Origin of the sequence: Pseudomonas sp. p50(2008) (genome assembly GCF_015351605.1) — a bacterium.
Classification (GTDB): Bacteria; Pseudomonadota; Gammaproteobacteria; order Pseudomonadales; family Pseudomonadaceae; genus Aquipseudomonas.
In genome coordinates this window covers 1-227,686 of sequence record NZ_JACMYF010000003.1, presented here as the reverse complement: position 1 = coordinate 227,686, position 227,686 = coordinate 1, and the positions used below count along the sequence as shown (strand labels likewise).

Genomic DNA, 227,686 nt, shown 5'->3' with positions numbered 1-227,686 from the left:
GGCCAGTTGGCCGAGTTCCTCGGCGCCACACTGCGTGGCGACCCTGAGAAAGAAATTACTGGGCTAGCCACTTTGCAAGAGGCTGGCCCAGCTCAGTTGAGCTTTCTCGCAAACCCCCAGTACCGTAAATTCCTGGCGGACAGTCAGGCCGCAGCACTGTTGCTGAAGGCCGCTGATGCTGAGGGTTTCGCGGGTAATGTACTGGTGGTGCCTGATCCTTATCTGGCCTACGCACGGGTTTCCCACCTGTTCGATCCTAAACCAAAGGCGGCTGCGGGTATTCATCCGACAGCCGTTGTGGCAGCGGATGCAGTGGTTGATCCGGCAGCCAGCATCGGTGCATTTGCGGTGATCGAAAGTGCTGCGCGTATTGCGGCCGGTGTAACCGTTGGCGCTCATTGCTTTATTGGCGCGCGCTGCGAAATTGGCGAGGGCGGCTGGCTGGCTCCGCGAGTGACGCTTTACCACGACGTTCGCATCGGCAAGCGGGTAGTGATTCAGTCAGGCGCTGTACTGGGAGGCGAGGGTTTCGGTTTCGCCAACGAGAAAGGCGTGTGGCAGAAAATCGCCCAGATTGGAGGTGTTCTGGTAGGTGACGACGTGGAGATTGGCGTAAACACCGCCATTGACCGTGGTGCATTGGCCGATACTGTCCTTGGTAATGGCGTGAAACTCGACAATCAGATTCAGATTGCCCATAACGTCCAGATAGGTGATCACACCGCCATGGCAGCGTGCGTTGGGATTTCCGGCAGCACCAAGATCGGCAAGCACTGCATGCTTGCCGGTGGCGTAGGTCTGGTCGGGCATATCGAGATTTGCGACAACGTTTTCATTACCGGAATGACCATGGTGACCCACTCGATTACCGAAAAGGGCTCCTATTCTTCCGGTACGGCTATGCAACCCGCTGCCGAGTGGCGCAAAAGCGCGGCACGCATCCGTCAGCTCGATGACATCGCGCGGCGTCTGCGACAGCTGGAAAAGCGTGTAGGGGAAGTGACCCCTGACGGTAATGCTTCATCAGATGGCTGATACCATTTCCATATCAAGTGTGCACAGCCGTTAGACTGCCTCCTTGATTTGCTAGAGGGGTGTGCGTCAGTCGCGCGCCCCCAATCTTTACATAGGCTTCCCCCCGAAATGATGGACATCAACGAGATTCGCGAATACCTGCCTCACCGTTACCCGTTCCTGCTGGTGGACCGGGTCGTGGATCTGGATGTGGAAGGCAAGCGCATTCGCGCCTACAAGAATGTCAGCATCAACGAACCGTTCTTCAATGGTCACTTTCCTGCGCATCCAATCATGCCGGGCGTGCTGATCATCGAAGCGATGGCTCAGGCTGCCGGGATCCTTGGTTTCAAAATGCTCGACGTAAAGCCTGCCGATGGCACCCTTTACTATTTCGTCGGCTCCGACAAGCTGCGCTTCCGCCAGCCAGTACTGCCTGGCGATCAGTTGATCCTTGAAGCCAAATTCCTGAGCTGCAAGCGCCAGATCTGGAAGTTCGAGTGCCAGGCTTCGGTCGACGGCAAACCAGTTTGCTCCGCTGAAATCATCTGCGCGGAACGCAAGCTATGAGTTTGATTGACCCTCGCGCAATCATCGATCCGACGGCCATTCTGGCCGCCGACGTCGAGGTCGGCCCTTGGTCGATCATCGGCGCAGGTGTGGAAATAGGCGAGGGGACAGTGATCGGGCCACACGTGATTCTCAAGGGCCCGACCCGAATTGGTAAGCACAACCGCATCTATCAGTTTTCTTCGGTAGGCGAAGACACCCCTGATTTGAAATACAAGGGTGAAGAAACACGTCTGGTCATTGGTGACCATAACGTCATACGCGAAGGCGTGACGATTCACCGTGGCACCATCCAGGACCGTTCGGAGACGACCCTGGGCGACCATAACCTGATCATGGCCTACGCCCACATCGGCCACGACAGCGTTATCGGAAACAACTGCATTCTGGTCAACAACACCGCATTGGCGGGCCATGTGCACGTTGAAGACTGGGCGATTCTTTCCGGCTTTACCCTGGTTCACCAGTATTGCCATATCGGCGCCCACAGCTTTTCCGGCATGGGTACAGCCATCGGCAAGGACGTTCCAGCGTACGTCACAGTGTTCGGCAACCCTGCCGAAGCACGCAGCATGAACTTCGAAGGTATGCGTCGTCGTGGTTTCAGCGAAGATGCGATCCATGCCCTGCGCCGTGCCTACAAGGTGGTTTACCGCCAGGGCCTGACGGTTGATCAGGCACTCGCCGAGCTGGCCGAGCCTTCGGCACAGTTCCCGGAAGTTGCGGTGTTCCGTGACTCCATCCAGTCTTCGACTCGCGGCATAACTCGTTAATCATGGCTAATCTGCGTATTGCGCTGGTGGCGGGAGAGGCTTCCGGTGACATTCTGGGTGCCGGTCTCATGCGTGCACTCAAAACTCAGCATCCTGCGGTCGAGTTCATCGGTGTCGGCGGCCCGTTGATGCAGGCCGAAGGCCTGACCTCGTATTTTCCAATGGAACGTCTGTCTGTCATGGGCCTGGTGGAAGTGCTGGGCCGGCTGCGCGAGTTGCTCAAACGCCGCAAAAAGCTGATCAACGACCTCATCGCCGAAAAGCCAGACGTGTTCATCGGCATTGACGCCCCTGACTTCAATCTCAACATCGAGCTCAAGCTGCGTCAGGCCGGGATCAAAACCGTGCATTACGTCAGCCCGTCGGTTTGGGCGTGGCGACAGAAGCGCGTGCTGAAGATTCGCGAAGGTTGCGACTTGATGCTGACGCTGTTCCCCTTCGAAGCGAAATTCTATGAAGAGAAGGGCGTCCCGGTGCGATTTGTTGGCCACTCGCTGGCCGATGCGATCCCGCTCGAAGCTGATCGTGCTGCGGCGCGGGCCGAACTCGGATTGCCGGATGGGCCTCTGGTCGCGTTGATGCCTGGCAGCCGCGGGGGGGAAGTCGGTCGTTTGGGGGCGTTGTTCCTCGATACGGCTCAGCGCCTGAGAGCCATGCGTCCGGGCGTTCGGTTCGTCATGCCGTGCGCCAACCCCGAGCGCCGCGCACAGCTTGAGGCGTTGCTGGCCGGTCGCGATCTACCGCTGACCTTGCTCAATGGCCAGTCTCACCTGGCGTTGGCAGCGTGCGACGCGGTGTTAATTGCCTCCGGAACCGCTACGCTTGAAGCGTTGCTGTACAAGCGGCCGATGGTTGTGGCTTATCGATTGGCGCCGCTGACGTTCTGGATTCTCAAGCGAATGGTGAAGAGTCCTTACGTATCCTTGCCGAACCTGTTGGCCCAACGCTTGTTGGTGCCCGAGTTGCTGCAGGATGATGCGACGGTCGAAGCGTTGGCCCAGACTTTGTCCCCATTGATTGAAGGCGGCGAAGAGCAGACTCGCGGCTTTGACGAAATCCACCGTACCTTGCGCCTGGACGCCTCCAATCAGGCGGCGGACGCGGTTCTGAAACTGATCGGCAAATCATAATGAGTAAAGCAAGCATGCAGATGGGCCTGGACTTCACGCTGGTCGCTGAGGTGGAAGACCTGGTGGCTGGCGTTGACGAGGTTGGTCGCGGTCCGCTCTGCGGTGCAGTGGTCACGGCCGCGGTAATCCTCGATCCGAATCGACCTATTTTGGGGTTGAACGACTCGAAAAAGCTCACCGAGGCTCGTCGTGAAAAGCTTTATGACGAAATCTGCGAAAAAGCCTTGAGCTGGTGTATCGCTCGGGCTGAAGTCGAGGAAATCGACGAGCTGAACATCCTTCACGCCACCATGCTCGCCATGCAGCGCGCAATCGAAGGTCTGCACATTCAGCCGAAACTCGCGATGATCGATGGCAACCGTTGCCCCAAGTTGTCCATGCGCGCCGAAGCCGTCGTACAAGGCGACGGTAAAGTGCCGGCCATTGCGGCTGCGTCGATTCTGGCCAAGGTCAGTCGCGACCGTGAGATGGCGGCATTCGAATTGATTTACCCGGGATATGGCATCGGCGGCCACAAAGGCTACCCAACCCCCGTTCATCTGGAAGCGTTGGCCCGCCTGGGTCCTACGCCGATTCACCGGCGCTCCTTTGCCCCGGTACGTCTGGCGTACGAGGCGCGGGAAAGTCTCATCGTGAGTTAGTTGCAAGGCTGATGTTTTTGCCAAGGCCCGGTACAATCCGGGCCTTGTTGTTTTCACGTTTCTAGACAGGATCACTATGCCGGCTTCATTCGTTCACCTACGCCTGCACACTGAGTATTCCCTGGTCGACGGTCTGGTGCGGATCAAACCGCTGGTCAAGACGCTGGTCGGCATGAACATGCCTGCTGTAGCGGTTACCGACCAGAACAACATGTGTTCGCTCGTCAAATTTTACAAAGCCTCCATGGGCGCAGGGATCAAGCCGATCTGCGGTGCCGACCTGTGGCTGTCGAACAAGGATCCGGACAACGCCTTGAGCCGGATCAGCCTGCTGGCAATGAACGCCGTTGGTTACCGTAACCTCACCGAACTCATTTCCCGAGGCTTCATTGACGGTCAGCGCAATGGCTCGATCATCATCGAACGTGAGTGGGTTGCCGAGGCCAGCGAAGGCTTGATCATGCTGTCGGCCGCCAAAGAAGGCGAGATCGGCCTGGCGATGTTGAGCGGCAATCCGGCAGAGGCGGAAGCCCTGGCGCGTGAATGGATGACGGTGTTTCCGGATCGCTTCTATCTCGAAATCCAGCGTACCAATCGTCCGAACGATGAAGAGCAACTGCATGGCGCCGTGGCCCTGGCGGAGAAAATCGGTGCGCCACTGGTGGCGACCAACGATGTGCGCTTCATCAAGCAGGAAGATTTCGCCGCTCACGAGACCCGCGTTTGCATCGGTGAAGGCCGTGCCCTCGACGATCCGCGACGCTCGAAAAATTACAGCGATCAGCAGTACCTCAAAAGCGCCGAGGAAATGCATGAGCTGTTCAGTGACATTCCCGAAGCACTGGAAAACACTGTAGAGATCGCCAAGCGCTGCAACATCGAAGTGAAGCTGGGCAAGCACTTCCTGCCAAACTTCCCGATTCCCGATGGCATGACCATCGACGAGTACTTCCGCAAGGTCTCATTCGATGGCCTCGAAGATCGCCTTAGCGTTCTTTTGCCCAAGGACACCACCGAAGACTACGACGCCAAGCGTCAGGTGTATGTCGATCGGCTGAATTTCGAGCTGGATATCATTATCCAGATGGGCTTCCCCGGTTACTTCCTGATCGTTATGGACTTTATCCAGTGGGCCAAGAGCAACGGCGTGCCGGTAGGCCCAGGTCGTGGATCGGGTGCCGGATCGCTGGTGGCCTATGTGCAGAAGATCACTGACCTCGATCCGCTGGAATACGACCTGCTGTTCGAACGTTTCCTTAACCCGGAACGGGTATCGATGCCCGACTTCGACGTCGACTTCTGCATGGACGGTCGTGACCGTGTTATCGAGTACGTTGCCGAAAAATACGGCCGTAACGCGGTAAGCCAGATCATCACGTTCGGTTCCATGGCGGCGAAAGCGGTGGTTCGTGACGTGGCGCGGGTGCAGGGCAAGTCCTACGGATTGGCGGATCGTTTGTCGAAGATGATCCCCTTCGAAGTCGGCATGACCCTTGAAAAAGCCTACGAGCAGGAAGAAATCCTGCGTGACTTCATCAAGGTCGATGAAGAGGCCGCCGAAATCTGGGAGATGGCCCGCAAGCTGGAAGGCGTTGTGCGTAACGTCGGCAAGCACGCGGGAGGTGTGGTTATCGCACCGACCAAGCTGACTGACTTCTCGCCGATCTATTGCGACGAGGCCGGTGATGGCCTGGTAACCCAGTTCGACAAGGATGACGTTGAGGCTGCTGGCCTTGTGAAGTTCGACTTCCTCGGTCTGCGCACGTTGACGGTCATCGATTGGGCGTTGAAAACCATCAATCGTGACCGCGCCAAGGTCGATGAAGCGCCGCTGGACATCGCATTCATCCCGCTGGACGACAAGCCGACCTACCAACTGCTGCAAAAAGCCGAAACAACCGCGGTGTTCCAGCTTGAGTCGCGAGGCATGAAAGAGCTGATCAAAAAGCTCAAGCCCGACTGCCTGGAAGATTTGATCGCACTGGTGGCCCTGTTCCGTCCGGGGCCACTGCAATCGGGCATGGTGGACGACTTCATCAACCGAAAGCACGGTCGCGCCGAACTTGCGTACCCGCACTCGGACTACCAGTACGAAGGACTGAAACCGGTCCTGGCCCCGACATACGGCATCATCCTGTATCAGGAACAGGTGATGCAGATTGCGCAGGTCATGGCCGGTTACACCCTCGGTGGTGCGGATATGTTGCGTCGGGCCATGGGTAAGAAAAAGCCTGAGGAAATGGCCAAGCAGCGCGGTGGTTTTATTGAGGGTTGCGCGACCAACAACATTGACGCGGACCTGGCCGGTAACATTTTCGACCTGGTAGAGAAATTCGCCGGTTACGGCTTCAACAAGTCTCACTCCGCTGCTTATGGCCTGGTGTCGTATCAGACGGCGTGGCTGAAAACGCATTACCCGGCGCCATTCATGGCGGCGGTGCTGTCGGCGGATATGCACAACACTGACAAGGTCGTGACCTTGATCGAAGAAATTCGCACCATGAAGCTGCGTCTCGACGCGCCGGATGTGAATACCTCCGAGTTCAAGTTCACGGTGAATGAAGAAGGCCGGATTATCTATGGCCTCGGCGCGATCAAAGGGGTGGGTGAAGGCCCGGTTGAAGCAATTACCGAAGCGCGTCAGGACGGCCCCTTCACGGATCTGTTCGATTTCTGCGCCCGGGTCGATCTCAAGCGTATCAACAAGCGCACCCTGGACGGTTTGATCCGCAGTGGTGCGCTGGATCGTCTGGGCCCTTATTTCCACGACGAACCGAAAGCCTATCAAGCGAGCATCGACCAGAATCGTGCGGTCTTGCTGAACGCGATGGAAGGGGCGATCAAGGCTGCTGAACAAACCGCTCGCACCCACGACAGCGGGCATGCCGACCTGTTTGGCGGGCTGTTTGTCGAGGAAGATGCCGACGTCTACGCCAATCATCGCAAGGCGAAGGAGTTGACCCTCAAGGAACGCTTGAAGGGCGAAAAAGATACCTTGGGCCTGTACCTGACGGGTCACCCGATTGACGAATATGAAGGCGAGATCCGTCGTTTCGCCCGCCAGCGCATCATTGACCTGAAGCCGGCCCGGGATACTCAGACCGTCGCCGGGATGATTATCGCCTTGCGTGTGATGAAGAACAAAAAAGGCGACAAGATGGGTTTCATCACCCTCGACGATCGTTCTGGCCGGATCGAAGCCTCGCTGTTCGCCGAAGCATTCCACTCGGCGCAGTCGCTGTTGCAGACCGACGCGATGGTGGTGGTGGAAGGTGAAGTCAGCAACGATGACTTTTCCGGTGGCTTGCGGTTGCGGGTCAAGCGGGTAATGAGCATGGAGGATGCACGCACCAACCTGGCGGAAAGCTTGCGGTTGAAGCTGCAGACCAAAGACTTGAAAGGCGATCAGCTACGCTGGTTGGGCGAGTTGTTCAAGCGTCATCGCGGCGCCTGCCCGATCACCATGGAGTACACAAGCCCCGATGCGAAGGCCTTGCTGCAGTTCGGCGAGACCTGGCGAATCGACCCGGCGGATGCGTTGATTCAAGCCTTGCGTGACCAGTTCGGAAGAGACAACGTCTTCCTCCAATACCGTTAACGGTCAGGTGCCATTCTTCACCATTGGAACGCGCCCTGATCCAGACCCCAATTTTTAATCTCGACCTGAACGCGCCTGTCCCTTAAGGTAGGGCGCGAATAGACAACCGGCCGACCCAAGCTCACTTGGACGTCGACCCAAGACGGACGCCTATGAACCCGAATTTTCTAGATTTCGAACAGCCGATCGCCGACCTGCAAGCCAAGATCGAAGAGTTGCGCTTGGTCGGTAATGACAATTCGCTGAATATCGGCGATGAGATTTCCCGCCTTCAGGACAAAAGCAGCACGTTGACCGAAGACATCTTCGGCAAGCTGACGAGCTGGCAGATCGCGCGTCTGGCACGTCACCCGAAACGTCCTTATACCCTGGACTACATCGAGCACATCTTCACCGAGTTCGATGAACTGCATGGCGACCGTCATTTCTCCGACGACGCTGCCATCGTCGGTGGCATTGCCCGCCTGGATGATGAGCCGGTGATGATCATCGGTCACCAGAAGGGCCGGGAAGTGCGCGAGAAAGTGCGCCGCAACTTCGGCATGCCACGTCCTGAGGGCTATCGCAAAGCGTGCCGCCTGATGGAAATGGCCGAACGTTTCAAGATGCCGATCCTGACCTTCATCGACACCCCGGGCGCTTACCCTGGTATCGACGCTGAAGAGCGCAACCAGAGTGAAGCGATCGCCTGGAACCTGCGTGTGATGGCCCGTCTGAAAACCCCAATCATCGCTACCGTAATCGGTGAGGGTGGTTCTGGTGGTGCGCTGGCAATCGGCGTCTGCGATCAGTTGAACATGCTGCAGTATTCGACCTATGCGGTGATTTCGCCGGAAGGTTGCGCGTCGATTCTGTGGAAAACCGCCGAAAAGGCACCGGATGCTGCCGAAGCAATGGGCATCACTGCCGAGCGCCTGAAAGGCCTGGGTATCGTGGACAAGGTGATCGGCGAACCATTGGGCGGCGCACATCGCGACCCGGCGGCTGCCGCTGCCTCGATCCGTGCCGAGTTGAGCTCGCAACTGGCGATGTTGAAGAAGTTCGACAACGAAGCACTGTTGACTCGTCGTTACGAGCGGTTGATGAGCTACGGTCTCTAAGCCGGGCGCGCAGTACCCATGTGGGAGCGAGCCTGCTCGCGATGAGGGTTTAACATTCAACGAATCAGTTGGTCGTTAAACAGCAATCGCGAGCAGGCCTGCTCCCACATTTGATTTGTGCAAAGGGAAAGATATGGATCAGCCCACGATTGATTTGCCTTCCCGGCTTCTGCTGAATCTAACCCCTTGGCGCAACGCCACAACCTGGCGCATCGCCTTCTCCGGTGGCCTCGACTCCACCGTCCTGCTGCACCTTCTCGCGAACCTCGCGAAAACCGAATCCCTTCCGGCTTTAAGAGCGATCCACGTCCACCACGGCCTTCAGGCTGCTGCTGACGGGTGGCCGGAGCATTGTCGATCGATCTGCGATGCGCTGGGCGTACCGCTACAGGTGGTCCGGGTTCAGGTTCAGTCCGGTGCCAGTCTCGAGCGTGCAGCCCGTGAGGCGCGCTATGGCGCCTTCCTTCAAGCCACTCAAGCGAATGAACTGCTACTGACCGCGCAACACCGCGATGATCAGGCGGAAACCCTGTTGTTTCGGCTACTGCGCGGGGCAGGGGTGAGGGGCTTGTCCGGCATGCCTGGCAAGCGGGTTCTGGGGCGCGGGCACCTTTTGCGTCCGTTGCTGGATATCCCGCGTGCCGAGCTTGAGGCTTACGCAACTGAGCATCAGTTGAGCTGGATCGAAGACCCTTCGAACCAGGATCGACAGTTCTCGCGCAATTACCTGCGACATCAAGTGTTCCCGGTCTTGACCGAGCGCTGGCCGCAAGCCGTGGCGACCATGGCTCGCAGCGCCGCGCATCTGAGCGAGGCGCAAGGCCTGCTCGATGACCTGGCGCAAATCGACCTGGCCCGCGCCCGCGCCGAGAGTGATTTCGACTGGCTGGGCGTGCCGTCATTGGCGTTGGCGCCGCTGGCAGTACTTTCTGCTGCTCGCCAGCGCAACGCACTCAGTCATTGGCTCGTCACGCTGACCCGGCTACCGGACAGCGACCATTGGTCGGGTTGGGACGATCTGCGAGATGCCGCGGCCGATGCCCGCCCGATCTGGCGCCTGGCAGAGGGTGAGCTGCACCGGACTGGCGCACGGATCTGGTGGTTGTCCGGCGGCTGGCTACGCCCTGCGCCTGACGCAGGTGAGTGGCGCGATCCCTCGCAACCGCTGGTGCTGCCGGAAAACGGTGTGCTCAGTTTCAGCGGTCAAAAGCCCGGTGGCCCGCTGCAAATCCGCTATCGTGAGGGAGGAGAATTCATGGCTCTGCAGGATCGGGGGCATCGTGATCTGAAGCGCTTGCTCAACGAGAGGGGTGTTCCTGGCTTCGTCCGTGGCAGATTGCCGCTGCTCTACCGAGGCGGGCAATTGCTGGCGGTGGCGAACCTGCGGGGTTTAAGTGGCTGCGAGCGCGAAGGCTGGCATTTGCATTGGGCCCCATTGAGCGAAGATCAAGGTTTGAGCTGAAAGGGGCTTTCCGGTAGACTACGCTCCCTTCTTGATACAACTTCTGTGGATTCGCCTGAATTGCAGGAGTTGCCGATTACCAAGCAGTCTTTGCTGGGCGATTCCAAAAAATGTGTAGCGAGCAACGTACCGGTGTTTCATCTTCCGGTCTGTCCCAACGCGGCGGTTTTTTTGAAAGGTGCACTGTGATTAATGCAGGTGATCGGGGGCTTCGGCCTTCCTTCGCTTTCCCCGGCGGCTCGGACCGCTTTAACGCAGACTTCTAGGGTTTTTCATGACGCGCTACATATTCGTCACGGGCGGTGTTGTTTCTTCATTGGGGAAAGGCATTGCATCGGCTTCATTGGCGGCGATCCTGGAGGCGCGGGGACTTAAGGTCACCATGCTGAAGCTGGACCCGTACATCAACGTCGACCCGGGCACCATGAGCCCGTTCCAGCACGGTGAAGTGTTCGTCACCCACGACGGCGCCGAGACCGACCTGGACCTGGGCCACTACGAGCGGTTCATCCGCACGACCATGACCCAGAACAACAACTTCACCACTGGCCGTGTCTACGAACACGTCCTGCGCAAAGAGCGCCGTGGTGATTACCTGGGTGCAACCATCCAGGTGATTCCGCACATCACCGACGAAATCAAGCGCCGGATCATCAAGGGCGCCGGCGATGCCGACGTGGCCATGGTCGAGATCGGCGGCACCGTGGGCGATATCGAGTCGCAACCGTTCCTTGAAGCCATCCGTCAATTGCGTTTCGAAGTCGGCGCCAAGCGCGCGATGCTGATGCACCTGACGTTGGTACCGTACATCGCCACCGCTGGCGAAACCAAAACCAAGCCTACCCAGCACTCGGTCAAGGAACTGCGTTCCATCGGCCTGCAACCAGACGTGCTGGTCTGCCGCTCTGATCACCCGATCGATATCTCCTCGCGTCGCAAGATCGCGCAATTCACCAACGTTGAAGAACGTGCGGTAATCGCGCTGGAAGACGCCGACACCATCTACAAGATCCCGGGCATCCTGCATTCCCAGGGCCTGGATGATTTTGTCGTCGAGCGTTTCGGCCTGCAATGTGGCGGTGCTGATCTTTCCGAGTGGGAAGCCGTGGTCGACGCCAAGCTCAACCCTGAGCATGAAGTCACCATCGCCATGGTCGGCAAATACATGGAGCTGCTGGACGCCTACAAGTCGCTGATCGAAGCGATGAGTCACGCCGGCATCAGCAACCGTACCAAGGTCAACCTGCGCTACATCGACTCCGAAGACATCGAAAACCAGGGCACCGCGCTGCTGGAAGGCGTAGACGCAATCCTCGTACCGGGCGGTTTCGGCCTGCGTGGCGTGGAAGGCAAGATCACCGCCGTTCAATATGCTCGTGAAAACAAGGTGCCGTACCTGGGTATCTGCCTGGGTATGCAAGTGGCTGTTATCGAGTTCGCTCGTAACGTGCTGGGCTGGAAAGACGCCAACTCCACCGAGTTCGATCGTGCCAGCGGCCATCCGGTCGTGGGCCTGATCACCGAGTGGGAAGATGCCACCGGCGCAGTTGAAATCCGTACCGAAGCATCCGACCTGGGCGGCACCATGCGCCTCGGCGCTCAGGACTGCCTGCTGGAAGCCGGCTCCCTGGTGCACGATTGCTATGCCAAGGACGTGATCGTCGAACGTCATCGTCATCGCTATGAAGTGAACAACAACCTGTTGCCGCAACTGATCGAGGCCGGCCTGAAAATCTCCGGTCGCTCCGGTGACGGTGCGCTGGTCGAAGTGGTTGAAGCACCGGATCATCCTTGGTTCGTCGCTTGCCAGTTCCACCCTGAGTTCACTTCGACGCCGCGCGATGGTCACCCGTTGTTCAGCGGTTTCGTCAAAGCTGCTTTGGCTCAACACCAGAAGAAGGCGTAAACCTGATGGCACAGAAGATCATCCGCGTAGGCGACATCGAAATTGCCAACGACAAGCCAATGGTGCTGTTCGGTGGCATGAACGTGCTGGAAAGCCGCGACATGGCGATGCAGGTCTGCGAAGAGTACGTGAAGGTTACCGAGAAACTCGGTATCCCTTACGTGTTCAAGGCCAGCTTCGACAAAGCCAACCGTTCTTCTGTGACTTCTTACCGTGGTCCCGGCCTGGAAGAAGGCATGCGGATCTTCCAGGACATCAAGCAAGCGTTCGGCGTGCCGATCATCACCGACGTCCACGAGCCTGACCAGGCTGCGGTCGTTGCCGAGGTCTGCGACATCATTCAGTTGCCGGCCTTCCTGTCGCGCCAGACCGACCTTGTGGTCGCGATGGCCAAGACCGGTGCCGTGATCAACATCAAGAAAGCCCAGTTCCTCGCCCCTCAGGAGATGAAACACATCCTGAACAAGTGTGTTGAAGCCGGTAATGATCAGTTGATTCTCTGCGAACGTGGTTCGAGCTTCGGCTACAACAACCTGGTCGTCGACATGCTCGGCTTCGGCATCATGAAGCAGTTCGAATACCCGGTATTCTTCGACGTGACCCATGCGCTGCAAATGCCTGGCGGTCGTTCCGACTCCGCTGGCGGCCGTCGCGCCCAGGTGACCGACCTGGCCAAGGCCGGCATCAGCCAGTCGCTGGCCGGTTTGTTCCTCGAAGCTCACCCGGACCCGGACAACGCCAAATGCGACGGCCCTTGCGCCTTGCGTCTGGACAAACTGGAGCCATTCCTGGCCCAGCTCAAAGCGTTGGACGAACTGGTGAAGAGTTTTCCGACGGTAGAAACCGCGTAAGCCTCAATTCTCCGGTAAAGTACCGCACGATTTAATGCTCAGGCCCTCGGGTCTGAGCGTTATCGTCCGCAAGTCTGCCCGCTGTACACCACTTGCCGACGGTAAAAGTTTTCCTCTAGCTGCGTCGTTTTCGTCAACTTTGGAGTGTTTACAACAATGGCAAAAATCGTCGACATCAAAGGTCGTGAAGTTCTCGACTCCCGTGGCAACCCCACCGTGGAAGCGGACGTGCTTCTCGATAACGGCATCATCGGCAGTGCTTGCGCGCCGTCCGGTGCTTCCACTGGCTCGCGTGAAGCGCTCGAGCTGCGTGATGGCGACAAGAGCCGTTACCTGGGTAAAGGCGTGCTCAAAGCCGTCGCCAACATCAACGGTCCGATTCGCGACCTGTTGAAAGGTATGGACCCAAGCGACCAGAAGGCGCTGGATCACGCGATGATCAAGCTCGACGGTACTGAAAACAAAGGCTCCCTGGGTGCTAACGCAATCCTCGCCGTTTCCCTGGCCGCGGCCAAGGCAGCAGCTCAGGACCAGGACCTGCCGCTGTACGCTCACATTGCCAACCTGAACGGCACCCCGGGTGTTTACTCGATGCCGGTTCCGATGATGAACATCATCAACGGTGGCGAGCACGCCGATAACAACGTCGACATCCAGGAATTCATGGTTCAGCCAGTTGGCGCCAAGTCTTTCTCGGAAGGTCTGCGCATGGGCACCGAGATTTTCCATCACCTCAAAGCCGTTCTGAAGGCCCGTGGCCTGAGCACTGCCGTAGGTGACGAAGGTGGTTTCGCACCTAACCTGGCTTCCAACGAAGACGCTTTGAAAGTGATCTCCGAAGCCGTGGCCAACGCCGGTTACACCCTGGGCACCGACGTGACCCTGGCACTGGACTGCGCGGCAAGCGAGTTCTACGAAGACGGTAAATACAACCTGTCCGGCGAAGGCCAGGTGTTCACCGCCGAAGGTTTCGCCGACTACCTGAAAGGTCTGACCGAGCGTTACCCGATCATCTCGATCGAAGACGGTCTGGACGAGTCCGACTGGGCTGGCTGGAAAATCCTCACCGACAAGATCGGCGAGAAAGTCCAACTGGTAGGTGACGACCTGTTCGTAACCAACACCAAGATCCTGAAAGAAGGCATCGATAAGAAGATCGCCAACTCGATCCTGATCAAGTTCAACCAGATCGGCACCCTGACCGAAACCCTGGAAGCCATCCAGATGGCCAAGGCCGCTGGTTACACCGCCGTAATCTCGCACCGCTCCGGCGAAACCGAAGATTCGACCATTGCCGACCTGGCTGTGGGCACCTCGGCTGGCCAGATCAAGACTGGCTCTCTGTGCCGTTCCGATCGCGTCTCCAAGTACAACCAACTGCTGCGTATCGAAGAGCAGTTGAACGGCAAAGCCAAGTACAACGGTCGCAGCGAGTTCCGCGGCTGATTGGCAAATAGAAAAAAAGACACCGGATTGTGTCGGAAAAATCGCTACAGCGATGGATTTGCCACTAATCTGATGCCTTACTAGCACAAGCCTGGGTCTTCCAGGCTTCGTGCTATCAGAAGCTTCACGTTTTGGCATGGCTGTCTTTTTCACTGGAAACCCGATATTCGATGCGCAGTCCCAATTGGTTGTTCCTCGTCTTGCTCCTGCTGCTGGCTGGCCTGCAATACCGCCTTTGGGTGGGTAATGGCAGTCTGGCGCAAGTGGCCGAGCTGACTCAGCAGATTGCGGATCAGCATGCTGAGAACGAAGGATTGCTGGAGCGCAATCGGGTCATGGACGCCGAGGTCAGTGAGTTGAAAAAAGGCATGGAGACCGTCGAAGAGCGGGCTCGCCATGAGTTGGGCATGGTCAAGGACGGTGAAACCCTTTACCAATTGGCTCAATGAACACGTTGTTGCCGGCCTTCTGGGCCGTCGTTCCTGCTGCGGGCATTGGTGCCCGTATGGCTGCAGACCGTCCCAAGCAGTATTTGCAATTGGGCGGGCGCACTATTCTCGAACACAGCCTCGGCTGTTTCCTTGATCATCCTTCCCTGAAAGGGTTGGTGGTCAGTCTTGCTGTTGATGATCCTTACTGGCTAAACCTGGCGTGTGCTGGCGACGCTCGTATTCAACGAGTGGAGGGCGGTGCCGAACGATCCGGGTCTGTACTCAATGCGCTTTTGCATCTGCATGCGCTAGGTGCTGAAGATGAGGATTGGGTGCTGGTTCACGATGCTGCCCGACCGAACCTGAGCCGTGATGATCTGGACAAGTTGCTGAGTGAACTGGCTGACGATCCGGTTGGTGGGCTGCTGGCGATTCCGGCACGCGATACCTTGAAACGGGTCGACAAGCATGGTCGAGTTGTCGAAACCGTAGATCGCAGCGTGATCTGGCAAGCCTACACGCCGCAGATGTTTCGCCTGGGCGCATTGCATCGGGCGCTGGCTGATAGCCTGGTGGCCGACGCGGTTATAACCGATGAAGCTTCGGCGATGGAGTGGGCGGGGCTGGCACCGCGCCTTATCGAAGGTCGATCCGACAACCTCAAGGTCACGCGTCCGGAAGACCTCGAATGGTTGCGTCAGCGTTGGGCCAATCGCCGCTGAATGACTCGTTGGCTGTGTACTGCTCGCGATAGCGGTGGATCAGACAACAAATCCGGCAATGACGTGCATCAGCTTCGATACTCCGGCCGGTCGGCCAACCCTTCCTTTAAGTAATCCACCAACTTGCGCACTTTCGGCGACAAATGCCGTTGCTGTGGATAAAGCGCCCACACGGCCGTATTTGGCGGCTGATGGGTTTCCAGCAGTGAAACCAGCTCACCATTTTTCAGGTGCTCCAGCACGTAATAATCCGGCAACTGACACAAGCCCACTCCCTGTAGCGCAGCATCCAATACCGCCTGCCCACTGTTGCAACGCCAGTTTCCCTGTACCCGTTGGGAAAATTCCCGCCCATTCTGCTCCAGTTGCCACAGGTCAGTACTGCCGACAAGGCAGTTATGCCGGCTTAACTCCGACAGGCTGTGTGGGCGACCGTAGCGTTCCAGGTAGGACGGCGACGCGCACAAGTACATGCGCCTTGGCGCCAGGCGAGTAGCGACCAATCGGGAATCCTGCAGTCGACCCAGCCGGATCGCCAGGTCCAGGCCTTCATGCACCAGGTCGAGCTGTCGATTACTCAATTCGATGTCGATACGCAACTGCGGATAAAGCCCCATGAACCGGGTTACCAGCGGTACGATGAATCGTTCGCCATACGCTACCGCGCAGGTCATGCGCAGCATGCCCTTGGGCTCGCTGGTCAGGTCGCCGACCGCTCTCAATGCTTCTTCGCGTCCATCCTGCAGGCGTTGGCAGTGTTGCAGGAAGGTTTGCCCAGCCTCGGTCAGCGTTACCCGACGGGTACTGCGGTAAAGCAGGCGAGTTTGAAGGCGTTCTTCAAGGCGTGCTATTTGTCGACTGATATGGGAAGACGAGACCCCCAGACGTTCCGCAGCTGCGGTGAACTGGCTGTTCTCGGCGACTGCGACGAATTCGTCGATACCTTCCCAGCGATTTTCCGACATTCGCGATTATCCCTGTGTGGCAATAATGTTTTGCTTTTGTCCGGATTATTCATCGTTAAGCGGTGTATTACACTCCCCCTCTCGTTTTTATTCACTGGAGAAGCACATGATCAAGTCGCGCGCCGCCGTAGCTTTCGAAGCCAAGAAGCCCCTCGAGATCGTCGAAGTTGATGTCGCCATGCCGAAGGCCGGTGAAGTTCTCTTGCGTGTAGTTGCGTCCGGTGTCTGCCATACCGATGCTTACACCTTGTCCGGTGCTGATCCTGAAGGCATCTTCCCGTCGATTCTGGGTCACGAAGGCGGCGCAGTGGTGGAAGCCATTGGTGAGGGCGTGACGTCGGTCGCTGTGGGCGATCATGTGATTCCGCTGTACACCCCGGAATGCCGCCAGTGCAAATTCTGCCTGTCAGGTAAAACCAACCTGTGCCAGGCCATTCGTGCGACCCAGGGCAAAGGCTTGATGCCAGATGGCACGTCGCGTTTTTCCTACAAGGGCCAACCGATTTTCCATTACATGGGCACCTCGACTTTCTCCGAATACACCGTGTTGCCGGAAATCTCCGTCGCCAAGATTCCTAAAGAAGCACCACTGGAAAAAGTCTGCCTGCTCGGTTGCGGTGTCACCACCGGCATCGGCGCGGTGCTCAATACCGCCAAAGTAAAACCAGGTGATACCGTCGCGATCTTCGGCCTTGGTGGCATCGGTCTCTCTGCGGTCATCGGTGCGGCCAAAGCCAAAGCGGCACGGATCATTGCCATCGACATCAACCCGGCCAAGTTCGAAATCGCCAAACAGCTCGGTGCAACCGAATGCGTCAATCCGAAAGATTTCGACCGTCCGATTCAGGAAGTCATCGTTGACATGACCGATGGCGGCGTCGACTTTTCCTTCGAATGCATCGGCAATGTCCAGCTGATGCGCGCTGCACTCGAGTGCTGCCATAAAGGCTGGGGCGAGTCCGTCATTATCGGCGTGGCCGGTGCAGGCCAGGAAATTTCTACCCGTCCATTCCAGCTGGTCACCGGTCGCGTCTGGCGCGGTTCGGCGTTCGGTGGCGTGCGCGGTCGTACCGAATTGCCAAGTTATGTGGAAATGGCTGAGACCGGTGAGATCCCGCTGGATACCTTCATTACCCACACCATGGGCCTGGAAGATATCAACAAGGCATTCGACCTGATGCACGAAGGCAAGAGCATCCGCTCGGTCATCCATTTCTGAGGTCGCTCATGAGCCTGGAAAATATCTCCTGCCAGAAGAGCTTCGGTGGCTGGCACAAACGTTACAAGCATCGTTCCGACGTGCTCGGCTGCGACATGGTGTTTGCTGTATACCTGCCGCCACAAGCGGAGCTGGGCGGAAAACTACCGGTCCTGTATTGGCTGTCCGGCCTGACCTGCACCGATGAGAACTTCATGCAAAAGGCCGGCGCCATGCGCATGGCGGCCGAGCTGGGCCTGATCATCGTCGCCCCGGACACCAGTCCTCGGGGTGCGGATGTGCCGGGAGATCCGGATGGGGCGTGGGACTTCGGTCTTGGTGCGGGTTTTTATCTGAATGCCACACAGGAACCCTGGTCCCGGCACTATCGGATGCATGACTACGTCGTGCAGGAATTGCCGGCATTGGTCGAAGCCCATTTCCCTGCGTCGGACAAGCGCGGTATCAGCGGCCACTCGATGGGCGGCCACGGTGCGCTGGTTTGCGCATTGCGTAATCCTGGACGTTATTTGTCGGTGTCGGCGTTTTCGCCAATCAACAACCCGATGGATTGCCCGTGGGGGCAGAAGGCCTTTTCCCGCTACCTGGGAGAAGACCGCTCGAAATGGCGCGAATGGGATGCCTGTGCATTGATTGCCGAGGCCGACGAGAAGCTGCCGCTGCTGGTTGATCAAGGCGATCGCGACGACTTCCTGGCTACCCAGCTCAAGCCTGAAGCCTTGCAACAGGCGACTAAACTGGCCGGACATCCGCTGACGTTGCGCCTGCAACCCGGCTACGACCACAGCTATTTCTTCATCGCCAGTTTCATCGATGACCACTTGCAGCATCACGGCCGCGCCCTGGGAAGGGCTCCCGGTTAGTTTTCCCACCGCTGCGGGCCTGCAGTTGTGCAGGGGGCACTAATTGAGAGCACCCCCTCGTCTAATGCAGGTAGAATCACGCCCTGACAAAAATCGGGGCGTTTTTTTATGCGTATTGGCCACGGCTATGATGTGCATCGTTTCGCTGAAGGCGATTTCATTACTCTGGGCGGCGTGCGCATTGCACACGGCTTCGGGCTGCTCGCTCACTCCGACGGTGACGTCCTGCTGCACGCCTTGAGCGATGCGTTGCTCGGCGCTGCCGCGCTCGGTGATATCGGCAAGCATTTCCCGGACACCGACCCTACTTTCAAGGGCGCCGACAGTCGAGTGCTGTTGCGTCACGTCGTTGCATTGATCCATGCCAAGGGCTGGAAAATCGGCAACGTCGATAACACCATCGTCGCCCAGGCGCCAAAAATGGCCCCGCATATCGAATCGATGCGCGCGCTGATTGCTGCGGATCTTCAAGTTGAGTTGGATCAAGTGAACGTGAAAGCTACCACCACCGAAAAGCTTGGCTTTGTCGGTCGCGAAGAAGGCATTGCCGTGCACGCCGTTGCCTTGTTGCTGCGCGCATGAACGAACTGCAATTGCTCGGCCCGCGGGCCTATGGTGAAGCGCTCGGCACCGCTGTATTGAAAGCCACCGCGGAAGATTTCCAGGTTGATGAAGTGCTTAACATCCCCCTCAGTGGCGATGGTGAACATTTGTGGATCTGGGTAGAGAAGCGCGGTTTGAACACCGAGGAAGCGGCCCGGCGGATCGCCAAGGCTGCAGGTGTTCCATTGCGCACTGTCAGTTACGCGGGACTCAAGGATCGTCAGGCGTTGACTCGCCAATGGTTCAGCGTGCAACTGCCAGGCAAGGCTGATCCTGATTTGTCGGCAGCCGAAAACGACACACTCAAAATCCTCAAGACCGGTAGGCATAAGCGCAAGTTGCAACGCGGGGCTCATTCAGCCAACGGTTTTACGTTGCGCCTGACCCAGTTCGCTGGCGACAAAGAAGCGATTGAAGAGCGTTTGCAGCTGATCGTTAAACAAGGTGTCCCCAATTATTTCGGCGCCCAGCGATTCGGGTTCGACGGCGGTAACGTGGTGGACGCCCGGTCCTGGGCCGCGCGCAAGGCGTTGCCGGAACAACGCAACGTTCGCTCTCGTTTGCTCTCTACCGCGCGCAGTTTCCTGTTTAACCAAGTGCTGGCGGCACGCGTCGCTGAGGGTAGCTGGGACCGTGCGCAGGTCGGCGATCTGTTGGCATTCACCGACAGTCGCAGTTTTTTTCCGGCAGGTGAAGCAGAGTGCAGTGATCCGCGTCTGCCGATTCTGGATTTGCACCCGACGGGTCCACAGTGGGGCGAAGGTGACTCACCGGCCACTGGTGTTGTCCATGAACTGGAGCAGGCAATCGCCACTCGCGAAGCAGACTTGCGCGATTGGTTGGTTAACGCCGGAATGAGCCACGAACGTCGTATCCTTCGGCTGCCCATTGGTGGGTTGACGTGGCATTATCCCGAGCCTGACATTCTGCAACTGGAATTCGTCCTGCCGGCCGGATGCTTCGCCACCGTATTGGTGCGCGAGCTTGTCGATCTGGTGCCGGTGGGGCAGACGGACAGCCCATGCGTATTCTGATTTCTAACGACGATGGGGTAACCGCACCCGGTCTTGCCGCGCTTTATGCTGCGCTGGCGGATTACACCGAATGCGTAGTTATCGCCCCGGACCAGGACAAAAGCGGCGCCAGCAGCTCGCTGACGCTCGACCGTCCGCTGCATCCTCAAACGCTCGCCAATGGCTTTATCAGCATCAATGGCACCCCCACTGATTGCGTGCATCTGGGCTTGAATGGCTTGCTGGAGCGTCAACCGGACATGGTGGTTTCCGGCATCAACCTGGGCGCTAACCTGGGCGATGATGTGCTGTATTCCGGCACGGTGGCGGCTGCTCTGGAAGGACGCTTTTTGGAACGTCCTTCGTTCGCATTTTCGCTGGTCTCACGGCAGGTGGAGAATCTTCCCACAGCGGCTTACTTTGTTCGCAAGCTGGTAGAAGCCCATGCTGATCTTGAGTTACCCCCGCGAACGGTGCTGAACGTGAACATTCCCAACTTGCCGCTGGATCATATCCGCGGAATTCAGCTGACCCGCCTCGGGCATCGCGCTCGTGCCGCTGCTCCGATGAAGGTGGTAGACCCCCGTGGCAAATCCGGTTACTGGATCGCTGCAGCCGGCGACGCGGAAGACGGCGGCCCGGGAACCGATTTCCATGCGGTGATGCAGGGCTATGTTTCGATAACGCCGCTGCAACTGGATCGAACCTTCAATGATGCCTTCAGAAGTCTCGATGGCTGGCTGGAGGGTTTGCGCTGATGGCCCGTGAACACGACGACATTCTGCGTCGCGGCATCGGGATGACCTCCCAGCGTACCCGCGAGCGCCTGATTCAGCGCCTCTATGACGAGGGCCTTTCCAACGCCAAAGTGCTGGAGGTTATTCGCCGTACACCGAGACACCTGTTCGTCGACGAGGCTCTGGCCCATCGCGCTTACGAAGATACGGCGCTGCCGATCGGACATAACCAGACCATTTCCCAGCCCTACATGGTGGCTCGCATGAGCGAGTTGCTACTGGAAGCGGGGCCTTTGGACAAGGTAATGGAGATCGGCACCGGTTCGGGCTATCAGACCGCGGTACTTTCGCAACTGGTCGAGCGGGTATTCTCGGTAGAACGCATCAAGGTCTTGCAAGACCGGGCCAAGGAGCGGCTGGTCGAACTGAACCTGCGCAACGTCGTGTTTCGCTGGGGTGATGGCTGGGAGGGCTGGCCAGCACTGGCGCCGTACAACGGCATCATCGTGACGGCGGTGGCGACTGATGTGCCACAGGCGCTGCTCGATCAACTCGCGCCGGGTGGCCGGCTGGTGATACCGGTGGGTTCTGGCGAGGTTCAACAACTGATGCTGATCATCCGTGAAGAGCAGGGTTTTTCCAGGCATGTCCTGGGGGCCGTTCGTTTCGTTCCTTTGCTGAATGGGCCACTGGCCTGAGCATTTGTTTCAACGCGATGAATTCTATTCGTTTGCCCCTGTCTTACAGCGGCAACACCAGTTTTAAACGGGATTCAACGTCGGTTAGCAAACGTGTGCCTCGCGTCATTAAAGGTAAACCCGGCGCGGCCCGTTATACTTGCGACACTTGAGCCGGATACGGCAATTCAAATTTTCAGCCACCACAAAGGGAGCGGCGGGTGAGTCTCACAGTCATTGCGCAGCGAATGGGTATAACGAGCTTTCAGCGCCTGGTGACTGGCCTTGTCTTGAGCACCTTGCTGGTCGGTTGTTCCAGCAATAAATCCAGTGACGTACGCGTCGTCGATCGGAACAAAGCAGCCGCTCAGCGTCCGGCAGTGACCACAGGTCAGTACGTCGTACGCCCCAAAGATACGATGTTCTCGATCGCCTTTCGCTATGGCTGGGACTACAAAGCCCTGGCCGCACGAAACAATATTCCTGCGCCCTATACGATCCATCCGGGTCAGACAATTCGCTTTGACGGGCGCACCGGTTCAACACCGACAGCGGTTGCCAGTTCGTCCAGTTCAACACCGTCATCATCGAGTAAAACCACAGTCTTTCGTCGGCCTGTAAACGGTGCGGCAGCGGGAACAGCGGTGGTCGTACCGTCCGTCGCCAATAAGCCTGCACCTGCTCCGCTACCGCCTGCGGGCCCAGCCCCGACCGGCTGGGGATGGCCATCTAATGGCATTCTGATTGGAAAATTCTCTTCAAACGGCAGTTTGAATAAAGGAATTGATATCGCCGGGGATTTGGGACAGCCTGTTTTAGCTGCGTCTGATGGGACGGTGGTATACGCCGGGAGTGGCTTAAGGGGCTACGGCGAATTAGTCATCATCAAACACAGCGATACCTACGTCAGTGCCTACGGACATAACCGCAGGCTGTTGGTTCGGGAGGGGCAGCAGGTCAAGGTCGGACAGACAATTGCCGAAATGGGGTCAACGGGTACAGACCGGGTGAAACTGCATTTTGAGATTCGCCGGCAAGGTAAACCAGTAGATCCGCTGCAATTCCTGCCACGTCGTTGATTTGTTACCAGCCTGTTCCGTCACGTAGAGGGAACAGGCTCCAGCGTTGCCAAGGATAAGGGCGCCGCTTGAGCTTGAGGTCGAACTCACCAAAGGACTATAACAATGGCTCTCAGTAAAGAAGTGCCGGAGTTTGACATCGACGATGAGGTTCTCCTGATGGAGACCGGCGTCGGCACGGATTCGATGTCGAATGATGAAGGGGCTGCTCCACCTTCCGTTCGTGCCAAATCCAAACACTCCGCCTCGCTAAAGCAACACAAGTATATTGACTACACGCGTGCACTTGATGCCACGCAGTTGTATCTCAACGAAATCGGCTTTTCCCCTCTGTTATCCCCCGAAGAAGAAGTTCATTTTGCGCGTTTGTCGCAAAGTGGGGATCCGGCCGGGCGCAAACGCATGATTGAAAGTAACCTGCGGCTGGTGGTGAAAATCGCCCGGCGTTACGTTAATCGTGGGCTGTCGCTGTTGGACCTGATCGAAGAGGGCAACCTCGGGCTTATCCGGGCGGTGGAAAAGTTCGACCCTGAGCGAGGCTTTCGCTTTTCGACCTACGCTACCTGGTGGATCCGTCAGACCATCGAGCGCGCAATCATGAATCAGACCCGGACCATCCGGTTGCCGATTCATGTGGTCAAAGAGCTGAACGTGTACCTTCGGGCTGCACGCGAGCTTACGCAAAAGCTCGACCATGAACCTTCCCCCGAAGAAATTGCCAACCTGCTGGAAAAACCGGTGGGCGAGGTCAAGCGCATGCTGGGCTTGAACGAGCGGGTTTCTTCGGTCGATGTCTCGCTTGGGCCGGATTCGGACAAGACCCTGCTGGACACGCTTACTGATGACCGTCCTACTGATCCCTGCGAACTCCTGCAGGACGACGACCTTTCACAAAGCATCGATCAATGGCTCTCAGAGCTGACCGACAAGCAGCGCGAAGTGGTTATTCGGCGCTTCGGTCTACGCGGACATGAGAGCAGCACCCTTGAAGATGTGGGCCTGGAAATCGGCCTGACTCGTGAGCGGGTCAGACAGATACAGGTTGAAGGTCTGAAGCGTCTTCGGGAGATCCTGGAGAAAAATGGCTTATCGAGCGAGTCGCTGTTTCAGTAAGCGTATCGCCAGGTAAGCAGCAAAAAGCCCCGACTGGTTCGGGGCTTTTTGTTGGCTGCAGTCCGGTGAGGAATAACCCCGGATTTGAGTCTGCTGTTGTAAGTCTTCGCTTACTCTTTTCGTAAGTGTTCGTTATTTTTACACCCTGCCAATCGGCCGTGCACTTCCATTGCTGAAACTATCTAGTTGAATTTAAAGGATAATTATTTTTATCGTCTCCATTTTAATGTCCCCGAGCTACATTGGGGAGCGATTGCCGTCGACCGGGAACTCGCTAATATCCAACGTGTGTCAACGGATAGACACACCCTTCCAGGATGAAGGGAAAGGAAATCGCAGGAGCGATTCATCAGGATGATGAAAAAGGAATACAGGGACTAGGGAAAAAATGTGGGCGGGTCAAACCGCCCCTTTTTTTGCCTGCAGAAAAGCAAAAAGGCCCACAAGGGGCCTTTTCGAGAACGCGGGGGAATCAGCGTTCGAGATCTTTGATCTTGCCTTTGACGCCATCCCACTCTTCGGCATCGGGCATCGATTCTTTCTTCTCGGTGATGTTGGGCCAGATTTCCGCCAGCTCAACGTTCAGCTGAATAAATTGCTGCATGTCTTCCGGGACTTCATCTTCGGAGAAGATGGCCACAGCAGGGCATTCTGGTTCGCACAATGCGCAGTCGATGCACTCATCCGGGTGAATCACCAGGAAGTTCGGGCCTTCGTAAAAGCAGTCCACCGGACAGACTTCTACGCAGTCGGTGTACTTGCACTTGATGCAGTTGTCGGTGACGACGAAGGTCATTTCTAATTTTCTCCTCAGGCGGCGGCAGCGGAGCCCCTTCACGTTGGGGTCGCCGGGTTTGGGAGCGATAGTCTGCAGGCCAGGCTGTAGCCTGCAGCATCCCAAACCGCGCGAGATTCTAACAGCTTGCAAGCAACTGCGTTAGATCCGTGTCTTTAGTGCATAGAGCATTTCGAGAGCTTTACGGGGTGTCAGGTCATCCAGATCAATTTTGGCCAGCTCATCCAGCACCGGGTGCGGAAGACTGGCGAACATATCGCTCTGTAGCGGCGCGGCCGGTTTGCCTTTGGCTGGCTTTGGAACTTCATGAGGCAGCGCGGTCGCTTCCAGGCGGCCAAGGTGTTCGCGGGCACGCACGATCACTTCGCTCGGCACGCCAGCCAGTTGCGCAACCGCCAGGCCATAGCTCTGACTCGCAGGGCCAGGCAGAACGTGGTGCAGGAACACGATACGTTCGTTGTGCTCAGTGGCATTGAGGTGCACGTTGGCCACCAATGGCTGGGCCTCGGGTAGCACCGTCAGCTCAAAGTAGTGGGTGGCAAACAATGTATAAGCCCGCAGATACGCCAGGCGCTCAGCTGCTGCCCACGCCAGGGACAAACCGTCAAACGTGCTGGTGCCGCGACCGACTTCGTCCATCAGTACCAGGCTACGCTCGGTCGCATTGTGCAGAATGTTCGCGGTTTCGCTCATTTCGACCATGAAGGTCGAGCGCCCACCGGCGAGATCATCGCTGGAGCCGATACGCGTGAAAATGCGGTCCACCAGCGACAACTCACAACTGGCTGCCGGGACAAAACTGCCAATGTGGGCCAGCAACACGATTAACGCGGTCTGGCGCATGTAAGTGGATTTACCACCCATGTTCGGACCCGTGATTACGAGCATGCGAGTGTTGTCATCGAGGCTCAGGTCATTGGCCACGAACGGCGTGGTCAGTACCTGCTCGACAACCGGGTGACGTCCCTGGCTGATGCGCATGCACGGCTCTTCGACAAAGCGCGGGCAGTTCAGGTCCAGATTCAGCGCTCGCTCGGCGAGGTTGCTGAGCACATCCAGCTCGGCAAGTGCGGCGGCAGTGTCTTGCAGGGGCGGGAGTTGTGCGATCAGGTCTTCAAGTAGTGCTTCGTAAAGCATTTTCTCGCGAGCCAGTGCGCGACTCTTGGCTGACAGCGCCTTGTCTTCGAACGCCTTCAGTTCCGGGGTGATGAAGCGTTCAGCGCCCTTGAGTGTCTGGCGCCGAATGTAATCTGCCGGCGCTGATTCGGCTTGCTTGCTCGGCAGTTCGATGAAGTAACCATGAATGCGGTTGTAGCCCACCTTCAGGTGCGACAATCCCGTGCGTGCTTTCTCGCGTGCTTCGAGATCAATCAGGAATTGTCCGGCATTCTCGCTGAGCGATTGCAGGTCATCGAGTTCACTGTCATAGCCAGTTTTCAACACACCGCCATCACGGATGACCGCAGGTGGGTTGTCGATGATGGCTTTTTCCAGCAGTGCCGCCAGTTCCGGATAGGTGCTGGTGGTGTTGGCCAATTGAATGATGTGTGGCGCCTCGAGCTCGGTCATCGCTACTTGCAGTTCAGGCAAGGCACCGAGTGCGTCCCGCAGGCGGGCAAGGTCTCGAGGGCGGGCATTGCGCAGTCCGATACGCGCCAGAATCCGCTCGATGTCGCCGATTTCCTTGAGCTGCGGTTGCAGCTTTTCAAAACGGTAGCCGTCGAGCAGGCAGGTGATCGAAGTCTGGCGCGCCAGCAATACGGTCAGATCGCGAAGCGGGCGGTTCAGCCAGCGAGTCAGCAGGCGGCTGCCCATGGCGGTCTGGCAGCGGTCCACCACCGACTGCAAAGTGTTGTCGCGCCCGCCCGCCAGGTTAGTGTCCAGTTCCAGGTTGCGACGGCTCGCGCCATCCAGCACGACGGTGTCGTCCAGTCGTTCGTGACGCAGGCTGCGCAAATGAGGCAAGGCCGTGCGCTGGGTTTCCTTGGCGTAGCTCAACAGGCAGCCGGCAGCACCGATTGCCAGGGTCAGGTTCTCGCAGCCGAAGCCTTTCAGGTCCTGGGTGGAGAACTGCTGGCACAAGCTTTTCAGCGCCGAGTCACGTTCGAAATCCCACGGTGCACGGCGACGAACCCCGCGACGCTTCTCCGCCGGCAAATCCTTTGGCCAGTCATCCGGGATCATCAGCTCTACCGGATTCACTCGTTCCAGTTCAGCCAGCAGGTTCTCCCAGCCTTTGATTTCCAGCACAGTGAAATTGCCACTGGTGATGTCCAGTACCGCCAGGCCGAACAAACGTTCGTCACCCAGTACCGCGGCAATCAGGTTGTCGCGGCGCTCATCCAGCAGTGCCTCGTCGCTGACCGTACCCGGTGTGATGATGCGCACCACTTGTCGATCGACGGGGCCTTTGCTGGTAGCCGGGTCGCCGACTTGTTCGCAAATCACCACCGACTCGCCGAGTTTCACCAGTTTCGCCAGATAGCCTTCTGCCGCGTGGTAAGGAATTCCACACATCGGAATGGCCTGCCCCGCAGACTGCCCACGGGCTGTCAGAGTGATGTCCAGCAGCTTGGCGGCCTTCTTCGCATCTTCATAAAAGATCTCGTAGAAGTCGCCCATGCGGTAGAACATCAGCTGGTCGGGGTGCTGGTTCTTCAGGCGCCAGTATTGCTGCATCATCGGCGTGTGGGAGGACAGATCGGAGAGCGCTTTATTCATCGGATAATCAGGCAAATTCGTTGAAAGGTGTAGGGCAAAGGAGGGGCGGGGGCCCGGCTTTTCCGCGATGGGCGCAAGGTTACCATGTGCGGTCCGCTCGACGCAGGCATGAAAGCCGGGCGAGGCATTCAGGCTCTCTCTTCTTCTTCACATTTTGATTGATGCTGTGCCTTGCAAGCGCAATCTGCTCGTGTACGGTGGTTCTCATTCCGCCCGATCAGGAGATGACCGTGAAAGAAATCACCCAACTCGCCGCTGAACTCGGCAGACGCTTGCAGGTTCTCAATGCCCACGTCACTACCGCCGAATCCTGCACCGGCGGCGGGATTGCGGAGGCAATCACCCGGATCCCGGGGAGCTCGGCGTGGTTTGAGGCCGGCTATGTCACTTATTCCAACCGTCAGAAAACCGAGCAACTGGGTGTTCCTGACGAGCTGTTTTCGACTGTCGGGGCGGTCAGTCGCGAGGTGGTCGAGGCCATGGTAAAAGGCGCACAGGCTAAAAGCCGGGCGCGTTTTGCGGTGGCGGTCAGTGGTGTGGCGGGTCCCGATGGAGGTTCCCCGAACAAGCCGGTCGGCACGGTTTGGCTGGCCTGGGGTGTCGGAGAGCAGTCATTCAGCGAGGTTCAGTACTTTCCTGGAAACCGTGACGAGGTCCGCCGACAAACGGTGAAGGCCGCGCTAGAGGGGCTGCTGCGCCACGCTGCTTTAGAAATCTCAAATCAGGGGTAGGCGATCCTGAATCGCTGTGGAATAATACTGTCTACTTATACAGGTGTTGGCCGTCAGGCCTTATTGATTACGTGAGGACTTTAATGGACGACAACAAGAAGAAAGCCTTGGCTGCGGCCCTGGGTCAGATCGAACGTCAATTCGGCAAGGGTGCCGTAATGCGTATGGGCGATCAAGACCGTCAGGCGATCCCGGCTATCTCCACTGGCTCTCTGGGTCTGGACATCGCGCTCGGCATTGGCGGTCTGCCAAAAGGTCGTATCGTTGAAATCTACGGTCCTGAATCCTCCGGTAAAACTACGCTGACACTGTCGGTGATCGCCCAGGCTCAAAAAGCCGGCGCGACCTGCGCATTCGTTGACGCCGAACACGCCCTCGACCCTGAGTACGCCGGCAAACTGGGCGTCAACGTCGATGACCTGCTGGTTTCCCAGCCGGACACCGGTGAGCAAGCTCTGGAAATCACCGACATGCTGGTGCGTTCCAACGCGGTTGACGTGATTATCGTCGACTCCGTGGCTGCTCTGGTTCCAAAGGCTGAAATCGAAGGCGAAATGGGTGATATGCACGTGGGCCTGCAAGCCCGCTTGATGTCCCAGGCGCTGCGTAAAATCACCGGTAACATCAAAAACGCCAACTGCCTGGTTATCTTCATCAACCAGATCCGTATGAAAATCGGTGTGATGTTCGGCAGCCCGGAAACCACCACCGGTGGTAACGCGCTGAAGTTCTACGCTTCGGTTCGACTGGACATCCGTCGTACTGGCGCGGTGAAGGAAGGTGACGAAGTCGTTGGTAGCGAAACCCGCGTCAAAGTTGTGAAGAACAAAGTGGCTTCGCCGTTCCGTCAGGCTGAGTTCCAGATTCTTTACGGCAAAGGCATCTATCTCAATGGCGAGATGATCGACCTGGGCGTTCTGCACGGTTTTGTTGAAAAATCCGGTGCCTGGTATGCCTACAACGGCACCAAAATCGGTCAGGGTAAAGCCAACTCGGCGAAATACCTGGCAGATAATCCGGACATCGCCGCGACGCTTGAGAAGCAACTGCGTGACAAACTGCTGACTCCAGCGCCGGACGTTAAAGCATCGCCAGTCAAAGAGACTGCTGATGACCTGGCAGACGCTGATATCTGAATGATCTGATGACCGCCGTACTCGATACACTCGTCGCGGTGCGGCGAACTGCAATGGACCTGCTCGCGCGACGCGAGCACGGTCGAGTCGAGCTGACGCGTAAACTGCGTCAGCGCGGCGCTCTCCCTGAAATGATCGACATTGCACTCGACCGTTTGACGGAGGAGGGCTTGTTATCCGAAGCCCGTTACCTCGAAAGTTTCGTTTCCTACCGAGCCCGATCCGGATACGGACCTTTGCGTATTCGAGAAGAGTTGAGTCAGCGCGGCTTGCAACGTACTGATATTGAACTTGCTATACGCGAGAGCGGTATCAGTTGGCAGGCACAGCTGGAAGACACCTGGCGACGCAAGTTCTCCGGGCATTTGCCGATTGATGCGCGAGAACGTGCCAAACAGGGCAGGTTCCTGAGTTATCGCGGATATTCCATGGAAATGATCGGCCGGTTGTTCAGTGGTCGAGCAAATGGATGATTAAACTAAATGGCCCGTTATTTCGATAACGGGCCATTTTTTTGTCTCAAATCACCTTGGAAGGCTCACGCGCGCGCTGTTGCGCCTGCGGTTTTGTCTGGGCCCAGTTTTCCGGCAGGTTGATGTAGTCCACCAGTTCCCGCAGACGTCCGTGATCACGTGCGTTAAAGGTAAAGGCCAGTCTCGCCAAATGGCTGAACTGTTCTTCGTCGTGTTCTTCGCCACTGTAAACATGCTGATGGAAATGGTCGCTCAGGCACAGGTCGGCAAATGCCTCCTGCATGTGCTCAAGGGCCTGATCGCTGAGTTTATGATTCATGCGAATAACGAACTGGTGCTTGAGCCAGCGGCTGGAGTGGAAGTTGCTGTAGAACTGGTTGATCTGCTCCACCGCCTCTTCAGCGCTGTAAACCAGGCTCACCAGCTTCATGTCCGTGGGCAGAATGTAGCGATTTTCCTCCAGCTGGTGGTGAATGAAATCCAGCGCACCTTGCCAGAATTTACCTCCTGGCGTGTCCAGCAGTATTACTGGCACCAGCGGGCTTTTACCGGTCTGAATCAGCGTCAGCACTTCCAGCGCCTCGTCCAGCGTGCCAAATCCTCCAGGACAAAGAACCAGTGCATTGGCTTCCTTGACGAAGAACAACTTGCGGGTAAAGAAGAAATGGAAGGACAGCAGGTTGGCCGTGCCTTGTACCGTCGGGTTGGCGTGCTGCTCGAAAGGCAGCGTGATATTGAATCCCAGGCTATGTTCCAGGCCGGCACCTTCGTGGGCTGCCGCCATGATGCCGCCGCCAGCACCTGTGATCACCATCATGTCCGAGCGCGCCAATGCTGCACCGAGCTCTCGAGCCAGGCCATAAAGAGGGTGTTCGATTGGCGTTCGGGCAGAGCCGTACACAGTCACTTTGCGTCGACCCTTGAACGGTTCAAGCACTCGGAAGGCATGCTCCAGTTCGCGCAGGGCTTGCAGGGTTATTTTGGCATTCCAGCGATTGTGATCTTCCTGAGCCATACGCAGCACGGTGAGGATCATGTCACGGTAAATCGGTATGTTCGGGCTGTTGGGTGAAACCAGGTTGAGTTGTTCTTCGACCTTGCTGGTGAGGTCGTGGCCGCCTTCTGCAAAATGACGGCTAAGGAGGTCATTCGGTTGGTAAGGCATTCAGCTTCTCCTTGCATACAGGCTGTGTTTTTTTCGATGAATGAAAAAAACCTTCGCAACAAAACGCACAACGGGCTGCTCCTTTTCGGCCCTCAAATATAAAGGTGGATACGTTAAATCTAGTCCCTCGCGATCAGTTGCGCTGAATTGATCATTGCGCCGCAATGTCTTTCCTGGCAACCGCTTATTGAGGATTTGCAAAGTGATTTCACCGCTCGTCTGAACGCGAGCTGAGCGTCCGTTACTCTGATTTACTAAATGACAGAGGTGTCACCAGACTTTTGCGTCCAGGGCAAGACGCTCGGTACAGGCAGTTCAAAGGATTTATCGCGCAATCAACGGCGAAGGGCAGGGAGGCGTCACACGATGGCCAGAGTCATTCTGGAGATCGATACGCAACTGTATCGATTGCTGAAATTATCAGCCGAGACCAATCATCTGAGTCTTGAGGAGGAGTGTTGCCGGCGCCTCGCGGGAGCCGAGCGACAGTCACGGTATCTGCAGGCACTGGTGGCAGAGCTGCGCGCCGAGGATGAGCAGCGGCGCGAGAACTCGCGTTGATTACTTTTTCTTTTGAGTCGCTTTCGGGCAATCCGATTCCTGGAAGCTGGCGGAGCCGACAGCGCGATTGGTTTTCACCTCGGTAAAGTCGTAGCGCATGACCGCTCCTTTGGCCATCAGCTTGCGGAATCCCGGATTCCGGCAGACAGAGGCGCCCAGCTGGAAGTACACCGCTTTCGGGTCAGATCGCATCTTCTCGGCGTGGCTGCTTTGCACGCTCAAGTGGTTGATCAATACATTGCCTTCAGCGGTATAACCCTGGTCGAGAATATCTTCGTTGATCGCCCGTGGCGTGCCGACGCTGCTTTGAGCGGCAACGTTGCGCAGCTCTCGGTTGAGATTCTGCTCACTCAAAGACGCAGCCTGAGCACTGAAGGACGACGCTAGCAGAATGGCAGCGGTGGGAACGATAAGGCGCAGCATGAAACTCTCCTGGTTCAGTGACTGGTGCTTCGACCCGTCACATGACTGTGCGTTCAGTGGTCGCGAATTATAGGGGAGGTGGTCTGGACGGTACAGGCTTGTGCTGGCAGCTCTGATAAACTGCCGGCATTTATTGCCCCGAGTGCCCTTCGTGTCGAGTTTTCCTGTCTGCCGGTGTTACCCAAGATGAATCATGCCCCCAACGCCGTAGCCCGCTTGCGCGACCAACGTGAGGAGGAGGGTATCAAGCCGATTCAGGCGCGCGGCTGGAGGGCGCCGCGCTGCCGTGCCTGTCGTGTCATAGAGAGTCACTGCCTGTGCGCGTGGCGTCCGCAAGTCGACGCCCGCTCCGGCGTGTGCCTGATCATGACCAACAAGGAGGTGTTCAAGCCAAGCAACACCGGTTGGCTGATCGCCGATGTGATACGCGATAACCACGCCTTCATCTGGTCTCGGACCGAAGTCGATCAGCAGCTCCTGTCATTGTTGTCTGACCCCCAATGGCAGCCGTATCTGGTGTTTCCCGGCGAGTATGTCGAACCTGAGCGCGTGACTAACAGTGTTGACGTCGATAGCACCAAACGGCCGCTGTTCATCTTGCTGGATGCCACCTGGACCGAAGCCAGGAAGATTTTCCGCAAGAGCCCGTATTTCGATCGGCTGCCAATCCTGAGTCTGCTGCCGGAAAAGCTTTCTCGCTACCGGCTACGGCGCTCCACTCGCAGCGAACATTTATGCACCGCCGAAGTGGCGGCCCTGTGTCTGGATCTTGCGGGCGATACCGACGCTGCGTCAGCGCTGGACGCTTATTTTGACGTGTTCAGCCAGCATTACCTCGATGCAAAACATCAGCTGGACATGAACGTATCAACACCGGCTCACGCCGAGCTCATGCCTTATGTGCAGAGCACTGCGCCGGTGATGTGCTGAGCTTCGCCCATACTGCAACGAACGGGACGGCCATGTAACTTGACCACCCCGTCTTCGCTGGGCATGCTTGGCGCCGATTAGGGCGCGGCCAAAGTTTGATACACCGTTTTTTACGTGAAGAACCACGTTATTGGTGTTGAACGTGCCCTGTTGGTGCCGCTCCGTGGCGGCACCTCGAGTTGTTTGAAAACAGGATCATTTGAAAAATGGCCACATACGAAATCCTGATTGCCGATGACCACCCTCTTTTCCGCAGCGCGCTGCATCAAGCGTTGACCCTGGGCCTTGGCCCGGATGTCCGCCTGGTGGAAGTGGCGAGTATCGCCGAGCTGGAAACCCGCCTGGACGAAAAATCCGACTGGGATCTGGTGTTGCTGGACCTGAACATGCCCGGTGCCTATGGTTTTTCCGGGTTAGTGCTGTTGCGAGGTCAGTACCCGCAGATTCCCGTGGTCATGGTGTCGGCCCAGGAAGAAGCCTCGATCATGGTCAAGTCCCGTGAATTCGGCGCCAGCGGTTTTATTCCCAAGTCCAGTGACTTGAGCGTCATTCAAAAAGCCGTGAAGGCTGTGTTGGATGGCGACGTATTCTGGCCCCCTCAAGCCTTCGAAGCCGTCAGTGTTTCTGATGAAGCCAAGGCCGCGAGTGAAGGGCTGGCAAGTCTGACACCCCAGCAGTTCCGGGTGTTGACGATGGTCTGTGAAGGGTTGCTCAATAAGCAGATTGCGTACGAGTTAAGTGTGTCGGAAGCGACCATCAAGGCTCACGTCACCGCCATCTTCCGTAAGCTCAATGTGCGGACCAGGACCCAGGCCGCGCTGCTCTTGCAACAACTTGAGTCAATTTCGAGTCACTAAAGCGCGCATGTTCACGCTTTTTTGACTTCGCTTGATCTAGCTTTCCCACTCTTTTTGGTTCAGTTGACTACTTTATGTCTCCTTTCAAAGGCCAGACCGGCCTAAAACGCATCCTTAATGCTTCAGGCTATTCACTGGACGGCTTGCGCGCTGCCTTCACTGGCGAGGCGGCTTTTCGTCAGCTCGTGTTGCTCAACGTCGTGCTCATCCCCTTGTCGTTCTTCTTGAACGTGAGCCGCGTCGAACAGGCGCTGCTGATTGCCGTGTGCCTGCTGGCATTGATTGTCGAGCTGCTCAATTCCGCGGTGGAAGCGGCCATTGACCGTATCTCCCTCGAATTGCACCCGCTGTCCAAGAACGCCAAGGACATGGGCAGCGCCGCTCAGTTTGTTGCGTTGACCATGATCGCTTTGGTGTGGGCAGTCATTCTGCTTTAAGCGATGTTGGGCAGTACGATCTCGTCGCTGCGCTGAACCCCGGCGGTGAAGGCGCGGCACAGATCAAGAAACTCGCGCATCGCTGACGTCTGGTATTTCTGCTTGTGCCAGATGAAATAGAACTGCCGCGCCAGGTCCAGGTCCGGCGTTTCGACCGGTACCAGGCTGCCACGCCTGAAAGCATCGCGCAGCGCCAGCCGCGAAATACAGCCAATCCCCAAACCGGATTCCACAGCGCGTTTGATCGCCTCCGTGTGCTCAAGCTCCAGGCGAATGTTCAGCGCGCTGCGATGATGGCGCATGGCTTGGTCAAAGGTCAGGCGCGTGCCAGAGCCTTGCTCGCGCAAAATCCACGCCTCGTGGGACAGTTCTTCCATGGTCGCCGTGCCTTTTACGGCCAAGGGATGCTGCGGTGCGCAAAACACTACCAACTCATCCTCGACCCAGCTTTGCACTTCGATGTCCGGATGGCTGCAGTCGCCTTCGATTAGACCCAGATCAATTTCATAGTGAGCGACTTGTTGCACGATATTGGCAGTGTTCTGCACGTGCAGCTTCACCTGGCTTTCCGGATGGCGCTGCATGAAGCTGCCGATCAGCAAAGTTGCCAGGTAATTACCGATGGTGAGTGTCGCGCCAACTGCCAGTGAGCCAAAACCGGACTTGCCATTAAGCAGGTCTTCGATCTCTTTGGCCTGATCGAGCAGCGCCACCGCTTGGGGCAATAGCTGTTTACCCAGGGCATTGAGGCTCAGCCGTTTGCCGGCTCGGTCGAACAGCTGGCAGCTACACTGACGCTCTAGCTCGGTGATTGAGGTGCTCGCTGCCGATTGCGAAAGGTTAAGCAGGCCCGCAGCACGGGACACGCTCTCCTGCTGGGCGACAGCGACGAATACTTGAAGTTGACGGAGAGTAAATCGCATATCGATATAACCGATAACCCTTATCTTAATAATCCATTTAACAGATATTGTCGCTGCGATTAGAATGCGATGCAATTGCGCACCTCGTCGGCGCAGGCAAAATCTCCAGGAGTCCCCCGTACATGAGCAACATGAACCACGAGCGTGTCCTCAGTGTTCATCACTGGAACGACACTCTGTTCAGCTTCAAGTGCACCCGCGATCCGGGCCTGCGCTTCGAGAACGGTCAGTTCGTGATGATCGGCCTGCAACAGCCCAATGGCCGCCCGCTTATGCGCGCTTACTCGATTGCCAGCCCGAACTGGGAAGAGCATCTCGAGTTTTTTAGCATCAAGGTGCCTGATGGTCCGCTGACTTCCCAGTTGCAGCATCTGAAGGAAGGCGACGAGATCATCATCAGCAAAAAGCCTACGGGCACGCTGGTGCTGGATGACTTGAAGCCTGGCAAGCACTTGTACCTGCTCAGCACCGGTACCGGTCTGGCGCCTTTCATGAGCGTCATCCAGGACCCGGAAACCTACGAGCGTTTCGAAAAAGTGATCCTGTGCCACGGCGTGCGTTACGTCAACGAAGTCGCTTACCGCGAATTCATCACCGAGCACTTGCCGCAGAACGAGTTCTTCGGCGATGCACTGCGTGACAAGTTGATCTACTACCCAACCGTGACCCGTGAGCCGTTCGAGAACGAAGGTCGTCTGACTGACCTGATGCGCAGCGGCAAGCTGTTCAGCGACATCGGTCTGCCACCGATCAACCCGCAGGACGACCGTGCCATGCTGTGCGGCAGCCCGAGCATGCTCGATGAGACCAGCGAAGTGTTGAACAGCTTCGGCCTGAAAGTCTCGCCGCGGATGCGCGAGCCGGGTGATTACCTGATCGAGCGTGCGTTCGTCGAGAAGTAAGTAACACCGCTTCACTGAAAAGCCCCCATTGCCTGTGCAGTGGGGGCTTTTTTATGCCCGACGCAACCTCTGTACGAGCTGCCCCAGGCTGCGATCTTTTGACCTTGATCTTCCGTCGACAAGAGCAAGATCAAAAGATCGTCCGAACGCGGCCCGAGCCTTCGGCCGCTCCTACGGGTTGGGAACCGGGATCACTTCAAGCACGCGAATAACGCCTGATTCGGGGTAATGCCAGCGCACATCCACATCCCAGAACTGCGCGCCATACTCCCGCTCAGGAACAGGCGTCTGATACGCCGGCCGTGGATCCTGCGCCAAACATTGCTCAACCAGCTGGACCAATGGCTCTTCCAGCCGCTGAGCATGCCCGTGAGCCTGTTTCAGTGCCGAGTCCGTCCACTGCACGGGAATCAATTGGGGGGCGGCACTGGCAATGCTGTTAGAGGCTGTGTCGATGATGTCGGCGTAGGGGACGTACGGTTTGATGTCGAGAATCGGTGTGCCGTCCAGCAGGTCGATGCCGGAGATGAACAGTCGATTGGCTTCGACCTTGTCGAGTTTCACCACGGATTGACCGATGCCATTGGGCCGATGCGTCGCGCGGGTGGCGAACACGCCCATGGACTTGTTGCCGCCAAGACGGGGCGGGCGGACTTTCAGCCTGGGTTTTTCTTCCAGCGCCTGATGGAACAGGAACAGCAGCCAGACGTGGCTGACCTGCTCCAGTCCCTGCACGGCGTCCCCCTGATCGAACGGTGCCACCAGTTCCAGCACGCCGCGAGCGGCCGGGGCCAGTTGTGGCTGGCGCGGGATGGCGAACTTTTCCTTGAAGCAGGAGCGCACGAAGCCGATGGGGGAAACGCTGTAGGTCATGATGAGGGTCGAAGCGGGATCAGGGGGGGGCATGATAACCCGATCGACCTCAGGATCGGTGCTGACTGTCAGCCCGCCATCGCTTATCTCAGAGACTGAACCCACCATCCAACGGAATAATATTCCCGGTCATGTACGCCCCAGCTGTACTCGCCAGGCTGATAGCCAACGCCGCCATCTCTTCCTCGCGTCCCCAGCGCTTCATCGGAATCAACGCCGTGTCTTGCGCCAGAGCCTGCTCGTCATCGCCAATGTGCTGCGTCATCTTGCTCGGGAAGCGTCCTGGTGCGATGACGTTGACGTTGATGTGCTGACTCACCAGTTCCCGCGCCAAAATTCGCGACAGTTGATGCAAAGCCGCTTTACTGGGGCCGTAGGCATAGGCCTGCTCGCCAAAGGATGAGATCCCCGCGACTGAACCGATATTGATGATTCGCGCCGGGTTCGCGGCTGAGCCGGCCCTTTTCAAGAGCGGCAGGAACTGCTGAATGCAATTGAACACGGAGGTCACGTTGAGCTGCATGACCTTTTCCCAGCCCTTCACGGGGTAACTCTCAAGCGGTGCGCCCCAAGTAGTGCCTGCGTTGTTCACCAGAATATCGAGATGAGTGATGTGCTCACCCAGGCGCGTCGCCAGCTGCAGAACACCTTCTTCGGTGGCGAGATTGGCTGCCATCCCGTGGCATTGGCCGAAGGCACTTAATTCCTCGGCGGTCTGCAGGCACGCCTCGGCATCCCGTGCGCAGACGTACACCGTCGCACCCGCTTCGACATAAGCCTTGGCGATCATTTTGCCGATACCGCGGGTGCCACCGGTCACCAGAGCGGTGCGGCCTTGCAGGGAAAAGTAGGGATGCATGGCGAGTCCTGAGAGCTGAGGGTCAATACACCCTAGTCGTCAGCCGCTGAAAGCGGAGCCACTATTTTTGCGAGGAATGGGGAAGCATTTCGGTTAAGCCCTGGAACGCCACCGCCTCTGTAGGAGCCGGCGTGCGCTCCTACAGTTGGCAGACTATTACTGCGGGCGAACGCGCAGGGTCAGGCCCTTGAGGAAATTGCGCAGCAACTGGTCACCGCAGGTACGGTAGTTGGTGTGGCCGAACTTGCGGAACAGCGCGCTCAACTCAGGCTTGGACACCGGGAACTCGGCGGCCTTGAGGATGGCGTGCATGTCGTCTTCCTTCAGTTCGAAGGCTACGCGCAGTTTCTTCAGGATGACGTTGTTGGTGACCGGCACTTCGATCGGCTGCGGTGGACGGCTGTCGTCCTTGCCGCGCTTGAAGATCACCAGGCCGTCGAGGAAGTGCGCCATGACTTCGTCCGGGCAGCGTACGAAGCCTTCTTCGTCTTCCTCTTTCTTATCGAGATAGGTCAACAGGTCTTCCAGGGACACGTCCATGCCGCCGAGCTTGATGATCTCGATGACTTTCTTGTCGCTGATGTCGAGCATGTAGCGCACGCTGCGCAGTACGTCGTTGTGAATCATGGTGTGCAATCCTGATATTCAGCAGTGGGCGCCGCATAAGCAGCGGCGCCGAAAATGTGTGGCGGCGAGAAAAGTCTTAGAACTTCTCTTTGCCGGACAGGTAGCGCCATTGCCCCACGGGCACTTTGCCGATGGACACGCCGCCAATACGGATTCGACGAATGGCGACGACCTTCAGGCCGACGGCCTGGCAGAACAGGGCGATCACGCCCGGTTGTGGATTCTTCATGGCGAAACGCAGGCGGTTCTCGTTCTGCCAGCTGGCTTTCACCGCCGGCAGTTCCTTGCCCTTGTAGGTCAGGCCGTGGTTCAGGCGATTGAGGCCGTGAGCGACCATCTCGCCTTCCACCTCGACCACATACTCCTGCTCGATCTTGGCGGCGTCCGCTGTGAGCTTGCGCAGGATCTTCCAGTCCTGGGTGAACACCAGAAGACCGCTGGCATTGGCCTGCAGATCGGTACTGGCGGTCAGGCGCAGGAAGTGACCCTTGAGCGGCCGCTTGCTGAAGCGGTGTTCTTCGCTCAGGGTTTCAGCGCTGATGGTCGCCATGGCCGTTTCCGCATCCATGCCTGCCGCAACGTTGAACAAGATCGTCACCGGCTCTGGCGCGGTGGCCTTGGCTTCTGGATCGAGTTCGACTTTCTGGGTGTCGACCTTGAACTGTGGCTCGTCAATGACCTCGCCATCCACGGTGACCCAGCCGCCCTCGATGAACAGCTCAGCCTCCCGACGGGAACAGCCGACGAGTTCGATGAGGCGTTTGGAGAGACGAATCGGGTCAGTCATGACAGGGCCGTAACAAAAAAGGGGTGGGCATTGTACCTGCTGGGCGCCGGTTAATCCCGGCTCCATTTGCTGCAGGTGCTTTTAATGTGGGAGCTGGCTTGCCGGCGATGCAAGCGACACGGTTGTCTGTTGGACCGAGTTGATGCTATCGCCGGCGAGCCAGCTCCCACAGTGTTCACGGTTAATTAGCCATTTCGCGTTATTTGTTGCGTCTGGCGCAGCCGCATGTGCAACAACGGATAAGGCTGGCCCATACCGTCATGCTCTGAGCGACCAATCACCTCAAAGCCCTGTTTGAAGTAGAACCCCAACGCCTGCGGATTCTGTTCATTGACGTCCAGTTCATCGGCATTCAGATGTTCCATGGCATAGCGCAGCAGCTGTTTCCCCAGACCCTGGCCACGATGCGCCGGGTCGATGAAGAGCATCTCGATCTTGCCCGCCGCAACCCCCGCGAACCCGGTGATGCGTTGGCGTGAGTCTGTGGTGCAAATCAGCATGACCGCATCCAGATAGCGGGTCAGCACCAGGTTCTTCAGCAGTTCGATGTAGCTGTCCGGGAGAAAGTCATGGGTCGCTCGCACCGAGGCTTCCCAGACTTGCACGAGTTCATCGTAATCACTGTGTTTCGGTGTGTGGATAACCGAATGGTGGCGCATGGCCCAATGCCCCTTGCGAAGTGAATGAAAAGAATCCTTTCGTTACAAAACGATAGACGTAAAAAAGCCCCGCATCTCGTCAAGAAAGCAGGGCTTTTTATATTTTTTGCGTTTAGATCTGTTCAGCCCACAAGTCGTACTCGTCGGCGTCGGTCACTTTGCACCAGACCTTGTCGCCCGGCTTGAGGTTACTGCCGTTGTCGATGAACACGTTACCGTCGATTTCCGGGGCGTCGAAGAAGCAGCGACCCACGGCGCCTTGCTCATCGACTTCATCGACCAGCACTTCGATTTCACGGCCAACGCGCATTTGCAGGCGAGCCGAGCTGATGGCCTGCTGGTGGGCCATGAAGCGGTCCCAACGGTCTTGCTTGACGTCGTCCGGCACGATCGCCGCGTCCAGCAAGTTGGCCGGTGCACCTTCGACCGGCGAGTACTGGAAGCAGCCAACGCGATCGAGCTGGGCTTCGGTCAGCCAGTTCAGCAGGTATTGGAAGTCTTCCTCGGTTTCGCCCGGGAAGCCGACGATGAAGGTCGAACGGATGATCAGGTCCGGGCAGATCTCGCGCCAGTTCTTGATACGCGCCAGGGTCTTGTCTTCAAACGCCGGGCGTTTCATGGCTTTCAGGACTTTCGGGCTGGCGTGCTGGAACGGGATGTCCAGGTACGGCAGGATTTTGCCGGCGGCCATCAACGGGATCAGCTCGTCCACATGCGGGTACGGATAAACGTAGTGCAGACGCACCCAGACACCGAGGGTGCTGAGGGCCTCGCACAGTTCGGTCATGCGGGTCTTGACCGGCGCGCCGTTCCAGAAACCGGTTCGGTACTTCACGTCGACGCCGTAGGCACTGGTGTCCTGGGAGATCACCAGCAGCTCTTTGACGCCGGCCTTGACCAGACGCTGGGCCTCGTCGAGCACATCACCCACCGGACGGCTGACCAGTTTGCCGCGCATTGACGGGATAATGCAGAAGCTGCAGCTGTGGTTGCAGCCTTCGGAAATCTTCAGGTAGGCGTAGTGGCGCGGGGTCAGCTTGATGCCTTGAGGTGGCACCAGGTCGATCAGCGGGTTGTGATCCTGGCGCGGTGGCACGGCGTCGTGCACGGCATTGACCACCTGCTCGTACTGCTGCGGACCGGTAACGGCCAGCACGCTTGGGTGCACGTTGCGGATGGCGCCTTCTTCGACACCCATGCAGCCGGTCACGATGACCTTGCCGTTTTCCTTGATCGCTTCACCGATCACTTCCAGGGATTCAGCCTTGGCCGAGTCGATGAAACCGCAGGTGTTGACCACCACGACGTCGGCGTCCTGATAAGTGGACACAACGTCATAACCTTCCATGCGCAGCTGGGTAAGGATGCGCTCGGAATCGACCAGTGCTTTGGGGCAACCCAGGGATACGAAGCCAACCTTTGGATTGGCCGGCGCAGGAGTGGTGGACATGTCTAACCTCGGTATTTGTGACGCCTCCAGCCGGGAACGGCAAGGCGACTGACGGGCGCTTTATCGCGCCTCTGATCAAAAAGTGCGCAATTCTAGCGATGGCAAGCTCACTTGACCAGCTTTATGGAGGGAAATACGACGAGTGCTGCGCTATGCTTCGCGCCGTTACGCTTTACCGAATTTTTATAGTCAATAAAACGTCTGTAACCGTAAGTAAAACAGCGCATGCTGCGTGGCAAAGCATAGTGCTTCTTCCAAAGAAGCCCGGTCTGGGTAGTAGGAGTGGTAGATGGGGCAGGCAAGTAGTCAGGCGGCAGGTGCCGAGCATTCGGTAGCAAAGCCGATAGGCATGCTGGTCGCGGCAGTCGGGGTGGTTTATGGCGATATCGGTACGAGCCCGCTGTATACCCTCAAGGAAGTGTTTTCCGGTGGCTATGGCGTACCGGTCAACCATGACGGTGTGTTGGGCATCCTGGCGTTGATCTTCTGGTCCCTGATCTGGGTCGTCTCGATCAAGTACATGATGTTTGTCTTGCGTGCCGACAACCAGGGCGAAGGCGGGATCATGGCCTTGACGGCGCTGGCCCGGCGGGCAGCGGCGGGGCACCCGAAGTTGCGCAGCTTGCTGGTGGTGTGCGGGCTGATCGGTGCAGCGCTGTTCTACGGTGACAGCATGATCACACCGGCCATTTCGGTCCTTTCGGCGATTGAAGGCCTGGGGTTGGCATTCGATGGCATCGACCATTGGGTGGTGCCACTGTCGCTGGTCGTGCTGGTGGCACTGTTCCTGATTCAGAGTCATGGCACTGCGCGGATCGGCATTCTTTTCGGGCCGATCATGGTGACCTGGTTCGTGGTGCTCGGGGCGCTCGGCGTCTACGGCATCATTCAACACCCGGAAGTCTTGAAGGCGATGAACCCTGTATGGGGCGTGCGCTTCTTCATCGTTCACCCGGGCATGGGTGTGGCGATCCTCGGTGCGGTGGTGCTGGCGTTGACCGGTGCTGAAGCGCTGTACGCCGACATGGGCCACTTTGGTCGCAAGCCGATTGCCCGTGCCTGGTTCATCCTGGTGCTGCCGGCGCTGGTGCTGAACTACTTCGGCCAGGGTGCGTTGCTGCTCGGTGATCCAGAAGCTGCACGCAACCCGTTCTACCTGTTGGCTCCGAGCTGGGCGTTGATTCCGTTGGTGGGGTTGTCGACCATGGCCACGGTAATCGCCTCTCAGGCGGTGATTTCCGGTGCGTTCTCCTTGACTCGTCAGGCGATCCAGCTCGGCTACATTCCGCGCATGCACATCCGCCACACGTCCAGCGCCGAACAGGGCCAGATCTACATCGGCGCGGTTAACTGGGCGCTGATGGTCGGCGTGATTCTGTTGGTGCTCGGTTTCGAATCCTCGGGTGCACTGGCCTCGGCCTACGGTGTGGCGGTGACGGGCACGATGCTGATGACCACCATTCTGGTATCGGCCGTGATGCTGCTGCTGTGGAAATGGCCACCGATCCTCGCCGTGCCGGTGTTGCTCGGTTTCCTCTTGGTGGACGGTCTGTACTTCGCTGCCAACGTGCCGAAAATCGTTCAGGGCGGTGCATTCCCGGTCATTGCCGGTATCGCGCTGTTTGTGCTGATGACCACCTGGAAGCGCGGCAAGCAACTGCTGGTCGAAAGGCTGGATGAGGGCGGATTGCCGCTGCCGATCTTCATCAGCAGTATTCGCGTCCAACCGCCGCATCGCGTGCAGGGCACCGCCGTGTTCCTGACCGCACGGCCGGACGCCGTGCCACACGCGCTGTTGCATAACCTGTTGCATAACCAGGTGCTGCACGAGCAAGTGGTGTTGCTGACCGTGGTGTACGAAGACATCCCGCGGGTGCCGCCGGCCCGGCGCTTCGAGGTCGATTCCTACGGCGAAGGGTTCTTCCGGGTGATCCTGCATTTTGGCTTCGTCGACGAGCCGGACGTGCCGCAGGCGCTGAAGTTGTGTCACCTCGATGATCTGGACTTCAGCCCGATGCGCACCACCTATTTCCTCAGCCGCGAGACCGTCATCGCCTCCAAACTTGAAGGCATGGCGCGCTGGCGTGAGGCGCTGTTCGCCTTCATGTTGCAGAACGCTAACGGCAACTTGCGCTTCTTCAATCTGCCGCTGAACCGGGTGATTGAATTGGGGACGCAGGTCGAGATGTAAGTCCGCCACATCAAAAAGCCCCCGTTGCCATGAAGGTAGCGGGGGCTTTTTTGTGCCTGGGCGTCTAGTCTGGACCCAGCAAAGGACCCTGTGGGAGCGGGCTTGCCCGCGATGATGGCAGCAGCTCCAGCACTAATGTCAGAGACCTGCCGCTCTCGCGTGCAAGCCTGCTTCCACAAGCGATCTGCAGTGTTCCGCTGAAATCTGTTAAGTCTTGAAAAATCTTGACGGCTCAATATTTTCAATGAGACAAGTGTCCACGTTTTATGGAATGTGGACACTTGGAGTTTTTAGCTTCATGAAGAGTCAAGACATATTGCTTTTGTTTAAGATGGCCAGCCTGCATGCCCAAGAAGAAAATCTTTCCGGGAAGATGGAATCTGAAGCGAGTTCCAACACAGTTGAGGAGATGCTTAAGCCCTCGAAGATTCATCTGACGCCGGGGGGGCGAGCGGGGCAGTCGCTCGCCACATATCTCGCTGAAGGTGAAGAAGCGGTATTCCAACGCCGGGCTTTCGACTCATCCTTGGGCGAAGAGGATGGGTGGGAAGGGTGGTCGGAGCCTGTACTTTCTCTTCCGCTGACGAGCTGGAGTGACGCTTACTCGTTGCGTGCGTTGTCTGTGTCTCTGGGGATAAGCAAAAGTGAAATTTCAAACTCCTTGGCCAGATGTCGTGAGTCTGGGTTGCTAATCAGTGACTACGACACCGGACTTGCGACAGTTAATCGGCGAGAGCTGCTGAAAATCACTGAGCATGCGTTGAAATACTTCTTCCCTGTGAGGCCGGGCGCAATGGTTCGCGGTATTCCAACAGGCTTCGCAGCACCAGCGCTGTCCAAAAGCATCAAGAGTGCTGGCGCGCTGATTCCAGTCTGGCCAGATCCGCTCGGAACCGAGCGTGGTCAGTCGATAGAACCGCTCTACAAAACCGTGCCTGAGGCGGTTAAGAAGGACAGGACTCTTTATCATTATCTCGCGCTGGCTGATGCGATCCGTCTTGGTGGCCCGCGAGAATGTGACGTAGCAATAAAGATTCTAAAGGCAGGGATGGGCCTCAAATAATATGTCTTCAAATGCTGATCACAACTATGAACTCATAGAATTTGTCGCCGACGGTTTAGGGGAGGAATTTCTCGCTGAAGTTGCCTTCGTCGGCGGTTGCACCACGGCCATGCTGGTTACTGACATTACGGTACTGGACGACATTCGTTTCACCGATGATGTTGACTTGGTAATTGAACTGGCCGGTATTAGCGCTTGGCAGCACCTTACAAAACGGCTGGCAGCCAAGAATTTCAAGATCACTGGTCAGGATGAGGTCAACTGTCGTTTCCGCTTCAACGACGTTGTCGTTGACGTGATGCCTTCGGACCCCGCTGTTCTCGGATATGCCAACCGTTGGTTCGTGGAGGGGCTGGCCAGGGCTGATAAATTTGCATTGCCCAGCGGTACGGTCATTCAGATATTCAAACCGACCTACTTTCTTGCAACGAAGCTAGAGGCCTTCACTGGTCGTGGTGGTGGCGACCCATACCACAAAGACGTTGAGGACATAATCATTTTGATTGATGGGCGTACGGAACTCATGGAGGAGGTTAGACAAGCTGAGTCTGAGCTCAAGGAATTTATTACAACTGGAATTCGCGAACTCATGGCGCTCAGTGGAATCGACTACGTGATTGAAAGCTCTGGTTCGGTGCTGGCAAATCCTGGTAGGGGCCGAATCATCCACATGCGCATGAGGGATCTTGGTAACGCATGAGATACGAGTCCAGATCTGTAAAGGGGCAGGCTAGGAAAGCTAATCATGATTGTGCGGGGGCTCTCTGTTACGGAAACAGCGGGCTATTCGTCATCACGGATGGTACGTCGAAGCCTGGGAGTTGTCAGTTGGCTGAATGCTTCGTAAAAGGGATTTTAGCGGCCTATGAGACACGCATAAATCAGGGGGCTGATATCACCGAACACGGAGCGGTCGAGCAGCTTCTTTGTTCAATGCTGGCCGAGCTTCACCCCATCTTGTTTGCTGACGAGACAGGGACGGTGTGTTATTTGGTTGGTGTCGCAGCTCATGGAAAGCTCACGCTTGCGTATGAGGGTGATTGTTCATGCGGTGTGGTGGCGCCGGCAATCACGATCGAGTGGATCACGCCGCCCCACTGCAAGGCCAATTGGAGGCGCGACCGTTCGCATCGTGAGTTGGCGCAAGATCCGGCTCGGAACCGGATAACCCGATGCCTGAAGGTTAATTGCCTCCCGGACCCTGACTTTGTTTTTCACCCGTTGGCCATTGGTGAGCGACTGGTGTTCGTAACCGATGGATTTTGGGCAGAGTTAACGGAGGCACAGCAAAGGAGCTTGCTAGCAGCACCTGATAGCGACTTTGTTGCTGTTGAAGATGACGTAACGTGGATAGATGTTCAGCTCTAGCTTTGGAAGTACAGAACATCGACATAGCGTCCGGCTGGCTGGTAGCGCTTCATGTTTGTAAATGTAAAAAGCCCTCGCAACCTTATGGATGCGAGGGCTTTTTGTTGGTGAGGCTCAGATCATTCCTGAGCTTCCGTTTCCTTGGCTTGTCGCTTCTCGATCACGTCCACCAACCGCTGCGCCAGTTTCGGGTAGTTCTCGTCGAAGTGGTGGCCGCCCGGCAGCTTCATCGCTTCGCCCACTGCGGTTTTGTCGGTGCAGCCGCTTTCGTCGGCTTCCTCTTCACCGTAGATGCACACCACTTTTTCCGGTGGCAACTTGGCCATTTCCGGGCCGGTGGCGGCTTCTTTGCCGGCGTTGCCCAGCCAGCCTTCGACTTCGATTTCAAAGCTGCCGGTGCGGGCGAACGCCAAGAGGATGATTGCGTCGACGCGCTGTTGTTCTGATGGCTCCAGGCGATTGTAGATCGCCGGCAGTACGTCGGCGCCGAAGGAGTAACCGGTCAGGATGAAGCGCTTGGTGCCCCATTTCTGCCGGTAGTGTTGCATCAGCTCGGCCAGATCCAGCGCACTTTGCTCAGGGCTCTTGTGCTGCCAGTAGTAGCGCAGGGTATCGATGCCGACGACCGGATAGCCGATCTTTGCCATCTCGCCTGCTACATCGCGGTCGAGGTCGCGCCAGCCACCATCGCCGGAAAGGAACAGGGTGACGGTGTCCTTGGCTTGCCCCGCCGGTACTTCCACCACCGGGATCTGCAAGCCACCGGCGGCCTTGTCGCCACCGACCAGGATTTTGCGAAGTTCGTTGTTCAGCACTTGCGGAAGATTGATGTCGTAGTCGCTGATGCTGGTTTCGGCGTTGGGTTGATCGCGCACGAAACCTGCGCTGGCGTCGTCCGGGTTATCGTTCCAGGCCACCAGCCAGTGGCCGTGGGCGGCGCTTTTAGGCAGCAGGTGGGTGCAGCCGGGCTTTTCCAGCGCCAGGTCGACTGACACTGCCTGGGCTTTGTCATCCTTCTGCTCGGACAACCAGCGCCACGCCAGTGCGGCGCCGGGGCCAATGCCGCTGACCAGGGTCGCCGGGCCTTTCAATTCCCGCAGGCCCGTTTGGAGTGCGCGACTTTGCAGCAGACACTCCTTGGGCAGAATCACTTGAACAATCTGCGCCGAGGCCGAACGGCTCAGGGTCATCAGTTGTTGGTCGCTGAGTTTCTGATCGTCGTTCACCGCCACCAGCACCTGAGCCGTCGGCGTGGTGCCAGGGATGACACGGGTCATGACGGTGCCATCGGCCGGTGTCAGCCGTTCGAGGGTCGGTGCCGGTGCCGGGCGTTTGAGGTACCAGTAACCGCCACCGAGAATCAGGGCCAGCACTACCAGTGTGGCCAGTACATACCGCAGGGAGCGTTGAATCATCAGCGTTTCACCAATCCAGTCAAGCCGCCCGCAATCAGGGCAGCAGTGTCGGCCAGCGCCACCAGCGGATCGAGTCCGGCGGGCACGGCCATATAGCGGGGTTCCCAGTCAGGCTGGAATTTGTCTTTGAAGCGGCGCAAACCTTGGAAGTTGTAAAGCTGCTCACCACGGCGGAAAACCATCGAGCCCAGACGCTGAGTCAGTGGTGCGCCACGACGGGGTTGCAACCCCGACAACGGCACCATGCCCAGGCTGAAGCGCGCGTATCCATGATTTTTATAATGTTGAATCAGACCGACCATCATGAATTCCATGGTCAGCTTCGGGGCTTCCGGGTGCGCCCGCATCAGGTCGAGGCTCGCCAGGTCGTGACCGAAAGTCTCGAGCAAGTTGGCAAACGCCACCGGGCGTCCTTCGAAACGAATGACAGCTACGCGGAAATGTTTGAGGTAGTCATCGCTGAAACGGCCAAGGGAGAAGCCTTTCTCGCGCACGTTCTTGCCGGTCAGCCAGGCATCGGAAATCACCTTGAGCTCGTCCATAGGCGCCTGTTCCGGCTCGAAGATCTCCAACGACAGGCCGTCGCGCGTGCCGCGGTTCCAGGTGTAGCGCAGGTCCTTCATCTCTTTGCCCTTGGCTTCAAGGTCAAAGCGATGCAGATCGACCCGGGCTTCTTCGCCCAGTTTGATCGCGGTCAGCCCGATGTCCATGTAGTAGGGCAGATTCTCGGCGCGCACTTGATAGAAGACGGGCCGGGCGTGATGGATGTCGCACAGGTCACGGAACTGCCAGATCATCTCGGCCCGTTGCTGGGTCGGTCCGATCGGGTCGTACAACGCCACCAGGCTGCGTCCACGACGGGCGTACATCAAAAAGGCCTGGTCGTCGGGATGGAACAGCAACGCTTTGTCACCGGTCAGCGCCAGGCCGCCGTCGGGCTGGGAGGAGGCCATGAGGATCTTTATGGCCCTGTCCAGTTCGTCCTGTGTTGGCAGGTGGATCACCGGGCGCGCGGTGCGCAGCAGCCAGGTCAGGGAGACCACCACCAGCAACACAGCGGCGCCGAGCAGCGAGCGCAGGCCCCGAGGTGCGTCGGCGTCGAGGGTGAACTGCCACCACAGTTGATGGCTGTAGGGAACATCCTGATAGGCAAACAGCAACAGCCAGATCGATGCTGCGAGCACGCAAACGCTGGCGACCAGGTACAGCGGCGAGAACGGTAATTCCGTCAGTCGACTCGCGCGATAGAACGAGCGACGGAAAACCCCCAGCAGGCTGGCGGTCAGCGTCAGCAGGCAGGCTTCTTCCCAGTCGAACCCTTTGAGCAGGGAGAGTAGGGCGCCCACCAGCAACAAGATGGTCGTGAGCATCCACGCCGCAGAGAGACGGCGGCGCAAGCCTTGGGCCAGCAACAGGCAGAGCACGCCAATCAGGCTGGCGCCGAAGTGCGAGGCGTCGACCAGGCGATGAGGAATCAGAAAACCGATGTGCTCCAGGCGGGTGTCGATCTCAGGCGTCACGCCGGAAAACAACAGCACCACGCCCGACAGGAACACCAGTACCGCCAGAATCGGGGCGGCCAAACCGGAGGCGACGCGCAGGGATTGGCGCGATTGGAACAGGCGCTGTCCTTCATTGATCAACAGGAATAGGCAGGCCACCAGCAAGGGAAGGATGACGTAAATCAACCGATAGAGCAGAAGTGCGGCCGCCAGCGGCGCGGCGCCGAGCTTATCGGCGAAGGCTGCCAGCAGTATCGCTTCGAATACGCCGACGCCGCCGGGTACATGGCTGAGCACACCGGCCGCCAGCGCCAACAAGTAGACCAGCAGGAACGCCCCGAAAGGTGGAGCTTCGGGCAGTAGCAAATAGAGAACAGTTGCGGCAGCTGCGACGTCCAGGGCCGTGATGATCAGTTGCAGGAAGGTCAGGCGACGGCCTGGCAGGCGCAAGGTGCGGCGTCCAACCCTGACCAGCAAGTTGTTCTTGTAAGGTTGATCCGGAAGGCGGCGGCGGTAGATGCCTATGGCCAATACGCTGAAGAGCAGCAGCACAGCGGCTGCCACCGCTCCGAGTAACGTCTCGGACAGCCCAAGGGCCGCAGAGGCTGCTGGCAGGTCGCTGAGCGTCGCCAGCGCTGCCAGTGGCGGCAGCGCGCAGCCTAGCGAGAGGCTGGCGAACAGCGTCATATGCGCGACTTCGGAGGCCCCCAGGCCATGCCGTGCATATAGACGGTAACGAACCGAGCCACCCGAGAGCATCGACAAGCCGATCGCATTGCCGATCGCGAACGCAGTGAATCCGCCCAGTGCCAGGATTCGAGGCGCCAGTGTCACACCGGCATAGCGACTGGCCGACCACTCATAGCCCAGCAATATGATGAAGCCGACCACGGTGGCTGCGAGTGCACCGAGTAGCGCGGGCTTCGGAACTTCGAGAATCGAGTCATGCAGGGCGTAGAGGTCGAGTTCGCTCAACAGATGGCGACAGGCAATCAGCGCGATAGCAAACAGCAGCACCGTCACCGCCAGGCCGATAGGCTGGCGATATTTGCTGACCAGATCCAGCAGGCGCAGGCGCTCTGCTTTGATCGGTTGTGTGGCTGTAACGGTGTCTTGTGGATCAGACGAGTTGGCGCGCATCAATCACCTCTTGGATTGTGCGCGACAGGATGGGGGTATCCAGCCAAGTTACCAATCCCTGTAGAAAAAAATAATTACAAATATTAACGCCTCTCACCGTCATTGGGTGAAGGCGCATCATCAGGCGAAGAGGGGGGGCTGCCTGGGATCAGCATAGTCTGAACTCGGCACGTTAGTGACCACTAACGGCTCACCTTCACGATGACAGATCATTGTTGCGAAAGGACTTTTTCAACAGACACAAAAAAGGCCACTCTTTCGAGTAGCCTTTTTTGATGTTTGGTTGCGGGAGCCGGATTTGAACCGACGACCTTCGGGTTATGAGCCCGACGAGCTACCAGACTGCTCCATCCCGCGTCTGTGTGGCGGCATTCTATAGAGATACGCCGGGGTGTCAACCGTTAATCCAGAAAGAAGCCAAATAAGCGTAAATGAGCGGCGGAGTGGTTGTCTTGGAGGCATAAGTTTCGGAAGCGGAACGATTTCTCTTCAGTGCCTGTTATTTGCCTAGCTGCTTAATGTCGCGCTTAGGCGTACAAAACAAGCGCCCACAAAAAAGGCCACTCTTTCGAGTAGCCTTTTTTGATGTTTGGTTGCGGGAGCCGGATTTGAACCGACGACCTTCGGGTTATGAGCCCGACGAGCTACCAGACTGCTCCATCCCGCGTCTGTGTGTCGGCATTCTACAGAGGATCGCAGGTGTGTCAACCATGAAATCCGAGAAAACCTGTGGTGGTTCAATCGCTTAGCTCAAAAAGAGTGCTGTAAAAAGGCCTGCAGGCCAAGCATGGCAAGGCTTTCAGCTCTATTAGTGCATGGTTTTCGATTGAAAAAACAAATTCATCTTTTTTCCTACGCGTAGAAAAGAAGATTCTGACCACTGGTGCTATATACAGGTGTGAGTGAGATACTGCCGGTCCGACTCGCCGATACTCCTCACCACCTTTATATGAACCAGCGAAAAATCATCCACGTCGATTGTGATTGCTTCTATGCCGCCATCGAGATGCGTGACGAACCGAAGCTGGCCGGAAAACCCTTGGCCGTGGGTGGTTCGGCGGATCGGCGCGGGGTGATCGCCACCTGCAACTACGAAGCGCGGGCGTATGGCGTGCGTTCGGCCATGTCTTCCGGGCACGCGATGAAACTGTGCCCAGACCTGACGATCGTCAAGCCGCGTATGGACGCCTATAGAGAAGCGTCCAGGGAAATCCATACGATCTTTCGCGATTACACGGACCTGATCGAGCCGCTGTCCCTTGATGAGGCTTACCTTGATGTGTCGGACAGTGCGCATTTCGGCGGCAGTGCGACGCGTATCGCCCAGGAAATCCGTCGGCGTGTCTCCAATCAGCTGCACATCACGGTCTCGGCTGGCGTGGCGCCGAACAAGTTCCTGGCCAAGATCGCCAGCGACTGGAAGAAACCCAACGGTTTGTTCGTCATCACGCCGGATCAGGTGGAGGACTTCGTCAGTGGTTTGCCGGTCAGCAAGCTGCACGGGGTCGGCAAGGTGACCGCGGACAAGCTGGGCAGGCTGGGCATCGTCGACTGCTCGCATTTGCGCGACTGGGACAAGTTGGCGCTGGTGCGCGAGTTCGGCAGCTTCGGGGAACGACTGTGGAGTCTGGCGCGTGGGATTGATGATCGACTGGTGCACAACGACAGTCGTCGCCAGTCAATCAGTGTCGAGAACACCTATGACGTGGATCTGCCGGATCTGGTGAGTTGCCTGGACAAGTTGCCCGAGTTGCTCGAAACGTTGAGTAATCGCATGTCACGGATCGACAGCAGTTACCGGCCGGGCAAGCCTTTCGTCAAAGTGAAGTTTCATGATTTCACCCAGACCACGCTGGAGCAGGCCGGGGCAGGGCGGGATCTTGGGAGTTATCAGTTGTTGCTGACCCAGGCATTCAACCGCGGCGCGAAGCCGGTGCGATTGCTGGGGATAGGGGTCAGGCTGGAGGATTTGCGAGGCGGGTTCGAGCAGATGGAGTTGTTTGAGCGTTGAGGTCTTAAGATCAAAAGATCGTCCGAACGCGGCCCGAGCCTGCGGCAGCTCCTACACGAGAATGCGTTCTTCTGTAGGAGCTGCCGAAGGCTCGGGCCGCGTTCGGACGATCTTTAAGCGGTTTAATTCGGTCCCGGATCCGCCACCAGGCGCCCGGCATCCTTGGTCAGTGACTTGAGGAATTCGGTCTGCAGTTCAGGGTCGTTGCGCGTCAATTCGATCAGGCTCTGTTCCAGTTCACTGGCTTCCTCTTCCAGGCCCAGCTCCGACAGGCGCTTGACCCGGTGGACCCACTGGCTCACTTCGTCGTCTTCGAGATCGTCGTAAATCAGCCCGTGAGCTTCCAGCAACTTTCCACGCAAAGAGCTGCTGACCATGAGGGGCAGATCAGTGTGCACATCGCCCTGGCCATCTTCGACGCTGATCAGAAGCCGACTCAGATGATTGATGTCATGTTCAGCGAACGGGCTGTCCAGCAGGTTCAGGCGTAAAACACCGTTCTTGTCGGTGGTCAGCTCAAACGTTTCCTTGCCAGCCTTGACCTGCACCGGACGCTCGCTCCAAGGCAGGCTTGAGTACTCGGTACGCTTGTCCTGCTGGACTTCGTCGATGCCCGCCAGGTTTTGCTGCGCACGACCATGGGATTGCACGTTCATGAACGGATTAAGCCCTGCGAAACCGTAACTCAGCCAATCTTTGGTCACGCTGTCCGGCAGGTTGCCAAGAGCAAACACATTGACGACATTCGCACCCACGCCTGCCACGACCGCAACCGCACCCAGCGGAATTTCGTAAGCCTCCCGCCAGGGTTGGTATGGGGTGTAGCGATCGTAGTGACGCGTCACTTCAAATTCGGTGACTTCGAACGTTTTCTGCTCGTGGATCTTCACCCGACGTTGTGGCAGCTCAAGCACCTTGGGCTCGCCGACATCGATCTGCAGGCTGTGATCGAGCAATTTGCGCTCGACACGTTCCTCGTGCTCGCTGCGTTGCGACATGTGATTGGCACAGCCGCTGACCAGCAGGGTGCCGCACAGGGCAGCACCACCGAGGCCTAAGGTGTTTCGCTTGAACATGACTTCTCTATCTGGTGTCAGCGGCGGATACGGGCCTGGAGGAAGGACAGCACGTCAGCAACCGGCAGCGCTTGCGCTTCAGGCTCGGTACGGCTCTTGTATTCCAGGTTGCCTTCGGCGAGGCCGCGGTCACTGACCACGATCCGGTGAGGAATACCGATCAGTTCCATGTCCGCGAACTTGATGCCCGGGCTGGTTTTCTTGTCACGGTCGTCCAACAGCACTTCGAAGCCGGCAGCCGTCAGTTCTGCGTACAGCTTGTCAGTGGCTTCGCGAACCTGTTCGGTTTCGTAGCGCAGAGGGACCAGTGCAACCTGGAACGGCGCCAGCGTGTCGCTCCAGATGATCCCGTTGGCGTCATTGTTCTGCTCGATGGCGGCAGCCACCACGCGGGAAACGCCGATGCCGTAGCAGCCCATTTCCAGGGTGACCGGCTTGCCGTTCTCGCCCAGCACTTCGCATTTCATCGCTTTGCTGTACTTGTTGCCCAGCTGGAAGATGTGCCCGACTTCGATGCCGCGCTTGATTTCCAGTGTGCCTTTTCCGTCCGGGCTAGGGTCACCCGCCACGACGTTGCGCAGGTCGGCAACGGTCGGAACTGGCAGATCGCGTTCCCAGTTCACGCCGAAGTAATGCTTGTCGTCGATGTTGGCACCGATGCCGAAGTCGCTCATCAGCTCGACGGAGCGGTCGATGATGATTGGCAGTGGCAGGTTCAACGGGCCGAGCGAACCGGCGCCGGCGCCAATGGCGTCGCGCAGTTCGGATTCGGAAGCCATGACCAGCGGGCTGGCAACGCCTGGCTGGTTCGCCGCCTTGATTTCATTCAGCTCGTGGTCGCCGCGGATGATCAGGGCAATCAGCTTGCCTTCTTCTTCAGCGTGAACCACCAGGGTCTTGATGGTTTTTTCGATCGGCAGGTTGAAGCCTTCGACCAGTTGCGCGATGGTCTTGGCGTTCGGCGTGTCGACCAGGCGCAGCTCTTCGGCCGGTGCTGCGCGGGATGTTTCGCGGGGCACTGCTTCGGCTTTCTCGATGTTCGCGGCGTAGTCGGACCCGTTGCTGAAGACGATGTCGTCTTCGCCGGATTCGGCCAGTACGTGGAATTCGTGGGAGCCGGCGCCACCGATGGAGCCGTTGTCAGCTTCAACCGGGCGGAATTTCAAGCCCAGGCGAGTGAACACGTTGCAGTAAGCCTGGTGCATGCGATCGTAGGTGACCTGCAGCGAAGGCTGGTCAGCGTGGAACGAATAGGCGTCCTTCATGATGAACTCGCGGCCGCGCATCAAACCGAAGCGTGGGCGGATTTCATCACGGAATTTGGTCTGGATCTGATACAGGTTGATTGGCAGCTGCTTGTAGCTGCTCAACTCGTTGCGCATCAGGTCGGTGATCACTTCTTCGTGAGTCGGGCCGGCGCAAAAATCGCGACCGTGACGATCCTTGAAGCGCAGCAGCTCGGGGCCGTACTCTTCCCAGCGACCGGATTCCTGCCACAGCTCAGCCGGTTGGGTGCTCGGCATCAACACTTCGAGAGAGCCCGCGGCGTTCATTTCTTCACGAACGACGGCTTCAACCTTGCGCATCACTCGCAGGCCCATGGGCAGCCAGGTGTACAGGCCCGAAGCGAGTTTGCGGATCATGCCGGCGCGCAGCATCAGCTGGTGGCTGATGACGACCGCGTCGGAAGGCGTTTCTTTCTGTGTGGCGAGCAAAAATTGACTGGTGCGCATGGTTGGCCGTTGTCGGTTGCTGATGACGAGAAATGACGGAGCATTGTACGGGCGAGATCCGCTGGCGTACAGGCGTGCGGTCGGTGGTGTCGCAGGGGCGAGCGAATCACTGCGCCCCTGCGAGACTTTGCGGGTAGCGTCCTAGGACTCTTCCGCTACCTGCGTAGGAATCGGATCCGGCGTCGGCGTCGGACCCGCACGACGGCTTTCCTGGTACCAGTGCAAGATGATCAGCAGAAGCGTGGGAACGCCTAGCAGGGCGGTGATCAGGAAGAAATTGTGATAACCGAACTTTTCCACCATGACCCCTGAGTAGCCACCAATCAGGCGCGGTAACAACAGCATGATCGAGCTCAGCAAGGCGTACTGGGTGGCCGAGAACTTGAGGTTGGTGAGGCTCGACAGGTAGGCGACAAACGCTGAAGTCGCCAGCCCCGAGCTGAAGTTGTCCAGGGAGATGGTGGCGATCAGCATGTTCAGGTTGGCGCCCATGTCGGCGAGCATCAGGAACAACAAGTTCGTGCCGGCCGACGTAATGCCGCCGATGAGCAGTATCGGCAAAATACCGAAACGAACGATCAGCAGGCCACCCATGCCGGCACCGACGAGGGTCATGATCAGGCCGAAAATCTTGCTGACGCTGGCGATCTGATCCTTGGTGAAGCCCTGGTCGATGTAGAACACGTTGGCCATGACGCCCATTACCGTATCGGACATTCGATAGGTGGCGATCAGACCAAGCAGCAGGAACGCCTGCCAGCGGTAACGCAGAATGAAGTCGTTCACCGGCGTGAGTACCGGCGCGAGGCCGCGACGGCCTACGGCGGACAGGCACATCAAGGTAAGTGTGGTGTAAAGGATCGCACGCAAGAAGGCGCGGTCCTGTAGCAGCAGGTCCAGCAGGCTCACGCCCTCGAACAGTACGCTGGCGAAGTCGGTGTTATAGAGCTGCGTGAACATGGCCGGTACGGAGACCAGCAGCACGATCAGCACAAACACGGACATCAATTGATGCGCAAAGCTGTAACGCCCGGCTTGAAGTTGAGTGCGCAAGGGCACCGGAGGCTCGCGCATGAACAGGGTGGTCAACAGCGCTGGAATCATCAGGGCGCCGAACAACACATACGTGCCCGCCCAGGCCGAATGTTGATAATTGAAGCCGGTGGAGCCGAAGCCTTCTGCAAAGAACAGCGCGCCAGCGGTGGCCAGCAGTGCGGCGATTCGATAGCCGGACATGTAGGCAGCGGCCAGTGCTGCCTGGCGACTGTCTTCGGCGATTTCCAGCCGATAGGCATCGACCGCGATGTCTTGCGTGGCCGAGGCGAAGGCTACGATGACCGCGATTGCGATCAACCAGGACAAGTGTTTTTGCGGGTCGCAGAAACCCATCCCGACCAAACCGAGGATCACCAGGGCTTGTGAAAGCACCAGCCAGGAGCGTCGACGACCGAGTTTGCCGAGAAATGGCAGGCGCCATTGATCCAGCAACGGTGACCAGACCCATTTAAAGGCGTAGGCCAGACCGATCAGGCTTGCATAGCCGATGGTTTCGCGAGCCACACCGGCTTCACGCAACCAGACGGAAAGTGTTGAAAACACCAGCATGTACGGCAGGCCGGCGGCGAAACCCAGCAGCAACAGCACGAGTGTTGAAGGGCTGGCATAGGCGGCGAGCGCGGCGCGCCAGGTTTTACGGGGCATGGGCTGGAGTCTGCCTCAAGATTACGGAAACAAAGCGCGCACTCTAACCGCTGTGCTCTACCGGACGCCAGCCATGGCGCTGAATATCAACACGATTATTCAGGATACTGATGCCTTCCTCGCGCAATCGAGCACGCTGTTCATCCCCGGAAGCGCTGCCCACAGGCAGGCTGATCCGCCCACCAGAACCGAGGACCCGGTGCCATGGCAGTTTGGTGTCACCGGGCAGTTGGCTCAGTGTGCGTCCGACATAGCGGGCAGCACGACCGAGTCCAGCCAGTTCCGCCAGTTGACCATAGCTGACGACTTTGCCTTCGGGCACTTGAGCCAACGTCAAGTAGAGGGCCGTACGTCTGATTTGTGCGGCGCTTTCAATTTCAGTGGTCGGGTCTGTCACGTGCGCAGTTCCTGAAGGAGGGTCGCATTCCTGCCTTTAGAGTAAGTCCTGAATTGCCAGTTGAGAAATGAACTCAATAGAAATAGTCGGGTCAGTCCTTGCTAGGGTCTTATTCGTAAGGATAATGCCGACTTTTTTTCGCAAACTTGAGCCTGTATTTGCTTATGGTGTCCAGAACCCTGCTGTGCCTCGCTGTCTTCAGTGCATCCACACCCTTGCTCGCCGACACCGTATGGTTAAAGAACGGTGACAAGCTGAGCGGCAAAATCACCCTGTTCGATGGCGGCAAGCTGTTGATTCAGACGGAGTACGCTGGTGCTATTCCGATTGACTGGAAACAGGTCAAAACGTTGGAAAGCGACCAGGAGTTGCTGGTCAAACAGGACGCTTACACCGGCGAAAGGGCCAAGTCCCTGCACGCGGCGGACGAAGGCAAGGTGATACTGGCCAATGGCGAGGCTCCCAAAACCGTCGAGCTGGCCAGCATCCAGCAGATCCTCAAGCCCAAACCGGTGGTCGAAGACCTGGTGTGGAAGGGGAATGTCGACTTGGCGCTGGACTATCAGCGAGCAGAGAAAGACACTGATGACTACGACGTAGACTTCAAGACCACTGCTCGCCATGGACGGTGGCGTCACACGGCAGAAAGCGAGTACAACCGGGAATTTCAGGATGATGTCGTCACGACTGACAACTGGCGTGGTGAGTACTCCCTCGACCGCTTCCTGACTGAAAAATGGTTCTGGCAGGGTCGCCTGGTCTACAAGCGTGACAAGGTTGAAGACCTTGCCCGCCAGCGTACAGTCGGTACAGGCCCTGGTTACCAGTTCTGGGATGACGAGTTGGGCGCATTCTCCCTGGGGTCGCTGGTCAACCGCACGGATTATGAATACTCGGACGGTGGCAAAGAGAACTTCTATTCTCTGGCGATGAAGTGGGACTACAACCGTTACCTGATCGGCAAGAAAGTGGAGTTCTTCACCAACGGCGAGGTGGGCAAGCCGCTGAGCGGCGTAGCGGATTACGCGCTGGATGCCGAAGTCGGGTTGCGCTACAAAGTGACCGACTGGGCGTCGCTTAACCTGAAGGCAGAGCGAGACATTATTTCAGGTAGCGATGAGGCTGACCTGAGCAAGACCCGTTACACCGCAGGGTTTGGCGTCGCCTGGTAAGCCGCTGGAAGATCAAAAGATCGCAGTCTGGGGCAGCTCCCACAGGGAATCGAATTCCATTTGTGGGGGGCTGTAGCAGGCTGCGATCTTTTTTGTACCCGGCAAAAACACACAGGCACAAAAAAGCCCCGCTTTTGAGGGCGGGGCCTTTTACTAAAGCAAGTACAAGTTAGATAACTTGAACTTCTTCAGCTTGCATGCCTTTCTGACCGCGGGTAGCGATGAAAGAAACCTGTTGGCCTTCTTTCAGGCTTTTGAAGCCGTCGGATTGGATAGCTTTGAAGTGAACGAACAGGTCGTCACCGGATTGTGGAGTGATGAAGCCGAAGCCTTTTTCATCGTTGAACCACTTAACGGTACCGGTTTGGCGATTAGACATGGTGTAACTCCTTGAACAAAGATAACTGCGACGCAGGAAGAACCCTGGCCGAGACTGAGTGCAAAGAGCAGGAAAAATTCTTGTAGATGGTTGGATCGAAATTCAACATATCGTGTAGAGATTCTCAGTGACACAAGCAGCACAGTGGCGCCACCTTAACCCTTTTTCCGGAACGTGCCAATGCTTCTTGCGAAGGTTTCTCTGTTTTCGTGACTGACGGTGCAGCGAATTATCGTCAAGGTCCCGGAAAACGGGGGGAAGGCCGAGAATTGTACAGCGAACTTTGAACAGGCGGCGCGCGCCCGGTAAGATGCCGGACAGATTTTTTCCACCTCGCTATTCAGGACAACCGCCATGAGCATCAAATCGGACAAGTGGATTCGCCGCATGGCGCAAGAGCACGGCATGATCGATCCTTTCGTCGAGCGCCAGGTGCGCGGAGAGGGCGCCGACCGAGTGATCTCCTATGGTGTGTCGAGCTACGGCTACGACGTCCGTTGTGCCGATGAATTCAAAGTGTTCACCAACATCAATTCGGCAACCGTCGATCCGAAAAACTTCGATGAGAAGAGCTTTGTCGACATCAAGAGCGACGTCTGCATCATCCCGCCGAACTCGTTCGCTCTGGCTCGCACCGTGGAGTTCTTTCGCATTCCGCGCAATGTGCTGACCATCTGCCTGGGTAAAAGCACCTATGCCCGTTGCGGCATTATCGTCAACGTAACGCCGCTCGAGCCTGAGTGGGAAGGTCACGTGACCCTGGAGTTCTCCAACACCACCACGTTGCCGGCGAAAATCTACGCCAACGAAGGTGTCGCACAAATGCTGTTCTTCGAATCCGACGAAGAGTGCGAAGTTTCCTACAAAGACCGTGGCGGCAAGTACCAGGGCCAATTGGGCGTCACCTTGCCTCGCACTTGAGTCATTGATCTGACGGGCAGTGGGAATTCTTGAGCGGGTAGACACTCTATTGGGTGTACTGCCCGGTTCGCGCACAGCGGACCGGGCCATTGCTCAGGAGTGCTCTAATGAAGATCGATCCGCGAATAAGTGCCGAACTGGCAAGGCTTGAGCCCAATCAGGTTGGCGTGTTGGCCTGGTCCTTGTTGGCACACCCGCCAATCAGCATGGCAGGGGGCATCCCCGGTCAGCCTGATCCTGATACCCCGAATGAACAACCCACCGAACCTGGCGAGCCCACCTTGCCGGATGAGCCTCCACCCGCGCCTGTCGCTTGATGCCCCGCGCGAAAAAGGGTGTGTAAGAGCAAAGCTTGCTCGCGATAGCAGTCTTTTATTCAAGCGAAGTTATTTGCCTGGAAAACTGCCATCGCGAGCAAACTTCGCGCTAGAGGTTCGGGTTCACCGGCCATATTTCGTTATCGCCAATGACGAAAATCCTGCAACTGTCATCTCGCTCCACCTGATACCCCCCGGTAAACGCGCCAAAGGCCGGAAGCAGGCTGATGGTTTCACCGAGCCTGAAACACGCCAACCGTAAACGCTGCCGACCTCGACCGTTCAGCCGATAGACGGGATGTACGTGGCCCGCCAACACGTGTCTGTCTGAATGCGGCGTCGGCTCATGTTGCAGCGCAAACGGCCCCAGCAACAATGGCTCGGGCACCACCCTGATGTTCAACGACTCCGGAGGATCGCCGGCGCGCTTGTCGTGATTGCCCCGGATCAGCGTCATGGGCAGGTCGATGTGCCGCCTGCGCCATTGCGCCAGGGCGTCTAGCGTGGCGCTGGCATGTGAGCCGGGTCCATGGAGAAAGTCCCCGAGAAAAATAAGCTGGCGACAGGGCAGGGTGGCCAGCAATTGGTCCAGCACACCAATGTTCTGCGACGTGGTGCCTTGAGGGACGGGTTGCCCAAGGCTCCGATAAGCCGCCGCCTTGCCAAAGTGCACATCTGCAATCAACAGCGCTTGTTGCGCGGGCCAGTAAATCGCCTTCTCCGGCAGCAGCCAAAGGTCTTCACCGGCGAGTCGAACGGGATAAGGCGTGCTCATCAGGCTTTCCCTGTTTCCGCGACTTTCTCCAGATCGCCGACCATGCGCCGGATACGGTCTGAGAGCTTTTCCGAACTCATGCTTTCGCGCATGCGCTCAACCAACAATGGAAATCCGAGTGGCGTGGGACGCTTGATGTGATGCAGATCGAGCCTCAGCTCACTGATTCGTTCCAGGGTTTGCTCCAGGCGATCAACATCCAACTCCTCCCTTAGTACTTCTTCCCCGGCTTGGGCCAGCAGGAGATTGTCGGCGTCGTACTGTTTAAACACCTCGAAAAACAGCCCGCTCGACGCCTGGACCTGGCGAGTGCTTTTGGGGGCGCCCGGATAACCTGCGAACACCAGCCCGGCAATGCGCGCGATTTCACGGAAACGGCGCAAGGCCAATTCGCCGGCATTCAGGCTGGCGAGTACATCAGCCAGCAGACGCTCAGGCGTCAACAGATCGCGATTCAGGTGTTCAGACCAATCCACATAAGTGGCGCTGAGCAGTTCCAGTCCGTAATCATTGACCGCAATTGAAAATGTCACCGGCAATCGTTGACTGACCCGCCACGCCAGCAAACTCGCCAGCCCCAAGTGAACCTGACGCCCCGCGAAGGGGTAGAGGAAAAGGTGCCAGCCTTCGCGGGATTTCAACGCTTCTGCCAGCAGGCTGGTCTCGGTTGGCAGCGCAGACCAGCGTTGCTGCACGTCCAGTAAGGGGCGCAATGCCTTCATTTCCGGGCCGGCAAACTCACCTTGTGCCGCCTGACTGAAGCGCATGACCACGGCATTGGCCAACTCGCTGGACAGTGGCATCCGTCCACCATTCCAGCGGGGCACCGCGGCTTTTTTAACCGTGCTGCGCTTGACGTAGGCGGTCATGTTTTCAACCCGCACCAATTCCAGCAACCGACCAGCAAACAGAAATCCGTCGCCAGGTTTGAGTCGTGCGATGAACCCTTCTTCAACACTGCCCAACTGCTTGCCACCGCCACCCTTGCTCCAGAATTTCAACTGGATGCTCGCATCGCTGACGATCGTGCCGATGCTCATGCGGTGCCGGCGCGCCAATCGTGCATCGGGGACACGCCACACCCCATGTTCATCAGGTTCGGCCCGGCGATAATCCGGGTAGGCCGTCAGAGAAAGCCCGCCATGGCGTACGAAAGCCAGCGCCCACACCCAGTCGGCCGGGCTTAGGTCGCGATAGGCCCAGGCACCGCGTACTTCTTCGTACAACTCGTCAAGCAAAAAACCGCCGCCCAGCGCCATGCTGACCAAGTGCTGCACCAGCACGTCCAGAGATTTTTGCGGAGATCGACGCGGCTCGATCCGACGTTGTGCCACCGCGTCCTGGGCGGCGGCAGCCTCAATCAATTCAAGGCTGTGGGTCGGCACCAGTGTTACGCGGGACACTCGCCCCGGCGCATGACCGGAGCGCCCCGCCCGCTGCATCAGCCGCGCTACGCCTTTGGCCGAGCCGATTTGCAGCACCCGTTCCACCGGCAGGAAGTCCACCCCCAAATCCAGGCTGGACGTGCAGACCACCGCTTTGAGCTGACCGTCCTTGAGCGCACGCTCGACCCAGTCACGGGTGTCTCGAGAGAGCGAGCTGTGGTGCAGCGCGATCAATCCTGCCCAATCCGGTCGAGCTTCCAGCAACGCCTGATACCAGATCTCTGATTGAGCGCGGGTGTTGGTGAACACCAGGGTGCTGGGGCTCGATTCAAGTTCCCCGACCACCTGGGGCAACATCTTCAAACCGATGTGCCCGGCCCATGGAAAGCGTTCGATGGCAGGCGGTAACAGTGTGTCGATCCGCAGTTCCTTGCCGTTCTGACCTTGAACACTGATGCCGCCCCCCTGTGGGATCAGGACCTGCTCGGCGTGGGATTGGTTACCCAGCGTTGCTGAAACGCCCCACACGATTAACTGCGGGTTCCAGCGGCGCAATCGAGCGAGGGCCAGTTGCAGTTGCACGCCGCGCTTGTTGCCCAGCAGTTCATGCCACTCATCCACCACTACCATGCGCAACGTCGATAACGCAGTGTGTGAATCGGCGCGGGCAAGCATCAGCGTCAAACTTTCCGGAGTGGTAATCAACGTAGTAGGCAGACGCCGGCTCTGGCGCGCGCGCTCACTGCTGCTGGTGTCGCCAGTGCGCAGGCCCACGCTCCATGGGATCTGCAAGTCCTGCAGCGGTGCTTCCAGCGCGCGCGCGGTATCGGCCGCCAATGCGCGCATAGGCGTTATCCACAGCACCGTTAGGGGTTCGGCAATCGGCTTTCGTTTGCGAGGGGTGACAACGGAAGGGACAGAAGAGGCGTAGCGATTAAGCGCCGCAAACCAGAGTGCATAGGTTTTCCCGGCACCGGTACTGGCGTGCAGCAAACCGCAATGGCCCTCTTTTACGGCTTTCCACACCTGTTTCTGAAAGGCGAATGGCGTCCAGCCGCGCGCGGTGAACCATTGTTTCGCGAAGTTGGTAGAGGTTCCCATGCCGACGGCGTGCGCTCTGAAAGTCTTCTTTCAGTGACCGCGGCAACGCCAGAAAGGTTTAATCACATGGCACGAACTGTAGGAGCTGCCGCAGGCTGCGATCTTTTGATCTTGATGTTCTGCGTTGTCAAAAAACACAGAGCAAAAGATCGTCCGAACGCGGCCCGAGCCTGCGGCAGCTCCTACGATGGGATCGCGAACTACTTGAGGTTGCCGCTGAGAAATTGCTTCAGCCGTTCGCTCTTCGGATTGCCCAGCACTTCGTCCGGCGCACCTTCCTCTTCCACCAGCCCTTGATGAAGAAACAGCACCTGGCTCGACACCTTGCGGGCAAAACTCATTTCGTGGGTCACCATGATCATGGTCCGGCCTTCTTCCGCCAGGCCCTGGATCACTTTCAGCACTTCCCCTACCAGTTCAGGGTCCAGTGCCGACGTCGGTTCGTCAAACAGCATGACTTCCGGTTCCATCGCCAGCGCACGGGCAATGGCCACCCGTTGTTGCTGCCCGCCGGACAGGAACGCCGGGTATTGATCCGCCACCCGTGCCGCCAGGCCCACCTTGTCGAGGTAACGTCGGGCACGGTCTTCCGCTTCCTTCTTGTCGCAACCCAGCACACGGCGCGGGGCCATGCTGATGTTCTCAAGCACCGTCATGTGGCTCCACAGGTTGAAATGCTGGAACACCATGGCGAGGCGGGTGCGGATCTTCTGCAGTTCATCGGCATCGGCGACGTGCATGCCGTGGCGATCCTTGATCATGCGGATGGCCTGGCCGTCCAGGGTCATGGCGCCGTCGTTGGGTTGCTCGAGAAAATTGATGCAACGCAGGAAGGTACTTTTGCCCGAACCGCTGGCGCCGATCAGGCTGATGACGTCGCCAGTGTTGGCCTTGAGCGAAACACCTTTGAGCACTTCATGATCGCCATAGCTTTTATGCAGGCCTTCAATGGTCAGTTTGTACATGGGGCATGCATCCTCAAGGCGAAAGTAGATAGCCGCTGCGATAGGCTTCAGTGCCCGCGACATGGGCAATCACCATGCCCGCAGTGGCCATGCGACGCAGCGAGCGGGCGTACATCAACCCGGCGGTCGCGCAATGGACGGGGGTGACGCGATCCAGGATCGGGTCAATGATTTCGGCAATCAGTTGCCCGGCTTCCAGGTATTCCCCTGGCAGCGCGGTGAACACCAGCAACCCGCCCACAGGAGTGGCCACCGGTTCGACGCCCGCCAGTGGCGTGGCGGGGTAGGGCAATTCGGGCAGTGGTGCCGGTTCACCGGCGATGGCACCGAAATGGATCAGGTAATCAAGCACTGCCTGACAATCGAGGCTGGCCAGCGGGTGATTGACGTCGCCCTGGCCGCGCAACTCGACAGTGACCGAGAAACTGCCCAGGGGGATGTCGAACTGCTCACCGAACCGCTCCTTCAGTTGCCACCAGAGCAGGGTGAAGCACTCATCAAACGACTGGCCTCCTGAATCAGTGGCCAACAGGCTGGCTTCGGCGCCAATGTATCGGGCCAGTGGCTCGACCTGAGGCCAGGCTTCCGGCGTGGTGTAAAGGTGCGCGACCGCTTCGAAATCGCAATGCAGGTCCAGCACCATGTCGGCATCGCAGGCCAGCCGTTGCAGGGTCAGGCGCTGGGATTGCAGTTGAGTGCCGGCACTTTGTCGCGCCAGCGCTTGGCGCAGGCTGCGGCGGATCACTACCAGGTTGTGCTGCGGATCATCGCCGAGCAGGCCTTCGATTTCATTGCCGACTTCTTCGCTTAAATCGACGAACCAGCGGTTGAAGTTCTGACCGCTTTCCAGCTCGTAGCGACCCAGCGGCACGTCCATCAGCACCTGCTCGAGGCCCACCGGATTGGCGACGGGCACCAATACGATCTCACTGCGCAGGCGGCCAGCGGCTTCCAGCTCCGCCAGACGCTGCTTGAGATGCCAGGCCACCAGCATGCCGGGCATTTCGTCCGCATGCAGGGACGACTGGATGTAGACCTTGCCGTTGGCCGATGAAGGACCGAAATGGAAGCTGTGAATCTGTCGCGCGGTCCCGGGCAGTGGGGCCAGCAAGTCATGTATCTGGTGGCGCATTTGCTTTTATGTCCTGAAACAGGCGAGCTAGTGGGTCGGCCCGAGGAAGGCCAGCCAGCGGCGTTCAGCGAGACGGAACAGGCCGACCAGCGCAAAGGTTACGGTCAGGTAGATCAGCGCAGCGATGCCAAACGACTGGAAGGTCAGGAAGGTCGCCGAGTTGGCGTCCCGAGCCACTTTCAGTACATCCGGAATGGTTGCGGTGAAGGCCACCGTTGTCGAGTGCAGCATCAGGATCACTTCGTTGCTGTAATAAGGCAACGAACGGCGCAGGGCCGAAGGCATGATCACGTAGGCATACAGCTTCCAGCCGGTCAGGCCGTAGGCTTTGGCCGCTTCGACTTCACCGTGGTTCATGCTGCGAATCGCCCCGGCAAAAATCTCCGTGGTGTACGCGCAGGTATTCAAGGCGAAGGCCAGGATCGTGCAGTTCATCGCATCGCGAAAGAACGCATCCAGTACCGGTTGGGCGCGGATTGCGGCCAGGCTGTAAATGCCGGTGTAGCAGATCAGCAGCTGGATATAGAGCGGCGTACCGCGGAACAGGTAGGTATAGAACTGCACCGGCCAGCGCACGAAAGCGTTGGGCGAGACCCTGGCGATGGACAGCGGAATCGATACCAGAAAGCCGATGAAGATCGATGCGCTGAGCAGCCACAGGGTCATGGCCAGGCCAGTGATGTGGTAGCCGTCGCTGTAAAGGAACGGTCTCCAGTATTCCTGCAGGAGCTCGATCATCGTACGGCCTCCCGGGAACCGGCGGCGTAGCGACGTTCAAGCCAGCGCAGGACGATGTTGGAAGCACTGGTGATCAGCAGGTAGATCACCGCGGCGAGCACCAGGAAGTAAAACAGTTGGTAGGTGCTTTTACCGGCGTCCTGGGCAGCCTTGACCAGATCAGCCAGACCAATGATCGACACCAGCGCGGTGGCCTTGAGCATCACCATCCAGTTGTTGCCGATGCCCGGCAACGCAAAACGCATCATTTGCGGAAACACCACGATCCAGAAACGCTGGCCACGCTTGAGGCCATAGGCGGTCGCCGCTTCGATCTGGCCCCGCGGGACCGCGAGAATCGCACCTCGGAAGGTTTCGGTGAAGTACGCGCCATAAATGAAGCCCAGGGTAATGACCCCGGCACTGAACGGGTTGATCTCGATGTATTCCCATTCCATGAAATCGGTAAACGACGTCAACCAGGTTTGCAGGCTGTAGAAGATCAACAGCATCAGCACCAGGTCCGGCACGCCGCGAATCAGCGTGGTGTAGAGCTGGGCCGGGACGCGCACCAGTTTGACTTTCGACAGCTTGGCACTGGCGCCGAGCAGGCCGAGCAATACGGCCACCAGCAACGACAACACCGACAATTTGATGGTCATCCAGGTGCCTTCCAACAGCAACGGACCGAAGCCCTTGAGGCTGAAGGCGGAGAGCCCCAGGTTTTGTAAGAGGTTTTCGAACATAAATCAGCAACCTGATCAGGTAGAAAAAGCGCCCATCGCGAGATGGGCGCCGGGCATTATTTGCCGCTGTACAGATTCAGATCGCCAAAGTGTTTCTTCTGAATGGTGGCATAGGTGCCATCGTCGTGTAACGCTTTGATACCTTTATCCAAAAGTGCCTTCAGGTCTTTGTTACCTTTCGAGATACCGATAGCTGTTTTGGCTGGCAGCAGTTCGCTGTCAACCGGCTTGCTGATTTCGTAATCGGTGCCCTTAGGCGACTTCAGGAAGCCCAATTCGGCCTGCAGCATGTCCTGGATCCCGGCGTCGAGACGACCGGAGGTCAGGTCGGAATACACCTGATCCTGATTCTGATAGGCCTGGGTTTTCACGCCAGCCTTGTCCAGAACGGCTTTGGCATAGGCTTCCTGGATAGTGCCTTGCTCGTAGCCGACGGTTTTCCCCTTCAGCGAAGCGACGTCTGCAGTGATGCCAGAACCCTTTTTGAATACATAGGCGGTCGGACCGGAGAACAGTTCGCTGGAGAAGTCGATGACCTTTTCGCGAGCCGGGGTAACGGTCATCGAAGAAATCACACCGTCGAATTTGTTGGCTTTCAGGCCCGGAATCATGCCGTCGAAGTCACTTTCGACCCATTTGCACTTGACCTTCAGTTCGGCGCAGATCGCGTTCCCCAGATCGATATCAAAGCCCACCAGGTTGCCGTCGGCCGCTTTCGACTCAAACGGTGCGTAGGAAGGGTCAACGCCAAAACGCAGCTCCTTGTATTCCTTGGCCATGGCGGAACCGGCCGCCATGCACAATGCCAGTGCAGAAAGGGTCATTAATGCTTTTTTCATTATTCAATCCCTAAAAACCAATTTGAGCGCTCGTGGCGCAAATGAATTGTTACTGCAAAGCGTAAGACCTAAAGAAAGTAGCAATTTCTGAACCACACTGCCGAACAAGTGTTTTAAAAGGCGTTCAGTGAGATGCCAGGAGGGCGTTTGCGCACGGAAATGGGCATGAGTTATTACCCGCACCAAATCAGATCAGCGAAGGCAAATCTGTGGGAAGGGAGGTTAAGCTCGCTGATCTGAACAGGTGACGTTCAGCCCAAGAGATCTTGCAGGGTACCCAGATTGTCAGCCTCATCTACCGACTTGTCCCGGCGCCAGCGCAGCATTCTCGGAAACCGCACGGCAATCCCGCTCTTGTGCCGCTTCGACAGGGCAATCCCCTCGAATCCCAGCTCAAACACCAGGCTCGGTTTTACGCTGCTCACCGGACCGAACTTCTCCACGGTGGTCTTGCGCACAATGCTGTCGACCTGACGCATTTCTTCATCGGTCAAGCCTGAGTACGCCTTGGCGAAGGGCACCAGCGTGCGCTCGCTCGCATCGGCGGGACCGTCCCAGACGGCGAAGGTGTAATCACTGTACAAACTGGCCCGGCGGCCATGGCCGCGTTGCGCGTAAATCAGCACCGCATCGACGCTGTATGGGTCGACTTTCCACTTCCACCAGACCCCCATGTCCTTGGTGCGGCCAACCCCGTACAGGGCATCCCGGGCTTTGAGCATCATGCCTTCGACGCCCAGGCTGCGCGAAGCTTCCCGTTGCCTGGCGAGGTCGAACCAGTCGTCGCCCGTCAGCACCGGCGAGGCGAGCAATACCGGGCTATCGCAGTCGGCAATCACTTGATCCAACCGGGCTCGACGCGCGGCCTGCGGTTGGTTGCGCCAGTCCTCGCCGGCCCATTCCAGCAGGTCGTAAGCGAGCACGACCACAGGCACCTCATCGAGTATTTTCTTGCCCAGGGTTTTACGACCGATGCGCTGTTGCAACAAAGCGAAAGGTTGCACCGACGGGGAGGTGGGCGCTTGTGGGTCAAATGCATCTTCAGTGTCGACTGGCGCGGCTTTCCAGGCGACGATTTCGCCGTCGATCACCGTGCCGTCGGGCAAGCCGTGAACCAGGCTGTCGAGTTCGGGAAAGCGTTCGGTGACCAATTCTTCACCGCGAGACCAGATCCACAGCCGGCCCTCACGCTTGACCACCTGAGCGCGGATGCCATCCCATTTCCATTCCACTTGCCATTGGCTGGCTGGGCCGAGCAATGCTTCGAATTGCTCGACCGGTTGCGACAGTGCATGTGCGAGGAAAAACGGATACGGCTGACCGCCACGTTGTGCATGTTCATCGGTTGATTCAGGGGCAATCAGCTTCAGGTAACTGGCCGCGGTGGGGCGGTTGGACAGGTCTGTGTAACCCACAAGACGCTGGGCAACGCGCTTGCTGTCCAAGTGCGCCATTGATGCCAGGGCGCGGGTGACCAGCAGCTTGGACACGCCGACACGAAAACTGCCCGTGATCAGTTTGATGCACAGCATCAGGCTTGACCGGTCCAGCTTCGACCACAGTGTGGGCAGTTGTTCGGCGAGCACTTCAGGTGACTCACCGCGCAATGGCAGGAGTTTTTTTTCGATCCACACCGCGAGTCCGTCATCGGAGCTATGAACGGCTTCGGGCAAGACCAGTGAGATGGTTTCCGCCATATCGCCAACGGCCTGATAACTCTCTTCGAACAACCAGGGCGACAGCCCGGAGAAAGCGACCGCCAACTCGCGCAGGATTCGCACAGGGACCAATTGACGAGGTCGCCCACCGGACAGGAAGTAAACCGCCCACGCGGCGTCTTCCGGTGCAGCCTGGGCAAAGTAGTGCTGCATCGCAGCCAGTTTGGCGTTGCTCGACGTCGTGGCATCGAGTTCGGCATACAACAGCGCAAAGGCTTTCATGGCAGCACCTCGGCACTTGCGGTCTCGGTCTCAGTTTCGGTGGCGTTGAGTTCTTCCTCATCGTCGCCGTATTCCGTGCTGAAGCCCTGGGCGTCGAGACCCTGTTCGCGTAAATGGCGGACCAGCACGGCGACCGAGCCATGGGTGACCATGACCCGTTGCGCGCCAGTCTGTTCGATGGCCCACAGCAGCCCCGGCCAGTCCGCGTGATCGGAAAGCACAAAACCACGATCAACTCCGCGCCGCCGTCGGGTTCCGCGCAAGCGCATCCAGCCACTGGCGAAGCCGTCACTGTAGTCACCGAAGCGGCGCATCCACGTACTGCCCCCGGCCGACGGCGGCGCGATGACCAGCGCCTTGCGCATGATCGGGTCACTTTTCTTGATGTCCCCGGCATAAAGTGTCGGCGGAATGTACACGCCACTTTCGCGGTACACGCGGTTCAGGGGTTCCACCGCACCATGGGTCAGAATCGGACCCAGGCTGGCGTCGATGCCATGGAGAATCCGTTGCGCCTTGCCGAACGAGTAGCAGAACAGCACGCTGGCCTTGTCCTCGGCGGCATTGGCTTGCCACCACTGATTGATCTCGGCAAACACCTGAGCCTGAGGTTGCCAGCGATAGATGGGCAGGCCGAAGGTGGATTCGGTGATGAAGGTGTGGCAGCGCACCGGTTCGAAAGGCGCACAGGTGCCATCGGGCTCGATTTTGTAGTCCCCCGACGCGACCCACACCTCGCCGCCGTACTCGAGACGCACCTGGGCCGAGCCGAGCACATGGCCTGCGGGGTGAAAACTCAGGGTGACGCCGTGGTGCAACAGGCGCTCGCCATACGCCAGGGTTTGTAAACTGATGTCTTGTCCCAGGCGCGCTCGCAAAATCCCTTCGCCAGGTGCAGCGGCCAGGTAATGTTCATTGCCGGTGCGGGCATGATCACCGTGGGCATGGGTGATGACTGATCGTTCTACGGGGCGCCAGGGGTCAATGTAGAAATCCCCGGCGGGGCAGTACAGGCCTTCGGGGCGGGCGATAACAAGGTCCATGTCTGTGACCAAAATGGAGGGACTTGTTAGCTATGAGGATGGGGCGGGGCTGGAAGTTCTATCAAAATGCTATTAGCCAAAAATAATCCTGTGTAGGAGTGAGCCTGCTCGCGGTAGCGGTACATCAGCCATTCATTCGGTGGCTGATAGACCGCTATCGCGAGCAGGCTCGCTCCTAAAGGGGTTGCGTTATTTTCCGGGCGTCAGCGTCAACCGCGTCTTCCCGTACACCTTGTCAAAGTTCTGCGGTTGCAGGGGCAAACTCATGTATTGCCCTTTGAGCCACGGATCAATGCTGTTGAGGTAGTTCGGGCTCGCCGGATTGCCGGACTGCCCGGTGCCGTTCTGGCCCATCAGCGGTTCAGCCTGGCCGAAATCGACGATGAAGCGCATGGACGGTGCCAGCGTGGTGTTGAAATCCTGGCCCCACGCAAACGCCGAGGTGTTCAGCGTGGTGTGATCACCGCCGGCGGCGAGTGGACCGCGGACAGTCTGGCCGCTGGCGTTTTTCCATTCATAACCGTGCAACTTGCCCCATTGCCAGGCCTTGTGATCTGCGCCCAGCAGACTGTCGCCGGCCGTGATGGCCGCGGCGAGGCTGCGGGCGAGGATTGCTGGTTTGTCTTCCTTCTGCGGTGTCCGGGCGTCATCCCAGAACGGACTGTCCTCGCGTCCCAACAGATGATCGGCCTGCGCCGCGTAGGATCGCTTGCCGTTGGCGATAAACGCCTTCCATGCCGGGCTGCTTTCCGGGCCCAATTCGTCGAGGAAAATCTGCTTCGTGCTTTCCTGCAGGAACAACTCGTAAATCGCCGCGTCGGCGGACGTCGGGCTGAGCTTGCCGTCAAATGCCATCAGGCGGGTATAGGCCTCGCGGGCTTTATCTTTGTCTGCTGCGGGCAACGCTTCGATGGCCTGCTTGAGCGGCTGGGACATGCCTGGCGCGGCAAACATTTTCTTCAGTTTGGCGGCGAAGGTGGTGGTCTGGTCGTATTGCATGGCGATCAGGCTACGCGTGTCGTGTTTGCCTGCGTTGGCCAATTCAGCCATGCGTTCGCCACGTTCAGGGGCCGACCAGGAGTTGGACAACTGCATCCCGTAGCCATGGGGAATGACGCGCTGGTTTGCAGTACCGAGCCAACCCTGGGCCGGATCCTGATCGTAGGGGTGGAGCATCGGGTCGGCATAACCGTCCCAATCGTAACGACCTTCCCAGCCTGGCGATGGCAGCAGTCCTTCGCCTTCGCGGCGGTTCGGATAACGGCCGGTGACTTGCCAACCGATGTTACTGGCGTCGGCGAAGACCAGGTTCAGGGCAATGGCGCGGATTTCACGACTGGCGTCCGAGGCTTTCTCGACATTCTGCGCCCGGGACAAGTCGAAAAACGCGTCCAGGCTCTTATCGTCGGTGAAGTTCGGCGTCTGTAAGGCCAGGCCGAAACCGTTGGCCAGTGTGGTGCCTTGGGCACTGTTGAGCAGCGGGCCGTGACGGGTTTCGTACACCGCTTCGCGAACAGGCCGCTGGCCTTTGACGAAGTAGGTTTCGTTGCGAACGATCACGGGCTGCCATTTGCCGCCAGCCTCGTAGGTGAGACCGTTGCCCTGGCGTTTGATTTTTTCCAGGAACAGGTCCTGGTTGTCGCCCATGACCGTGGTCATGCTCCACGCCACTTTGCCGTTGAAACCGCCAAGCACCATCGGCAACCCGGCGATGGTCACGCCAGAGGCCTGGTATTTCGGGGCGCGAATCTGCACGTAACTGAACAACGACGGCACGCCCAGTGGTCCATGGCTATCGCTCGCCAAAAGGCTCTTGCCGCTGCGGCTACGTTGCGGGGCTATTGCCCAGTTGTTCGATGAGGTGGCGCCGAGCAAATTCAGGTCCGAGAGTTGCGCCGTGGCTTTACTGATGTCGGCGAGTCCCGGAATTTGCCCGTTGAGCTTGATGCCCTGGAGCTTTTCGGCTTCGGCGACCGGCAGCTTTTCGTCGGGCGCAGAGGGCGTCAGCCATGCCAGCTTGTCGGTGGTGACGGTCTGGGCCAGCATCAGCGAGGAAATCTCCTCCGGCAGGTTGGCCGATTGGCTGAAGTTCAGCAGGCAGAAAATCAGCGCGGAATCTTCCGGTTGCCAGTACTCAGGCTTGTAGCCCGTGGCGGCGAGGTCCGCCGGCAGCTTGTCGCGGTAGCGGAACAGGTAGGCGTTGACGCCCCGTGCGTAAACTTCAAAGAAGCGCTTGAGGCGCGGTGAAGACGCTTTGTACAACTCGCCCGCGCTTTTCTTCAGGTTGACGGCACGCATGTAGCGGTCGGCGTCCAACAAGTCCGCACCGGACATTTCCGCCAGACGGCCCTGCGCCAGCAGCCTCAGAGTGACCATTTGCGTGATGCGGTCGCTGGCATGCACATAACCGAGGGCGAACAGTGCGTCGTGGAAGCTGTTGCTTTCGATCAACGGCATGCCCATGGCATTGCGGCGTACCGACACGTTTTGCGCCAGGCCCTTGAGCGGCTGCACGCCAGTGGTGGGCGGGAGGGTGTCCTGCGTGTTGAAGGTCTGACAACCGGTCAGGCTCAGAACACCGGCCACTGCTGCGGCAACGCCGAACCGGGGAAGAAAATGAGTAAGGGCTGGCGAGGCCATGGCAAAGCTCCTGCGGGGTGGTAACGCAATAAAGTCGCTACGTTAGTGAGCAGGAGGTGGGCGCGCAAGCGGGGTGAAAGGTTATTTCAGGATTTGTCCGCTAAACGTGAATGATCGCAGCTTGCGGCAACTTCTACAGATGTCCATCGAGATACTGTAGGAGCTGCCGCAGGCTGCGATCTTTTGATCTTGATGTGTCTACATCAGGATTTTGGTGGATTGACCTTGGCCACCAACGCATAGGCTTTCACCGTCGCTGGCCGCCCCTGAATGTGGTTGAACCAGCGCAGTACGTTCGGGAAGTCCTCCAGGTTCAGGCTCTGCCATTTGTGGGACACGATCCACGGATAGATCGCCATGTCGGCAATGCTGTACTCCTCGCCGGCGACAAAGGCGTTGTTGGCCAACTGCTTGTCGAGTACGCCATACAACCGCGCGGTTTCGTCGATATAGCGCTTGATCGCGTAGGGGATTTTTTCCGGGGCGAACTGGCTGAAGTGATGGTTTTGTCCCGCCATCGGTCCCAGACCGCCCATCTGCCAGAACAACCATTGCAACGCTTGCTGGCGGCCGCGCAAGTCTTTGGGCAGGAACTTGCCGGTTTTCTCTGCCAGGTACAGCAGGATTGCACCGGACTCGAACAGCGCCAACGGCTCACCGCCATCGGTCGGCTCATGATCGACGATCGCGGGGATCTTGTTGTTTGGGGAGATTTTCAGGAATTCGGGTTTGAATTGATCGTTCTGGCTGATGTTGATCGGGTAAACGTCGTACGGCAGGCCGGCTTCTTCCAGGAAAATCGAAATCTTGTGGCCGTTGGGTGTGGTCCAGTAATACAGGTCGATCATGGAGTGCTCCAAATCAAGGGACGTCGTTAGGGGCGAACGGCAACCGCTGGCATTAGGTCGTCCTGTCTGCGTTCGATGGCTTGCCTGTAAGAGGAAGTGATGCTCAAGTGCGTGAAATTCAATGACCCAGTGTGAGAAAAGTCGGCATGGAGCTTAAGACGAACGCAGCACTCATCATCATCGATCAGCAAAAAGGCATCCTGGAGCCCCGACTCGGTCCTCGCAACAACCCTCACGCCGAGGAACGGATGCTTGCGTTGTTGGGCCATTGGCGTCGCACGGGTCGCCCGGTCGTTCACGTGCAACACCTGTCGCGCTCGCCGGATTCGGTTTTCTGGCCGCAGCAATCGGGCGTGGAGATTCAGGCACGGTTCGAACCTGCAGCCGGCGAACGGCTGATTCAAAAGCAGGTGCCGGACGCGTTTTGCGCGACGGGGCTGGAAGCGAGTTTGCGCCAGGAGGGGATCGAACAGTTGGTGATTGTGGGCGTGGCGACGAATAACTCGGTGGAGTCTACGGCGCGTACGGCCGGTAACCTGGGGTTTGACGCATGGGTGGCGGAGGATGCGTGCTTTACGTTCGACAAGGCTGATTATTTTGGCACGGTGCATTCAGCCGAAGAAGTGCACGCGATGTCGCTGGGGAATCTGCATGGGGAATATGCGACGGTGGTGAGCACCGGGCAAATCCTGATGAACACCTGAGCCTTGAACCTCTGTGGAAGCAAAGCTTGCTCGCGATAGCCGCACCGCGATCAATCAGATAAACCGGATCTCTTCCATCGCGAGCAAGCTTTGCTCCTACAAGGGCATAGATCCAATGTGGGCGCGAGCCTGCTGGCGAAGGCGGTTCAACAGGCGATAGGGAATATCGCCCGGAACTTCACATCAAGCGCCGTGGCACTTCTTGAATTTCTTGCCATTGCCGCATGGGCAAGGATCGTTGCGGCCCACGTCTTTCAGGGCGTTGCGCACAGGCTCCTGGTGAGCGTGGCCGCAGTTCGGGCCGTGTACATGGCCATGGTCGTGATCATGGTGGTCGTGATGGGCATGATCGTGATCGTGGTTGCAGTCTGGGCCATGAACGTGGGGTTGCTGGGTCATCGGGTTTACTCCGGAATTAAATCGGCGGGGATTATCACGCCATTGCGCGCAACGTGCACGTAGTGCGCGATGAATAAACCGGTTTCCAGCTCTCCTTCCAGACGATAGGGGATAGGGTGGTCGGGTTTTTCCAGCATTTTCACCACATCGCGGATCTTCGGCCAAAGATTGGTGCGGATCGGCACCTTGAAGTAAGCGCTTCGTTTTGGACCGACCGTAAACCAGTGCTCGTTCTCGCCTTCAGTCAGCAACATGTCGCCCAAATGAATGCGGTACTCAAGGCTTCGGACCGTCAGGTCACTGTCGTTGGGGTTATCAACGCGAAAGTGCAGCAGGAATTTTTGCTCCAGCAGCTTGGCCCGGATGACTTCAACTTTGACCAGATGCAACTGGGGCTCGGGCTCATCATTGCCGAACCATGACGCACAGCCGCCGAGCCCGAGCGCAAGACTCAGCGTCACCAAGTAGAGTACGAGTCGCCGGGTGATCATGGTTGTGTGTCTCCTTGAGCTTGAAACAACCGCCAAACCTGCGAACACGTCCTGTAGCAGCAGCCTCGCAGGCTCGGCAGCTGCTACAGGTTTCTCGTCTTAACTGCCGAAGTAGCTCGCACAGCATTTCTTGAACTTCTGCCCGCTGGCGCAAGGGCAAGCATCGTTGCGACCGGCCTTGAGTTGTACGGTGGGGTCGATGAAGTACCAGTGGGCAGCGTTCTGCACAAACGATGAGCGCTCGCGGTGGCTGTGTTCGCCCGTGCTGTCATGCCAGCGGGCGGTAAAGGTCACGAATGCGTGCTCCGGCTGACCGCCGAACACTTCGGAGCTCTCCACCTCCAGACCCAGCCAGGTGCTTTGCGCGCTCCAGTTGCTGATGGACTGGCGATCCAGGCCTTCGCGTTGCGCAGGCAGGGTGGTCGCGACCAGATAGTCGATCAGGCCCAGCACATACGCACTGTAGCGCGAACGCATCAGGGCTTCGGCGCAGGGGGCCGGATGGCCGGCATGATAGTGACCGCAGCAGGCATCGAGCAGGGTGCCGCTGCCGCAAGGGCAAATAGAAGTACTCATTGCGTTACCACCAATATTTCCCGAAGTTTTCCGGATTGGCCCAAAACCGCGAGTTGAGCCAGTCGGGTACTTGCTTATAGTCAAGCAGATCGTAGGTGAAGAGGGTCAGTACCTGTTCGTCACGCTGAAAGCGTTCGCTGGCTTGCAGGGCCAGGGAGAAAAAATCCGTTTCCTGCCAGCCACTGGCCGGCAGGTCCGCCAACACCGCTATTCGGCTCGCATTGAGGTTGCGGATTCCTCCCAGCAAATTCAGACCATCGCGCTTGGGCAGGTGTTCCAGGCAATCGACGACCAGCGCCAGGTCGAACCGACGGCACGCCAGATCTGCCGGCAATTGACCGGGTGCGGCATGCGCGACACAGCTGTCAGGGTGCGCGAGCTTGAAGGCTTCAAGCGCGGGGAACTCGCTGGCGCCAATCAAAAGAAGGCGCGCAGGGGCGTAACGATCCAGCAAAGCGGCCAGCGCCTGTTGCGGCGTGCGCGCAGAAATACCTGCAATCATCGAAGATCCTCAATCAGAGCTGCCAAGACTAGCCTGCCCGAAGGTCCGGGCCTAGCGCTCTATCAGGGTAAAAGCGTCGATCAACCGTGATCACGGCGTAAAACAGCTATGGCCTAATGCTGGCGGAGATTAAAACTCCGGTCTTTACTCCCTGAATCGGTTCTAAGCCGATCCCTCAGGAGAAAACTAGATGAGCATAGTTCGGACAGCATTACCCTTGGTTCTGCTAACCAGTGTGTTGACTGGTTGCGCAGGTTTGCAGAAAACCGACTGGCCGACCTGTGCGGCGGTCGGTGGTGTCGTAGGTGCTGGTCTCGGCGCGACCGAGAGCTCGGCATGGGCAGGGTATGGCGCGCTGCTGATCGGCGGCACGGCAGCGGCCTATTGCTGGGTTCACGGTGATGGCGACGAAGATGGCGATGGCGTGCCGGACAGCCGCGACAAGTGCCCGGGTACGCCTAGAGGCGTGCAGGTCGATGCCGACGGTTGCCCACCACCTGTGCCAGCGCCAGTTGTCGAAGAGGCTGTTGTGGTCAAGGAAGAAGTCATCGTCATTCGCGATGTTCACTTCCAGTTCGACAAAGCGACGCTCACGCCTTCCGATAAAGATGTCCTCAACAAAATCGCTTCTCGCCTGAAACAGGAATCCTCTACCGCGCAACTGACCGTCACCGGTCACACCGACAGCGTGGGCAGCGATGCCTACAACCAGAAACTGTCGGATAAACGCGCGCACTCGGTAGTTGATTACCTGATCCAGAGTGGCGTTCCACGTGCCAGCTTCGTGTCTGTAACCGGTGCCGGTGAAAGCCAGCCGGTGGCTGACAACAAAACGGCTGACGGCCGCGCGATGAACCGTCGCACGGAAATCAAAATCAACCGCTGACCCCCCTCGCACTCCGCGGCTTGTGCAGTCGCGGATGTGTGTCTTTACTCCTGTGTAACCGGTATGGGCCGGTAACACAGGAGCTTTCATAATGAGTGTTCTCACAAGGACCGTCTTGCCGGTTCTGCTGCTAGGCGGCCTGCTGACCGGTTGCGCAACTCACAGCGATGGCACTGCCCCGTTAAATCAACGTACCTGGCCAATCTGCAGCCTCATCGGCGGACTGGTCGGCGGAGGCCTGGGCGCGATCGAAAGCGCCGGCTGGGCAGGAGGTGGCGCAGCGCTCGGCATCCTGACGGGCGGCCTGATCTGCTACGCCCAGGATGGGGATGAAGATGACGATGGTGTTTTCGACCGTCGTGATCGCTGCCCTGATACACCCGCCAATACTCCGGTCGAACATCACGGTTGCCCGCTGCCGCAATACCCGGCCAGCGTGAAACCTGCCGAACCCGTGCAGTCCGAAGTCGTCACGTTGAGTGATGCGAACGATGTGTTGTTCGCCTTTAATAAATCCGACTTGACGCCCGCTGCACGCAGCGAACTCGATTCGCTGATGGCCAAGTTGCAAAACGCCGACGTGGTGAGCATCAAAGTGGTCGGCCACACCGACAGTGTCGGTTCGGACGCCTATAACCAGGCACTCTCGGAACGTCGCGCCAGCAGCGTGGCGGATTACCTGTTGAGCCAGGGCCTGGCGCCAAACAAACTCACCAGCGAAGGCAAGGGTGAAAGCGAGCCGATTGCCGATAATGAATCGGAAGAGGGCCGCGCGAAAAACCGTCGCGTAGAGTTGCACATCAACCGCTGAGGCCCGTAGTAGAGCCGTCTGGCGATAAAACAGATCGTCCGGACGGCCATTCGGCGGCCCTCATGAAGAATTTTCCGTTGCCCTCTGGCTTATCCCGCGTGGAAGCCGTTACTGTGCGCGCAAAGAATAATTCTCAGCGGGGGAGCGTATGAAGGTGATATGGGGACTAGGGAAGTTGTTGACCCTGCTGTTCTGGGCCGTGGTGGTGGTTAATTCGCTCACGCCGTTTGTTTATCCGCTGCAGGTGTTGGTCAATCTGGCCGGCGGCCTGCTGGCAATCCTTCATCTTCTGGAAGTGCTGCTGTGCAATCGCAGCCTCAAAGGTCGCGCCCATCCCTGGGCTGATCGCCTGAAGATTCTGTTTTTCGGCGTGTTCCACCTGCAAACCATTCCAGCTCCCACCGTATCGAAGGCTTCCCATGCGTAATCTCTGTCTGCTCGCGGCATTCATCAGCCCATTGGCTTGCGCCCAAGTGGTAAGCGTCGAAACCAACTCCCTGATGCGTTTACCCAATACGGCCAGCACCTTGCAGCTGGAACGTCTGGAAGTCGCCGACTACGGCACTTTGCTGATTCCTTCGAACGTGACTCAGGTCACCGTCGGCGAGTTGCACCTGGGACGCGACGCGCGCATCGCTATCGTGCCTGGCGAGCAGGCGCTGGACTTCAAGGTCATCCGCGCCCAATTGTCGGAAGGCAGCCAGATTACTGCGCGGGGTGCACCGGGCACTTACCTCAAGGCCGCGCGTTCGGGTCGCAATCTGAACGTGCAGATCAAGTCACTGAATGCGCCACAGTTGGTGGTGGATGCTCGCGGTGGTGCGGGCGCGCCAGGATTTGTCGGCCTTGACGGTGCGAATGGTCAGGCACCGGGCTGCACCTGGGGCCAGGCCGGTCGTGGTGCGGATGGCAGCGACGGCAGCGATGGTCAAGCGGGCGCGCCGGGGGCAATGATCCGGTTGGAAGTGCCGCGTGATTACCCGGTTGAGCAGATCAAGGTCCAGGTAGCCGGCGGTGCAGGTGGCTTGGCGGGGCCTGGCGGAAAACCGGGTGCGGGAGGCAAGTCAAAAGGTTGCATCGTCTATCGCGCCGATGGCGGCAAGAGCGGTCGTCCAGGCGCCGACGGCCAGCCCGGGCCTGAGGGCGCCGCAGGTACAGTGACTGTTCAGCGTCTGTAAGAAAGACAAATCCCTGTGGTGAGGGAGCGAGCTGCCTCGCCACAGTGACCGGATCTGCTTTAGAACATCGGGCGAGCCGAAGCGATCGCCACCAGCACCAACCCGACGATCAGGTTGATCCCCACCAATCGACGAATTCTCCCCAGCACTGCAGCCCCTGCCGGCCAATCCTGAGCCGTCACGGCGGTGCGCAGTTCAGGCAACATCAGCGCCTGAATCCTGATAAACAGCGCCGTCATGACCACGTAGAGTCCCATCATCACCTGTACATAACGCGGCGCGGCTTCAAATCCGGCGTACTGCAGATGAATCATGCCCACGCCGCTGATCGGCAACAGAATCACCGCGATCCAGACCCATCGAAAAAACCCCTGGAACACTTCTACCCACAGCTTCAACCGGGCAGGGCCTTCCAGCGCTTTCACGGCGGCCGGGCGCAAGACCATCCAGGCGAAAAACATGCCGCCGACCCACACCAGGGCGGACAGGACATGCAGGGTGTAAACGATGCCAAAAGGTGTCATTGAGGTACTCCGTTCTGCGCGGGATTAATTAGCGGGGTATGATAGCCGCCGAACCAAACCACTGAAAATTTATCCAGCGTTTATTGCGCCCGACAATCCATGATCAGCACCGAACTCAAAACCACGATTCAGGGCGCCTACTCGCGTTTTCTCGAGGCCAAGAGCCTCAAGCCGCGCTACGGCCAACGCCTGATGATCGCCGAAATTGCCAAAGTCCTCGGTGACATCGACACCGACGACGAAGGCCGGCGCAGTGGCGACCCCGCGATTGTCGCGGTGGAAGCCGGCACCGGTACCGGTAAAACCGTGGCCTACAGCCTGGCGGCGATCCCGACTGCGAAAGCGGCTGGCAAGCGTCTGGTCATTGCCACGGCCACGGTGGCCCTGCAGGAACAGATCGTCTACAAGGACTTGCCCGACCTCATGCGTAACAGCGGGCTGAATTTCAGCTTCGCTCTGGCCAAGGGGCGCGGACGCTACATGTGCCTGTCCAAGCTCGACATGCTGCTGCAGGAAGGTCATGCGCAAACCGCCACGGCGCAGTTATTCGAGGAAGAAGGCTTCAAGATCGAGGTCGACGAGGCCAGTCAGAAGCTGTTCACCAGCATGATCGAAAAGCTCGCCGGCAATAAATGGGACGGTGACCGTGACAGTTGGTCCACCGCCCTGGAAGACGCCGACTGGGCGCGTCTGACGACCGATCACAGCCAGTGCACCAACCGCCATTGCCCTAACTTCGGCCAGTGCGCCTTCTACAAGGCCCGCGAAGGCATGGGCAAGGTCGACGTGATCGTCACCAACCACGATATGGTCCTGGCAGACCTCGCCTTGGGCGGCGGTGCGGTGCTACCGGACCCGCGTGACACCATCTATGTATTCGACGAAGGTCATCACCTGCCAGACAAGGCCATCGGTCACTTCGCCCATTACACACGCCTGCGTTCCACCGCCGACTGGCTGGAAACCACAGCCAAGAACCTCACCAAGCTGCTCGCCCAACACCCGCTGCCGGGTGACCTTGGCAAGCTGATCGAGCAGGTGCCGGAGCTGGCGCGGGAGATCAAGACTCAACAGCAGTTCATGTTCACCGCCTGCGAACAGGTTGCCGATTTCAAACCTGGTGAAGACGTTGAAGGCCGCGAGCGGCCGCGTCATCGCTTCGTCGGCGGCGTGATTCCCGAGCACATGCGTGAAATGGGTGTCGAGCTGAAAAAGGGGTTCGCCCGGCTGACTGACGTGTTCACCCGGCTCACTGAACTGTTGAAAGAAGGCATGGATGGCGAGGTCAACATCGGCATCGCCAGCAACCAGGCTGAAGAGTGGTATCCGCTGTTCGGCAGCTTGTTGTCCCGTTGTTCCGGCAACTGGGAGTTGTGGACGGCCTTCACTGCCGAAGACCCGGAAGACAACCCGCCCATGGCCCGTTGGCTGACCCTGGCTGAAAGCGGTTCGCTGTTCGACATCGAGGTCAACGCCAGTCCGATCCTCGCCGCGGAGATGCTGCGTCGTAACCTGTGGAACGTGGCTTATGGCGCGCTGGTTACTTCGGCGACCCTGACCGCGCTCGGCACATTCGACCGATTCCGCATGCGCGCCGGCCTGCCGAAAAAAGCCGTCACTGCCGTCGTCCCGAGCCCGTTTCATCATGCCGACGCTGGCGTGCTGCGGGTGCCGGACCTGAAAGCCGATCCACGGGATGCGCCCGCGCATACCGCCGCGATCATCCGTGATTTGCCACAACTGGTCGAAGGTTCGCGCGGCACCTTGGTGCTGTTCTCGTCGCGCAAACAGATGCAGGACGTTTTCGATGGTCTCGACCGCGACTGGCGCAAACAAGTGTTCATTCAAGGCAACCTGTCAAAACAGGAAACCCTGAACAAGCACAAGGCGCGGGTCGATGGCGGGGATTCGAGCGTGCTGTTCGGCCTGGCAAGTTTCGCCGAGGGCGTGGATTTGCCTGGGGCTTATTGCGAACACGTGGTCATCGCCAAGATTCCTTTTTCGGTGCCTGATGACCCGGTCGAAGCAGCCCTGGCCGAATGGATCGAAGCCCGTGGCGGTAATCCCTTCATGGAAATCTCGGTTCCGGACGCCTCGCTCAAACTGGTCCAGGCCTGTGGTCGGTTGCTGCGTACCGAAGAGGATCGCGGCACCATTACCTTGCTGGATCGACGTCTGGTCACTCAGCGTTACGGCAAGGCGATCCTCAATGCGTTGCCTCCTTTCCGTCGTGAAATTTCCTGATACACCGGTGGGCATTTATGCCCGCCGCGTTGTCTATCTCTCTGCCATCGCTTTTCCACTGGCCTATTGAAGGTCGCTAGGGAGAACTACGTTCCTATGATTCGCCGTTCGCTGCGCCATTCTTTACCAGCGGTTTTTACCCTGATGTTCGCAGCCCCTTTGCTGGCGGCTCCTGCCGGCCAGCAGACGCTGTTTAACTTTGTGCGTCCCGCTGACGTGGTGCAGGTGGCGACTCAGGACGCCAGCCTGCCGCAATCCAATGCTGAGCAAACGGCCGAAGGCGAAGTGTTGCGCCGGGTAACGTTCAATCCCGTCGCGCAACCGACGTTGCGACTGACGCCGCAAAGTGGCGCCTGGGACTGGTCGCAGTCGGGCGTCATGAGCTTGCGGATTCAGAGCGCGATGAATTGGGCCCTGACCCTCTACGTCAAAATCCAGAGTAACGACGGCAAGACCCTGATCAGCCGCGTCGACTTGCCAGCCGGTCCTGCCCAAACGCTGCTGGTGCCGTTGCAACCGGGTTCACCGCTGAGTCTTGGCATGAAGGCCGGCCCCCCGATGCCGATAACGGTCGACGGTCAGCGGGTATTGCTGGCCAGCAGTGCCGGTGAGCTGGATCGCAGCCAGGTGGTGTCGGTGACGTTGTCGATGGATCAGCCGAAAGTCGCCCAGAGCATCCTGCTGGAACGCTTCGGTGTTCAGGACGTTGAGCCGGTCATTCAAGCGGCTTATGGCAATCTCGTGGACGCTTACGGTCAATCGACCCGAACCAAATGGCCGGAAAAAGTCAGCAGCGATGAGCAATTGAAAAGCGCTGCCGGCAAGGAACAGCAACAGCTCAAAACCTGGCTGGCGGAACGCGAAAAGACGTCACTGGACACTTATGGCGGCTGGACCAAAGGGCCGGCGTTCAAGGCCAGTGGTTTCTTCCGTACCGAAAAGCGCGACGGCCGTTGGTATCTGGTAACGCCTGAAGGGCATCCGTTTTATTCGCTGGGGGTCAACACCGTCACCCCGGACGTCAATCAGACGTACATCGCCGGTCGTGAGTGGATGTTCGAGGCCCTGCCAAAACCCGATGAGCCGCTGGCCAGCCATTACGGCGAAGGCGACAACCGCGGTGGTAATGGCGCGGATCAGGGACGTGGCTACAACTCGGGTCGCTGGTACGATTTCTATGGCGCTAACCTGCAGCGTTTATACGGCGACCCTTGCGCGCTCGGCAGCACCACCAAGGCCGGTATCGCCGAAGCGGCCAAAGCCGACGCTGTCGAGGCGACGGTCGAGAAGGCCGCAGAGCAACCGGCAGCACCTTCAGTGGGTGAATCAGGTATCGCCGAAGCCGCCAAATCCGATGCGGTGGAGGCGACTGCCGCCAAAGCGGTTGAACAATCCCCGGCGGCGCCTTGCAAAGCCGACCTTGATGAAAACCGCTGGATCAGCCACACCCTGGACCGGCTGCAAGCCTGGGGCTTCAACACGGTTGGCAACTGGAGCGCTCCGGCCCTGGCTGATTCTGAACGTGTGCCCTACACCTTGCCGCTGTCGATCGTTGGTGATTACACCAGCATCAGTACGGGAAGCGACTGGTGGGGCGGTATGCCCGATCCTTTTGATCCTCGTTTTGCCATGGCCACGGAACGAGCGGTTGCCATTGCTGCCCGGGATCACCGCGATGATCCATGGCTGATCGGTTACTTCGCCGACAATGAACTGGCCTGGGCCGGTCCCGGTGACGATCCGAAGGCCCGCTATGCGCTGGCGTATGGCACCTTGAAAATGACCACCGACGTGCCCGCCAAGCGTGCGTTCCTCAAGCAACTGCGGGACAAATATCGCAACCAGGCAGGCTTGTCCAAGGCCTGGGGTATTGATCTGCCGGCTTGGGAATTGATGGAAGATCCGGGCTTTGTTCCGCCGATACCAAGCGCCGAACATCCGGAAATCGAAGCCGACTTCAAATATTTCCAGAAAGTCTTCGCCGATACCTACTTCAAGACGATCTCCGATTCGCTGAAATGGCACGCGCCCAATCAGCTTCTACTCGGTGGCCGATTTGCCATCAGCACCCCGGAAGCGGTGGAGTCCTGCGCCCAGTATTGCGACGTGGTGAGCTTCAACATGTACACCCTGCAACCGCAGGACGGTTATGACTTCGAGAAGTTGCGCAGTCTGGACAAGCCGGTATTGATCACCGAATTCAATTTTGGCTCGGCCGATCGTGGCCCGTTCTGGGGCGGTGTGACGCAATTGGCAAAAGAAGAGGACCGTGGCCCGGCTTATGCGAACTTCCTTAAACAGGCGATGAGCGAGCCGTCAATTGTCGGGGTCCACTGGTTCCAGTATCTGGATCAGCCGGTTACCGGTCGTCTGCTGGACGGCGAAAACGGTCACTTCGGGCTGGTAGGCATTACCGATGTGCCTTTCCAGGGCTTTGTCGACAGTGTGCGCAAAAGCAACCTGGCGACCGTCGATCAACTGGGTAAGGAAGCACAGAAGGCCAAGGTCGCAGCCGATAAAGCCAGTAACGATACAGACGGCGGCCGCAAAGGCGATGCCGGCAAAGGTGCCGGACAGGGCGCTGGTCATGCAGGTGGGCATTCCGGGAATGGCCATTGAGGCGTTCACAACAGTAGACGACAGTCGACCGCCTGGCCCGCACCTGTTCCCAAAACCATCAATGGCTGGAACAATGCGGGCCACTTTGTAGAGCGTTGATGCGGGGGAGTTGCGGGTGCAGATTCAGGGTCATTACGAGCTTAAGTTCGAAGCTGTGCGCGAGGCATTCGCTGCACTGTTCGACGATCCCCAGGAACGCGGCGCGGCGCTATGCATCCAGATCGGCGGAGAAACCGTCATCGACCTGTGGGCCGGTAGCGCCGACAAGGATGGCACCGAAGCCTGGCACAGCGACACCATCGCCAATCTGTTCTCCTGCACCAAGACGTTCACCGCGGTGACTGCCCTGCAGCTGGTCGCCGAAGGCAAGTTGCAACTGGATGCTCCCGTCGCTCGCTATTGGCCCGAGTTCGCTGCGGCCGGCAAAGAATCAGTCACCCTGCGCCAGTTGCTCTGCCATCAGGCCGGCTTGCCAGCGTTGCGTGAACTGCTCGCACCGGAGGCTCTCTACGACTGGCAAACCATGGTAGATGCCCTGGCCGCCGAAAGTCCGTGGTGGACGCCGGGCACCGGTCACGGCTACGCCGCCATCACCTATGGCTGGCTGGTGGGCGAGTTACTGCGTCGCGCCGACGGTCGGGGTCCTGGTGAATCCATCGTTGCGCGGATCGCAAAGCCATTAGGGCTGGATTTTCACGTCGGTCTGGCCGACGAGGAATTCCACCGCGTGGCGCACATCGCTCGCGGTAAGGGCAACGTTGGCGATGCGGCGGCCCAGCGCTTGCTGCAAGTGACGATGCGCGAACCGACGGCCATGACCACGCGAGCCTTCACCAATCCACCGTCCGTGCTGACCAGCACCAATAAACCCGAGTGGCGCAGAATGCAGCAGCCGGCCGCCAATGGTCACGGTAATGCTCGCAGCCTGGCCGGGTTCTACGCCGGTTTGCTCGACGGCAGCCTGCTGGAAAGCGAGATGCTCGATGAGCTGACCCGCGAGCACAGCCTCGGCGAAGACAAGACTTTGTTGACCCGTACCCGTTTCGGTCTGGGTTGCATGCTCGATCAACCGGATGTTCCCAACGCGACCTACGGCCTCGGCCCGCGCGCGTTCGGGCATCCAGGCGCCGGCGGTTCCATCGGTTTTGCTGACCCGGAACATGATGTGGCCTTCGGTTTTGTGACAAATACACTGGGGCCGTACGTCTTGATGGATCCACGCGCACAAAAGCTTGTGCGAGTACTGGCCACTTGTCTGTAAAACCCGCTCAAGGGGTCCGATATCGGAACCTGACAGCCTTTTCGGTTTCAAAGCGTCTGTTTATGCGGGCCAGCTTGGCCTGATTTTTTTATTACTTCATTTTGTGGATATCCAATGTCATCCAATAAAACCTTCGCCCTGGCCCTGTGCTTCGCTATCACCGGTTGCGCACAGACTCCACAAAATGATGCAGATGGCGGCAGTTGGTGGCCGTTTGGTTCGTCCGATAAAGTCGCGGCAAAAGAACCCGCTGCGGCACCAGCCCCTCTGAAGCCTGCCGCAACAACTCCGGTCGCCAAGGCAGAAAGCGCTAATCCGGTCGCCAAAACTGAAAGCGCTAACCCTTGGTACTGGCCATTCGGCTCCGAAGAAGTCCTCGACAAGAAGCCTGAAGCCAAACCTGTTGAAGTGGCCAAGGCTGAAGCCGACGCCGGTGGTAAATGGTGGTGGCCGTTTGGAGGCAAGGAGCAGAACACTGCCAAGGTCGTACCGATGCCTGATCCTAAGGTCACTCAAGCCTGGCTCGACGACTATGAACCGCGCCTGCGCACGGCCATCAAGGACAGCAACCTGCAACTCGAGCGTCGGGAAAACGTTTTGGTAGTCACTGCGCCGGTAGAGGGTTCGTTCAATCCGGATCGTCCCGCCATGCTGCTGCCCGTCACGCTCGGTCCGTTCACCCGCGTGGCAAAAATCCTCGAAGTCGACCCTAAGACCGCCGTCCTCGTGCTCGGGCACAGTGATACCTCCGGTGCCGCACCAGCCAACGTGAAACTGAGCCAGGAACGTGCTCAGGCCGTCGCGGCGATCTTCCGCCTCAGTGGTCTGCAGCGTGATCGCCTGATGCTTCGCGGGATGGGCAGCGAAGCGCCGCGTGCTGCCAACGACAGCACTGAAGGTCGTGCCTTGAACCGTCGCGTCGAATTGTTGGTAACGCCGCAGAACACCATGGTGGCGTTATTGAGCAAGTACAACATGCCTGCTCCGGCCCCCGTTCGCATGGTTGCTGCTCAAGACGTCAAGCCAGCGGTCGCGCCAGTGACTCCAGCACCTGCGGCGAAGAAAGCCGATGTGCCGGCCGCGAAAAAAGCCCCGGCCAAGAAAGCCGCTGCCAAAGCGCCTGCAAAGAAAGCCCCGGCCAAAACCAAGACCCCGGCGAAAAAGACCGCTCCCGCCAAAGCCGCAGCCACTGACAAGAAAGTCGCCGCCGCTGATGCTACAAAGAAGTAATTCGTTAATTTAAAAGGAATGCACCATGACTCAGGGCCTGGCTGATATGCGTCGCGATTACACCCGGGACGGCCTGACCGAGGCGCAAGCCCCGGCCGAGCCGTTCGGGCTGTTCCATCAGTGGTTTGCCGACGCGGTGAAAACCGAGCAGGCGCCAGTGGAGGCTAACGCCATGACCCTGGCGACCGTCGATGCTGATGGTCGACCGCATTGCCGAATCCTGCTGCTCAAGGGGTTGGACGAACAGGGCTTCACGTTCTTCACCAACTACGAGAGTGCCAAGGGTCAGCACCTGGCAGCGAACCCGTTCGCTGCCATGACCTTTTTCTGGCCAGCCCTGGAGCGTCAGGTGCGCATCGAAGGGCGAGTGGTGAAGGTCACGCCCGAAGAGTCCGATGCCTACTATCAGGTCCGGCCCCTGGGCAGTCGCCTGGGTGCCTGGGCTTCGCCACAAAGCCGGGTGATCGCCGATCGGGCCGAGCTGGAAGCATTGCTCAAGAACACCGAACAACGCTTCAGCGATACTCAGCCTCATTGCCCCGAACACTGGGGTGGTTATCGTCTGTTACCGGAGCGCATCGAATTCTGGCAGGGCCGTCCGAGCCGTCTGCACGATCGCCTCAACTACCGTCAGCAGGGCGCCGACTGGATTCTTGAACGTCTGGCACCCTAAGCAGTCTACCGAGCGGGATACCCTGCCGCAGCGGCCTCCAGCCATTGCGGCAAGTCCCGGCGCTTGATCTTCTTGGCTTGAGCGTTCGCCAGTTGCTGGAGCATGTAGGCTTTCTTGTCTTCATCGCCACCGGCCAGGGCCAACGCCAGATCACGGTCCATCCAGCGTTTGATCCGCACGTACAACCACCAGTGGAAGTACAAACCGGCGACAGTGGTGACGACAATGATGAAGTAATCCATGAAAATCCTTGGGTCAGTGGCGCAGATCTCGTAATTTGTCGCTACTGTGTGGTGAATTCGAGGGGTGCCTGTACATGCCCTGAATCAAACCACTTTTATCCGGGCGATGCCGTGACAGGCGTCATGCTGCGGAGTTTAATGAATACCTGTCCTTTGGAGTTGATGCTATGCGTAAGTCTGTTCTGTTGGTTGCTTCCTTTTCCACGATGGCGATGTTGCTCACCGGCTGCCAATCGAGCCTGACCGGTGACTCCTACTCCCGTGACGAAGCGCGTCGCGTGCAGACGATTCGCATGGGCACCATCGAAGCACTGCGCCCGGTGAAAATCGAAGGGACCAAAACCCCAATCGGTGGCGCCGCAGGTGCCGTGGTCGGTGGTGTAGGCGGTAGTGCAATCGGTGGCGGTCGCGGCAGCATCGTCGCAGCGGTCATCGGCGCAGTGGCCGGCGGCCTGCTGGGCTCGGCCACTGAAGAAGGCCTGACCCGCACCCAGGGCGTGGAAATCACCGTTCGCGAAGACGACGGCAGCATGCGCGCCTACGTGCAACAGGTTCAGGAAAACGAAGTGTTCCGTGTTGGCGAGCGTGTGCGCATCGCCACGGTTGATGGCACGAGCCGCGTTTCGCACTAAGCGGAAGACGGCAAAAGAAAACCCCGATCAGGCGACTGGTCGGGGTTTTTCTTTTTCAGGGATTAGCGACGGCTAACTTGCAGTAACGCATACCAATTGGACGATATGATTTGCGTTCGTCAGTGTTGTCCGTTCATTCCTTTCAAGGCTGCAACACAGCGCTTTTACGGCTTGCCGCCGCAGTCACCGCATAGCCAATCAATGCTGCCAGTATCGATCCGGTCAGAATCCCCATCCGGTCCATCCCCGCGTATTCACTCACGCCCGGTTCAAATGCCAGGGAGCCAACGAACAGACTCATGGTGAAGCCGATGCCGCAGAGAATCGCCACGCCGAGCACCTGGCCCCAGTTTGCCCCTTGGGGCAGGGCGGCAATACCGGTTTTGACCGCCAGCCAGGTCAGGCCGTAGACGCCGAGGGTCTTGCCCAGCAGCAGGCCGATTGCGATGCCCATGGGTACATGGTGGGTGAAGCTTTCGGCGGTCACGCCACTCAGGGACAAGCCCGCGTTGGCGAAGGCGAACAATGGCAGGATGCCGTAGGCCACCCACGGGTGCAGGGCGTGTTCCAGGGTCAGCAGTGGTGACGGTTCGGCATTTTTTGTGCGCAACGGAATGCAGAACGCGAGGGTTACACCGGCCAGGGTGGCGTGAACGCCACTCTTGAGTACACACACCCAGAGGATCAGACCAATGATCATGTATGGCCCAAGCTTGACCACGCCAAGCCGGTTCATTGCGATGAGCGCCGCGATGCACGCGCCCGCCAGGGCCAGCGACAAGGTCGACAACGTCCCGGAGTAGAAAATCGCGATGACGATGATTGCCCCCAGGTCGTCGATGATCGCCAAGGTCATCAGGAACAGTTTCAGCGACACAGGCACGCGCTTGCCGAGCAAGGCGAGTACGCCGAGGGCGAAGGCGATGTCGGTGGCCATGGGGATGGCCCAACCATCGAGGGCTGCGGCGTTGTCACGGTTGAAGAACCAGTAGACCAACGCCGGGACAACCATGCCGCCAATCGCTGCGGCGCCTGGCAGGACGATCTGCGACGGTTTTGACAACTGGCCGTCGAGGACTTCGCGCTTCACTTCCAGGCCAATCAGCAGGAAGAACAGCGCCATGAGGCCGTCGTTGATCCACAGCAGAGCCGGTTTGGCGATTTGCAGCGCACCAATCTGTGCAACGACAGGGGTCTCCAGAAAGCTGGTGTAAAGCCACGACAGCGAGGAATTATTGATGATCAGCGCCAGCGCTGCGGCGGCGATCAACAACAGGCCGCTGGCAGCTTCCAACTGAAAGAAGCGTGTGAATGTGCTACGCAGAGGCAAAGTCACTCTCCAATGTAAGGTTCGAAAGGTGGCACACCGTAACCCGTGCCGTTAGTTGTTAAAACAAAAGTTATATTCTTTTTTGTTATATACCGTTACAGCTAGGATGCTTGGCGAAAAAACTGAGCCTAGCAGTTGCCGGGTGTATTGAACCTCAGCTGTACCTGTGCGCGATGTAGGTTTTTTCCTAAGCTTGTCGCTGAACCTTGCAAAAGGACCGACTCTTGCCGATCCAACGAGACAATCACCATGAGCGACAACCGACAGTGGGCTCGTGAAGCCATTCGGATCATTGAAGCGGACTTCCAGCGCAGCGCCGACACCCACCTGATCCCTTTGCCGCTGCCGGGGTTTTCGGGCATCGAGTTGTATTTCAAGGATGAGTCCAGCCATCCCACGGGCAGCCTGAAACATCGGTTGGCGCGTTCGTTGTTCCTCTATGCGCTGTGTAACGGCTGGCTGAAACCGGGTGCTCCGGTGATCGAGGCGTCCAGCGGCTCGACGGCGATTTCCGAAGCGTACTTCGCCCGCATGCTGGGCCTGCCATTTATTGCCGTGATGCCGGCGACGACGTCTAAAGAGAAAATTGCGCAAATTGCGTTCTACGGTGGCAAGAGCCACCTGGTCGACGACCCAACGCAGATTTATGCCGAATCCGAGCGCTTGGCGCGTGAACACGATGGGCATTTCATTGACCAGTTCACCTATGCCGAGCGAGCCACCGACTGGCGCGCGAACAACAATATCGCCGAGTCGATCTTCCATCAGATGCGTTTCGAATCTCACCCGGAACCGAGCTGGCTGATCTCCAGTCCTGGCACCGGTGGCACCACCGCGACCCTTGGCCGTTATGTGCGTTATCGCCAGCATTGCACCCGGGTGCTTTGCGCCGACGCTGAGCGCTCGGTGTTCTTCGACTACTACCAGACTGGGGACGCGAGTCTGCGTCTGGACCACGGATCGCGGATTGAGGGTATTGGACGTCCCCGTGTCGAAGCGTCGTTTCTGCCCAAGGTGATCGATGCGATGGTCAAGGTGCCTGACGCCCTTTCACTGGCGGCCATGCATTACCTGGCGCAGCGTTTGGGGCGACATGTGGGTGGCTCAAGCGGGACCAACCTGATTGGCGCCTTGATGGCGGCTCAACAGATGGCGGCGGCGGGGGAGACGGGGTCGATCGTGGCGATTTTGTGTGATGGCGGCGAGCGCTACGCAGACACCTATTACGATCAGGATTGGCTCAAGGCGCAAGGATACGCGTTGAGTAGTTTGATCGATGCCGTGGCCGCGAGTGCCGAGCGTGGTGAGGCGTTACCCACGACCGTGTTGCGCGCCAATATCTGAGATTGTTCAGGCAATGAAACCAATGTGGGAGCGAGCTTTTGTGGCGAGGGGACTTGTCCCCGTTGGGTCGCGAAGCGGCCCCAAACTGTGAGTTCGGAATGTATCTGACACACCGAGAACTCAGGTTTTGGGCCTGCTGCGCAGTCCAACGGGGACAAGTCCCCTCGCCACAAAAGCTCGCTCCCACAAGGATACAGATCAGGCTTCGAGGCCGAGGATATCCCGCGCTACCGCTTCGGCAATCCGGATACCATCAACGCCGGCTGACAAAATCCCGCCCGCGTAACCTGCGCCTTCACCCGCTGGAAACAGACCCTTCACGTTCAGGCTCTGCATCGACTCATTCCGGGTAATGCGCAGTGGCGACGAAGTGCGGGTCTCGATCCCGGTCAACACCGCGTCGTGCAGCGAATAACCGCGAATCTGCTTCTCGAACGCCGGCAGTGCTTCGCGAATGGCTTCGATGGCGAACGCCGGTAAAGCCAATGCCAGATCACCCAGCGCAACGCCTGGTTTGTAGGACGGTTCAACACTGCCCAGCTCGGTGGACGGCTTACCGGCAATGAAGTCGCCCACCAGTTGTGCGGGCGCTTCATAGTTACTGCCGCCGAGCACAAAGGCGTGAGACTCCAGACGCTCCTGCAGCTCGATTCCAGCCAGCGGGCCACCCGGGTAATCGACTTCCGGGGTGATGCCGACGACGATGCCGGAGTTGGCGTTACGCTCGTTACGCGAGTACTGGCTCATGCCGTTGGTGACCACACGCCCCGGTTCGGACGTCGCCGCCACCACGGTGCCGCCCGGGCACATGCAGAAGCTGTAGACCGACCGGCCGTTCTTGGCGTGGTGCACCAGCTTGTAGTCGGCGGCGCCAAGTTTCGGGTGACCGGCGTACTTGCCCAGGCGCGCACGGTCGATCAGCGATTGCGGATGCTCGATGCGGAAACCCACCGAAAACGGCTTGGCTTCCATGAACACGCCACGCCCGTGCAGCATGCGGAAGGTGTCCCGGGCACTGTGCCCGAGGGCGAGGATCACGTGTTTCGAATGAATCTGTTCGCCGCCATTGAGCTCGACGCCGACCAGTTGACCGTCTTCGATCAACACGTCGGTGACCCGCTGCTGGAAGCGCACTTCACCGCCCAACGCGCGAATCTGCTCACGCATGTTTTCCACGACGCCGGTCAGACGGAACGTACCGATGTGCGGTTTGCTGACGTAGAGAATCTCTTCCGGAGCCCCCGCCTTGACGAACTCGTGCAGGACTTTGCGACCGATGAATTTCGGGTCCTTGATCTGGCTATAGAGCTTGCCGTCAGAGAACGTCCCCGCGCCGCCTTCGCCGAATTGCACGTTGGACTCGGGGTTGAGCACGCTTTTACGCCACAGGCCCCACGTATCCTTGGTGCGCTGGCGAACTTCAGTGCCGCGCTCGAGGATGATCGGCTTGAAGCCCATCTGCGCGAGCAGCAGCCCGGCGAAGATTCCGCACGGGCCGAATCCGACGACAACCGGGCGTTGTTCGAGATTGGCCGGTGCCTGACCCACCACCTTATAGCTGACATCCGGCGCCACGTTGACGTTGCGGTCATCGGCGAACGTGTGCAGCACCGCAGCCTCATCGCGAACGTTGAGATCGATGGTGTAGATGAAGCACAGTTCGGAAGACTTTTTGCGCGCATCGTAGCTGCGCTTGAACAAGGTGAAATCGAGCAGGTCATCACTGGCGATGCCCAGGCGCTGCACGATGGCAGGGCGCAGGTCTTCTTCGGGATGGTCGATTGGCAGCTTGAGTTCGGTAATTCGTAACATGACGGGATCCGGTTCGCGGGGCGCACAACTGCGCCAAGGCGTTTGAAGGCCGCGATTATAAGCCCCAAACGCCGGTCCCGTGAGGCAAAAACGATCAGTCGTTACGCGCCCCGCCGAAATACCCACAGCCACGCTGCACTTGACCATCAATGCGCAACTCGGCACTCATGTGCTGGACGGCGCCGGAGGTGGCGTCGACGCAACGTTGCGGCGCGACCCAGAGCTCGATGTGCTGGTTATTGGCTTCAGTGCTGAGGTTGAAACGGCCATCGCCCAATTGTTCTTCAACGTAGGGCAGGGCCAGAGGAGGTTGACCGGCGCGGTCGATGACCATGCCTTTACCGCTGACTTTGACGTTCCACTCCGGCGCATGACCGGCGGCTCGAAGGATCAGCAGTTTTAGATTGGGGTCGTCGCAGGCCGTGCCCGATCGCTCGACGCGGTACAGCTGCTCAAGGTCGAGGCGGTTGCCATCGACACGGCCGCGTACGTCGGCAAACAATTTGCCCTGGGCATCGGCCAGGGTCGCGGCCTCTTGCAGCACGCTGGTGCCGCCAGTGTCATTGACCACGAAACTGCGCGATTCATTGCACGGCTGGAACACCAGTTTGCCGTCCGCCGCCGTCAGTTGACCCTGCATGCGAGTCTGACCCACATGGGAGGCGCTCTGCCGCTCGCCATCGAACAACTGGCAGGCGGCAAACAGCGGAAGGAGGGCAACAAGGACTAAGGAACGGGCAACACGCATCTTTGGTTCTCCAGACAAGTGCCGCCACGTTACTCAGCCTGACCGCTCATCACAACCCTGCAGGACGTGCTATTTCATCCTACGTGAAAGGTCTGACCGGTTTGCAGGCCCTCCACACTTTTGGCGTAGGCCAATGCCACGTCGGCGGCGGGAACCGGTTTGTAGCCGCGGAAATACGGCGCGTAGCTGCCCATGGCTTCGAGCAATACGGTGGGGCTGATCGAGTTGACGCGTAAGCCACGCGGCAGTTCGATGGCGGCGGCACGCACGAAGCTGTCGATGGCACCGTTGACGAGTGCAGCCGAGGCGCCACTGCGAATCGGATCGTGGCTGAGGACGCCTGTGGTGAAGGTGAACGAAGCCCCATCGTTGGCGAATTCCCGACCGATCAGCAGAAGGTTGACCTGGCCCATCAGTTTGTCTTTCAGGCCCAAGGCAAAGCTGTCCGAGGTCATTTCGTTCAGCGGCGCGAAGGTGACGTTGCCGGCGGCGCAGACCAGTGCATCGAATTTTCCGGTTTGTTCGAACAGTTTGCGGATCGAGGCGCTATCGCTGATATCTACATTGAAATCGCCGCTGTTACGGCCAATACGAATGACCTCGTGACGCTGGGACAACTCTTTGTCGACGGCCGAACCGATGGTGCCGCCTGCGCCAATCAAAAGAATTTTCATCGTGCTGTTCCTCGAAGTGTTTGAACGAGGCTTCAGTCTAGAGTGGATTTTCCTGTTGATAAGCGTGCTAATGGGCAACCTTTGGTTTTCAAATGGAAACAATCCATGAGTGAAATGGATGACTTGGCGGCGTTCGCCGTGTTGATTGAAGCCGGCAGTTTTACCCTGGCAGCGCAGCAATTGGGTTGCAGCAAGGGCCAGCTTTCCAAGCGGATCAGCCTGTTGGAAACGCGGTTTTCCGTGGTCCTGCTGCAACGCACTACGCGGCGTTTGAGCCTGACGGCTGCAGGCGCGGCGTTGTTGCCGCAAGCCCAGGCGCTTGTCGTCCAGGTTGAGAGGGCACGTCAGGCATTGGCGCGATTGAAGGACGATATGGCCGGGCCGGTGCGTATGACGGTGCCAGTCTCGCTGGGGGAAACCTTCTTTGATGGCTTGCTGCTGGAGTTTTCCAGCAAATACCCCGAGGTGCAGATTGAACTCGATTTGAGTAACAACTTTCGTGATCTGTCCCGGGACGGTTTTGACCTGGCGGTTCGTTCCGAGGTGGGCAACGACGAACGCCTGGTTTCCCGGCCGCTGCTGGCCTGGAATGAAATGACCTGCGCCAGCCCGGCCTACCTTGAGCAATACGGCGAGCCGCAGACGCCCCAGTCCTTGGTTGAACACCGTTGCCTGCTTAACAGCCATTACAGTGGCCGCGAAGAGTGGCTCTATCACCAGCAACACGAGTTATTGCGGGTTCGGGTGTCCGGCCCGTTCGCCAGCAACCATTACAGCCTGCTGAAAAAAGCCGCACTGGCCGGCGCCGGCATTGCGCGCTTACCGTCCTACTTGCTGCAAGCGGAATTGGCTGACGGTCAATTGCGCTGGCTCCTGCGTGATTATCAGACCCGTCGGATGCCGATGTACCTGGTGCACCCGTATCAGGGTGGTTTGCCTAAGCGCACCCAGGTGCTCGCGGATTATCTGATTGGATGGTTCAAGCGCAGTGGCGAGGCGCTGGATCGACTCTAAAGGTGAACAGGTACAAAAAACGGCCCGAAGGCCGTTTATTGTTTACCGCAACACCTCAACCCCCCAGATACGCTTCGCGCACTTTCGGGTCGGTCAGCAGTGCTTCACCGGTGCCTTGCATCACCACTCGACCGTTCTCAAGAACGTACGCGCGGTCAGCGATTTTCAGTGCCTGGTTGGCGTTCTGTTCCACCAGGAACACCGTCACACCGTCCTTGCGCAGCTGTTCGATGATGTCGAAGATCTGCTGGATGATGATCGGTGCCAGACCCAGCGAAGGCTCATCAAGCAGCAGCAGCTTGGGTTTGCTCATCAGCGCACGGCCAATGGCAAGCATCTGCTGTTCGCCGCCGGACATGGTGCCGCCGCGTTGGCTGAAACGCTCTTTCAGGCGTGGGAAAAGTCCGAGAACCTTGTCCATCTGTTCCTGATAATCGCCCTTGTCGGTGAAGAACCCGCCCATGGCAAGGTTCTCTTCCACGGTCAGACGGGCAAATACCCGACGACCTTCCGGAACCACGGCAATGCTCTTGCGCATGATCTGCGCCGAACTCTGACCCACAAGCTCCTCACCCATGTAACGGATGCTGCCGCTGTGCGCTTGCGGCGAACCGCACAGCGTCATCAGCAGAGTGGACTTGCCGGCACCGTTGGCGCCGATCAGGGTAACGATTTCGCCCTGGCGGATCTCCACGTTGACGCTGTGCAGGGCCTGGATCTTTCCGTAGAAAGTGGAAACGTTTTCGAACTGCAGCATTTACGCTTCCCCCAGATAGGCTTTGATCACTTCAGGATTACCGCGGATCTGTTCTGGCGTACCGTCGGCCAGAGGGGTGCCCTGGTTGATCACGACGATGTGGTCGGAAATGCTCATGACCAGTTTCATGTCGTGTTCGATCAACAGCACGGTGACGTTGTGCTCTTCGCGAAGCACGCTGATCAGCGCCTTGAGGTCTTCGGTTTCCTTCGGGTTCAGGCCTGCGGCCGGTTCGTCGAGCATGAGGATCCGTGGACGGGTCATCATGCAACGGGCGATTTCCAGACGACGCTGCTGACCGTAGGCCAGGGTGCCGGCGGTACGGTTGGCGAACTTTTTGAGGTTGACCTTATCCAGCCAGTACTCGGCAAACTCCATGGCCTCGCGTTCGCTTTTACGGAACGACGGGGTCTTGAACAGGCCTGCCAGGAAGTTGGTGTTCAGGTGACGGTGCTGGGCGATCAAGAGGTTCTCGACCGCTGTCATGTCCTTGAACAGACGCACGTTCTGGAAGGTCCGCACCACGCCCTTGCGGGCGATTTCGTGACCGGCCAGGCCTTCGATGGCTTGGCCGTCCAGCAGGATGCTGCCACCGCTCGGCTTGTAGAAACCGGTCAGGCAGTTGAACACCGTGGTCTTGCCGGCGCCGTTAGGACCGATCAGGGCAACGACCTGCTTTTCCTTCACGGTCAGGGCCACGCCGTTGACCGCCAGCAAACCGCCGAAGCGCATGCTCAGATTTTCGACTTTCAGGATCTCGCGGCTCATTTGCGCAGCTCCATGTGAGGACGTTGCATGGGCAGCAGACCTTGAGGGCGCCAGATCATCATCAGCACCATCAAGGCGCCGAACATCAACATGCGGTATTCGCTGAACTCACGCATCATTTCCGGCAGCAGGATCATGACGACGGCAGCCAGAATCACGCCGAGCTGGGAACCCATGCCACCCAATACGACGATGGCGAGAATGATCGCCGACTCGATAAAGGTGAAGGACTCCGGTGTCACCAACCCTTGGCGAGCCGCGAAGAAGCTACCGGCAAAACCGGCGAAACTCGCCCCCAGGGTGAAGGCCGACAGCTTGATGACCGTAGGATTGAGACCCAGCGCACGGCAGGCGATTTCGTCTTCACGCAATGCTTCCCACGCGCGGCCGATCGGCATGCGCAGCAAGCGGTTGATGACGAAGAGCGCACCCAGGGCAAGCAGCAAGGCAACCAGGTAGAGGAAGATCACCTTGTTGATCGAGTTGTATTCCAGCCCGAAGTACTCGTGGAACGTCTGCATGCCTTCGGCTGCTTTACGTTCGAAAGTCAGGCCGAAGAACGTCGGTTTCTCGATGTTGCTGATGCCGTTCGGACCACCGGTGATGCTGGTCAGGTTGCGCAGGAACAGTCGGATGATTTCACCGAAGCCCAAGGTCACGATCGCCAGGTAGTCACCGCGCAGACGCAGCACGGGGAAGCCGAGCAGGAAGCCGAAAGTGGCCGCCATCAGACCGGCGACCGGCAGGCAAACCCAGAAGCTCCAGCCGAGGTAGTGCGACAACAGCGCATAGCTGTAGGCGCCCACGGCGTAGAAACCCACGTAGCCCAGGTCGAGCAGTCCGGCCAGACCGACCACGATGTTCAGGCCCAGGCCGAGCATCACGTAGATCAGGATCAGGGTTGCGATGTCGACCGCGCCGCGAGAGCCGAAGAACGGCCACACCAGGGCTCCAACGATCAACGCAATGATGATCCAGCGCTGGGTGGTCGGCAGGGTCAGGAAGTTGCTGGCCTTGGCCGGGATCAACGGCATGCTCGGCGAGGATTTCCACGCCTTGCTGATGGTGTCGTTGAACAGCACCCGCAGGAACATCAGTACCGAGCAGATCGCAATGATCGCCAGGGTCATGTTGCTGGTGCCGTGAACTTCCAGGTTGATGCCGACGATGGTCAGTTTCAGACCCAGTACCGGGTAGGCCACAGCCCACACCAGCAGAGCGCTGAAGAGCGCCTGTTTGAGATTCCTAGTCATACTTTTTCAACCTCCGGACGGCCCAAAATGCCGGTCGGCCGGAATAACAGGACCAGAACCAATAAGCCGAATGCCACGACGTCCTTGTACTGGTCGCCGAAGATATCGGCACCAAAGGCTTCCGCCACACCCAGCACCAGCCCGCCGAGCATGGCGCCGGGGATGCTGCCGATACCGCCAAGTACTGCGGCGGTGAAGGCTTTGAGGCCGACGAGGAAACCGGCGTTCGGGTTGATCACGCCATATTGCATGCTCAGCAGTACGGCCGCGATGGCCGCCAGCGCAGCACCGATGACGAAGGTCAGGGCGATGATGTTGTTGGTGTTGATACCCAGCAGGTTAGCCATCTTGATGTCTTCGGCACAGGCGCGGCAGGCGCGACCCAGACGAGATCGGGAGATGAACATCGTCAAGCCGAGCATGGCGATCAGCGTCACCACGAACACCACGATTTGCATGTAGGAAATCAGCACTTCTTGTGCGCCACCTGGCCCGAAGGAAAGATTGCCGGGGATCAGGTTGGGGATGGATTTGTCCTTGGAGTCTTGCGCCAGCAGAACGGTGTTCTGCAGGAAAATCGACATGCCGATGGCCGAGATCAGCGGAATCAGACGGTTACTGCCGCGCAAGGGGCGGTAGGCGATCCGTTCGATGCTGTAGCCGTAGGCACTGCAGACGACGATGCTCGCGATAAAGCCTGCGGTCATCAAGAGCGGGACACTGTCGAATCCCATCATGGCAAGGCCCGCAATGGCGATGAACGCCACGTAAGAGCCGATCATGTACACCTCGCCGTGGGCGAAGTTGATCATTCCAATGATGCCGTAAACCATCGTATAGCCGATGGCGATCAGGGCATACGTGCTGCCAACGGTCAGACCGTTAACCAGCTGTTGGAAAAAGTGATAGATGTCAGGCATTACAGCGCTCCTAAAAACCTGATACGCATTTCACTGGTGGAGTCATTTTCCCGCTCGAGCCCCGTGGATCTGCATCCACTTCGGATTCGAGGTTTGCCAGCGAACCGCTGATGACGGTTTTGAGATTTTCAGGTGGGGAGACTTGCGGATCACGCAAGCGCGGCCCATACGTTCGTAAAACAAAGCCCACGGCACGCCGTGGGCTTTGTTGGCAGTCAGTCAGGCAGCCTTACTGAGGCGAAACTTCAGTTTTAGGTTTGCCGAAATGCCACTCGTAAACCACGAATTTGAAGTCTTTCAGGTCGCCCTTGGCGTCGAAGCTCAGGTCGCCAGTCGGGGTCTTGAAAGTACCTGCGTGGATGGCAGCAGCCACTTTTGCAGGGTCTTCGCTCTTGGCAGCAGTGATGCCACCGGCGATGACTTCAACAGCGGAGTAGGAAGGGAACACGAACGGACCGCTTGGATCTTCTTTCTTCGCTTTGAAGGCGTCAGCCAGAGCGATGTTGGCTGGATCCTGGTCGAACGATTTCGGCAGGGTTACCAACAGGCCTTCGGAAGCATCCTTGGCAATCTGGGAGATCGAGTCGTTACCCACGCCTTCCGGACCCATGAACTTGGCTTTCAGGCCTTTTTCCTGGGATTGACGCAGGATCAGACCCAGCTCCGGGTGGTAGCCGCCGTAGTAGACGAAATCGACGTTGGCTTGCTTGAGTTTGGAAATCATCGAAGAGAAATCCTTGTCGCCGGCGTTGATGCCTTCGAACACGGCAACCTTGACGCCTTTGCTTTCCAGGGTTTTCTTCACGGCGGTGGCAATGCCTTCGCCGTATTGCTGTTTGTCGTGCAGAACAGCAACGATTTTCGGTTTCACGTGATCAGCGATGTAGTTACCGGCGGCAGGGCCTTGGGCGCTGTCCAGACCGATGGTGCGGAACACCATTTTGTAACCACGGGAGGTGATGTCCGGGCTGGTGGCAGCCGGGGTGATCATGATCACGCCTTCGTCTTCGTAGATGTCCGAAGCCGGTTGAGTGGAGCTGGAGCACAGGTGGCCAACCACGAACTTGACGCCGTCGTTGACGACTTTGTTCGCGACCGCTACCGCTTGTTTCGGATCACAGGCGTCATCGTATTCAACGGCTTCGAGTTTCTTGCCGTCTACGCCGCCTTTGGCGTTGATCTGTTCGATGGCCATTTTGGCGCCACTGAATTGCATGTCGCCGTATTGGGCTACAGGGCCGGTTTTAGGGCCGGCGATGCCGATCTTGATGGTGTCAGCTGCGAACGAATGGCTGGCAACCCCGGCCAGAACCATAGCGGCAAACAGTTTGGAAATCTGCTTAGTAGCCTTAGTCATAGTGCTCCACTCTTACTGTTGTAGTTTTTATAGTCCTGGCGCCGTAGCAGCAGAACCGGGTCAGATATCTTCGATATCCCCCGGAAAATGCCCCCGACAACTGTACCGGTACAGTGTAGAGCGCCGATTGTCAGCCTGGGAAGGCAGCGCCGGGGGGCAAAACCAGAGGGTGTCGCTTTATTGAAAGAAAAGTACAGAATCGCGGCGGGATGTTAGCTGGCTAATAGCTTGATTCACCTGCATTCCTTGGCGTTCCTGCTGTTTTCAATCGATGTCGCAAATTGCATCCGGGTTTTTCTGCCGGACCACCAACGTTATTATTCGCGTCGATTTCTTTTCCGGACAGAACCCATGAATCAAGAACCTAGCACCCTCTATGCCAAGCTGCTTGGTGAAACCGCATCTATTACCTGGAAAGAGCTGGAGCCGTTCTTCGCCAAGGGTGCCCTGTTATGGGTCGATCCGACGCTGGATTTGATCGCTGCCGCCGAAGCCGTAGCATCGGATGAAGGCGAGAAAGTGGCCGCCTGGTTGGCTGCTGACACACTCGCCAAGCTGTCTGAATCGCGGGCGCTGGATCTATTTGAACGAGATCCGCAGCTGTGGGCAGTGGTAGTTTCCCCCTGGATTATGATCCAGGAAAGGGCGACGAACTGACGGTGCGCGCTAAATTGGTGCGCTAATGGCGCGGTCAAAAGTGTGTAGCCGAGTAGCGTGATGGCATGTTGCCGTGGAGAAAGACCACAGAAGGGTTTGGACGAGGGTGACGTATACGTAACGGGAACAGTTTATTGAGCTGTCAGAAGACCGATTAATTGTTTCTGAATGTGGTGGCGAGCGAGCTTGTAGAGCCGACATCGCGAGCAAGGTTTGCTCCCCGCCGCTGATTGGCAATCCAAAATAAAAAGGAGACCAGATAATGGCAACGCTACCGTCCCTCGGGTTCGCCGGGATCGGCTTGATGGGTTTACCGATGTGCCGGCGATTGCTGGCCGCGGGTTATCCGCTTACGGTCTGGAACCGCAATCGCGCCAAATGTGCGCCGTTGGTTGAAGCCGGGGCAAGACAAGTCGCCACGCCAGCCGAGTTATGCCAGCACGCGGACGTTGTGATGCTGTGTCTGGCGAATACTGCCGTGGTGCGGGAGGTGGTTTTCGGCGTTGCGGGCGTTGCCGAAGGCGCGAAAAACGGCCAGCTGCTGGTCGATTTTTCCAGCCTCGAACCTACGGCAACAAGGGAAATGGCGACAGCCCTTGCCGAAAAATGCGCTATGGGTTGGCTTGATGCACCAGTGTCAGGTGGAGTGGTCGGCGCCGAAGCGGGGAGCCTGGCAATCATGGTCGGCGGCGACGCGGCAGAGCTGGAGCGAGTCAAGCCAGTGATGTTGCACCTCGGTCAACGCGTGACGCACATGGGCGCCGTCGGGGCAGGGCAGGTGACCAAGGCCTGCAACCAGATGATTGTCGCCTGCAATGCTCTGGTGATTGCCGAAGTCGTGGCGTTGGCCGAACGCTCCGGTGTCGATACCAGCCTCATCGCCGAGGCGCTGGCCGGTGGTTTTGCCGATTCGAAACCTTTGCAGATCCTCGCACCGCAGATGGCCGACAGCCGTTTCGAACCTGTGAAGTGGCACGTTCGCACGTTACTCAAGGATCTCGACACCGCCGTAAAGTTCTCCCACCAGCAGGGTTCGGCAACGCCGATCAGCGGACTGGCCGCGCAATTGATGCGACTGCACGGGAGTAAGGGTTTTCTGGAAAAAGATCCGTCGACGTTAGTGCAGATGTACCGCGAGCCAGACTCGAAGGACTGATCGTTTGCGTGTGCTTGCGCTGGTTGATTTCATTCAACACGGGAAGCAGTTCAGTCAGCGGCACGGGGTGACTGAGCAGATACCCCTGAACGAAATCACAATCGTAACGTTCCAGGAATTCGTACTGTTCGAGCGTCTCGACGCCTTCGGTGACGACCTGCAAGTGCAGGGTGTGGGCCATGACGATGATTGCCTGGACGATCTCCATGTCCTGGGTTGACTGGGGAATGTCCTGGATGAACGATCGATCGATCTTTAGCGTATTGAGCGGCAAGCGCTTCAGGTAGGCGAGGGATGAGTAACCGGTGCCAAAGTCGTCGATCGACAGCGACACACCCAATGCTCGAATCTGGCGCAGCAACACCAGCGTATTGGCGATGTTGCCCATCAGCGCGTTTTCGGTGACCTCCAGTTCCAGCCGCTGCGGCGCCACCCCGGCGGTCCGCAGCGCTCGTTCGATTTCATCGGCCAACTCTTCGCGGGCCAGATTGAGGGGAGAACAGTTCACGGCGATCTTGAGCTCTTCGCAGCCCTGACGCGACAACTCGCTCAAATCCTCACAGGCTTTGTGCAGCACCCAGTTATCCAGTTCGGCGATCAAGCCGTTGGCTTCGGCGATGGCAATGAATCGATCCGGCGCAAGTAATCCGTGAACCGGATGCTGCCAGCGAACCAGCGCCTCAAGCTTGCTCACCTGGCCGGTTTTCAGGTCATAGATCGGTTGGTAGAAGAGCATCAGGCCGCTGTTTTCGCGCAGGGCATTGCGCATCTCTTCTTCCAGTTGCAACTCAAGCGTGGCTCGGGTTTTCAGATTGGCGCTGAAGAAGTTCAGGCTGTTGCGGCCATTGCCCTTGGATTGGTAGAGCGCCAGGTCGGCATTCTTCAACAGCTCTTCGCAGGTCCTGCCGTCCTCGGGAAATACGCTGATACCGATGCTGGTGGTCATGACCATCCGCCGCCCCGACAGCTCAATGGGCTCTTTCATCTTCAGCATGATGCGTTGCGCCATGTGCCGCGCTTCTTCATGGTCGTGCAGGCTAATGAGGATGCAGAACTCGTCGCCACCAAAACGCGCCACAACGTCGTCATAGCCCCGTACCGAGCTTTTGATGTGGCTGGCCAGTACTTTAAGCAACTCGTCGCCGGCGTCATGGCCGAGGCTGTCGTTGATCCGCTTGAAATGGTCGATGTCCAGAAACATCACGGCGAGCATGCCGCCTTCGAGGGTTTTTTCGATGAGTTTTTCCGCGAAAATCTGATTGAAACCGCGACGATTGACCAGATTGGTCAACGCATCGTAGTGCGCCACTTGCTGCAGCGACATGCGAGCCTGGTCCAGTTGCGTGAGCAGTGCATTGACCCGTTGCAAGTCGAGTTCTTTGTGCTGCAGTTTTTTATCTGCCAACGCAGCACTGATGCTGCTGGCGATAATCAGCAGCGTCATCACGGCCACTGTCAGGCCTAATTGCGCGTGATCGTTATCCCCGGGCGGGGTCAGGGTGCTGCCAGCAGGCAGCACCAGATTGAACGCGGCCATGCCGGTGAAATGCATGCTTAAGAGGCCGGCTCCAAGCACCAGACTGGCACCGTATTTGAGCAATTTATGGGGCAGACCGGTGCCGCCGCGCAAACGGCTGGCGATCCAGAGCGTTGCCAGGCTGGCCCCCATGGCAATCACGATCGACAGGCTGAACAGTTTCGGTTCAAAGGACGCCAGCGCCTCTGAACGCATGGCACCCATACCCACGTAATGCATGGCAGCGATGCCCAATCCGATACAGATCGACGCCTTCAGGTACTGCCACAGGTTCTGGTGCGGTTGACTGAGTGTGTGCATCACCAGCCACGCGGCGAACAGGGCGATCAATAGAGAGACGAGGGTGATGGGCAAGGCGTAATGAATTTCGATCGGCGCCTCAAACGCCAGCATACCGATGAAATGCATGGCCCAGATACCGCCTGCCAGGCACGCGGTCCCCACCAGGCGCCAGATCCGTTGAGACTCGGCTTTCTCGGCATGACTCGCCCGTTCGGCCATATCCAGTGTGGCAAAACAGCCTGCGCAGGCGACCAGATACGCCAGTAACACTAGAAACGGATTGTGCGTGCAACTGAGGATTACCTGCCCACTTTCTGGTAGCTCGGTAATGAAATGCAACCCAAGCCATCCCATAGCGTTTCCCGTTGTCGTCATCCCGGCGGGCGCCAGGGGTGCTGGCGAGTTGTCTTGGAGTATAGAAGCCGTGCATGAACCGCAAGAAGTAGTGGCAGTTTGGCCTCAATCGTTTTGGAATGAGACTTAGAGCGTTTAGAAATAATTCGAGACTTACGCTGCTCCTGCTTACATGGCGGCATATCAGCTTAACGAATAATTACAGACAGTCTTCGTGGGGCTGACTAGATTGCAGGTTCCGGGGGCAGTGACGCCCCATAACAATAAAAGAGACGGACCCATGCAGAACTCGACCCAAGCGGCGAATGCCTGGCGCATTCTGTTCCTGTTGTTTCTGGCCAATCTGTTCAACTTCTTCGACCGTACGATTCCGGCGATCATCATCGAGCCGATCCGGATGGAATGGCACCTCAGCGACTTCCAACTGGGGATAATCGGAACCGCGTTTACCATCGTCTATGCGATTGCCGGACTGCCGCTCGGGCGGATGGCCGATACGGGGTCGCGAGCGAAATTGATGGGCTGGGGGTTGGCGGTCTGGAGCGGGCTGACGGCTGTCAACGGGATGGTGGGCAGCTTCTGGAGCTTCCTGATCGTGCGCATGGGTATCGGTATCGGCGAAGCCAGTTATGCACCGGCCGCCAATTCGTTGATCGGCGATTTGTTTCCGGCTCACCGCCGTGCCCGGGCGATGGGCATCTTCATGCTGGGTCTGCCCCTTGGATTGTTGTTGGCCTTTTTCACCATCGGCTGGATGGTCAAGGCGTTCGACAGTTGGCGGGCGCCGTTTTTCATCGCCGCAGTACCGGGTCTGGTCCTGGCGGTCTTCATGTTTTTCATCAAGGAACCTAAACGGGGCGCCGCGGAAAGCGTGCAGGTCTCGCAAGAGCGTGTGGATCGGCCAATCCGCCGCGTCCTGGCGGTACCCACTTTTCTCTGGCTGGTGATGGCGGGGCTCTGCTTCAACTTCGCGACCTATGCCTGCAACTCGTTTCTGGTGCCGATGCTGCAACGTTATTTCCTGATGCCCTTGCATGAAGCCGCGGTAGCAACCGGGATTATCGTTGGTGTGACGGGGCTGTTCGGACTGACATTGGGTGGTTGGGTGGCTGACAAGATCCACCAGCGTGTTGCCAATGGACGGCTGCTGTTTGCGGCGTTCAGTCTGATTATCTCGTCGGTGTGCACAGCCTGGGCGTTGCACGCTGGCAGAATCGAGATAGGTGTGTTTGTCGCGGTATTCAGTGTGGGCTGGTTGTTCGCCTATAACTTCTATACCTGCGTCTACACGGCCATTCAGGACGTGGTCGAGCCGCGTTTACGGGCGACCGCAATGGCACTCTTCTTTGCCGGGCTGTACTTGCTGGGGGGTGGCCTTGGGCCGGTGGTGGTGGGCGGTTTGTCCGATCACTTTGCCCATACCGCCATGCTGGCATCGGGCGCCGAGCAAATGACCGAAGCGTTCAAGGCCGTTGGCCTGCATGACGCGATGTACCTGATCCCGGTGGCGCTGTTCTTCACGATGGTGTTTCTGTTCATGGCCTCGCGGTGTTTCGTGCGCGATGCCAAGCGGATGAAGGATGGGTTGGTCGCGGTGGTGGAGCCTGGAGGGGTTGTGGCGGCGGTCTGATCAACAGCGAATCGAGCCGTAGGACTCAGCTTGGTCCATGCGGCGATCCGACGATGACCTCGTTGGCATTCAACATTGATGTCGGCAGTTCATCGCCATCGCGAGCAAGCTGTGCTCCCACAGGTGCTAATTGCCCCGGTTGAATCCCAAAAAAAGGCCCGCATCGCTGCGGGCCTTCTCTTTTACGCTGGTAGAGCAGGGAAGTTAGCCCGCCACCAACACCCGAATCGCTTCCAGTCGCAACGCAGCCTTGTCCAGCATGGCCAAGCCTTGTTCACGTTGTTTGCGCAGGGCGACCAGTTCGCTGTCGCGCACGGTCGGGTTGACCGCTTGCAAGGCGGTGAGGCGCGCCAGTTCTTCATCGGTGTCGGCGGCCAGACGACGCTGGGCCTCGGCCACACGTTCAGCATGACGCGGGAAGATTTTCTCTTCACCGGCATTGATCCGTGGTGTCAGCTGGTCACGTTGGGCCTGGATGAACTTGTTGGCGCTGGCGCGAGGTACGGTTTCGAGCTGATCGTTGAGGGTCTCGAACGACACGCGGGCCGACAGGTCGTTGCCATTGGCATCGAGCAGGCAGCGCAGGGCGGCGGGTGGCAGGTAACGGCCCAGCTGCAGCGAACGCGGAGCAACCACTTCGCTGACGTAGAGCAGTTCCAGCAACACGGTGCCAGGTTTCAGCGCCTTGTTCTTGATCAATGCCACAGCGGTGTTGCCCATGGAGCCGGACAACACCAGGTCCATGCCGCCTTGAACCATCGGGTGCTCCCAGGTGATGAACTGCATGTCTTCGCGAGACAGCGCCTGGTTGCGGTCATAGGTGATGGTCACGCCTTCGTCGTCGCCCAGCGGGAAGCTGGCGTCGAGCATTTTTTCGCTCGGCTTGAGGATCAGCGCGTTTTCCGAATGGTCTTCACTGTCGATACCGAATGCATCGAACAGGGTTTCCATATAGATCGGCAGGGTAAATTGGTCGTCTTGCTCGAGAATGGCCTCGACCAGTGCATCGCCTTCGCCTGAGCCACCCGAGTTGAGTTCCAGCAGGCGGTCACGACCGGTGTGCAGCTCGGCTTCCAGACGCTCACGCTCGGTACGGGCCTCGTCGATCAGCGCTTGCCACTCGCCATCGTCGGCATTTTCCAGCAGCGGCAGCAGGCGCGGGCCGAACTGGTGCTGCAGGGCGTTGCCGGTCGGGCAGGTGTTGAGGAATGCGTTCAATGCCTCGTGGTACCACTGGAACAGTCGCTCTTGCGGGCTGGTTTCCAGGTACGGCACGTGCAGTTCGATGATGTGCTTCTGGCCGATCCGGTCCAGACGACCGATACGTTGCTCCAGCAAGTCCGGATGCGCAGGCAGGTCGAACAGCACCAGGTGGTGCGAAAACTGGAAGTTGCGACCTTCACTGCCGATTTCCGAGCAGATCAGCACTTGTGCGCCAAATTCTTCGTCGGCGAAGTAAGCGGCTGCACGGTCACGTTCGAGAATGTTCATGCCTTCGTGGAAGACGGTCGCCGGGATGCCGGAACGCACGCGCAGGGCGTCTTCCAGGTCCATCGCAGTTTCGGCGTGGGCGCAGATCACCAGCACCTTGGTGCGCTTGAGCATTTTCAGCTGGTCAATCAGCCACTCGACGCGCGGGTCAAACTTCCACCAGCGCTCTTCTTCATTAGCATCCGGTTGAGCCTGGAAACTGACTTCCGGGTACAGCTCGGCGTGATCGCCCAGCGGCAGTTCGAGGTACTCGTCCGGGCACGGCAGCGGGTACGGATGCAGTTTACGTTCCGGGAAACCCTGCACGGCGGCGCGGGTGTTACGGAACAGCACTCGACCGGTGCCATGGCGGTCCAGCAGTTCGCGAACCAGGCGAGCGCTGGCTTCAGTGTCGCCGTCGTTGACCGCAGTCAGCAGCGCTTCACCTTCGTTACCGAGGAAACCATGGATGGTCTTGTGCGCTTCAGGCGATAAGCGTCCTTTGTCCAGCAGCTCTTGAACGGCTTCGGCCACCGGGCGATAGTTTTCGCTCTCGGCGCGGAAGGCGTGCAGGTCGTGGAAACGGTTTGGATCGAGCAGACGCAGACGGGCGAAGTGACTGTCCTGACCCAGTTGCTCTGGGGTGGCGGTCAACAGCAGTACACCCGGAATGACTTCTGCCAGTTGCTCGACCAGCGAATACTCACGGCTGGCTTTTTCTTCATGCCAGACCAGGTGGTGAGCTTCGTCGACGACCAGCAGGTCCCATCCTGCAGCGAACAGCGCATCCTGGGCTTTTTCGTCTTCTACCAGCCATTCGAGGGCGACCAGTGCAAGTTGGGTGTCTTCGAACGGGTTGGCGGCATCGCTTTCGATAAAGCGTTCTTCGTCGAACAGCGCGACCTGAAGATTGAAGCGGCGGCGCATCTCGACCAGCCACTGGTGCTGCAGGTTCTCTGGAACCAGGATCAGCACACGATTGGCGCGACCCGACAGCAGTTGGCGATGGATCACCAGGCCGGCTTCGATGGTCTTGCCCAGGCCTACTTCGTCCGCCAGCAGAACCCGTGGCGCGATACGGTCAGCGACTTCGCGGGCAATGTGCAGCTGGTGCGCGATCGGTTGCGCACGTACGCCGCCCAGGCCCCACAGCGAAGATTGCAACTGGCGGCTGGTGTGTTCCAGCGTGTGGTAGCGCAGCGAGAACCAGGACAATGGGTCGATCTGGCCCGCGAACAGACGGTCGCTGGCCAGACGGAACTGGATAAAGTTCGACAGTTGGGTTTCAGGCAGGGTGACGACTTCGTTTTGCGCGTTGAGCCCGTGGTAAACCAGCAGGCCATCGACATCGTCGACTTCGCGTACGGTCAGTTTCCAGCCTTCGAAGTGAGTGATCGAATCACCCGGCGAAAACCTCACGCGAGTGAGGGGCGCATTCCGTAGCGCGTACTGGCGAGTGTCGCCAGTGGCCGGGTAGAGCACGGTCAACAAGCGGCCGTCCTGTGCCAGAACGGTGCCTAAACCCAGCTCGGCTTCGCTGTCACTGATCCAGCGTTGCCCCGGTTGATACTGCTGCGCCATGCTGCCTGACTCCCACCTTGAAAAAGCGGGCTATCTTAACGGAATGAGGGCTTCAGGGCCAAAAGACTCTCATAAAAACTCAAGGTATTACGATAGTGCATCAAGGCAAAGGTGCAGGTCTGGGGCACCAATAGGTGTTAACCGGGTCACAGTTTGCGACCGATGGCTCAAGTCGCCATCCGCGCAGCCGACAGCCTGCTGACAGGAGACCAATAATTATGCTGCCACCGATGCTTCCCTTAAGTGCCGTGCCGATCACTTCACAGCAGGACCCGGTTCGCCAGCGCCCGGATATTGCGCCCGTCGCGCCGGTGCAGCAAACCTCCAGTGAAAGCACCATCGATCTGCAACAGCGCGATCCTGAAGAAGCGGCTTTCCAGTTGCGTGAAGAGCAGCGTCGCCAGCAACAGCGGGAAAAACGCCGGCGTGAGACTGAGGGAGATCCCGATCAGCATCTGCCGATTCCGGGTTACGAACTCAACGCCGACAATACCGTTCCGGTTGCACCCTTGATTGAGGACGAGCCTCGCCAAGGTTTGTGGGTGGATATCGAGATCTGAGGCCGCCGGCTGGTCAGCTCTCTCGTCAGGCCTCATTATTGGTACATCCTTGCCTGCAAACGCGGCACTTGTATTTCACCGACGCGATGTACTGAACGCCATGAGCCAAGACGACAAGCTGATCGACCTCAACACCGAACGTGCCAAGCGTGTGCATGACCTCAATGAAAAGCGCCTGAATGAAGTCCGTCAGGCTTTCGAGCAGGCCATGCCGCTGGGCAAACCGAAGAAAAAGCCGAAAAACAAACCGAAAAAGCGTTGAATCCCCCTGCATTGGTTGATGCAGGTCAGTTTTAATCCCTCCTTTTGCGCCCAGTCGCGGCGCTATTGACCCCGGTCAATTTTCACTCCTGCCTGATTGGTTAACTTAGCCCTATCGCAACAGGGCAAGTGCAGGGGGCCAGTCATGTTTTTCGACAACGTGGTGATCGCCGGAGTGCTGACAGTCGGCCTCATGGTTCTGTTTTTTGCAGGGTTTGGATTTTTTATCTGGAAGGATTCACAGAAGCGGAAAAAACCGTAGGTCTTTCTGGAAGCAATGAGCACGCAAGGCATTTTGGGCAACTTCGGTTGCCCTTTTTTTTTGCCTTCGAAAATTGTCGGTTTATCAACATCCCTCCTGTAGGAGCAAGATTGCTTCTACAGAGCGGTGTTTCCGGGGTTTATGGCAGGCATAAAAAAGGCGCGAACCTCACGGAACGCGCCTTTCTTTTGGTGCAGCTTTTATCAGCTACCCAGTGCCTTCGACGCCAGCCAGAACAGGCCGGCCGACAGGGCCACCGTGGCGGGCAGGGTCAGTACCCAGGCCAACAGGATGGTTTTAACCGTTCCGCCTTGCAGGCCGCTTTTGTTGGCGACCATGGTGCCCGCTACGCCCGAAGACAGGACGTGGGTGGTGGACACCGGCAGGCTGAAGATGTTGGCCATGCCGATCAGGCTTGCGGTGGTGATCTGCGCGGACATGCCTTGAGAGTAGGTCATGCCTTGCTTGCCGATCTTCTCGCCGATAGTCAATACCACACGTTTCCAGCCAACCATGGTGCCCAGGCCCAGTGCCAGGGCTACCGCCAGAATCACCCAGAACGGGGCGTATTCAGTGGTGGTTGTCAGGTCCTTGCGCAGTTTGTCCAGGTCAGCCTTTTCACGGGCCTCCAGGCCTGGGAGTTTGCCGACTTTCTTCGCCGTGTCGTCCAGGCAGAGCAAGTAACGACGAACTTCAATACGACTGTCCGATGTCAGTGAGTGGTAGTCCGAAACGCCTTTGAGGGTGCCAAGCAGGGCGGTGATGGTCGGTTCGGTCTGTTGCGGGTTGCAACGGAATTTCTCCGGCAGATCGCCATCCACGCTTTTGCCCAGGGCCAGGTACTCGCCCAGCGTATCGGCATTGCGCTTGTAGAACTGGCTCAAGTGCAACGTCGCGTCACGGGTGCGCTCGATCTGGTAGGTGGTGCTGCCCAGGTCGAGTACGAACTGCGCCGGCACGATACCGATCAACACCAACATGATCAGGCCGATACCTTTCTGGCCGTCGTTGGACCCGTGCACGAAGCTCACGGCCATGGCCGAAATCACCAATACCAGGCGGTTCCAGAACGGTGGGTGCTTCTTGTCGTCGATCTTGCGGCGCTGTTCCGGCGTCTTGTGCATCTTCGACAGCGGACGCCACCATTTAAGGCCGATCAGAATCAAGGCCGCGACCAGGAAACCCGCCATCGGCGAGAACACCAGAGAGGCGCCGATATCGATCGCTTTCTGCCAGTTCACACCGTCAGCCAGCGGGATATCGTTGATCAGGGCGTTGGCGAGGCCGACACCGAGGATCGAACCGATCAGCGTATGAGAGCTGGAGGCCGGAATACCGAAGTACCAGGTGCCCAGGTTCCACGTGATGGCGGCGGCGAGCAGCGAGAACACCATGGCGAGTCCGTGACCGGTGTTCACATTGATCAGCAGTTCTACCGGCAACAGGTGGACGATGGCATACGCCACGCCAACACCGCCCAGCAACACGCCGAGAAAGTTGAACACACCGGAAAAGAACACCGCCAGATGGGGCGGCATGGCTTTGGTGTAGATAACGGTGGCCACCGCGTTAGCGGTGTCATGAAAGCCGTTGATGAACTCGAAGGCGAGGACAAAGGCCAGGGCGAGCAAGAGGCTCACAAGCACCCAAGCATCTAGTCCGCTGAATAAATCGATCATGAAGGTTTTCTGACCCGGTCATAAGGGGGCGCGATTATGCCAGAAAAGACTGCTAATCGATGCACTAGCTGCTCATCGGTAACATTCTTCAACGAATTAGTTTGTGACGATAGCCCATGCTCGAAACGTTTGCCGGATTTTTCAAGCCATTGAATTGACTGGGAAAGACCGCAGGCACGGGGGTTTCGCTCAAGAATGCGAGAGGCTCGATTGCGTGTATGAAATATCTGAGAAGAGGGTCAGAAATGAGCCCGCTGCCTCATCCGGTCAGTGAGGTTGCCGCTGCCCGCTTGTAACGGGCGCGAAAGGCATCATCGATACAGCCCGCTTTTAACGGGTGTAAACGCAGACCCTTGAAAGGATCAAAAACCTTGGAGTCATGGCTCTTCGGCTTTGAGTTCCTTTTCCATCTTCTGCAGTTCCTGGGTAAATGCCTGATCCTGAACGGTGGCGCGTTTACGCCAAGGCTTGCGTTCTGGTTCGGGCTGGGCGGCGTAGGTGGTAACTTCCCCGCCGTAAACTTCCTTGTAGCGTTGTTCCTGGCGCTCAAGTTCCGCGCGCAGTTCGTCTTTCGTCACAGTGCTACCTGTTTGAGTTGAGATAAATTCTGGTGAAACGCACTGCGCAAGTACAGTGGCCACGTCTTCAACACAAGCCTGCCAAGGCTTTGTTTACGTCGCGATCAAGACTTCCATTTTGCAGGCGGCCACGGCACCAGAGATAAACATCTGACGTAGCATCAGTCTCCTGTTTCAGCGAGCGCGTTGGCGAAGCATATGAAATGAGCGTCAGGCGCTTGCTGCTGGCAGCGGCGATGGAACATCGCACCACCGGGTGGCGGAATCGGCAGGTGAAAAGCCATTCGCCAGTGAATTGTATTATAGCGGTCGATTCGAAGAACACTATCGCCAACGAGTTAAATGTAGATTTTCCGGTGTGATTGTTTTGTGACGGGCAAGTTTGGGGCAACTAATGTGTCTGGGAGTGTCACTTTGTTGCGCTGACTTTCTGACGCCATTAAGTCGGGTAAGTTCGGCACCTCCATCGGGCATTAAGTTCTGCATCCCGATTCGTAAAATCCTGCAGGCATCGTTCCACATGGCGTGTGTTGCCCGGAGTGAAGCAATTGCGATTATCGGTTGATGGTTCGATAATCGCCCAATCTCGCTGCGTCAGGCTTGTGCGTCGACCCGCAGCCGCTTGTAATGCCTGTTGATTCGTGTGGAAAGGACCTGATATGAACGATCAAATGCGCAATTCCTTCGCCTCGGTGGCGCCGCCCATTGTTGCCTCGCCCGCGAAGCGAATACAGGCCCTGACCGGCGATCCGGACTTCATGACGTCCCTGGCACGCGGTCTGGCCGTGGTGCAGGCGTTCCAGGAACGCAAACGCCACCTGACCATCGCCCAAATCAGCCACCGCACGGAAATCCCCCGCGCCGCTGTGCGACGTTGTCTGCACACGCTGATCAAACTGGGCTACGCCACCACTGACGGCCGGACCTATTCGCTGCTACCTAAAGTGCTGACCCTCGGTCATGCCTACTTGTCCTCGACGCCGCTGGCAGTCTCGGCCCAACCGTATCTGGACCGCATGAGCGAGCAACTTCACGAGGCCTGCAACATGGCGACCCTGGAGGGCGATGACATTTTATACATCGCGCGTTCGGCGACGACCCAACGGTTGATTTCGGTGGACCTGTCGGTGGGCGGGCGTCTACCGGCCTATTGCACTTCCATGGGCAGGATTCTTCTCGCCGCGCTGGACGACACTTCGCTGCGCGAGTACCTCGATCACGCTGAACTGCAGGCCAAGACCAGCCGCACCTTGCACACACCGGAGGCGTTACTCGAATGCCTGCAGGAAGTACGACAACAAGGTTGGTGCATCGTCGATCAGGAGCTGGAGCAGGGTCTGCGCTCGATCGCCGTACCGGTGTACGACGCCTCCGGGCAAGTCGTCGCGGCCTTGAACGTCAGCACCCACGCCGGGCGGGTGAGTCGTAACGAGCTGGAGCAACGGTTCCTGCCCGGCCTCCTCAGCGCCAGCCGTGACCTCAGCGCACAACTTTTCGCATAGACCTGCCTAAGATGTTCGATAAACGCACAGACTCGCGTTTATCGAATTGACGCTCTTTCCCCGGGATCATTAATGTCGCGGCAGCGCCAGCCTCAGCTGGCACCTGTTCGACTGCGTTCTTGCGTGGAATAAAAATAATGAACCAGCCTCAGTCTGCTGTAGGAAACTGCCTCGACGTGCAGTCCTTCATCAATGCTCAACCCATTTCGCGCTACCAGTGGCGAGTGGTGATCCTGTGTTTCCTGATTGTCTTCCTCGATGGCCTCGATACCGCGGCCATGGGATTTATCGCGCCTGCCTTGTCGCAGGATTGGGGTATCGACCGCGCCAGCCTCGGCCCGGTGATGAGTGCCGCGTTGATCGGCATGGTGTTTGGCGCACTGGGTTCCGGCCCTTTGGCTGACCGCTTTGGGCGAAAAGTCGTACTGGTGGGCGCGGTGCTGTTGTTTGGCGCCTTCAGCCTGGCGTCGGCTTACAGTACCAACGTTGATCAACTGCTGGTGTTGCGTTTCCTGACCGGGTTGGGACTGGGCGCCGGGATGCCGAACGCTACCACGCTGCTTTCCGAATACACCCCGGAGCGCAAGAAATCATTGCTGGTGACCAGCATGTTCTGCGGCTTTAACCTCGGCATGGCCGGCGGCGGGTTTATCTCGGCCAAACTGATTCCGATGTTTGGCTGGCACAGCTTGCTATTGATAGGCGGGATTCTGCCGCTGATCCTTGCCGTGGTCCTGTTGTTCTGGCTGCCGGAGTCGGCGCGCTACCTCGTCGTGCGCAATCGCGGTACGGACAAAGTACGCAAAACCCTGTCGCCCATTGATCCTGCCGTTGTGGCCCTGGCGTCCAGCTTCAGTGTGCCGGAGCAAAAAACCGTGAAAGCACGCAATGTGTTCGCGGTGATCTTCTCCGGCACCTACAGCACCGGCACGTTGTTGTTATGGCTGACCTACTTCATGGGCCTGGTGATCGTTTACCTGCTGACCAGCTGGTTGCCGACGCTGATGCGAGACAGTGGCGCGAGCATGGAACAGGCCGCATTCATTGGCGCGCTGTTTCAGTTTGGCGGTGTGCTGAGTGCGGTGGGCGTGGGATGGGCCATGGATCGGTTCAATCCGCACAAAGTCATCGGCACTTTCTACCTGTTGGCCGGGGTGTTTGCCTACGCCGTGGGGCAGAGCCTGGGCAACATTACGATCCTGGCCACGCTGGTGCTGATTGCCGGCATGTGCGTCAACGGCGCGCAATCGGCGATGCCATCCCTGGCCGCGCGGTTCTACCCGACTCAAGGCCGGGCGACCGGTGTGTCGTGGATGCTCGGTATCGGCCGTTTCGGCGCGATTCTGGGCGCCTGGATGGGCGCGACGCTGCTCGGCCTGGGCTGGAATTTCGAGCAGGTGTTGACGGCGCTGGTGATTCCGGCGGCGGTGGCGACGGCGGCGGTGGTGATCAAGGGCATGGTCAGCCACGCGGATGCGACCTGACAGTCAGATCCAAGATCGTTCCAACGCTCTGCGTGGGAATGCCTCAATGGACGCTCTGCGTCCGCTTTGGGGTGCGGAGCGTCCCGGGCTGCATTCCCACGCAGAGCAAGGGAACGATCATCGATAGGTAGACAACAATCTGTTCGATAAACGAACACTCAGTCGATTATCGGATTGTTTGGTGTTTTGCACAGGCTTACTCTTCAGTCATTCCGGCGCTGCGCATCGCGCCTTTTTCTTCCATTGTCGGTTCATAACAAAACGGGAGCTTGCCCCATGGCTGAAATCCTTTCGCTGCACGACGCGGTGAAGCAATTCGTAAATGACGGCGATACCGTCGCGCTCGAAGGCTTTACTCATCTGATTCCTACGGCGGCGGGTCACGAGATCATTCGCCAGGGCAAGAAAGATCTGACGCTGGTGCGGATGACGCCTGACTTGATCTATGACCAGTTGATCGGTGCCGGGTGTGCGCGCAAGTTGATTTTCTCCTGGGGCGGCAATCCGGGTGTCGGTTCGTTGCACCGTCTGCGCGACGCGGTCGAAAAGCAATGGCCTCACGCACTGGAAATTGAAGAACACAGCCACGCCGATTTGGCCAACGCCTACGTCGCCGGCGCTTCGGGCCTGCCTTTCGCCGTGCTTCGCGCGTATGCCGGCTCCGACCTGCCGAAGGTCAACCCGCTGATCAAAACCGTCACTTGCCCGTTCACCGGTGAAGTGCTGGCCGCGGTGCCTTCGGTACGCCCTGACATCACCGTGATTCATGCGCAGAAAGCCGACCGCAAGGGCAACGTGTTGCTCTGGGGCATTCTCGGCGTGCAGAAAGAAGCCGCGTTGGCCGCCAAGCGTTGCATCGTCACCGTCGAAGAAATCGTCGATGACCTTAATGCACCGATGAACGCCTGCGTGTTGCCAACCTGGGCGTTGAGCGCGGTCTGCCATGTACCTGGCGGGGCGCACCCGTCCTACGCACACGGCTACAACGAGCGTGACAACCGTTTCTACCAGGCCTGGGACCCGATTGCCCGCGACCGTGAAACCTTCACCGCGTGGATCAACGAATACATCCATGGCTGCGCTGACTTCAGCGAGTTCCAGGCCAAGCTGGCCGCTGCTTCGGAGGCGAAGTAATGACTTACACCACCAATGAAATGATGACCGTTGCCGCCGCTCGCCGCCTGAAAAACGGTTCGGTGTGCTTCGTCGGCATCGGCCTGCCATCGAAAGCGGCCAACCTGGCCCGCCTGACGTCTTCGCCTGACGTCGTCCTTATCTATGAATCGGGTCCGATTGGCGCCAAGCCGAGCGTATTGCCTTTGTCGATTGGTGATGGCGAACTGGCGGAAACGGCCGACACCGTCGTCCCGACCGGTGAGATTTTTCGCTACTGGCTGCAGGGCGGTCGTATCGACGTCGGCTTCCTCGGCGCTGCGCAAGTCGATCGCTTTGGCAACATCAACACCACGGTCGTTGGCGATTACCACGCGCCGAAAGTCCGCCTGCCGGGTGCCGGCGGTGCTCCAGAAATCGCCGGTTCCGCCAAAAGCGTGTTGATCATCCTCAAGCAATCGGCACGCTCCTTCGTCGATAAACTTGACTTCATTACCTCCGTCGGCCATGGCGAGGGGGGCGACTCGCGCAAGCGTCTGGGCCTGCCGGGCGCCGGTCCGGTCGGCATCATCACCGACCTGTGCATCATGGAACCGGAAGCGGATACCCATGAATTTGTGGTCACCGCGCTGCACCCTGGCGTGACCCGCGAGCAAGTCGTCGCGGCCACTGGTTGGGCGGTCCGCTTCGCTGATACGGTAGAAAACACCGCCGAGCCGACCGAGGTTGAACTCAAAGCACTCAGGGATCTGGAAGCCCGCACCGCCGCCGCCCACGGCCAAGCCCCCGGAGAAGCGTGATGCGTGACGTTTATATCTGCGACGCGATTCGCACCCCCATCGGCCGGTTCGGCGGTGGCCTGTCCTCGGTGCGTGCCGACGACCTGGTCGCCGTGCCGATCAAGGCACTGATGGCGCGTAATCCATCGGTGGACTGGAGCGCGGTGGACGAGGTGTTCCTCGGCTGTGCCAACCAGGCCGGCGAAGACAACCGCAACGTGGCGCGCATGGCGCTGCTGCTGGCAGGTCTTCCGGAGAGCATTCCGGGTGTGACCCTCAATCGTCTCTGCGCCTCCGGCATGGACGCTATTGGCACTGCTTTTCGGGCCATCGCCAGCGGCGAGATGGAGCTGGCGATTGCCGGTGGCGTCGAATCGATGTCCCGTGCGCCGTTCGTGATGGGCAAGGCTGACGCCGCGTTCTCGCGCAACATGAAGCTGGAAGACACCACCATCGGCTGGCGCTTCATCAATCCGTTGATGAAAGCGCAATACGGCGTTGATGCGATGCCACAGACCGCTGACAACGTGGCAGACGATTACGAAGTATCCCGCGAGGATCAGGACGCTTTCGCACTGCGCAGTCAGCAGCGGACAGCCGCCGCGCAAGCTGCAGGATTCTTCGCTGAAGAAATCATCGAAGTGCGCATTGCCCACAAGAAGGGCGAAACCGTTGTCAGCCAGGATGAGCATCCGCGCGCCGACACCACTCTGGAAACACTGGCGAAACTCAAACCGGTGAATGGTCCTGACAAAACCGTGACTGCTGGCAATGCGTCCGGGGTCAACGACGGTGCGGCGGCGCTGATTCTGGCGTCTGCCGAGGCCGTGAAGAAACACGGGCTGACCGCTCGCGCCAGGGTGCTGGGGATGTCGAGCGCCGGTGTCGCGCCTCGGGTCATGGGCATCGGCCCTGTACCGGCGGTGCGCAAACTGACTGAGCGCCTCGGCCTGGCCGTCAGCGATTTCGATGTCATCGAACTCAACGAAGCGTTCGCCAGCCAAGGCTTGGCGGTATTGCGTGAACTGGGTCTGGCGGACGACGCCGCTCAGGTCAACCCGAATGGTGGCGCGATTGCCTTGGGCCACCCCCTGGGCATGAGCGGCGCGCGACTGGTATTGACGGCGTTGCACCAGCTGGAGAAGACCGGTGGCAAAAAAGCACTGGCAACCATGTGCGTCGGTGTGGGCCAGGGTCTGGCCTTGGCAATCGAACGCGTCTGACGTGCAGCCGTGACTAACAAGAACAGAGGAAAGCGTAATGTCTGACAAGCCTGGTTACCGTCGCCCACAAGAGGGCACTCAGCCGGACTACCTGCACCCGGCCTATCAATCCACCAACCTTCGCTCGCCGTCCAAGCCGTTGGTGTTTTTGCCGCATTCGCTGTCGGAGATCACCGGCCCGACCATCGGTGCCGAGCGTATCAAAGAGCAGGACAATGACCTGACCGCACAGCATTCAGGTGAACCGCAGGGCGAGCGCATCATCATTCATGGCCGTGTGCTGGACGAAAACGGATTGCCGGTGCCCGGAATCCTGGTGGAGATCTGGCAGGCCAACGCGGCGGGTCGCTACAACCACGCTCGCGACGTGCACGACGCACCACTGGACCCGAACTTCACGGGCACCGGACGCACCGTGACCGACGCTGATGGCTGGTACCAGTTCCAGACCATCAAGCCTGGCGCCTACCCATGGGGCAACCACCACAATGCGTGGCGCCCGGCGCATATCCACTTCTCGCTGTTTGGGCCCAGCATCCTGACGCGCCTGGTCACCCAGATGTATTTCCCCGGCGATCCGCTGCTGGCATACGACCCGATCTATAACTGCGTGCCCGATACGAGTGCCAAAGAGCGCCTGATCGCCAGTTTCGATCTGGAAAAAACCGTTCCTTCCTACGCCCTCGGTTATCGCTGGGACATCGTCTTGCGCGGCCGCGAAGCCACGCCGATGGAGAAATAAGATGACGCTGAACGCGACCACGTCCCACACCGTCGGACCTTACTACCACATCGGCCTGACCTGGCTGAACCGCGAAGACCTGACCGTCGAGCAAACCCTTGGCGAGCGCGTGGCGATCACCGGGCAAGTGGTGGATGGCAATGGCGATGTCGTTAACGACGCCATGCTGGAAGTGTGGCAGGCCAATGCGGCCGGCAAATATGCCCACCCTGAAGACGATCAAGAGAAACCGCTGGACCCGAACTTCGAAGGCTTTGGCCGTGTGCCGGTGGATGCAGAAGGGCGCTTTCGTTTCACCACCATCAAGCCAGGCACGGTGGAAGGCTTGAAGGGCACGACCCAGGCGCCGCATCTGGTGGTGCTGGTATTTGCTCGAGGGCTGGTGAAGCACTTGCTGACACGGATCTACTTTGATGGCGAGCCGGCCAACGTCGGTGATCCGTTACTGGAATGCGTTCCTGCGGATCGCCGCCAGACATTGCTGGCCAAGCAGGATGCTTCAGGTATTTATCAGTGGAATGTGATTTTGCAGGGGACTGACGCCGAGACGGTGTTCTTCGATTATTGAAAACACCGGATTTCCCTTGTAGGAGTGAGCCTGCTCGCGATGGCGGTGTATCAGCGTCACTAATGCTGAATGACACACCGCTATCGCGAGCAGGCTCGCTCCTACAAGGGATTTGCGTCGTAACTTGCATCTGTGGAACGGGACTGTTACGAAGTGTGTCTAGACTGTCACTGTCCCCAAAGAGTGAAAAACAATGACAACCCCCACCGCTACTCCAGCGCACTACACCGGTGAAGAGCGCAGCAAAAGGATCTTTGCGATCGTTGGTGCCTCGTCCGGCAACCTCGTCGAATGGTTCGACTTCTACGTCTACGCCTTTTGCGCAATCTATTTCGCCCCGGCCTTTTTTCCTTCCGATAACCCGACCGTGCAGTTGGTGAACACCGCTGGCGTGTTCGCGGCCGGGTTCCTGATGAGGCCGATTGGCGGCTGGATTTTCGGTCGTGTTGCAGATAAGCACGGACGCAAGAATTCGATGCTGATCTCGATTCTGATGATGTGCTTCGGCTCGCTGCTGATCGCGTGTCTGCCGACCTATAAGGACATCGGCGTCTGGGCGCCAATCCTGTTGTTGTTCGCGCGCTTGCTCCAGGGTTTGTCCGTGGGCGGGGAGTACGGCACCACCGCGACCTACATGAGCGAAGTCGCGCTCAAGGGCCAGCGCGGTTTCTTCGCCTCGTTCCAGTACGTGACACTGATTGGCGGTCAGTTGCTGGCGGTGTCGCTGGTGGTGATCCTGCAACAATTTCTCACCGAAGATGACCTGCGTGCCTACGGCTGGCGGATCCCGTTCGTGGTCGGCGCCGTGGCCGCGCTGATCTCGCTGTTCCTGCGTCGTTCGCTCAAGGAAACCTCGAGCAAGGAAATGCGCGAAAACAAAGACGCCGGCAGCATCCGCGCATTGTTTCGTGATCACAAAGCTGCGTTCATCACCGTGCTGGGTTACACCGCCGGTGGTTCGTTGATTTTCTACACCTTCACGACCTACATGCAGAAGTACCTGGTGAACACGGCCGGGATGCACGCCAAGACCGCCAGCTACATCATGACCGGCGCGCTGTTCCTTTATATGTGCATGCAACCGCTGTTCGGCATGCTCGCGGACAAGATTGGCCGACGCAGTTCGATGCTCTGGTTCGGTGCTCTGGGGACCCTGTTCACCGTGCCTATTCTCCTGAGCCTGAAAAGTGTCAGCAGTCCGTTTCTGGCCTTCGTTCTGATCACCGTGGCCCTGGCAATCGTCAGCTTCTACACCTCCATCAGCGGGCTGGTGAAAGCGGAAATGTTCCCGCCTGAAGTCCGTGCCCTGGGTGTCGGCCTGGCGTATGCGGTGGCGAATGCGATCTTCGGCGGGTCGGCAGAGTACGTCGCCCTGAGCCTTAAAGCCGTGGGCATGGAAAACTCGTTTTATTGGTACGTGACGGTGATGATGGCGGTGGCGTTCCTGTTCAGCTTGCGCCTGCCGAAACAGGCGAAATACCTGCACCACGACCTCTGATCTTTACGCGTGGGCCACGTCGGCCCACGCCCTCAGGAACTGTTTATGAACGAGCGACCGGGCAATCAATTGTTCGATACCTATTTCACTGCCCGCGATATGCGTGAGGTGTTCTGCGATCAGGGTCGGGTCCAGGCCATGCTCGATTTCGAATCGGCACTGGCACGGGCTGAGGCTCGTGTCGGGTTAATCCCCCAGTCAGCGGTTGCCCCGATTGAAGCGGCATGTCAGGCAGGTCTTTACGACTTTTCAGTACTCGGCGAGGCGATCGCCACGGCGGGCAATTCGGCGATTCCTTTGGTGAAAGCGCTTGGCAAACAGGTTGCGGCACAGGATGCCGAGGCCGAGCGTTATGTGCATCTGGGCGCGACGAGTCAGGACGTGATGGACAGTGGCCTGGTGCTGCAACTTCGCCATGCGCTGGCGCTGATCGAACAGGATCTGGCGCAACTGGCGCAAACGCTGGCGACTCAGGCCCGGCGGTATGTCGCCACGCCATTGGCCGGTCGCACCTGGCTGCAACACGCGACCCCGGTCACCCTCGGCATGAAAATCGCCGGTTGGCTGGGCGCGGTAACCCGTAGCCGTCAGCGCCTGCAGGAACTCAAACCGCGGTTGCTGGTGCTGCAATTTGGTGGCGCATCCGGAACCCTTGCCGCCCTCGGCGAACAGGCAATGCCGGTTGCCCAGGCACTGGCCGATGAACTGCATCTGACGATGCCCGAACAACCCTGGCACACCCAGCGTGATCGCCTTGTGGAATTTGGTTCGGTGCTGGGATTGATCGCGGGCAGCCTCGGCAAACTGGGGCGCGACATCAGCCTGTTGATGCAAACCGAGGCCGGCGAAGTGTTCGAGCCTTCGGCGCCGGGCAAGGGTGGTTCGTCGACCATGCCGCACAAGCGCAACCCGGTCGGCGCGGCAGTGCTGATTGGTGCAGCAACCCGGGTTCCCGGTCTGCTCTCGACCCTGTTCAGCGCCATGCCCCAGGAACACGAACGCAGCCTGGGCCTGTGGCATGCCGAGTGGGAAACGTTGCCGGAGATTTGCTGCCTGGTCTCGGGCAGCCTGAAGCAGGCACTGCTGGTAGTGGACGGACTGGAAGTCGATGCCGACCGCATGGCCCGCAACCTTAATCTGACGCAGGGGCTGGTACTCGCCGAAGCGGTCAGCATCGTCCTCGCCCAACGGGTCGGCCGCGACACGGCGCATCACTTGCTCGAGCAGTGCTGCAAGCGCGCCGTCGCCGAGCAGCGTCATTTGCGCGCGGTCCTGGGCGATGAGCCGCAAGTGACCGCCGAGCTTTCTGCAACTGAACTCGATCATCTGTTGAACCCGGCCCATTACCTCGGTCAGGCCCATACCTGGGTCGAACGAGCGGTGGCTGAACATGTTGCGTTTTCTGCCTGAAGGAGATTGCTGTGGCTTTCGTACAACTCGCCGATGGCGAACTGCATTACCAACTCGATGGACCGGTCGATGCACCGGTGCTGGTGCTGTCCAACTCGCTGGGCACTGACCTGCACATGTGGGATGCGCAAATTCCGGCGTTCACCGAGCATTTCCGTGTGTTGCGTTTCGATACCCGTGGTCACGGCCAGTCATTGGTGACTCCAGGGCCTTACACCATCGAACAGCTGGGTCACGACGTGCTGGCACTGCTGGATGCGTTGCACATCGAGCGGGCGCATTTCTGCGGTTTGTCCATGGGCGGGTTGATTGGCCAGTGGCTGGGAATCAACGCCGGTCATCGTCTGCTCAAGCTGGTGGTGTGCAATACCGCGGCGAAAATCGGCGATCCGTCGATCTGGAATCCGCGCATCGAAATGGTGTTGCGTGATGGCCAGGCGGCCATGGTCGCGCTACGCGACGCATCGATTGCGCGCTGGTTTACGCCGGACTTTGCCGAGGCCAATCCGGAGGTGGCCAGCAGAATCACTGACATGCTGGCGGCCACCTCACCTGAAGGTTACGCGGCCAATTGCGCGGCTGTACGCGATGCCGATTTCCGGGAGCAGTTGTCGTCGGTCAAAGTCCCGCTGCTGGTGATTGCCGGCACTGAAGACGCGGTCACGCCGCCGTCCGGTGGGCACTTCATTCAACAGCATGTGCTCGGCGCCGAGTATGCGGAGTTCTACGCCGCGCACCTGTCCAACGTTCAGGCCGGCGCTGCGTTCAGCGAGCAGGTCGTGGCGTTTTTGTCAGCGGATTAAGGGGATGGGTGTGGACGAGAAACAACGTTACGACGAAGGCCTGAAGGTCCGCCGCGCGGTACTGGGCGACGCTCATGTCGATCGCAGCCTGAACGCCCTGACCGAGTTCAACTCGGAGTTTCAGGAAATGATCACCCGCCACGCCTGGGGGGACATCTGGACCCGTCCGGGCCTGCCGCGTCACACCCGCAGCCTGATCACCATCGCCATGCTGATCGGCATGAACCGCAACGAAGAGCTGAAGCTGCACCTGCGTGCCGCCGCCAACAACGGCGTGACCCGTGGCGAGATCAAGGAAGTGATCATGCAGAGCGCGATCTACTGCGGTATTCCGGCGGCGAATGCGACGTTCCATTTGGCGGAGTCAGTGTGGGACGAGTTGGGGGTTGAATCGCGGGAGTGATCATCAGGGTTTTTGTTGAATGAACTGACGCCATCGCGGGCAAGTCGAATCGTCGCACCGCGATGGCGTCCTTGAGGTTTACAACAGACTGATCGGGTAGCTGACGATCACGCGGTTCTCATCAAACTCGTTGTTGCTGTAATCCCGGCGCATGGTCGAGTTGCGCCATTTCACGTTTAAATCCTTCAATGCGCCGCTCTGTACGGTGTAGCCCAATTCGCTTTCGCGTCCCCATTCCTTGCCATCGGTCACCGTGCCGCTGTGCACATTGTCGCCGCTGATGTAGCGATTCATCAGGGTCAGGCCGGGAATTCCAAGGGCGACAAAGTTGTAGTCATGGCGCAGCTGCCAGGATTTTTCCCGGGCGTTGTCGTAGCTGGCGTTGTAGCTGTCGTTGGCCAACGTACCGCCGCTGGTGCCGTTGACGCGCATCCAGGCGCTGTCGCCGATCAGCTTCTGCAAACCGACGTAGAAGGTGTGGCCACCGTATCTGGCTGAAAACAGGCCCGACCAGGTCTTGTTGTCCAGATCGCCAGCCCGGGCGCTGCCGTCTTCCTTGCCGTAGAAGAACCCCAGATTGGCGCCCAAGGTCCAGTCGCCGAAGGGCTGGCTATGGATCAGGTTGACGAATTGTTGGCTGTAGATGTCCTTGAGTTCGGCGTTCCACAGCGCGATCTGCGTGCGCTTCTCGTTGAAAACGTACTCGCCGCCCTGAAAGTTGAAGCGGTCGGAGGTGAAGGCCGCTTTTCCGGTCATCGACATGTCGCTCATGCTGCTGTCATCTCGCGGGCTGTTGGCGCGGAACTGACCACCGTACAGCGTCAGTCCGTTGATTTCCTTGGAGGTGATCTGGCCCCCACGAAAGGTTTGTGGCAGGGAACGTCCGTCGTCCGAGCGCAGGATCGGCAGCACTGGCATCCACTCGCCGACCTTCACTTCGGTCTGGGACAGCTTCGCCTTGAACGCGACATTGGTGCGGCCGAAGTTGTTCGCCGGACGACCGTCTTGGTCCAACGGCAACAACTGCGTTCCACCGGTGCCCTGGCCTCCGTCGAGCTTCACCGCGTACAGCCCCAACACATCCAGACCAAACCCGACTGTGCCTTGAGTGAAACCGGATTTAGCGTCGAGGATGAAACTCTGTGTCCATTCCTCAGCCTTGCCCTGCGCCTTGGTCGGGTTGGTGAAGTTGCGATTGATGTAGAAGTTGCGCAGGTTCAGGTTGACCTTGGCGTCTTCGACAAAACCTGCCTCCTCAGCCTGGGCGGGAAGGGCTGTGCTGGCCAGGGCGACGGCGATCAGGCTGGGAACGAAGTACTGCGCGGAGGAAGGCGTCATGGGCTCGGGTCTCTCTAATTCTTGGGGATGAAGCGGGTAATGCCGCGACCTTTGGGGTTGCAGACGACCATCGGAAATCGGGACAAAAACGAACGGGATCAGCCGGACAGGGCAGGGCGCGGGGGCATGAGGTCGAACCTGATGTTATTGGTCTTGTGCGGAGAATGGTGCGGGGAATGTACTGGATGGTTCAATTGTTAAAAACAGGTTTTGGGCGATTATCGAACGCAAGATTGGCCCCCGGTTGTGTGTTGTCTGAACTGGCCCCAACGCGGGCAAGCCGGCTCCCACAGGTTAGGTGGGGTCCGCAAAATTTGTGTGCAACGCGGACACTGCGGGAGCGGGCTTGCCCGCGATGGGGCCAGGATTGGCAACACAATTTTTTCCGCTGCCAACAAAAAGCCCACCAAGAGGTGGGCTTCAAGTTGACTCAAAGCGCTATCAGAACAACTTCATCTTCGGCGCTTCTTCTTTCAAAGGCTCGTTCCTGGCCGTTTGCTCATTCCAGCCACCGCCCAGTGCCTTGTACAGATTGACCGCACTGACCAGTTGCGCCAGACGGTCGGTGATCAATACCTGTTGGGCACTGAACAGCTGGCGCTGGGCATCGAGGAAGGTCAGGTTGCTGTCGACACCAATGCGATATCGACGCTCGGCCAGACGGTAGTAGTCCTGGTTGGCGGTGACGAAATCACGCTGGGCCTGCAGTTGCTCGGTGTAGGTCTGGCGGGCGGCCAGGCCGTCGGCGACTTCCTGGAAGGCCGTTTGAATGGACTTCTCGTAGTTCGCCACGCCAATGTCTTTCTGGATTTTCGAGTAGTCCAGGCTGGCGCGCAGGCTGCCGGCATTGAAGATCGGCAGATTGATTTGCGGCTGGAACAACCAGGTGCCCGAGCCACCCTTGAACAGACCCGAAAGGTCCGGGCTCAGGGAACCGGCGTTGGCTGTCAGGCTGATGCTCGGGAAGAACGCAGCCCGTGCCGCGCCGATGTTGGCGTTGGCAGCCTTGAGGTTGTATTCGGCCTGCAGGATGTCCGGACGACGTTGCAGCAAGTCCGACGGCAAGCCGGGCGGTACGTCGCTCAACAAGTCATCAGACAGCGGCTTGGCGGCTTGCAGGTTGGCCGGGATACCGGTGCCGAGCAGCAGCACCAGGCTGTTTTCGTCCTGAGCGACCTGACGGGTGTACTTCGCCAGTTGGGCACGGGCGTTTTCCACCGAGGTGCGCGACTGAGCGAGGTCCAGTGCCGAGGCCACACCTACTTCGTTGCTGCGTGCGGTGAGCTTGTAGCTCTCCTGGAACGCCCCGAGGGTGTCCTGGGTCAGCTTGAGCAGTTCTTTGTCCGCCTGCCAGGTCAGGTAGGCATTGGCCACGCTGCCCACAAGGCTGATCTGAGTGCTGCGGCGGCCTTCTTCGGTCGCGAAGTATTGTTGCAGGGCTTGTTCGCTCAGGCTGCGAACCCGACCGAACAGGTCGAGTTCATAGGCGCTGATGCCGACTGTGGCCGAATACGAGCTGACAATGCCCGCTTCGCCGGTTTGCGAAGCGTTCGCCGGGACACGCTGACGGCTGCCGGTGCCATTGGCCGAAACAGCCGGGAACAGGTCCGCGCGCTGAATGCGGTACTGGGCCGCGAACGCGTCGATGTTCAGGGCTGCGACACGCAGGTCCCGGTTGTTTTCCAGAGCAACCTGGATCAGCTGTTGCAGCGCCGGATCATGGAAAAACTGCTTCCAGCCTTGTTCGGCAGCGGCTTGATTCGGTGCCTGGGCCGGCGAGTACGCCGGGCCCTGCGGGAATTCGCTCGGAACCGGTGCCGCGGGCTGCTGATAATCAGGTATCAGCGAGCAGCCACTGAGCACAAACGCGGCAACGGCTAGGGAGAGTAGCGACTTGCTCATTGGCCAGCCTCTTTAGGAGTTTCGATTGCGTCATCTTCATCGGTTTTTTTGCGCTGACCGATGGACGACACGGTGACGAAGAACAGGGGTACCCAGAAGATTGCCAGGACCGTGGCCGTGATCATACCGCCAATAACCCCGGTACCGATGGCGTGTTGGCTACCTGAACCTGCACCCGTGGAAATCGCCAGTGGCACCACGCCCAGAACGAAGGCGAGGGAGGTCATGATGATCGGGCGCAAACGCATGCGGCAGGCTTCAATCGCGGCATCGCGCAGACTCATTCCCTGTTCATTCAGTTCTTTGGCGAATTCGACGATCAGAATGGCGTTTTTCGCTGCCAGACCGATGGTCGTCAACAGGCCCACCTGGAAGTAAACGTCGTTGGACAGGCCGCGCAAACTGGTCGCCAGCAGCGCGCCGATGACCCCCAGTGGCACCACCAGCATCACCGCGATCGGAATCGACCAGCTTTCGTACAGCGCCGCCAGACACAGGAACACCATCAGCAGCGACAACGCGTACAACGCGGGAGCCTGGGAACCGGACAGCCGTTCTTCGTACGACAGGCCGGTCCAGGAAATACCCACACCCGCCGGCAGTTTCTTCGCCAGCGCTTCGACTTCGGCCATGGCTTCACCGGTGGAGTAGCCTGGAGCCGGGGCGCCGAGGATTTCCATCGCTTCTACACCGTTGTAACGCGACAGTTTCGGAGCACCGTAGATCCACTGTCCCTTGGCGAAAGCCGAGAAGGGCACCATGGTTCCTTCAGCGTTGCGTACGTACCATTTCTTGATGTCTTCCGGGCTCATCCGCGAGTTAGGTTGACCTTGTATGTACACTTTCTTCACGCGACCACGGTCGATGAAGTCGTTGACGTAGCTACTGCCCAAGGCAATCGACAGGGTGCTGTTGATGTCGGTGAGGGTAATGCCCAGGGCACTGGCCTTCTCGTCATCGATTTCCAACTGGTATTGCGGTTCGTCGTTCAGTCCGTTCGGGCGCACCTGATAGAGCACTTTGCTCTGGGCCGCCATGCCAAGGAACTGGTTGCGCGCCTCCATCAGCTTCTCGTGACCGATACCGGCACGGTCTTGCAGGAACACGTCGAAACCGGTGGCGTTACCCAGCTCCAGTACCGCTGGCGGTGCGAAGGCAAACACCATGGCATCGCGGAAACTGAAGAAGTGCGTCTGTGCGCGTTCGGCGAGCTTGAACACGCTGTTGTCCGCATCCCGCTGATCCCACGGCTTGAGCATGATGAACGCAAGGCCCGAGCTCTGGCCGCGACCGGCAAAGTTGAAGCCGTTAACGGTAAACACCGAGGCGACTGCGCTGGACTCTTTATCCAGCAGGTAGGAACGCATCTCGTCGATCACCACCTGAGTCCGTTCGGCACTGGAGCCGGCCGGAGTCTGCACCTGGGCAAACAGTACACCCTGGTCTTCTTCCGGCAGGAACGCCGTTGGAATACGGGTGAACAGCCAGATCATGCCGACCAGAATAATTACGTACGCCAGCAGGTACGGCGCCTTGTGCGTGAGCATATTGCCCACGCCGCGTTCGTAGCTTTTCACGCCGCGATCGAAGCTGCGGTTGAACCAGCCGAAGAAGCCGCGTTTCGGGGTGCCGTGCTCGCCTTTCGGAATTGCCTTGAGCATGGTGGCGCACAGCGCCGGGGTGAAGATCAGGGCAACCAGCACCGACAAGGCCATGGCCGATACGATGGTGATCGAGAACTGTTTGTAGATCACGCCCGTGGAGCCGCTGAAGAACGCCATCGGCAGCAGTACCGCCGACAGAACCAGGGCAATACCGACCAGTGCACCCTGGATCTGCCCCATGGATTTCTTGGTGGCCTCCTTGGGTGAAAGACCTTCTTCGCTCATGACCCGTTCGACGTTCTCCACCACGACGATGGCGTCATCCACCAGCAAGCCGATGGCGAGAACCATACCGAACATGGTCAGGGTGTTGATGCTGAAACCAAAGGCCGCAAGGATGCCGAACGTACCGAGCAATACGACCGGTACAGTCATCGTGGTGATGACGGTGGCGCGGAAGTTTTGCAGGAACAGGAACATCACCAGGAACACCAGTACGATCGCTTCGACCAGGGTTTCAACGACACCCTTGATCGACTCGGTCACGACCGGCGTCGTGTCATACGGGAACACCACTTCCATGCCTTCCGGGAAGAATGGCTTGAGGGTGTCGATGGTGTTGCGCAGTGCTTTTGCGGTGTCGAGGGCGTTGGCACCGTTGGCCAGTTTCACTGCGAGACCGGAAGCCGGTGCGCCGTTGAACTGGGCATTGATGCTGTAGTTCTCACCGCCCAGGCCGACGTCGGCGACGTCCGACAGGCGCACTTGCGAACCGTCTTTGTTGACCTTCAGCAGAATCTTGTTGAACTGCTCGGCGGTCTGCAGGCGGGTCTTGCCGATGATGGTGGCGTTCAATTGCTGGCCAGGCGCCGCAGGCAGGCCGCCCAGTTGCCCGGAGGACACCTGGATGTTCTGTGCAGCAATGGCCGCTTTGACGTCCACCGGGGTCAGGTTGAAGTTGTTCAACTTGGCCGGGTCGAGCCAGACCCGCATCGCGTACTGCGAACCGAAGACCTGGAAGTCACCGACACCGGCGGTCCGGGAGATCGGGTCCTGCATGTTCGACACGATGTAGTTGGACAGGTCGTCCTTGGTCATGCTGCCGTCGCGCGACACTACGCCGATGACCAACAGGAAGTTTTTCACTGCCTTGGTCACGCGGATCCCCTGTTGCTGCACTTCTTGCGGCAGCAGCGGGGTGGCCAGGTTCAGTTTGTTCTGGACCTGAACCTGCGCGGTATCGGAGTTGGTGCCCTGCTCGAAGGTCGCGGTAATGGTCATGCTGCCGTCGGAGTTACTTTCCGAGGAGACATAACGCAGATTATCGATACCGTTGAGCTGTTGCTCGATCACTTGCACCACGGTGTCCTGCACGGTTTGTGCAGACGCGCCTGGGTACGTTACCTGGATTGCAATGGCCGGTGGCGCAATGCTCGGGTATTGGTTGATGGGCAGTTTGAGGATCGATAGCGCCCCGACCAGCATGATCACCAGGGCAATTACCCAAGCGAAAATCGGACGGTCGATAAAAAATTTCGACATGGGTTACTCCCCTTTGCCGCTGGAAGCCTTATCAGCTGCCTGTGCGGGGACCGGGTTCTTGTTGCCTACGTTAGTCGCTTCAGTCGGCTTGACTTCAACGCCTGGCTTGACGAATTGCAGCCCTTCGGTGATCAGGCGATCGCCGGCCTTGAGGCCGTCTTCGATCAGCCATTGGCTACCCACGGTGCGACTGGCCTTGAGTTGGCGCAGCTCAACCTTGTTGTCCGGTCCGACAACCAGGGCGGTTGGCGTGCCTTTTAGGTCACGGGTCACGCCTTGTTGCGGGGCCAGAATGGCGGCACTGTTCACACCAGCCTGCAGCTGTGCGTGCACGAACATACCGGGCAGCAGCGTGTGATCAGGGTTCGGGAATACCGCGCGCAGGGTGACGGAACCGGTGGTCTGGTCAACCGAGACTTCGGAGAACTCGAGTTTACCTTCCTGTTTGTACTGGCTGCCGTCTTCCAGGGTCAGTTTGACCGCGGCGGCGGTATCACCAGCCTTTTGCAGGCGACCGCTTTCCAGCTCGCGGCGCAGCTCGAGCAACTCGACGGAAGACTGCGTCACGTCGACATAGATCGGATCAAGTTGCTGGATCACCGCCATGGCGTCGACCTGGCCACTGGTGACCAAGGCACCTTCGGTAACGTTGGAGCGACCGATGCGGCCTGTCAGAGGTGCATACACTTTGGTGTAGCGCACATTGATCTGCGCGGTTTGCAGCGACGCTTCCGATTGCATCCGGTTGGCGACGGCGGTGTCGTATTCCTGACGGCTCACGGCCTGCTCGTTGACCAGTTGCTTGTAACGGTCAGAGATCGACTTGGTTTGTTGCAGGTTGGCTTCTGCGCTTTTCAGCGTTGCGTCATAGACTGCCGGATCGATCTGATACAGCTGCTGACCGGCCTTGACGTCGCCGCCTTCCTTGAACAGTCGCTTGAGAATGATGCCGTTGACCTGAGGGCGAACTTCGGCAATTCGGTACGCACTGGTGCGGCCTGGAAGCTCGGAGGTCAGGGTGAAAGCTTGCGGTTGCAGAGTCACGACGCCGACCTGAGGAGGTGGTGCGGCCGGTGGAGCCTCTTCCTTTTTACATCCGCTGAGTAGCGATGCGAGGGCGACGGCAGTGACCAGAGCGGTAACAGCTGGCTTGAATTGCATGAAAATCCTCGGGTCAGGCGCGCAAATTGCGCACAAGAAAGTGTGGAAAGTAAAAAATGTGCGCTGAGTGGATAAGTAGCTTGCTAAGTAATATACTTACGTTCATGGTTGTTTGTAAATACCTTGGCTGTGTACTCATCCAGTTACAAATGCCGCCAGAAGGTTCGAATTGTAGGCCGCAGACGAGTCCCAAGAGCGCTCGCTGCACTTTTATTCAGCGGATATTCAGACACCGCTGAAGCATCCTGATTGAGGTTGTACTGCCATGGTCCGTCGTACCAAAGAGGAAGCTCAGGAAACCCGTAGCCAGATACTCGAAGCGGCAGAGAAAGCCTTTTTCGAGCGAGGCGTGGCGCGCACGACCCTGGCCGACATCGCAACCCTGGCCGGCGTCACGCGCGGGGCCATTTACTGGCATTTCAGCAATAAGGCCGATTTGGTGCAGGCCATGCTTGATACCTTGCATGAGCCGCTGGATGAAATGGCCAAAGCCAGTGAAAGCGAGGACGAACTCGACCCGCTGGGCTGCATGCGGAAGCTGCTGATTCATTTGTTTCATCAAGTTGCTCTGGACCCGAAAACCCGACGCATCAATGAAATCCTGTTTCATAAATGCGAATTCACCGATGAAATGTGCGACCTGCGCCAGCAGCGCCAGGCCGCCAGCCTGGACTGCAACGTGCGGATCGGACTCGCCTTGCGTAATGCAGTGAATCGCGGGCAATTGCCGGAAAACCTCGACACGGCCCGTGCCGCCATCTGCCTGCATGCATACATCGATGGCATCCTGTATCAGTGGTTGCTTACACCGGACAGTTTTGAACTGCACGTCGAAGCCGAGCGGTGGGCCGATACAGGGTTGGAAATGCTGCGCTTGAGTCCCAGTCTGCGCAAATGAAACAAAATGCGTAATCGGAGCGGGTCGTGTCAAGACAGGGGTGGGTAAAGATCAATTTACCTGCCTTGTAGAATTGGGGGCTTTTATATACGTGCGCAGGTCAGGTTGACAGATCGAGTGCTGCGTATTTTGTAGGGTTTTTGTATTTTGCTTCTAAATGTGGCGTCTGGTGCCGTTGACGTCAGTAGAGACTGCGTAAAAAACGCTAAGGCGCAACCCGTTCGTTACCCAATGTGGACTGTCATGCAATAGGGGTAGGGATTGACGGTACTTTTTCCCGTCAATTCCGAGTGAGTACACACCTCTGTGTGCCCGACGGAACACGCCTCGTGTTCCCAGAAAAAATCGGTTTCCGGTGCTCGAGAGCCGAGTCTTCTGCGCCAGCAGTACAAAAAGGCAGTTCGTAAACGAAACGTCTGCCTGTAATTGGTGTAGGTCGCTGAAGACGATTTTCTTTATGTTGTAGTCGATGTTGATGTCCTGCGGCACTCGCGGGCTTCCCTTCAACTTCAGTACTGTCTGACTGTTTCGGGGTGATTTGGCGGGGAATCCTTTGTGTGGCAGCTCGGCTGTCAGATCGTCGCGCCAGAAAATAGAGGGTGACTCAATGATAATGATCAGAGTAGCGGTTAGCGTATTTTTATCCGTAGTGTCCATGCATGACCTTCGTGTAGTGGCAAACTGTATGCCCCCGGTGTTGCGTCTTTTATCACGTTGAAAAGCCCGCTCTTTCGAGTCGGGCTTGTGGTGGGCGAAATGAGACTTTAAGTCAGTTTGAATTTTACCGATTAATGTAACTCGGGCGGCCCCATCGGACCCCACGGACGCCCGTCTTCCTCACCGTCCAGAGCCTTCCTTATAGTGCCCGTCTCTTGCCTGCGCACATTTTTCTGGTCCTCTAATGGCTGTTTTTCGGAGGAAACGTCCGTCGGAACGTCAGTGATTTCGAATTTCGCTGTAATGTCCGTCGGAACTTCAGTGATTTCGAATTTCGCTGTAATACTGCCGCTCGCAAAGCCTTTAGTGTTGTCGTTGCTCATATCAATTCCTTTTGAAGTAGTTGTGAGTGTTTAGCTGTTTTCATCCATGTGAAATGGTCTTTTGTGCCGGGCTTAAATGGCGTCGGCAGGCATAATGGTCGGTGTCGCTGTTACTCATGTCAAATGGGATTGATGAGATAATTTGTCGAGTGTCTCACCGGTCTTTGTTGCAGTTCAATTGATTGTCGTTGTCTTCAAGTTCATGTGGCGGATAAGTAAGTTGTCTTGATGGTGAGGTTTGGTTGAGAGGTGTGGTGTGCCGGATGTTTCGGAAGCTTATGCAATGGAAGAGCAACTTTGTCTAGAGCGTTAATTATAAAAAAAGCCCCGCCTCTTTCGAGATGGGGCTTTTTTTATTCGCGATGTATTTACATCACTGGGTAGTCAATGTAACCCACTGCCCCTTTGGCATAGAACAGTTCCGGACGGGCATCATTCAGCGGCGCATCCGCTTTCAGGCGCGCCGGCAAGTCCGGGTTGGCAATGAACGGAACACCGAATGCAACGGCGTCAGCCTTGCCGCTGGCCAGCCAGGCGTTTGCGCTTTCCTTGGTGAAGCTTTCGTTGACGATGTAAGGACCGCCGAAGGCTTCTTTCAATTGTGGGCCCAGGCTGTCGGCGCCTTCTTTCTCGCGGGAGCAGATAAAGGCGATGCCACGCTTGCCCAGTTCACGGGCGACGTAGGTGAACGTCTCGGCGAGGTTGTCGTCACCCATGTCATGCAGGTCGGCGCGAGGTGACAGATGCACGCCCACGCGGCCAGCGCCCCAGACGTCGATGGCCGCGTCGGTGACTTCCAGCAGCAGGCGAGCACGGTTTTCCAGGGAGCCACCGTAATGGTCGGTGCGCTGGTTGGTGCTGCTTTGCAGGAACTGGTCGAGCAGGTAGCCGTTGGCGCCGTGAATTTCCACGCCGTCGAAACCAGCGGCCTTGGCGTTTTCAGCACCGGTGCGGTAGGCATCGACGATGTCGGCGATTTCAGCAGTTTCCAGAGCACGCGGTGTCGGGTAATCAGCCATTGGGCGAACCAGGCTGACGTGACCTTTGGGCTGGATCGCGCTCGGTGCGACCGGGGTTTCGCCGTTCAAATACATCTCATGGGAGATCCGGCCAACGTGCCACAGCTGCAGGAAGATTTTGCCACCGGCACCGTGGATCGCTTTGGTGACATTGCTCCAGCCACGTACCTGATCGTTGGACCAGATGCCTGGTGTATCCGGGTAACCGACGCCTATCGGCGTGACCGAAGTGGCCTCGCTGAGGATCAGGCCAGCCGAGGCGCGTTGGACGTAGTACTCAGCCATCAGCGCGTTGGGTACTCGGCCTTCGTCGGCGCGGCAGCGAGTCAGCGGAGCCATGATGATGCGGTTGGCCAACTCGATGTCGCCCAGTTTGATCGGATCGAAAATAGTCGTCATGCAATACAACCTCGTAGAAAAATTAGTGGGTAGCAGGGGCCAGCTCGGCATTGCCGCTCTGACGGAAAGTAATCAGGGTCACCAGCAGGGCGAGTACTGCCAATGCGGCGGCCGCCAGTGGCACGCTGGTCAGGCCGAAACCGTTGGCGATGACGCTGCCACCGACCCAGGCGCCGAGGGCGTTGCCGACGTTGAATGCGCCGATGTTCAGGGTCGAGACCAGGTTTGGCGCGGCCTTGCCGAAGGTCACTACGTTGATTTGCAGCGCCGGTACGGCGGCAAACGAAGCGGTGGCCCAGAGGAACAAGGTGATTTCGGTCGGGATTACCGCAACGCTGGTCCAGGTCAATACGGTCGAAATGACAGCCATCGAAATGAAGACACCGATCAAAGTGGCAGCCAGGCGTTTGTCGGCCAGTTTGCCGCCGATGATGTTGCCCACGGTCAGGCCCAGGCCGATCAGCAGCAGGGTCCAGGTCACGCCTTTTGGCGAGATGCCGGTGACATCGCCGAGGAGTGGGGCAATGTAAGTGAAGAGGGTGAACATCGAGGCGGCGAACAACGCGGTCATGCTCAAGGACAGCCAGATGCCGGCGCCTTTGAGGGCGCGCAGCTCGGCGCGCATGTCGAGTTTCTCTTCATCGCGCTTGGCTGGCAGGAAGCGGATCAGACCGATCAAGGCAATGACCCCGATGACCGTGACGGCCCAGAAGGTCGAGCGCCAGCCGGCTTCCTGACCGAGCGCGGTGCCCAGTGGAACGCCCAGCACGTTGGCCAGCGTCAGGCCGGTAAACATCAAGGCCACGGCTGACGCGCGCTTGTTGGCAGGTACCAGGTTGGCCGCCACGACCGAACCGATGCCGAAGAATGCACCGTGGCAGAGGGCCGTCACCACACGGGCAAACATCAGCACGTTGTAGTCACTGGCCAATGCACACAGCAGATTGCCGATGATGAAAATGCCCATCAACGCCACCAGGGCGGCCTTGCGCGGTAATTTCGCGGTGGCCAGTGCCATGAACGGTGCACCGATGGCCACGCCGAGGGCGTAACCGGTCACCAGCCAGCCTGCGCCGGGGATCGACACGCCGAGGTCAGCCGCCACATCGGGCAGCAGGCCCATGATGACGAACTCGGTCGTGCCGATGGCGAAGGCGCTCAAGGCCAGAATGAGGAGCGAGAGGGGCATCGTTGATTCCTTGTCGGCTTGCTGACGTAAAGGGTCAGAGCTCTTTGCTGAAGGTGCTGAGGAACGCCTGAATGGTTTCCTCGTTACGTTTGAAGAAGTGCCATTGGCCCACTTTTCGGCTGCTGATCAGGCCGGCGCGTTGCAAAACTGCGAGGTGGGCAGACACGGTTGATTGCGACAAGCCGCACCGTTGATCGATCTGACCGGCGCAGACGCCGTGCTCGTTGCTGTGGGACTGGTCGGGAAATTCGACGGCAGGGTCTTTGAGCCAGTGCAGGATTTCTCGCCGTACTGGGTGTGCCAGGGCTTTTATTATTTCGTCGAGATTGAGGGTCATGGTGTGGGCTCGTGATGAGTAAAACGCTATATCGCGATGAGGCGAACTTTAAATCGCTATTTCGCGATACACAAATATGATTTTGGTCTGAAGACCGCATAATTCGCTATATCGGGTTATAACGATACGTGGGGTGTAACGACACAAGTGCGCAGTGCTAAGCTGCTCTTCATGAATTATCTCGCACATCTGCATCTCGGTGGCCAGCGCCCCGGTCAATTGCTCGGCAGCCTGTATGGCGATTTCGTCAAAGGTCGGCTGCAAGGGCAGTTTGAGCCCGAGGTTGAAGCGGCTATCCAGCTGCATCGCAGCATCGACGTTTATACCGATCGCCATCCGCTGGTGGATGTCTCGTTGTCGCGGTTTTCCGTGACACGCAGGCGCTACGCCGGGATCGTCCTCGACGTGTTTTTCGACCATTGCCTGGCGCGGGACTGGACGCTGTATGCCGACCGACCGCTGACGCAATTCACCTCCAATGTGTATCGCGTGCTATCCGCCGAGTCGCAATTACCGGAGCGACTGGCAAAAATTGCCCCGCACATGATGGCGCACGACTGGTTGGGTTCTTACCGGGAATTTGAGGTGCTGGAGCAGGTGTTGCGAGGGATCTCGCGCCGGTTGACCCGGCCCGAGGAGCTGGCGGGCGCGATGCAGGAGTTGCGGGTGTTGTATGAGCCGTTGAGCGAGGATTTCCGCTTGTTCTATCCGCAGCTGCAGGACTTCGCCAAAAACCGCGAACACCCACCCCTGTAGAAGCAAGCTTTGCTCCTGCAGGAAAGCCGGGTTACGCGGCGACGAGTTCGCCGGTACGACGCGGTTCTGCCGGTTTCATCACTTCACCAAACAACGCCTTCTGCACCGCTTGCTGGGCTTCAAGCGCCAGCGCTGCGCGTTCCCGTCCTTCGCAGGCGATCGGCTTGAGCAGATGAATTTCCACATCCCCCCGATCATTGGCAAACAAGCGCATCAGGTGCGAGAGCAAATCATCATCACCAATGAACGGCGCCAAGGTGTCGAGTTCGCCATCTCGCAAATACCGGATCGCTACCGGTTGCAGCATCACTTCGGAATCAATCGCCGCTGACAGCAAGCGACCGTGGAAGGTGCGCAACGAACGGCCATCGGTGGTGGTGCCTTCCGGGAACATCAGCAGGGGGTGGGCGTGCTGCAAGTGTCGGGTCATCTGTTTGCGGATCAATTGACTGTCGCCCGATCCACGACGGATAAACAGGCTCCCGGCCTTCGCTGCCAACCAGCCTGCCACCGGCCAGGTGCGCACTTCGGCTTTGGACAGGAACGACATCGGCGTGAGCATTCCCAGCAGCGGAATATCGGTCCAGGAAACGTGGTTGCTGACCCACAGCATCGGTGCTTCAGGCAGCTCGCCGTGGACGGTCACGCGAAAGGGCAGGGCATTGCTCAACCGAGCCATGAAAAAACGCGACCAGCGTTGCCGGCGGACCATCGAATGAGCGATCCCCAGCCGCTCGAACAGACCGAACACGCCGGCCATGGTCAAGCCCAGTGTCACCACGATCAGCACTCGCGCGATCCGCGCGTACACCCGCAACCGACTCATCACATGGCCGCCTTGAAGTGCTTGGCATAACGCGGGCACAGCTCATCGCGCTTGAGCAGGATAAACACGTCGGCGACCTGGAAATCTTCATCCCAGCACGGTTCGCCGCAGATCTTCGCGCCCAGGCGCATGTAGGCCTTGAGCAGCGGTGGCATTTCGGCGATGACGTTGGACGGGAGGTCCAGAACCGGCAGCGGTTTCTTCGGCTCGGCCCGCAAGTGTTCGGTGCACAGGTAGCGTTCGCGCAGGCGCTGCATGATGGCGTGGGCCTGAATGCCACCGTCCTGCATCGGGATGCTGGCGCAGCCCATCAGATAGCTGTAACTGCCCTGGTTCAGCACTTCGGCCAATTCACCCCAGAGTACGGCGATGGTGCCGCCGTTGCGGTAGGCCGGGTCGACGCAAGTGCGACCGATTTCCAGAATCGGTCCCTGCAAGTGAACCAGGCCGTGCAGGCTGAATTCTTCTTCGCTGTAAAACTTGCCCAGGCTGCTGGCGGCCTGGTGATCGAGCAACCGCGTGGTGGCCACCAGACGACCGGTGTTCAGGTCGCGCACGCCGATGTGAGCGCAGTGAACGTCGTAGTCATCCATGTCCAGACCCCGCTCGGCGCCCTTCAATTTGGCGTTGAATTCGCCGCTGAAGACGTTGAAGCGCAAAGCCTGGGCTTCCAGCAACGCCTCGGCGCCCACCAGGCGTTCGGCTTGCAGGCGGCGTTCGTTGCCGGTGTCGCGGATACGGGCGATCTGAGTCATTGCGAATCTCCGTGCGGGCTGGGCACCCGTCTTGGGTGGCAGTCGATCGACTTTCTTTATGCAGCCGTGTTGTGCAAAGTCAGGCTATGTAGCCCCGGTGTCATCGCCATTAAGCTTTGGTGATGCTTATATGACAGCCCATGAGGAGCCCTCCATGCCCTGGCAAAACCTGTTGAACCGCCGTGACCGCGTGCCCACCAATCCGGACCTGGCGGAAGGTTTCGCGACCTTGCTGCATCAGCTGGGCGCGGTCACACCCTTTGAATTGGCGGTGGCAGGCGGGCGGTTGATGACGTCACCGGGACTGGCGTTTCTGGTGGGCTATCAAGCTGCGTTGCGCATGCTCTGGCCGAGCGCGCCGCTGAGCCTGGGGGCGTTGTGTGCGACCGAGCAGCGCAGCCTTCGCGCGGCAGATATGCAAACTCGATTGACCGACTTGCGCGTGAGCGGGCGCAAGGACTTCGTCACAGCGGGCGATGCCGCTGACTGGCTGTTGATCGCTGCGCGTAGCGAGCAGCCTGGCGAGGAGCCGCGCTTGAGCCTGGCGGTGGTCTATCCCGGTGAACCAGGGGTGCGGCTGGAAAAACTCCCGGCGATCCCGTTGATGCCGGACATCAGTCACGGCCGGTTGTTTCTCGATAACGCCCAGTGTGAATTGCTGGCGGGGGATGGCTGGGACGCCTACGTGAAACCCTTCCGCACTTTGGAAGATGTCTATGTGCTGAGTGCCATGACGGCGTGGCTGTTGGGTATTGGTCAGGACAGTGACTGGCCGCAAACACTGCAACTGCGTTTGCTGGCGCTGCTGGCCGGGTGCGCGGAAGTCAGCCGCCAGGCACCGAACAACACCGCTGGGCATGTGTTGCTGGGTGGGCTGTTTGCGCAGTTCGACGGGCTCAAGGCCGAGGTGCATCAGGCCCTGACCGATGGGCCGCAGCACTGGGCGGCAATGTGGCAGAGGGATCAGGCGGTAATGGACTTGGCGGCGGGGGCTCGGGAGAAGCGGTTGGCCAAGGCTCTGACCATGCATCTGTAGGTGGAGCGAATTGAATTAATGTCATTTATCTCAACTAGGCTCACCAGGCCTCTCAGCCGAGCCATCACCCATGTCCAAAGGTTTGTCCCTGTGCTTGATGTTTATGTTCAGCCTCGCAGCTCATGCCGAAAACTGGCCGGCTGAACAATGGCAAACCGGCCCGACCACCTCCGGTCCGGCACTTCAAGCGTTGGAGGCCTACGCCTTTCCACCGCGCGATGACGTCACTCGAAAAGGTATCCGCACCGACGCCTTGCTGGTGATCCGCGACGGTCAATTGATCTACGAGCGCTACGCTGCGCCGACCACCGCCCAGACCCCGCACCTGACCTGGTCCATCAGCAAAAGCCTGATGGCCACGGTCTTTGGTGTGGCCTATGGCGAGGGCCTGTTCCGGCTTCAGGACCCGGCGCTCAAATTTTATCCCGCGCTGAACAAGCACCCGGACCTGACCCTGGCCGACCTGCTGCACTGGGCTTCAGGCCTGGACTGGCAGGAAGACTATGAATATGCCCCGCTGAAGTCTTCGGTGGTGGCGATGCTCTATACCCGTGGTCACGCTGACATGGCTGCGTTCACCGCCAACCATGACGCGTATGCCAAACCCGGTCAGGCGTTTCGTTACTCCAGTGGCGACAGCAACCTGTTGTCCGCCGCACTGAAAAACATCGTCGGCCCGGCACGTTACCCGGACTATCCGTGGACAGCGTTGTTCGACCCGCTGGGCATTCGTCACGCCGTGTGGGAAACCGATGCAGCCGGCACCTTCGTCGCCTCGTCCTACGCCTACCTCACGGCTCGGGATCTGGCGCGCGTGGGTTTATTGATGGCGCGGGACGGACGATGGGGCGACCGGCAATTGCTGCCCAAGGACTGGGTCGCCTTCAACCGTGAACCCTTCTCCCACGTTCAAGCCAATCAGGACGAAGCGGTGCCCGGCGGGCAATGGTGGCTCAATCGAGCCGTGGATGGCGCGCCGACACCCTGGCCAGACGCGCCCGCTGACACGTTCGCCGCGCTGGGTCATTGGGGGCAGGCGATGTATGTGATCCCCGGCGAGCGCCTGGTGATCGTGCGCTACGGTGATGATCGCGACGGCAGCTATCGGCATAACGAATTGCTCAAACTGGCACGTCAGGCCTTTGCCTTGAAGGTGCAGCCATGAGCTTCGTTCGCCGCCGACCGTTTGGCACATTATCACTGCTGCTTTTTATCGCCTTGCTCGGCTGGATCTGGCAGGAACGAACAGCACTGTGGGCGTTTCCCGACATCATCAGTGGCTACACCGCCAAAGAGTATTGTTCGTGCCGGTATGTGATGAACAACCCCGCTGACGACTGTTACAGCTACGTCAAACAGTGGCTGCCTACCAGCGGGTTTACCGATGACGCCGTGAGCAAGCGCGTGACCGTCAGCGGTATGGGGCGCAGCAACAGTGCGGTGTGGATCAGCGACCGCCAAGGCTGCGGACTCAACCCCTGATCACCACCCTCTCTGTAGCAGCTGGCGAAGGCTGCGTTCGGCGGCGAAGCCGTCGCCAATCCGGCCATACAGGTCTACCTGAAACTCCCCAGTGCCTGGTTTGCGACGGCTTCGCCGCCGAACGCAGCCTTCGCCAGCGGCAACAAGTTTGCAATTGTTTCGCGGGCGGTTAAGGTTCGCTCAGGTTTATCTGCCCACGAGTCTCTATGTTCACGCGGTCCCTCTGTAAAAACCTCGCTTTTGTCCTGCTGGCCGGCACCACGCTGTCGGCCCAGGCCAACTGGTACCTCGATGGCGAGTCCTCGCGGTTGTCGTTCATCAGCACCAAAAATACCCACATTTCTGAAGTGCAGCGCTTTCTGGTGCTGCACGGCAAGGTCGATCCCAAAGGCCTGGCCGAGGTGGAAGTCGAGCTGGAGTCGGTGAACAGCGGCATCCCGTTGCGTGATGAGCGCATGCGCAAGGACCTGTTCGAGATCCAGACGTTTCCCAATGCGTTGATCACTGCGCAAATTGATCTACGCCCGATCAACGATCTCGCGCCCGGTGCTCAACTTGAATTGCGCTTGCCAGTCACGGTCAATCTTCACGGTAAAACCCACCAATACAACGCCGAGCTGCTGGCGACCCGCCTCGATGATCGACGTTTCCAGGTGGTGACGCTCGAGCCTTTGGTGATCAATGCCGAAGACTTCGACCTGGCACCCGGTCTGGAACGGTTGCGCAACGTCGCCGGATTGTCGGCGATCAGTCTGTCAGTGCCGGTGGGTGCGGTGCTGATTTTCACGGCGCGCTGACATGGCCGGTGCGATCTTTCCCTGGCGTGAAGGCAACAGCTTCGAACTGCTGATCGACGGTCCGCAGTTCTTTCCGCGAATGCTGGTGGCGATTGCCCGCGCCGAGGAACAGGTCGAACTCGAGCTGTACCTGGTCGAGGCGGGCGCGTGCGCCGAGGCCATGGTGCAAGCGTTGATCCAGGCAGCCGAGCGTGGTGTGCGCGTACGTTGTCTGTTCGATGACTACGGCAGCCTTGCCTTCACCCTCACCCTGCGGCAGCGATTGATGGCGGCGGGTGTGGAGCTGCGTTTCTACAATCGTTTGAGCTGGCGGCGCTGGGTGGGCAACTTCTATCGCGATCACCGCAAACTGTTGCTGGTCGATCAGAGCCTGGCGGTGGTCGGGGGCACGGGGGTCACCGATGAGTTCTGGACGCCGGGCGAAGATGTCAGCGAGTGGCACGAAGTAATGGTGGAAATCACCGGCCCTCTGGTAATCGACTGGCAACTGCTGTTCGACCGCCAGTGGATCGCCAACCGCCATCGCCGAGCCTGGAAGCCCGCCTCGCATTTCGGTTTGCCGCGACTGCCGCGCATACCGTCCACGGGCGAGGGCATGGGCCGGGTGGCGTACGCCGACGCCCGCCAGCACCGCGACATCCTGCAGTCGCTGGTTCGCGCGCTGAACAGCGGGCAGAAACGGATCTGGCTGGCCACGCCGTATTTCCTGCCGACCTGGAAAGTCCGTCGCTCACTGCGCCGCGCCGCATCACGAGGGGTTGATGTGCGCCTGTTGCTCACCGGGCCGCGTACCGATCATCCATCGGTCCGTTACGCCGGCCATCGTTATTACCCGCGCCTGCTCAAGGCGGGGGTAAAAATCTTCGAATACCAGCCGTGTTTCCTGCACCTGAAAATGGTCTTGATCGATGATTGGGTCAGCATCGGCTCGTGCAATTTCGATCACTGGAACCTGCGTTTCAATCTGGAAGCCAACCTTGAGGCCCTTGATCCTAGACTGACCCGGGCAGTGGCGGCGAGTTTCGAGAAGGATTTTGCGTTGAGCCAGGAGGTGAGCCTGGAGGCATGGCAACGCCGGCCGCTGTGGCGGCGTGTGAAGCAAAGGATCTGGGGCTGGGTGGATCGGCTGGTGGTAAATCTGCTGGATCGACGGGGATAGTCGTCACACACTCAAATTATTGTTGGAGCGGGCTTGCCCGCGATGGCGGCCTGACAGACAACGTAGCTGTTGGATGTTATGGCCTCATCGCGGGCAAGCCCGCTCCCACAGTGATTCGCAGTGTCCGAAGGGTTACAGCAACTCAAAACTCTGCTGCGTCACGTCCTGAGAATCCAGGCCGATCTGCACGTTGAACTTGCCCGGTTCCGCCACGTACTTGAGCTGAGCGTTGAAGAACTTCAGGTCATCCTCGGTGATGGTGAAGTGCACGACTTTCTGTTCGCCGGCCTTGAGCATGATTTTCTGGAAGTTCTTCAGCTCCTTTACGGGGCGAATCATCGAACCGGTCACGTCCTGCAGGTACAACTGCACCACGGTTTCGCCGTCACGCTTGCCCGTGTTTTTCACCATGACGCTGGCGTCGAGCTTCCCGGTCTTGTTCAGCGTGGTCGACGACAACGCCATGTCGGTCAGGCTGAAACTGGTGTAGCTCAAGCCGAAACCGAACGGGAACAGGGGGCCGGTGGTGTCATCGAAATACTGCGAGGTGTAGTTGCCCGGTTTGCCCGGCGTAAACGGCCGGCCAATGCTCAGGTGGTTGTAGTAAGTCGGAATCTGACCCACTGAGCGCGGGAAGGTGATTGGCAGTTTGCCCGACGGGTTGTAGTCGCCGAACAGCACGTCGGCGATGGCATTGCCGCCTTCGGTACCGCTGAACCAGGTTTCCAGAATCGCGTCGGCCTGATCCCTCTCTTCGAGAATCGACAGTGGACGGCCGTTCATCAACACCAGCACCAGTGGTTTGCCCGTGGCTTTCAGGGCCTTGATCAGCTCGCGCTGGTTGACCGGGATGTCCAGGTCGGTGCGGCTGGAGGATTCGTGGGACATACCGCGGGATTCACCCACGGCGGCGACCACCACGTCCGCGTCCTTGGCGGCTTTCACCGCTTCATCGATCAGCACTTGAGCCGAGCGTGGATCGTCTACCACTTCCGGTGCATCGAAATTGAGGAAGTTCAGGTAATCGAGGACCTTCTTGTCGCTGGTGATGTTGGCGCCACGGGCATAAATCAGCGTCGATTGCCCGCCCAGCGCGGTGGTCATGCCGTCGAACAGGGTGACGGACTGCGCAGGCCTGCCGGCGGCTGCCCAGCTGCCCATCATGTCGATCGGCGCCTTGGCCAACGGACCGACCAGGGCGATCTTCGCGGTTTTCTTCAGCGGCAGGGTTTCGCCCTGGTTCTTCAACAACACCAGGCTACGGCGCGCAACATCACGCGCTTCGGCGCGGTGCAGGCGGCTTTCGGCGTAGGTGTCGGCCGGGTCATCCTCGGCCTTGCCGATGCGCAGGTACGGGTCCTTGAACAGGCCCATGTCGTACTTGGCCGCAAGGACTTCACGCACGGCATTGTCGATGTCGCTCTGCTCGATCTCTCCGGCTTTCAACAGTCCCGGCAGCTCTTTGCCGTAGAGGGTGTCGTTCATGCTCATGTCGATGCCGGCCTTGATCGCCAGCTTCGCGGCTTCGCGGCCATCAGCGGCAACGCCGTGCTTGATCAGCTCGAAAATCGCCCCGTGGTCGCTGACTGTCAGGCCCTTGAAGCCCCACTCCTTGCGCAGCAGGTCGTTCATCAGCCAGGTGTTGGCAGTGGCTGGCACGCCATTGATCGAGTTCAACGCGACCATTACCCCGCCAGCACCGGCGTCGATGGCGGCGCGGTAGGGCGGCAGGTAGTCCTGGTACATTTTGACCGGGCTCATGTCGACGACGTTATAGTCGCGACCCCCTTCGACAGCGCCGTACAAGGCAAAGTGCTTGACGCTGGCCATGATGCTGTCGGCCGCGTTTGCACCGGTGCCCTGGAAGGCCCTGACCATAACCCCGGCAATGCGCGACACCAGGTAGGTGTCTTCGCCGAAACCTTCGGATGTACGGCCCCAGCGCGGATCGCGGGAGACGTCGACCATCGGTGCGAACGTGATGTCGAGGCTGTCGGCGGCGGCTTCCTTGGCGGCAATGCGCCCGGACAGGCCGATGGCGTCCATGTCCCAGCTCGAAGCCAGAGCGATGGGAATCGGGAAAATGGTGCGATGGCCGTGGATCACGTCATAGGCGAAAAACATCGGGATCTTCAAACGGCTGCGCATCGCCGCGTCCTGCATCGGACGGTTTTCCGGGCGGGTGATCGAGTTGAACGTGCCGCCGATGTTGCCGGCGGCGATTTCCTTGCGGATCATCTCGCGTGGCATTTCCGGGCCTATGCTGATCAGGCGTAGCTGGCCGATTTTTTCATCGAGGGTCATTTGCTTCATCAGGTTATTGATGAAGGCGTCCTTGTTTTCCAGAGGTGCGGGCGTCGTGGCGGCCAGTACGGTATGACTGGCCAGACTGACGAACAGGCCCAGCAAACACAGCTTCTTCATGAATAGTTTTCTCGAAAGCCTAAACGGCAGTGACGACGCGCCGGTCAGCCAAAATTTAGGGAGCGACTATTGTTGTTCAGGTAAATGCAGCAAACTTCTGAACTGTTTTAATCCTGGAGCATCTTTTAGCCCATCGGCTGGATGCAATCCAGTGGCGGCGCCGATTATGCCCCAAGAGCCGTGTTCAAAGTTCGCAGGTTGTTTTTTCAACGGAATGTGCAAGGGAGCGTCAACCAGATGAACGTACGACACCATTATCGATCGAGCCTGCAAGTGGCAGCCATGTTGTTGCTGACCACACTGCTGGCGGGTTGCGGCATCAACAACATTCCGACCCTCGATGAACAGGCCAAAGCTGCCTGGGGTCAGGTGCAGAACCAGTACCAGCGTCGCGCCGACCTGATCCCCAATCTGGTGGAGACGGTGAAGGGCTATGCCAAGCATGAGGAAGAAACCCTGACCGCGGTGATCGAAGCCCGGGCCAAGGCCACTTCGATCCAGGTGGATGCCAGCACCCTCGACAATCCGGAAAAGCTCAAGCAATTCCAGCAAGCGCAGGATCAGCTGACCGGTGCGCTGAGCCGGCTGATGGTGGTGTCGGAGCGTTATCCGGACCTCAAGGCCAATCAGAATTTCCTGGCGTTGCAGTCGCAGCTCGAAGGCACCGAGAACCGTATCGCGGTCGCTCGTCGTGATTTCATTCTGGCGGTGCAGAAGTACAACACCGAGATCCGAACCTTCCCGGGTCGCCTCTGGCATAGCGTGATGTACAGTGATTTGCCGATCCGCGAAACCTTCGAGGCGACCAGCCCCGATGCGGACAAAGCACCTCAAGTGAAATTCTGAAATATCACCACCAGCAGTGATGGCAGGTGAATAACCCTGTAGAAGCCGGTCTGCTGGTGCACGGATGAGGTTGCCAATGCGCGTGTTGAAAGTTGGCCTGGTGCTGCTGCTTTGGGTGTTCACCCTGGCGGCACAGGCCGAGTTGAAATTTCCCCAGCTGACCGGGCGGGTGGTCGATAACGCCGGGATGATTGATCCCTCCGTGCGCGACCAGCTGACCCAGCAGCTCCAGGCCCATGAGAAAACCACTGGCGAGCAATTGGTGGTGGTCACGGTGCCGGATCTGCAGGGCACTGATATCGCGGATTTCGGTTATCAGCTGGGTCGTTACTGGGGCATTGGTCAGAAGGACAGGAACAACGGCGCGCTGTTGATCGTTGCGCGTGATGATCGCAAGCTGCGCATCGAAGTCGGTTATGGGCTGGAAGATCGCCTGACTGACGCGCAGAGCTCGGTGATCATCAATCAGGTGATCACGCCATCGTTCAAGAGCGGCAACTTCAGCAAAGGCATCAGCGACGGTGTCGCCGCGATGCTGGTGGTGCTGGGTGGTAATCCGCTCGATGAACCGTCCACGGTGTATGAGTCCAGAGGCGATCCGGGTGCTGACTTCCTGTCGCGGCACCCTGGGGTATTCGTGTTTCTGGTGATGTTGTTCATTCTGACGGTTTTCGTCTGCCAAATGCTCGGCATCATGCCCAGCGGTGGTGGTCGAGGCGGTTCGGGAGGCGGTTTCGGCGGCGGCGGATTTGGTGGCGGTGGCGGTGGCGGCGGGGGCTTCAGCGGTGGCGGGGGCAGTTTCGGGGGCGGCGGTTCGTCGGGTGGCTGGTGAGAAAAATAATGAGCGAGCGTCTTTGAAATGGCATTACTGAATGAACACGAACAACGCAAAGTCGCCGAAGCGATTGCCCGTGTCGAGCGCGATACGGACGCCGAGCTGGTGACCGTGCTCGCTGCTCGCGCCGACGACTACGCGTATATCCCTTTGTTATGGGCCAGCCTGCTGGCGCTGGTGGTGCCGGGTGTCGTGCATTACCTGACCGGCTGGCTGACCTTGCACAGTCTGCTGCTGGTGCAATGGGCCAGTTTTATCGTGCTGTGCCTGGTGTTCCGAATTCCAAAAATCACCACCCGCTTGATCCCCCGTTCAGTGCGTCATTGGCGCGCCTCGAACCTGGCGCGCAGGCAGTTCCTCGAGCAGAATCTGCATCACACTGCGGGTGGCACCGGCATGCTGATCTTTGTTTGCGAAGCCGAGCGTTATGTCGAGATTCTGGTGGATCAAGGCATCTCCAGCCGTCTCGACAACAAGAGCTGGGATGACATTGTGTCGGCGTTCACTTTGCAGGTTAAGCAGGGGCAGACGCTGCAGGGTTTCGTAACGTGCGTCGAAGCTTGCGGCGAGTTGCTGAAAGTGCATGTGCCGGTGACGCACGTGAGGAACGAGTTGCCGAATCGGCTGGTGGTGTTGGGCTGAGCATCACCGGTCACTTGTGCCTCTGCTTATTACAAACCCATCCCGTTGTTTGAGTTCCTGCTTGTCTTCAACATCTCCTTCCATTAACGAACGCCCTGCATCGGGCGTTCTGACCTGGAGGGAGGTTTTGTCATGTCTGCGAATCAACCGCTCGACCCTTTTTTATGTGCCTCGCTCAGTGGCGAAGAGCGTCCGCCCGCACAACTGACGGCGAAAGAAACCGAAGCCTTGCTGTGGTGCTTTCAAGGTAAAACGTCCTGGGAAATAGCCAGAATCCAGAACTGCTCGGAGTCGACGGTCAACTTTCATTTCACCAATATCCGCCGCAAGTTCGCCGTCAATTCACGCAGTGCGGCCTTGCTCAAAGCGATTGAGTTGGGCTTCATCAACGTCGAAAAGAGTGAATCGGGAGGCTCTGATGAGCGTCACTGATTCGGCCTATAACAGTGTCGGCGGACTGCTGCTGGGACTGGGTATCGGCACACTGCCCTCTATCGACGGTGAGGCACTCTTCGGTGCCGCGCTCGGCGCATGGCTCGTTACCACGACTCGCAGTAACTTCAAGGCCTGGCAGCGTATCGGCTCGTTATTGTTGTCGGCGGGCGTCGGCTACCTGTTCACACCTGTCGCGTTGCCGCTGGCACCTTTTCTGACCGGGGGCGTGACGGCATTTCTCTGCGCACTGATCGTCATCCCCCTCAGCATCAAGGTCATGCAATGGATTGATGGCGTCGGTATTGGCGAAATCATCCGGCACCTGAGAGGGCGAGGGTGATGAGTGGTGCAATGACGCTCCTTGTGTACATAACGGGTATTGCTCATTTGCTGAGCGCATTCAGGCTGGCCTGTTATCGGCGAGACGAAGCACGTCGTTGTTGGCGAGATGGTCTGATGATCAGTTTGTGTGGAAGCCTGTTTTGCCTGGCGGGCATGGACGTACTGCTAACGTTTACGCCCGTCAGCCCATGGCATGCAGGAATCAGTGTCCTGGCGTGCGCGCTGATTTTCCGTAGCGGCGGAAACATCATGGTGTTGTGGTATGCATTGAAGTAACGCGTGCGGGGGCTTCTATTACGTTATGTGTCGTTAACGTGTTGAAGCGCCGACAGGATAGAGGACATTTCCGCCAGCTTGAGTTCCAGATCGCGCAAGCGCGTCTTTTCTTCAAGTGCGCGTTGTATGACACAGCGATCATCGTCGTCGAGCAAGCGCCACAGCGCGAGCACTGTATTTTCACGCAGGGTGTTTTCCCGGCTGGTTTCGAGGGTGTTTACGTGTGTTTGCCGCAGCATCGGCCCTACACCCAGCAATAACCAGTCGAGAGAGATGCCCCGTGCTTGCGCCAATTCTACGCATAATGAGTATGGCGTGCTGTCGCGACCTTTCCAGCTGCTAAGGGTCTGCGGGCTAATTTTTAGCGCTGATGACAAAGAAGCATCGGTAGTTGTACCGGTAATATGCTTCAGGCGAGCCAGGACGCCTTGTGATTTTTTGCTACGCAATTTGAGCGTTTTCCTTTTGACATATGCTTTTTGAATACCTAACGTATGCACAATGAGTTGTTTTTATCTTGTGAGTAATCAATCTTCCACTATGAGTCAGAAGAACACGATGTCGAAACTTCCTAATGGTATCAGGGTAATTTCCTACGAGCTTGGCTTGTACCCACTCAGCGACTGCCCGATGCACTTTCTTGCGTCTGGCAGACGTTATTCGCATGGCCGGACCGTGCCGATCAGTGCGTCAAGCAGTATTGCGTTTGATCAGGTTGATTACCACCAGATGACCTCCGGGATTCAAGCATGAGCACCTACAAAATGGTTTGTCCGCACTGCCTGAGCCGGATGCGCATTCGAACCAGCGAAGGGCGTCATATATTCCTGCGAGTGGCTTATCTGCAATGCACGTCCGAAGCCTGCGGCTGGTCGGTGCGGGCCGAGTTCGAAATGACCCATGAATTGTCTCCGAGTGGTATGCCCAATCCCGCTGTGCGTTTGCCGTTCGCCGGGCCGGATTTGCGCAGCGCCGCCCGGCCCGTTGTGGTCAGCCCCGCGTCGTCAGAATTGCACCCGGAGTCCTGAGCATGACGGAAGTTGACGAGTATTTTGAACTGCATGAGGATTTGCTGGATATTGCCCGCTCGTTCCTGGCTCGACATCAGACCGATACATTGATCGATGACCAGGTATTGTTCTGTCGCGCCGTCAAGCACTTGCAGGATCTCGATGTGCCGATGCATTTGGCTGAAAGGCTGGTCAGTCATGCCTATGGCCTCCTCAAATCCAGCAACGACCGCCGCCGTCTGGATATGGACGCAAGCACGGAAACCATCGCGGTAATCACTGATCCGGCCAATGGCCTGACCTGGGCGGTACCGGTGGGATTGATCGTCAAATACATTATTAATTCGCCGAATAATCGCAAACTTCGCTTGGTTGAGCCCTGAAGTCAGTGATCAAACATTCAGGTCTTGGGACGGAGCGACCAGGGCCTGGAAAAATAACACCGTGCCCTAAGACTCCATCCCCCCTAAAATAACGGCCATTCCCGATCCGCATCGCCCGAGGCCGTTACTTTCATGTCTATCACCGCTACTCCTGCCAGTCTCGCGCCGGATCACCACGCTCAATTCGTTGATCTGCTGCAATCGAGCCTCGATCAGAACGCCTTCATCAAATTGGTGCTGGCCAAGTACGTGGGCCCCGAAGCGGACTTGCAGCGACTCATCGTCAAGCAGCTGACAGTCAAGGATCAGCCTTGCCTGTCCTTCGTTTATCGCTACAAAACCCGCGACATCACCAAAAACCTGCCCCTTGCCGAGGGCGTCGAGGTACTCGCCTCGCTGTTACCTGCCTCGTTCAAGAATGCACACTTGCTGTCGTTGACCGATGAAGTTCAGCTCGAATACAGCAAAAAGGGCAAAAGTTCGCTGTTCAAGAGTAAACCTCAGCAATTGCGTGAGGTGCCGTCCGCTGAGCACAACCGCGAGAAAAACCGCTTCCTTGACCTGAGTCGGCCATTCCTCGCCGATCTGGGCGTGACCAACAAGCAACATGAACTGATCCCGGCGATGTCGCGGAAATGGAAGCAGATCAACAAGTTCATCGAAGTGTTCAGCCATGCGCTGACCACCTCGCCGCTGGCATTGGACAAGCCGGTCCAAGTGGCTGATTTCGGCTCGGGCAAGGGCTATCTGACGTTCGCCATCCATGATTACCTGCGCAACACTTTGAAAGCCGAAGGCGTGGTGACTGGCGTCGAACTGCGTGAAGACATGGTCACGCTGTGCAACACCGCTGCCGAAAAACTCGAACATCCTGGGTTGGTGTTCAAGTGCGGGGATGTGCGCAGCGTCGCGCCGAGCGAGCTGGATGTGATGATTGCGCTGCATGCGTGCGACATTGCCACCGATTACGCGATCCATACCGGTATCCGCTCCGGCGCCTCGATCATCATGTGTTCGCCGTGCTGCCACAAACAGATCCGCCTGCAAATCCAGAGCCCGGCGCTGCTCAAGCCGATGCTTCAATACGGTCTGCACCTGGGCCAGCAGGCCGAGATGGTCACCGACAGTTTGCGCGCATTGTTTCTTGAGGCCTGTGGATACGAGACCAAGGTGTTCGAGTTCATCTCCCTGGACCACACCAACAAGAACAAGATGATCCTGGCGGTCAAACGTGCCGAGCCGGTGGACCCGGCTCAGTTGCTGGTGAAGATTCAGGAGCTGAAGGATTTCTACCACATCAGCGAACATTGTCTGGAAACCCTGTTGCGGGCTGACGGGTACCTCTGATCCTGCGGGGCGAGCCCGCTCGTAATGGCGACCTGACTTCAACAGTTATGTTGTATGCGATGTCCCCTTCGGGATCAGGCGTGCTCCCGCCGTTGACTGGACGGCGGTCCTGCGCCCCAGCATCACCGTCACGATCACCCCGGCGGCAAACAGCCAGGTGATCGGCTCGATGTGTTCACCAAAGAACAGCGCTGAAAAGGCGATGGTGAAGAAGATCTGCAGCAACTGGATCTGGCTGACGCGAGCAATGCCGCCCATCGCCAATCCGGCGTACCAGGCAAAAAAACCGATGAACTGCGAAAACAGCGAGACGTAGCCAAACGCCCACCAGGTCCTGGCTGATATTGCACCCTGATGCTGCAATGCCAGGTACGTTACTGGCCCGATCAGCAGCGGAGTCGACAGCACCAGTGCCCAGCAGATCACCTGCCAGCCTCCCATTTCCTTGGCCAACCGGCCGCCTTCGGCGTAACCCAACCCGCCTACGGCAATCGCGCCGAGCATCAACAAGTCCCCCGCCTGGATACTGCCGGCACCGCTGATCAGCGCGTAACCGAGCACCAGCGCACTGCCCAGGGCGGCGCAGGCCCAGAAAGCTTTCGAGGGGCGTTCGTGGGACAACCAGGCGGCATACAGCGCGACGCAAAGGGGCTGCAACCCATTGACCAGCGCGCCATGGGACGCGGGCAAGGTTTGCATCGCCCAGGCTGACAGGACCGGAAAGCCGAGGATCACGCCGGCGATCACCAGCGTCAGCCCCTTGAACTGTTTCCACGTCGGCCATTTCTCGCGGTGCCACAACAACAGCAGCGCCGCCGGAACCGCGGCGACCAGCGCTCGGCCCAGACCGTTAAGCAGCGGATGCATTTCCTGCACGACGATGCGCGTGAAGGGCAGGGTGAGGCTGAAGATCACAACGCCGAGCAGACCGAGGGCCATGCCGGTGTTTTCGCGTGAGGACATGATGGCAACCAGAATCGAAGGTGACGGGAGTCGCTTTATCTAGCCATAAACCCGTGGTTTTGGCGCTTACAGTCAGGCGCAGAAATATCCGTACAGTTGAGGGTAATCCCCTCAACGTAGGAGCTGCCGCAGGCTGCGATCTTTTGATCTTGCTTCCAAAAATCCCCCCCAAAAAAGCTGCCACCTATCCATAACAACAGCCCAACCGTAATAACCGGTTATTACCCACCCCCACAGATAAAGACTACTTTGAATGTTCCACGCATTCCCCAAAGGAGCCCTCCCCATGGCCGCTAAAAAAATTCTGATGCTGGTCGGCGATTACGTCGAGGATTACGAAGTAATGGTGCCGTTCCAGGCGCTGCTGATGGTCGGCCATACGGTGCACGCCGTTTGCCCGGACAAGACTGCAGGCCAGACGGTACGTACCGCGATCCATGACTTCGAAGGCGACCAGACCTACAGCGAAAAACCGGGTCATTTGTTTGCGCTTAACTTCGACTTCGCCAAGGTCGCGGAAGCCGACTACGACGCGCTCCTCATCCCCGGCGGTCGTGCGCCTGAGTACCTGCGCTTGAACGACAAAGTCCTTGAACTGGTACAAGCCTTCGATAAGGCCGGCAAACCGATCGCCGCCGTATGCCACGGCGCGCAACTGTTGGCGGCGGCGGGAATTCTCGAAGGTCGCGAGTGCAGCGCTTACCCGGCCTGCGCGCCGGAAGTGCGTCTGGCGGGCGGTACGTTCATCGATATCCCGGTGACGCAAGGTCACGTCCAGGGCAATCTGGCCACGGCGCCAGCCTGGCCGGCCCATCCGAGCTGGCTGGCCGGCTTCCTCGGATTGCTGGGCACCCAAATCACGCTGTAACGGGGGACATTTCATGTGCGAGCTCTACGTCAAAGCCGATCCGATTCTTTACGAATCGCGCTCCCGCTCGCTGCGCATCTGCGGGGTGGTCACCACCTTGCGCCTGGAAAACCAGTTCTGGGACATCCTCAGCGAGATCGCCGAGGCGGATGGCATGACCACCAATCACCTGATCGCCAAGCTCTATGAAGAGGTGATGGATTACCGCGGCGAAGTGGTGAATTTCGCTTCGTTCCTGCGGGTGAGTTGCACGCGGTATTTGAGCCAGCGACGGGTGCAGGCGCCGGAGTTGTCGGTGGTGCGGGCGGGGGTGAAGTAGGCTGGTTTGTCGGTGATTGTGTCGGCCTCGTCGCGAGCAGGCTCGCTCCCACCTTCAGTTTGCGTACACCGACTGTAGGAGTGAGCCTGCTCGCGATGAGGCCGGTACAGGCGACAAAAATCCCGGCCTGGTCTTTACTCTGAAGCGCGAACCCTCTTATTTGCCAAGGAGAAAGAGCATGTCTGGATGGTACGAATTGAGCAAAACCAGCAACGGTCAGTTCCGGTTTGTGCTGAAGGCGGCCAACGCTGAAACCATCCTTACCAGCGAGCACTACACCAGCCGCAGCGCCGCCGATGGAGGCATTGCTTCGGTCCAGAAAAACAGCCCGCTGGATGAGCGCTACGAGAGAAAGAGCACCAAGGACGGCCATCCCTATTTCAATCTGAAGGCCGGCAACCACGAGATCATTGGCAGCAGCGAGGCTTACTCCTCCGCCGCTGCGCTGGAGAAAGGCATCGCCAGCGTCAAGTCCTACGGACCGACGACAGTGATCAAGGACAAGACTCTGCCGGTACTTTGAGTCAGACACAACGCACCAATAGGCGCGAGCCTGTTCGCGATGACGGCGGGGCATTCAACAGAGATGTTGAATGTTATGGCCTCATCGCCAGCGGGCTCGCTCCTGCATCGGTTGTGTATTTGCCTTTGGATCAGCGCAACGCCTTCAACAACTCCTGCAACTGACCACAGCCCGCATCGCTTAGCGGGAACACCGGCAATCGCGGGTCGCCCACTTCCAGCCCTGTCGCGCGCAATCCGGCCTTGATCGTCGCGGGCAGCCCACCCTTGAGTATGAAATCCAGCAGCGGCAACTGGCGATAGAACAGGTCCCGCGCCTTGGTCAGATCGTTGGCCAGTACCGCTTCATACAGATCAAGATTGAGCTGCGGGATCACGTTCGGCGCAGCAGTACACCAGCCTTTCGCACCCGCCGCAAAAGCCTCCAGCGCCAGTGGATTGCAGCCGTTGTAGAAGGGCACCTGGCCTTCGCCCAGCAGCTGCAGTTTGTGCATGCGCTGAATATCGCCGGTGCTTTCCTTGACCATGGTCACGTTATCCACGGCATTGAAAATCCGCAGGATCAAGTCCACCGACATGTCGGTCCCGCTGGTGGCCGGGTTGTTGTAGAGCATGATCGGCAAGTCGATGCTGTCGCCGATGGCGCGATAGTGCGCAAGGATTTCCGCTTCGCTAAGTTTCCAGTAAGACGCCGGCAGCACCATCACCACATCGGCGCCGTGGGTTTGTGCATAGCGGGCACGGCGGACGGCTTTCGCAGTCGTCAGGTCGGAGACGCTAACGATGGTCGGCACGCGCTTGGCCACGTGCTTGATGCTGAACTCGCTGACTTCATCCCATTCCGCATCGCTCAGATAAGCGCCTTCGCCGGTGCTGCCCAGTGGTGCGATGGCGTGAACGCCAGCGTCGATGAGGCGATCGATGGATTGCCCGAGCGCGTCGAGATCAATGCCTTCGCCGTTGGCGGTGAATGGAGTGATGGTGTAGCCGATGATGCCGTGAATGGTGGGGGTCGACATGGTGTCTCTCCTGCAGAAAATCGGTAGGTTCAGTTCAGGCAATCGGCGTGTTGACGCAGGTTCTGCCGAGCGTAGTAGTTGAACGCGGCGCCGTGGCGCTTGGGTTTGGAAATCCAGTCGTGGGCTTCGCGTCCCAGTTCCGGAATGATCGGTTTGATTGTTCCCGCGCTCATCGCCAGCAGTTGCAGCCTGGCGGCGCGTTCGATCAATTGCGCAATGACGCAGGCCTCTTCAATGGTCGTGCCCGTGGACAACTGGCCATGGTGCGATAGCAGGATCGCCCGCTTGTCGCCAAGAGCACCGGCAATCAGCTCGCCTTCTTCATTCCCCACTGGCACACCCGGCCAGCCTTCGAGAAAGGCACAGTCGTCGTAGAGCGGGCAGAGGTCCATGTGGGAAATCTGCAGCGGCACTTCGAGCATCGACAGCGCCGCAACGTGGCTCGGATGGGTGTGAATGATGCAGTTAACGTCCGGCCGTGCGCGGTATACCCAGCTGTGAAACCGGTTGGCCGGATTGGGCATGCCGTGGCCTTCCAGTACTTCCAGGTCTTCGTTGACCAGCAGCAGGTTGCTCGCGGTGATCTCGTCGAAACCCAGGCCCAGTTGCTGGGTGTAGTAGGTGCCTGGCTGTGGGCCGCGGGCAGTGATCTGGCCAGCGAGGCCGGAATCGTGGCCATTTTCGAACAGAATACGGCAGGTCAGTGCCAGCTTTTGCCGGTCGGTCCACGTATTATCCGCCAGGGTATTTTGCATCTGTGTCAGCGCTTGCTTGACCAGTTGGTCTTTGGGTAGTGCTAATGTCCGGGCCATATCGGTGTCCTTCGTTCGGTTCATGCAAATGACACTAAATAGGCTATATGACACAAAGTGTCATTAGCAAGGACAATACGTCGCTCCCTTGATGGATTAATCGCTCTACATGTCTATCCGTTTGAAATTATTGAGAAAAAAACTTGGTGTGACGCTGGAGGCTTTGGCCGAGAAGTCCGGCATGACCAAGAGTTATCTGTCGAAGGTCGAGCGGGGCTTGAACACGCCATCGATTGCGGCTGCGTTGAAACTGGCCAAGGCGCTGAACGTGAAGGTCGAGGAGCTGTTCTCCGAAGACAGCGTCAGCCTCGACAGCTACAGCCTGGTGCGCAGCGATGAGCGCCAGTCCCTGGCCGCCAATGACCAGAGTCCCGGTTACGCCGTGCTGGCTCATCAGGTGAGTGAGCGCAGTCTGCTGCCGTTCATCATTTATCCGCCCACCGAATTCGTCGACAAGGCGTTCAAGGAGCACACCGGGGAGGAGTTTTTGTTCGTCCACGAAGGGCAGGTGGAAGTGGATTTCATGAATGAGCGGGTGCTGCTCAACCGTGGGGATGCGCTGCACTTCAATGCGCAGAAGCCTCATCGGATCCGGTCAGTGGGTGAGGTTCTGGCGCAGTTGCTGGTGGTGGTGCATAGCAGCGAAGAGTGAAGGTGATCCCTGTAGCCGCTGGCGCAGCCTGCGTTCAACTGCGAAGCAGTCGTGATTTATCGGCAGTGTGCCAGATGGACAGCGTCGTACGGATGGGCGACTGCTGCGCGGTCGAACGCAGCCTCGCAAGCTCGACTGCTGCTACGGGTACGAATCGGTGCTACAAGGATCGCTTCAGACCTCAACCGGGACCGTCAGCCTGGAACTCCCCAGCGGGTGCGTCTTGGAATCAAAAAACCGCAACTCGCTGCCCGTGCCCTCGAACACCTTCGCGTAATGCCGTTTCTGGTGCAGAACGAACGCCTTGCTGCGCGGCTTGATCGAGATGGCGACCACCTTCGGTTTCGCCTGACGCAGTGCATGAATGATGTGACTGTCCTGTTCACCCAGGGCATGACCGAAGAGGCACAGCCCCTCGTCATGACCGAGTAACTGGTCGTAGCAGAACGACAGATAGTCCGAGCTGCGAATAGTCTTGAGCTTGTCCTGCGACGGGCCTTCGTTGACGAACAGTGGTACATCGTCCAGCGTCTTGATCGTATTGTTGATCGCGAAACTGCCCAGCAAGGTGCCCTCGGTCGACATCAGCTTGCGCGCGGTGCCGTCCTGATTGCGTACCAGGTGCAACCCGCCATGCAGGTACAGCAATCGGGTTTTCTCGGTGGCTGTGCGGCTCAAATCAAAACCCGGTTCGGCGCCCTGGAACAGGTCGGTGATGGAGTCCGGCTGGTGCTGAATGGCCCAATAGTTGAGCAAGTCGTAATTGGTGGTGAACACCGTCCGGTAGCGGGCCAGTTCCTCACTGATGGTCGCCAGGGTCGCCGGCACCACCAGTCGCCAGGGGATATGCACCGCGTGCACGGTGTTGATCAGCGCTTCCTTGATCGCGTAGTAGCGATTGCGCGGCGCGGCGGAGCTGACGGCCAGGGCCTTGTTCACGCGACTGGTGGTTTTCAGTGCGCTGAGGACTTGCTCGAAGCTGCGCGTCTGCATCGCCTCGAACACGCTGAGCTCGGACTGGCTCAGGGGTTTTTCTTCGACGGTGCGGGCGTTTTCGAACAGCGAGTCGTAGCCGAAATCGTCCCACACCGCGCGGCTGGCGCCGTTGCCCAGCAGCAAGCCGCTGAACGTAGCGGTGGTGCGCAAGGCGTTCCAGTCTTCAAGTTGGGCATCAACATCCTGGAAATCGGTCATTGCGTTGGTCGTCTCGAAAGCAAAAGGTCTGATGGGCGGCGACTTTATCACGACCCGACGTTGAGCCAGATCAAGTTACCGCACCCTGGATGAGTTGATCCTGTCGGTATCCGCTGGTTCGTCTTCGCCGATCCGGCTCCCGTCAGGAGATTCGCTCATGAGCAGCACCTTTTTCATTCCCGCCGTCAACATCATGGGCATCGGCTGCCTCGAAGAAGCCATGGTCGCTATTGGCAAATACGGCTTTCGCAAGGCGCTGATCGTCACTGATACCGGGCTGGCCAAGGCCGGCGTGGCGGCGATGATCGCCGGGAAGCTGGCGGAACTGGACATCGACTCGGTGATTTTCGACGGCGCCAAGCCTAATCCGAGCATCGCCAACGTCGAGCTTGGCCTCGGTCTGCTCAAGGAAAGCCAGTGTGATTTCGTGGTGTCCCTGGGCGGTGGTTCGCCCCATGACTGCGCTAAAGGCATCGCTCTGTGCGCGACCAACGGCGGGCAGATTCGCGACTATGAAGGCGTCGATCAATCTACCCGACCGCAACTGCCGCTGATCGCCATCAACACCACCGCCGGCACCGCCAGCGAGATGACCCGCTTCTGCATCATCACCGACGAATCGCGTCACGTGAAAATGGCCATCGTCGACCGCAACGTCACGCCGCTGCTGTCGGTCAACGACCCGGCGCTGATGGTTGCCATGCCTAAAAGCCTGACGGCCGCCACCGGCATGGACGCGCTGACCCACGCTATCGAAGCCTATGTGTCCACCGCCGCCAATCCGATCACCGATGCCTGCGCGTTGAAAGCCATCACCTTGATCAGCAACAACCTGCGCCTGGCCGTGCGCGACGGCCGCGACCTGGCGGCACGGGAAAACATGGCCTACGCGCAGTTCCTAGCGGGCATGGCGTTCAACAACGCGTCACTGGGTTTCGTGCATGCCATGGCGCACCAGTTGGGTGGTTATTACGACTTGCCCCACGGTGTGTGCAACGCCGTGCTGTTGCCGCACGTGCAGAGCTTCAACGCGCTGGTCTGCGCAGATCGCCTGACCGACGTGGCCCACGCAATGGGTGCAGACACGCGCGGCTGCAGTCCGGAAGAGGGCGCGCAAGCGGCCATTACGGCCATTCGCACCCTTGCCCACGACGTGGAAATTCCCGCCGGTTTGCGCGAGCTTGGCGCCAAGCTCAACGACATCCCGATCCTCGCTACTAACGCCCTCAAGGATGCCTGCGGCCTGACCAATCCCCGGACGGCGGATCAGCGTCAGATCGAAGAGATTTTTCGCAGCGCGTTTTAAGTTGTTTTATGGCCGGGCGCGAACTTTACGCAGAGCATCGCGCCCAGCGCGAGCAAGGTACACAGCAAGGAAAGTGGCCAGGCTTGTTCGCTCGCGATCAGGCTGGCGATCGCGCCGATCACAGCGGCCATCAACTGGTGGATGAAGCCGCTGAGCGCCATCGCATACGCACCGCCGACCGGCGAGCCGTCGTTGGCCAGTGACAGGCTGATCGGGTAGTTCAACGATTGACCGAACACCGCAACGCAGTAGGGCAACCAGAACAGCAGTGCGATTGAAGTGCCCAAGAAGCTGCCCAGCAACATCACCGCACTCCCGGACAGTACCAGCCCTACACCGGCCACCATCATGCGTCGCTGGCCGGTGCGAAGCACGAAGCCATTGACTGCCAATGCCCCCAAAAAATACGCCGCGCTGATAGGCCAACCCAACAGTCCGTAATCCACCGCGGACCAGTTGAAGGGGCCTTGCAGAATCAGCGGCGCTGCCGTGTTGAACGCGATGATCACCCCATAACCGAGGCCACCGGCGAGGGCCGGCAACACGAAGGCCCGGTCACACACGATTCGCCTGTAACTCCGCCAGGCGGATGACTGGGCGCTCTCGTCGTCTCGAATGGGAAACGGGACACGCGCCACCCCCATTGCCATCAAAAGACTCACACTGCCCAGCAGATAAAAAATGGCGGACCAACCCAACGTCACCTGGATGATCGAGCCCAGGTACTGGCCTATCCCTAGCGCGACGACAAAAGAGATCGAAATCCAGGACAGCGCTTTGGCCAGCAGGTCACCGCGAAAACTGTCGCGGATCAGCACCCGGGCCATCACCGAAATGCCGCTCGCGCCAATGCCTTGAACCAGTCTTAACGCCAGGAATGATTCAAGCGTCTGGCCCAGAGGCAAGGCGAGGTTTGCCACCCCGTAAATACCCAGTGCCGCGAGCAACACCGGTTTACGCCCGATGCGTTGGCTGAGACTGCCCCAGAACAACATCGGCAGCGCCATACCGATGAGATAAACCGCCAGCCCCCACGAAACCTGCGAGGCATCGGCAGACAGATACCGGGCCATCTCCGGCAATGCCGGCAGGTAAATGCTCATGCCCAACTGGGCGAGGAAAACAGTGCTGCAGGTGACGAGGAGGGTGGTGCTGCTTTTCATGTAAAACCTTGGCACTGATCGGCAGGGATTTTGATTGCGGCAAGACTACACCCAGCGGGCGGTCCGACGCCGATAAGTCCATGAGTTTCCCCTCAACCTGCCGTCACCAGCGTCTTACCCGGACTGGCACTGAACTGGATCAGCACTACCCCGGCAATCAACAACACCGCCCCCAGCACGCGCGGCAAGGTCATCTGCCGCTCGACCAATCCGAACAACCCAAAGTGGTCGAGCACTAGCGATGCAACCACTTGTCCTGCCAGCGCCAATGCAATAAACCCCGACGCCCCCAACTTGGGCAATAGCATCAGCGCCAGCGAAATAAAGCACACCCCAAACGCACCGCCGGCCCACATCCATAACGGCGCTTTGGTGATGAATGCCAACGTTGGCAAGGGCAAGCGCATCGCCACAATCACCGGCAATAACACCGCAATGCTGACCAGTAACGACGCGAGCGTTGCCCATAACGGATGTCCGAGACCTCTGCCGAGATTGGCATTGATCGCACTCTGAAAGGGCACCACCGCCCCGGCTATCACGGCCAACAGCAGCAGGCCGGCCCAATGCAACGTCGTCATGATGAAACTCCAACAGGTTTTGCTGGACTCTAGAGTATTCGTCGCGCAGATTTAAATTCCAAATTGCTATGCAGAACATGCACCAGATGAATGATCTAAGGCGTATTGACCTTAACTTGCTGGTGATCCTTGACGCTTTGCTTATGGAGCAACACGTCACCCGCGCAGCCGAGCGCCTGCACCTCAGTCAACCGGCGGTCAGCCATGCGCTGGCGCGGCTGCGCGATCTGCTCGGCGATCCGTTACTGGTGCGCGCGGGCGCCACGCTGGTGCCAACGCCGCGGGCGCTGGAGTTGGTCACGCCCCTGGCCGAAGTGCTTGCTCAGGTGCAATCGCTGCTGGCGCCGAATACGTTCGATCCGACCACCGCCAAACGCACCTTTCGCCTGGCCATGTCCGATTACGGGGCTGCGATCGTCTTGCCGGGGCTGGTTCGAACCTTGCGGCGTGATGCACCGGGTATCGATCTGCAGATCAGCCACGCCAGTCGCGAAGGGATGCTTGATGCCGTACTGAATGGCGACATCGACATGGCGGCCGGAGTGTTTCCGGAGATACCCAACGAACTGCGCAGCACGGCGTTATTCGATGAGCATTACGTGTGCCTGGTCGACCGTAACAGCCTGCCAACCGGTGGTGAGCTGGACCTGCCGACATACCTGTCACGGCCCCACGTTCTGCTGGAAATGCGCGGCAGTGGCACACCGGAAATCGAACGGACCCTGACGGCACTGCGTGCTCGCCGGCGTGTGTCGATCAGTCTGCCACACTGGAGCGTGGCCCCTGCGTTCATCAGCGGTACAGATCTGATTCTCACGGTGGCCTCGCGCGCGGTCAGCAGCGTTGATGAGCGGTCATTGATCGTGGTGCCGCCGCCGTTCAAGATTCCCGCGTTTACCTTTGTGCTGGCGTGGCATAAACGGCGGAGCGGGGATCAGGCGTTGAATTGGTTAAAGAACGAAATCGAGCGATTAATGGTCTGTGACGTCCCGCCGGTACCCTTCTAGCTCAACAAACGCAGTAGACTCGCGAGCATTCAGCGCACCTCGAACAGGAGTTCCCATGACCCCCACTCTGCTACTGGCCGTTCTCGCTTCGGGCTTTATCTATGCCATTACACCGGGGCCTGGCGTGCTGGCAGTATTGGGCATTGGTGCTGCACGTGGACGGCGGGCCGGGGCGGGGTTTCTCTGCGGGCATTTACTGGGCGATGTGATCTGGTGCAGTACGGCGCTGATAGCGATTGTCGGCGCGCGGGAAATTGGCAGCACGGCGTTCGACGTGTTGGGTGTGATCAGCGGCCTTTACCTGTTTTGGCTCGGATTGCGCGCAGTACGTGCCAAGCGCAGCAGCGCCGAAGTGCCTCAAGGGCCAGCACGGCAGCCGTTCTGGCATGGCATCCTGTTCGGGCTGACCAATCCTAAAGCCTATCCGGTGGCGGTGGCGACGTTCACCGCACTGCTGTCCAGTCGTGCAGAGTTGCTGCACTGGTCGATGTTGCCCTGGCTGATCGCGCTAAGTTTCATCGGAGGCCTAATCGCCTACGCTATCCTCATTGGCATCGTCGGCGCCCGGCAGGTACGCACTGTGTACCAGCGTCATGAACTGTTGATCACCCGGTTGTGCGGGGTAATGTTTATCGGTTTCGCCATCAATGCTCTGGTGCATGCAGTGCCGGGATTGGTGGCGAGCAAGACTTGAATCGGATCGCAGGGCACCATGGAAAGCAGAAATTCCGCGCCGCTGGCGAGTTACATCGATCTACTGCTGGACGCCGTGTGTGCGGTCGATAAACAAGGTCGTTTCGTGTTTATCAGCGCCGCCTGCGAACAGGTTTTTGGTTACACCCCCGATGAGTTGATCGGCAAGGCGATGATTGATCTGGTGCATCCGGCCGATCGACAGCGGACCCTCGACGCTGCGCGGGAGATCATGGGCGGCGAGCCCAAACTGAATTTCGAGAACCGCTACCTGCGCAAGGACGGTCGGGTGGTGCATATCCTCTGGTCGGCCCGCTGGTCGGAAGTCGATCAGCTGCGCATTGCCGTGGCCCGCGATATCACCGGGCGCAAGCAGGCCGAATCCCGGCAGGCGGCGTTGTACGCGATCTCCGAAGCGGCCCATGCCGCAGAAGATTTGCTGGCATTGTTCAAGCGTATCCATTTGCTGATCGGTGAATGGTTGCCGGCGATGAATTTCTCCGTGGCCTTGTATGACGAGCACTGTTCACAGCTGAATTTCCCCTATCACGTCGATGAACTTGAACCGCAACCCGAACAGCCGGGAACGGTCACCGGGCGCTTGTGCGCAGAGGTCATTCGCAGCGGACAACCAATTCTGCTGACCCCGGATCAAGGCAACGCTCCTGCGGGGTTCGAGGCGTTGGTGGCGGGCCAGGAATCTCCCTGCTGGTTGGGCGTACCACTGAACTCGCAAAACGGCACCATTGGTGCTCTGATCGTCAAAAGTGTTGCGGGCGGCGAGCGCTACACCGAGCAGGACAAGGAATTGCTGCAGTTTGTGTGTGCCCAGGTGGCCACCGCGATCGAGCGCAAGCAACTGCATGCCCGCCTCGAACGCATGGCGCAGTACGACGCGCTGACGCAACTGCCCAATCGCGCGTTACTCCGTGACCGTCTGAAAAGTTCGCTGACATTGGCTCAGATGGACGGCGGTCGCATGGCGTTGCTGTACGTCGATCTCGACCGCTTCAAGGAGGTCAACGACAACCATGGCCATTCGGTGGGCGATATGTTGCTGCAAGCGGTGGCTAGTCGGCTCAAGGGCTGCGTGCGCGAAACCGACACGGTGGCCCGCATCGGCGGCGACGAGTTCGTGGTTTTGCTGCACAGCATTCATGCTGCGGAAGACGCCGAAAAAGTCGCGAAGAAAATCCGTCAGGTATTGGCGCAGCCACTGCGCCTGGACGGCCACAGCTTGACCATTCGGACCAGCATTGGCGTCGCGCTGTACCCTGAACACGGCACTGAGGAGAAGCAGTTGTTCAGACACGCCGATGAAGCGATGTACACCGCCAAGCGCCAGTATCACTTACGCCTCGACGCCTGAAAAACGGCCACCGTTCGTCGCAGCGTTTGTAGCTTTTCTAAACCTTTTGGGGCTGTGAAATTCTGATCCTATGCGGGCTCCTGCTCGCCGCGATCATTACCAAGAGGTAGAGAATCATGCCTAACTCAAGAAACTCGAACTCGGGAAACTTCGCCAACGATCGAACGAAGGCGTCTGAAGCCGGTCGCAAAGGTGGGAAAACAACTACCACGACTGTCGATAAAGACCCTGCGAAACCCGATATGGGCCGCAAAGGTGGTCAGAAATCCAAGTAGTCGGTGAAGGTTGTTTTGATTGAGAGGCGGGGGCGAAAGCTCCCGCTTGAATTTTTTGTCAGAGGAGGGCGCGACCATGAGCCGGATGGCCACCCGTTTACGCAATGCCAGTTTAGTCACGATATTGGGGCTCTTTGCCAGCAGTGCTTTTGCACAATCGCCCGCTGAATTCATCAACGATGCTTCCGCCAAAGGCATGGCCGACATCGAAGCCAGCCGCCTGGCGCATCAGAAATCCGAATCCAAAGAAGTTAAGGACTACACCATTGTGGTCATCAATGACCGCACCACTGCCAATCAGCATTTGGCGAAGATCGCCAAGCAACTGGATTTGCCAGTGGCCCCGCGCGAAGAAGTGGTGAGTGAAGCCCAAAGCCTGATGCCGGAGTTGCAGGACGGCGCATCCTTTGACAAGGCATACGCAAGCAGCCAGGTGAAAACTACCGAAGAGGCCATCGAGCAACTGCAGCAGCAAGCGCAAACGACCGATGTGCCGGAAATCAAAGCCTTTGCCGAAGAAACACTGCCGAAACTGCAAAATCATCTGCAGATGGCCAAGGCTCTTCAAGCCAGTCGCTAATGGCTCTTATACAAACGGCGCGGGATTCCCTGCGCCGTTTTTGTTTTGGATCAGCAGTCGTTCAGATCCGTTTTTCGCTTGCTTGAAGCGGCCAGACCTTCCAGCGCATGAACGTCTTTCTCGCCCATGGCGCGATAGTGTTTGCGCAGCGCTTCCAGTTGCTTGAGATCGAGTAATTCAAGCCCGAGCATGGCGTTTTGCGCTTCCTTGTTCACCCGCAGCAACTCATCGATCTTCAAGTGCAGGATGTCGGTGTCGCGGTTCTGAGTGTTCTGGATCAGGAAGACCATCAGGAACGTAATGATCGTGGTCGAGGTATTGATGATCAGTTGCCAGGTGTCGTTGTAACTGAAAATCGGTCCACTCAATCCCCAGAGAAAAATCAGAATCAATGCACCCATGAACGTCTTGGGACTACCGGCCCACAAGGCGAGTTTCTGTGAGATTTTTGCGAATTTCATTGCCGTCTTCCTTATAGGGATGCGCCTGAAATTTGAGACAGCGCCGGCATATGGAAAATTCTGCTTACATTTGTGGGTCGTGAAAAAGACGCAACAAAACAGCCCTCGAGACAGTCACTACTCCAGTCACTCGAATTTGGAGAATCACATGAACGTCGCTCGCCTGTTTTGCCTTTCCTGCTGCCTGTTCGTCTTGCAAGGCTGCTTTGATAACTCGGATAACGAAACCAAAGACAACACGGATGGGACCAAATCTTCGGTGCAGATGCAGGACAAGGACGCGGCGGATAAATAGCGTTCGCCTGAGGTCGGGATTGGGGTCAGTGCACGGGCGAGGTATCGTAGCCAACCGGTGTCCGCACCTGGCCGCTATTACGCACCGACAGGAGAACGCAATGAGTTGGTCCGCCAAACAATACGTCGCTTTTGAAGATGAACGCACACGCCCCGCGCGAGACTTGCTCGCAGCCGTTCCGCCCATGGACGCGCGCTCGGCCATCGACATCGGCTGCGGCCCCGGCAATTCGACCGAATTGCTGGTGGAGCGCTTTGCCAACGCCACAGTGCGTGGCGTCGACAGTTCGACCGACATGATCGAAGCCGCGCGCAAGCGCTTGCCGCAGGTGCAATTCGATACCGTCGATATCGGCACCTGGGACGAAAGCGGCCCATTCGACGTGATTTTTGCCAACGCGGTGCTGCAGTGGCTGCCCGATCACGCAACGTTGCTGCCTGCGTTGGTGAACAAGCTTGCACCGGGCGGCAGCCTGGCGATTCAGATGCCCGATAATCTCAATGAGCCGTCGCACCGTTTGATGCGCGAAGTTGCCGCCGATGGTCCATGGGCCAGCAAGTTGGCGGACGCCGCCGGGCAGCGCACGGAAATGGCCAGTGCCAGCGATTACTACTCAATGCTGCGACCGCATTGCGCACGCGTCGATGTGTGGCGTACCACCTACCATCATCCCCTGGCGGGCGGTGCGTCGGGTGTGGTCGAGTGGTTCAAGGGCAGCGGGTTGCGGCCATTTCTCGAACCGCTGGATGAAGCGGAAAAGGCGCAGTACCTCAAGCAGTACCTGGCCGCGATCGAGCAGGCTTACCCGACGCTGAGCGACGGCTCGGTGCTGTTGCCGTTCCCGCGTTTGTTTCTGGTGGCGACTCGCTAACCCTGAGGGACGAATAACGCTGGAGGTTATTTGTCCCTTCGTTTGACGCTCAGGTAATCAAAGAGAAACGAAGCGAAACCGAACAACCCAATCATTGAAATGATCATGATCCCCAACTCTGAATTGTCCATGCTGATCTCTAGTGGAAAGATGAGCTGGCAGGTTAAGGCATCTCCGGTCGCGCTAAATGTCGCGCTACGCTTTCTTTACTGGCCCTCTGCAATCCATACGCAAAAATTACGAGAAAGGGCGGATTGACCCGCCTCCTCATAGCCAGCTCATCCCTGCTGCAACACCTTGAGTGCCGCCGAGGCCAGAAACCCTGAGCGGCTTTTCTCCTCTGGGGACGGGCCCGGGTTTCTGTAATTCAGGATTTTGCCGGACAGGAGAACGGCTAAGGCCTGTGAAGAGATTCGGAAGCGAAGTCCGCTTTATGTAGCAGCTGGCACAGGCTTCGCCAGCTGCTACAAAAAAGCGTGTTTCGGCTAGAGCGTTCCGTCGTTGGTCATTGTCTGATTGCCGAATTTGATGTCGTTGATCTCCAGGCGATCACCTAATCCCGGGCACAAAAAAACCGGCCATCGAGGCCGGTTTTTTTCTTTGCCTGCATCCCACGTTGAAAAACAACCTGGGATCAAAATTCGATTGGAGCGGGTGAAGGGAATCGAACCCTCGTTATCAGCTTGGGAAGCTGGAGTAATGCCATTATACGACACCCGCTCAGAGCGGCTGACTTTGTACCAGATGTGCGCCGGGAAATGAAGTTTTTCTTTAGGCGCGATCACTCGAGTACGGGTGAGGGCAACGCACAAACCACGTGGCGGTCTATCGCGGGCAAGCCTTGCTCCCACAGAAGCGGTAGCGTCCAGGCAAGCAGGCTTGCTCGCGATGACTCTGTTTCAGATGGCCAGTGCATGTTGGTCCTGGACGTAGTGGTAACGCGGTCGGCCTTCATGTGGCGAAGGCTGCAGGAAACTTAGCAGTGCGTTACGGCTGTCACGGCAGGCGGCTTTGTGTTCCATGTCGAGGAAGTGACCGGTCGCCTCAAGCGTGGTGAAGGTGCTGTGTTGAACGTGATTGGCGAACAATCGCGCGCCATCGGCGGCGGTGTATTCGTCCCATTCACCGTTCAGGAACAACACGGGAACGTTGATTTTCTCCGATGCTTTGAGAAAGCACTGGCGGTCGCTGTGCAGCAGGTCGTTGATGTGGAAGTGCATCTGCCCGTATTCATGATCGGCCAGGCTGCTGACGTGGCGATAGTTGAAGCGCTTGAACAGTGATGGCAAGTGCTTGCCGATGGTGCTGTTCACCAGATTGCCGACCCGGTCGCCATCGCGGCTGCCGAGGTAGTCAACGCCGCGCTCAAGGTAGTCGAGCATGTGCGCATTGATCTCCGGGGAGAACGAGCTGATTACGGCTTTTTCGATGCGTCGTGGCCGTTGGGCGAGGGCGACCAGGGTCGCGGCGCCACCCCAGGAAAACGACAGCACGTGTTCGGCGGCGAAGTGGTCGATCAGCTCCAGGAGGATCTGTCCTTCGACGTCCTTGGTCAGCAGTTTCTCGTGCAGGTTGTGTGCTTTAGACTTGCCCGCGTAGGGCTGGTCGTAGCAGACCACGTTGAATTGCGGATGAAGATTTTTCACGGTTTGTGCAAACGACGCAGTCGTGGCCATCGAGCCGTTGACCAGGATGATGGTCTTCTCTGCGGCGTCTGCGCGATAGAACTCCGTGTAAACCCGATACTGACCCTGTATATCCAGCACAGCGATTTCTGGCCTCATGTCATATGACTCCTGGCAAGCGGGTATGCGCGCAAATGAGATTGCACGAGCTTTGTGACAGGTAGGCATACGCCTGGAATTTTGAGAGGCCCATGTCGATCCGTTAAAGCAGGTCGACGGGTATTATTATTGGCGGGCAGTCTGCCGGTCTGAGGCGGAACCTGAGGGTTCTCTAACCGGCAAAAAGTTTCTTAGAAGTATGTTGTGACTCGTCAGTCACATTTCGGCTGACGTCCTGATTCAAGCAGGGCGGAAAGGTTCGCGCAAGTGCCTTTGGTAAATTGTTCGACAACTTCTGCTGAGCGGTAGGCTGCTTAGATCAATTGGATCTCTTCGTCGCTCAGCGGGCGGTATTCGCCCGGTTTGAGTAACGGGTCGAGCACCAGTGGACCCATTTTTTCGCGGTGCAGGCGCAGCACTTTGTTGTTGAAGTGGCCGAACATGCGCTTCACCTGGTGGTAGCGGCCTTCGACGATGCTCAGGCGAGCAGACGTTGGGCCGAGTACGAGCAGATCGGCGGGCAGGGTGGTGAGGTCTTCGAAAGCGAAGTACATGCCCTCGGCAAATTTCAGCGCGTACTCCGGAGCAATCGCTTGCTCGGTCTCGACCCAGTACACCTTGGGCAGTTTGGTCTGCGGCTGGGTCAAGCGACGCGACCAGCTGCCGTCGTTGGTTATCAGCATCAAGCCGGTAGTGTTGAAGTCCAGGCGGCCGGCGATGTGCAGTTCATCCTTGTCCGGTTCGTGGATCAGGTCGAGGACCGTCGGGTGCTGTGGGTCACGGGTGGCGCTGACGCATCCGGGCGGTTTGTGCAGCATGAAATGACGCACAGGCTTGCCGACTTGCAAGACCTCGTTATCCACCTCGACACGGCTGAACTCCCGGACTTCGGCATGCGGATCGCTGACGATTTTTCCGTCAAGCCGCACGCGTTTTTCCGCCAGCAACAGGCGCACCTGCTTGCGGTTGAAGCACGGCAGGTTGCTGAGGAAACGGTCTACACGCATGACGGGGGATCGGCAGGAAAGGGGCCGCGTATCTTACGGGATCGGCCGGGCGGCTGCTTGCAGTTGCGCCTCGACCTGCGCGCAGCGTGGGCAAAGACAGGATTTGTCGCGCAACTCGGCGGGCAAGGCCTGGAGCACGGCCGGATCGATGCTGACGCCGTAGCACCAGCAGGCCCGATCGGCGGTTCGCGGGTCGGCCAGGGTGCAATCGTTGGAGGCACCGCAGGCCGGGCAGGTATCTGGTTTATTCATAAACGGAGTGAGATTTTTCCACGCAGGTGCGGTTACGGCCGGTTTGCTTGGCCCGGTACATCGCATGATCCGCCCGGGACAGCAGCGTGTGCAAGGTGTCTTCGGGCTGCAACGTGGTGAGGCCGATGCTCACGGTCAGCTTCAATGCCTGATCGTTGTACGCATACTGCTGTTGCTCAACGTGCTGACGAATTTTCTCGGCAATCATCAGGCCTGTTTCACCGTCGGTGTCCTTGAGCAACACGATGAATTCTTCACCGCCCCAACGACAGACAATGTCGGAGTGGCGCAGGCAACTTTCCAGGTCCCGTGCGAAGCCGATCAGCACCTGATCGCCGGCGAGGTGACCGTAGGTATCGTTCAAGGCTTTGAAATGGTCCAGGTCGAGCAGTAACGCGGTCAGCGGTTTGGGTTCACGCTGGGCTTCGTGCATGGCTTGTGCGGCCAGCAGGTCGAAGCCTCGGCGATTGGGTAACTCGGTCAGGCTGTCGAGGGTGGCCTGGGCGTGGATTCGCGCCTGATAGCGCTTGATCACCCGGTTCAACAGGGCCAATACGATCAGCGTGATAAACAGGCAGATCAGCAAATTGAGGTACAGCGACTTGCGAATTTCATTGAGCGCGCCGTCTTCGCGTTTGTCGACGAACAGGTACCAGTTGAGCTCCGGAATAAACCGCACGTTGAGGAAATGACCCTGGCCATGAACGGAATATTCATAGGTGCCGCTGTGGGGTTTGGGCAGCTGGCTGACCAGGCTTTTCATGCTGTCGAGTTCGCCAAGGGTCTTGCCGATGTGCGCGCCCTCGGGGCCACCCTCGGCACCGGTCAGCACCAGGCGTCCGAAGGTGTCGACGAAGTACACGCTGCGTTGATAGCGCTGCTGATACTTGTCGATCAGCTTGATCACCGCATCAACCGTCAAACCGACGCCCGCTGCGCCAATGAAGCGGTTGTTGTAGTCGTAGACTTTGTAGTTGATGAAGAACGTCAGGTTGTCCTTGTTGGCCAGGTCCGGATCAACGTTGATTTCGTACGGATCGGCCATGTCACGCACGCGAAAGTACCAGGCGTCTCGAGGCTCGGTGACTTTGATCTGCTTGAGAACGCCTTTGGCGTGGTAGTAGGTCAGGCTGGTGTTGGAGACAAAAAACGCGGTGTAGGCGCCGTAGTGCGTCATAACCTCGTTGAGGTAACGAGTCATCTGCTCGGGGTTCTGCTCACCGTTGACCACCCAGTCGCGCATGAACGTATCCCGCGACATCATTGAGGAGATGAGGATGGGACGGACGAGGTCTTTCTGGATTTCCGAATAGACCGTGTCTGACGTCAACGGCAGTTCGGTGTTGACGATGCTGTCGCGGATCGACGCTCGCGAGGCGTAATAGCTGAGAAAGGACGTCGCCAGAAAGCCCGCACCCAACAGCGCAATCAGCGTAAGAACCAACGAACGTTGCGAATACAGCGGCGAGCGAAGCGGCATGACAGTTCCATCGGCAGTGATCCGGGTGGGAGGCATTCTAATGGGACTGCGGGGAAATAACTGCTGGATTTGTGGGGTGAATTGGTTTGTATCAGGGGCTGTACCGCCCCTAAACACCCCACTTATCTAAATCGATTCTATTCGCCGCTATGCCCCACTTGAACCTCGCGGCCGTAACCTCTGGCCAACCACATTCAGCACATCACACCCATCCCGCAGCGGAAGGGCGCAGAGCAGGGCGAAGTCACTGAGAATGAAAGACTGGCATTCGATTGATCCGCGCATGGAGAGGTTTTCCAGCACTTGGGTGACGGCGTGGATTCGGTAATTGGCGGCGTCGACCAGGACGTCGAGCGGGGCTTGGGTATCGATGAAGAGGGTGGGCATGTCGTCGCAGTTGCTGGTGAGGGGTTTGAAGCGGTTTTCGGGGTGGGGGGTTGGTTTTGTGTAGGGTGGATCGGGATGAAGTGCTTTCATTTGGTTGCTCTAAAGGAAGAATTGGAGCTGCCATAAGCCTTCCTACAAGCTTGGGTGGCAGCTATGCGCGGGGTAGGAATATCGAGACCTTTAGAGCAAAACTCGACCACGCCGAAGCGTGCCCGCGCATAACCGCCGCGACAGATTTTACGGACGCATCATAGTGGCCGCAATTTATGCTTCGACGCCGATGTAGCTCTAGCGGTCTTGAAGGGTTCCTACACCCTGCCACTGCAATTGCAGAGACCGCCAAAGACTATCGATGGAGTTCATGTCGCACCAGTTCATGAACATAGACAGAAATTGAAGGAAACGTCCGACGACCTTGTCCAGAAATTTCGTACGGTCCTACAACCGACTGCTTCACCAAGTGGATTGGTCTTCGTTGCTGGCCTTATACAGATCTTCTCTCCACTCAATAGTCGCCAATCGGAAAATGTCTGAAAAAAAGGCCCTTGTGTCCTTCATTTCGTCCCAACCGTAAGGAAATGACGAATATGCTTCCGGGTCGTATTGAAGTAACGATCGAAAATCATAGTTTTTGTTTTCGAGTGCCTCCATCAAGCACTTATGAAGCAAATATTTGTGGCGGTATGATTTTCGTGAGGGTAAGCAATAGTTCAGTATGATTTTTTCTCTATCGACTGGATCGTTTGGATCAAGCTGTTCCAGGGTGGCTCCTAAAGTTTCTTCGCGGTCATAGATATCTAACCCACCCAGAAAAAATGCAGGAGTTGGGTGGAAGGGTAGTCCATCATCTTTATCAATAAACATTTTTCGCCTACCTGGTTGGAAACAAGGTAAATGGTATGCCGGTTTCTTTGTCGAACTTCATTTCGAATCCGTGCATTTCAATTAATCTTGGGTTCTGTGGTGAGTTTGAATTGGGGACGTAACCTTCGCCGGCACCAGGTAACCTCATGCGCACAATATCGTTTAAATTACCATCTTTGCCCGTAAACTGCGTTAGCCCTCTCTCCGATCTAGTTATTGCAAGGTTGTATGCTGTCAACATTAAGTCATGACTGTAAAATCTGGAGCTTGGATTGCCTCTTCTATGATAAGGAGTAATACCAGTAATCGGATTCGTGCCGTCAATAGCTCTCTGTTTAAAGGCAGTATCTGGAACCTCCGGACCATGCTTCTCCATCATATGCATCCCTTGACTTTTATTCAGTCTGTGTAGCTCTTCTTTGGCTTTTTGTTCCTTAGCGCTTAACTTGGGCTCAGGTAGCTTTTGTTCGCCCTGATCAACCTTAACGCCACCTACATCATCTGGAATCGAACACCCAAGCTTCCCCGGCGGCGGACAACTCAACCCCAGCGGATCCACCCACCCCGTCGGATTCGGCGTGTACTGGTACTGGTTCAACCCACCCGCCAGCTTGATCGGGTCTGGCGTCAGGTACCGTCCAACATCCGGATTGTAGTAGCGATGCCGGTTGTAGTGCAGGCCGCTTTCGGCGTCGAAGTATTGCCCCTGAAACCGCAGCGGCTGCTCGAGCTGTTCACCGCCGCCGTGTTGAAGACGACTGACTTTGCCGTAGGCGTTGCACTTCGCTGACCAGACGATTTCGCCGCTGAAATCCGTCAGTTCCTGCGGCGTGCCGAGGTGGTCGAGTTGGTAGTAGAACGGGCAAGCCTTGCGTGGGCCTTTGCCGTCGAGCATGGCCAGCGGGCGGAAGCTGCCGGGTTCGTAGAGGTAGCTGCGGTAGTGGTTTTTGCTGCTTTCGGCGACGAGGTTGTCGCCTTGCCAGAAGAATTCGGTGGTGTGGCCATCGACGGTTTTGGCGATGCGCCGGCCGAAGGCGTCGTAGCGGTAGCTGGCGGTGCGGCCGTCGGGACGGGTGAGGCCGATCAAGCGGTGCTGGCAGTCGTAGCGGTACTCGGTGACGAGTTTTTGTGCGGTGCCGCGGCGTTCGCGGATCAGGTTGCCGAAGGCGTCGTAGTCGTAGTGGCGGTCGCCCTGCATCAGCAGGCGGTTGCCCTTGACGGTGGGCTTGCCGACGCGGTCCTGCATGAACAGGTTGCCCGCCGGGTCGTGGGCGAAGGTTTCCGGGTCGTCGTCGCGGGCGTGGTTGACGCGGGTCAGGCGGTTTTGCCGGTCGTATAGGTAATGGCGGCGGCCGTGGCGGGTGTCGGAAATTAGTTCGAGGTTGCCGTTGGCGCTGTAGGAATAGTCGCGGCGATACAGCGGTTGTTGCGGTTTGCCGATGGCATGGGCGGTCAGGCGACCTTGATCGTCGTAGGCATAGTCGCTGAGCAGGAGGCCTTGTTGACGTTGCTGTTCGCGGCCACCGACAACGTGATGCGCTGTCAGCCGGGCGCCATTGAGGTCGATGCCGGTGAGCGCGCCACCCGCCGCGTGGTGGTAATCGAGGACGCTGTTGTCCGGCAGGCGCAGGCGGTTGAGCTGGCCGCAGGCGTCGTAGCCATAGCGCAAGGTGCCCCAGCTCTGGTGTTCGGTGATCAGCCGGTCCTGGCGGTCGTATTCGAATTCCAGCGGGTGGTCGTGGCCATCGTCGACGCTGGTCAGGCGGCCGAGCGTGTCGTAATGATAGGTAACGGAGGCGCCATCGGGCAGGGTCTTGACCTGCAAGCGTCCGGCCGCATCGCGTGTATACCCGGTGACCAGTTGCGAGCCGTCCTCGCCAAACTCGGTCTTCTCCAGCAGGTGCCCGTTGAGGTCGTATTCGTAGGCGGTGCGCAGACCGTCGAAGCCGGTTTCCTGCCGGATGAGTCCGTTGGCGGTGTAGTCCAGAAGGTATTTTTCGCCGGACTCGTTCTCGATCTCCGTCAGCAACAGCTGCGCATTGTCGTAGCGATAACGCAGCTGCGAACCGTCCGGATTGATCCGGCGGCTGACCAGGTGCAGGTCCTCGACATACTCGTAACGCGTGACCTGGCCCAGTTCATCGGTGGCTGAGGTGAGGGTGCCGTAGGCGTTGTAGCTGTAAGCGCGGGTGGCACCGGAGGGTGAGGTGCTGTGGATCAGTCGGCCGACGGCATCCCATTGCGAATGCGTGACGGCGCCGTGTTCGTCTTCCTGGGTAATCCGCCGCCCCAGCGCATCGTAGGAAAACTTTCTCGTGTCACCTATCGGCAACGTTTCTTCAACGAGCTGGCCCAACGCGTTCCAGACGAACAGGTGCCGGCTGTGATCCGGGTAACGGATCGATAACAGGCGACCTTGAGCATCGTAACGGTAGTGCGTGGCGTGACCGTCCGGGTCGATGGCCTCGGTGACATCGCCCTGGGCATTGCGCAGGTATTTCCACTCGGCCTTGCCACGAAAGCGCGCGTGCAGAAAACCGTTGCGGTATTCGTAGGCTGTCGGCGCGTCTTCTGGAGGAATCAACGCCACCAGCCGTCCGGCCTCGTCGTAGTGGTACTCGGTGACCGCGCCCAGCGGGTCCTGCTCGGCGATCAATCGACCCTGATCGTCGTAAGACTTGAGGTGTTCGCCGCCATCCAGTTCGACCTTGCGCACCAGCCGCGCCCGATCGTCGTGGACGTACACCTCTTCGCTGCCATCGAGGTTTTTAACCGTGACGCTGCCCTGGTCATCCCAGATGTACTGCGCGTCCATCTGCCCGAACGAGGCCCAGTGACGGATGCAACGGGCGGCCTTGCCAGACTTTTCCCACGCCCAGAAGAAACTCGCCCCACCGGCCAGTTGCCGCTGCAGGATCACATGCTGCTCGTCGTAGCGGTAAAGCTCGCTCTCCTCGGCGGCATTGGTCGCTTCGATCAGGTGCTGGTGCTCGTCGTAGCGATAGCGGACCAGCGTCTGCTCGGTCACCCAGCCCTGTGCCACGGTGGGCGCCGGGGTAAACCGCTGGTAGTCGATGGCGATCAGGTGGCGGCGGTCGTAGCGCAATAACAAGGCGCGGCCGGCGCCGTTGTCCACGCGTTCGAGGCGACCGTGGTAGTCGTGGGTCAGGTGCAGGCGGTTGTCGTAGGCATCGCTGATCGTGCTCAAGCGGCCGTTGATGAAGTGATAAAAGCGCGGTGCGTCGCCGGCTTGGGCGAGGATCAGTTCTTCGGCCGCGTCACCGAGAAAAATCGCCGCCCGCGACAGGCTGTTGTGAATCGCCGGGCGTTCGCTGTTCGGCAGGGGAAAGGGCGTGCGCCGGTTTTCGTGGTCAATCCAGATGACTTCGTCGCCGATGATTTCCAGCCGATGGGACAGGCTGTGGCTCCAGCCGAACCCGAGGCCGACATCGAGCTCGGCGGCGCTGGTGCGGTAGAGGCGGGTGAAGTCGAAAGGGAGGAGGCCGTCGAGTGTGCCGTCGGTGAGGGTGAGCAGTTCTTCGCCGGTGACCATCGACACCGGGCAGCCATTCTTGCAAGTGGACGCCACGCAGGTGGCGGCGTCGTCGTTGGGGTTTTTCGCTTGTTTCGAGGCGTCGTCGCGGTGTTCGTTCTGCTTGAGGGTAGTGTTCTTGCGGGCGTTCCAGTTCAGCAGCAGGCGACCCTGATTGGCGCCGGCTGCCATGCCGCGCGCGGCGACGGCTTTGTAGTCGTGGACGTATTGGGTGATCGAGTTAAGGGTGTGAAAAGTCGCCTTGACGAATCGCAGCGCAAGGCCGGCCAACACCGAACCGTACTTCAGTCCGCGAAATGCCAGATAGGCCGCAGCGATTGGTATTCCTACCCCGGTGCTCGCAAGCGCCAGCGCGATGAGCGTATCGATGAGGACCTGTCCGATTAATTCTCCTGCGGCACCCGCCACCTCACTGGGCGGCAGCATCTCCCACCACAGACTGGCAGTTCGCAGCAGTAAAATGAGCACCGCTTCATCACTCGCCAGCAGCATGGCTTTTTCCATTGCTGCGGGGGACTCTCGAGCCAGATCCATCAGCGATTGCGCACTGCTGCCCAGCCGCTCACGGTATTTTTCAGGATTCTTAAGAATGTCGAAGACCAGGCTGATGGTGTCCCACACCCCAACAATCGCTGCCCAACTCCCGGCCAGCATGCCGTTCCCCGCCGCCGCAAACACCGACTGCGACCACTGCGGTTTGAACCCTTGCCACTCCTTGCGCAGCCAGTCTTCCAGTTGCCCGGTCAGTCCGTCGTAAGACTTGAAAAGCGCGTTAACCTGCTCCGACGTCACGGCGCTTTGCACATGCACCCGGTAAAACTTTCCGGGAATACCGCGGAACTGTCCCTTGCCATGCTCATCAAGCGTGACCGACTTGCGCTCGCCACCCTCGACCGCAATCACATCAACCTGAATGTTCCCCAGCGGAATGTCATACACCGACTCGAACGTGCTCTCGATCAGCAGAATCCCGCCGCTCGGGCACTGCGCCACCGTGGAGAAAAAATCGTCATCACGACGACCGACCACCGTGGTGCTATCGCCGAGCTTGATCCGCCGATCCATGTCCATCAACGACGGCAAATCCGTCGCATGACTGACGGTGTCGGTGGCGCGGCTGAACCAGTGATCGAGCTGCTGGCGATACAGCGTCAAGGTGTTAGGAAAGTCGTCGAGTGCCTGCTCGATGCGTGCGCTGTGCTCCATCAGCGCGGCGCTTCGAACGCAGGCGAACACACAATCGGGTCGAACATGGACAGTCCCTCGCGCAGGAAAAATGGCGCGGGAGACTGTGCGGGGGATCAGCGGGGAAAGAAGTCAGGCGGGGTAGATGTGGTTGGTAGGAAGATTCGCTGAAAGGCGAGGATGAACCGGTTGGCACTGAAAAATCACACTATTTCCATGCGCACAAAAACAACTGTGGGAGCGGGCTTTCTTGCGAAGGCGGTGTGCCAGTCAAAGCACTAGTCGACTGACGCACCGCCATCGCTGGCAAGCCAGCTCCCACAGGGTTATGTGTGAATGTCGCGAAGGCGGTGTGCCGGTCAAAGCACTAGTCGACTGACGCACCGCCATCGCTGGCAGGCCAGCTCCCACTGGGTCAGGGGTGAGCCTTGAGATTACTGCAGATTTTTCAGGTACGCGCGCCACCCTCCGAAGTGACTGATATCCACAGCCCCCTCCAGCCCATACCCTTCGCAGATGAACCCGCTCTCCCAGCGCCCATCCGCCAGTTGCACCTTGCCCAATCCCAATGGCGCCGGGATTCCGGTCAGGAACGAGCCCAGCTCACTGCTCGGCAATTCCCATACCTCCACCGCAATCGCCACTCCGCCGTCCTTCACCCGAACCATTCCCGGGCGGAAGGGCGGCCCACCGGCCAGTGCGTACAACTGATAGTCCGGCGAACTGAATGTCGTCTCGACCAACGTGGCCCCACGCCGTTTCAGTTGCCAATTCAACGCCAGGCCATCCAGATGCGCCCCGCATACCACCAGCCGTGCGCGGTCATTGCGGGCGAGCGTCGTTGGTGCTGATAGCGTTGAACCTTGGTGACGCTGCAACGCATCCGCCACGCTCAACAAATACTGGTCGGTGAATACCCGCCCGAACAGCGTTACACCCCACGGCAAGCCATTGCCCATGAAGCCGCTCGGCACGGCGACGGCCGCGTAGTCGAGCAGGTTCATGAAGTTGGTGTAGTAACCCAATTGCGAGTTGCGCAGCACGGGTTCGGCTTCCAGTTCGGCCAGCGTCACCGGGCGGCCGATGGTGGGCGTGATGACGCAATCGAGATCCTCCAGTGCCTTGTCGCACAGCACCTTGAGGGCTTGCAGGCGGTACTGCGCGCGGAACGTTTGTACGCCGGTCACCGCCGGCGCCTTGGCCAGCACCGCACGAATCACCGGCAGCACGGCTTCGGGATGGGTCTCCATCAGCTCCCCGGCGACGCTGTAGCGTTCGGCGACCCAAGGCCCTTCATAGAGCAGGCGGGCGGCTTCGAGGAACGGCGACAAATCCAGCTCCACCGCTTCACCACCCAAGGCTTTGAGCTGGTCGATGGCATCACCGAACAACAGCGGACCTTCGGGGCAGCCGAAGAATTGCAGGTCCTGCGCACGGGGTACACCGAAACGAAATGGACGGGGCGCACCGAACGCCGAGCCGTCATTCCACAGCGGGTTGCTGCGGCTGTACTCGTCCCGAGGATCAAGCTGCGCGGTCAGCGCCAATAGCTGGCTGGCTTCCCGAGCAGTCGTCGTGAACGTGGTCACGCAATCGAGCGTGCGGCAGGCCGGTACGACACCCGCGGTCGAGATCAGGCCTTTGCTGGCTTTCAGTCCGACCAGATTGTTCAGCGCCGCCGGTACCCGTCCGGAGCCCGCCGTGTCGGTGCCCAGGGAAAAGCTCGCCACACCGAGTGCCACGGCCAGCGAAGACCCGGCGCTGGAACCCCCCGATGGATACTCCGGCAACACGCTGTTGGGGCAGGCGCCGTAGGGAGATCGACTGCCATTGAGGCCGGTCGCGAACTGGTCGAGATTGGTCTTGCCCAACGGGATCGCCCCCAGCGCCAGCAAATGCTCGACGATGGTCGCCGAGCGCTCTGGCACATAGGCAAATGCAGGGCACGCGACAGTGGTGGGGATGCCCGCCAAATCGATGTTGTCCTTGACCGCGAACGGCACGCCGAACAACGGCAAGCTGTCGATGGTTTGATCATCGAGGGCGGCCAGATAGGGCTCCAGTTCTTCGACGCTCAGCAAGTGGATGAACAGGTGATAGTCCGGGTTCAACGCTGCGGCTTTGTCGCGCAGGCTCAGCAGCAGTTGCCGAGGCGTGACGCTGCCGTCGCGGTAGGCATTGCGCAGGGCGTCGAGTTGCAGATTGATGTTCATGGCATTGATCCTTTTAGAAATGGTTTCAGTCGAGTTCCAGCACCACGACACGCTGCCCGGCGCGCACCGCCGAACCCGGTTGCACGCGAATCTCGCGCACCACGCCAGCCATGGGTGCCAATAGCGGAATTTCCATCTTCATCGACTCCAGAATCACCAGCACGTCGCCGGCCTGAACCCGGCTGCCGGTTTCAACCTGAACCTGCCAGAGGTTGCCGGCGATGTGGCTGTCGACGCTCTGTTGACCGCTGGCCAGTGGTGCATCCTCGGTCACCTCGGGGGTGAGTTCTTCACTGTCGAAATGCGCCTGGCCACTGGCGATCCAGCGCTCGCGCTCGGCGTTGAAGGCGCCTTTTTGCTGATCGCGAAACGCGGCGATGGTCTCGGCTTCCTTCGCCAGGAACGCCTGGTAATCCGCCAGGTTCAGCTGGCTGTGTTCGATGTTCAAATCGAAACGCCCGAGCGGAAAATCCCGGCGGATGCGCAGCAGTTCATCGGCGCTGACCGGGTAAAAACGGATCTGGTCAAAGAAGCGCAGCAACCACGGTTTGCCATCGAATGCGGCGACTTCGCGATAACGGTTCCACATCTGCAAAGTGCGACCGACGAACTGATACCCGCCGGGACCTTCCATGCCATATACGCACATGTAGGCCCCGCCGATGCCCACCGAATTCTCGGCGGTCCAGGTGCGCGCGGGGTTGTATTTGGTGGTCACCAGGCGGTGCCGCGGGTCGAGGGGCGTGGCGACCGGGGCGCCGAGGTAGACGTCGCCCAGGCCCATGACCAGGTAGCTGGCGTCGAACACCGTGCGCTGCACTTCGTCGAGATTGGGCAGGTCGTTGATGCGGCGGATGAACTCCAGGTTGCTCGGGCACCACGGTGCGTCCTTGCGCACGGTGGTCATGTATTTTTCGATGGCCAGCTGACAGGCAGGATCGTCCCATGACAGGGGCAGATGGACGATGCGCGACGGGACTTGCAGGTCCCTGGCGGCACACACGGCGTCCCATTCACCGGCGACGATGCCGAGCAAATCCGCCAGCGGCAGTTGTTCGGGTTGGTAGTGCACCTGCAGTGAGCGGATGCCTGGCGTCAGGTCGATCACGCCGTGCAGGTGTTTGCTTTCCAGTGCCTGCATGAGGGCGTGGGCGCGAAAGCGCAGCACGAGATCGAGTTCGGGGGCGCCTATTTCCAGCAGTAGATGCGTGTCGCCGGAGAGGCGTGCAACCAGCCGGGTATCATCCTGGCCCAAATCCAGCACAACAGGCGACACGACCCCCTGTAGGAGCGAGCCTGCTCGCGATGGTGGCCTGTCAGTCACATCAATGGCGGCAGTATTGCCGCCATCGCGAGCAGGCTCACTCCTACAAGGGGCATTCCATTTCAGGGCGAGGTTACGGGCAGTCTTCAGGTCGACGGGGAGGAACTGCACTTTGTCGCCCGCCTTGAGTTGCCCCAGTTGCCAGAGGTCCGCTTCGATGACTGTGACAGGGCAGACAAAACCGCCCAGGCTGGGACCGTCCGGGCCGAGGATCACCGGCATGTCGCCGGTGAAATCCACTGCACCGATCGCATATGGATTGTCATGAATGTTCGACGGATGCAGCCCGGCTTCGCCGCCATCAGCCCGCACCCATTGCGGCTTCGGTCCGATCAGGCGCACACCGGTTCGGCTGGAGTTGAAATGCACTTCCCACTGAGTGGCGAAGAACGTGCCGATGTAGTTTTCGGTGAAGTATTCCGGCGCGCCGTGGGGGCCGTAGATCACCCGGATTTGCCGCACGCCTGGCAGTTCGGTGACCTGTTCTTCGGGCAGATGATCACCATGCTTACGGTCGCTCAAAACAGGGATATGCAACACATCTCCCGCCCGCAAAGCCCGCCCGCCGTGCCCACCAAACTGGCCGAGGGTGAAGGTGCTTTTGCTGCCCAGGTAATCCGGAACCTGAAGGCCTCCACGCACGCACACATAGCTGCGAGCGCCCGCGCCGGCGATCGTGCCGAGGCTTAACGTAGCGCCCGCCGGAATCAGCAGCGGGGTGTTCATCGACACTGTTTCGCCGTTCAACGCCAGCGGGATCACGGCCCCGGTGACCGCCACCACCGCCTCGCAATTGAAGCGCAGCAACGGCCCGCTCATGGTGATTTCGAGTGCCGCGGCACCTTCGTCGTTACCCAGCAGACGATTACCCAAACGCAGCGCGCGACTGTCCATCGGCCCAGACGGCGGAACGCCCACGGCCCAATAACCAAGACGACCGGGATAGTCCTGCACGCTGGTTTGGGTCCCCGCGCTGAGCACCTCGAACGTGTTGGCCTGATAGACCAGATTTTCCAGGCAGCGAGTCCACGGCTGGCCGCTGGCAAAGGGCGCGTCGAGCAGGATCTGCCGCAGATAATCGCGGTTGGTTTCCAGGCCATACAGCACGCTGTCGCCCAATGCCTGATGCAGATCGGCGGCTGCTTCTGCCCGGGTCGGCGCCCAGCAGATGACCTTGGCGATCATCGGATCGAAGTACGGCGGGATCTCGCAACCTGCCTCGACCCAGGTGTCGATGCGCAACTGTTTACCATCGGCGGCAGGGAAATGAACGGCCGTCAGCAAGCCTGGGCTTGGCTGGAAATCCCGACCTGGATCTTCGGCGTAGAGGCGTGCCTGGATGGCATGGCCGTCGGGTTTCAAACCTTCGCTCAGTTCGCTCAGGGGCGGCAGATCACCGGCCGCCAGCGCCACCATCCAGCGCACCAGATCCACGCCCCACACTTGTTCGGTGACACCGTGTTCGACCTGCAAACGGGTGTTTACTTCAAGGAAGTAGAAACGCTGGGCTTCGCTGTCGAACACAAACTCCACGGTGCCGGCGCTGCGGTAGTTCACTGCTTTGGCCAACTTGATCGCTGCGGCACACAGCTCATCGGCCATGCCGTTGGGCAGGTTGGGCGCAGGGGTTTCTTCAAGGACTTTCTGATTGCGACGCTGGACGGAGCAATCGCGCACGCCGAGGGCAATGACGTCACCTCGACCGTCGCCGAACACCTGGACTTCAAGGTGGCGGGCGCGCTGGATGTACTTCTCGATAAACACGCCAGCGTCGCTGAAGTTGTTCTGGCCAAGACGTTTGACCGTTTCAAAGGATTCGCTTAATTCCGCCGCGCTGCGGCAGACGCGCATGCCGATGCCGCCACCGCCGGCGGTGCTTTTGAGCATCACCGGATAGCCGACGTGTTCGCCGGCAATCAATGCCGCGTCGAGGCTGTCGAGCAGCTCGGTGCCTTCGAGCATCGGCACGCCATGCTGTTTGGCCAGGGCGCGTGCGGTGTGCTTGAGGCCGAACACCCGCAGTTGCTCTGGCGTCGGGCCGATGAACGCGATGTTGGCCGCTTCGCAGGCTTCGGCGAACGCGGCGTTTTCCGAGAGGAAGCCGTAGCCGGGATGGATCGCCGTGGCGCCGGTTGCCCGGGCGATGGCGAGAATCTTGTCGACGGCCAGGTACGTGCCAGCGGCAGCGCCTTCGCCGAGGCTGTGAGCTTCATCGGCCTGCAGGATGTGCAGGCTGGCAGCGTCAGCTTCGGAATACACGGCGACGCCTTTGACCTGCAGTTCACGCAGGGTGCGCAGAATGCGGCAGGCAATGGCGCCACGGTTGGCAATCAGGACTTTTTCGAACATGGCATAACCCCCGGAGGCGATTGCGCATCAGCCTCGACCTGGGATGCGGGCCGTCCCGCAGTTTTTCGATAAGCGCCGGGGTCGTCCTCGGGCGAAAACAGTTCACTCGAACATACTGCTAACCCCTGTGGGAGCGGGCTTGCTCCAGGCGGCGTTCAGACGATGAGGCCAGCACATTTAACATTGATGTTGACTGACACATCGCCATCGCTGGCAAGCCAGCTCCCACAGGTTGGGTGGTTTCAGGGTTTTTTCAGGCACTGCCCGGAGCGGGCCTGGCACAGGGTGAACAGCCATTTACGCAACCGCGTCATTTTCAGTTCCATACCAGGATCTCCGCCGGGGTCGGGTTGTAGGCGTTGCAGGGGTTGTTCAGTTGTGGGCAGTTGGAAATCAGCACAATCACGTCCATCTCGGCGCGCAGGTCGACGTATTTGCCTGGCGCTGAAATCCCGTCTTCGAAGGTCAGTCCGCCGTCCGCCGTGACCGGTACGTTCATGAAGAAATTGATGTTCGGCCCGATGTCGCCCTTGCCCAGTCGACCATCGTGGACGCAGGCGCGCAGGTAGTTGTCGCGGCAGCTGTGCATGTAGCGTTTTTCCAGGGCATAGCGCACGGTGTTGCTCTCTTGGGCGCACGCGCCGCCTAGGGTGTCGTGGCGTCCGCAGGTGTCGGCGACGATGGTCAGCATTGGTTTGCCGAGGTTGGAATAGAGCACGCTGCCGGTGCTCAGGTAGACGCTGTTCTGCCGGCGCAACGTGCGCTGTACGTCGTAGCGTTCTTTCGGATTGGCCACGCTGTAGAACAGGGTGTCGACGGCTTGATTGCCTTCCAGATCGAGGATGCGCAGGGTCTGGCCAGCCTTGACCTCCGTCAGGAAGGGTTCGCCAGCCGGGACCTTAGCGCGATACACCGCGTTTTCAGGCTGTGGTTGTGCGGTTGCAATAGCGAGTGACATGGCAGCGATCCTCAGGCGAACAGACGGTCGGTGTTGATGAAGCCACGCTCGTTTTCCGGGCGCGAGGTGCGGCAGTGTTCGGCGACGCTGGCGTCCGCCTTCATCCAGCTAAGCTTCAAGGGTTTTGGTGCGTAGTCAGGGGAGGGGTCCATCGGGTGTTGCAAGGCGGTGAGCACCACCAGCGTGTCCATGGGGGCGTACAACTCGATGTAGTCACCGGCCTTGGAGTTACCCTCGACGAAGTGAAAATGCCCGGCCTCATCGACGTTGACCCGGCTGAAAAGATTGAGCGTCATCAGCAAGTCGGATAGGCCCAACCCCCATTTGCCCAGCTCCACCAGCAGGTTGTCAGTGCCGTTGCGGAAGAAACCGTTGCGCAGTTCCTGATAGCGACCGGCGCCGTATTTTTGCGCGACTTCTTCAGCGCAGAGCACGCCACCGAGGCTGTCGCTCCAGCCACAGGTGTCGGCGGTAATGGCGGCCAGCACGCGGCCCATGTCCGAGTACAGGCAATGGCCGGTGGTGAGCTTGGCGGTGTGTTGGCATTTGAGGCTGTCGGGCAGGTTCAGGCGCTCGGTTTTTTCGTTTGCGTTGAGCAACGTCAGGCTGACATTGGCACCGCCGCGCAGGTCGGTCAGGCGTAGCAGCTGGCCGCGTTTCATGATGAAAGAACAATGGCCGCCGCCAGGGAGCGTTTCTTCGGCGAAGACCGGGAACAGTTGGGTCGAATCAGTCATGTGCAAACTCCTCTAAGCGGTACGAAGCAGGCCTGCCAACGGCGTCGGCAAGGCGTCGACGGCGGCGCGATTGACGCGGCGGTCGCTGTTCAAAGGGATGTCGTAGGTGATGCGCGCGCCATAGGCTCCGGGGGCGTGCGGGTCGACGCGGACCTTGTCGAATACCAGCAAACGCGTGCCCAGGCTGAAGCCTTCGGACAGGTCATGGGTGACCATGAACACCGTCAATTGCGTCTCGCGCCACAGCTCCAGCAGGAGGCCGTGCATGTCTTTGCGGATGCCCGGATCGAGGGCGCCGAAGGGTTCGTCGAGCAGTAATACCCGCGGTTTCATGATCAGCGCCTGAGCGATGGCCAGTCGTTGCTGCATGCCGCCGGACAGCTGCGCCGGATACCTGTCCAGCGCATGCCCGAGGCCGACTTTGTGCAGCAGTACCGAGGCCTGTTCGCGGGCGTCTTTTTTGGCGCTGCCAAACAACCTACCGAGTAACGGCGAGCGGGGCAGCTCCAGGCCGAGGGCGACGTTGTCCAGCACTGTCAGGTGCGGGAACACCGAGTAGCGCTGGAACACCACGCCCCGGCTCGAATCCGGTTCGCTGGCCAAAGCCTGGCCGTCGAGCAGTATCTCTCCGCGGCTGGCGCGTTCCTGGCCGAGCAACAGGCGCAGGAAGGTCGATTTGCCGCACCCGGATGCGCCGACCAGGGTGCAGAACTCCCCTTCGTTGACGTTCAGGTTCAAGCCTTCGAGCACCACCTGATCGGCGTATTGCTGCCAGACGTTTTTCACCGTGATGAAGCTCATGCGCGGGCTCCTTCGGAACTCATTTGGAGGCACCTTCGTGCCAGGGGAACGCACGCCGGGTCAGGCGCTTGAGGCCCCAATCCATCAGCCAGGCGAGCAGGGTGATCCACACCACGTACGGCAGGATCACGTCCATTGCCAGGTAACGGCGCACTAGGAAAATCCGGTAACCGAGACCGTCGGTGGAGGCAATGGCTTCGGCGGCGATGAGGAACAACCACGCCGAGCCCAGCATCAGGCGCAACGAGATCAACAGGCGCGGCAATAGTTGAGGCAGCACCACGCGCAACATCAAGGTCCAGGTGGATGCGCCGAGGGTCTGGGCCTTGATCAGCAGTTCGACCGGAATTTCCCGGGCGCGCTGTTCCAGGTCACGGGCCAGGCAGGGCGTGATACCAATCACGATCAGCATCACTTTCGACAACTCGCCCAGCCCGAACACGATGAACAGAATCGGCAGGATCGCCAGCGGTGGCACCATCGACAGCACCGTCAGCAAGGGGGACAGCGGCGCCCCAAACAGCGGTAACGTGCCGGCGGCGATGCCCAGGCAAAGCCCGGCAATCGCGCTGATGCCCAGGCCAATAGCCAAGCGTCGCAGGCTGGACGCGGTGTCCTGCCACAACAGGTAGTCCCCGGTGCGGGTATCCGCAGTGAACGCCAGGCGTTTGACCGCGTCGGTCATTTGCACGGCGCTGGGCAGCAGCTTGTCGTTGGGGTTGTCCATCAGCCGCTCTGCCGAGCCCATGAAGTAGGCGAACAGCACCAGGGCGAAGGGCAGGATCACCAGTAACAGGCGACTCGGGCGATCCGGGTGGCGATTGATCAGGCGCATGGCCATGTCCTCCTGATTACAGCTTGGCGTCGGCCGCCATTTGCACGTAGCTCGGGTCGAAGCGCAGCTTGAGGTTGGCTTTGTCGCCGCTGGTCACACCGTTGGCGAAGGTCATGCCGACGGCGCTGGTGTCTTTCGCGCCTTCACCCAGCAAGCCGTGCTGGAACGAGAATTCGGCGACCTTGCGCATGGTGTCCGGCAACTGTTTGCTGGTGGTGAAGGCGAGGGCTTCCTGCGGTGTAGCGAACAATTTGGTGGTGTCGAGTTGGGACTGGAAGCCGGCCAAATCGGTGCCTGAGGCTTTGGCCATGTGTTCGAGCGCAGCTTTGCTGGCGGCATTTTTCGCGTTCATCAACTCGACCACTTCGAACCACGCACCGGTCAATGCTTTGCCCAGGGCCGGGTTGTCTTTGAGCGTGGCGCTGTTGACCACCATCATGTCCATGATTTCGCCGGGGATCTGGCTGGAGTTGAAGACTTCGGTCACACCGGGCTTGGCCTTGATGTCCGAGAGCATCGGGTTCCAGGTGGTGACGGCGTTGACTTGATCCGTGTTGAAAGCTGCCGAGATGTCGGCGTCGGAGGTGTTCACCACTTTCAGATCTTTCTCGGCGAGATCGACTGAATCCAGCGCCCGAGCGAGCAGGTAGTGGGACACCGACAGTTCGACCAGATTGACGTCCATGCCTTTTAGGTCGGTGACTTTTTTGCCCTCGCCTTTAAGTACGATGCCGTCATTGCCATTGGAGAAGTCGCTGACGATCAGCGCGGTGCTGTCGACGCCGCCGGCCGCCGGGATGGTCAGCGCGTCCATGTTGGTCATGGTGCAACCGTCGAACTGGCCGGCAGTGTATTGATTGATGGATTCGACATAGTCATTGAGCTGTACCACATCGATCTTGATGCCGTATTTCTTCGCCCATTTGTCGACGATGCCTTGGCTGCCCGCGTACTCCCAGGGCATCCAGCCGGCATAGATCGTCCAGCAGACGCTGAAGTGGTCTTTTTGTGCGGCTTGGGATGAGAAGCTCACAACGGCTGCGAATGCAGCGGCGAGCAGGGTGGGTAAACGAAGCTGGGACATGGTGGTTCTCCAGTTGATCAAGGGCGGACAGGAGGCAACGCGGCACCGCTAGCGGTGGCTTGTCTCCCGGGCTTTTGTCCCGCCGTGTAACCTCAACTGGAGGTCGCCAACTCTCGGACCAGTCACTCGCCTTAGCGAGCCGGAACCCTAGTCAGCCATTGCAAATTGTGGTGCCGCGAACCTGTAGTGACTCCTGCACGGGATTGTTAAAGCGAGAGGCGTGCCAAGTCCGTCTGAAGGCTCTAGCGTGGGCGTTCAACTGCATAGTCGATAAGGGGTGCAGGGTTGATTGCCTTGGGATGGTGCAGAGGTGCACTGCAATGGAACGTCCACACTGCTGATGTCAGGACGGTGGCGTGTAGCCAATACACGCCGAACACGGGCCCGCATCATTTCAGCGGTGGATACAGCCGCCTGCACCATCAATCAGCGAGTGAATGGATGAAAAACCTTTCATCGGCTAGATGTTTCAACTTGTTGCTGGGGCGCACCAGATTCTGAAATCGATGTCTTATCTTTCGACAGTCACCGAATAATTGACTGTCGCCTGCCAGCGTCGCTGGTATGGCTCACTCGCGGTCCAGGAGGCCGCCATGCTCTGTCGAAAACAGCTCCGCCGAATTCTTCTTATTGCAGTAGTGGGATTGTCCTTAGGGGCGTGCGTGCCTTATTCCGATGGAGGATCCAGCTACTACAGTTCCGAGGTCTACACCTCGCCAGCACCTGCCTATTACTCAAGTGGCGCCACCTACTATTCGGGTGGTGGAGGTTATTACACCCAGCCTCGCCGGTACTACGCCCCTCCGGCGCGGTACTACCAGCCAACCCCCCGGTATTACCACCAGCCGCGGGTTTATCAACCGGCACCGCGCTATTACCAGTCGGCGCCACGGGCGCATTATCGGGCTCATCAGAATCATGGGTGGGACGGCCGCAATCGCGGTGGGAACAATGACTATCGAGGGGGCGGGCGTAACAATAATCACGGTGGACGAGGCGATCACAACGGCCGTGGTGACAATGGTGGACGGGGTGGTCATCGCTAGGTTGTAGAAAAATCCATGTGGGAGCGAGCCTGCTCGCGATTGCGATGTATCAGTCGACGTTAAAGTTGGCTGATACGCCGTCATCGCGAGCAGGTTCGCTCCCACATTTCGTTCAGTATTCCCCCAGATCCGCCAATGGATGCCGGCCTTCCCATGCCTTATGGAAGTGCGCTTCGACCACAGCATCCGGCACAGTGTTGATGTCTGGCCAATGCCAGTGCGGCTTCTGATCCTTGTCGATCAATCGCGCCCGCACGCCTTCGCTGAACTCGGGGTGACGGCAGCAGTTGAGGCTCAGGGTGTATTCCATCTGGAAAACCTGCGCGAGCGACAGGTGTCGGGCGCGGATGATCTGCTCCCACACCAGGTGCGCGGTCAGCGGTGAACCTTCGCTCATGGTTCGGGCGGCGCGACTGAGCAACAGGTCCGTGTGATCGCGCTGTTGGCTGATGGCCTTCCAGGCGCAACGTACGTCGCTGACATCCAGAAGCTCGTCGATTTGCTGGCGTCTGGGCAGCCATTGAGCCTCGGGCATTTGCCCAAGGGCTTCCTGTTGCAGGGCCTTGAGCAGGCTGTTGAGCTGCATCGATGTCTGCTCCTGCCAATTCAACTGCAACAGGCCTTCAAGCAGCTGTTCCTGTTGTTCATCGAGCAGGAAGCGGTCGGCCAGGTCCAGATCAATGGCATCGCGACCATTCATGTGTGCACCGGTCAAACCGAGAAACAAGCCGAGCTTGCCGGGCAGGCGGGACAGGAACCAGCTGGCGCCAACATCGGGGTAGAGGCCAATACTGATTTCCGGCATCGCCAAGCGACTGCTGGGCGTGACAATCCGGATGCTCGCGCCTTGCAGCAGACCCATGCCGCCGCCGAGCACGTAGCCATGGCCCCAGCAGATCAGCGGTTTGGGATAGGTGTGCAGGTTGAAGTCCAATCGGTACTCCGCCGCAAAAAACTGCGCAGCCAGGGGCGGTACTTCACCCGGATGTGCGCGGCAGGCTTCTACCAGGCTACGGACTTCGCCGCCGGCGCAGAATGCCTTGGCCCCGTTGCCGCGCAGGAGGACGCAGACGATTTGCGGTTCCTTGGCCCAGGCGTCCAGTTGATCGCTCAGGGCGTTGATCATCGGCAACGACAGGGCGTTCAGGGACTTTTCGGCATCCAGGCTTGCTACGCCAATGCGTGCGCCGTCGGTGCCGGTGAGTTCTTCGAAGTGCAGATTCATCGTGACCTCGATCGGGAATTTGAGCGTTCAGTATGATCGCTGTGCAAGAAAGTGCCGGTTCTGCGTCAGATCAATTGACAAGCGTGATGGGCCTTCTTAGGGTTCGCCCCATTGTTTTTGCCGGATGTAACCATGACTGCTGACGACCGTATCAAACTCGAACCGAGCTGGAAGGAGGCACTGCGTGCTGAGTTCGACCAGCCCTACATGACAGAGTTGCGCAACTTCCTGCAACAGGAACGTGCGGCGGGCAAGGAGATCTATCCGCCGGGACCGATGATTTTCAATGCGCTCAACTCGACACCGCTGGACAAGGTGAAAGTCGTCATCCTGGGGCAGGATCCCTATCACGGCCCGGGCCAGGCCCATGGCTTGTGTTTCTCGGTGCAGCCGGGCGTGCCGGCGCCGCCTTCGCTGGTGAACATCTATAAAGAGTTGAAGCGCGACTTGAACATCGACATCCCGAGCCATGGCTACCTGCAAAGCTGGGCCGATCAAGGCGTGCTGATGATCAACACCACCATGACGGTGGAGCGGGCAAGTGCCAATGCGCACAAGGACAAGGGCTGGCAGTTTTTTACGGACCGGATCATTGAGGTGGTCAGCCAGCATCAGCCGCATCTGGTGTTCATGCTGTGGGGTGCGCATGCCCAGAGTAAACAGAAACTGATCGATGCGACCAAGCACCTGGTGCTGACGTCGGTGCATCCGTCGCCGCTGTCCGCTTATCGTGGGTTTTTGGGTTGCGGGCATTTCAGCCGGACCAATAAATTTCTTGAGCAGAATGGCGAGACGCCGATTGAGTGGCGGTTGCCGCCGGTTTGAAAAGCATCGCCAGCAGGCCGGCTCCCACATTGGTCTATGGTTTTCACAAAACCTGTGGAAGCCAGCCTGCCGGCGATGATTTCAACTCGTTCTTTACTCTGGACTACGGTTCCAGTACTTGAACAACGGCTCCGCCAGAAACAACACAAACAACAGCCGCATCACCTGCATCGCCGTCACCAACGGCACCGACAGTTGCAGGGTCTCCGCCGTGAGGCTCATCTCGGCAATGCCGCCGGGCATCATGCCCAGTGTCAGCGAACGCAAATCCAGGTGGGTCAGCGCACTCAACCCCAGCGCCGCTACGGTTGCGATCAACATGGTCAGCACCGTGCCGATCAAGGTGCGCCCCATGAACGATGGTGCGCGACGGAAAAACTGTCGATTGAAGTGGCAACCCAGGCCACTGCCGATGAGCCATTGGCCGATCTGGCTGCCGCCGTCGGGCAATCCGATGTGCAGATCCCAACCAATGCTCACCGCCGCACTCACCAGCAAAGGGCCGAACAGCCACGGGTTGGGTTGACGCAGACGTTCCCACAGCCAGGCAGCCAAGGCACCTGCCGGGAAAAGAACCGCCAGCCACCACCAGTTGACGGCGGAAGGGTGAAACACCGGTGCTCCGTCGCCTAGCAAATACTTGAACGCTGCCGGTACACACAGAACCACCACCAACACCCGCAAACTTTGCCCGGCCGCGACGCGACTGAGTACTGCACCGTTGCGGGCGCCGAGGTTGACCATCTCGCCTGAACCGCCAGGCATGCTGGAAAAGAACGCGGTGGCGCGATCTTCACCGGTACGGCGCATCAACCAGACCCCGACCACGGCGGACAGGCTGGTGACCAACGCACCGAAGAAGATCAAACCGAAGTGGCTCAGCACCTGCTCCATCACCACCGGGGTGAAGTGCAGGCCGATACCGATACCGACCACCCACTGGCCGCATTTGCGGCCACCAGGGATTTCCGCCAGCTGCCAGGGTGTCAGGCAGCGCACCAGGATGATCGCCAGCAACGACCCGACCATCCACGGCAATGGCCAGCCGATCAGACTGGCCAGGTAACCGCCCAGCGCGCCGACCAGCGGCGTACCCCACCAGGCGTTGAACGGTGTGCGATCAGACATCGGCCACAACGCGCCGGGCGACAGAACGTTTGCGCCAGATCCGCAGAAGCGGCATCAGCAACATCACTGCGGTCAGTACCCAGACACCGAACGTGATCGGGCTCGACCAGAGGATTTCCAGTGCACCGTTGGAAATCGACAAGGCGCGACGCAGGTTCTGTTCCATCAGGCCGCCGAGGATGAAGCCCAGCAGCACCGGGGACAGCGGGAAGTCCAGCTTGCGCAGGATGTAACCGAAGATGCCGATCCCGATCATCAGGAACAAGTCGAACGTGGTCGCATGCACCGCGTAGACGCCGATGCCGGTGATGATCGCGATAACGGGCACCAGTGCCCAGTTCGGCACAGCGAGGATGCGGGTGAAGATGCGGATCATCGGGATGTTGAGGATCACCAGCATGATGTTGGCGACGAACAACGACGCGATCAGGCCCCAGACGATGTCCGGCTGTTGCTGGAACAGCAGGGGACCCGGGGTGATGTTGTACAGCGACAGCGCGCCGATCATCACCGCGGTGGTACCCGAACCCGGAACGCCGAGGGTCAGCATTGGCACCAGTGCGCCACACGCTGCGCCGCCGATGGCGGTTTCAGGTGCCGCGAGTCCGCGCATGTCGCCCTGGCCGAACGTGCCTTTGGCACCGGCGATGCGTTTCTCGGTCATGTAGGCCACAGCGCTGGCCAGTGTTGCACCGGCGCCTGGCAGTACGCCCATGATGAAGCCGAGCACGCCACAACGCAGGTTCACCACGAACACCGCCGAGGCTTCCTTGAAGTTGAACATCATCCGTCCGGTGGCTTTCACCGCTTCCTGGCCGTGATGGGTTTTTTCCAGCAGCAGGAGAATTTCACTGATAGAGAACAGGCCCAGCACCAGTACGACGAATTGAATGCCGTCGGTGAGGTGGATGTTGTCCCCGGTGAATCGATACACGCCGCTGTTGGCATCGATCCCGACCGTGGACAGGAACAGGCCGATCAAGGCGGCAATAAACGTCTTCAACGGACGATCGCCGGCCATGCCGCCCAGGCAGACAATCGCGAAGACCATCAGCACGAAGTATTCCGCCGGCCCAAAGGCAATCGCCCATTTCGCCAGCAGCGGCGCGAACAGCACCATGCCGCAGGTGGCAATGAACGCACCGATGAACGAGCTCCACGCCGACAGCGACAGTGCCACGCCGGCCAGGCCTTTACGGGCCATCGGGTAACCGTCGAGGGTGGTCATCACGGTGGAGGCTTCGCCCGGGATGTTCAGGAGGATCGAGCTGATCCGGCCGCCGTATTCGCAGCCCAGGTACACCGCTGCCAACAGAATCAGCGCTGACTCTGGCGGCAAGCCAAGGGCGAATGCGATCGGGATCAACAACGCTACGCCGTTGATCGGTCCCAGGCCCGGCAACAGGCCGACGACCGTACCGATCAGGGTGCCGCAGAGCGCTGTCACCAGGTTGTACGGGCTCAGCGCAACGCCGAAACCCTGACCCAAATAACCAAGAGTATCCATATCAGTTCTCCAGAACGTCGAGCAGGCCCAGAGGCAGCGGCACGTCCATCAACTTGTCGAACAGCAGGTAGAGACCGATCGCCATCAGGCTGATGATCACTGTGCTGGGCACCCAGCGACCGCCATACAGGCGTGCCATCGGAATGCCGACCAGGATGCTGGCCACAATGAACCCAAGGGGTTCGAAGGTGCCGGCGAATACCAGCAGCAGCACGACGCAAATCGCGATTTTGGTCAGGGTTTCACGGTCCATCGGGGGTTCATCAGCGTCGTGCTTGATCGGCGCCGGGCGAAATACCATGTACAGCAGCGCCAGGCCCATCAGGCCGAGCATCAGCAGTGGAAAGGCCCGAGGCCCCACCGGTTCGTAGGAAAAAGCGGCCTGATACGGCCATGCCATCAGTGCCAGGCCGACGCAGGCCAGCAACAGCACCGAAGCAAAAATGCGTTGTAAGAGCATGGGGAACTCCTGTGCCGCGTCCCCTCGATCATCGGGGACGCAGCCGCTGGACAGAGGCGATTACTGAATCAGGCCGAATTCTTTGGCCAACACTTTGTAATCCGACACTTGCTTCTTCACGTACGTGTCCAGCTCCGGACCGGTCATGGCGAACGGGAACAGTTCGCGCTGATCGCGCAGCTTGGCGAACTCTTCGGAAGCGAGGAGTTTGTCGAAGGCGTCTTTCCACCAGGCGTAGTCTTCATCGCTGACTTTTGGCCCGAGGTAGAAGCCGCGAACCACTGGCCAGACGATGTCGTAGCCCTGCTCCTTAGCCGTCGGAATGTCTTTCATTTCCGGCTCGTCCAGGCGTTTTTCGGAGAACACGGCCAACAAGCGCATGTCGCCACTCTGGATGTGCGGCATGGAGTCGGAGATGTCCGTGCTGCCGACCTGGATATGGCCGCCAAGCAGTGCCGTGGCGATTTCACCGCCGCCTTCGAGGGCAACGTAACGCAGGTCGCGGGGATTGATGCCGGCTGCTTTGGCGATCAGCGCGGTTTGCATCCAGTCCTGACTGCCGACGGTGCCGCCGGAACCGATGACGACTTTGCTCGGGTCTTTTTTCAGCGCCTGGACCAGGTCGTCCAGGGTCTTGTAGGGCGAATCGCTTTTCACCGCGATAGCGCCGTAGCTGGTGCCGACGGCGGCCAGCCAGCGCACGGCGTTCTCATCGAAACGACCGAATTTGCCTTGCGCCAGGTTCAACAATGAACCGCTGGACCACGCCACCAGAGTGCCGGCGTCGGCCGGACGTTGAGCGACCACTGCGTTGTAGGCCACGGCGCCTACACCGCCGGGCATGTAGGTCACACGCATTGGTTTGCTCAGCAGCTTTTCGTTGACCAGCGCGCTCTGCACCAGTTTGCAGGTGAGGTCGAAACCACCACCTGGCGAGGCTGGGGCAATGCATTCCGGGCGTTTTGGTTCGGCCATCAGTTGGCCGGCAAACAGCATGCAGCTGGCGGCGAGGGCGAAACGGCGCAGTGATCGATTCATGATGTCTCCACAGGAGTTATTGTTTTTCGAGATGAGTCAGGCGAGGCGGGTTCGCACCGTGCAACCGGTAGCGGCGCTGGCAAGCGGTGGAGATTCAGGGAAAGGGTAGGGCGGGACAGCCTGGCGCTGTAATAACGGCATGGTGCAGTACCTCGGTTATTGTTCTTATTGGCGAAAACGCATCAAGGCGTTTTTCGGGAGCTACATTTCAAAGCACGAGTTGATGGCTTGCAGTCGAAACCATCCGTGGGCCGACTCTAACGGCTCAACCTTTCGCTAACCTTTCAGCAGCCTTTCACGGTTTTCGGGCTTCACAGCGACGGATGCGGCTGTAAACTTCGCGCCAAAGAATGGCGTCGACCATCCCTGAATGAGGTAATGATCCATGCGTGTCCTGCTCGTCGAAGACCATCTGCAGCTCGCTGAAAGTGTCGCTCAGGCGCTCAAGGGCACAGGGCTGACCGTGGACGTTTTGCACGATGGCGTGGCCGCTGACCTGGCCTTGAGCAGCGAGGAATACGCCATGGCAATTCTCGACGTCGGGCTGCCGCGCATGGACGGATTCGAAGTGCTCGCGCGCCTGCGTTCTCGGGGTAAAAACTTGCCGGTGTTGATGCTGACCGCGCGCAGCGACGTGAAGGATCGGGTGCATGGCTTGAACCTGGGCGCCGATGACTACCTGGCCAAACCTTTCGAACTGACGGAGCTCGAAGCGCGAGTCAAAGCCTTGTTGCGGCGCAGTGTGCTGGGCGGTGAACGGCAGCAGACCTGCGGGGTGCTGGCCTATGATCTGGACACCCGGCGCTTCACCCTCGGCGAAGAATTGCTGACGCTGACTTCTCGCGAGCAAGCCGTACTTGAGGCGTTGATCGCGCGTCCCGGTCGGGTGATGAGCAAAGAGCAACTGGCCTCCCAGGTGTTCGGGCTGGATGAAGAAGCCAGCCCGGATGCCATAGAGATCTACGTCCACCGTTTGCGCAAAAAACTCGACGGCCACCCGGTCGCCATCGTGACCTTCCGCGGTCTCGGCTATTTGCTGGAAAGTCGTGATGCATAAGCCCAGCAGCCTGCGTTGGCGGTTGCTGTGGAACCTCGCGCTGTTGCTGGTGGTGTTGATGCTGGCCAGTGGATTGAGTGCTTACTGGAACGGGCGCGAAGCCGCCGACACCGCTTATGACCGCACGTTGCTGGCCTCCGCGCGAACCATCGCCGCTGGTGTTTCGCAGCGTGACGGTACGCTCAGCGCCGATGTGCCTTATGTGGCCCTCGACACCTTCGCTTACGACAGTGCGGGGCGCATTTTTTACCTGGTCAACGACATCCACCAGAATTTGATTTCCGGGTACGAAAACCTTCCACCGCCGCCGCCGGGAACACCTCGCACGGATGACTATCCCGCACTGGCGCGCTTCTACAACGCCAAGTATCAGGGCCAGAACGTCCGAGTGGTCAGCCTGCTCAAACCGGTGAGCGAGCCGAACATGAACGGCATGGCGGAGATTCGTGTCGCAGAAACCGATGAGGCACGGGTCAGCATGGCGCGCAGCCTGGCGGCGGATACGTTGCTGCGGTTAGGGATGCTGGCGATCGGTGCGCTGCTGATGGTGTGGTTTGCGGTCAGTGCGGCATTGCGTCCGCTGGAACGTTTGCGCACCGCAGTGGAAGAGCGTCAGCCGGACGATTTGCGGCCGTTGCCGTTGGTGGAAGTGCAGCATGAGCTGGGGCCATTGGTGCGCGCGCTCAATCACTTTACCGAACGGCTGCGCGGACAGTTCGAGCGTCAGGCGCAGTTCATTGCCGATGCCGCCCATGAGTTGCGTACACCCTTGGCAGCGCTCAAGGCGCGACTTGAATTGGGCCTGCGTTCAACCGAACCGCAGACGTGGCGCAGCACCCTGGAAACGGCGGCCCAAGGCACAGATCGCCTGACGCACCTGGCCAATCAGCTGCTGTCGCTGGCGCGGGTTGAAAACGGGGCGCGTGCGATTGCCGAAGGTGGCGCGCAATTACTCGACCTCAGTCAGTTGGCTCGCGAGTTGGGCATGGCCATGGCGCCACTGGCTCATGCGCGCGGGGTGGCGTTGGCGTTGGAAGCGGACGAGCCGGTGTGGCTGCGCGGTGAGCCGACGCTGTTGAATGAGTTGTTGAGCAACCTGGTGGACAACGCGCTGGCCCACACGCCACCGGGCGGCAACGTGATTTTGCGGGTGACGCCGCCTGCGGTGCTGGAGGTTGAGGACGATGGCCCTGGCATTCCACTCGAAGAGCGCGAGCGCGTGTTCGAGCGCTTTTATCGGCGCAATCAGCAAGTGGCCGGCTCGGGATTGGGGTTGGCGATTGTTGGGGAGATCTGTCGTGCGCACCTGGCGCAGATCAGCCTGCACGATGGCGAGCAGGCCGGGTTGAAGGTGCGGGTGAGTTTTATTGCGGGGTGAGGCTTTTGTGGCAAGGGCGCTGGCCCTCGCCACAGTGATCAGTAAAACATCGAGCGCGATGCTTCCAGATCCTGGCAGACAGCCAGATTGTCAGGGTCAATTCCCAGTTTCTTGAACGCCGGTACGTCGAACGCATTCACTCGCGCAATCGGATGGTCGGTGCCCTTGTGGCAGTACAAACTTGCAACTTGCACTACATCCACATAATCCACTCGCTCGGAATCGCGCTGGAAGTCCAGGTACTGTCCTGGCAACTTCACCAGCTTTTCCGGGAAGTCCCAGACCCTGAGCAGTTTGTCGCCGATCAACGGATGTATCTGGTCGATCACGTGGTTGAGGCTGATGGAGTCGGCCAGCAATTCGTTGTGATCTTCAGCGTACGTGAGAATCGGTAGTACGCCGATCTGGTGCACCAACCCGCCAAGTGCTGCCTGATCCGGTTTGAGCTGGGTGTAGCGGCGACACAGTGCATAGCTGATGCCGGCAATTTCCAGACTCTTGCGCCAGACTTCGCGCATTTTCTGCTCAACCACTTCAGAGCGGGCATTGAAAATCTGTTCCATGACCAGGCCGATGGCCAGGTTGCTGCTGTAATTGACGCCCAGGCGAGTGATGGCCGTGTGCAGGTCAGTCACTTCCTGAGTCGCGCGCAGCAGGGGGCTATTGACGACCTTGATCAGTCGCGCCGACAACGCGGTATCGCGGCCGATCACTTTGCTCAGGGCGCTGACGCTGATTTCCGGGTCTTCAGCGGCCTTGCGAATCTGCAGGGCCACTTCCGGTAATGTTGGCAGAACCAGATCATCGTTGTTGATGGCCGCAACCAAATCCTGTTGGACCTTATCCGCCAGCTCGCTCATTTCGTCTTTCCAGGGGGATTGCGACAGGTGCTGCCTTCAACGCTGGATTTCGCGGTCGCGATCCAGTTCATAAGGCAGGTCGAGCAGTTGCAAGGCAGGCCCTTCGAGCGCGCCCAGGTGGATATCGCCACCTTCTGCTGCTTCGGCTTGCAACACCGCCAGGAGTTCAATGTTTTGCTCGGTGCGCGCAGCAATGACCACTTCGCCGATGGAGCTGGCGTGGGTCGGCGAGAAAAGTTGTGCGCCGGGTTCGGGTAGTTCACTGGCATCCAGCTGCAAGCGGTACAGACGGCGCTTGAGTTTGCCGAGGTATTGCATGCGCGCAACGATTTCCTGGCCGGTGTAGCAGCCTTTCTTGAAGCTGACGGCACCGACGGCTTGCAGGTTGAGCATCTGCGGGATGAACAGCTCGCGGGTAGCAGGCATGACCTGGCCGATCCCGGCGCGGATCTGTCCGAGCAGCCATTGATTGAGATCGCGTTCGGGCAAAACGGCGGGCAGCTTGCCTTTGATGTCATCAGCTTTATCGACGGCGACCCAGAGCTCGGCGCGGTTTGGCGAAACACGGATGGCGATCAGGCCGTCGTTACGGACGACGCTGTCGGTTTCCGCCGGCAAGGCGAGGCCCAGACCGGTCAGTGCGTCATCGCCATGATCAACACCGAAACGAACCCAGGCGTGGCTTTCATCGGTCAGCTTTGATTTGGAAAACACCGCATATTTTTTCAGATCCGCCAGTTGCGGCTCCAACAGCTCTGTCGCCATCGCCAGTAGAACGCCGTCACCTTCGAGCAGGATGCGGAAGCTCGACTGCATGCGGCCTTTCTGGGTACAACGGGCGCCAAGGCTGGCTTGGGTGTCACTCAGGTAATTGAGGTTGCAGGTCAATTGGCCTTGCAGGAATTTGCTGGCGTCCGCGCCTCGAACCGCGAGAACGCCTTCGTGGGACAGGGTGCAGAAAAAAGCGGAATCGGCCATGGGTCATCGCAGGGTAAAGAGTCTGGGGGACATCATAAGGGCGCGCTCTTGAAATGGGTAGTTCACAAAAGCAGCGTATTGACCGACCAAAGCCGACTGTTCGCCTGGACAGGGGGCTGTATACTTGCGGCCTATTTGAGGAGCGCTCCATGGTCGAAAATGTTGAACTGAATCGCCTCTACTGGCACAGCCGCCGCGGCATGCTTGAACTTGACGTGTTGCTGGTGCCTTTCGTAAAGGAAGTTTATCCGCACTTGAACCAGGTTGATCGCGACTGCTACGTCAGGCTGCTGGAGTGTGAAGATCAGGACATGTTCGGCTGGTTCATGGAGCGGGCCGAATCGGAAGATCCGGAGCTTCAGCGCATGGTTCGCATGATTCTGGATCGTGTCCAGCCCAAGTAATTCGTTTGAATGCCGCTGGCATGCCTCACGGCAGTTGCTGGCGGCTTATCTGATCGCCCAGCTGCTCGCGCTGGTTTCGCTATTCCTGCTTTTAATTCCCCTCTGGGCAAGTCTGCTCGGCGCTTTTGCCTGTCTGATACATGGCGCATGGGTGCTGCCTCGGCAAATTCTGCTCGGTCATCCCCAGGCTTTTCGCGGTTTGCGGCGTGACGCCGACGGCTGGCAGTTATGGAATCAAGCGGCGGGTTGGCAGTCGGTACAGCTACGGCCGGACAGCCTGGCATTGCCATTGATAGTGGTGCTGCGTTTTCGCCTGAGGGGGGAGCGGCGCGTGCGGTCGGTCTGTGTGCCCCGGGATTCGCAGGCGGCGGATGTGCACCGACGCCTGCGGGTTCGGCTCAGGTTCAGTCGGCGTAGGTGGGCGGCACCAGAATAGTGTCCAGGGCGACCGGCAGCATGTTCGGGTAGTCGAGCGTGTAATGCAGGCCGCGGCTTTCCTTGCGTTCCATCGCCGAGCAGATCATCAGCTCGGCCACTTGGGCCAGGTTGCGCAGTTCGATCAAATCCCGGCTGACCTTGTAGTTGCTGTAGAACTCGTCGATTTCATCGAGCAGCAGGCGCACGCGGTGTTGCGCTCGCTGCAAGCGTTTATTCGTGCGCACGATGCCGACGTAGTCCCACATGAACCGCCGTAATTCATCCCAGTTGTGCGCAATGATCACGTCTTCATCGGAGTCGGTGACCTGGCTCGCATCCCAGACGGGCAGGGCGATCGGGATCGATACGGCGGGCAGCTGTTCAAGAATGTCTGCCGCAGCCGACCGCGCGTACACAAAACACTCCAGCAACGAATTGCTGGCCATGCGATTGGCGCCGTGCAGGCCGGTAAAGCTGGTTTCGCCGATGGCGTACAGGCCGGGCACGTCGGTGCGGCCGTTTTGATCGACCATCACGCCGCCGCAGGTGTAGTGCGCGGCCGGCACCACTGGAATCGGCTGTTTGGTAATGTCGATGGAAAATTCGAGGCAGCGTTCATAGACCGTCGGGAAGTGCGTCTTGATGAACGACTCGGGCTTGTGACTGATGTCCAGGTAGACGCAGTCAACACCCAAACGCTTCATTTCATGGTCGATGGCCCGGGCGACGATGTCCCGCGGTGCCAGCTCGCCTCGGGGGTCGAAGCGGTGCATGAAGCGTTCGCCATTAGGGAGTTTCAGGTGCGCACCTTCACCGCGAAGGGCTTCGGTGATCAGGAAACTCTTGGCTTGAGGGTGATACAGGCAGGTGGGGTGGAACTGGTTGAATTCCAGGTTCGCCACCCGGCAGCCGGAACGCCAGGCCATGGCAATACCGTCGCCGCAGGCGCCGTCGGGGTTGCTGGTATAGAGGTAGACCTTGGCAGCGCCGCCCGACGCGAGAATCACAAAGCGGGCGCCGTAGGTATCGACTTCGCCAGTGCTGCGATTGAGGACATAGGCGCCGAGGCAGCGATCGCCTTCCAGGCCCAGACGTTTCTCGGTGATCAGGTCGACTGCAACCCGCTGCTCCAGCAGTTCGATGTTGGGTCGTTGCCTGGCTTTATCGAGCAAGGTTCTGAAAATTGCGGCGCCGGTGGCATCGGCTGCATGGATGATGCGTCGATGACTGTGCCCGCCTTCGCGAGTCAGGTGGAATTCGAATCCACCGTCTTCGGTACCGGATTGTTCGTCACGGGTAAAGGGTACGCCCTGGTCGATCAGCCACTGAATGGCTTCTTTACTGTGCTCGACGGTAAAGCGTACGGCGTCTTCGTGGCACAGGCCACCACCGGCATTGAGCGTGTCGTCGACGTGAGACTCAACGGTGTCGGTGTCATCCAGGACGGCAGCAACACCTCCCTGGGCCCAGAACGTCGAGCCATTGGCGAGGTCGCCTTTGCTCAGAACGGCGATGCGCAGATGACCGGGCAAGGTCAGCGCAAGGCTCAAACCGGCAGCGCCGCTGCCAATTACCAGAACATCGTGTTGAAACTGTTGGCTCATTTCAGGATTCCGCTCAATGCGACCCGGGTCGGGGTTGGCGCAAAACTCCCGCAACGGCGAGTCAAGGCAGCCACACAGCCCACTAGTATATAGAGAGGGGGAGCGGCACAATAGCCGAGCCTATATGGCATTGTGAAACTACTGTGACGGAATTTATCGGACGCTTCGTCGGATGTTTTTTTGGCCGGTTCGGCGACAACAGGACTGTATCGTGGATTTAACAGTCTTTTTCTGTTCATATCCGCACAATGTCGGTTCGCACGGCTATAAATATTTGGAACTTTTGCCAAAGGGCCAAGATCAATAGACCGTTGCCCGAATCAAGGGACAGTGTCGGCTTCAACGCGGGATCTGTGGCTGGATCCTTGCCGACGAATCCGATGAAAAGACTATTCGCGCAGCCGGGCTAGCCCGCGCTGCGCTTTTCGTGCGTGCCAAATCAGAGCCCGCAGGAAACTTGCCTGGAGGGGAGAACTTTTGCGAAAAGCCCGAGTCTATGTTTGCAAGTCTGGTCGTTTAGTTATGCAAGCCTCCTCCGAGCTTATCGAGGAGTGTTCATGCTAACCCAGGAAGAGGATCAGCAGCTGGTCGAGCGCGTTCAACGCGGCGACAAGCGCGCTTTCGATCTGTTAGTGCTGAAGTACCAGCACAAAATTCTCGGGTTGATCGTGCGTTTCGTGCACGACACCCATGAAGCCCAGGATGTGGCACAGGAAGCCTTTATCAAGGCTTACCGCGCACTTGGAAATTTTCGCGGAGACAGCGCGTTTTACACGTGGCTTTACCGCATCGCCATCAACACGGCGAAGAACTATCTGGTTTCACGCGGCCGCCGGCCGCCGGATAGCGATGTAAGTTCCGAGGATGCAGAGTTCTACGATGGCGATCATGGCCTCAAGGATCTCGAGTCACCAGAACGTGCGTTGCTGCGGGATGAGATCGAAGGCACCGTCCATCGAACCATTCAGCAACTTCCAGAAGATTTGCGTACGGCCTTAACTTTACGTGAATTCGATGGTCTGAGTTACGAGGACATTGCGGCAGTCATGCAATGTCCGGTGGGTACCGTGCGCTCCCGGATTTTCCGCGCTCGGGAAGCCATCGATAAAGCCCTGCAGCCGTTGTTGCAGGAAAACTAAAGACAGCGGCGATAGCCAAGAGAGGAACGCCATGAGTCGTGAAGCCCTGCAGGAATCGCTGTCCGCAGTGATGGATAACGAAGCGGACGAACTGGAATTGCGTCGGGTATTAAATGCCTTCGACGATGTTGAGACCCGTGAAACCTGGGCTCGTTATCAAATCGCTCGGGCAGTCATGCACAAGGACCTGCTGCTTCCACGCCTGGATATCGCGGCGGCCGTCTCGGCAGCTCTGGCTGACGAAAACGTACCGGTAAAAGCAACCCGCGGTCCTTGGCGTAGCCTGGGTCGCCTGGCAGTTGCTGCATCCGTGACTGTTGCCGTATTGGCCGGTGTTCGCCTGTATAACCAGGACGAAATTGCTGGTGTTGAACTGGCTCAGCAATCCAACCAGCCGACGTTGGCCGTTCCTCAGGTCAAGGGTCCAGCTGTCTTGGCAGGCTATAGTGAGAGTTCGGAAGCAACTGGCCCAATGGCCAATGGCGTTCTGCAAGGTCAGCCAGGCTGGCACGATCAGCGTCTGCCAAGCTATCTGCGCCAACACGCTCAACAGGCTGCATTGAAAGGCACTGAAAGTGCACTGCCGTATGCTCGTGCAGCAAGCCTGGAAAACCGTTAAGGAGGATCATGCGCGCCATACCTCTACTTACGCTTCTGCTCAGTGGCTGGTTCGTTGTTCCAGCCCATGCCGATGAAGCCCAGGACTGGTTGACCCGCCTGGGCCAAGCTGAGCAACAGCAAAGCTTTTACGGTACTTTCGTTTACGAGCGTAACGGTAGTTTTTCTACCCACAACATCTGGCACCGCGTCCAGGATGGCAAGGTCCGCGAGCGTTTACTGCAGCTCGACGGTTCGGCTCAGGAAGTCGTGCGCGTTGATGGACATACTCAATGCGTCAGCGGCACCCTGATTGCGGGGCTTGGAGATTCTCCCAATTCCACCGCGCGTGCACTCGATCCTCAAAAGCTCAAGAATTGGTATGACCTTGCCGTCATCGGCAAATCGCGTGTGGCTGGGCGTCCGGCAGTGATCGTTTCACTGACGCCGCGTGATCAGCATCGATATGGTTTTGAACTGCATCTGGATAAAGAAACCGGCCTGCCGCTTAAATCGTTGTTATTGAACGACAAGGGCCAGTTGCTGGAGCGTTTCCAGTTCACCCAACTGAACACTGCAGATGTTCCCTCTGACAGCGACTTGCGTGCAGGGGCTGATTGCAAGACCGTTAACTTGGACAGTGACAAGGCTTCGGCTGCCAAAGTGACCCAATCCTGGCATTCGGACTGGTTGCCTCCGGGCTTCGAATTGACAAGCAGTAGTGCCCGCAAAGATCCTGAAACCAAAACCCAGGTCAACAGCTTGCTGTACGACGATGGGCTTGCTCGTTTCTCGGTGTTTCTCGAGCCGTTGAACGGTGCAACTGTCACCGATACGCGCACCCAGCTGGGGCCGACCGTTGCCGTTTCTCGGCGCTTGACCACCCCTCAAGGCGAAATGATGGTGACCGTAGTCGGTGAAATTCCAATCGGCACCGCAGAACGGATCGCGCTGTCCATGCGCACCGACGCCACTGCAACCAAGTAGTGAGCCGATATCGAAATGTTTGGTGAGCATTTCAATTTGCAAATACCCCCAAAGTTTTTTATAGGTCAGGGCCTCTCGGCTCTGGCCTTGTTTGTTGTTCCCGGAACAAAAATACCGGCGTATCGTTCCCGGTGTTCCTTGCTCCATATCGCTTAACCATGCTCGTCGTAACGGGAGCCGTATGTCGATACCACGCTTGAAGTCTTACCTTTCCATCTTCGCTACCGTGCTGGTGCTCGGTCAGGCAGTTGCTGTCCAGGCGGTCGAATTGCCTGACTTCACGCAACTGGTCGAGCAAGCCTCGCCCGCCGTTGTGAACATCAGTACCACGCAGAAACTGCCGGACCGTAAAGTGTCCAGCGAGGATATGCCCGACCTTGAAGGCTTGCCGCCGATGTTGCGCGAGTTCTTTGAGCGCGGTATGCCTCAACCCCGCACGCCGCGTTCACCACGGGGTGATCGCCAGCAAGCCCAATCTCTGGGGTCTGGTTTCATCATCTCGTCTGATGGCTACATCCTCACCAACAACCACGTAATTGCCGATGCCGACGAAATTCTCGTCCGTCTCGCCGACCGCAGTGAATTGAAGGCCAAGCTGATCGGCACCGATCCACGTTCTGACGTGGCGCTGCTGAAAATCGAAGGCAAGGATCTGCCAGTACTCAAGCTCGGCAAATCCCAGGACCTGAAAGCTGGCCAATGGGTGGTGGCCATCGGCTCGCCTTTCGGTTTTGACCACACGGTGACGCAAGGTATTGTCAGCGCCATCGGTCGTAGCCTGCCGAACGAAAACTACGTGCCGTTCATCCAGACTGACGTGCCGATCAACCCGGGTAACTCGGGTGGTCCGCTCTTCAACCTGAATGGCGAAGTCGTGGGTATCAACTCGCAGATCTACACCCGCTCCGGTGGTTTCATGGGCGTGTCGTTTGCAATCCCGATCGACGTGGCCATGGATGTGTCCAATCAGTTGAAAAGCGGTGGCAAAGTCAGCCGCGGCTGGTTGGGTGTAGTGATTCAGGAAGTCAACAAGGACCTGGCCGAGTCGTTCGGTCTTGATAAGCCGGCCGGTGCACTGGTCGCGCAGATTCAGGACGATGGCCCGGCTGCCAAGGGTGACTTGCGAGTCGGTGACGTGATCCTCAGCATGAACGGTCAGCCGATCGTCATGTCTGCCGATTTGCCACACCTGGTCGGCGCGTTGAAAGCGGGCTCCAAGGCCAAGCTTGAAGTGATTCGTGACGGTAAGCGTCAGAATGTCGAGCTGACCGTTGGCGCCATTCCGGAAGAAGGCAAAGAGCTGGATGCCTTGCCGAAATCGGGTGTCGAACGCAGCAGCAATCGCCTGGGTGTTTCGGTGGCCGAGCTGACCGATGAACAGAAGAAGACGTTTGATCTCAAAGGCGGCGTCGTCATCAAGGAAGTCCAGGACGGTCCTGCCTCCCTGATCGGCCTGCAGCCTAATGATGTGATCACTCACCTGAACAATCAGGCGATTGGTTCCACCAAGGAGTTCACTGAGATCGCCAAGGCATTGCCGAAGAATCGCTCGGTGTCGATGCGAGTCTTGCGTCAAGGTCGCGCGAGCTTCATTACCTTCAAACTGGCTGAATAAACCGGTTGTTGGTTAAATAAAAAACCGCCTCGAAAGAGGCGGTTTTTTTGTGTCCGGTAATCTCTGAAACCGCTGCTGAATCTGCTCAGCCCATCATGTCTTTGACCATACGCTCTTGCTCCATCAGCTCGCGTTGTCGAGCGTCGATGCGTGACGACAGCGGGAAGTTGCTGCCGGCCTTGCGTTTGGCAAAGTCCAGCTGCTGGATGGCCTGACGGTAGTCGCCCACGAGGGCAAAATATTCAGCGCGTGCCTGATGAAGACCGATGATGTTGCCAGACAAGCCACGCGTCTCGGCTACCTGATACCACACGTCCGGATCATCCGGGCGCGATTTAAGCAGGCCTTCAAGGGCTTTTTCAGCATCGGCGGCGCGATTCTGTTTCAGCAACAGGTCGACACGCACCTGGTTCAGCGGATAGTTGCCGGGGTACTGAGTCAGCATGCGGTCAACGCGCGACTGAGCGTCCGCCAGGCGATTGTTAGTGATGTCCAGGTCCACCTGCGCCAGGTTGTAGATGATCTCGTTCGGCGCCTTATCCAGCAGCAGCTTGAGACTCTCCCGCGCTTCATTCAGCTGGCCACCCTTGATCTGGGCGATTGCCAAACCATAGCGCGCGACATCGTTTTTCGGGTTCTCATCAAGCTGGGCCCTGAAGCGTTTCGCGCCAAGCCCCGGTGTTTCTTCGTAGATCAGTTGAACCCGTGCACGAATCAACTGATAACGCAGGGTGTCTTCTATACCGCCGTGCTTGGCCTGTTCCGCACGGTTTCGGGTGTCGGCAATACGCGATTCGGTGACCGGGTGAGTCAGCAGGAATTCCGGTGGTTTGGCGTCGAAACGATACTGGCGCCCCAGGCGTTCGAACATGCTCGGCATCGAGCGCGGGTCATAACCGGCTTTTTCTAGGTTGAGGATGCCAATGCGGTCGGCTTCCTGTTCATTCTGGCGGGAGAAGCGCCGCTGCTCCTGGATCGCCGCTGCCTGCGTGCCGGCAATCGCCGCGATACCGGCATCGCCGGCGCCTGCCGCAGCAATCACGATCCCGGCCAGCAACGCGGCCATCATCGGCACCTGCATGCGTTGTTGCGCTTCAACACCGCGAGCAAAGTGGCGTTGGGACAAGTGAGCCAATTCGTGAGCGAGTACCGAGGCATATTCGCCTTCGGTCTGGGCATTAAGGAACAAACCGCCGTTGACCCCAACGATCCCGCCCGGCGCCGCAAAGGCGTTGAGCTGCGGGCTGTTGATCAGGATGAACTCCAGGCGCCGGTCATTGACCTGACTGGTTTCGACCAACCGGTAAACGCTGGATTCGACGTAGTCTTTGAGCTGTGGATCGTTGAGCTGCGAGACCTGGCTGCGCAACAGGGCAAGCCAGGCGCGGCCCAGTTGGTATTCCTGTTGCGGCGAGACGATGGCAGAACTGGCGTCGCCAAGTGACGGCAGGTCGTCGGCGAAGCCCGGGGAGGCGAGCAGGCAAGCGAGCGTCAGCAGGGTAGGGCGCAAAAAAGTCATGCACAAAGCCTTAGTCGACAAAGACCTTACTGTAGCCGGACACTTCGCTTCGGACCAGATATTCTAACCCGCTCAATCGCCTGACCCGGAGTGACGCAATGACCGACGCTGTAGCCCATGATGCCGAACTGGACGCCAGTGGCTTGAATTGCCCGTTACCACTGCTCAAGGCCAAGCTGGAACTCAATCGCATGGCCAGCGGCGCGGTACTCAAGGTGATCGCCACGGACGCGGGTTCACAGCGCGACTTCCGCACCTTTGCTCGTTTGGCCGGTCATACGCTGCTTCGCGAGGAAGATGAAGCAGGTGTATACCGCTACTGGTTGAAAAAAGCCTGAAAACCGCAGCGTTCGTTTCTAAGGATTTTTGATGTTCAAAGTGTTACGCGACTGGATCCAGCGCTATTTTTCCGACGAAGAAGCGGTGGTGTTGGCGGTCCTGCTGTTTCTGGCGTTCACCGCTGTATTGACCCTGGGCGGCATGCTCGCGCCAGTGCTGGCCGGCATGGTGCTGGCGTACCTGATGCAAGGGTTGGTGGTAACCCTCGAACGCTTGCGCGTGCCAGGTGGAGCGGCTGTGGGATTGGTGTTCGCGCTGTTCATGGGTGTGTTGCTGGTGTTCATCGTGGTGGTGTTGCCGTTGCTCTGGCATCAGCTGATCACACTGTTCAACGAGCTTCCGGGCATGCTAGCGAAATGGCAGTCGTTGCTATTGCTGCTGCCGGAGCGCTACCCGCATCTGGTATCCGATGAGCAAGTGCTGCGGGCCATCGAAGTGGCGCGAGGCGAGATCGGCAATTTCGGCCAGTGGGCGCTGACGTTCTCCCTGTCGAGCTTGCCGCTGCTGGTGAACATCATGATTTACCTGGTGCTGGTGCCGATCCTGGTGTTTTTCTTTCTCAAGGACCGGGAAATGATCGGTCAGTGGGTGCGCGGCTATCTGCCTCGCGAGCGAGCGCTCATCACTCGTGTCGCCCATGAAATGAACCGGCAGATCGCCAACTACATTCGCGGCAAGGTGATCGAGATCTTCATCTGCGGCGGCGTGACCTACATCGGCTTCGTTGTTCTGGGACTCAACTATGCGGCGTTGCTGGCGCTGTTGGTGGGTGTGTCGGTGGTCGTGCCGTACGTCGGCGCTGTGGTGGTGACCGTGCCGGTACTGCTGATTGCGCTGTTCCAGTGGGGCTGGAGCGATCAGTTCATCTATTTGATGGCGGTCTACGGAATTATCCAGGTCCTGGACGGCAACGTACTGGTGCCGCTGCTGTTCTCGGAAGCCGTGAACCTGCACCCGGTGGCAATCATTTGCGCGGTGCTGTTGTTCGGCGGGCTGTGGGGATTTTGGGGCGTGTTCTTTGCGATACCGCTCGCGACGCTGTTCAAGGCTGTGCTGGATGCCTGGCCTCGGAAGGAGCCGGTGGTGGCGCCGCTGCTTTAACGGTAAATGAAACTGAGGGCCTCATCGCGAGCAGGTCGAATCGTCGCACCGTGGCTCCCACATTGATTCGCGTCTGAATGACCAACGCGGTCAACAGTGGGAGCAAGGCTTGCCCGCGATGGCGCCCTGATGGACGCCACAAAACTCAGCCCTTGTTCAGCGCCTGAGCTGCCGCCAAAACAGCGTCCACATGCCCCGGCACTTTCACGCCACGCCATTCCTGACGCAGCACGCCATCCTTGTCGATCAGGAACGTGCTGCGATCAACACCCATGTATTCCTTGCCATACAGCTTCTTCAGCTTGATCACATCGAACAGCTGGCAAAGGGCTTCTTCCTTGTCGCTGATCAGCTCGAAGTTGAACGCTTGCTTGGCCTTGAAGTTTTCATGGGATTTGAGGCTGTCACGGGACACGCCGAACACTTCAGTGTTGGCAGCCTTGAACGCGTCAAGCTGATCACGAAAACCTTGACCCTGAGTCGTGCAACCCGGCGTGCTGTCCTTCGGATAGAAGTAGATCACCACCTGCTTGCCTTTGAGACTGGCGAGGCTGACGGTCTGCCCGCTAGTGGCAGGCGCTTCGAAGTCGGCAACCGGTTGGTCGATGGCAACGGCCATGAAAAGCTTCCTTACATTGGGTTTTGTGGGCGCCACGGTTCGATCAGGGCATCCAGGTTCAGCGCGTCGGCAAAATCCAGGAACTGATCGCGCAACCAGCTGATCTGCACGCCGGCAGGCAACGTCACGGTAAACGTGGCATTGAGCATGGTGCCGCCGGTTTGAGGGGCTTGATAGGTGTCGCAGGTCAGGTTTTCCAGCTCGACGTTGTGGTCCATGAAGAACTGGCACAGCTCGTTGATGATGTCCGAGCGATAGGCCGAGCTGACATAGGCGACGTACGGCAGGGCCTGGGGACGATTCTCCAGGGCCGCACTGCGCACCACGTTGACGGTGAAAGCGTGCTTCTTGGCCAGGCTCGGCAGGCTGCCTTCCAGGCGCGCCAGGGCGTCCCAGCTGCCGGAAATCTCGAGGACCAACGCGCTGCATTCGCCATGACGCGTCAGGCGAGAGGTGACCACGGCGCAGCGATTTTCATGGCTGGCGCGGCACAGGACGTTAGTCAGCTCCATAGGGTTGGCGCCGAGGGCACTGATGACAAGGAATTGTTCGCGAACTGTGGGGGTGGACATGCAGCATTCCTAAAGCGATGAGCGGTCGATACTTCGATGGGCTCTTGTTACCGGAAACGGGCCTGCGGATGCGAATTCAGAAAACCCGAGTGGCAGGTTGCAACGTGCTCCAGTGTGGCAAGAGCGAAGGGTGGCAACGCTGGATCGGGGCTTGTGATGCCGAAAAAGGAGGCTGAAACACGGCGTACGAGCTTATCAGTACCGATCAAAGTCTGAAGGGTAGCGAAAAGCAGCGCCAAGGGGAATGGCAGCAGCGCAGTACTTCGCTTGTACAAGCATCTTGGCGCCAGTACCATTACCGCTCTCTTTTTCCGGCAGGAGCGGTTGCATGATTGCGGGCAGTATGGTGGCACTGGTCACACCCATGGATGCACAGGGTCGTCTCGACTGGGACAGCCTGAGCAAACTGGTGGACTTTCACCTGCAAAACGGCACCCACGCCATCGTGGCGGTCGGTACTACAGGTGAATCGGCCACCCTCGACGTGAACGAGCACATCGAAGTGATTCGCTTCGTGGTGAAGCAGGTTGCGGGGCGCATCCCGGTGATCGCCGGCACAGGTGCCAACTCCACGCGCGAAGCCATCGAGCTGACCAGCAATGCGAAGTCTGCCGGTGCCGATGCCTGCCTGCTGGTGACGCCGTATTACAACAAGCCGACCCAGGAAGGCCTGTACCAGCACTTCAAAGCCATCGCCGAAGCCGTCGACATTCCGCAGATCCTGTACAACGTGCCAGGCCGCACGGCATGCGACATGCTGACCGAGACGGTGATCCGCCTGTCGACCGTGAAAAACATCATCGGTATCAAGGAAGCCACCGGCGACCTGAAGCGTGCCAAAGCCATCATCGACGGCGTGAGCGACGACTTCCTGGTGATTTCGGGTGACGATCCTACGGCTGTCGAGCTGATCCTGCTGGGCGGCAAGGGCAATATTTCCGTTACTGCCAACGTTGCCCCGCGTGACATGGCCGACCTGTGCAACGCCGCCTTGAAAGGCGATGCCGTCACGGCCCGTGCGATCCATGAAAAGCTGATGCCGCTCAATAAAGCGCTGTTTATCGAATCCAACCCTATTCCCGTGAAATGGGCACTGCATGAAATGGGCTTGATGCCGGACGGTATCCGTCTGCCGCTCACCTGGCTCAGCACTGCCTGTCACGAACCGCTGCGGCAGGCCATGCGCCAGTCCGGCGTCCTGGTTTAATTGAGGAAGCACTACGCATGAAGCGATTGGCCGGACTTTCCGCACTTGCCTTGATCATCTCCAGCACCAGTGGCTGCGGATGGGTCTGGGGCCCGGAAGGTTATTTCCGTGACCGTGGTAGCGATTACCTCGAAGCGCAACAGACTGCACCGATGCAATTGCCGCCGGATGTCACCACCGCCAAACGTCTGGATCCGCTCTTGCCGATCCCGCGCAACGTGGCAGATGACACCGTCAAAGGTGAATACATCGTTCCTCGCCCGCAACCGCTGACGGCCTCGGCTGATGCCAGCGCCTACTCGCTGCAGAAGAGCGGTGATACGCGCTGGATCGTTGCCCAGAACCCACCGGCCGAAGCTTGGCCAGTGGCGGTGCAATTCTTCCAGGACAACGGTTTCCGTCTGGACGAACAGCGCCCGCAAACCGGTGAATTCACCACCACCTGGCAGCACTCCGACGAACTGTCCGCCGCCATGGCCAAGCGCCTGAGCGCCGCCGGTGTCAGCACTGACAGCGAAACCCGCGTGCGGGTGCGCATCGAGCCAGGCGTGCAGCGCAACACCAGTGAAATCTACGTGGTGAGTGCCGAACGTCCTGCTGGCAGCACCGCAGACGTAGACTTCCCTAACCGTTCGGTCAACACCGGGCTGGACGCTGCTCTGGTAGATGACATGCTCGCGAGCATGAGCCGCATTTCCGAGAAGGGCGGCTCCGTCTCCATGCTGGCCTCCCGTGATTTCGATACCCCTAACCGCGTCAGCCTGAGCGAAGACGGTAGCGGCAACCCGGTACTGAACGTGGGTCCTGACCTGGATCGCGCCTGGTCGAGCGTCGGCCGTGCGCTGGAACAGGGCGAATGGCGCGTTGAAGACATCAACCGCAGCCTGGGCCTGTACTACATCAACTTGTCTGAAAAGGCCGAGAAGAAGGACGACAAGCCTGGCTTCTTCAGCAGCCTGTTTGGCAGTGCGCCGAGCAAGGAAGAAGTTGAAGCCCGTGCCGAGCGTTATCAGGTTCGCCTGAGCAAGGTTGGCGAGAACGTCCAGGTCACCGTCGAGAAGAACATCAACACCGTCGCGCCTGCAGAGGTTGCGCGCAAAGTGTTGAGCGTTATTCAGGACAACTTGGGCTGATCACATGCGTTTTGCCGTTCTCGGCAGCGGTAGCCAAGGGAACGGCACGCTGATCGCCAGCGCTGACACGTATGTGCTGGTGGATTGTGGTTTCTCTCTTCGGGAAACCGAAAAACGCCTGTTGCGCCTGGGTGTAAACCCGGCGCAACTGAGCGCGATACTCGTAACCCACGAACATGCCGACCACGTGCATGGCGTGGGTTTACTGTCTCGGCGTTACAATCTGCCTGTCTACCTCAGTCGCGGCACCCTGCGCGGGATGCGCAAACCGATTGAACCTGCGGGCCTTCTGGCTGGCGGCGAGCAACTGCAGATCGGCGCTCTGAACATCGGCGTCATTGCCGTGGCCCACGATGCACAGGAGCCGACGCAGTACGTCTTCAGCGATGGTGAGCGGCGCTTCGGCCTGTTGACCGACCTGGGCTCATACTGCAACAAAGTGCTGGACGGCTATCGGGACCTCGATGCGTTGATGATCGAGTCCAACCATTGCCGTGACATGCTGGCTCGCGGTCACTACCCGTACTTTCTCAAGCAGCGGGTAGGCGGGGAATTGGGACATTTGAACAACCACCAGGCGGCATTCCTGGTGTCCGAGTTGGGCTGGCAAGGCCTGCAACACCTGGTCCTGGCCCATCTGAGCAGCAAGAACAACCTGCCGCAGCTGGCCCGGCAATGTTTTGTCGACACCCTCGGGTGCGATCCGGACTGGCTGCAACTGGCCGATCAAGATTCAGGGCTCGACTGGCGACATATCGCCTAGCCCACCTACTTAGCAAGCGGAGCCCATCATGGAAAAACGTGAAGAACTCTACCGCGGCAAAGCCAAATCGGTTTTCAAAACCGACGACGCTGACCGCTTGATCCTGCTGTTTCGCAACGACACCTCGGCGTTCGACGGCAAGCGCATCGAACAGCTCGACCGCAAAGGCATGGTGAACAACAAGTTCAACGCCTTCATCATGCAGAAACTCGAAGCCGCCGGCGTGCCGACTCAATTCGACAAACTGCTGGGCGACAACGAATGCCTGGTGAAAAAACTCGACATGATCCCGGTCGAGTGCGTCGTGCGTAACTACGCCGCTGGCAGCCTGGTCAAGCGCCTGGGCGTCGAAGAAGGCATGAAGCTCAACCCTTACACCTTCGAACTGTTCCTGAAGGACGACGCCAAGGGCGACCCGTTCATCAACGAATCCCACGTCGTGGCATTCGGTTGGGGCACCGCCGAGCAACTGGCTCGCATGAAAGAACTGTCGCTCAAGGTCAACGAAGTCCTGAACAAACTGTTCGACGACGCCGGCCTGCTGCTGGTCGATTTCAAACTCGAATTCGGCGTATTCAGCGACGGCTCCATCGTCCTGGGCGACGAATTCAGCCCGGACGGCTGCCGCCTGTGGGACAAGGCCACCGGCAAGAAAATGGACAAGGACCGCTTCCGTCAGGGCCTCGGTGACGTCATCGAAGCCTACGAAGAAGTCGCCAACCGTCTGGGCGTACCGCTGTAATCGACGCAAGCATCTGATAGCACAGAAATATTTCGCTTAGGGGGTTCGCTTCCGGCAAAAGTGTTGTTATGATGCGCGCCGTTGGAGAGATGCCAGAGTGGCCGAATGGGACGGATTCGAAATCCGTTGTACCTTCACCGGTACCTAGGGTTCGAATCCCTATCTCTCCGCCATTATTTATTGAGGGTTTGATATTTTTCAGACTTTTGAGAAGGGAACGAATTTTGTGGTGATCCCACAATGATCCCACTAATTAAAAAGCCCGATCCCGTGATCGGGCTTTTTTTCGTCTGTAAGAATGTGCCTGATTTTCATAGCTACCATTCGTCAAGGCTGGTTCGGTGACTGCACGCTGATGAGTGGCGGTGCGCTGAAAGAGGTCATGCAACCGAGCCACCAGTGTCGGTAATGCTTCAAAACCGTACCATGGGCTCTCCTATTACACTCGGCTGCTATCGCGACTTGCTTACACAGAATGAAGCCAGCGGAGGCGCATGATGTTTAAGCCCTCACTTCTTCTGCTTTCTATGTGTTTCTCTGGGGGCCGATGACGCTAGGCTGCATCCGAAAAGAAAATCGGCGTGGTGATCTGCCAAGCTCCGCGGAGTCTCTCTAGTGGGGGGGGGAGATGCTTTGGATGTGGTTCAAAATGTATTTGTCGGCGGCCGCTGTTTCTTTACGCACGTCCCGGCCTCGTACCTGTTGACTGGCTCACTGTCACATTTGCATCCCGTGTGCTCAAATCAGGCAATCGCGCTGCTGGGAAATCCAGCCGCTTCGGCCACTTATACCAAAGCAAACCTTTGTAGCTTCCTCTGGTGAGGCGGGCCCAAGTTTTAAATTATCAATTGGTTGTCCTATGGCGAGCAGGAAGTCTACGAATAGTTTAGTTTGGAACGCCTAGGCTCGGTTTTGCTTGAAAGAGCTACTGCCCGAGTGGCGCAATTTGTAAGGCTTGTTTCTGAGTTCTGACTGAGTATTCCAGTATTTTCTACCAGCATCGATGAAGGCTAATATTTCGTGCCCGGAATAAGTTGCTGATAAGCCACTTCCAGAAAATGGAAGCACGTCCGCATACTTACGTGTCCATTGCCAAACTGCTATCGAGGATGGGCTGACTTTACACAGCACTGAAAACTCCTTAGCGCTCAATTTGGCGTCAGGTTGAATATCTGTAGGGCAAGAAGCCTCTAGCAGGATCAGAATCCTCGGATACAAATGGGTTTTGCGTGGACGTGCGTCCCTGAAGCGATGGACGTCGGAAACAAGATACTTAACTCCATCGCGGGAGGCGAATGCGGGTAATAACAACTGGTAGCAACCCTTTGATCTCCAGTTTTTTAAAGTACCAACACTTCTGCTTAACATTTCAGCGGCACACGCTTCACTGACAAGCTTATAATTTTGGGGAAGTGAATTAATTAATTTTAGTTCAGTCATGATTTATAGTCTTTTGTTGTTTTGTATTATTATAACATTGATTTCTGTCTGGTGGTCAGTTGGCGCTAGGGTGGTGCTATCGCATCTTCAATAGGAGTTAGTACTCTGTAAGATTTATAACATCATGCTTTTAGTTGTCAGCATGGTTAACCCTCCTGGCTGTCATTGCTAGGGATACAGCAACCGCTGTGCGCTTTAATCACTCAAAGGTGACGCATTTTTTTGATAAAATTTTATTCCGATTCCACAGCAAGACGCTTTGGTAGGGCGGTGGCTGAGTGCGCAGTCGATCCGCACACGGTGCTTTGGCCCTCTAGCTGTAATCCGAACCTCTAAGATCCTCGACGTATGAAGTGCAGGCTATCTAGGGGGGGATGTCCATCCGGTAGCGCGTTAGATGCTCTTGAAGCTTCTGCGTGAGTGCAGGCCAGCGGTGGGCTCAGGAGAGCACTAAAGCGTTCCTAAGCTCATATCTGAGTATCCATGCCGTGCCGACATCTGAGTTAGGGCGCGAAGCGCAGCTACCGCTTCTTAATATATCTGTTGGTGATATGTCGGGTTGTAGGGGGGGGAAGGACTTATCTGCGCGCTTTGACGTCTTGTAGGAGTGGTTGCGGCTTGGGGCGTCACATCTCGCTGGGGTCGTCCAGTTGAAGTGGTAGGCACTCTCTCAGCGCCTTCTGCTAGTGTGATCAAAGTCAGGTGGTTGGTGAATGGGAATCTTGGGTGATTGCAGCTGCGGGTCTGGGCCTAAAGGGTAATTCATAACGCCATTTCCGAATCTCGCATCAGCCTCTCTCTGGGCCGGAGGGGCTGGTTGGTGAGAGTGCGCCTCCAAATGCCTAACGATTGCTCTCACACTGCCGTATACGTTCTATAGAGGCGACGGGAATCTGATATTTCTCTGGGGTGCTCGTACGGCGTCAGATGCGACCAGGGCGCCACGGCTGTGAACCGGTGGTTTCATTCGCGACGAAGCCGCGGTCCCTCGGTCCGAGTGATCTTGTTCAGGTCTGTAACGTGGTGCTCTCACTTCGTGGCAGGCATTCTATAGCGATGACGGAGAAGTGATATTTTTCAAAGGTGCTCCAGCGGCGTCAGATGCGACCAAGGCGCACGGCTGTGAACTGGTGGTTTCATTCGCGACGACGCCGCGGTCCCTCGATCCGAGTCATGTTGTTGAGGTCTGTAAGGTCGTGCACTCACTTCGTGGGAGGCATTCTTTAGAGATGGCCGGGAAGTGATATTTCTCAGGCCTAGTGCGACGGCGTCACTTGCGAGCAAGGCGCCATGACTGCGAGCTGGTGGGTTCATTCGCGACGAAGTCGCGGTGCCTCTATCCGACTGACTGGCCTGAGATCCTTAAGGTAGGGCTGGGTATTTGTGCTCGATGAACGTAACGTTTTAAAGGCAGTTGCCCGATAGGGCCAATCGGATCTGTGAGCTATACCTGCACGATATTCAGACCGTACAGTGACCCATTGCAGCCGAATCATAGCCTAGCAATTCCTTAAGCATCGAGCCATGCGATCGTTGCTATGTCGGACGCGTCCGCTTTGGGAGTATGGATTTTTGGGACTACAAAGAGCTAATCAAAAAGTTTTATTAGTATTAGTTAATATTTTTTAATATCTACAAAATTTTTCATGTTTTTATTTCGTTGTCATGAAATTACTAAATTCGTGTGATATGATTATTTTGTTCTAGCGGAACTCATCTGCAAAATAATAATAAAAATTAGGTGATTTAATGAAGGTTGTTCTTGAGGGCTATAAAGCCGAGCACAGATTTTATCGTGCGTGCAGCGAGTATTTGGTAGTGGTGGGTCAAGATGCTGCCGCTGATTATCTTGGTAAATACAATGTTGCAGTGACGGATGGCGACAGGGTTTCTGAGGTGGTGCGGTATTATTCGGAAAGCGATCTGCCGGGTGTATCAACATTGGTTCATGTCGGCAGAAAAAACTATGAGGAATTGATGGAGGTGGCCCGTGCCGCGCGGGTGGGGATTCTCATCAAGTTGGGAGGGGATGATTTAATATTTAAAGCATTGTCTAGCGCGATTGATTTTGACTTGGGCGAACTTGCTCTCCGAGAAGGTTATGCCGTGAATGCTGAAAGATACATAAATCTTATGGCCCGATCGGTACCAGGAACTCTCTCAAAGCGATCCGCGTTGGAGAGGGTGCGTAAAGTATTTCCTAACGATGAGCCCAGAGCTATTGCTACTTTTGAACGGGCGAGTGCGAAAATTTATGATGAGTTTTTCGCTACTAGGCGTATTAAGCTGCAAGGAGTTGTATCCAAAAAACTAGGGACTGACCTTAGCCTAGCATCTGTGACCAAGGTGCTGGCTGATGATGCTGAGTCTGCATATATCTCAGGTGGGGTATTTGTTCTTAACCTGGAGATGGGGCGAGGTAAAACATCGGCATTTGTGTCTAGAATCGTGGATTTGGCTAACAAGCATGAGGAGAAATCGTCTTTCATAACACATCGACATTCTATATTAGAGAGTTTGACATTTAGTGGTGCCCTGAAACTTTGTACCGATCCAGAAATATCTAGGGATGAAGACAAACTAAATGGGCTGTCTCTCATAGTAAACAGGTGTGCTCAGCTTAGGTTTCAGGCTCATTTAGCTCGTACCGATGTGCTAGTTATTGATGAGGTCGCTCAGGTTTTTCGTCATGTAGCTAACAAGGATTTTCAGGGAGAACATGATGAAGTATGGACGTCTCTAATCCAGCTTATTTCTTCAGCGCGTCTAGTCATTCTTACAGATGCCTGCATAAATGATGAACTGATGGATGTATTGAAGCGTATTGGCCGAGAGGTGAACTATCTTTCAGAAGATTACAGCCTTCCCCGTGGAACCGTTGAGTACGGTTTGATCGGCCAGGTCAGGGAGGCAATCATGGTTGCCCATGAGACGTTTGATCCCATATTGATAGGCGTAGACAGCCGAAGAGAAGCAGAGTTACAAGCTAAGATCGCCACAAACAAGAGACGGAAGGTTTTGCTTGTTACAAAGCATACTCTTGGCAACCCCGAGGTGAAAAAATTCTTTGCCAATCCAGATAATGAAATTCAAAATTATGATGTGATAATTTACACTCCGGCAATGCAGTCTGCGATCAGTATTACAAGACGTTACTTTAAATATCATTTTTTCATGTTTTTTAGGGTCGTTGGGGTAGATGAGGCTAGACAAATGACTCGTCGGGATCGAACTGCTCAAAAGCTCGTTATAGGAGCTGATAAACCTTTCAGCTATCGAGAGACTTCGCTCGAATACTGGAGGAGTCGAATTTCAAGTTCTGATATCTCCTTTGCGGATTTTTGCTCTAAAACTGAACATAAGTTGGCGCTCGAATTCAACAATTTTCATCAGTGGCTGGCGATTAGTTTAGAAGTGGCTGGTTTTGAAATTTCTAATATGGGCGGCGTACCTAACCAGTCTATTACCGAAGATGTCAAAATTACCAAATACTTGCTGTCTTTTGCTGAGAAACAAAAAGTAATTGAAATGCTTGGGTTAGACCGGAGGCTCGACACTCCCCCGTATCTGAGTGACGAGGGGGGCATGGAACCAAGGGTCGCTGAATTTATGCATTGTACTAAGATGCCTCTAGGGTGCATGAGGTCTTCAGATGTCGACTTCATTTTCTCTAGTGGTTGGAGAGACAAGATTTGCAATGCGGCAGCTTGGCTTCTGAATGACGAGGAATTCCACTATTTTGTTCAACAGGTAGTTGAAACTGAATGGGGCTCTAAGAAATACATCTATCAACGACGAATTAATATTCGCTCGGTTATGGATCTAATCTGTAATGTAGCTAATGATGGGGTGATTCAAATGTCCGAGGTCTCTCGTGCTTGTGAATTGATTCGCGCTAATCGATCAGCCTTTTTGGGCTTGGGACTGACTAAAAGGTATATCCCTGCTCATACACCAAGAGCAGAGCATGCACTGATCTCTAACTTTCTCGCATCGTTAGGCCTCTCCAAGAGACGTAGTACAAAAAACGTATACGTATTGGATCCGGAGAAATTCAAGCAAATGAGTGACTACATGTACGCTTGGATCTTGTCGAATAAGTCTGGAAAAACTTTCAGGAGAAACAGATTCACTGATTTGCGCGCTCTCTCAGTGCATGACGAAACTCTCTGCCAATAGCATGTCGGGGAAGCCGCTTTCTCAAGCGCTGTGCGATGCTTACGGCGATGACAAACTAAACTGTCACCGCTCTAATGGGGCGGCATCAATGATGTCCTTAAGGGGCCCATCGGGCATCGCGTCCACGAGGGAGAGGAGCAATTGTCCCAGTAAAGAAATGATCCCCCTGAAGATAGGAAAGGTTATGTTTACGTTGAGGGATAACAAGCAGTTGCTTCTGGCCGACTCTGTTGAAAACAGTCGGCTTCGAATTCCACGGCAGAAAAGTACGCGCATGAGATTGAAATCTTAGTGTTAGGAAGAAGGTTCAGGGCTCGGATTTCACGTATCAGCGTGAAAAAAGAGGTATTTTTCTCCCATGAATATTCGAGCGCTTGTGCAACAGGGTGGGGGATAGACGGGAGAATTGGCAAGGGCGTATGAAGCTTGTTCATCAGTTTCCAAAAGAGGGGGAAGTGATTACTGTGTCTTCATTAATGCGCGGGCGCTTCGTGCATAGGCGATCACATGCCCTATACAGAATTGGTAACGCAATTCTCCTTTGGGTGCATTTGCGTAGCGTTTGGCTCAATTTGCTTATTATGGAGTCGTAGCGGCTCATTCGTGAAAGCCGAGCATTATTGTTGAGCTTAGTCTATTAGGTATGTGGGGTAACTCGCATCGACGGCAGTCATGATAAAATTTAAATATTTTTTGTTGTAAATAGTCCCCTGTGTTTGATAGTTTGTTGTTTGGTTTATTATTTTGGGCGGTAGTAATATGAGTTATTTGTTTGCTGGTAAAAGTTTGGATGATTGTCTGGAGGTTCTTGCTGATAGAGGATGGAATGCTCGTGACGTTGCGGACTACCTAGTTGTGGAACTGCCAGATTCGATACCTATCGATGCAACCGTTGATGATGTTATCGAAACCCAAGGACTGGACATCCCTGAAGAATTCATGGGGGTCATAGAGTGGGAGACTGTGAGAGTCTTCGTTCAGGAGGCGCTAGATGCGTATTTTGCACTTCGTTCGGAGATGATGGAAGAGGGATAAGTGATATACCGCTATTCCACTGCAAGGCATCAAAAGTTGAAGTGCTCAAGCACTTGGATCGTGCCTGGGACGTTCGCGACGCATTGAGTGCTGCGGAATGGGGCCGTACGGTTATGATCCAAGCCGACCGTTTTCACGTGCCTGGGTGCACCTCCAATACTCCGTTAGATCATCGACGATGTGCTTCGCCAATAAAAGCGCCAACTCCTGAAGCTCTTTTGGTCTAGCGGATCGCTCGTGCTCACGGCTTCCAGCGATCTGGGCGGCTCATTGGGGACAAGGTACTGGAGTTGGCCGAACAGCACCATCACGTTCAGCAGTATGTCATACAGCTGCTCACTAAAATCAGCCAGGGCCAGGGCGCCGATGATCAAAGCAATACCCCACACTGAAGTCGAGGTCCTGCTGAGCAAGGCACAAGAGAGCGGGCTAGAACTAACCGGCTTATCGGTTTACTGCTTAAATCTGGGGCTGCGCCCGGTCGAACTCCTGAATGCCCTCTCGATCGAAGTTGCCCGACGATTCGTTCTGGGTGAAATGCCATATGCGGTTGGCGATGACATAATGAACGGTCTGTTCACTGCCATTTTCGATGTAGGTATGGAGGAGGTGATGCCACAGCCAGCATTCAATATCTATCTGGCTATTGATGAGGGAGAGTATCAGCACTTGGGGGACTCGGACCACATAGCCCCGTCTGAACGATACAGCCGACCGTACCTGGTGGAGATGCTGCGAGGGTTGGTCGACATCGCATGACCGCTTGGGTGGAAAACGGCCAGCGTCCAACGACAGCCGTCGCCCTGTAGCTTTCTCTCACGAAGGGCGGCAATCGACCCAGAGTGTGAAAAAACGCTTCGTCAAAAATGAAGTGCGCGCGCCTACGTTAAATCTGAAATTTATCGGTACGTCAGCTGATGTGGATTTCGCTCAGATGCGCGATTTTTAGTCCGGTTTTGAGTACCTGTCGCGTTCGAAAACGTTTTTACACAGCCTCGGCCGAGAGCGGCCTTAAGATTCCGTGTCGGCATCGCGGATCGGCTTTAGCACTATCACACCACCAACCAATTCGATATTCAGCAAGTCACCAAGACCGAGGTTCAGTGCTGTAAGGACATTAGGAGGAAGATCTATGATGATGTCCCCGCTGCCATCGCCAGGATCTTGGCATTTTACAATCGTCCGAAATGACTCGTTCATCGTACGTTTGGCCCACTTTTGCCTTATACAGTGAACCGATATCCTACGCGGATGCACGCGCAACGGACAGCTTCTGGCCGTTAGCTGTTGTAGGGAAGCAAACGCCAACCACGCCGCAAGCGAGGATAACGGCCGCTTTGGTTATCGTGGCGCGCGATTGCTGGCCCCGCATGAGTGATGTCACAATGATGCGCCACGCTTTGCACGCTCAACGATAAGCGCGATTCACGGACTATCACCATGCCTAGCCTCTGTTGCTGTTCTAACACGCCAGGCCCGCCGAAGAGACTTCTCCTGGTTCGGCTGCGTCGACTGCTGTGTTTTGTGCTGGTCTGGGGTCAGGCTGCGTGGGCGGGTCCTGGCCCTCAACAGAATGGCGCCGAACAGGTGATTGATGTCCAGCTACGTTGGAAACATCAGTTCCAGTTCGCGGGCTACTATGCCGCCATCGCAAAGGGCTATTACCGCGAAGAAGGACTGGATGTGCGCTTGCACGAAGGTGGCCCCCATGTCACACCGGTCGAAGAAGTGCTCTCTGGGCGTGCCCAATACGGCGAAGCCAATAGTGAATTGCTCTACGCACGTCTGCATGGAAAACCCTTGGTAGCGCTGGCGGTAATTTTTCAGCATTCACCTTCCGTGCTCGTGGCTCGTACAGACCAAGGTGTTCGAACTGTGCACGACCTGATCGGCAAGCCGTTGATGCTGATGGATGCACAGACCGATGCCGATTTTCTGGCGATGTTCCGTAGCGAGGGTATACCCTTCGAAAAACTACAACTGCTACCCAGCAGTTATCAAATTGGGGATCTAGCCAGCGGTAAAGTGACGGCGTTCAACTCGTACCTGACCAACGAGCCCTTCTACCTGCAAGAGCGGGGCGTGGAATACAACATCATCTCGCCCGTCACCTACGGGATCGACTTCTACAGCGACGTCCTGTTTACCAGCCAGGCCGAGATTGACGAACATCCACAGCGGGTTGAGGCCTTCCGCCGCGCTACACTGCGCGGCTGGCGCTACGCGATGGATAACCCCGAGCAAATCATAGACCTGCTGCTCAATCAGTACTCGGTGGAGAAAACTCGCGCGCACTTGCAATTCGAAGCTCAGGCCATGCGTCCGCTGGTGATATCTGACCTGATCGAGATCGGTCATATGAACCCAGGGCGCTGGCAACGTATGGCTGAAACCTTCCTCGAACTGGGTATGGTCGATAATATCGCAGGTCTGGAAAACTTCATTTACGATCCCAACCCACCACAGCTCATCGAGCGGCTGCGCAAGACCATTTTGCTGATCAGTATCGGCTGTGTGCTTGTCCTGATGTTCGCTCTGGTTCTGTTGAATGCCCAGCGCCATCTGCGCAACGAGATCAAGTTGCGCAAACTCGCCGAAGAGGAAGTACATAAGCTGGCCTTCTATGACAGCCTGACTGGCTTACCCAATCGCAATAGTTTTATTCCCTTTGCTAGTCAGAAGCTGCTGGCTGCAAAGAGCCGCGGAGAACATCTGGCCCTGTGCTATATCGACTTGAATCACTTCAAGCAGATCAATGATCGTTTTGGCCACCAGGCAGGCGATGCCATCCTGATCCACGTAGGCACGGCCATCAAATCCAATATTCGCGAGTTCGAAATAGCCGCGCGCATGGGCGGTGACGAATTCGTAGTGCTGCTCGACGGCGCGCATCACAGAGGCGATATCCAGCGCATCACCCATGAAATCTGCAAGGCCGTCGACCTGCCCATTCCATGGAAAAACAGCCAGATCAAGGTCAGCGCCAGCCTAGGGGTGGCGTGGTATCCGGAAGATGGCGAAGGCCTGGACGATCTGATTTTCAAGGCCGACACCGCCATGTTCGAAAGCAAAGCCAGTATCGCTGCGCAGGCTTGAAGCTGCTTGCGTGTTGCCCCTGCGAAAAGACTTGATAGTTAGAAACCAGTGCGCCACTGCGGTTTGCGTGTGCGTCGTCTTTCGCATGACGTCTCTAGTCAGCGCCGTGACTGACCCGGATTGTAGAAGCTGAATGATCTAGAGCCGCCTACGGTAATCCTCCGTCCGCTTTTGGCCGATTGTGTTGAAAAAGTCGGTTTCCCAAAACACTCGAATATTGATGGATGAGAACACCTCTGTTGCACGCTGCTACGTGAACTCCGAGTCCTGAACCTTCTGCCAAAAACTCAGATTTCAATCTCAGACGCGTACATTTCTGGAGTGGAATTCGAAGCCGACTTTTTCAACAGAATCGGCCGATTGCTGTCCGTCACGAAGGGCAACAACCGACCCAAACCTGCCACTCGCGAGCCCGGCACCGCCATGTGGGATAAGTGTTAACCCCTGAGATCGCGACCGAGCAGGTTTCTTAGCTCACCAATTCCTGAAGAAAATCCGTGAGCGCTTTCTTTGGATCGTCCTCTTCCGAAACAATCATCTCGATTCCCCACTGACCCAGCACTTCCTGTGCAACAGGGTTCGGTCGATTCGTGAAGACGTAGGACTTTGGTCTGGCAGATGGCAGCAGCGAGCGCCCCCACATCTCCGTCAGTCGATAAAACAGAAGTCGAATGTTGATGTCCGAAATGCTGTATCCGATGAAGAGAACAGAGTTCCCCAAGACATCGTTGCTGAGCTTGATGTCCAGCGGAGAGTCATAATTCAATCGCTGAAAGTAACTGGTTTCGTCGAGAACGATTGATGTCTCGTCATCGAAGTCCCCATGGAATTTTATGATCTGACGCCGGCCCTCAGTGGCAGATACGAGGTCGGCAACGCTTGCGATCTTATCGTATGGCACCTCGAACTTGTCGTGGGCCATTTCCAGCCATCGATCGTAGTTGGTGGTGTAGATCCGTGAAAATCGTCCGAGGGTAATCAGTCGATGGATTTCAGACGTGGAGATATCTGTACTGGGTTTGTGCCATTCGCGATCCATCCAGCTCCGAAGCGGCCCAAGAGTACCTTTCTTCCTCTTGTAGTACTCCGCAAGTGCAAGCGGTGTTCCGTAAGTGGAGAAGATTTTCGGATCGTATCCCAGGTCCTGAGCGATGCGTGCGATAAGCTCGCCCCAAGTAGGCAGGCTTAGATTGGCAGACACCCCTGCACCTACAAAAAGCATCAGCTTGCCGGTGCGGTGCGCGCGTAGCAACTCAGCGTTCATCTTACGCCCTCACAAGTTTTGAGATATTCGGCGAACTGGTCGAGAGCTTTGCGGCGCATGGAAATAGCGTCCTTGGCCGGTCCCATCTCAGCGAAAGTTTGGGTGTGCCCGTTCGGGACGAAAACGCAGTCCCATTGAAAGTCAGTTGGACCGGCCGGTACAAGAGGCACAGTTCCCTCGATGGAGCCTTCGAACAGGCGAATCTGGCGCCCATCACAATACCCGAGCACTGTTTTTGCGGTCACTGCGGCATCTTCGAGACCCGCTACAAGCTTAACGAATCGATCTGCCTCCAGCTTGTCCCAGAATATCTGGGTCAGACCCGCAGGAAGCCCACTGAGACCGCTCAGGTAGAGCCCTGTGTGCTCGACGAAAAGCGGGCGACCTATAGCCTCAAATGCCTTGGTCAACTTGTCCCGCACCAAGCGGTGGACATCCTCGGTTTGCAGCTCTTCAATTTTCCGTGACACCGACACGACTTCCACTCCGACAGGGGCAAGAATTCGCTGCACCTCGTTGACCTTGTGCTGATTTCCGGACATGAATCGGATTTTCAATTTAAACCCTCTATGAATGAGTACCGCTTGGCGACGTCGAACTGTTCGGAAATATCACTGGCGGAGAGTCCCTCGGTCATCGCCGTCGCATGATCATCTGCTAGGCCTCGCTGATGAATCGCTGGGTTGTCCGAGCAAATTACAAAAGGGACCTGGTGACGCCGAAACTCCAACAGAGGATGCGCCTCGTCGACAGGAACAGCTCCGGTGAGCCTGTTACTGATTGGGCATACTTCGATGCAGATATCCTGTCTTGCCAAGAGATCTAGCAGGTGAGGGTCCTTGCTAGCAGCTGTTCCATGGCCAATACGATCTGCGCCAAACAACTCCACGGCTGACCGAACGTTTTCCACGCGACCAGTTTCGCCCGCATGGATGGTGATCCCGAGTCCGAATCGATCCTTCGCCTTCCGAAATAGCGACGGTAATTCGGCTGGATACGCAATTTCCTCATCGCCCGCCAGATCAAGCCCCACCACATCATCCGGTTCACCGAGATCTTGGTAGGCCTGTAGAAGTGTGGACAGGCCAACCGAACTGTAATCGCCACGTGTCACCGTGAGAACCAAGCCGAGACGCATACCGAAGCGGTCAGATGCAGTTCTAGACGATTCTAAAAGGCGCTCCAAGGCTTGAGCGGGCGAGCAATTTTGCAGAGCGGCAAGGTACAAAACGCTGCTTCGGAGTTCTACAAAGCGCACGTTGTTCTGCGCGAGGCTCGCAACGACTGCCAAGGAAAGGCGATCCAGGTTCTCGTGTTTTTTGGGGAAGAGCCGCAACACCTGCCAAGGGGTTAGGTATGACGCCAACGACTGACACGGTGTGTGTCGCAACATGTCCCGCTCAATCAGGAAGCCAGACGGCAGCTCTGTTAATTCGTCCGCAAAGATGTCTTGAATAGTCGAAACTGGAATGGCTCCGTTCATGTGTACATGAAGTTCTGCGCGATCCCGCTCGCTGAGTTCCACCGCCAGGCTCTTGTGCGCAATCTCTCGCCCGTTGGCCCCATTCGGCGTCTTTGCTAGGTCAATCTGGCATTGATTCAATAGCTACCCTTAGTCGCTAGTCGTGAGTCTCGTTTTCACGCATCCCGACTGCCTTTCTGTTTACGATAATCTCAAAAAGCCATCCTATGTATCAGTTGGTCAGGTAGTACGTCTAGAGTTGCTGACTCAGCATTACTTTACAGCCAAGGCTCGAGGGGTTGGCTCTTTAGAACCAAATGCGGGTCCGTGGCAGTTGAGAAAATGGTCATTAGTGTCGCAACAATAATGCTGGACGCAGTGCTCCGGGGCAGATGGATTTCAGAGTAGCTTTAGCCGAAGACTCCAGCTATCTGATAGTTGATGACCGATTTTCGCCGCTTTCTGCCTGTCGCGAAGGACTGAAACCGGCCGATTCTGTTGAAAAAGTCGGCTTCGAATTCCGCGCGAGAAAAGTACGCGCCTGAGATTGAAATCTGAATTTTTGGCAGAGCGTTCAGGACTCGGAGTTCACGTAGCCGCGTGCAACTGAGGTGTTTTCATCCATCAATACTCGAGTGTTTCGGGAAAGCCGACTTTTTCAACACAATCGGCCAAAAGCTGTCATTCGGAGAGTCTACGAATGCATGAGTGAATCGGCCTTCATGCTGAACCACTGCGGCCACTCTCAATGGGCTACGTAGATGAACGTTACACACCATTGATCTTGTCGTGGTGTACCACGATGAGATTGGTTGCCACAAGAATCGGCGAGCGCTGATCCTTGCTTTCATCTATTCGACCAGTGAATTTAAGAAATGTAATTTAAGGCGCTATGCGTCCGGTTCAGAATGAAGTTTTTCCACGGATAGCCAGTTCTTATAAAGCACATCCAACTCCGGCTCAGATGTAGCCAACTGAAGGGCCCGGCCTAGCAGCGCTCGGGCATTGCTCCACCTATTCGCAATCCACTCATTCGACGCCTCATTCATTAAAAGGCATGGCGGCGGCAAAAACTGAGTGCAACACCTGACCTTTCCGGTACGGTGCTGCCCCTATGTCTTATACCGAACTCAGCGTTGAAGAGCGCGCCACCATTCAAATCAGTCATGCCCAAGGCTTCAGCCTG

At 58.2% G+C, this 227,686-nt stretch carries 212 protein-coding genes, 4 tRNA genes, 1 pseudogene and 1 riboswitch (1 of these 218 cut by a window edge); of the genes and pseudogenes, 115 read left to right on the top strand and 102 right to left on the bottom strand.

Annotated features, from left to right (window positions below; genetic code table 11):
* From lpxD to ispD, 13 genes are all read left to right on the top strand, one after another.
* Positions 1-1,035, top strand: partial view of a UDP-3-O-(3-hydroxymyristoyl)glucosamine N-acyltransferase gene (gene lpxD / locus H7698_RS09510; protein ID WP_162441000.1) — the 3' portion only. The gene continues 21 nt to the left of window position 1, outside the view; 1,035 of the gene's 1,056 nt are visible here — the last part of the coding sequence; its start codon lies beyond the left edge, outside the window; its stop codon occupies positions 1,033-1,035.
* A gap of 108 nt (positions 1,036-1,143) precedes the next feature.
* Complete coding sequence (fabZ, locus tag H7698_RS09505) at positions 1,144-1,584, top strand: 3-hydroxyacyl-ACP dehydratase FabZ (RefSeq protein WP_007907157.1); 441 nt, start codon at positions 1,144-1,146, stop codon at positions 1,582-1,584.
* Complete coding sequence (gene lpxA, locus H7698_RS09500) at positions 1,581-2,357, top strand: acyl-ACP--UDP-N-acetylglucosamine O-acyltransferase (protein WP_162440999.1); 777 nt, start codon at positions 1,581-1,583, stop codon at positions 2,355-2,357. Before fabZ ends, lpxA begins: the two co-directional genes overlap by 4 nt.
* A 2-nt stretch (positions 2,358-2,359) precedes the next feature.
* Positions 2,360-3,487, top strand: coding sequence for a lipid-A-disaccharide synthase (gene lpxB, locus H7698_RS09495; RefSeq protein ID WP_194691224.1), 1,128 nt, complete (start codon positions 2,360-2,362; stop codon positions 3,485-3,487).
* A 14-nt stretch (positions 3,488-3,501) separates the two neighbouring features.
* A complete protein-coding gene (gene rnhB / locus H7698_RS09490) occupies positions 3,502-4,128 on the top strand; it encodes a ribonuclease HII (protein WP_162441002.1) in 627 nt (208 codons plus the stop codon).
* Positions 4,129-4,204: 76 nt separating this feature from the next.
* Entirely contained in the window at positions 4,205-7,726 is a 3,522-nt protein-coding gene (gene dnaE / locus H7698_RS09485; RefSeq protein ID WP_162440997.1) for a DNA polymerase III subunit alpha, read from the top strand.
* A 152-nt stretch (positions 7,727-7,878) separates the two neighbouring features.
* Complete coding sequence (locus H7698_RS09480; protein WP_162440996.1) at positions 7,879-8,826, top strand: acetyl-CoA carboxylase carboxyltransferase subunit alpha; 948 nt, start codon at positions 7,879-7,881, stop codon at positions 8,824-8,826.
* 133 nt (positions 8,827-8,959) lie between these two features.
* Entirely contained in the window at positions 8,960-10,288 is a 1,329-nt protein-coding gene (gene tilS / locus H7698_RS09475) for a tRNA lysidine(34) synthetase TilS (protein WP_194691223.1), read from the top strand.
* Between the two features lie 274 nt (positions 10,289-10,562).
* Entirely contained in the window at positions 10,563-12,194 is a 1,632-nt protein-coding gene (locus H7698_RS09470) for a CTP synthase (RefSeq protein ID WP_162439116.1), read from the top strand.
* A 5-nt stretch (positions 12,195-12,199) separates the two neighbouring features.
* Complete coding sequence (kdsA, locus tag H7698_RS09465) at positions 12,200-13,045, top strand: 3-deoxy-8-phosphooctulonate synthase (RefSeq protein WP_162439115.1); 846 nt, start codon at positions 12,200-12,202, stop codon at positions 13,043-13,045.
* Between the two features lie 156 nt (positions 13,046-13,201).
* Positions 13,202-14,491 (top strand): phosphopyruvate hydratase, encoded by a 1,290-nt coding sequence (gene eno / locus H7698_RS09460; RefSeq protein ID WP_162439114.1) that lies wholly within the window; start codon positions 13,202-13,204, stop codon positions 14,489-14,491.
* A gap of 170 nt (positions 14,492-14,661) precedes the next feature.
* A complete protein-coding gene (gene ftsB / locus H7698_RS09455; RefSeq protein WP_008028992.1) occupies positions 14,662-14,940 on the top strand; it encodes a cell division protein FtsB in 279 nt (92 codons plus the stop codon).
* On the top strand, positions 14,937-15,644 hold the full coding sequence (ispD, locus tag H7698_RS09450) for a 2-C-methyl-D-erythritol 4-phosphate cytidylyltransferase (RefSeq protein ID WP_194691222.1): 708 nt from the start codon (positions 14,937-14,939) through the stop codon (positions 15,642-15,644). Before ftsB ends, ispD begins: the two co-directional genes overlap by 4 nt.
* 68 nt (positions 15,645-15,712) lie before the next feature.
* Here ispD and H7698_RS09445 read toward each other — a convergent pair whose 3' ends face one another.
* Positions 15,713-16,609 (bottom strand): LysR substrate-binding domain-containing protein, encoded by an 897-nt coding sequence (locus H7698_RS09445; protein ID WP_162439112.1) that lies wholly within the window; start codon positions 16,607-16,609, stop codon positions 15,713-15,715.
* 106 nt (positions 16,610-16,715) lie between these two features.
* On the opposite strand from H7698_RS09445, the gene H7698_RS09440 reads away from it, so the two are divergent.
* The 8 genes from H7698_RS09440 (at position 16,716) to rpoS (ending at position 23,913) form a co-directional block, all read left to right on the top strand.
* Entirely contained in the window at positions 16,716-17,828 is a 1,113-nt protein-coding gene (locus H7698_RS09440) for an S-(hydroxymethyl)glutathione dehydrogenase/class III alcohol dehydrogenase (RefSeq protein ID WP_054616002.1), read from the top strand.
* Between the two features lie 8 nt (positions 17,829-17,836).
* Positions 17,837-18,691, top strand: coding sequence for an S-formylglutathione hydrolase (fghA, locus tag H7698_RS09435; protein ID WP_194691221.1), 855 nt, complete (start codon positions 17,837-17,839; stop codon positions 18,689-18,691).
* A 108-nt stretch (positions 18,692-18,799) separates the two neighbouring features.
* Positions 18,800-19,273, top strand: coding sequence for a 2-C-methyl-D-erythritol 2,4-cyclodiphosphate synthase (ispF, locus tag H7698_RS09430; RefSeq protein WP_162439110.1), 474 nt, complete (start codon positions 18,800-18,802; stop codon positions 19,271-19,273).
* Positions 19,270-20,328 carry a tRNA pseudouridine(13) synthase TruD gene (gene truD / locus H7698_RS09425; protein WP_194691220.1) on the top strand — a complete coding sequence of 353 codons (1,059 nt, stop codon included), beginning with the start codon at positions 19,270-19,272 and terminating at the stop codon, positions 20,326-20,328. Before ispF ends, truD begins: the two co-directional genes overlap by 4 nt.
* Complete coding sequence (surE, locus tag H7698_RS09420) at positions 20,316-21,065, top strand: 5'/3'-nucleotidase SurE (RefSeq protein WP_162439108.1); 750 nt, start codon at positions 20,316-20,318, stop codon at positions 21,063-21,065. Before truD ends, surE begins: the two co-directional genes overlap by 13 nt.
* A gap of 41 nt (positions 21,066-21,106) precedes the next feature.
* Positions 21,107-21,742 carry a protein-L-isoaspartate(D-aspartate) O-methyltransferase gene (locus tag H7698_RS09415; RefSeq protein WP_178114317.1) on the top strand — a complete coding sequence of 212 codons (636 nt, stop codon included), beginning with the start codon at positions 21,107-21,109 and terminating at the stop codon, positions 21,740-21,742.
* 200 nt (positions 21,743-21,942) lie between these two features.
* Complete coding sequence (locus H7698_RS09410) at positions 21,943-22,800, top strand: peptidoglycan DD-metalloendopeptidase family protein (protein WP_194691219.1); 858 nt, start codon at positions 21,943-21,945, stop codon at positions 22,798-22,800.
* A 105-nt stretch (positions 22,801-22,905) separates the two neighbouring features.
* Positions 22,906-23,913, top strand: a complete 1,008-nt coding sequence (gene rpoS / locus H7698_RS09405) for an RNA polymerase sigma factor RpoS (RefSeq protein ID WP_162439105.1) — start codon at positions 22,906-22,908, stop codon at positions 23,911-23,913.
* A gap of 472 nt (positions 23,914-24,385) precedes the next feature.
* Here rpoS and fdxA read toward each other — a convergent pair whose 3' ends face one another.
* Both fdxA and mutS read right to left on the bottom strand, forming a co-directional pair.
* Positions 24,386-24,709 (bottom strand): ferredoxin FdxA, encoded by a 324-nt coding sequence (gene fdxA, locus H7698_RS09400; RefSeq protein WP_128872800.1) that lies wholly within the window; start codon positions 24,707-24,709, stop codon positions 24,386-24,388.
* Positions 24,710-24,850: 141 nt separating this feature from the next.
* Positions 24,851-27,430: a DNA mismatch repair protein MutS gene (gene mutS / locus H7698_RS09395; RefSeq protein WP_194691218.1), complete on the bottom strand. Its 2,580-nt coding sequence runs from the start codon at positions 27,428-27,430 to the stop codon at positions 24,851-24,853.
* Positions 27,431-27,654: 224 nt separating this feature from the next.
* Between mutS and H7698_RS09390 the strand changes: the two genes are divergently transcribed.
* From H7698_RS09390 to recX, 3 genes are all read left to right on the top strand, one after another.
* On the top strand, positions 27,655-28,161 hold the full coding sequence (locus tag H7698_RS09390) for a CinA family protein (protein WP_194691217.1): 507 nt from the start codon (positions 27,655-27,657) through the stop codon (positions 28,159-28,161).
* Positions 28,162-28,244: 83 nt separating this feature from the next.
* On the top strand, positions 28,245-29,297 hold the full coding sequence (gene recA / locus H7698_RS09385; protein ID WP_162439102.1) for a recombinase RecA: 1,053 nt from the start codon (positions 28,245-28,247) through the stop codon (positions 29,295-29,297).
* 8 nt (positions 29,298-29,305) lie between these two features.
* Positions 29,306-29,770 carry a recombination regulator RecX gene (gene recX / locus H7698_RS09380; RefSeq protein ID WP_194691216.1) on the top strand — a complete coding sequence of 155 codons (465 nt, stop codon included), beginning with the start codon at positions 29,306-29,308 and terminating at the stop codon, positions 29,768-29,770.
* A gap of 46 nt (positions 29,771-29,816) precedes the next feature.
* Here recX and H7698_RS09375 read toward each other — a convergent pair whose 3' ends face one another.
* Entirely contained in the window at positions 29,817-30,935 is a 1,119-nt protein-coding gene (locus tag H7698_RS09375; protein WP_194691215.1) for a TIGR00730 family Rossman fold protein, read from the bottom strand.
* A gap of 366 nt (positions 30,936-31,301) precedes the next feature.
* Between H7698_RS09375 and H7698_RS09370 the strand changes: the two genes are divergently transcribed.
* Entirely contained in the window at positions 31,302-31,496 is a 195-nt protein-coding gene (locus tag H7698_RS09370; protein WP_162439099.1) for a hypothetical protein, read from the top strand.
* Here H7698_RS09370 and H7698_RS09365 read toward each other — a convergent pair whose 3' ends face one another.
* Positions 31,497-31,919, bottom strand: coding sequence for a PA3611 family quorum-sensing-regulated virulence factor (locus H7698_RS09365; RefSeq protein ID WP_194691214.1), 423 nt, complete (start codon positions 31,917-31,919; stop codon positions 31,497-31,499).
* A 186-nt stretch (positions 31,920-32,105) separates the two neighbouring features.
* Between H7698_RS09365 and H7698_RS09360 the strand changes: the two genes are divergently transcribed.
* The 3 genes from H7698_RS09360 (at position 32,106) to H7698_RS09350 (ending at position 34,143) form a co-directional block, all read left to right on the top strand.
* Complete coding sequence (locus H7698_RS09360; RefSeq protein ID WP_162439097.1) at positions 32,106-32,849, top strand: tRNA-uridine aminocarboxypropyltransferase; 744 nt, start codon at positions 32,106-32,108, stop codon at positions 32,847-32,849.
* A gap of 206 nt (positions 32,850-33,055) precedes the next feature.
* Positions 33,056-33,706, top strand: coding sequence for a response regulator transcription factor ErdR (erdR, locus tag H7698_RS09355; protein WP_162439096.1), 651 nt, complete (start codon positions 33,056-33,058; stop codon positions 33,704-33,706).
* A 74-nt stretch (positions 33,707-33,780) separates the two neighbouring features.
* The gene (locus tag H7698_RS09350; RefSeq protein ID WP_092272298.1) at positions 33,781-34,143 is read left to right on the top strand and encodes a diacylglycerol kinase; all 363 of its coding nucleotides are present in this window, start codon (positions 33,781-33,783) and stop codon (positions 34,141-34,143) included.
* On the opposite strand, the gene H7698_RS09345 is transcribed toward H7698_RS09350, so the two are convergent.
* Positions 34,140-35,066: a LysR family transcriptional regulator gene (locus H7698_RS09345; RefSeq protein WP_162439095.1), complete on the bottom strand. Its 927-nt coding sequence runs from the start codon at positions 35,064-35,066 to the stop codon at positions 34,140-34,142. The genes H7698_RS09350 and H7698_RS09345 overlap by 4 nt on opposite strands.
* A gap of 122 nt (positions 35,067-35,188) precedes the next feature.
* Between H7698_RS09345 and fpr the strand changes: the two genes are divergently transcribed.
* Entirely contained in the window at positions 35,189-35,968 is a 780-nt protein-coding gene (gene fpr, locus H7698_RS09340) for a ferredoxin-NADP reductase (protein WP_008054100.1), read from the top strand.
* Positions 35,969-36,139: 171 nt separating this feature from the next.
* Here the strand turns inward: fpr and tsaA are convergent, their stop codons facing one another.
* The 6 genes from tsaA to rimO all read right to left on the bottom strand — a co-directional run bounded on the left by tsaA (position 36,140) and on the right by rimO (position 41,223).
* A complete protein-coding gene (gene tsaA, locus H7698_RS09335; protein WP_194691476.1) occupies positions 36,140-36,841 on the bottom strand; it encodes a tRNA (N6-threonylcarbamoyladenosine(37)-N6)-methyltransferase TrmO in 702 nt (233 codons plus the stop codon).
* Positions 36,842-36,929: 88 nt separating this feature from the next.
* Complete coding sequence (locus H7698_RS09330; RefSeq protein WP_194691213.1) at positions 36,930-37,700, bottom strand: SDR family oxidoreductase; 771 nt, start codon at positions 37,698-37,700, stop codon at positions 36,930-36,932.
* Between the two features lie 156 nt (positions 37,701-37,856).
* A complete protein-coding gene (locus tag H7698_RS09325; RefSeq protein WP_162439092.1) occupies positions 37,857-38,327 on the bottom strand; it encodes a DUF1456 family protein in 471 nt (156 codons plus the stop codon).
* Between the two features lie 76 nt (positions 38,328-38,403).
* Entirely contained in the window at positions 38,404-39,114 is a 711-nt protein-coding gene (locus tag H7698_RS09320) for an rRNA pseudouridine synthase (RefSeq protein WP_162439091.1), read from the bottom strand.
* Between the two features lie 185 nt (positions 39,115-39,299).
* A complete protein-coding gene (locus H7698_RS09315; RefSeq protein WP_162439090.1) occupies positions 39,300-39,773 on the bottom strand; it encodes an acetyltransferase in 474 nt (157 codons plus the stop codon).
* 112 nt (positions 39,774-39,885) lie between these two features.
* A complete protein-coding gene (gene rimO, locus H7698_RS09310; RefSeq protein WP_162439089.1) occupies positions 39,886-41,223 on the bottom strand; it encodes a 30S ribosomal protein S12 methylthiotransferase RimO in 1,338 nt (445 codons plus the stop codon).
* A gap of 289 nt (positions 41,224-41,512) precedes the next feature.
* Here rimO and H7698_RS09305 point away from each other — a divergent pair, with 289 nt between their 5' ends.
* The 4 genes from H7698_RS09305 (at position 41,513) to H7698_RS09290 (ending at position 45,845) form a co-directional block, all read left to right on the top strand.
* Positions 41,513-43,414, top strand: coding sequence for a potassium transporter Kup (locus H7698_RS09305; RefSeq protein ID WP_194691212.1), 1,902 nt, complete (start codon positions 41,513-41,515; stop codon positions 43,412-43,414).
* A gap of 298 nt (positions 43,415-43,712) precedes the next feature.
* A complete protein-coding gene (locus H7698_RS09300) occupies positions 43,713-44,477 on the top strand; it encodes a MarR family transcriptional regulator (RefSeq protein ID WP_235992783.1) in 765 nt (254 codons plus the stop codon).
* 1 nt (position 44,478) lies between these two features.
* The gene (locus H7698_RS09295) at positions 44,479-45,177 is read left to right on the top strand and encodes a hypothetical protein (RefSeq protein WP_194691211.1); all 699 of its coding nucleotides are present in this window, start codon (positions 44,479-44,481) and stop codon (positions 45,175-45,177) included.
* A gap of 128 nt (positions 45,178-45,305) precedes the next feature.
* A complete protein-coding gene (locus tag H7698_RS09290; RefSeq protein ID WP_235992781.1) occupies positions 45,306-45,845 on the top strand; it encodes a serine/threonine protein phosphatase in 540 nt (179 codons plus the stop codon).
* A gap of 119 nt (positions 45,846-45,964) precedes the next feature.
* Here H7698_RS09290 and H7698_RS09285 read toward each other — a convergent pair whose 3' ends face one another.
* The 4 genes from H7698_RS09285 to H7698_RS09270 form a co-directional block, all read right to left on the bottom strand.
* Positions 45,965-47,260: a virulence factor family protein gene (locus tag H7698_RS09285; protein WP_194691209.1), complete on the bottom strand. Its 1,296-nt coding sequence runs from the start codon at positions 47,258-47,260 to the stop codon at positions 45,965-45,967.
* Positions 47,260-49,902, bottom strand: coding sequence for a bifunctional lysylphosphatidylglycerol flippase/synthetase MprF (gene mprF, locus H7698_RS09280; RefSeq protein ID WP_194691208.1), 2,643 nt, complete (start codon positions 49,900-49,902; stop codon positions 47,260-47,262). The genes H7698_RS09285 and mprF overlap by 1 nt, the downstream gene beginning before the upstream one ends.
* A 280-nt stretch (positions 49,903-50,182) precedes the next feature.
* A tRNA-Met gene (locus H7698_RS09275) sits at positions 50,183-50,259 on the bottom strand.
* Positions 50,260-50,492: 233 nt separating this feature from the next.
* A tRNA-Met gene (locus tag H7698_RS09270) sits at positions 50,493-50,569 on the bottom strand.
* Between the two features lie 282 nt (positions 50,570-50,851).
* On the opposite strand from H7698_RS09270, the gene dinB reads away from it, so the two are divergent.
* Positions 50,852-51,913: a DNA polymerase IV gene (gene dinB / locus H7698_RS09265; RefSeq protein WP_194691207.1), complete on the top strand. Its 1,062-nt coding sequence runs from the start codon at positions 50,852-50,854 to the stop codon at positions 51,911-51,913.
* 122 nt (positions 51,914-52,035) lie between these two features.
* Here dinB and H7698_RS09260 read toward each other — a convergent pair whose 3' ends face one another.
* From H7698_RS09260 to H7698_RS09245, 4 genes are all read right to left on the bottom strand, one after another.
* Positions 52,036-52,989: a hypothetical protein gene (locus H7698_RS09260; RefSeq protein ID WP_162439084.1), complete on the bottom strand. Its 954-nt coding sequence runs from the start codon at positions 52,987-52,989 to the stop codon at positions 52,036-52,038.
* Positions 52,990-53,006: 17 nt separating this feature from the next.
* Positions 53,007-54,722: a proline--tRNA ligase gene (locus H7698_RS09255; protein ID WP_194691206.1), complete on the bottom strand. Its 1,716-nt coding sequence runs from the start codon at positions 54,720-54,722 to the stop codon at positions 53,007-53,009.
* A 141-nt stretch (positions 54,723-54,863) separates the two neighbouring features.
* Entirely contained in the window at positions 54,864-56,423 is a 1,560-nt protein-coding gene (locus tag H7698_RS09250; protein WP_194691205.1) for an AmpG family muropeptide MFS transporter, read from the bottom strand.
* 43 nt (positions 56,424-56,466) lie between these two features.
* Positions 56,467-56,820, bottom strand: coding sequence for an MGMT family protein (locus tag H7698_RS09245; protein ID WP_162439081.1), 354 nt, complete (start codon positions 56,818-56,820; stop codon positions 56,467-56,469).
* Positions 56,821-56,984: 164 nt separating this feature from the next.
* Here H7698_RS09245 and H7698_RS09240 point away from each other — a divergent pair, with 164 nt between their 5' ends.
* On the top strand, positions 56,985-57,992 hold the full coding sequence (locus tag H7698_RS09240) for a DUF481 domain-containing protein (protein ID WP_194691204.1): 1,008 nt from the start codon (positions 56,985-56,987) through the stop codon (positions 57,990-57,992).
* Between the two features lie 169 nt (positions 57,993-58,161).
* On the opposite strand, the gene H7698_RS09235 is transcribed toward H7698_RS09240, so the two are convergent.
* A complete protein-coding gene (locus H7698_RS09235) occupies positions 58,162-58,371 on the bottom strand; it encodes a cold-shock protein (RefSeq protein WP_002554837.1) in 210 nt (69 codons plus the stop codon).
* Between the two features lie 354 nt (positions 58,372-58,725).
* On the opposite strand from H7698_RS09235, the gene dcd reads away from it, so the two are divergent.
* Both dcd and H7698_RS09225 read left to right on the top strand, forming a co-directional pair.
* Positions 58,726-59,292 carry a dCTP deaminase gene (gene dcd / locus H7698_RS09230; protein ID WP_194691203.1) on the top strand — a complete coding sequence of 189 codons (567 nt, stop codon included), beginning with the start codon at positions 58,726-58,728 and terminating at the stop codon, positions 59,290-59,292.
* A gap of 107 nt (positions 59,293-59,399) precedes the next feature.
* Positions 59,400-59,609: a hypothetical protein gene (locus H7698_RS09225; RefSeq protein WP_017336784.1), complete on the top strand. Its 210-nt coding sequence runs from the start codon at positions 59,400-59,402 to the stop codon at positions 59,607-59,609.
* Between the two features lie 109 nt (positions 59,610-59,718).
* Here the strand turns inward: H7698_RS09225 and pdeM are convergent, their stop codons facing one another.
* From pdeM to H7698_RS09170, 11 genes are all read right to left on the bottom strand, one after another.
* Positions 59,719-60,384 carry a ligase-associated DNA damage response endonuclease PdeM gene (gene pdeM, locus H7698_RS09220; protein WP_194691202.1) on the bottom strand — a complete coding sequence of 222 codons (666 nt, stop codon included), beginning with the start codon at positions 60,382-60,384 and terminating at the stop codon, positions 59,719-59,721.
* Positions 60,384-62,870, bottom strand: a complete 2,487-nt coding sequence (locus tag H7698_RS09215) for a ligase-associated DNA damage response DEXH box helicase (RefSeq protein WP_194691201.1) — start codon at positions 62,868-62,870, stop codon at positions 60,384-60,386. Before H7698_RS09215 ends, pdeM begins: the two co-directional genes overlap by 1 nt.
* Before the next feature lie 200 nt (positions 62,871-63,070).
* Positions 63,071-63,835 (bottom strand): ABC transporter ATP-binding protein, encoded by a 765-nt coding sequence (locus H7698_RS09210; protein WP_162439076.1) that lies wholly within the window; start codon positions 63,833-63,835, stop codon positions 63,071-63,073.
* 13 nt (positions 63,836-63,848) lie between these two features.
* A complete protein-coding gene (locus H7698_RS09205) occupies positions 63,849-64,967 on the bottom strand; it encodes a succinylglutamate desuccinylase/aspartoacylase family protein (protein ID WP_194691200.1) in 1,119 nt (372 codons plus the stop codon).
* A gap of 27 nt (positions 64,968-64,994) precedes the next feature.
* Positions 64,995-65,705 carry an ABC transporter permease gene (locus H7698_RS09200; RefSeq protein WP_162439074.1) on the bottom strand — a complete coding sequence of 237 codons (711 nt, stop codon included), beginning with the start codon at positions 65,703-65,705 and terminating at the stop codon, positions 64,995-64,997.
* Positions 65,702-66,430, bottom strand: a complete 729-nt coding sequence (locus H7698_RS09195) for an ABC transporter permease (RefSeq protein ID WP_162439073.1) — start codon at positions 66,428-66,430, stop codon at positions 65,702-65,704. Before H7698_RS09195 ends, H7698_RS09200 begins: the two co-directional genes overlap by 4 nt.
* A gap of 56 nt (positions 66,431-66,486) precedes the next feature.
* A complete protein-coding gene (locus H7698_RS09190; protein ID WP_162439072.1) occupies positions 66,487-67,269 on the bottom strand; it encodes a transporter substrate-binding domain-containing protein in 783 nt (260 codons plus the stop codon).
* A 251-nt stretch (positions 67,270-67,520) separates the two neighbouring features.
* Positions 67,521-69,209 (bottom strand): ATP-dependent DNA ligase, encoded by a 1,689-nt coding sequence (locus H7698_RS09185; RefSeq protein WP_194691199.1) that lies wholly within the window; start codon positions 69,207-69,209, stop codon positions 67,521-67,523.
* Positions 69,206-70,252: a ligase-associated DNA damage response exonuclease gene (locus tag H7698_RS09180; protein WP_162439070.1), complete on the bottom strand. Its 1,047-nt coding sequence runs from the start codon at positions 70,250-70,252 to the stop codon at positions 69,206-69,208. The genes H7698_RS09185 and H7698_RS09180 overlap by 4 nt, the downstream gene beginning before the upstream one ends.
* Before the next feature lie 189 nt (positions 70,253-70,441).
* Positions 70,442-72,892, bottom strand: coding sequence for a penicillin acylase family protein (locus H7698_RS09175; protein WP_194691198.1), 2,451 nt, complete (start codon positions 72,890-72,892; stop codon positions 70,442-70,444).
* Between the two features lie 203 nt (positions 72,893-73,095).
* Complete coding sequence (locus H7698_RS09170; RefSeq protein ID WP_194691197.1) at positions 73,096-73,740, bottom strand: glutathione binding-like protein; 645 nt, start codon at positions 73,738-73,740, stop codon at positions 73,096-73,098.
* Between the two features lie 146 nt (positions 73,741-73,886).
* Between H7698_RS09170 and H7698_RS09165 the strand changes: the two genes are divergently transcribed.
* A complete protein-coding gene (locus H7698_RS09165; protein ID WP_162439067.1) occupies positions 73,887-74,444 on the top strand; it encodes a cysteine hydrolase family protein in 558 nt (185 codons plus the stop codon).
* 183 nt (positions 74,445-74,627) lie between these two features.
* Here H7698_RS09165 and H7698_RS09160 read toward each other — a convergent pair whose 3' ends face one another.
* From H7698_RS09160 to H7698_RS09145, 4 genes are all read right to left on the bottom strand, one after another.
* Entirely contained in the window at positions 74,628-74,843 is a 216-nt protein-coding gene (locus tag H7698_RS09160) for an SEC-C metal-binding domain-containing protein (protein ID WP_162439066.1), read from the bottom strand.
* Between the two features lie 5 nt (positions 74,844-74,848).
* Entirely contained in the window at positions 74,849-75,334 is a 486-nt protein-coding gene (locus H7698_RS09155) for an LEA type 2 family protein (RefSeq protein ID WP_194691196.1), read from the bottom strand.
* A gap of 99 nt (positions 75,335-75,433) precedes the next feature.
* Complete coding sequence (locus H7698_RS09150; RefSeq protein ID WP_162439064.1) at positions 75,434-75,910, bottom strand: YchJ family protein; 477 nt, start codon at positions 75,908-75,910, stop codon at positions 75,434-75,436.
* A 4-nt stretch (positions 75,911-75,914) separates the two neighbouring features.
* Positions 75,915-76,412 (bottom strand): DUF6231 family protein, encoded by a 498-nt coding sequence (locus H7698_RS09145; protein WP_194691195.1) that lies wholly within the window; start codon positions 76,410-76,412, stop codon positions 75,915-75,917.
* 190 nt (positions 76,413-76,602) lie between these two features.
* On the opposite strand from H7698_RS09145, the gene H7698_RS09140 reads away from it, so the two are divergent.
* The 4 genes from H7698_RS09140 to H7698_RS09125 all read left to right on the top strand — a co-directional run bounded on the left by H7698_RS09140 (position 76,603) and on the right by H7698_RS09125 (position 79,287).
* A complete protein-coding gene (locus H7698_RS09140; RefSeq protein WP_162439062.1) occupies positions 76,603-77,298 on the top strand; it encodes an OmpA family protein in 696 nt (231 codons plus the stop codon).
* Between the two features lie 91 nt (positions 77,299-77,389).
* Positions 77,390-78,109, top strand: coding sequence for an OmpA family protein (locus tag H7698_RS09135; RefSeq protein ID WP_194691194.1), 720 nt, complete (start codon positions 77,390-77,392; stop codon positions 78,107-78,109).
* 148 nt (positions 78,110-78,257) lie between these two features.
* Positions 78,258-78,536: a DUF1145 domain-containing protein gene (locus H7698_RS09130; RefSeq protein ID WP_194691193.1), complete on the top strand. Its 279-nt coding sequence runs from the start codon at positions 78,258-78,260 to the stop codon at positions 78,534-78,536.
* A complete protein-coding gene (locus tag H7698_RS09125) occupies positions 78,529-79,287 on the top strand; it encodes a collagen-like protein (RefSeq protein WP_194691192.1) in 759 nt (252 codons plus the stop codon). The genes H7698_RS09130 and H7698_RS09125 overlap by 8 nt, the downstream gene beginning before the upstream one ends.
* Before the next feature lie 59 nt (positions 79,288-79,346).
* Here the strand turns inward: H7698_RS09125 and H7698_RS09120 are convergent, their stop codons facing one another.
* Complete coding sequence (locus tag H7698_RS09120) at positions 79,347-79,811, bottom strand: CopD family protein (RefSeq protein ID WP_162438572.1); 465 nt, start codon at positions 79,809-79,811, stop codon at positions 79,347-79,349.
* Positions 79,812-79,910: 99 nt separating this feature from the next.
* Between H7698_RS09120 and dinG the strand changes: the two genes are divergently transcribed.
* The 5 genes from dinG (at position 79,911) to pdxH (ending at position 87,838) form a co-directional block, all read left to right on the top strand.
* Positions 79,911-82,055 (top strand): ATP-dependent DNA helicase DinG, encoded by a 2,145-nt coding sequence (dinG, locus tag H7698_RS09115; RefSeq protein WP_162438573.1) that lies wholly within the window; start codon positions 79,911-79,913, stop codon positions 82,053-82,055.
* 96 nt (positions 82,056-82,151) lie between these two features.
* Positions 82,152-84,674, top strand: a complete 2,523-nt coding sequence (locus H7698_RS09110; RefSeq protein WP_194691191.1) for a beta-galactosidase — start codon at positions 82,152-82,154, stop codon at positions 84,672-84,674.
* A gap of 115 nt (positions 84,675-84,789) precedes the next feature.
* Complete coding sequence (locus H7698_RS09105) at positions 84,790-85,935, top strand: serine hydrolase domain-containing protein (RefSeq protein WP_162438575.1); 1,146 nt, start codon at positions 84,790-84,792, stop codon at positions 85,933-85,935.
* A 114-nt stretch (positions 85,936-86,049) separates the two neighbouring features.
* Positions 86,050-87,165, top strand: coding sequence for an OmpA family protein (locus H7698_RS09100; protein ID WP_194691190.1), 1,116 nt, complete (start codon positions 86,050-86,052; stop codon positions 87,163-87,165).
* 25 nt (positions 87,166-87,190) lie between these two features.
* Entirely contained in the window at positions 87,191-87,838 is a 648-nt protein-coding gene (gene pdxH, locus H7698_RS09095; protein ID WP_194691189.1) for a pyridoxamine 5'-phosphate oxidase, read from the top strand.
* A 5-nt stretch (positions 87,839-87,843) separates the two neighbouring features.
* Here pdxH and H7698_RS09090 read toward each other — a convergent pair whose 3' ends face one another.
* Entirely contained in the window at positions 87,844-88,080 is a 237-nt protein-coding gene (locus H7698_RS09090) for a hypothetical protein (protein WP_162438578.1), read from the bottom strand.
* A 167-nt stretch (positions 88,081-88,247) separates the two neighbouring features.
* On the opposite strand from H7698_RS09090, the gene H7698_RS09085 reads away from it, so the two are divergent.
* A complete protein-coding gene (locus H7698_RS09085; RefSeq protein WP_020798113.1) occupies positions 88,248-88,712 on the top strand; it encodes a glycine zipper 2TM domain-containing protein in 465 nt (154 codons plus the stop codon).
* Positions 88,713-88,854: 142 nt separating this feature from the next.
* On the opposite strand, the gene nhaA is transcribed toward H7698_RS09085, so the two are convergent.
* Positions 88,855-90,042: a Na+/H+ antiporter NhaA gene (gene nhaA / locus H7698_RS09080; RefSeq protein ID WP_194691188.1), complete on the bottom strand. Its 1,188-nt coding sequence runs from the start codon at positions 90,040-90,042 to the stop codon at positions 88,855-88,857.
* Positions 90,043-90,291: 249 nt separating this feature from the next.
* Here nhaA and H7698_RS09075 point away from each other — a divergent pair, with 249 nt between their 5' ends.
* Entirely contained in the window at positions 90,292-91,386 is a 1,095-nt protein-coding gene (locus H7698_RS09075) for a PLP-dependent cysteine synthase family protein (RefSeq protein ID WP_162438580.1), read from the top strand.
* Positions 91,387-91,584: 198 nt separating this feature from the next.
* Here the strand turns inward: H7698_RS09075 and H7698_RS09070 are convergent, their stop codons facing one another.
* The 3 genes from H7698_RS09070 to H7698_RS09060 form a co-directional block, all read right to left on the bottom strand.
* Positions 91,585-93,198, bottom strand: coding sequence for an NAD(P)/FAD-dependent oxidoreductase (locus H7698_RS09070; RefSeq protein ID WP_194691187.1), 1,614 nt, complete (start codon positions 93,196-93,198; stop codon positions 91,585-91,587).
* A 94-nt stretch (positions 93,199-93,292) separates the two neighbouring features.
* Complete coding sequence (locus H7698_RS09065; RefSeq protein WP_194691186.1) at positions 93,293-93,946, bottom strand: COG3650 family protein; 654 nt, start codon at positions 93,944-93,946, stop codon at positions 93,293-93,295.
* Between the two features lie 74 nt (positions 93,947-94,020).
* A complete protein-coding gene (locus tag H7698_RS09060) occupies positions 94,021-94,620 on the bottom strand; it encodes a short chain dehydrogenase (RefSeq protein WP_194691185.1) in 600 nt (199 codons plus the stop codon).
* Positions 94,621-94,725: 105 nt separating this feature from the next.
* On the opposite strand from H7698_RS09060, the gene H7698_RS09055 reads away from it, so the two are divergent.
* Positions 94,726-95,634 (top strand): LysR family transcriptional regulator, encoded by a 909-nt coding sequence (locus H7698_RS09055; protein WP_194691184.1) that lies wholly within the window; start codon positions 94,726-94,728, stop codon positions 95,632-95,634.
* A 55-nt stretch (positions 95,635-95,689) separates the two neighbouring features.
* Here the strand turns inward: H7698_RS09055 and H7698_RS09050 are convergent, their stop codons facing one another.
* The 5 genes from H7698_RS09050 to H7698_RS09030 form a co-directional block, all read right to left on the bottom strand.
* A complete protein-coding gene (locus H7698_RS09050) occupies positions 95,690-96,391 on the bottom strand; it encodes an ABC transporter ATP-binding protein (RefSeq protein WP_162438585.1) in 702 nt (233 codons plus the stop codon).
* On the bottom strand, positions 96,392-97,159 hold the full coding sequence (livG, locus tag H7698_RS09045) for a high-affinity branched-chain amino acid ABC transporter ATP-binding protein LivG (protein WP_194691183.1): 768 nt from the start codon (positions 97,157-97,159) through the stop codon (positions 96,392-96,394).
* Positions 97,156-98,412 (bottom strand): high-affinity branched-chain amino acid ABC transporter permease LivM, encoded by a 1,257-nt coding sequence (locus tag H7698_RS09040; RefSeq protein WP_194691182.1) that lies wholly within the window; start codon positions 98,410-98,412, stop codon positions 97,156-97,158. The genes livG and H7698_RS09040 overlap by 4 nt, the downstream gene beginning before the upstream one ends.
* Positions 98,409-99,332, bottom strand: a complete 924-nt coding sequence (livH, locus tag H7698_RS09035) for a high-affinity branched-chain amino acid ABC transporter permease LivH (RefSeq protein ID WP_194691181.1) — start codon at positions 99,330-99,332, stop codon at positions 98,409-98,411. Before livH ends, H7698_RS09040 begins: the two co-directional genes overlap by 4 nt.
* A gap of 229 nt (positions 99,333-99,561) precedes the next feature.
* Complete coding sequence (locus H7698_RS09030) at positions 99,562-100,689, bottom strand: branched-chain amino acid ABC transporter substrate-binding protein (RefSeq protein WP_194691180.1); 1,128 nt, start codon at positions 100,687-100,689, stop codon at positions 99,562-99,564.
* A 351-nt stretch (positions 100,690-101,040) separates the two neighbouring features.
* Between H7698_RS09030 and H7698_RS09025 the strand changes: the two genes are divergently transcribed.
* Entirely contained in the window at positions 101,041-101,346 is a 306-nt protein-coding gene (locus H7698_RS09025) for a DUF2288 domain-containing protein (RefSeq protein ID WP_194691179.1), read from the top strand.
* A gap of 262 nt (positions 101,347-101,608) precedes the next feature.
* Complete coding sequence (locus tag H7698_RS09020; protein ID WP_194691178.1) at positions 101,609-102,502, top strand: NAD(P)-dependent oxidoreductase; 894 nt, start codon at positions 101,609-101,611, stop codon at positions 102,500-102,502.
* On the opposite strand, the gene H7698_RS09015 is transcribed toward H7698_RS09020, so the two are convergent.
* Complete coding sequence (locus tag H7698_RS09015) at positions 102,393-104,675, bottom strand: putative bifunctional diguanylate cyclase/phosphodiesterase (protein ID WP_194691177.1); 2,283 nt, start codon at positions 104,673-104,675, stop codon at positions 102,393-102,395. The two genes, H7698_RS09020 and H7698_RS09015, sit on opposite strands and share 110 nt — an antisense overlap.
* Before the next feature lie 280 nt (positions 104,676-104,955).
* Here H7698_RS09015 and H7698_RS09010 point away from each other — a divergent pair, with 280 nt between their 5' ends.
* Positions 104,956-106,305, top strand: coding sequence for a spinster family MFS transporter (locus tag H7698_RS09010; RefSeq protein ID WP_194691176.1), 1,350 nt, complete (start codon positions 104,956-104,958; stop codon positions 106,303-106,305).
* A gap of 204 nt (positions 106,306-106,509) precedes the next feature.
* Here H7698_RS09010 and rapA read toward each other — a convergent pair whose 3' ends face one another.
* Positions 106,510-109,356 carry an RNA polymerase-associated protein RapA gene (rapA, locus tag H7698_RS09005; protein WP_194691175.1) on the bottom strand — a complete coding sequence of 949 codons (2,847 nt, stop codon included), beginning with the start codon at positions 109,354-109,356 and terminating at the stop codon, positions 106,510-106,512.
* Positions 109,357-109,574: 218 nt separating this feature from the next.
* On the opposite strand from rapA, the gene H7698_RS09000 reads away from it, so the two are divergent.
* The 3 genes from H7698_RS09000 (at position 109,575) to ccoM (ending at position 110,439) form a co-directional block, all read left to right on the top strand.
* Positions 109,575-109,916, top strand: a complete 342-nt coding sequence (locus H7698_RS09000) for an aspartate-semialdehyde dehydrogenase (RefSeq protein ID WP_194691174.1) — start codon at positions 109,575-109,577, stop codon at positions 109,914-109,916.
* 100 nt (positions 109,917-110,016) lie between these two features.
* On the top strand, positions 110,017-110,178 hold the full coding sequence (locus H7698_RS08995) for a hypothetical protein (protein WP_007959203.1): 162 nt from the start codon (positions 110,017-110,019) through the stop codon (positions 110,176-110,178).
* Between the two features lie 144 nt (positions 110,179-110,322).
* The gene (gene ccoM, locus H7698_RS31720; RefSeq protein WP_281508184.1) at positions 110,323-110,439 is read left to right on the top strand and encodes a cytochrome c oxidase subunit CcoM; all 117 of its coding nucleotides are present in this window, start codon (positions 110,323-110,325) and stop codon (positions 110,437-110,439) included.
* Between the two features lie 203 nt (positions 110,440-110,642).
* On the opposite strand, the gene H7698_RS08990 is transcribed toward ccoM, so the two are convergent.
* Both H7698_RS08990 and H7698_RS08985 read right to left on the bottom strand, forming a co-directional pair.
* On the bottom strand, positions 110,643-112,118 hold the full coding sequence (locus H7698_RS08990; protein WP_162438595.1) for an inorganic phosphate transporter: 1,476 nt from the start codon (positions 112,116-112,118) through the stop codon (positions 110,643-110,645).
* A gap of 377 nt (positions 112,119-112,495) precedes the next feature.
* The gene (locus H7698_RS08985; RefSeq protein ID WP_007935837.1) at positions 112,496-112,696 is read right to left on the bottom strand and encodes a hypothetical protein; all 201 of its coding nucleotides are present in this window, start codon (positions 112,694-112,696) and stop codon (positions 112,496-112,498) included.
* A 659-nt stretch (positions 112,697-113,355) separates the two neighbouring features.
* Between H7698_RS08985 and pcaR the strand changes: the two genes are divergently transcribed.
* From pcaR to pcaC, 11 genes are all read left to right on the top strand, one after another.
* Positions 113,356-114,198 (top strand): pca regulon transcriptional regulator PcaR, encoded by an 843-nt coding sequence (gene pcaR / locus H7698_RS08980; protein ID WP_008074568.1) that lies wholly within the window; start codon positions 113,356-113,358, stop codon positions 114,196-114,198.
* Between the two features lie 137 nt (positions 114,199-114,335).
* Positions 114,336-115,682, top strand: coding sequence for an MFS transporter (locus H7698_RS08975; RefSeq protein WP_194691173.1), 1,347 nt, complete (start codon positions 114,336-114,338; stop codon positions 115,680-115,682).
* Positions 115,683-115,958: 276 nt separating this feature from the next.
* Positions 115,959-116,816, top strand: a complete 858-nt coding sequence (locus tag H7698_RS08970; RefSeq protein WP_074874180.1) for a CoA transferase subunit A — start codon at positions 115,959-115,961, stop codon at positions 116,814-116,816.
* Entirely contained in the window at positions 116,816-117,595 is a 780-nt protein-coding gene (locus H7698_RS08965; RefSeq protein WP_162438597.1) for a CoA-transferase subunit beta, read from the top strand. Before H7698_RS08970 ends, H7698_RS08965 begins: the two co-directional genes overlap by 1 nt.
* Positions 117,592-118,797: a 3-oxoadipyl-CoA thiolase gene (pcaF, locus tag H7698_RS08960; RefSeq protein WP_194691172.1), complete on the top strand. Its 1,206-nt coding sequence runs from the start codon at positions 117,592-117,594 to the stop codon at positions 118,795-118,797. The genes H7698_RS08965 and pcaF overlap by 4 nt, the downstream gene beginning before the upstream one ends.
* A 37-nt stretch (positions 118,798-118,834) precedes the next feature.
* The gene (pcaH, locus tag H7698_RS08955) at positions 118,835-119,539 is read left to right on the top strand and encodes a protocatechuate 3,4-dioxygenase subunit beta (protein WP_162438599.1); all 705 of its coding nucleotides are present in this window, start codon (positions 118,835-118,837) and stop codon (positions 119,537-119,539) included.
* A 1-nt stretch (position 119,540) separates the two neighbouring features.
* Positions 119,541-120,107 (top strand): protocatechuate 3,4-dioxygenase subunit alpha, encoded by a 567-nt coding sequence (gene pcaG, locus H7698_RS08950; RefSeq protein WP_194691171.1) that lies wholly within the window; start codon positions 119,541-119,543, stop codon positions 120,105-120,107.
* A gap of 193 nt (positions 120,108-120,300) precedes the next feature.
* Positions 120,301-121,605 carry an MFS family transporter gene (locus H7698_RS08945; protein WP_162438601.1) on the top strand — a complete coding sequence of 435 codons (1,305 nt, stop codon included), beginning with the start codon at positions 120,301-120,303 and terminating at the stop codon, positions 121,603-121,605.
* A gap of 45 nt (positions 121,606-121,650) precedes the next feature.
* A complete protein-coding gene (locus tag H7698_RS08940) occupies positions 121,651-123,015 on the top strand; it encodes a 3-carboxy-cis,cis-muconate cycloisomerase (protein ID WP_162438602.1) in 1,365 nt (454 codons plus the stop codon).
* 11 nt (positions 123,016-123,026) lie between these two features.
* Positions 123,027-123,818 carry a 3-oxoadipate enol-lactonase gene (pcaD, locus tag H7698_RS08935; RefSeq protein ID WP_194691170.1) on the top strand — a complete coding sequence of 264 codons (792 nt, stop codon included), beginning with the start codon at positions 123,027-123,029 and terminating at the stop codon, positions 123,816-123,818.
* A 10-nt stretch (positions 123,819-123,828) separates the two neighbouring features.
* A complete protein-coding gene (gene pcaC, locus H7698_RS08930) occupies positions 123,829-124,221 on the top strand; it encodes a 4-carboxymuconolactone decarboxylase (protein ID WP_008147336.1) in 393 nt (130 codons plus the stop codon).
* Between the two features lie 78 nt (positions 124,222-124,299).
* Here the strand turns inward: pcaC and H7698_RS08925 are convergent, their stop codons facing one another.
* The 4 genes from H7698_RS08925 to emhA form a co-directional block, all read right to left on the bottom strand.
* Positions 124,300-125,559 (bottom strand): OprD family porin, encoded by a 1,260-nt coding sequence (locus H7698_RS08925; RefSeq protein ID WP_194691169.1) that lies wholly within the window; start codon positions 125,557-125,559, stop codon positions 124,300-124,302.
* A 441-nt stretch (positions 125,560-126,000) separates the two neighbouring features.
* Entirely contained in the window at positions 126,001-127,461 is a 1,461-nt protein-coding gene (gene emhC, locus H7698_RS08920; protein WP_162438605.1) for an efflux RND transporter outer membrane subunit EmhC, read from the bottom strand.
* The gene (gene emhB / locus H7698_RS08915) at positions 127,458-130,607 is read right to left on the bottom strand and encodes an efflux RND transporter permease subunit EmhB (protein ID WP_162438606.1); all 3,150 of its coding nucleotides are present in this window, start codon (positions 130,605-130,607) and stop codon (positions 127,458-127,460) included. Before emhB ends, emhC begins: the two co-directional genes overlap by 4 nt.
* A gap of 3 nt (positions 130,608-130,610) precedes the next feature.
* Complete coding sequence (emhA, locus tag H7698_RS08910; protein WP_162438607.1) at positions 130,611-131,768, bottom strand: efflux RND transporter periplasmic adaptor subunit EmhA; 1,158 nt, start codon at positions 131,766-131,768, stop codon at positions 130,611-130,613.
* 265 nt (positions 131,769-132,033) lie between these two features.
* On the opposite strand from emhA, the gene emhR reads away from it, so the two are divergent.
* Positions 132,034-132,666 (top strand): efflux system transcriptional repressor EmhR, encoded by a 633-nt coding sequence (emhR, locus tag H7698_RS08905; protein ID WP_162438608.1) that lies wholly within the window; start codon positions 132,034-132,036, stop codon positions 132,664-132,666.
* A gap of 788 nt (positions 132,667-133,454) precedes the next feature.
* Here the strand turns inward: emhR and H7698_RS08900 are convergent.
* From H7698_RS08900 to H7698_RS08885, 4 genes are all read right to left on the bottom strand, one after another.
* Positions 133,455-133,706 carry a hypothetical protein gene (locus H7698_RS08900; protein ID WP_194691168.1) on the bottom strand — a complete coding sequence of 84 codons (252 nt, stop codon included), beginning with the start codon at positions 133,704-133,706 and terminating at the stop codon, positions 133,455-133,457.
* A 368-nt stretch (positions 133,707-134,074) separates the two neighbouring features.
* Positions 134,075-135,124: an alkene reductase gene (locus tag H7698_RS08895; RefSeq protein ID WP_162438609.1), complete on the bottom strand. Its 1,050-nt coding sequence runs from the start codon at positions 135,122-135,124 to the stop codon at positions 134,075-134,077.
* A 22-nt stretch (positions 135,125-135,146) separates the two neighbouring features.
* Positions 135,147-136,313, bottom strand: a complete 1,167-nt coding sequence (locus tag H7698_RS08890) for an MFS transporter (RefSeq protein ID WP_162438610.1) — start codon at positions 136,311-136,313, stop codon at positions 135,147-135,149.
* Between the two features lie 34 nt (positions 136,314-136,347).
* A complete protein-coding gene (locus H7698_RS08885) occupies positions 136,348-136,650 on the bottom strand; it encodes an ArsR/SmtB family transcription factor (protein ID WP_162438611.1) in 303 nt (100 codons plus the stop codon).
* A 171-nt stretch (positions 136,651-136,821) separates the two neighbouring features.
* Here H7698_RS08885 and H7698_RS08880 point away from each other — a divergent pair, with 171 nt between their 5' ends.
* Positions 136,822-137,406: an acyl carrier protein phosphodiesterase gene (locus H7698_RS08880; RefSeq protein WP_194691167.1), complete on the top strand. Its 585-nt coding sequence runs from the start codon at positions 136,822-136,824 to the stop codon at positions 137,404-137,406.
* Between the two features lie 31 nt (positions 137,407-137,437).
* Here H7698_RS08880 and H7698_RS08875 read toward each other — a convergent pair whose 3' ends face one another.
* Together H7698_RS08875 and olsB are read right to left on the bottom strand one after the other, a co-directional pair.
* Positions 137,438-138,232 carry a lysophospholipid acyltransferase family protein gene (locus tag H7698_RS08875; RefSeq protein WP_194691166.1) on the bottom strand — a complete coding sequence of 265 codons (795 nt, stop codon included), beginning with the start codon at positions 138,230-138,232 and terminating at the stop codon, positions 137,438-137,440.
* The gene (gene olsB / locus H7698_RS08870) at positions 138,232-138,987 is read right to left on the bottom strand and encodes an L-ornithine N(alpha)-acyltransferase (protein WP_194691165.1); all 756 of its coding nucleotides are present in this window, start codon (positions 138,985-138,987) and stop codon (positions 138,232-138,234) included. The genes H7698_RS08875 and olsB overlap by 1 nt, the downstream gene beginning before the upstream one ends.
* Positions 138,988-139,141: 154 nt before the next feature.
* On the opposite strand from olsB, the gene H7698_RS08865 reads away from it, so the two are divergent.
* The 5 genes from H7698_RS08865 to H7698_RS08845 all read left to right on the top strand — a co-directional run bounded on the left by H7698_RS08865 (position 139,142) and on the right by H7698_RS08845 (position 143,461).
* A complete protein-coding gene (locus tag H7698_RS08865; RefSeq protein WP_194691164.1) occupies positions 139,142-140,023 on the top strand; it encodes an acyl-CoA dehydrogenase family protein in 882 nt (293 codons plus the stop codon).
* Positions 140,024-140,093: 70 nt separating this feature from the next.
* Positions 140,094-141,188: a serine hydrolase domain-containing protein gene (locus H7698_RS08860; RefSeq protein ID WP_194691163.1), complete on the top strand. Its 1,095-nt coding sequence runs from the start codon at positions 140,094-140,096 to the stop codon at positions 141,186-141,188.
* Entirely contained in the window at positions 141,185-141,505 is a 321-nt protein-coding gene (locus H7698_RS08855; protein ID WP_162438617.1) for an amidase, read from the top strand. Before H7698_RS08860 ends, H7698_RS08855 begins: the two co-directional genes overlap by 4 nt.
* A gap of 206 nt (positions 141,506-141,711) precedes the next feature.
* Complete coding sequence (locus H7698_RS08850; RefSeq protein WP_194691162.1) at positions 141,712-142,302, top strand: YceI family protein; 591 nt, start codon at positions 141,712-141,714, stop codon at positions 142,300-142,302.
* 1 nt (position 142,303) lies between these two features.
* Positions 142,304-143,461 (top strand): phospholipase D-like domain-containing protein, encoded by a 1,158-nt coding sequence (locus H7698_RS08845; RefSeq protein WP_194691161.1) that lies wholly within the window; start codon positions 142,304-142,306, stop codon positions 143,459-143,461.
* Positions 143,462-143,593: 132 nt separating this feature from the next.
* On the opposite strand, the gene bglX is transcribed toward H7698_RS08845, so the two are convergent.
* Positions 143,594-145,885: a beta-glucosidase BglX gene (gene bglX, locus H7698_RS08840; protein ID WP_194691160.1), complete on the bottom strand. Its 2,292-nt coding sequence runs from the start codon at positions 145,883-145,885 to the stop codon at positions 143,594-143,596.
* Positions 145,886-146,122: 237 nt separating this feature from the next.
* Between bglX and H7698_RS08835 the strand changes: the two genes are divergently transcribed.
* From H7698_RS08835 to H7698_RS08815, 5 genes are all read left to right on the top strand, one after another.
* On the top strand, positions 146,123-146,731 hold the full coding sequence (locus tag H7698_RS08835) for a LemA family protein (protein ID WP_162438621.1): 609 nt from the start codon (positions 146,123-146,125) through the stop codon (positions 146,729-146,731).
* Positions 146,732-146,807: 76 nt separating this feature from the next.
* Positions 146,808-147,563 (top strand): TPM domain-containing protein, encoded by a 756-nt coding sequence (locus H7698_RS31620; protein WP_194691159.1) that lies wholly within the window; start codon positions 146,808-146,810, stop codon positions 147,561-147,563.
* Positions 147,564-147,590: 27 nt separating this feature from the next.
* The gene (locus H7698_RS08825) at positions 147,591-148,208 is read left to right on the top strand and encodes a TPM domain-containing protein (protein ID WP_194691158.1); all 618 of its coding nucleotides are present in this window, start codon (positions 147,591-147,593) and stop codon (positions 148,206-148,208) included.
* 132 nt (positions 148,209-148,340) lie between these two features.
* The gene (locus H7698_RS08820; protein ID WP_162438624.1) at positions 148,341-148,640 is read left to right on the top strand and encodes a helix-turn-helix transcriptional regulator; all 300 of its coding nucleotides are present in this window, start codon (positions 148,341-148,343) and stop codon (positions 148,638-148,640) included.
* A complete protein-coding gene (locus tag H7698_RS08815; RefSeq protein WP_162438625.1) occupies positions 148,627-148,983 on the top strand; it encodes a putative holin in 357 nt (118 codons plus the stop codon). Before H7698_RS08820 ends, H7698_RS08815 begins: the two co-directional genes overlap by 14 nt.
* A gap of 301 nt (positions 148,984-149,284) precedes the next feature.
* Here H7698_RS08815 and H7698_RS08810 read toward each other — a convergent pair whose 3' ends face one another.
* Positions 149,285-149,710 (bottom strand): helix-turn-helix domain-containing protein, encoded by a 426-nt coding sequence (locus tag H7698_RS08810; protein WP_162438626.1) that lies wholly within the window; start codon positions 149,708-149,710, stop codon positions 149,285-149,287.
* A gap of 300 nt (positions 149,711-150,010) precedes the next feature.
* On the opposite strand from H7698_RS08810, the gene H7698_RS08805 reads away from it, so the two are divergent.
* The 3 genes from H7698_RS08805 to H7698_RS08795 all read left to right on the top strand — a co-directional run bounded on the left by H7698_RS08805 (position 150,011) and on the right by H7698_RS08795 (position 152,001).
* Positions 150,011-150,289, top strand: coding sequence for an ogr/Delta-like zinc finger family protein (locus tag H7698_RS08805; RefSeq protein WP_162438627.1), 279 nt, complete (start codon positions 150,011-150,013; stop codon positions 150,287-150,289).
* 2 nt (positions 150,290-150,291) lie between these two features.
* Complete coding sequence (locus H7698_RS08800) at positions 150,292-150,654, top strand: hypothetical protein (protein WP_194691157.1); 363 nt, start codon at positions 150,292-150,294, stop codon at positions 150,652-150,654.
* A 132-nt stretch (positions 150,655-150,786) separates the two neighbouring features.
* Entirely contained in the window at positions 150,787-152,001 is a 1,215-nt protein-coding gene (locus H7698_RS08795) for a class I SAM-dependent methyltransferase (protein WP_194691156.1), read from the top strand.
* 45 nt (positions 152,002-152,046) lie between these two features.
* Here the strand turns inward: H7698_RS08795 and H7698_RS08790 are convergent, their stop codons facing one another.
* Complete coding sequence (locus H7698_RS08790) at positions 152,047-152,964, bottom strand: DMT family transporter (RefSeq protein WP_194691155.1); 918 nt, start codon at positions 152,962-152,964, stop codon at positions 152,047-152,049.
* Positions 152,965-153,250: 286 nt separating this feature from the next.
* On the opposite strand from H7698_RS08790, the gene H7698_RS08785 reads away from it, so the two are divergent.
* The 3 genes from H7698_RS08785 to H7698_RS08775 all read left to right on the top strand — a co-directional run bounded on the left by H7698_RS08785 (position 153,251) and on the right by H7698_RS08775 (position 154,674).
* Positions 153,251-153,832: a DJ-1/PfpI family protein gene (locus tag H7698_RS08785; protein ID WP_194691154.1), complete on the top strand. Its 582-nt coding sequence runs from the start codon at positions 153,251-153,253 to the stop codon at positions 153,830-153,832.
* Positions 153,833-153,845: 13 nt separating this feature from the next.
* Positions 153,846-154,151: a ribbon-helix-helix domain-containing protein gene (locus tag H7698_RS08780; protein ID WP_162438632.1), complete on the top strand. Its 306-nt coding sequence runs from the start codon at positions 153,846-153,848 to the stop codon at positions 154,149-154,151.
* 178 nt (positions 154,152-154,329) lie between these two features.
* Positions 154,330-154,674: a YegP family protein gene (locus tag H7698_RS08775; protein ID WP_162438633.1), complete on the top strand. Its 345-nt coding sequence runs from the start codon at positions 154,330-154,332 to the stop codon at positions 154,672-154,674.
* Between the two features lie 130 nt (positions 154,675-154,804).
* Here H7698_RS08775 and H7698_RS08770 read toward each other — a convergent pair whose 3' ends face one another.
* Together H7698_RS08770 and H7698_RS08765 are read right to left on the bottom strand one after the other, a co-directional pair.
* A complete protein-coding gene (locus tag H7698_RS08770) occupies positions 154,805-155,692 on the bottom strand; it encodes a dihydrodipicolinate synthase family protein (protein WP_194691153.1) in 888 nt (295 codons plus the stop codon).
* 29 nt (positions 155,693-155,721) lie between these two features.
* The gene (locus tag H7698_RS08765; RefSeq protein WP_194691152.1) at positions 155,722-156,504 is read right to left on the bottom strand and encodes an aldolase; all 783 of its coding nucleotides are present in this window, start codon (positions 156,502-156,504) and stop codon (positions 155,722-155,724) included.
* 109 nt (positions 156,505-156,613) lie between these two features.
* On the opposite strand from H7698_RS08765, the gene H7698_RS08760 reads away from it, so the two are divergent.
* The gene (locus H7698_RS08760; RefSeq protein WP_194691151.1) at positions 156,614-157,156 is read left to right on the top strand and encodes a helix-turn-helix domain-containing protein; all 543 of its coding nucleotides are present in this window, start codon (positions 156,614-156,616) and stop codon (positions 157,154-157,156) included.
* Positions 157,157-157,330: 174 nt separating this feature from the next.
* Here the strand turns inward: H7698_RS08760 and H7698_RS08755 are convergent, their stop codons facing one another.
* Positions 157,331-158,350, bottom strand: coding sequence for a DUF4917 family protein (locus H7698_RS08755; protein ID WP_194691150.1), 1,020 nt, complete (start codon positions 158,348-158,350; stop codon positions 157,331-157,333).
* 157 nt (positions 158,351-158,507) lie between these two features.
* Between H7698_RS08755 and yiaY the strand changes: the two genes are divergently transcribed.
* Positions 158,508-159,656, top strand: coding sequence for an L-threonine dehydrogenase (gene yiaY, locus H7698_RS08750; RefSeq protein WP_194691149.1), 1,149 nt, complete (start codon positions 158,508-158,510; stop codon positions 159,654-159,656).
* On the opposite strand, the gene H7698_RS08745 is transcribed toward yiaY, so the two are convergent.
* Together H7698_RS08745 and H7698_RS08740 are read right to left on the bottom strand one after the other, a co-directional pair.
* Positions 159,653-160,819, bottom strand: a complete 1,167-nt coding sequence (locus H7698_RS08745) for a multidrug effflux MFS transporter (RefSeq protein WP_194691148.1) — start codon at positions 160,817-160,819, stop codon at positions 159,653-159,655. The genes yiaY and H7698_RS08745 overlap by 4 nt on opposite strands.
* Positions 160,820-160,911: 92 nt before the next feature.
* On the bottom strand, positions 160,912-161,400 hold the full coding sequence (locus tag H7698_RS08740) for a DMT family transporter (protein ID WP_194691147.1): 489 nt from the start codon (positions 161,398-161,400) through the stop codon (positions 160,912-160,914).
* Between the two features lie 86 nt (positions 161,401-161,486).
* On the opposite strand from H7698_RS08740, the gene H7698_RS08735 reads away from it, so the two are divergent.
* The 5 genes from H7698_RS08735 to H7698_RS08715 all read left to right on the top strand — a co-directional run bounded on the left by H7698_RS08735 (position 161,487) and on the right by H7698_RS08715 (position 165,324).
* Complete coding sequence (locus H7698_RS08735; RefSeq protein WP_442966274.1) at positions 161,487-162,407, top strand: LysR family transcriptional regulator; 921 nt, start codon at positions 161,487-161,489, stop codon at positions 162,405-162,407.
* Positions 162,408-162,462: 55 nt separating this feature from the next.
* Positions 162,463-163,101 carry a LysE family translocator gene (locus H7698_RS08730; protein WP_162440503.1) on the top strand — a complete coding sequence of 213 codons (639 nt, stop codon included), beginning with the start codon at positions 162,463-162,465 and terminating at the stop codon, positions 163,099-163,101.
* Positions 163,102-163,119: 18 nt separating this feature from the next.
* On the top strand, positions 163,120-164,469 hold the full coding sequence (locus H7698_RS08725; protein WP_194691145.1) for a sensor domain-containing protein: 1,350 nt from the start codon (positions 163,120-163,122) through the stop codon (positions 164,467-164,469).
* A 116-nt stretch (positions 164,470-164,585) separates the two neighbouring features.
* A complete protein-coding gene (locus tag H7698_RS08720; protein WP_010462447.1) occupies positions 164,586-164,744 on the top strand; it encodes a KGG domain-containing protein in 159 nt (52 codons plus the stop codon).
* 76 nt (positions 164,745-164,820) lie between these two features.
* Positions 164,821-165,324, top strand: coding sequence for a DUF4142 domain-containing protein (locus tag H7698_RS08715; protein WP_194691144.1), 504 nt, complete (start codon positions 164,821-164,823; stop codon positions 165,322-165,324).
* Between the two features lie 50 nt (positions 165,325-165,374).
* On the opposite strand, the gene H7698_RS08710 is transcribed toward H7698_RS08715, so the two are convergent.
* On the bottom strand, positions 165,375-165,785 hold the full coding sequence (locus H7698_RS08710) for a low affinity iron permease family protein (protein ID WP_162440506.1): 411 nt from the start codon (positions 165,783-165,785) through the stop codon (positions 165,375-165,377).
* Positions 165,786-165,933: 148 nt separating this feature from the next.
* Here H7698_RS08710 and H7698_RS08705 point away from each other — a divergent pair, with 148 nt between their 5' ends.
* Positions 165,934-166,080: a hypothetical protein gene (locus H7698_RS08705; RefSeq protein ID WP_178114344.1), complete on the top strand. Its 147-nt coding sequence runs from the start codon at positions 165,934-165,936 to the stop codon at positions 166,078-166,080.
* 100 nt (positions 166,081-166,180) lie between these two features.
* Entirely contained in the window at positions 166,181-166,951 is a 771-nt protein-coding gene (tam, locus tag H7698_RS08700) for a trans-aconitate 2-methyltransferase (protein ID WP_194691143.1), read from the top strand.
* Between the two features lie 278 nt (positions 166,952-167,229).
* On the opposite strand, the pseudogene H7698_RS31825 reads toward tam, so the two are convergent.
* The 16 genes and pseudogenes from H7698_RS31825 to H7698_RS08625 all read right to left on the bottom strand — a co-directional run.
* Positions 167,230-167,298: pseudogene (locus H7698_RS31825) on the bottom strand (type II toxin-antitoxin system HicB family antitoxin); the annotation flags it as partial.
* Positions 167,299-167,597: 299 nt separating this feature from the next.
* Positions 167,598-167,671 (bottom strand) — tRNA-Gly (locus tag H7698_RS08695).
* A 179-nt stretch (positions 167,672-167,850) separates the two neighbouring features.
* On the bottom strand, positions 167,851-168,735 hold the full coding sequence (locus tag H7698_RS08690) for an alpha/beta fold hydrolase (RefSeq protein ID WP_194691142.1): 885 nt from the start codon (positions 168,733-168,735) through the stop codon (positions 167,851-167,853).
* Positions 168,736-169,049: 314 nt separating this feature from the next.
* Entirely contained in the window at positions 169,050-169,742 is a 693-nt protein-coding gene (locus tag H7698_RS08685) for a pseudouridine synthase (RefSeq protein WP_194691141.1), read from the bottom strand.
* A 33-nt stretch (positions 169,743-169,775) separates the two neighbouring features.
* Positions 169,776-169,994, bottom strand: coding sequence for a cysteine-rich CWC family protein (locus tag H7698_RS08680; RefSeq protein ID WP_162440526.1), 219 nt, complete (start codon positions 169,992-169,994; stop codon positions 169,776-169,778).
* On the bottom strand, positions 169,987-171,474 hold the full coding sequence (locus H7698_RS08675; RefSeq protein WP_194691140.1) for a sensor domain-containing diguanylate cyclase: 1,488 nt from the start codon (positions 171,472-171,474) through the stop codon (positions 169,987-169,989). The genes H7698_RS08680 and H7698_RS08675 overlap by 8 nt, the downstream gene beginning before the upstream one ends.
* A 147-nt stretch (positions 171,475-171,621) precedes the next feature.
* Entirely contained in the window at positions 171,622-171,951 is a 330-nt protein-coding gene (locus H7698_RS08670) for a hypothetical protein (RefSeq protein WP_194691139.1), read from the bottom strand.
* Between the two features lie 363 nt (positions 171,952-172,314).
* On the bottom strand, positions 172,315-172,725 hold the full coding sequence (locus H7698_RS08665; protein WP_194691138.1) for a hypothetical protein: 411 nt from the start codon (positions 172,723-172,725) through the stop codon (positions 172,315-172,317).
* Between the two features lie 7 nt (positions 172,726-172,732).
* Entirely contained in the window at positions 172,733-177,484 is a 4,752-nt protein-coding gene (locus tag H7698_RS08660; protein ID WP_194691137.1) for an RHS repeat-associated core domain-containing protein, read from the bottom strand.
* Positions 177,485-177,897: 413 nt separating this feature from the next.
* Positions 177,898-179,676: an allophanate hydrolase gene (atzF, locus tag H7698_RS08655; RefSeq protein WP_194691136.1), complete on the bottom strand. Its 1,779-nt coding sequence runs from the start codon at positions 179,674-179,676 to the stop codon at positions 177,898-177,900.
* Between the two features lie 25 nt (positions 179,677-179,701).
* Entirely contained in the window at positions 179,702-183,349 is a 3,648-nt protein-coding gene (gene uca / locus H7698_RS08650; protein WP_194691135.1) for an urea carboxylase, read from the bottom strand.
* Between the two features lie 316 nt (positions 183,350-183,665).
* Positions 183,666-184,307 (bottom strand): urea amidolyase associated protein UAAP2, encoded by a 642-nt coding sequence (locus H7698_RS08645; RefSeq protein ID WP_162439445.1) that lies wholly within the window; start codon positions 184,305-184,307, stop codon positions 183,666-183,668.
* Between the two features lie 11 nt (positions 184,308-184,318).
* Complete coding sequence (locus tag H7698_RS08640) at positions 184,319-185,044, bottom strand: urea amidolyase associated protein UAAP1 (RefSeq protein WP_194691134.1); 726 nt, start codon at positions 185,042-185,044, stop codon at positions 184,319-184,321.
* Between the two features lie 12 nt (positions 185,045-185,056).
* Positions 185,057-185,845 (bottom strand): ABC transporter ATP-binding protein, encoded by a 789-nt coding sequence (locus tag H7698_RS08635; RefSeq protein WP_162439447.1) that lies wholly within the window; start codon positions 185,843-185,845, stop codon positions 185,057-185,059.
* A gap of 19 nt (positions 185,846-185,864) precedes the next feature.
* Positions 185,865-186,680, bottom strand: coding sequence for an ABC transporter permease (locus tag H7698_RS08630; RefSeq protein WP_162439448.1), 816 nt, complete (start codon positions 186,678-186,680; stop codon positions 185,865-185,867).
* Between the two features lie 16 nt (positions 186,681-186,696).
* Positions 186,697-187,764: a putative urea ABC transporter substrate-binding protein gene (locus H7698_RS08625; protein WP_194691133.1), complete on the bottom strand. Its 1,068-nt coding sequence runs from the start codon at positions 187,762-187,764 to the stop codon at positions 186,697-186,699.
* 61 nt (positions 187,765-187,825) lie between these two features.
* Positions 187,826-187,926: riboswitch (guanidine-I (ykkC/yxkD leader) on the bottom strand.
* A gap of 431 nt (positions 187,927-188,357) precedes the next feature.
* Between H7698_RS08625 and H7698_RS08620 the strand changes: the two genes are divergently transcribed.
* Positions 188,358-188,810, top strand: coding sequence for a hypothetical protein (locus tag H7698_RS08620; protein ID WP_194691132.1), 453 nt, complete (start codon positions 188,358-188,360; stop codon positions 188,808-188,810).
* Between the two features lie 112 nt (positions 188,811-188,922).
* Here the strand turns inward: H7698_RS08620 and H7698_RS08615 are convergent, their stop codons facing one another.
* Positions 188,923-190,035 (bottom strand): enoyl-CoA hydratase/isomerase family protein, encoded by a 1,113-nt coding sequence (locus H7698_RS08615; protein ID WP_194691131.1) that lies wholly within the window; start codon positions 190,033-190,035, stop codon positions 188,923-188,925.
* Between the two features lie 132 nt (positions 190,036-190,167).
* Between H7698_RS08615 and ung the strand changes: the two genes are divergently transcribed.
* Positions 190,168-190,860 (top strand): uracil-DNA glycosylase, encoded by a 693-nt coding sequence (gene ung / locus H7698_RS08610; protein WP_162439451.1) that lies wholly within the window; start codon positions 190,168-190,170, stop codon positions 190,858-190,860.
* A 93-nt stretch (positions 190,861-190,953) separates the two neighbouring features.
* Here the strand turns inward: ung and H7698_RS08605 are convergent, their stop codons facing one another.
* The 4 genes from H7698_RS08605 to H7698_RS08590 are packed head-to-tail and all read right to left on the bottom strand — an operon-like array spanning position 190,954 to position 194,993.
* Positions 190,954-191,988 carry an AbrB family transcriptional regulator gene (locus H7698_RS08605; protein WP_162439452.1) on the bottom strand — a complete coding sequence of 345 codons (1,035 nt, stop codon included), beginning with the start codon at positions 191,986-191,988 and terminating at the stop codon, positions 190,954-190,956.
* Positions 191,981-193,495: a tripartite tricarboxylate transporter permease gene (locus tag H7698_RS08600; protein WP_162439453.1), complete on the bottom strand. Its 1,515-nt coding sequence runs from the start codon at positions 193,493-193,495 to the stop codon at positions 191,981-191,983. The genes H7698_RS08605 and H7698_RS08600 overlap by 8 nt, the downstream gene beginning before the upstream one ends.
* A gap of 1 nt (position 193,496) precedes the next feature.
* Entirely contained in the window at positions 193,497-193,955 is a 459-nt protein-coding gene (locus H7698_RS08595) for a tripartite tricarboxylate transporter TctB family protein (protein ID WP_162439454.1), read from the bottom strand.
* Between the two features lie 60 nt (positions 193,956-194,015).
* Positions 194,016-194,993: a Bug family tripartite tricarboxylate transporter substrate binding protein gene (locus tag H7698_RS08590; RefSeq protein ID WP_162439455.1), complete on the bottom strand. Its 978-nt coding sequence runs from the start codon at positions 194,991-194,993 to the stop codon at positions 194,016-194,018.
* Positions 194,994-195,378: 385 nt separating this feature from the next.
* Between H7698_RS08590 and H7698_RS08585 the strand changes: the two genes are divergently transcribed.
* Together H7698_RS08585 and H7698_RS08580 are read left to right on the top strand one after the other, a co-directional pair.
* Positions 195,379-196,050, top strand: a complete 672-nt coding sequence (locus H7698_RS08585) for a response regulator (protein ID WP_162439456.1) — start codon at positions 195,379-195,381, stop codon at positions 196,048-196,050.
* Positions 196,043-197,428, top strand: coding sequence for a sensor histidine kinase (locus H7698_RS08580; protein WP_162439457.1), 1,386 nt, complete (start codon positions 196,043-196,045; stop codon positions 197,426-197,428). The genes H7698_RS08585 and H7698_RS08580 overlap by 8 nt, the downstream gene beginning before the upstream one ends.
* A gap of 38 nt (positions 197,429-197,466) precedes the next feature.
* Here H7698_RS08580 and H7698_RS08575 read toward each other — a convergent pair whose 3' ends face one another.
* Together H7698_RS08575 and ygfZ are read right to left on the bottom strand one after the other, a co-directional pair.
* Positions 197,467-198,288: an HDOD domain-containing protein gene (locus H7698_RS08575; protein ID WP_162439458.1), complete on the bottom strand. Its 822-nt coding sequence runs from the start codon at positions 198,286-198,288 to the stop codon at positions 197,467-197,469.
* A 36-nt stretch (positions 198,289-198,324) separates the two neighbouring features.
* A complete protein-coding gene (gene ygfZ / locus H7698_RS08570) occupies positions 198,325-199,266 on the bottom strand; it encodes a CAF17-like 4Fe-4S cluster assembly/insertion protein YgfZ (protein ID WP_194691130.1) in 942 nt (313 codons plus the stop codon).
* Between the two features lie 149 nt (positions 199,267-199,415).
* On the opposite strand from ygfZ, the gene H7698_RS08565 reads away from it, so the two are divergent.
* Both H7698_RS08565 and H7698_RS08560 read left to right on the top strand, forming a co-directional pair.
* The gene (locus tag H7698_RS08565; protein WP_045058777.1) at positions 199,416-199,670 is read left to right on the top strand and encodes an FAD assembly factor SdhE; all 255 of its coding nucleotides are present in this window, start codon (positions 199,416-199,418) and stop codon (positions 199,668-199,670) included.
* Positions 199,654-200,106, top strand: a complete 453-nt coding sequence (locus H7698_RS08560) for a protein YgfX (RefSeq protein WP_194691129.1) — start codon at positions 199,654-199,656, stop codon at positions 200,104-200,106. The genes H7698_RS08565 and H7698_RS08560 overlap by 17 nt, the downstream gene beginning before the upstream one ends.
* Here H7698_RS08560 and nadB read toward each other — a convergent pair.
* A complete protein-coding gene (nadB, locus tag H7698_RS08555) occupies positions 200,075-201,691 on the bottom strand; it encodes an L-aspartate oxidase (protein WP_162439461.1) in 1,617 nt (538 codons plus the stop codon). The genes H7698_RS08560 and nadB overlap by 32 nt on opposite strands.
* 557 nt (positions 201,692-202,248) lie before the next feature.
* Here nadB and rpoE point away from each other — a divergent pair.
* The 4 genes from rpoE to H7698_RS08535 all read left to right on the top strand — a co-directional run bounded on the left by rpoE (position 202,249) and on the right by H7698_RS08535 (position 206,029).
* Positions 202,249-202,830, top strand: coding sequence for an RNA polymerase sigma factor RpoE (gene rpoE / locus H7698_RS08550; RefSeq protein WP_007944079.1), 582 nt, complete (start codon positions 202,249-202,251; stop codon positions 202,828-202,830).
* A 31-nt stretch (positions 202,831-202,861) separates the two neighbouring features.
* Complete coding sequence (locus H7698_RS08545) at positions 202,862-203,449, top strand: sigma-E factor negative regulatory protein (protein ID WP_194691128.1); 588 nt, start codon at positions 202,862-202,864, stop codon at positions 203,447-203,449.
* A gap of 8 nt (positions 203,450-203,457) precedes the next feature.
* The gene (locus tag H7698_RS08540; RefSeq protein ID WP_194691127.1) at positions 203,458-204,414 is read left to right on the top strand and encodes a MucB/RseB C-terminal domain-containing protein; all 957 of its coding nucleotides are present in this window, start codon (positions 203,458-203,460) and stop codon (positions 204,412-204,414) included.
* A gap of 181 nt (positions 204,415-204,595) precedes the next feature.
* Positions 204,596-206,029 carry a DegQ family serine endoprotease gene (locus H7698_RS08535; protein ID WP_194691126.1) on the top strand — a complete coding sequence of 478 codons (1,434 nt, stop codon included), beginning with the start codon at positions 204,596-204,598 and terminating at the stop codon, positions 206,027-206,029.
* Between the two features lie 85 nt (positions 206,030-206,114).
* On the opposite strand, the gene H7698_RS08530 is transcribed toward H7698_RS08535, so the two are convergent.
* Positions 206,115-207,548: a M48 family metalloprotease gene (locus H7698_RS08530; RefSeq protein WP_194691125.1), complete on the bottom strand. Its 1,434-nt coding sequence runs from the start codon at positions 207,546-207,548 to the stop codon at positions 206,115-206,117.
* A 98-nt stretch (positions 207,549-207,646) separates the two neighbouring features.
* Here H7698_RS08530 and H7698_RS08525 point away from each other — a divergent pair, with 98 nt between their 5' ends.
* Positions 207,647-207,886: a sulfurtransferase TusA family protein gene (locus H7698_RS08525; RefSeq protein ID WP_028621876.1), complete on the top strand. Its 240-nt coding sequence runs from the start codon at positions 207,647-207,649 to the stop codon at positions 207,884-207,886.
* 31 nt (positions 207,887-207,917) lie between these two features.
* Positions 207,918-208,988: an AI-2E family transporter gene (locus tag H7698_RS08520; protein WP_162439466.1), complete on the top strand. Its 1,071-nt coding sequence runs from the start codon at positions 207,918-207,920 to the stop codon at positions 208,986-208,988.
* 145 nt (positions 208,989-209,133) lie between these two features.
* On the opposite strand, the gene H7698_RS08515 is transcribed toward H7698_RS08520, so the two are convergent.
* Positions 209,134-209,607, bottom strand: a complete 474-nt coding sequence (locus H7698_RS08515; RefSeq protein WP_162439467.1) for a peroxiredoxin — start codon at positions 209,605-209,607, stop codon at positions 209,134-209,136.
* An 11-nt stretch (positions 209,608-209,618) separates the two neighbouring features.
* Positions 209,619-210,179: a glycine cleavage system protein R gene (locus H7698_RS08510; protein ID WP_162439468.1), complete on the bottom strand. Its 561-nt coding sequence runs from the start codon at positions 210,177-210,179 to the stop codon at positions 209,619-209,621.
* A gap of 328 nt (positions 210,180-210,507) precedes the next feature.
* Between H7698_RS08510 and dapA the strand changes: the two genes are divergently transcribed.
* From dapA to H7698_RS08485, 5 genes are all read left to right on the top strand, one after another.
* Positions 210,508-211,386 carry a 4-hydroxy-tetrahydrodipicolinate synthase gene (gene dapA / locus H7698_RS08505; protein WP_194691124.1) on the top strand — a complete coding sequence of 293 codons (879 nt, stop codon included), beginning with the start codon at positions 210,508-210,510 and terminating at the stop codon, positions 211,384-211,386.
* 17 nt (positions 211,387-211,403) lie between these two features.
* On the top strand, positions 211,404-212,519 hold the full coding sequence (gene bamC, locus H7698_RS08500) for an outer membrane protein assembly factor BamC (RefSeq protein WP_162439470.1): 1,116 nt from the start codon (positions 211,404-211,406) through the stop codon (positions 212,517-212,519).
* A 4-nt stretch (positions 212,520-212,523) separates the two neighbouring features.
* A complete protein-coding gene (locus H7698_RS08495; protein ID WP_194691123.1) occupies positions 212,524-213,282 on the top strand; it encodes an MBL fold metallo-hydrolase in 759 nt (252 codons plus the stop codon).
* A 28-nt stretch (positions 213,283-213,310) separates the two neighbouring features.
* The gene (gene purC, locus H7698_RS08490) at positions 213,311-214,024 is read left to right on the top strand and encodes a phosphoribosylaminoimidazolesuccinocarboxamide synthase (RefSeq protein ID WP_194691122.1); all 714 of its coding nucleotides are present in this window, start codon (positions 213,311-213,313) and stop codon (positions 214,022-214,024) included.
* Between the two features lie 83 nt (positions 214,025-214,107).
* Positions 214,108-214,197: transfer RNA gene (locus H7698_RS08485), tRNA-Ser, on the top strand.
* Positions 214,198-214,924: 727 nt separating this feature from the next.
* Here H7698_RS08485 and H7698_RS08480 read toward each other — a convergent pair.
* Positions 214,925-215,464: a hypothetical protein gene (locus H7698_RS08480; RefSeq protein ID WP_153334264.1), complete on the bottom strand. Its 540-nt coding sequence runs from the start codon at positions 215,462-215,464 to the stop codon at positions 214,925-214,927.
* Positions 215,465-217,213: 1,749 nt separating this feature from the next.
* Between H7698_RS08480 and H7698_RS08475 the strand changes: the two genes are divergently transcribed.
* From H7698_RS08475 to H7698_RS08465, 3 genes are all read left to right on the top strand, one after another.
* Entirely contained in the window at positions 217,214-219,643 is a 2,430-nt protein-coding gene (locus tag H7698_RS08475) for a hypothetical protein (RefSeq protein WP_153334266.1), read from the top strand.
* Between the two features lie 759 nt (positions 219,644-220,402).
* On the top strand, positions 220,403-220,678 hold the full coding sequence (locus H7698_RS08470; protein WP_153336598.1) for a hypothetical protein: 276 nt from the start codon (positions 220,403-220,405) through the stop codon (positions 220,676-220,678).
* Between the two features lie 366 nt (positions 220,679-221,044).
* Positions 221,045-221,437 carry a hypothetical protein gene (locus H7698_RS08465; RefSeq protein ID WP_153336596.1) on the top strand — a complete coding sequence of 131 codons (393 nt, stop codon included), beginning with the start codon at positions 221,045-221,047 and terminating at the stop codon, positions 221,435-221,437.
* Between the two features lie 252 nt (positions 221,438-221,689).
* On the opposite strand, the gene H7698_RS31330 is transcribed toward H7698_RS08465, so the two are convergent.
* Positions 221,690-221,878 (bottom strand): AbrB/MazE/SpoVT family DNA-binding domain-containing protein, encoded by a 189-nt coding sequence (locus tag H7698_RS31330; RefSeq protein ID WP_235992777.1) that lies wholly within the window; start codon positions 221,876-221,878, stop codon positions 221,690-221,692.
* Between the two features lie 387 nt (positions 221,879-222,265).
* Here H7698_RS31330 and H7698_RS08460 point away from each other — a divergent pair, with 387 nt between their 5' ends.
* Entirely contained in the window at positions 222,266-223,774 is a 1,509-nt protein-coding gene (locus tag H7698_RS08460; protein ID WP_277783797.1) for a GGDEF domain-containing protein, read from the top strand.
* Positions 223,775-224,243: 469 nt separating this feature from the next.
* Here H7698_RS08460 and H7698_RS08455 read toward each other — a convergent pair whose 3' ends face one another.
* Genes H7698_RS08455 through H7698_RS08445 form a run of 3 tightly spaced genes read right to left on the bottom strand, consistent with a single transcriptional unit; the run spans position 224,244 to position 226,563 of the window.
* The gene (locus tag H7698_RS08455) at positions 224,244-225,038 is read right to left on the bottom strand and encodes an SIR2 family protein (RefSeq protein WP_153336594.1); all 795 of its coding nucleotides are present in this window, start codon (positions 225,036-225,038) and stop codon (positions 224,244-224,246) included.
* Positions 225,035-225,595, bottom strand: coding sequence for a non-canonical purine NTP pyrophosphatase (locus H7698_RS08450; RefSeq protein WP_153336593.1), 561 nt, complete (start codon positions 225,593-225,595; stop codon positions 225,035-225,037). Before H7698_RS08450 ends, H7698_RS08455 begins: the two co-directional genes overlap by 4 nt.
* Positions 225,592-226,563 carry an adenosine deaminase family protein gene (locus tag H7698_RS08445; RefSeq protein ID WP_271350911.1) on the bottom strand — a complete coding sequence of 324 codons (972 nt, stop codon included), beginning with the start codon at positions 226,561-226,563 and terminating at the stop codon, positions 225,592-225,594. The genes H7698_RS08450 and H7698_RS08445 overlap by 4 nt, the downstream gene beginning before the upstream one ends.
* Positions 226,564-227,686 lie beyond the last annotated feature (1,123 nt).

Excerpts from the sequence above, each read along its gene's own strand:
- H7698_RS09250 (WP_194691205.1), bottom strand. The coding sequence starts at position 56,423 with ATGCCCCGTAAAACCTGGCGCGCCGCGCTCGCCGCCTATGCCAGCCCT.
- H7698_RS08625 (WP_194691133.1), bottom strand. The coding sequence starts at position 187,764 with ATGTCCCAGCTTCGTTTACCCACCCTGCTCGCCGCTGCATTCGCAGCC.
- H7698_RS08535 (WP_194691126.1), top strand. The coding sequence starts at position 204,596 with ATGTCGATACCACGCTTGAAGTCTTACCTTTCCATCTTCGCTACCGTG.
- H7698_RS08540 (WP_194691127.1), top strand. The coding sequence starts at position 203,458 with ATGCGCGCCATACCTCTACTTACGCTTCTGCTCAGTGGCTGGTTCGTT.
- H7698_RS09070 (WP_194691187.1), bottom strand. The coding sequence starts at position 93,198 with ATGTTACGAATTACCGAACTCAAGCTGCCAATCGACCATCCCGAAGAA.
- yiaY (WP_194691149.1), top strand. The coding sequence starts at position 158,508 with ATGAGCAGCACCTTTTTCATTCCCGCCGTCAACATCATGGGCATCGGC.
- H7698_RS08765 (WP_194691152.1), bottom strand. The coding sequence starts at position 156,504 with ATGGCCCGGACATTAGCACTACCCAAAGACCAACTGGTCAAGCAAGCG.
- H7698_RS09360 (WP_162439097.1), top strand. The coding sequence starts at position 32,106 with ATGAATCATGCCCCCAACGCCGTAGCCCGCTTGCGCGACCAACGTGAG.
- H7698_RS09130 (WP_194691193.1), top strand. The coding sequence starts at position 78,258 with ATGAAGGTGATATGGGGACTAGGGAAGTTGTTGACCCTGCTGTTCTGG.
- H7698_RS09345 (WP_162439095.1), bottom strand. The coding sequence starts at position 35,066 with ATGCGATTTACTCTCCGTCAACTTCAAGTATTCGTCGCTGTCGCCCAG.
- rpoS (WP_162439105.1), top strand. The coding sequence starts at position 22,906 with ATGGCTCTCAGTAAAGAAGTGCCGGAGTTTGACATCGACGATGAGGTT.
- H7698_RS08565 (WP_045058777.1), top strand. The coding sequence starts at position 199,416 with ATGGTCGAAAATGTTGAACTGAATCGCCTCTACTGGCACAGCCGCCGC.
- lpxB (WP_194691224.1), top strand. The coding sequence starts at position 2,360 with ATGGCTAATCTGCGTATTGCGCTGGTGGCGGGAGAGGCTTCCGGTGAC.
- H7698_RS08795 (WP_194691156.1), top strand. The coding sequence starts at position 150,787 with ATGTCTATCACCGCTACTCCTGCCAGTCTCGCGCCGGATCACCACGCT.
- H7698_RS09085 (WP_020798113.1), top strand. The coding sequence starts at position 88,248 with ATGCGTAAGTCTGTTCTGTTGGTTGCTTCCTTTTCCACGATGGCGATG.
- H7698_RS08605 (WP_162439452.1), bottom strand. The coding sequence starts at position 191,988 with ATGTCTGATCGCACACCGTTCAACGCCTGGTGGGGTACGCCGCTGGTC.
- ispD (WP_194691222.1), top strand. The coding sequence starts at position 14,937 with ATGAACACGTTGTTGCCGGCCTTCTGGGCCGTCGTTCCTGCTGCGGGC.
- H7698_RS09255 (WP_194691206.1), bottom strand. The coding sequence starts at position 54,722 with ATGCGCACCAGTCAATTTTTGCTCGCCACACAGAAAGAAACGCCTTCC.
- H7698_RS09200 (WP_162439074.1), bottom strand. The coding sequence starts at position 65,705 with ATGATCGAGCTCCTGCAGGAATACTGGAGACCGTTCCTTTACAGCGAC.
- H7698_RS09315 (WP_162439090.1), bottom strand. The coding sequence starts at position 39,773 with ATGCGCCACCATTCGGTTATCCACACACCGAAACACAGTGATTACGAT.
- H7698_RS08855 (WP_162438617.1), top strand. The coding sequence starts at position 141,185 with ATGAGCTTCGTTCGCCGCCGACCGTTTGGCACATTATCACTGCTGCTT.
- H7698_RS08585 (WP_162439456.1), top strand. The coding sequence starts at position 195,379 with ATGCGTGTCCTGCTCGTCGAAGACCATCTGCAGCTCGCTGAAAGTGTC.
- H7698_RS09030 (WP_194691180.1), bottom strand. The coding sequence starts at position 100,689 with ATGACTAAGGCTACTAAGCAGATTTCCAAACTGTTTGCCGCTATGGTT.
- H7698_RS08970 (WP_074874180.1), top strand. The coding sequence starts at position 115,959 with ATGGCTGAAATCCTTTCGCTGCACGACGCGGTGAAGCAATTCGTAAAT.
- H7698_RS08820 (WP_162438624.1), top strand. The coding sequence starts at position 148,341 with ATGTCTGCGAATCAACCGCTCGACCCTTTTTTATGTGCCTCGCTCAGT.
- H7698_RS09185 (WP_194691199.1), bottom strand. The coding sequence starts at position 69,209 with ATGAAAGCCTTTGCGCTGTTGTATGCCGAACTCGATGCCACGACGTCG.
- H7698_RS08965 (WP_162438597.1), top strand. The coding sequence starts at position 116,816 with ATGACTTACACCACCAATGAAATGATGACCGTTGCCGCCGCTCGCCGC.
- livH (WP_194691181.1), bottom strand. The coding sequence starts at position 99,332 with ATGCCTGACATCTATCACTTTTTCCAACAGCTGGTTAACGGTCTGACC.
- H7698_RS08525 (WP_028621876.1), top strand. The coding sequence starts at position 207,647 with ATGACCGACGCTGTAGCCCATGATGCCGAACTGGACGCCAGTGGCTTG.
- H7698_RS09055 (WP_194691184.1), top strand. The coding sequence starts at position 94,726 with ATGAGTGAAATGGATGACTTGGCGGCGTTCGCCGTGTTGATTGAAGCC.
- H7698_RS08615 (WP_194691131.1), bottom strand. The coding sequence starts at position 190,035 with ATGAATCTGCACTTCGAAGAACTCACCGGCACCGACGGCGCACGCATT.
- H7698_RS08480 (WP_153334264.1), bottom strand. The coding sequence starts at position 215,464 with ATGACTGAACTAAAATTAATTAATTCACTTCCCCAAAATTATAAGCTT.
- olsB (WP_194691165.1), bottom strand. The coding sequence starts at position 138,987 with ATGACTCAGATCGCCCGTATCCGCGACACCGGCAACGAACGCCGCCTG.
- H7698_RS08715 (WP_194691144.1), top strand. The coding sequence starts at position 164,821 with ATGAGCCGGATGGCCACCCGTTTACGCAATGCCAGTTTAGTCACGATA.
- H7698_RS09120 (WP_162438572.1), bottom strand. The coding sequence starts at position 79,811 with ATGACACCTTTTGGCATCGTTTACACCCTGCATGTCCTGTCCGCCCTG.
- H7698_RS09040 (WP_194691182.1), bottom strand. The coding sequence starts at position 98,412 with ATGACTAGGAATCTCAAACAGGCGCTCTTCAGCGCTCTGCTGGTGTGG.
- H7698_RS09100 (WP_194691190.1), top strand. The coding sequence starts at position 86,050 with ATGTCATCCAATAAAACCTTCGCCCTGGCCCTGTGCTTCGCTATCACC.
- H7698_RS09470 (WP_162439116.1), top strand. The coding sequence starts at position 10,563 with ATGACGCGCTACATATTCGTCACGGGCGGTGTTGTTTCTTCATTGGGG.
- H7698_RS09015 (WP_194691177.1), bottom strand. The coding sequence starts at position 104,675 with ATGGGATGGCTTGGGTTGCATTTCATTACCGAGCTACCAGAAAGTGGG.
- bamC (WP_162439470.1), top strand. The coding sequence starts at position 211,404 with ATGAAGCGATTGGCCGGACTTTCCGCACTTGCCTTGATCATCTCCAGC.
- H7698_RS09350 (WP_092272298.1), top strand. The coding sequence starts at position 33,781 with ATGTCTCCTTTCAAAGGCCAGACCGGCCTAAAACGCATCCTTAATGCT.
- H7698_RS08880 (WP_194691167.1), top strand. The coding sequence starts at position 136,822 with ATGAATTATCTCGCACATCTGCATCTCGGTGGCCAGCGCCCCGGTCAA.
- ccoM (WP_281508184.1), top strand. The coding sequence starts at position 110,323 with ATGTTTTTCGACAACGTGGTGATCGCCGGAGTGCTGACAGTCGGCCTC.
- H7698_RS08465 (WP_153336596.1), top strand. The coding sequence starts at position 221,045 with ATGATCAAAGCAATACCCCACACTGAAGTCGAGGTCCTGCTGAGCAAG.
- H7698_RS09370 (WP_162439099.1), top strand. The coding sequence starts at position 31,302 with ATGGCCAGAGTCATTCTGGAGATCGATACGCAACTGTATCGATTGCTG.
- emhC (WP_162438605.1), bottom strand. The coding sequence starts at position 127,461 with ATGAGCAAGTCGCTACTCTCCCTAGCCGTTGCCGCGTTTGTGCTCAGT.
- H7698_RS08515 (WP_162439467.1), bottom strand. The coding sequence starts at position 209,607 with ATGGCCGTTGCCATCGACCAACCGGTTGCCGACTTCGAAGCGCCTGCC.
- H7698_RS08720 (WP_010462447.1), top strand. The coding sequence starts at position 164,586 with ATGCCTAACTCAAGAAACTCGAACTCGGGAAACTTCGCCAACGATCGA.
- H7698_RS09145 (WP_194691195.1), bottom strand. The coding sequence starts at position 76,412 with ATGATTGCAGGTATTTCTGCGCGCACGCCGCAACAGGCGCTGGCCGCT.
- H7698_RS09210 (WP_162439076.1), bottom strand. The coding sequence starts at position 63,835 with ATGTACAAACTGACCATTGAAGGCCTGCATAAAAGCTATGGCGATCAT.
- H7698_RS08755 (WP_194691150.1), bottom strand. The coding sequence starts at position 158,350 with ATGACCGATTTCCAGGATGTTGATGCCCAACTTGAAGACTGGAACGCC.
- fabZ (WP_007907157.1), top strand. The coding sequence starts at position 1,144 with ATGATGGACATCAACGAGATTCGCGAATACCTGCCTCACCGTTACCCG.
- H7698_RS09240 (WP_194691204.1), top strand. The coding sequence starts at position 56,985 with ATGGTGTCCAGAACCCTGCTGTGCCTCGCTGTCTTCAGTGCATCCACA.
- dnaE (WP_162440997.1), top strand. The coding sequence starts at position 4,205 with ATGCCGGCTTCATTCGTTCACCTACGCCTGCACACTGAGTATTCCCTG.
- H7698_RS08945 (WP_162438601.1), top strand. The coding sequence starts at position 120,301 with ATGACAACCCCCACCGCTACTCCAGCGCACTACACCGGTGAAGAGCGC.
- pdxH (WP_194691189.1), top strand. The coding sequence starts at position 87,191 with ATGACTCAGGGCCTGGCTGATATGCGTCGCGATTACACCCGGGACGGC.
- H7698_RS08860 (WP_194691163.1), top strand. The coding sequence starts at position 140,094 with ATGTCCAAAGGTTTGTCCCTGTGCTTGATGTTTATGTTCAGCCTCGCA.
- H7698_RS09165 (WP_162439067.1), top strand. The coding sequence starts at position 73,887 with ATGGAGCTTAAGACGAACGCAGCACTCATCATCATCGATCAGCAAAAA.
- pdeM (WP_194691202.1), bottom strand. The coding sequence starts at position 60,384 with ATGAGCACGCCTTATCCCGTTCGACTCGCCGGTGAAGACCTTTGGCTG.
- H7698_RS09010 (WP_194691176.1), top strand. The coding sequence starts at position 104,956 with ATGCAGAACTCGACCCAAGCGGCGAATGCCTGGCGCATTCTGTTCCTG.
- H7698_RS09160 (WP_162439066.1), bottom strand. The coding sequence starts at position 74,843 with ATGACCCAGCAACCCCACGTTCATGGCCCAGACTGCAACCACGATCAC.
- H7698_RS08850 (WP_194691162.1), top strand. The coding sequence starts at position 141,712 with ATGTTCACGCGGTCCCTCTGTAAAAACCTCGCTTTTGTCCTGCTGGCC.
- H7698_RS09075 (WP_162438580.1), top strand. The coding sequence starts at position 90,292 with ATGAGCGACAACCGACAGTGGGCTCGTGAAGCCATTCGGATCATTGAA.
- H7698_RS08825 (WP_194691158.1), top strand. The coding sequence starts at position 147,591 with ATGGCATTACTGAATGAACACGAACAACGCAAAGTCGCCGAAGCGATT.
- uca (WP_194691135.1), bottom strand. The coding sequence starts at position 183,349 with ATGTTCGAAAAAGTCCTGATTGCCAACCGTGGCGCCATTGCCTGCCGC.
- rimO (WP_162439089.1), bottom strand. The coding sequence starts at position 41,223 with ATGTCCACCACTCCTGCGCCGGCCAATCCAAAGGTTGGCTTCGTATCC.
- H7698_RS09060 (WP_194691185.1), bottom strand. The coding sequence starts at position 94,620 with ATGAAAATTCTTTTGATTGGCGCAGGCGGCACCATCGGTTCGGCCGTC.
- H7698_RS08900 (WP_194691168.1), bottom strand. The coding sequence starts at position 133,706 with ATGAGCAACGACAACACTAAAGGCTTTGCGAGCGGCAGTATTACAGCG.
- H7698_RS08760 (WP_194691151.1), top strand. The coding sequence starts at position 156,614 with ATGTCTATCCGTTTGAAATTATTGAGAAAAAAACTTGGTGTGACGCTG.
- H7698_RS08735 (WP_442966274.1), top strand. The coding sequence starts at position 161,487 with ATGAATGATCTAAGGCGTATTGACCTTAACTTGCTGGTGATCCTTGAC.
- H7698_RS08865 (WP_194691164.1), top strand. The coding sequence starts at position 139,142 with ATGCCCTGGCAAAACCTGTTGAACCGCCGTGACCGCGTGCCCACCAAT.
- H7698_RS08785 (WP_194691154.1), top strand. The coding sequence starts at position 153,251 with ATGGCCGCTAAAAAAATTCTGATGCTGGTCGGCGATTACGTCGAGGAT.
- H7698_RS09110 (WP_194691191.1), top strand. The coding sequence starts at position 82,152 with ATGATTCGCCGTTCGCTGCGCCATTCTTTACCAGCGGTTTTTACCCTG.
- erdR (WP_162439096.1), top strand. The coding sequence starts at position 33,056 with ATGGCCACATACGAAATCCTGATTGCCGATGACCACCCTCTTTTCCGC.
- H7698_RS08640 (WP_194691134.1), bottom strand. The coding sequence starts at position 185,044 with ATGACTGATTCGACCCAACTGTTCCCGGTCTTCGCCGAAGAAACGCTC.
- H7698_RS08645 (WP_162439445.1), bottom strand. The coding sequence starts at position 184,307 with ATGTCACTCGCTATTGCAACCGCACAACCACAGCCTGAAAACGCGGTG.
- H7698_RS08680 (WP_162440526.1), bottom strand. The coding sequence starts at position 169,994 with ATGAATAAACCAGATACCTGCCCGGCCTGCGGTGCCTCCAACGATTGC.
- H7698_RS08710 (WP_162440506.1), bottom strand. The coding sequence starts at position 165,785 with ATGAAATTCGCAAAAATCTCACAGAAACTCGCCTTGTGGGCCGGTAGT.
- H7698_RS09190 (WP_162439072.1), bottom strand. The coding sequence starts at position 67,269 with ATGAAAAAAGCATTAATGACCCTTTCTGCACTGGCATTGTGCATGGCG.
- H7698_RS08520 (WP_162439466.1), top strand. The coding sequence starts at position 207,918 with ATGTTCAAAGTGTTACGCGACTGGATCCAGCGCTATTTTTCCGACGAA.
- lpxA (WP_162440999.1), top strand. The coding sequence starts at position 1,581 with ATGAGTTTGATTGACCCTCGCGCAATCATCGATCCGACGGCCATTCTG.
- H7698_RS08995 (WP_007959203.1), top strand. The coding sequence starts at position 110,017 with ATGAGCCAAGACGACAAGCTGATCGACCTCAACACCGAACGTGCCAAG.
- H7698_RS08775 (WP_162438633.1), top strand. The coding sequence starts at position 154,330 with ATGTCTGGATGGTACGAATTGAGCAAAACCAGCAACGGTCAGTTCCGG.
- surE (WP_162439108.1), top strand. The coding sequence starts at position 20,316 with ATGCGTATTCTGATTTCTAACGACGATGGGGTAACCGCACCCGGTCTT.
- mutS (WP_194691218.1), bottom strand. The coding sequence starts at position 27,430 with ATGAATAAAGCGCTCTCCGATCTGTCCTCCCACACGCCGATGATGCAG.
- H7698_RS08675 (WP_194691140.1), bottom strand. The coding sequence starts at position 171,474 with ATGCCGCTTCGCTCGCCGCTGTATTCGCAACGTTCGTTGGTTCTTACG.
- H7698_RS09260 (WP_162439084.1), bottom strand. The coding sequence starts at position 52,989 with ATGTTCAAGCGAAACACCTTAGGCCTCGGTGGTGCTGCCCTGTGCGGC.
- H7698_RS08790 (WP_194691155.1), bottom strand. The coding sequence starts at position 152,964 with ATGTCCTCACGCGAAAACACCGGCATGGCCCTCGGTCTGCTCGGCGTT.
- H7698_RS09205 (WP_194691200.1), bottom strand. The coding sequence starts at position 64,967 with ATGCGCCACCAGATACATGACTTGCTGGCCCCACTGCCCGGGACCGCG.
- pcaH (WP_162438599.1), top strand. The coding sequence starts at position 118,835 with ATGTCTGACAAGCCTGGTTACCGTCGCCCACAAGAGGGCACTCAGCCG.
- H7698_RS08475 (WP_153334266.1), top strand. The coding sequence starts at position 217,214 with ATGAAGGTTGTTCTTGAGGGCTATAAAGCCGAGCACAGATTTTATCGT.
- H7698_RS08470 (WP_153336598.1), top strand. The coding sequence starts at position 220,403 with ATGAGTTATTTGTTTGCTGGTAAAAGTTTGGATGATTGTCTGGAGGTT.
- rnhB (WP_162441002.1), top strand. The coding sequence starts at position 3,502 with ATGCAGATGGGCCTGGACTTCACGCTGGTCGCTGAGGTGGAAGACCTG.
- tam (WP_194691143.1), top strand. The coding sequence starts at position 166,181 with ATGAGTTGGTCCGCCAAACAATACGTCGCTTTTGAAGATGAACGCACA.
- H7698_RS08925 (WP_194691169.1), bottom strand. The coding sequence starts at position 125,559 with ATGACGCCTTCCTCCGCGCAGTACTTCGTTCCCAGCCTGATCGCCGTC.
- truD (WP_194691220.1), top strand. The coding sequence starts at position 19,270 with ATGAACGAACTGCAATTGCTCGGCCCGCGGGCCTATGGTGAAGCGCTC.
- ispF (WP_162439110.1), top strand. The coding sequence starts at position 18,800 with ATGCGTATTGGCCACGGCTATGATGTGCATCGTTTCGCTGAAGGCGAT.
- H7698_RS09225 (WP_017336784.1), top strand. The coding sequence starts at position 59,400 with ATGAAGATCGATCCGCGAATAAGTGCCGAACTGGCAAGGCTTGAGCCC.
- rapA (WP_194691175.1), bottom strand. The coding sequence starts at position 109,356 with ATGGCGCAGCAGTATCAACCGGGGCAACGCTGGATCAGTGACAGCGAA.
- bglX (WP_194691160.1), bottom strand. The coding sequence starts at position 145,885 with ATGAAGAAGCTGTGTTTGCTGGGCCTGTTCGTCAGTCTGGCCAGTCAT.
- atzF (WP_194691136.1), bottom strand. The coding sequence starts at position 179,676 with ATGAACATCAATCTGCAACTCGACGCCCTGCGCAATGCCTACCGCGAC.
- ung (WP_162439451.1), top strand. The coding sequence starts at position 190,168 with ATGACTGCTGACGACCGTATCAAACTCGAACCGAGCTGGAAGGAGGCA.
- fpr (WP_008054100.1), top strand. The coding sequence starts at position 35,189 with ATGAGCAACATGAACCACGAGCGTGTCCTCAGTGTTCATCACTGGAAC.
- H7698_RS08745 (WP_194691148.1), bottom strand. The coding sequence starts at position 160,819 with ATGAAAAGCAGCACCACCCTCCTCGTCACCTGCAGCACTGTTTTCCTC.
- H7698_RS08530 (WP_194691125.1), bottom strand. The coding sequence starts at position 207,548 with ATGACTTTTTTGCGCCCTACCCTGCTGACGCTCGCTTGCCTGCTCGCC.
- H7698_RS09480 (WP_162440996.1), top strand. The coding sequence starts at position 7,879 with ATGAACCCGAATTTTCTAGATTTCGAACAGCCGATCGCCGACCTGCAA.
- emhA (WP_162438607.1), bottom strand. The coding sequence starts at position 131,768 with ATGCAATTCAAGCCAGCTGTTACCGCTCTGGTCACTGCCGTCGCCCTC.
- recA (WP_162439102.1), top strand. The coding sequence starts at position 28,245 with ATGGACGACAACAAGAAGAAAGCCTTGGCTGCGGCCCTGGGTCAGATC.
- livG (WP_194691183.1), bottom strand. The coding sequence starts at position 97,159 with ATGAGCCGCGAGATCCTGAAAGTCGAAAATCTGAGCATGCGCTTCGGC.
- ftsB (WP_008028992.1), top strand. The coding sequence starts at position 14,662 with ATGCGCAGTCCCAATTGGTTGTTCCTCGTCTTGCTCCTGCTGCTGGCT.
- H7698_RS09090 (WP_162438578.1), bottom strand. The coding sequence starts at position 88,080 with ATGGATTACTTCATCATTGTCGTCACCACTGTCGCCGGTTTGTACTTC.
- H7698_RS08885 (WP_162438611.1), bottom strand. The coding sequence starts at position 136,650 with ATGACCCTCAATCTCGACGAAATAATAAAAGCCCTGGCACACCCAGTA.
- H7698_RS09175 (WP_194691198.1), bottom strand. The coding sequence starts at position 72,892 with ATGGCCTCGCCAGCCCTTACTCATTTTCTTCCCCGGTTCGGCGTTGCC.
- H7698_RS09300 (WP_235992783.1), top strand. The coding sequence starts at position 43,713 with ATGAAGAGTCAAGACATATTGCTTTTGTTTAAGATGGCCAGCCTGCAT.
- H7698_RS08845 (WP_194691161.1), top strand. The coding sequence starts at position 142,304 with ATGGCCGGTGCGATCTTTCCCTGGCGTGAAGGCAACAGCTTCGAACTG.
- tsaA (WP_194691476.1), bottom strand. The coding sequence starts at position 36,841 with ATGACCTACAGCGTTTCCCCCATCGGCTTCGTGCGCTCCTGCTTCAAG.
- eno (WP_162439114.1), top strand. The coding sequence starts at position 13,202 with ATGGCAAAAATCGTCGACATCAAAGGTCGTGAAGTTCTCGACTCCCGT.
- fdxA (WP_128872800.1), bottom strand. The coding sequence starts at position 24,709 with ATGACCTTCGTCGTCACCGACAACTGCATCAAGTGCAAGTACACCGAC.
- H7698_RS08685 (WP_194691141.1), bottom strand. The coding sequence starts at position 169,742 with ATGCGTGTAGACCGTTTCCTCAGCAACCTGCCGTGCTTCAACCGCAAG.
- H7698_RS08895 (WP_162438609.1), bottom strand. The coding sequence starts at position 135,124 with ATGACGACTATTTTCGATCCGATCAAACTGGGCGACATCGAGTTGGCC.
- H7698_RS09440 (WP_054616002.1), top strand. The coding sequence starts at position 16,716 with ATGATCAAGTCGCGCGCCGCCGTAGCTTTCGAAGCCAAGAAGCCCCTC.
- H7698_RS09330 (WP_194691213.1), bottom strand. The coding sequence starts at position 37,700 with ATGCATCCCTACTTTTCCCTGCAAGGCCGCACCGCTCTGGTGACCGGT.
- H7698_RS08940 (WP_162438602.1), top strand. The coding sequence starts at position 121,651 with ATGAACGAGCGACCGGGCAATCAATTGTTCGATACCTATTTCACTGCC.
- H7698_RS09375 (WP_194691215.1), bottom strand. The coding sequence starts at position 30,935 with ATGCCTTACCAACCGAATGACCTCCTTAGCCGTCATTTTGCAGAAGGC.
- H7698_RS09065 (WP_194691186.1), bottom strand. The coding sequence starts at position 93,946 with ATGCGTGTTGCCCGTTCCTTAGTCCTTGTTGCCCTCCTTCCGCTGTTT.
- H7698_RS08665 (WP_194691138.1), bottom strand. The coding sequence starts at position 172,725 with ATGTTTATTGATAAAGATGATGGACTACCCTTCCACCCAACTCCTGCA.
- H7698_RS09180 (WP_162439070.1), bottom strand. The coding sequence starts at position 70,252 with ATGGACCTTGTTATCGCCCGCCCCGAAGGCCTGTACTGCCCCGCCGGG.
- H7698_RS08510 (WP_162439468.1), bottom strand. The coding sequence starts at position 210,179 with ATGTCCACCCCCACAGTTCGCGAACAATTCCTTGTCATCAGTGCCCTC.
- H7698_RS08990 (WP_162438595.1), bottom strand. The coding sequence starts at position 112,118 with ATGATCGATTTATTCAGCGGACTAGATGCTTGGGTGCTTGTGAGCCTC.
- H7698_RS09195 (WP_162439073.1), bottom strand. The coding sequence starts at position 66,430 with ATGTTCGAAAACCTCTTACAAAACCTGGGGCTCTCCGCCTTCAGCCTC.
- H7698_RS09325 (WP_162439092.1), bottom strand. The coding sequence starts at position 38,327 with ATGATTCACAACGACGTACTGCGCAGCGTGCGCTACATGCTCGACATC.
- H7698_RS08730 (WP_162440503.1), top strand. The coding sequence starts at position 162,463 with ATGACCCCCACTCTGCTACTGGCCGTTCTCGCTTCGGGCTTTATCTAT.
- H7698_RS09235 (WP_002554837.1), bottom strand. The coding sequence starts at position 58,371 with ATGTCTAATCGCCAAACCGGTACCGTTAAGTGGTTCAACGATGAAAAA.
- H7698_RS09285 (WP_194691209.1), bottom strand. The coding sequence starts at position 47,260 with ATGATTCAACGCTCCCTGCGGTATGTACTGGCCACACTGGTAGTGCTG.
- dinB (WP_194691207.1), top strand. The coding sequence starts at position 50,852 with ATGAACCAGCGAAAAATCATCCACGTCGATTGTGATTGCTTCTATGCC.
- H7698_RS08800 (WP_194691157.1), top strand. The coding sequence starts at position 150,292 with ATGACGGAAGTTGACGAGTATTTTGAACTGCATGAGGATTTGCTGGAT.
- mprF (WP_194691208.1), bottom strand. The coding sequence starts at position 49,902 with ATGCGCGCCAACTCGTCTGATCCACAAGACACCGTTACAGCCACACAA.
- H7698_RS08595 (WP_162439454.1), bottom strand. The coding sequence starts at position 193,955 with ATGCTCTTACAACGCATTTTTGCTTCGGTGCTGTTGCTGGCCTGCGTC.
- H7698_RS08630 (WP_162439448.1), bottom strand. The coding sequence starts at position 186,680 with ATGCGCCTGATCAATCGCCACCCGGATCGCCCGAGTCGCCTGTTACTG.
- H7698_RS09215 (WP_194691201.1), bottom strand. The coding sequence starts at position 62,870 with ATGGGAACCTCTACCAACTTCGCGAAACAATGGTTCACCGCGCGCGGC.
- H7698_RS08815 (WP_162438625.1), top strand. The coding sequence starts at position 148,627 with ATGAGCGTCACTGATTCGGCCTATAACAGTGTCGGCGGACTGCTGCTG.
- H7698_RS08670 (WP_194691139.1), bottom strand. The coding sequence starts at position 171,951 with ATGAAAGCACTTCATCCCGATCCACCCTACACAAAACCAACCCCCCAC.
- H7698_RS08725 (WP_194691145.1), top strand. The coding sequence starts at position 163,120 with ATGGAAAGCAGAAATTCCGCGCCGCTGGCGAGTTACATCGATCTACTG.
- H7698_RS08660 (WP_194691137.1), bottom strand. The coding sequence starts at position 177,484 with ATGGAGCACAGCGCACGCATCGAGCAGGCACTCGACGACTTTCCTAAC.
- H7698_RS09140 (WP_162439062.1), top strand. The coding sequence starts at position 76,603 with ATGAGCATAGTTCGGACAGCATTACCCTTGGTTCTGCTAACCAGTGTG.
- H7698_RS09305 (WP_194691212.1), top strand. The coding sequence starts at position 41,513 with ATGGGGCAGGCAAGTAGTCAGGCGGCAGGTGCCGAGCATTCGGTAGCA.
- H7698_RS09020 (WP_194691178.1), top strand. The coding sequence starts at position 101,609 with ATGGCAACGCTACCGTCCCTCGGGTTCGCCGGGATCGGCTTGATGGGT.
- rpoE (WP_007944079.1), top strand. The coding sequence starts at position 202,249 with ATGCTAACCCAGGAAGAGGATCAGCAGCTGGTCGAGCGCGTTCAACGC.
- H7698_RS08590 (WP_162439455.1), bottom strand. The coding sequence starts at position 194,993 with ATGAATCGATCACTGCGCCGTTTCGCCCTCGCCGCCAGCTGCATGCTG.
- H7698_RS09295 (WP_194691211.1), top strand. The coding sequence starts at position 44,479 with ATGTCTTCAAATGCTGATCACAACTATGAACTCATAGAATTTGTCGCC.
- H7698_RS09135 (WP_194691194.1), top strand. The coding sequence starts at position 77,390 with ATGAGTGTTCTCACAAGGACCGTCTTGCCGGTTCTGCTGCTAGGCGGC.
- H7698_RS08875 (WP_194691166.1), bottom strand. The coding sequence starts at position 138,232 with ATGAGTCGGTTGCGGGTGTACGCGCGGATCGCGCGAGTGCTGATCGTG.
- dcd (WP_194691203.1), top strand. The coding sequence starts at position 58,726 with ATGAGCATCAAATCGGACAAGTGGATTCGCCGCATGGCGCAAGAGCAC.
- H7698_RS09445 (WP_162439112.1), bottom strand. The coding sequence starts at position 16,609 with ATGTCGGAAAATCGCTGGGAAGGTATCGACGAATTCGTCGCAGTCGCC.
- nadB (WP_162439461.1), bottom strand. The coding sequence starts at position 201,691 with ATGAGCCAACAGTTTCAACACGATGTTCTGGTAATTGGCAGCGGCGCT.
- H7698_RS08600 (WP_162439453.1), bottom strand. The coding sequence starts at position 193,495 with ATGGATACTCTTGGTTATTTGGGTCAGGGTTTCGGCGTTGCGCTGAGC.
- H7698_RS09320 (WP_162439091.1), bottom strand. The coding sequence starts at position 39,114 with ATGACTGACCCGATTCGTCTCTCCAAACGCCTCATCGAACTCGTCGGC.
- recX (WP_194691216.1), top strand. The coding sequence starts at position 29,306 with ATGACCGCCGTACTCGATACACTCGTCGCGGTGCGGCGAACTGCAATG.
- H7698_RS08690 (WP_194691142.1), bottom strand. The coding sequence starts at position 168,735 with ATGAGGCCAGAAATCGCTGTGCTGGATATACAGGGTCAGTATCGGGTT.
- H7698_RS08975 (WP_194691173.1), top strand. The coding sequence starts at position 114,336 with ATGAACCAGCCTCAGTCTGCTGTAGGAAACTGCCTCGACGTGCAGTCC.
- H7698_RS09050 (WP_162438585.1), bottom strand. The coding sequence starts at position 96,391 with ATGCTGCAGTTCGAAAACGTTTCCACTTTCTACGGAAAGATCCAGGCC.
- H7698_RS31620 (WP_194691159.1), top strand. The coding sequence starts at position 146,808 with ATGCGCGTGTTGAAAGTTGGCCTGGTGCTGCTGCTTTGGGTGTTCACC.
- H7698_RS08770 (WP_194691153.1), bottom strand. The coding sequence starts at position 155,692 with ATGTCGACCCCCACCATTCACGGCATCATCGGCTACACCATCACTCCA.
- H7698_RS09155 (WP_194691196.1), bottom strand. The coding sequence starts at position 75,334 with ATGATCACCCGGCGACTCGTACTCTACTTGGTGACGCTGAGTCTTGCG.
- emhR (WP_162438608.1), top strand. The coding sequence starts at position 132,034 with ATGGTCCGTCGTACCAAAGAGGAAGCTCAGGAAACCCGTAGCCAGATA.
- H7698_RS31330 (WP_235992777.1), bottom strand. The coding sequence starts at position 221,878 with ATGAACGAGTCATTTCGGACGATTGTAAAATGCCAAGATCCTGGCGAT.
- H7698_RS08495 (WP_194691123.1), top strand. The coding sequence starts at position 212,524 with ATGCGTTTTGCCGTTCTCGGCAGCGGTAGCCAAGGGAACGGCACGCTG.
- H7698_RS09150 (WP_162439064.1), bottom strand. The coding sequence starts at position 75,910 with ATGAGTACTTCTATTTGCCCTTGCGGCAGCGGCACCCTGCTCGATGCC.
- H7698_RS08620 (WP_194691132.1), top strand. The coding sequence starts at position 188,358 with ATGCTCTGTCGAAAACAGCTCCGCCGAATTCTTCTTATTGCAGTAGTG.
- H7698_RS09415 (WP_178114317.1), top strand. The coding sequence starts at position 21,107 with ATGACCTCCCAGCGTACCCGCGAGCGCCTGATTCAGCGCCTCTATGAC.
- fghA (WP_194691221.1), top strand. The coding sequence starts at position 17,837 with ATGAGCCTGGAAAATATCTCCTGCCAGAAGAGCTTCGGTGGCTGGCAC.
- H7698_RS08780 (WP_162438632.1), top strand. The coding sequence starts at position 153,846 with ATGTGCGAGCTCTACGTCAAAGCCGATCCGATTCTTTACGAATCGCGC.
- H7698_RS08740 (WP_194691147.1), bottom strand. The coding sequence starts at position 161,400 with ATGACGACGTTGCATTGGGCCGGCCTGCTGCTGTTGGCCGTGATAGCC.
- H7698_RS08575 (WP_162439458.1), bottom strand. The coding sequence starts at position 198,288 with ATGAGCGAGCTGGCGGATAAGGTCCAACAGGATTTGGTTGCGGCCATC.
- H7698_RS08635 (WP_162439447.1), bottom strand. The coding sequence starts at position 185,845 with ATGAGCTTCATCACGGTGAAAAACGTCTGGCAGCAATACGCCGATCAG.
- H7698_RS09025 (WP_194691179.1), top strand. The coding sequence starts at position 101,041 with ATGAATCAAGAACCTAGCACCCTCTATGCCAAGCTGCTTGGTGAAACC.
- H7698_RS08890 (WP_162438610.1), bottom strand. The coding sequence starts at position 136,313 with ATGCCCCTCTCGCTCCTCATTCTGGCCTTGAGCGCCTTCGCCATCGGC.
- emhB (WP_162438606.1), bottom strand. The coding sequence starts at position 130,607 with ATGTCGAAATTTTTTATCGACCGTCCGATTTTCGCTTGGGTAATTGCC.
- H7698_RS08705 (WP_178114344.1), top strand. The coding sequence starts at position 165,934 with ATGAACGTCGCTCGCCTGTTTTGCCTTTCCTGCTGCCTGTTCGTCTTG.
- H7698_RS09365 (WP_194691214.1), bottom strand. The coding sequence starts at position 31,919 with ATGCTGCGCCTTATCGTTCCCACCGCTGCCATTCTGCTAGCGTCGTCC.
- ygfZ (WP_194691130.1), bottom strand. The coding sequence starts at position 199,266 with ATGGCCGATTCCGCTTTTTTCTGCACCCTGTCCCACGAAGGCGTTCTC.
- H7698_RS08835 (WP_162438621.1), top strand. The coding sequence starts at position 146,123 with ATGAACGTACGACACCATTATCGATCGAGCCTGCAAGTGGCAGCCATG.
- tilS (WP_194691223.1), top strand. The coding sequence starts at position 8,960 with ATGGATCAGCCCACGATTGATTTGCCTTCCCGGCTTCTGCTGAATCTA.
- pcaR (WP_008074568.1), top strand. The coding sequence starts at position 113,356 with ATGAACGATCAAATGCGCAATTCCTTCGCCTCGGTGGCGCCGCCCATT.
- purC (WP_194691122.1), top strand. The coding sequence starts at position 213,311 with ATGGAAAAACGTGAAGAACTCTACCGCGGCAAAGCCAAATCGGTTTTC.
- kdsA (WP_162439115.1), top strand. The coding sequence starts at position 12,200 with ATGGCACAGAAGATCATCCGCGTAGGCGACATCGAAATTGCCAACGAC.
- H7698_RS09390 (WP_194691217.1), top strand. The coding sequence starts at position 27,655 with ATGACCGTGAAAGAAATCACCCAACTCGCCGCTGAACTCGGCAGACGC.
- dapA (WP_194691124.1), top strand. The coding sequence starts at position 210,508 with ATGATTGCGGGCAGTATGGTGGCACTGGTCACACCCATGGATGCACAG.
- H7698_RS09125 (WP_194691192.1), top strand. The coding sequence starts at position 78,529 with ATGCGTAATCTCTGTCTGCTCGCGGCATTCATCAGCCCATTGGCTTGC.
- H7698_RS08545 (WP_194691128.1), top strand. The coding sequence starts at position 202,862 with ATGAGTCGTGAAGCCCTGCAGGAATCGCTGTCCGCAGTGATGGATAAC.
- H7698_RS08455 (WP_153336594.1), bottom strand. The coding sequence starts at position 225,038 with ATGAACGCTGAGTTGCTACGCGCGCACCGCACCGGCAAGCTGATGCTT.
- H7698_RS09000 (WP_194691174.1), top strand. The coding sequence starts at position 109,575 with ATGCTGCCACCGATGCTTCCCTTAAGTGCCGTGCCGATCACTTCACAG.
- H7698_RS08580 (WP_162439457.1), top strand. The coding sequence starts at position 196,043 with ATGCATAAGCCCAGCAGCCTGCGTTGGCGGTTGCTGTGGAACCTCGCG.
- H7698_RS08805 (WP_162438627.1), top strand. The coding sequence starts at position 150,011 with ATGAGCACCTACAAAATGGTTTGTCCGCACTGCCTGAGCCGGATGCGC.
- H7698_RS09170 (WP_194691197.1), bottom strand. The coding sequence starts at position 73,740 with ATGATCGACCTGTATTACTGGACCACACCCAACGGCCACAAGATTTCG.
- pcaG (WP_194691171.1), top strand. The coding sequence starts at position 119,541 with ATGACGCTGAACGCGACCACGTCCCACACCGTCGGACCTTACTACCAC.
- dinG (WP_162438573.1), top strand. The coding sequence starts at position 79,911 with ATGATCAGCACCGAACTCAAAACCACGATTCAGGGCGCCTACTCGCGT.